Source organism: Actinomadura sp. GTD37 (assembly GCF_041951365.1).
GTDB lineage: Bacteria > Actinomycetota > Actinomycetes > Streptosporangiales > Streptosporangiaceae > Spirillospora.
Genome location: NZ_JBGNUS010000004.1, coordinates 1 through 228,659, shown reverse-complemented (window position 1 = coordinate 228,659; position 228,659 = coordinate 1). Strand labels below are relative to the sequence as shown.

Genomic DNA, 228,659 nt, shown 5'->3' with positions numbered 1-228,659 from the left:
GCCGCCCGGCCGAGGGCGGCACGAGCCTCGACGCCCCGCGTCGGGCCCGCCCCTTCACCCGCCCACCGCAGGGAGGACGACACCGTGCCTCGCACCGCACGCGACGTCGTGTTCGTCGACGGCGTCCGCACGCCGTTCGGCAAGGCCGGCCCCAAGGGCCTGTACGCGGAGACGCGCGCCGACGACCTGGTCGTCCGCGCGATCCGCGAGCTGATGCGCCGCAACCCGTCCCTCCCGCCCGAGCGGGTGGACGAGGTCGCGATCGCCGCGACCACCCAGACCGGCGACCAGGGCCTGACGATCGGGCGGTCCGCCGCCGTGCTCGCCGGGCTGCCCAAGAGCGTCCCCGGCTACGCCGTCGACCGGATGTGCGCGGGCGCGATGACCGCCGTCACCACGTCCGGCGCCGGGATCTCGTTCGGCTCCTACGACGTCGTCATCGCGGGCGGCGTCGAGCACATGGGACGGCACCCGATGGGCGAGGGCGTCGACCCGAACCCGCGGTTCCTCGCCGACCGGCTCGTCGACCCGTCCGCCCTGGTCATGGGGTCGACGGCGGAGAACCTGCACGACCGGTTCCCCGGCATCACCAAGGAGCGCGCGGACGCCTACGCCGTGCGCAGCCAGCAGAAGGTCGCCGCCGCCTATGCGGCCGGGAGGATCCAGCCCGACCTCGTGCCGACCGCGATCCGCTCCGCCGAGAAGGGCTGGGGGCTCGCCACCGAGGACGAGCCGCCGCGCCCCGGCACGACGCTGGACGACCTCGCGAAGCTGAAGACCCCCTTCCGCGTGCACGGCAACGTCACGCCCGGGAACGCCGCCGGGCTCAACGACGGCGCCACGGCCTGCCTGCTGGCGGCCGAGGACGTCGCCCGCGGCCTCGGCCTCGCGCCGAAGATGCGGCTGGTCGACTTCTCGTTCGCCGGGGTGGAGCCGGAGGTCATGGGCGTCGGGCCCGTCCCCGCGACCGAGCGGCTGCTCGCCCGCAACGCCCTGACCATGGACGACATCGGCCTCATCGAGATCAACGAGGCGTTCGCGGTGCAGGTGCTCGCGTTCCTGGAGCACTTCGGGATCGCCGACGACGACGCGCGGGTGAACCCGTGGGGCGGCGCGATCGCGCTCGGCCACCCGCTCGCCTCGTCCGGCGTCCGGCTGATGAACCAGCTCGCCCGCCAGTTCGAGGAGCGCACCGACGTCCGATACGGGCTGACCACGATGTGTGTGGGCATGGGCATGGGCGGAACCGTCCTCTGGGAGAACGCCAACTGGGGGGAGAGCAAGTGAGCAGCCTTGCGGAAGTCTTCAGCGACGAAGTCGTGACCCACGCGCGAGTACGCGACGTCACGCTGCCCTACAGCGCGGGCACCCTCGCGCTCATCACGCTGGACAACGGCTTCGACCACACCAAGCCCAACACGTTCGGCCCCAACGGCCTCGCCGAGCTGAACGCCGCCATCGACACGATCGCCGGGCGCGGCGACATCGCGGCCGTCGGCGTCGTCGGCAAGCCGTTCATCTTCGCGGTCGGCGCCGACCTCAAGGGCGTCCCGCTCATCGCGAGCCGGGACGACGCGCAGGCCATCGGCAGGCTGGGCCACGACGTGTTCCGGCGGCTCGGCGAGCTGGACGTCCCGTCCTTCGCCTACTACAACGGCGCCGCGATGGGCGGCGGCGTCGAGATCGGCCTGCACTGCACGTACCGGACGATCTCGTCCGGCGTCCCGGCGTTCGCGCTGCCCGAGGCGTTCCTCGGCCTGGTGCCCGGCTGGGGCGGGACGTACCTCCTGCCGAACCTGATCGGCGCGGAGAAGGCGCTCAAGGTCGTCATCGAGAACCCCCTCGCCCAGAACCGGACGCTGAAGGGCCGGCAGGCGTACGAGCTGGGCATCGCCGACGCGGTGTTCGACCCGGCCGACTTCCTGGAGGAGTCGCTCGCCTGGACGGCCCGCGTCCTGAACGGCGACATCGCCGTCACCCGGCCCGAGGTCGACAAGGGCAAGGCGTGGGACGACGCCGTCGCGATGGCCCGCTGGAACGTGGACGGCAAGCTGCACGGCGCCGCACCGTCCTTCACCCGCGCGCTCGACCTGGTCGCCGCCGCCAAGGACCGCACCCGCGACGAGGGCTTCGCCGCCGAGGACGAAGCACTCGCCGACCTCATCATGAGCGACGAGCTGCGCGCCGGGCTGTACGCGTTCGACCTCACCCAGAAGCGCGCGAAGAAGCCCGCCGGGGCGCCCGACAAGTCCCTCGCCCGCGACGTCGCCAAGGTCGGCGTCGTCGGCGCCGGCCTGATGGCCTCGCAGCTCGCGCTGCTGTTCGCGCGCCGCCTGGAGGTTCCGGTCGTGCTGACCGACCTCGACCAGGAGCGCCTGGACAAGGGCGTCGGCTACGCGCACGGCGAGATCGACAAGCTGCTCGGCAAGGGGCGCGTCTCCCCCGACGCCGCGAACCGCCTCAAGTCGCTCATCACCGGCTCGCTGACCAAGGACGCGTTCGCCGACGCCGACCTCGTCATCGAGGCGGTCTTCGAGGAGATGTCGGTCAAGCAGAAGGTGTTCGCCGAGGTCGAGGAGCACGTCTCGGCCGAGTGCGTCCTCGCGACCAACACCTCGTCCCTGTCGGTCACCGAGATGGCGTCGAAGCTGAAGCACCCCGAGCGGGTCGTCGGCTTCCACTTCTTCAACCCGGTCGCGGTGCTGCCGCTGCTGGAGGTCGTCCGGGGCGAGCGGACCGGCGACGCGGCGCTCGCCACCGCGTTCGCGACCGGCAGGGCGCTGAAGAAGTCGTGCGTGCTGGTCGAGGACGCCCCGGCGTTCGTGGTCAACCGCGTCCTGCTGCGCCTGCTCGCCGAGATCGTCCAGGCGGTCGACGAGGGCACCCCGATCGAGGTCGCCGAGCGCGCCGCCGCGCCGCTCGGCCTGCCGATGCCGCCGTTCGTGCTGATGGGCCTGGTCGGCCCGGCGATCGCGCTGCACGTCAACGAGACGCTGCACGGCGCGTTCCCGGACCGGTTCCCACTGTCGGGCAACCTCGCGAAGATGGTCGCGGCCGGCAAGTCCGGCGTCTACCTGCCGGACTTCTCCCTCGACCCCGAGGTCGTGGAGATCTTCGCAGGCGGGACGAGCCCGTCCACCGAGGCGCAGGTCCTCGACCGGGCGCTCGCCGCGCTCGCCGAGGAGATCCGCGTCATGCTGGACGAGGGCGTCGTCGCCGCCGCGCAGGACATCGACCTGTGCATGATCCTCGGCGCCGGCTGGCCGTTCCACCTCGGCGGCATCACCCCGTACCTGGACCGGTCGGGCGTCGCGGAGCGGGCGGCCGGCCGCCGGTTCCTGGAGCCGGGGGTCGCCTCCCTGCCCGCCTGACCCACGCCGCTTCCTCCGGGGAAGGGGCGTTCCGAGCCGCGTTCGGAACGCCTCTTTTCCGGCGTTTCCGCACGTCATGAACGTCGGCGCGGTCGGCCTGATCATAAGCCGCGCACATTTGGGCATACGGCTGACGGCCGGGTCCACGCGGCCATGACGGAGCACCCGTCATGACGAGCGGGTCATGACGGGCGAGAGGGAACGCGGAGAGGCGCCGAGGATGAACCTGCTGCGCACGAAGTCGGTCGAGCAGTCGATCCGGGACACCGAGGAGCCCGCGCACCGGCTCCGCCGGGCGCTGTCCGCGCTCGACCTCACCGTCTTCGGCGTCGGCGTGATCATCGGGACGGGCATCTTCGTGCTCACCGGGCAGGTCGCCCGGGAGAAGGCCGGCCCCGCGGTCGCGCTGTCGTTCATCCTCGCCGCCGTCGTGTGCGGGCTCGCGGCGCTCTGCTACGCCGAGTTCGCCTCCACCGTCCCGGTCGCGGGCTCCGCCTACACCTTCTCCTACGCCACCATCGGGGAGTTCCCGGCCTGGATCATCGGCTGGGACCTCATCCTGGAGATGGCGCTCGGCGCGGCGGTGGTGGCCGTCGGCTGGTCCGGCTACTTCGCGTCGCTGCTGGACGACGTCGGAGTCACGGTCCCGGCGTCGCTCGCCGCCCCGCCCGGCGACGGCGGGACGGTGAACGTCCCCGCCATCGCCCTCGTCGCCCTGGTGACCGTCCTGCTCATCCTCGGCGTCAAGATCTCCTCGCGAGTGAACGCGGTGGTCGTCGCGGTCAAGGTGTCCATCGTGCTGCTGGTGATCTTCGCCGGGCTGTTCTTCGTCAAGGGCGCCAACTACGACCCGTTCATCCCGCCCTCGAAGTCGACGCCGGAGGTGAGCGGCCTCTCCGCGCCGCTCATGCAGGTGCTGTTCGGGTTCACGCCGTCCAGCTTCGGATGGCTCGGCATCTTCGCCGCCATCGCGATCGTCTTCTTCGCCTACATCGGGTTCGACATCGTCGCCACCGCCGCCGAGGAGGCCCGCCGCCCGCAGCGCGACCTGCCCATCGGCCTCATCGGCTCCCTGATCATCACCGCGGTCCTGTACGCCGCCGTGTCGACCGTCGTCGCCGGCATGCAGAACTACAAGGAGCTGAGCACCGACGCGCCGCTCGCCGACGCGTTCAAGTCCGTCGGGCATCCGGTGTTCGCCACCGTCATCGACGTCGGCGCCGTCATCGGCCTCACCAGCGTCGTGCTGATCCTGCTGCTCGGGCAGAGCCGCATCTTCTTCGCCATGGGACGGGACGGCCTCCTGCCGCCCTGGCTCTCGGCCGTCCACCCGCGGTTCGGCACGCCCTACCGCTCGACCGTCATCATGGGGACCGTCGTCGCCGTCCTCGCCGGCTTCATCCCGCTCGCCAAGCTCGCCGAGCTGGTCAACATCGGCACGCTGTTCGCGTTCCTCGTCGTCTCGATCGCCGTGGTCGTCCTGCGCCGCACCCGCCCGGACCTGCCGCGCGCGTTCCGCACCCCGCTGGTGCCGTTCGTCCCGATCCTGTCCGTGCTCGCCTGCCTGTTCGTGATGATCAACCTGCCGGTGGACACGTGGCTGCGGTTCGTCGCCTGGATGGCCGTCGGCGTCGTCGTCTACGCCCTCTACGGGTACCGGAACAGCCGGGTGGGACGCGCGCGGACGATCTCCGCCAAGTCCTGACGGCGCACCCGCCGTGACCGGCCCGGACCTGCAGTGACAGGGGTCACGGTATGCATTTGACCGCCGGATGGGCACAATGACCCGCATGGGTTCTCCAGTGCTCGTCGCGGTGATCGGTTCCGGCCCGGCGGGGATCTACGCCGCCGAGGCTCTCGTCAAGCAGGCCGAAGGCGACGTCCGGGTGGACGTGTTCGACCGGCTGCCGACGCCGTACGGACTGGTCCGCTACGGCGTGGCGCCCGACCACACGTCCATCAAGTCGATCGCCCGGTACCTGCAGCGGGTCCTGGAGAATCCCGCGGTCCGGTTCTTCGGCTGCGTCGAGCTCGGCCGCGACATCACCCGGGCCGACCTGCTCGACTGCTACGACGCCGTCGTCTACGCGACCGGCGCGATGGTCGACCGCCAGATGCGCATCCCCGGCGAGGAGCTCCCCGGCAGCATCGCCGCAACCGACTTCGTCAACTGGTACTGCGGGCACCCCGACGCCGCCGACCACGAGTTCGACCTGTCGGTGGAGGAGGTCGCGGTCATCGGCGTCGGGAACGTCGCCGTCGACGTCGTCCGCATCCTCGCCAAGACGGCCGAGGAGCTGCGCGACACCGACGTGCCCGAGCAGGTCATCGAGGCGCTGTCGCGCAGCCGGGTCAAGCGCGTCCACATGATCGGGCGGCGCGGCCCCGCGCAGGCGAAGTTCACCACGAAGGAGGCCCGCGAGCTGGGCGAGCTGCCCAACGCGAGCATCCACGTCCGGCCCGAGGACATGGAGCTCGACCCGGCGAGCGCCGAACTGGCCGCGAGCGACCGCAAGACCGGCGGCAACATCAAGGCCCTCGGCGCCTGGACGGGCGAGCCCGCCCCCGGCCGCGCCCGCCACATCGACGTGCGGTTCTGGCGCGCCCCCGCCGAGATCCTCGGCGCCGACCGCGTCGAGGGCCTCAAGCTGGAGCGGACCCGGCTGGACGAGTCGGGCCGCGTCACCGGCACCGGCGAGTTCGAGACGCTCCCCGTCGGCCTGGTGCTGCGCTCCGTCGGCTACCAGAGCGTCCCGCTGGACGGCGTCCCGTTCGACGAGCGCTCCTTCGTCGTCCCGAACGAGGGCGGCCGCGTCCTCGGCCCGGACGGCGCGCCCGTCCCCGGCGAGTACGTCGCCGGGTGGATCAAGCGCGGGCCGTCCGGCGTCGTCGGCACCAACAAGTCCGACGCGGCGGAGACCGTCCGCAACCTCCTGGAGGACGTCGCCGGCGCCGGGACGACCCCGAAGCGCACCATCGAGGAACTGCTGGAGGCGCGCGGCCTGCCCGTCGTCACCTACGCCGACTGGCTCAACCTCGACGCCGCCGAGATCGCGCTCGCGCGCAGCCTCGACCGCGGCGAACGCGTCAAGCTGGCCCGCTGGGAGGCGATGACGTCCGCGTGCCGCCGCGCGGAATGACACGCGGGTAATTCGCCGCCGTGCGAAGATCCCACCGGGAAAGTAGTGACGGACATGTGACGCGGACGCTACGGTGCGGCGTGTGACCGGCGGTCCAGAACTGTACGGGTTCCCCCCACCCGAGACGGTCCCCGACCTCAGGTGGCTGGGCCCCGACTATGTGTCCGTACTCGTGTACGACCTGACGCAGGGGCTCCTCCGCCAGGACCCCCGCACGTCCATCATGGGCGTGCGGTGCGAGGGTCGGCCCGAGCTCGCCCCTTCGGTCGACCCGGCGGGCGTCATCCGCGCGCACGACGCCTGCTTCCCGCTCCAGGTCTTCGTCCAGGACGGCGCCGGGCGCCCCTGGCGCCTGCGCGGGCGATGGACGTACTCGGGACGCGGACTGGGCACGTCCGGCGCGTCCATCACCCACTTCTGGCAGCTGCTGTCCGCGGACGGCGTCTAGCCGCGCCGGCCGGCCGTGCCCGGGTCAGGGCCGCTCGTCGGACGTCTCCGACGCCTGCGAGCTCTCGGCGCTCTCGGCGTCCGTCGAGGTGATGCGCGCGACCGACTCGGTGATGTCGCGGGCGAGCGCCTGCGGCGTCAGGCCGATGTCGGTGAGGATCTCGTCGCGCGACGCGTGGTCGAGGAACTCCTGCGGGATGCCGAACGTGCGGATCGGGACGTCCAGCTCGGCGTCGCGCAGCATGCGGGCGACGGCGTCGCCGACGGCGCCGGTGCGGCCGTTGTCCTCGGCGACGGCGACGAGCGCGTGGTCGCGGGCGAGGTCGAGCAGCGCCGGGTCGAGCGGCTTCACCCAGCGCGGGTCGACGACGGTGACGCCGATGCCCTGCGCGGAGACCAGGCCGGCCGCCTCGACCGCGGGCGTCGCCATCGCCCCGGCGGCGACCAGCAGCACGCGGGTGCCGTTGGAGCCGTCGTGGCGGGCCAGCACGTCCATCTCGCCGGCCTTGCCGATCGCCTCGACGTCGTCGGCCGCCGGGCCCTTCGGGTAGCGGATCGCGGTGGGCCCGTCGGAGACGGCGACGCACTCGCGCAGCAGCTCGCGCAGCCGCGCGCCGTCGCGCGGGACGGCGACGCGCATGCCCGGGACGAGCTGCAGGATCGACATGTCCCACATGCCGTTGTGGCTGGGGCCGTCGCTGCCGGTCACTCCGGAGCGGTCCAACGCGAACGTGACCGGCTGCTTGTGCAGCGCCACATCCAGCAGGACCTGGTCGAACGCGCGGTTGAGGAACGTCGCGTACAGCGCCACGACCGGGTGCAGGCCGCCCATGGCGAGCCCGGTCGCGGACGTGACGGCGTGCTGCTCGGCGATGCCGACGTCGAAGATGCGGTCGGGGAACGCCTCGGCGAACGGGGCGAGCCCGACCGGGTAGAGCATCGCGGCGGTGATGCCGACGACGTCGCGGCGCTCCCGGCCGATCGCGACCATCTCCTCGCCGAACACCTTCGTCCAGCCGGGGCCCGCCTTCTTGGCGACGAACTTGCCGGTGGCGGGGTCGAACGCGCCGGGGCCGTGCATGCAGTCCTCGGTGTCGTTCTCGGCGGGGGCGTAGCCGCGGCCCTTGGTGGTGATGCAGTGCACGATGACCGGGCGGCCGAACCCGCGGGCGCGGCGCAGCGCGCGCTCGACGGCGTCCTCGTCGTGGCCGTCGATCGGGCCGACGTACTTCATGCCGAGGTCCTCGAACATGGCCTGCGGCTGGAGGACGTCCTTGAGGCCCTTCTTGATGCCGTGCAGCGCCTCGTAGGTGAGGTTGCCGACGACGGGGGCGCGCGGAACCGTCTTCTTGATGAGGTCGAGCGCGTTCTCGTAGCCCTGGGTGACGCGCAGGTCGGCGAGGTGGGACGCGAGCCCGCCGATGGTCGGCGAGTAGGACCGGCCGTTGTCGTTGACGACGATGATGACGGGGCGGTCGACGCCGGCGGCGATGTTGTTCAGCGCCTCCCAGCACATGCCGCCGGTCAGCGCGCCGTCGCCGACGACCGCGACCACGGCGCGGTCGTCCTCGCCGCGCAGCTGGAACGCCTTGGCGAACCCGTCCGCGTAGGACAGGACGGTCGAGGCGTGCGAGTTCTCGATGACGTCGTGCTCGGACTCGGCGCGGCTCGGGTACCCCGACAGCCCGCCGCGCTTCTTCAGCAGTTCGAAGTCGCGCCGGCCGGTGACCATCTTGTGCACGTAGGACTGGTGCCCCGTGTCGAAGAGGATCCGGTCGTGCGGCGAGTCGAAGACGCGGTGCAGCGCGATCGTCAGCTCGACCACGCCCAGATTGGGCCCCAGATGCCCGCCGGTCTTGGAGACCGCCTGGACGAGGAACTCGCGGATCTCCTCCGCGAGCCGAGGTAGTTGAGCGGCGTCCAGTCGCTTGAGGTCGGCGGGACCTGTGATCGAGTCCAGCAGGCTCACTCGTGTCAACTCCTCCGTCGGGGACCGGTCTCCCCTGGCTCGGGCCGTTCCGAGTTTAATCCCGGTTCGCCCCCGACGCGCCGAAGGCGGCCCGCGCGCCGGGTGTGAAAAGACTGACCCTCGCGGCAGGGATGGGGTAGGAGTAGAGCATGGGCGTCGAAGAGATCGTGCTGCTCAACGCGGACGACGAAGCCGTCGGAACCGCTCCGAAGAGCGCCAGCCACCATAGGGACACGCCGTACCACCTGGCTTTTTCATGCTTTGTGGTGGACACGGAGGGTCGTGTCCTGATCACTCGGCGCGCCCTGGACAAGCGCACCTTCCCCGGCGTCTGGACGGGGAGCTGCTGCGGGCATCCGGGGCCCGGCGAGAAGCTGCGCGACGCGGTGCTGCGCCGCCTGCGGGACGAGCTGGGCATGCCGGAGGCGTCGCTCACGTCCGTCCTGCCGAGGTTCCGGTACCGGGCCGTCGCCGACGACGGGACCGTCGAGCACGAGCGGTGCCCCGTCGTGCGCGCGACCGTCGCGGACGGGTCCGTCCGCCCGAACCCCGACGAGGTCGAGGCGGCCGAGTGGTGGACGTGGGAGCGCTGCCTGGACCTCGCGCACCGTCCCGAGTCCTCGCCCTGGTACCGGCTGCAGCTCGCCGAGCTGGCGCCGCTCGGCGCCCCGCTCGACTGGCCGGACGCGGGCCGGGAGGAGCTGCCCCCCGCCCTCGCCTGGTAGCCGCGGTGACGCGCATCACCGCTTGATCACTTTTCCGTCGCCGGTGTTGACCCTGGCGCGCGTCCGAACGGACGCTGGCCTTCCCCGGGGTAACCGAAGGGACGGACGATGCGAGTACGTGCTTTCAAGCGCCGCTGGACGGTCTTCGCGGCCGTGGCCATGACGAGTGCCCTCGCCCTGTCGGGCTGCGGCGGCGACGACGGCGGATCGAAGAACGACAAGTCCGAGGTCGAGGTCTTCTCCTGGTGGACGGGCCCCGGTGAGGCCGACGGGCTGAAGGCCATGCAGGCCGACTTCGAGAAGAAGAACCCCGGTACCGAGTTCGTCAACGCGGCCATCGCCGGCGGGTCGGGCACGCAGGCCAAGGCCGTCCTGGCGAGCCGGCTGCAGAACCGCAAGCCGCCGGACTCGTTCCAGGGCCACGCGGGCGCCGAGCTGCTCGACTACATCAAGGCCGGGCAGATCGAGCCGCTGGACGACTTCTACCAGCAGAACAACCTGAAGTCGGTCTACCCGCAGCAGCTCCTCGACCAGATCACCTACAAGGGGCACATCTACTCGGTGCCGGTGAACATCCACCGGTCCAACGTGCTCTGGTTCAACCCCGACATCCTGGAGGAGGCCGGGGTCGACGGCCCGCCGGAGTCGATCCCCGCGTTCATCACCGCGCTGAAGGCCGTCAAGGACAAGACGAAGAAGGTTCCGCTGTCGCTCGGCGCGCAGTGGACGGCCGACCACCTGCTGGAGAACGTCCTCCTCGGCAGCCTCGGCGCCGACGGCTACAACGCGCTGTGGAAGCCCGGCGCCGACTGGGGCACCCCCGCCGTCACCAAGGCGCTCGGCGAGTTCGGCGAGATCATGAAGTACACGACGCTGGAGGCCGCGTCCACCGACTGGCAGGGCGCCGCGAAGGCCGTCGTGGACGACAAGGCCGCGTTCAACATCATGGGCGACTGGGCGTACGGCTACTTCGTCGGCGACGCGCCGAACGGCCTCGGCAAGAAGCTCGACACCGACTTCAAGTACGCGCCGGCGCCGGGCACCGCGGGCGCCTACATGTGGCTGTCGGACAGCTTCACCCTGCCGAAGGGCGCGCCGCACAAGGCGGGCGCGGAGGCGTGGCTGAAGGAGGTGTCCAGCAAGGAGGGGCAGGACCTCTTCAACCCGAAGAAGGGCTCGATCCCCGCCCGCAAGGACGCCGACAAGAGCCTCTACACCGGCTACCTGCAGACCGCGTTCGAGGAGTGGAACAACCCGCAGACCAAGCTCGCGGGCTCGTTCTGGCACGGCGTGAACGCCAACAACAAGTGGCACACCGACATCGACACCGCGATCGGCCTGTTCCTGCAGAACAAGGACGTGGCCAAACTCCAGCAGGGGCTGGTGAGCGCGGCCAAGAACAGCGGACAGTGACCGCCCCCGATTCGGAGGCGGACCAGAAGGCCGCGGCCCCCGGCCGCCGGGACGCGCCGCAGGAGCATCGCTCGTCGTTCCTGCGGCGCGCCCGCACGTGGCTGCCGGGGCTGCTGCTGGTGTCGCCGTCCATCGTCGCGATCGGCCTGTTCGTCTACGGGCTGCTGTTCTGGAACACGCGGGTCGCGCTGAGCGGCAAGCACGACGAGGTCTCCGAGTACGGGTTCGACAAGGGCAGGAACTTCGTCGACCTGTGGGACCAGCCGAGCTGGCCGGGCGCGGTGCGGCACGCGCTGCTGTTCACGGCCGTGTTCGTCGTCGGCGCCCTGCTGCTCGGCGCGTTCCTGGCGTTCCTCATGGACAAGGGCGTCCGCGCGGAGGCGGGCTTCCGCGTCGTGTACCTGTTCCCGATGGCGGTGTCGTTCATCGCCAGCGGCGTGGTGTGGCGGTGGCTGATGAACCCGGCGCCGCCGGAGCGCGCGGTCGGGTTCAACCAGCTGTTCGACAAGCTCCATGTCGGGTTCCTGTCGAACGACTGGTGGCAGAACCCCGACTGGGGCATGGCGGCGATGGCCCTCCCCGCCGTCTGGCAGATGTCCGGATACGTCATGGCCCTGTACCTGGCCGGGTTCCGCAGCGTCCCGGAGGATCTGCGCGAGGCGGCGCGGGTGGACGGCGCGTCCGAGTGGAAGGTGTACCGGTACGTGGTGTTCCCGCAGCTCCGCCCGGTGACGCTGTCCGCGCTGATCATCCTCGGGCACATCTCGCTGAAGGTGTTCGACCTCATCATGGCCATCGCGGGCAAGCAGATCATCACCTACGTCCCGGCCATCGCCACCTACGTGGAGATCTTCGACCGGCACGACCCGGCGAACGGCGCCACCATCGCCACGTACATGCTGGTCGCGGTCGCGCTGCTGGTGATCCCGTACCTGGTCTGGTCGGTGCGGTCGGAGCGGACCCGATGACCGCCGCGGGCGCGCCGGGCCGCCGCTCGTCCGGCGCCGCGCAGGCCGCGAGGCTGACCGTCCTGCTGGTGTTCGTGCTGCTGTTCCTCATCCCGGTGTACGTGCTGGTCGTGACGAGCTTCAAGCCGCTGGACGAGGCGGACCCGAGCAGCGCGTGGAGCCTGCCGGGCCACTGGAGCACGTCCGGCTGGAGTTCGGCGTGGGAGACGCTGAGACCCGGCCTGGAGAACAGCGTCAAGATCGCCGTGTCGGGGTCGGTCATCTCGGCGGTGCTCGGCTCGCTGAACGGCTACGTCCTGTCCAAATGGCGGTTCCCCGGCGCGGACGTCGTCTTCACGCTGTTCCTGTTCGGCATGTTCATCCCGTACCAGGCGGTCATGATCCCGCTGGCCGGGCTGCTGACGGACATGGAGCTCTCCGGCACCATCCGCGGGCTCGTCCTCGCGCACGTCGTGTACGGCATCCCGATCTGCACGCTCATCTTCCGGAACTACTACGTCACCATTCCGGACGAGCTGATCGAGGCGTCCCGCGTGGACGGCGCCGGAATGCTGCGCACCTACTGGTCGGTGGTCCTGCCCGTGTCGGCCCCGGCGTTCGCGGTGACGCTGATCTGGCAGTTCACCTCGATGTGGAACGACTTCCTCTTCGCGGTGTTCCTCGGCGCCCCCGACAGCTGGCCGGTCACGGTGATGCTGAACAACACGGCGGGGTCGGGCGCGGTCGCCGTCCAGTACAACCAGCAGATGGCGTCGGCGCTTCTGGCGTCCCTGCCCACCCTCCTCGTCTATCTGCTGCTCGGACGCTTCTTCATGCGCGGCCTCATGGCGGGGGCATTGAAGGGATGAATCACCCGAGTCCGTCAACCGCGCAGGGGTCTCAAGCGTCACATGGGTGATCGAAGGAGATCCGCATGGGAGTCGAACGGCCCGGCAGCCGTCCCATGACGGACATCAACCCTTTCGACCCGTCCATTGGCAATTCAGCCGGGATGCACCTAGCCTCTCGGGCATCGTCGCGCGGCACACCGGCCTTCGCCGGAGCCTCGGCGATCCCGGGTCCGGCGCGGACGGGGCGATCAGTGGAGGTGGGCGCGTGCAGGCGATGAGTGTTCAGCAGCCCTGGGCGTTCGCGATCGCGCGGGGCGGCAAGAGCGTCTCGAACCAGAGCCTGCCGGCCGCCTACCGCGGCCCGCTCCTCGTCCACGCCTCGCTGCGCGTCGACCTCAAGGCGTGCGACTCGCCGCTCGTCCGGGCCGCCGGCTGGGACCCGCGCGACCCGCTCGCCACGATCGGCGCCATCATCGCCGTCGCCGAGCTGGACGGCGTCTGCTCCGCCGCCGTCCAGGGCGGCTCCTGCGACTGCGGCCCCTGGTCCGAGCGCGGCTTCCACCACTGGCGCCTCGCCGCCGTCCGGCCCCTCCCCCGCCCCATCGTGGCCCTCGGCCGGCTCGGCCTCTGGGAGCCCAAGGCCACGCTAGTCAACGAGGTCACCACGATGTTCGCGCTCAACCCCTGAGGGCCTCGGCCGCCTCGCGGAGGCGGCGGAACTCGGCGGCGATGCGGTCGAGCGGCCAGCTCGCGTTGAGGCCGCTCGGGTTGGGGAGCACCCACACGCGCGCGGCGCCGAACGTCTCGTCCTGCGGCCCGATCCGCGTGCGCGGACGGCCGAAGGCCGTGCGGTAGGCGGTCACCCCGGCGACGGCCAGGTAGGCGGGACGGTGCCGTTCGACGAGGGCGTCGAGACGGCGTCCGCCTTCGCGGAGTTCGGCCCCGGTCAGTTCGTCGGCGCGGGCCGTCGTCCGGTGCGCCAGGTTCGTGATGCCGAGGCCGTAGCCGGGCAGGAGGTCCTGCTCGGACGGGTCCAGCAGCCGGTCGGTGAAGCCGGAGCGGTGCAGGGCGGGCCAGAAGCGGTTGCCCGGACGCGCGAAGTGGTAGCCGGTGGCGCCGGAGTAGAGGCCGGGGTTGATGCCGCTGAACAAGACCCGGATCGTCCCCCCGTCCGGCGGGAGGACGTCCGGGATGACGCGGTCGCGGGCGGCCTCCAGATCGGCCTTCGTGGGACGCATCAGACAAGGTTACGGACGATCAGCACCACCGCGGACGCCCCCACGACCCCGAGGAGCACCAGCCGGAGGCGTCCGGCACGGGAACCGGTATCGCCACGATCGGCGTCGCGACCAGCCCGGTCCGGGTCAGGCGGATGCGTCGGTGAGGCGCTTCAGCTGGTCGTCGGTCAGCGCCGTCCGGGCCGCCTCGACGAGGGGCGGGAGCTGTTCGAGGGTGCGGGCGCTGGCGATGGGCGCTGCGACGGTCGGCTGCGCGGCGAGCCAGGCCAGCGCCACCGTCGCGACGGCGGCGCCCTGCTCCTCGGCGACGATGTCGAGCGCGGCCAGGACCCTGCGCCCGCGCTCGGTCTCCAGGTGCCCGGCGGCGCGTCCGGCGCGCACGCTGTCGACCTTGGCCCCGGGGCGGTACTTGCCGGTCAGGAAGCCCGAGGCGAGGCCGTAGTAGGGGACGGCGGCCAGCCCGTGCCGTTCGGCGAGGTCGCGGCGCGGCCCCTCGTAGGTGTCGCGGGACACCAGGTTGTAGTGCGGCTGGATGGCCGTGTAGCGGGCCGTGCCCTCGCGCTCGCTGAACTCCAGGGACGCCTCCAGCCGGTCCAGCTCGATGTTCGACACCGCGATCTGCCGCACCTTCCCGGCGGTGACCAGCTCGTCCAGCACCGTCATGATCTCCCCCACGGGCACGGACGGGTCGTCGAAGTGCGTGAAGTACAGGTCGATGCGGTCCGTGCGGAGCCGCCGCAGCGAGTCGTCGGCGGCGGCCTTGATGTTCGCCGGGGACAGCCCCATGCGGTCGGGGTGGCGGCCGACCTTGGTCGCGATGACGACGTCGTCGCGGTTGCCGCGCGTCCGCGTCCACTCCCCGATGATCGTCTCGGACTCGCCGCCGCTGTTGCCGGGCGCGGACGCCATGTAGGAGTCGGAGGTGTCGACGAAGTTGCCGCCGGCCGCCGCGTAGGCGTCCAGGATCTCGAACGAGCGCTCCTTGCCGGCCGTCCAGCCGAAGACGTTGCCGCCCAGGCAGAGCGGGAAGACGTCCAGGTCGCCGATCTTCTTCATGTCAGCCATGTCGTGCATCCAATCAGAGAGTCCGGGACGGCCATTCCCACCGGAGGCCGTAACACTCCTGGCACGGATTTCCGTGTGGTCACCGTTCGCCGCCGTCCGCCGACACGCGGAACGGGCCGCCCCCTGGGGAGCGGCCCGTCGCGGTGGTGCGGCCTTACTTGCGGATCAGGTTGCGGAGGACGTACTGGAGGATGCCGCCGTTGCGGTAGTAGTCCGCCTCACCGGGGGTGTCGATGCGGACGGTGGCGGTGAACTCCTTGCCGGCTCCGTGCGCGGCCGGCTCCGTGGCCTTGACGGTGACCTCGTCGGGGACGCCGCCCCCGTTCATCGCGGTGACGCCCGTGATGTCGAAGGTCTCGGTGCCGGTGAGGCCGAGCGACTCGGCGGACTCGCCGTCCTTGAACTGCAGCGGCAGGACGCCGAGGCCGATCAGGTTCGAGCGGTGGATGCGCTCGTAGGACTGCGCGATGACGGCGCGGACGCCGAGCAGCGCGGTGCCCTTCGCCGCCCAGTCGCGGGACGAGCCGGAGCCGTACTCCTTGCCCGCGATGACGACGAGCGGGGTGCCCTGCTCGATGTAGTTCCGCGAGGCGTCGTAGATGAACGCCTGCGGGGCGCCGTCCTGGGTGAAGTCGCGGGTGTAGCCGCCCTCGACGTCGTCCAGGAGCTGGTTGCGGAGCCGGATGTTGGCGAACGTCCCGCGGATCATGACCTCGTGGTTGCCGCGGCGCGAGCCGTAGGAGTTGAAGTCCTTGATCTCGACGCCGTGGTCCCGGAGGTACTGCGCGGCGGGCGTGCCGGCCTTGATGGACCCGGCCGGGGAGATGTGGTCGGTGGTGACCGAGTCGCCCAGCTTCGCCAGGACGCGGGCGCCGTGGATGTCGGTGACCGGCTCCGGGTCGGCGCCCATGCCGTCGAAGTACGGGGCCTTGCGGACGTAGGTGGACGAGGCGTCCCACTCGAACAGATCGCCGGTCGGGATGTCGAGGCCGGTCCAGCGCTCGTCGCCCTTGAAGACGTCCGCGTAGCTCTCGGTGAACATCTCCTTGCCGATGGACGACTCGACGATCTCCGCGACCTCCTCGGCGGCCGGCCAGAGGTCGCGCAGGTACACGGGGCCGTCGGCGCCCTCGGCGATCGGGTCGTTGAGGATGTCGATGTCCATCGTCCCGGCGAGCGCGTAGGCGATGACCAGCGGCGGCGACGCCAGGTAGTTCATCTTCACGTCGGGGCTGATGCGGCCCTCGAAGTTGCGGTTGCCGGACAGCACCGCGGTGACCGCCAGGTCGTTGTCGTTGACGGCCTTGGAGATCTCCGGCTGCAGCGGGCCGGTGTTGCCGATGCAGGTGGTGCAGCCGTACCCGACCAGGTTGAAGCCGATCTTGTCGAGGTACGGGGTGAGGCCGGCGCGCTCGTAGTAGTCGGTGACGACCTGCGAGCCGGGCGCGAGCGAGGTCTTGACCCAGGGCTTGCGCGTGAGGCCCTTCTCGACGGCGTTCCTGGCCAGCAGCGCCGCGGCGATCATCACGTACGGGTTGGACGTGTTGGTGCAGGACGTGATGGCCGCGACGGCGACGTGGCCGTGGTCGAGCTCGAACTCCGTCCCGTCGTCCAGCTTCACCGGGACGCGCTTGTGCGGGCGGCCGGACCCGTTGGCGTCGACGTGCCGGGGCTTGTCGCCCGCGGTCTCCTGCGTGATCGCCGGGGTGTCCGAGGCGGGGAAGCTCTCGTTGGACGCCTCGTCCAGCGCGCCGAGGACGCTCTCGACGTAGTTCTGCACGTCCCGCCGCCAGGTCGTCTTGGCGTTCGACAGGGAGATGCGGTCCTGCGGGCGCTTCGGGCCGGCCAGCGACGGGACGACGGTGCCGAGGTCCAGCTCCAGGTACTCGGAGAAGTCGGGCTCGACCGACGGGTCGAGCCACATCCCCTGCGCCTTCGCGTACGCCTCGACGAGCGCGATCTGCTCCTCGTCGCGCCCGGTGAGGCGCAGGTACTTCAGCGTCTCGTCGTCGATCGGGAAGATCGCGCAGGTGGAGCCGAACTCGGGGCTCATGTTGCCGATCGTGGCGCGGTTCGCGAGCGGCAGCGCGTGCACGCCCTCGCCGTAGAACTCGACGAACTTGCCGACGACGCCGTGCTCGCGCAGCATCTCGGTGATGGTGAGCACGAGGTCGGTCGCGGTCGTCCCGGCGGGCAGCCCGCCCGTCAGCTTGAAGCCGACGACGCGCGGGATGAGCATCGAGATCGGCTGGCCGAGCATCGCGGCCTCCGCCTCGATGCCGCCGACGCCCCAGCCCAGCACGCCGATGCCGTTCTCCATCGTCGTGTGGGAGTCGGTGCCGACGCACGTGTCCGGGTAGGCGACGCCGTTCCGGTCGAACACCACGCGTGCGAGGTGCTCGATGTTCACCTGGTGGACGATGCCGGTCCCGGGCGGGACGACCTTGAACTCGTCGAACGCCGTCTGCCCCCAGCGCAGGAACTGGTAGCGCTCCCTGTTGCGCTCGTACTCACGCTGCACGTTGCGCTCGAACGCCTGCGACGTGCCGAAGTAGTCGACGATGACGGAGTGGTCGATCACCATCTCGGCCGGCGCCAACGGGTTGATCTTCGTCGGGTCCCCGCCCAGGTCGCGGACGGCCTCGCGCATCGTGGCGAGGTCGACCACGCACGGCACGCCGGTGAAGTCCTGCATGATCACCCGCGCGGGGGTGAACTGGATCTCCTTGCTCGGCTGGGCCTGCGAGTCCCACTGCGCGAGCGCGCGGATGTGCTCGGCCGTCACGTTCGCGCCGTCCTCGCTGCGGAGCAGGTTCTCCAGCAGCACCTTCAGGCTGTACGGGAGACGGGCCGCGCCCTCGACGGCGTCCAGCCGATAGATGTCGTACGACTTCTCGCCAACCTGCAGCTTGTCAAGGCTGCCGAAGCTGTTCGCGGACACGGACTCCTCCTCAGTGGCCACCGCGCGTCCGGTCCGGGACATGAGCGCGCGGCGCTCGTCTTGATCTTCAGTGCGCCCGTCCCCTGGGCCGACACTGGGCGGCGCGCGGCGGGACGGACATGGTGCTCGTCTACCTTGATCCTGCCTTAGTCGGCCCCATCACCCACAATCAGGGCCGCCTAACTTCCGCAGGATTTCTCTTGACGTCAAGCTATCCCCAATTTATCTCGACATCAAGCTACTTGCACCCCGGGCCGCCCTCCCTCGCGCAGCGACCGAACGCGCGTTTCTGCCGCAACCAGCGCGGCTGTCCGGCGAAGCGGTGGGACGGCTCATCAGCGCGAGCGAGGCGACCGTTTCCTCGAAGTAGCGGAACGGCCGAACGCGGTCGTCCACGTGATCCCGCAAAGCTTCGAGACCGGCGCGCACCCGGGTCACGGGCGACGATTTCGGCGAGATGGTGGTCACTCTTGCCGACATCAGCGACCAACCCGCGCCTCGGGTCACCTGGCCACACCGGACCGTCCGGCCGGCGCGGCGCTATGGCCGGTCGGGGCGGACGATGTACCAGCCGCCTGATGGTGTGACCCAGATCAGCAGGCCGGGCCAGACTTGGACGAGTCTCCAGTCGGGGCGCTGCTTCAGCCTGTGGTGGCGTCGGCAGAGCGGAGCCAGGTTGCAGCGGCAGGTGATGCCGGGCCGCCACGGGACCGTGTGGTCGAGGTCGCACCGGTGCGACGGCTGGTTGCAGCTCGGGAACACGCAGGTCCCGTGCCGTGCCTCAACCTGCCGCCGCATCGCGGCAGGCGGCCGGTAGCCGGGTCGGCCGTGCACCTCGTCGTCTCCGCGACAGGCCGCCTCCCGTGCTCCGGCAAGCTCACCCTGGATGCGCTGAACGGCCCGCCGGATCGCGCCCGGCAGCTCTCGCGAAGGAACGCGACCACTCACGTGAGCCAACCGCTGACCCAGCACATCCGCCAACACCATGACGTCGGCTTCGTCCCTGGAGCGCCCCTCCGCCCCAGATCCAGGACCTCCCGCGATTGGAGCAATAACTGCGGCCTGGCGGACCACGCCACCACTCCCAGCGGAGCCGAAGCCAACCGAATCGCCCGGCTCGATCGGTACAGATTCCCGGAACGAAACGGCCGGACCGCCACCACTCTGGATCAGTTCCAACTCTCGCGGTGGATCGCTGCTCTCAGCCGGACCGAGCCGTCGAGGAGGAACGCCGCCGGGCTGGTCGGACGCGGCTCCAGGGGCGGGACGCATGGCATCGGCGGGCGCGGCGTTCTGGGCGAGGAGGTCGCGGATTGCGTCGGGGAGTTCAGCGCCGTGCAGGAGCCGGGTGGCCAGGTCGGCGCGGATGGTGCTGAGCGGGCGCGTGTCGCCGTCGCGCCTGACGCCGTGCGCGGCTGCGGTGATCTTGTTGTAGATGGCGTGGGCGTCTTCGGCGGCCAGGTCGCACAGGCTGAGGTCGGTGGTGCCGGAAGGGGTGTCCCACAGCTCCAGCCGACGTTGCTGGACGGCTTCTCGCTTGCGTTCCTCGACGACCTCGGGTGCGAGGCGCTGGGTGAGGCGTCTGATGCGGCAGCGCAGTTGCCCGGTCGTCTGAGTGGACGCCTTCTCCAGCGCTGCGCCTTGAACCCGTTGGGTGATCTGCTGGGGGAGGCTGTCAGTGAGGTCGCTGACGACTCGGGCCTTGGCCAGGTCGATGCGTCCGGTTTCCAGGGCGGCACCGGTCTCGGCGAGTGGGCCGGTGAGGCGTTCGGCGAGGTGGACGAGCGTGGCGGCGGCGTTGCCGGTGACGGTCAGCGCGGCGGCGATTTCTTCGGTGACCGATTCGCGGGCGGGCAGGATGCGGTAGTCGGGGTCGCCGTCGTCCTCGGCGCGGGTGCGGCGTTGGGTGAGTTCGGCGATGGCGGCCAGTTCCCGGGCTTGGGCCCAGGAGGTCTGGCGGCGGGCCGCAGCGGCGACCTGGAGGAGTTCATCGTCGGTGAGATCCGCCAGGCGTTCTTTTCCGCCGGACAGGCAGACGGCCAGTTGCGGGCCGGGAGGGAACCACTCCCGGTCGTCCCATTCACGCTGGCGAGCAATGATCTGAGTGGGCACTGACATGGGGGCTCACCTCCACTCTGAATTCGTCCTCCAATTGTAGCGCTGCCTACCATCGCCTTCGATGGACATTCTGGACACGCCACATTTCTCTCACCTTTTCTTCCACCTCCGCGACTGAAAAGGACGCTCCTTGCGGTTGCTGATCACCCAACGGTTGTTGCGGGCCGAGCACGGCTTTATCGGTATGTGGTGGTTGCTGTAGGCGGGTGGCTGAGGCGACCCCTGCGGGCAGTGCGAACAGTGCAGGTAGCCGCTGGCTGAAGTCACGTTGGTTGCGGTTGCTGGTAGAGGATTGCGTCTGGGGGAAAGGCGGGCGCGGGGTGCGGTCCCCCAAACGCGCACTTCGCGCGCGGAGCGCGGTGAACAAGGGCAACCACGCACCGGGCCGGATGATAAACACTGATCCCCGCCACCTACCGCAACCAACGTGACAGTTATCGACGGCAAGATGGACGGGCGCACCCGCCTTCGGAAGGCCGCCTCAGCCGCCCGCCAACAGCCACCGCACTTAAACCGATAAAAAGAAGACCTCAGCCACGCACACGCCACAAGCAAGCGCGCCAGGCCGCAACCGGCGGCAACCGACCACAACCGGCTGCAACCGGCTGCAACCGGAAGAGGGGCGCCCACCCAGGCCGGTCGATGAGTTTCGCTGGCTTCGGGAGTCCGCATCTGGGAGCACGCCGTCCAGCAGGAGGAGAACCAGATGAGCACGATGTCCAAGAGCACGAAGCTCGACAAGGAGTTCACGGCCCGCTTGCAGAAGAGTTCCGCCAAGGGCGGCTGGACCTACGTCATCTGGCCGGAGTCGGCGGAGTTCTTCGGGACGCGAGGGCTCGTCAAGGTCAGGGGGACCATCGACGGACACCCCTTCCAGGGCTCCTTCATGGCGCTCGGCGACGGCGATCACAAGCTCGCGGTGAAGGCCGAGATCCGCCGGGCGCTCGGCAAGGACGTCGGTGACGACGTCACCGTTCACCTCACCGAGCGCCTCGGCTAACGCATCACCGAACGTCCCGCCGAGCGTCCCACCGGACGGATCGCCGAACGTCCCGCCGGACGCCCCACCGAGCGAGCCGGAGTCACAGGCCGTTCCAGAAGGCGCAGTTGCTGGTCTTGGTGGTGTCGGTTCGGTGGATGCCGTTCGCACCGGGCGCCAGGGACAGGACGTCGTCCGGCGACCGGAGGAGGGGCCAGTGCGGTGCGTGCCGGGCCTCCGGCCTGCCGTTGTGGGCGAAGGACGTCCAGTAGCCGACCATGGTGTCGGAGAGCCGGGCCTGTTCCGGGTTCAGGTCACCGATCAGGCCCGGGAAAAGGAACGTGAGTTCCGTGGCGTGCTCGGCGCCCTCGTCGAATCCGGGGACGTCGACCAGCGGAGGAGCGGTGCGGTCGGCGAACTGGTAGGCGTACACCGGGACGCCCGCGCGCTTGAGCAGCCGGAAGGCGTCCTGGTGCAGGCAGGACGACAGGGCGCCGCCGGCGTCGGTCTGGATCGTGGCCAGCGCGATCCTGGGGTCGGGGTAGTCGGCCGCCGGGTAGCGGGCCAGCACCGCGTCGGCGTCGGCGCCGTAGGTGGCGCGGACGATGCTCTCGTACTGCGCCGCCGTGATGGGGCGCGGGTAGATGAGCGACACGAACAGGCGCATCTCGTCCAGGGTGTTGCCGTGCATGACCGGCACCCTGTTGAAGCGGCCTTTCTCGATCGCCTGTACGGGCTGCAGCGGCAGGACGCGGTCGCCGCCCGCGACGGGGCCCGCGCTCATCCCCTTCGCGTCGAAGGTCTCCAGCAGGGTCTTGGCGGGCACGGCGCGCAGGCAGGCGACGGTCGCGGCGGGTGACTCCTTGTCGCAGCCCACGGCCTTGGCGAGGGTCGCCGCGTCGCCCTCGGCCGAGGTTTCGGTGCGCACCGGGGTGGCGCAGCTGAAGCTCTGCGGGATCACCTTGTGGAACAGTCCGGCGGCGGACGGCGAGACGAGGTTGGCGCAGGAGTCCGCGGCGCCTGCGGACTCGCCGAACAGCGTCACGTTCCCCGGGTCCCCGCCGAAGGCCCCGGCGTTGCGCCGCACCCAGCGCAGGGCGGCCTGCTGGTCGAGCAGGCCGTAGTTGCCGGCCTGGTAGCGCCGGTCGGCGCCGGTCTCCAGGCCGGGGTGGGCGAGCCAGCCGAGCGGGCCGAGCCGGTAGTTGACGGTGACGACCACGACGTCGCCGTCCGCGGCGAGCTTGGCGGCGTTGTAGGCGCTTCCGCTGCCGGTCGTGTTGCTGCCGCCGTGCACCCAGACCATGACCGGAAGCCTGTGCCGGCGGTCCGCGCGGGCGGGGGTGGTGACGTTCAGGTAGAGGCAGTCTTCGCCGTAGGTCGTCTCGCCGCCGTAGGGCGGGGCGAGTTGCGCGCACTGGCTGCGCGGGAGCGTGGCGTCGTACGTGCCCTGCCACGGCCGCGCCGGCTGCGGCGGTCTCCAGCGCAGGTCTCCGGTCGGCGGTGCGGCGTACGGGACGCCTTGGAAGAGCCGGTGATCCGGTTGGGCCTGGCCGCGCACCAGGCCGAGGTCGGTGCGGACGACGGCGGCCGGATCCGGCGGGTGCGGCTGGGCGACGGCCGGGGCGGCCCCGGCGAGGACGAGGACGGACGCGAGCGAGGTGATGCCGGTGAGCCTCACAGGGCCCCCTTTCAGCGTGACGCTTCTGGCTCCCCCGATCCCCCGAACCCCCGGACTCAAATTAGAAACTGATTCTAGGATGGATGCAACCCCTGACGACGACCGCCAGTGGGGGAGAACTCCGGGTAAGTGATGGTTGTACTGTCTCGTCCGTGACAACGGGAAACACCGTCTCGCTGGGACGACGGCTCTGGACGATGCTGATCGCGCTCGGCTTCGTCGGCCAGCTCGCCTGGACCGTCGAGAACATGTACCTCAACGTGTTCGTCTACGACACGATCAGCGGCGACCCCGACGTGATCGCCGCGATGGTGGCGGCGAGCGCGGTGGCGGCGACGGTGGCGACGATGACGATCGGCGCGCTGTCGGACCGGCTGGGCCGCAGGCGCGCCTTCATCGCCGGCGGCTACATCGTGTGGGGGCTGTCCACGGCGGCGTTCGGGCTGATCAGCGTGGACGCCGTGGCCGCGGTCGCGCCGGTCGCCGACGCGGTCGTGGTCGCGGCGGTGAGCGTGATCGTCCTCGACTGCGTGATGTCGTTCCTCGGGTCGGGCGCGAACGACGCGGCGTTCCAGGCGTGGGTGACGGACGTGACCCGGACCGAGAACCGGGGGCGCGTCGAGTCGGTGCTGGCCGTCATGCCGCTGATGGCGATGCTCGTCGTGTTCGGCGGGTTCGACTGGATGACGCGGGACGGGCAGTGGTCGATGTTCTTCCTCGTCATCGGGCTGATCATCGCGGCGGCGGGGGTGGTCGCGTGGGTGTTCGTCCGGGACCGCCCGGTGGAGCGGCACGCGGGCGGGTACCTGGGGGCGCTCGTGCACGGGCTGCGTCCGGCGGCGGTGCGGGAGAACCCGGGGCTGTACCTCGCGCTCTCCGCGTGGTGCGTGTGGGGGATCTCCACGCAGGTCTTCCTCCCGTATCTGATCATCTATCTGGAGCGGTACCTGAACATCGAGGGGTACGCGCTGGTCCTCGCCGTCGTGCTGACGGGCGCGTCGGCGGTCAGCGTCCTGGCCGGGCGGTTCATCGACCGGGTCGGGAAGGCGCGGTTCCTCCTTCCGGCGGCCGCGGTGTACGCGGCGGGGCTGCTGCTGATGCCGCTCGCGCGCTCCACGGTCCCGGTGATGGCGGCCGGGCTGGTGCTGATGTCGGGGTTCATGCTCGTCCTGGCGCCGGTCGGCGCGCTCGTCCGGGACTTCACGCCGCCGGGGCGGGCCGGGCAGGTGCAGGGGCTCAGGATGGTGTTCGCCATCCTCGTCCCCATGATCGTGGGGCCGTGGCTCGGCGCCGCCGTCATCAAGGGCGCGGACGAGCGCTACGAGGACCTGGGCGTGCTCAAGCACGTTCCGACGCCCGCGATCTTCCTGGCCGCGGCGGCGGTGCTGGTACTGATCGTCCCGCCGGTGCTGGCGCTGGCCCGGCGGGACGCGAGGCACGGGGAGGCTGTGCGATGACGCTGCTCACCAGGTGGGGCAAGGCGCTCGATCCGGACGCGGTGCTGCCGGAGTACCCGCGGCCGCAACTCGTCCGCGACAGTTTCCTCAACCTCAACGGACGCTGGGAGTACGCGTTCACGGACACCGAACCCGCCGAACCCGCCGCGCACGCCGAACCCGCGGAGCGCGCCGAGTACGCGAACACCGGCCCCGCGGAGTACGACGGCGAGATCGTCGTGCCGTTCTCGCCCGAGTCGGCGCTGTCGGGCGTCGGCCGGCAGCTCCGCCCGGACGAGACGCTCTGGTACCGGCGGACCGTCCGCCTTCCGGACGGGTTCCGTCGGGAGGGGCACCGGGTCCTGCTGCACTTCGGCGCCGTCGACCAGGTGTGCCGGGTGACGGTCGACGGGCGGGAGGCCGGACGGCACGAGGGCGGATACCTGCCGTTCCACTTCGACGTCACCGACCTGCTGGACGACGGCGCCGGCACCCTCGTCGTCGAGGTGCAGGACCCGTCCGACACCGGTGACCGGGGCTGGGGGAAGCAGCGGCTGAAGCGCGGCGGGATCTGGTACACGGCCCAGTCCGGCATCTGGCAGACCGTGTGGATCGAGTGCGTCCCCGAGGTGCACGTCGAGCGGCTGACGCTCGTCCCGCACCTGGACGAATCGTGCGTCGAAGTGACGGTGCACGCCGACGCCGGGGGCGAACCGGCCCGCATCGAGGTCCGGGCGGGCGACGAGGTCGTCGGGCACGCCGAGGCGGCGGCCAACGAGCCCGTCCGGATTCCCGTCGCGGACGTCCGCCCCTGGAGCCCCGAAGATCCCTTCCTTTACGGCATCACGGTCGAACTCGGCGCGGACCGCGTCGAGAGCTACGCCGGGATGCGGTCGTTCGGCGTCGGTCCCGACGAGCACGGCGTCCCGCGGCTGCTGCTGAACGGCCGCCCGTACTTCCACGCCGGCGTCCTCGACCAGGGCTACTGGTCGGACGGCATGTACACGGCGCCGTCCGACGAGGCGCTCGTGCACGACATCGCCACCATGAAGCGGCTGGGCTTCACCATGCTCCGCAAGCACATCAAGGTGGAGCCGGCCCGCTGGTACCACCACTGCGACCGGATCGGCATCCTCGTCTGGCAGGACATGGTGAACGGCGGCGGACCGTACCGCCCGGAGGTCGTCACGGCGCCGGCGGTGTCCCCGCTACGCCTGAACGACACGAGGCACAGGCGTTTCGGACGCGCCGACGCGGCCTCCCGCGAGCGGTTCCGCGCGGAGACGCGGGAGACGATCGAGCATCTGCGCAACGTGGTGAGCATCGCCGTCTGGGTGCCGTTCAACGAGGGCTGGGGCCAGTTCGACGCGGCGGCCGTCGCCGCCGAGGTCAGGGCGCTCGACCCGACGCGGACGATCGACCACGCCAGCGGATGGCACGACCAGCGGGCCGGCGACCTGCGCAGCCTGCACGTCTATTTCCGGAGGTTCCGGGTTCCGCGCCGCCGGGACGCCCGCGTTCTCGTCCTGTCCGAATACGGCGGATACAACCTGCGGGTCGACGGCCACGCCTTCAGCGGCAAGGACTTCGGCTACAAGCGCTACCACTCCGCCGACCGGCTCGGTGCGGCGTTCGCGCGGCTGCACGCGCGGGAGATCGTCCCGGCGATCCCGCGCGGGCTCGCCGCGACCGTCTACACCCAGCTCTCCGACGTGGAGGACGAGCTGAACGGCCTCCTCACCCACGACCGCGAGGTCTGCAAGCTCCCCGCCGACCTCGTGCGCTCGGTGAACGCGCGCCTCACCAGCGCTGGCGGGCCTCCTCCGCCCACCCGGTGAGCCCGTCGACGTCGATCCAGGCGCCGTCGTCGGCCTGGACGCGCCCGCTGAAGTGCCCGAAGCACTGGTGGGTCTCGGTGCCGACGACGCCCAGCTCGGTGCGCGCGACCTTCTCGTGGAACGGGCGGAACTCGATCTCGACGCGCTGCCCGGCGATCGTCCAGGGACGCAGCCAGTCGGTCCGGTCGTAGGACCAGGACAGCTCCTCGCCGATCTTGTGGAGCCGGCCGTCGACGAACACGGCGTTCTCGGTCATGCCGGTGCCGTCCGTCCATGTGCCGCCGAACTGGAGGGAGACGCCGGGACCGCTGGCCGCCGCCCAGTTCCACGTCATCCGGTACGGCCATTTGCCGCGCCCGTGGTCGAGGACGGCGAAGGCGCCCTCCCCGATCTCGTGGTCGCCGGACGGCAGTGTCAGCCGCCCCCGCACCGGGCGCCCGACGTCCTTCACCGTGTACTGGAAGCGGCGGGGCCCCCACGGGATCACCACGCCGAGCGACTCGTGCCCGTCCGGCAGCGGGATCTCGACGTCGAGGTCGACCAGCCCCGGCGCGAGCGCCCGGACGCGCGACCCGGACGGGCGCTGCCGCACGCCGACCGCCGCTCCGCCGCCCCGCACGGACGCCTCACCCTCGCCGCTGCGGTCGGGGAACCGGGCGCCGCGCGCGAACGGGACCACTGCGTCCTTGCCGATCTCCTCGCCGGTCTCGCGGTCGAGCACGTAGACGCCGTGCACTCCGGCGTAGTCGAGCGACGACGCCACCAGCCCGATGATGTGCCGGGGCGTGACGATGCCCCAGTACTCCCAGCGCTTCACCCGTCCCCACCCGCGCAGGTTCGCCCGGTGCAGCGGCCGCCGCGTCCAGCCGACCGCGTCCGGGTTGAGCCGCCCGTCCGGCAGGCAGAGGTCGACGGGTCCGGTGATCTCGCGCTCGTGCGTCCCCATCCCCCGAGCCTACTGACCGCCGCGACGACGCCGGCCGCTGCCCTGGCGCCGCTGTTTCCGGCGAATCGGCGCGGCCCGGGAACGGGCCTGTCCCATGGCCTCGACGCCGGTGGCCCTGCAACGGTTCAGGGCGGCGGGCGCACCGTTTAAATAAGTCCATACCTTGGCCAGAGTTTCTCTCGTGCCGGACCGGTCGATGTCTCCAAGGTGATCATTGAACCGCTCTGGAGCGTCGAGGAGCACGATCGCGCGCTGGACCGGCTCGCGGCCCGGGAGAACTTCCCGGTGGCGGCGCGGCTGCTGCCCGGCCGGCACCGCGCCGACCTGCGGGCCGTCTACGGGTTCGCGCGGCTGGTCGACGACATCGGCGACGAGGCGCCGCGGGAGCAGCGGGCCAAGCTGCTCGGCCTGGTGGACGACGACCTGGACCGCGTGTTCGCCGGGCGGACGCCGAACCTGCCGCAGTTACGGCGGCTGGCGAGGACGGTGCACGCGCACCGGATGCCGGAGGCGCCGTTCCGCGACCTGGTCCGGGCGAACAGGCAGGACCAGGTCGTCCACCGCTACGAGACGTTCGATGAGCTGAGGGGCTACTGCGCGCTGTCGGCCGCGCCCGTGGGGCGCGTCGTCCTGCACCTGTTCCACGCGTACCGGCCCGCCCTGGTGGCGGCGTCCGACGACGTGTGCACGGCGCTGCAGGTCATCGAGCACTGCCAGGACGCCGGCCAGGACTACCGGGACGGGCGCGTCTACCTGCCCGGCGAGGACCTGCGCCGGTTCGGCTGCGCCGAGGAGGACCTGGCGCGCCCGACCACGCCGACGCGGCTGCGCGGCGTGCTGGCACTGGAGGCGGGCCGCGCGGCGGAGCTGCTGGACCGGGGCGCGCCGCCGCTCATGGCGGGGCTGACCGGGTGGGCGCGGATCGCCGTCGCGGGCTACGTGGCCGGGGGGCGCGCGGCGCTGTCGGCCCTGGCGCGCGGGCGGTACGACGTCCTCGCGCGCCGGCTGCGCCCCCGGCACGCCGCGCTGCCCGCCGGATGGGCGCACACGCTGAGAGAGGGACGGCGATGACGGTGCCGCCGGGTGGAGGCGCACGACCGCTGACGCACCGCACGCTCAGAGAGGGACGGCCATGACGGTTTCGGAGACGTGCGAGCGTTCCGAACAGGTGTTCGAGGCGTACCGGCACTGCGAACGCGTGGTGCGCGACGAGGCCCGCAACTTCTCCTACGGGATCAGGCTGATGCCGGCGCCGAAACGGCGCGCGATGAGCGCGATCTACGCGTTCGCGCGCGGCATCGACGACATCGGGGACGGCCCGGAGCCGGCCTGCGTGCGGCTCGACCTGCTGGACCGGTCGCGGCAGCGGCTGCTGACCGTGCAGGAGGTGCTGCGGCGGCGCGCGGACGTCCGGGAGCTGGAGGGGCATCCGGTGCTGACCGCGCTGTCGGACGCGGCGGGCCGCTACCCGATCCCCCTGGAGGCGTTCGACGAGCTGATCGACGGCTGCGAGAACGACGTGCGGGGCGCCGACTACGACACGTTCGACGACCTGCTGCGGTACTGCCAGCGCGTCGCCGGGACGGTCGGGCGGCTGTCGCTCGGGGTGTTCGGGTCGGACGGCCGGCAGCGCGCGGAGGGCCTCGCCGACTCGCTCGGCGTCGCGCTCCAGCTCACCAACATCCTGCGCGACCTGCGCGAGGACCGGCTGGCGGGGCGGATCTACATCCCGAAGGAGGACCTCGTCCGGTTCGGCTGCACGCTGGAGCTGGACGAGTCCGGCGCGTTCATCGACCCGCCGTGGCGGCTGTCGGAGCTGGTCGGCTTCCAGGCGGAGCGGGCGCGGGCCTGGTACGCGGAGGGGCTGCGGCTGCTGCCGCTGCTGGACCGGCGCAGCGCCGCGTGCACGGCGGCGATGGCGGGCATCTACCGGCGGCTCCTGGAGACGATCGCGGAGCGCCCGGGAATCGCGCTGCACGGCCGGGTCTCGCTGCCGACGTGGCAGAAGGCCGTCGTGGCGGCGCGCGCGCTGTCGGGGGTGGAGCGGTGAGCGCCGCCGAGCCGACCGGGGCCGGGCCCGCGCCGGAGGTGGCACGGTGAGCGCCGTCGTCGTCGGGGGCGGGCTCGCCGGCATCAGCGCCGCCATCGCGCTGCAGGAGTCGGGCGTGCAGGTCACGCTCGTCGAGTCCCGGCCGTGGCTGGGCGGCGCGACGCATTCGTTCACGCGGGGCGAGCTGAGCGTCGACAACGGGCAGCACGTGTTCCTGCGGTGCTGCTCGGCGTACCAGGGGCTGCTGAGCAGGCTCCGCGCCGACCACCTGGTGGAGGTGCAGGACCGGTTCGACGTCGCCGTCCTGCGGCCGGGCGCGAAGGCGGCGCGGCTGCGGCGGTCGCGGCTGCCGAGCCCGCTGCACCTGCTGCCCGCGCTGGCCCGGTACGCGCCGCTACCGCCCGCCGACCGGCTCCGCGCGGCGCGCGCCGCGCTCGGGCTGAACCGGCTCGACCCCGCCGACCCGGTGCTCGACACGATGCCGGCGGGGACGTGGCTGGCCGAGCACGGGCAGCGGACGTGGGCGCGGCAGGCGCTGTGGGGGCTGTTCATCACCGCCGCGCTCAACGCCGAGGTGGACGACGCGGCGCTCGGCCTGTCCGCGATGGTGTGCAAGCGGGCGCTGCTGGGCCGCGCCGACGCCGCCGACATCGGTGTCCCGGTCGTCCCGCTGGAGGAGCTGCACGGCGGCCCGGCGCTGCGGCGCATCGCCGAGATGGGCGGGACCGTCCGGCTGAAGGCGAAGGTCGAGGCCGTCACCACCGACCCGAAGGTGGTCGTGGACGGCGTCCCGATGGCCGCGGACGCGGTGGTCATGGCGGTGCCGCACGAGGCGGCGGCGCGGCTGCTGCCCGCGCAGGCGCTGCCGGACCCGCTGCGCTGGCCCGAGCTGGACGCCAGCCCGATCGTGAACGTGCACGTCGTCTACGACCGGAAGGTCATGGACGCGCCGTTCGCCGCGGCCGTCGCCTCGCCCGTCCAGTGGGTGTTCGACCGGACGGCGGTGAGCGGGCTGCGCCGCGGCCAGTACCTCGCGGTGTCGCTGTCGGCCGCCGACCGCTGGATCGACATGCCGACCGCCGAGCTGCGCGCCCGGTTCGTCCCGGAGCTGCGGCGGCTGCTGCCGGCCGCGCGGGACGCCGCCGTCCGGGAGCTGTTCGTGACGCGGGAGCGGCGGGCCACGTTCCGGCAGCGGCCCGGCAGCGGGGCGGCCCGGCCGGCCGCGGCGACGCGGGCGCCGGGGCTGTTCCTGGCCGGCGCGTGGACCGACACCGGCTGGCCGGACACGATGGAGGGAGCAGTGCGCAGCGGCCTGACGGCCGCGCGGCTGGTCCGCCGCCACCTGGAGGGGGTGAGGGACCGGTGACTGCCGTTCCGGTCTCGATGACCGATGTCCGCGAGCTGGTCGACGGTGCGCTGCGCGCGGCCGTCGGCCGGCTCGATCCGCGCACGTACCGTGTCGCGGCCTACCACCTCGGCTGGACGGACGAGGAGGGCCGTCCGCGCAAGGCGCCCGCGGGGAAGGCGCTGCGTCCGGCGCTCGCGCTGCTGTCGGCGCGGGCCGCGGTGGCGCCGGCTGAGAGCGCGCTGCCGGGCGCCGTCGCGGTGGAGCTGACCCACGCGTTCTCGCTCCTGCACGACGACATCATGGACGGCGACCGGACGCGCAGGCACCGTCCGGCGGCGTGGACGGTCTTCGGCGAGGCGTCCGCGATCCTGGCCGGCGACGCGCTCCTCGCCCTCGCCGGAGAGGTCCTGCTGGAGGCGCCGGGGCAGGGGTCGGCGCGGGCGGCGCACGCGCTGTCCGCCGCCACGCGCCGCCTCATCGCCGGCCAGTCGCTCGACATGGACTTCGAGACGCGCAGGCAGATCAGCGTGGACGAGTGCGTCGCCATGGCGTCCGACAAGACCGCCGCGCTGCTGGCGTGCTCCTGCTCGATCGGGGCCGTCCTGGACGGGGGCCCCGAATCCCTCGCGGCCGCGCTGGAGGCGTTCGGGACGGACCTCGGCGTCGCGTTCCAGCTCGTCGACGACCTCCTCGGCATCTGGGGCGACTCCGCGACGACCGGGAAGCCGGCCATGTCGGACCTGCGGTCCCGCAAGATGTCGCTGCCGGTCGTGGCCGCGCTGAACTCGGGGACCCCCGAGGCGGCGCGGCTCGCCGAGCTGTACGCGCGGCCCGAGCCGTCCGAGGACGACCTGGCCGAGACCGCCGCGCTCGTCGAGGCGGCCGGCGGGCGTGCGTGGGCGGAGGTCGAGGCGGAGAGCCGCATCCAGCGCGCCGCCGAGCACCTGCTCGCCGCCCGGCTGCCGGACTCCGTCCGCGCCGAGTTCCTCCGCATCGCCGACTTCGTCACCCGCCGGGACCACTGAGAGAGATCCGGGAACACAGATGACAACGCTGGAAACACCGGAAACGCCGGAGACCACCGGATCCCGGACGGCGGCCGCGGCGCTGGACGCCGCCCGCGACCGCCTGCTGCTGCTCCAGTCCCCCGAGGGCTGGTGGAAGGGCGAGCTGCAGACCAACGTCACGATGGACGCCGAGGACCTGCTGCTGCGCGAGTTCCTCGGCGTCCGCACCGGCGAGGACACCCACGAGACGGCCCGCTGGATCCGGTCGCGGCAGGCCGCCGACGGTACGTGGTCGAACTTCCACGACGGCCCGCCGGACCTCTCCACGACCGTCGAGGCGTACGTGGCGCTGCGGCTCGCCGGGGACCCGCCCGACGCCGCGCACATGGTCCGCGCCGCCGCCTACGTCCGCAGCGGGGGCGGCGTCCCGGCGACCCGCGTGTTCACCCGGTTCTGGCTGGCGATGTTCGGCCAGTGGTCATGGGACGAGCTGCCCGTGGTGCCGCCGGAGATGGTGTTCCTGCCGCGCTGGTTCCCGCTGAACGTCTACGACTTCGCGTGCTGGGCGCGGCAGACGATCGTCCCGCTGGCGGTGGTGGGCGCGCTGCGGCCCGTCCGGCCGCTGCCGTTCGGGCTGGACGAACTGGCGCCCGACTACGACGTCCCGCGCGAGAGGAGGCGCGGCCTGCCCGGCTGGGGCGCGGCGTTCGGGGCGCTCGACAAGGCCCTGCACGTCCACCAGCGGCACGCTCCCCGGCGGCGCCCGCTGAAAGGCGTGCGGGAGGCGGCGCTGCGCCGCGCCGGGGAGTGGATCGTCGCGCGGCAGGAGCGGGACGGGTCGTGGGGCGGCATCCAGCCGCCGTGGGTGTACTCGCTGATCGCGCTGCACCTGCTCGGCTACGGCCTCGACCACCCGGTCGTCCGGCGCGGCCTGGACGGGCTGGAGCGGTTCACGATCCGGGACGAGCGGGGACGGCGCCTCGAAGCGTGCCAGTCCCCCGTCTGGGACACCGTCCTCGCGATGAACGCGCTCGCCGACGCGGGCCTGCCCGCCGGGCATCCGGCCCTGGAGCGGGCGGCGGAATGGGTGATCGGCGAGGAGGTGCGGGGGCCCGGCGACTGGGCGGTGCGGCGTCCCGGCCTGCCGCCGGGCGGCTGGGCGTTCGAGTTCGACAACGACTGCTACCCCGACACCGACGACACCGCCGAGGCCGTGATCGCGCTCAACCGCGTCCGGCACCCGGAGGCGGAGCCGGCGATCGAGCGGGGCGTCCGCTGGATGGCCGGGATGGCGTCCCGGGACGGCGGGTTCGGCGCGTTCGACGCCGACAACACCCGCGCGCTGTGCCGCAGGCTGCCGTTCTGCGACTTCGGCGAGGTGATCGACCCGCCGTCCGCCGACGTCACCGCGCACGTGGTGGAGGCGATGTCGCACCGCGGCATGGCCGACTCGCTGACGGTGAAGCGGGCCGTCGTGTGGCTGCTGAAGGCGCAGGAGCCGGACGGTTCGTGGTTCGGCCGGTGGGGCGCCAACCACGTGTACGGGACGGGCAGCGTCGTCCCCGCGCTGATCGCGGCGGGCGTCCGGCCGGAGAAGCCGGCGATCCGGGACGCGGTCGGCTGGCTGGAGCGCCACCAGCGCGACGACGGCGGCTGGGGCGAGGACCTGCGCTCCTACCGGGACCGCTCGTGGGTCGGGCACGGGGCGTCGACCGCGTCGCAGACGGCGTGGGCGCTGCTCGCGCTGCTCGCCGCCGGTGAGCGCGGCCCGGCCGTGGAGCGCGGCGTCCGCTGGCTCGTCGACCGCCAGCGCCCGGACGGGACGTGGGACGAGGACCACTTCACCGGCACCGGGTTCCCCGGCGACTTCTACATCAACTACCACCTGTACCGGCTGGTGTTCCCGCTCTCGGCACTGGGCCGGTACCTGAAGGAGAACACCTGATGGGGATGCCACTGCGGCAGAGCCTGCGCGTCGGCGGCTACGTCCTGCGCAACAAGCTGGCGGGGCGGACGAAGTACCCGCTGATCGTCGAGCTGGAGCCGCTGTACGCGTGCAACCTGGCGTGCGCGGGCTGCGGCAAGATCCAGCATCCGGCGGACGTGCTGAAGCAGCGGATGCCGGTCGAGCAGGCGGTCGCGGCGATCCGCGAGTGCGGGGCGCCGATGGTGTCGATCGCGGGCGGCGAGCCGCTGATGCACCCGCGGATCGGCGAGCTGGTCGCCGAGCTGATCCGGATGAAGCGGTACGTGTTCCTGTGCACGAACGCGGCGCTGATCCCGAAGAAGATCGACCAGTTCGAGCCGTCCCGGTACTTCGCGTGGGCCGTGCACATCGACGGGCTGCGGGAGCGGCACGACGCGTCCGTCTGCAAGGAGGGCGTGTTCGACCAGGCGGTCGAGGCCGTCCGGATGTGCCAGGAGCGCGGGTTCCGGGTCACGACGAACACGACGGTGTTCAACACCGACACCCCGCAGTCCGTCATCGACGTGCTCGACTACCTGAACGACGACCTGGGCGTCGACCAGATGATGATCTCGCCCGCGTACGCGTACGAGAAGGCGCCCGACCAGGACCACTTCCTCGGCGTCCAGGAGACCCGCAGCCTGTTCGCGAAGGCGTTCGCGGACGGCCGGCGCAAGCGCTGGCGGTTCAACCACTCGCCGCTGTTCCTCGACTTCCTCGAAGGCAAGGCCGACTTCCGGTGCACGGCGTGGGCGATCCCGTCGTACTCGCTGAAGGGGTGGCAGCGGCCCTGCTACCTGATGGACGACGGCTACTGCGACACCTACCAGGAGCTTCTCGACACCACCGACTGGGACGCCTACGGGCGGGGGCGCGACGACCGGTGCGCGAACTGCATGGCGCACTGCGGCTACGAGCCCACCGCCGTGTTCGCGACGATGGGGTCCCTCAAGGAGTCGCTCCGCGCGGTGCGCAGCGTGTGAGGGCCTGCGCGTGAGGGACGGCGCCGGCTCAGGTCTCGCGGAGCTCCTCGATGACGTCGTGGACGGCGTCCATGAAGGCGTCGGCGTCGCCGGTGAGGCCGGGGTCGGCGGACAGGCCGAAGCACAGCTCGCGGTCGACGCCGAGGGCGGCGATCGCGAGCGGGGCGCCGGGGGCGAGCGGGACGATCGGGTACACGGCGGTCAGCGGCGCGCCCGCCAGCCGTAGCGGCCTGTCGGGTCCCGGGAGGCTCGACACGGTGCCCTGCAGGAACCGGCCGCTGTAGGACATGCGGGCGAACCGGGCGTGCAGCGGCGCCGGCATGACGCGTCCCGCCTGCCACATGACGAACCAGGCGGCCTGCGCGCGGGTCCCGGAGCGCAGCACGCGGCTGCGCTCGGCGATCAGCGCGAGGCGCTCGGGCTCGGCCATCTTCCCGACCGGCAGGTCCACCATGACGGCCGTGGTGTGGTTGCCCACCATCGCGCTGCCGGGCGGCCGCATCATCAGCGGCACGGCGACGCGGCAGGTGTCGGGGCGTCCGTCGTCCTCGCTGACGACGCGGTTCAGCGCGCCCGCGACCGCGCACAGCACGACGTCGGTGACCCGGGCGCCGTGGCGGCGGCCCACGTCCCGCACCGCCGTCAGCGGGAGGTGCATGCTGCCGAACCGGCGCTCGGACGTCCCGCCGGCGGGCAGCCGCTCCGGCCGCGTCACGGCGCCGGCGAGCTGGCCGAGCCCGAGGACGGTGGCGAGCGCCTTGCGCAGCGGCCGGCGCGGGAAGCCCGCGCCGGTGTCGCCGGGCGGCGGCTCCATCAGGTACATCGCCTGCGCGACGATCCCGACGCCGTCGGCGACGACGTGGTGCATCAGGTAGACGACGGCGGTGCGGCCGGGCTCGGCGCCCTTCATCACGACCATCCGCCACGGCGGCCGGTCGAGCGGCAGCCGCTCCGACTGGATCTCGGCGACGGCGGCGCGCAGGCCGGCCATGCCGTCGACGCGCCGTTCGGCGACGTGCCACTCCCAGTCGACGTCGTCGTGGTCCTGCCAGACCGGGCGGCGCCAGCGGCCCCGCCGCACGAGCCGCTGCCGGAACCGGGGCAGCCCGGGCAGCCGCTCCCGGATGACCCGGACGAGGTCGGCGCGCCCGACCTCGTCCCGCGAGGTGTCGAGCATGATGACGCCGCCGGCCTGCTGCGGCGCGGCGGGCGTCTCCACCGCGAGGAAGAACGCGTCGGGGCCCTGGATGCGGGCGGCGTGCGGACGGGCGATGCGCTGAGCGATGTACACGGAGACCACCACGAAGGGAACGGCGGCCACCGCGTCCAGCAGGAAGTGGTTCGCGGTCGCCAGGATGACATAGAGAGTGACGAGGATGTGGGCGGCGTTCAGCCACTGCACCCACCGCTTGGCCTGGACGCGGGCGAGCTCGACGCCGACCCACAGCGTCCAGGCCATGTGCAGGGACGGGACGGCGGCGAACCGGTCGGCGTGCTCGACCATCGGGGAGCCCCACGACCCCCAGGTGCGGCCCTCGGTGACGGTGTCGACGAACCCGAGGTCGGGCATCAGCCGGGGCGGCATCACGGGGAACAGCGCGAAGCAGGCGAGACCGCCCAGGTTGAGCAGGACGAACGCGTTCCGGGCCGTCCGGTACCGCGCGGGATGCCGGATGAATAACCATGTGAGCAGCGCCAGCGCGCTCGCGATGTAGGTGATCGCGTACTCGTAGTTGGCCAGGACGCGCAGCACCGGCTGATGGGCGAGCCAGGCGTTGAGGGCGGGTTCGACGTCGAGGTGCAGGACGCGCTCCAGGCGGTAGAGCGCCTCGCCGTGGTCGCGGGCCGCCGTCCGGCGTCCCTGCTCGGGCAGCATCGTGACCAGCGAGTACACGGTGAAGAGCGCCAGGCCGAGCAGCAGCTCGGTCCCGGCGCGGGGCCTGCCGCCCGTGCCGCCCGGTGTGCCGACCGCGTCCCGCGCGGTCACCGCCTCGTGTGTGCCCATCGTCCCCTCGGACCGGGTGGTACCCAAGATTCGCAAAATCAGACTGTGATGCCCGGTATCGGAGATCATGCCCGGTTCACTCTTGGTGAAGCGCGGGGTCGATCGACGAAATGTCCGGGAACCGGGTGGCCCGTCCGTACGTTGTCGATATATCGTTGTCGTATCGCGAAGGATCATAGAGAGATCTCAGAAGCTCTCGGACGATCACAGAAGGCGGGTGCAGAACATGGGACACAGGCACGGACCCGGCCCCTGGGGGCGCGGCGACCTCCCGAACTTCGGCGCGCTGTTCGGCGGCGCCCCCTGGGGGCCGCCCGGCGGATTCGGCCACGGACCCGGCCCGCGGCCCCCGTGGGCGCGCGGGCGCGGCGGTCCGTGGGGGCGCGGCCCCGGCGGCAGGGCGCGCAAGGGGAACGTCCGCGCGGCGATCCTCGTGCTGCTGGCCGAGGAGCCGCGCAACGGCTACCAGATCATCCAGGAGATCAACGAGCGCAGCGACGGGGCGTGGAAGCCGAGCCCCGGCGCGGTCTACCCGGCGCTCCAGCAGCTCGCCGACGAGGGCCTGATCGCCGGGGACGAGTCGGGCGGGCGGCGCACCTTCCACCTCACCGACGAGGGCCGCGCCCACGTCGCGGAGAACGCCGACCGGCTCGCCGAGCCGTGGGCGGAGATGACGCCCGAGTTCGGCGAGGGCGTTCCCGAGCTGTTCAAGCAGGCCGCGCAGACGGGAGCCGCGGTGATGCAGATCGTCCACTCCGGGTCGTCCGAGCAGGTCGCCCAGGCGCGGGACGTCCTCGCGGAGACCCGGCGCAGCCTCTACCGCATCCTGGCCGACGACCTCGACGACCCGGGGCCGACGGCCGCCGACGACGACGAGGAGTAGACATGGCACGTCAGGACGAGATCCGCATCGGCGACGCCGAGCGCGACGCCGTCATGGTCGCGCTGCACGACCACTTCGCCGAGGGGCGGCTGGACCGCGGCGAGCTGGACGGGCGCCTGGACGCCGCGCTGTCCGCGAAGACGCGCGGCGACCTGCGCGCCCTCGTCGAGGACCTGCCGTCCCCGACCGGGCTGCCCGAACCGGAGAAGGCGGCCGTCCCGGGCGCCCCGCTCATGTTCGGCGGGCCTGCGTTCGGCGGCCCGGCGGTGTTCGGCGGGCCGGGGCACCCCGCGTGGCAGCGCCGTCACCGGCACATGGCCCGGCACCACCGGCACGGGCCCTTCCCGGCGTTCCCGCTGCTGCTCGGGGTGTTCCTGGTGCTCGCCTTCACGGTCGGGCCGGGGGCGGGGTTCCTCGCCGTCCTGCAGATCGCGCTGGCCGTCTGGGTCGTCCGCGCGGTGCTGCTCGCCTTCGGGGTGCGGCGGGCCCGCCACCACCGCGGCTGACCCGGCCGGCGCGGGCCGGTATCGCGGGCGAGGAGGCCGGCCTACGTGCGGTGGGGCCGGCCCGCCGCGCCGCCCGCGTGGACGTCCCGCGGGCGATCGCGGCCGGGCGGCTCACGCGGCGGCCCGCGCGCAGCGGCCGGGCACGGCGTCGCGCAGGGCGCCGAGCCCGCGCGCGATCAGCGGGTTGTCGCGGCTGCCGCGCCGCACGCAGGTCAGCACCCGCCGCTTCGGGACGCCGTCGCCGGTCAGCGGGACCCGGACGACCGGCTGGTCGGACGGCCCGCCCGCCAGCCGCGGCACGAGCGACACGCCGAGGCCGTTCGACACGAGCGCCCAGATCACCGACCAGCTGGTGGCGTGGTGGGCGAACCGGGGCGTGAAACCCGCGGCGGCGCAGTACGCCAGCACCTGCTGGTGGTGGGCGCACACCTCGGGCGCGACGCTGATCCAGGTCTCGTCCGCCGCGTCCTCCAGCCGGACGCCGGGGTACGGGCGGTCGTCTCCCCGGGGGAGGCCGCCGCCGCGCCGCGCGAGCGGGTGCCCGGCCGGGACGATCAGGTCGTAGAGCTCCTCCAGCAGCGGCGCGCGGTCGAAGCGCGGGTCGCCGGGCGGCGGCGCGTCCGGGGTGGGCTCGATGACCGCGATGTCGGTCTCACCGGCGGCGAGGAGCCCGAGGGCCACCTCGGTGTCGCATTCGCGAATCTCGACCCGCAGGCCCGGATCGTCCCGCAGCAGGGCGCCGGCGGCCGGGGCGACGAGCCCGCCGACCGCCGTCGTGAACCCGCACATGCGCAGCGGGCCGACGGCCCCGGCGCGGTGCGACTCCAGGTCGGCGAGGGTCTCCTCCCACTTGGCCAGCAGCCCGTCCGCGTGCTCGACCAGCAGGTGCGCGGCCGGGGTCAGCCGCACCTTGCGCCCCTGCGGCTCCAGCAGCGGCACCTTCAGCTCCCGCGCCAGCTCGCGCAGCTGGTGGGAGACCGCCGACGGCGTGAGGTGCAGCGCCTCCGCCGCGGACGTCACCGTCCCGTACTGGTGGACGAGCCGGAGCATGTGCAGCCGCCGCAGATCAATCATGCAACCATATTGCACGATTCCATGAGGAAATCTGAAATAGACGGCAACGTTCGTCCGGTTGCAGACTTGTCGCCATGAGCAATCGGAACACGCTGGTCTCCCGGCATCTCACCAGTGACGGCGTCGTCGTCTGGACCCGCTGCGCCTGCGGGCGGCTGCGCATGGACCTCATCCCCCACGGGGGCGCCCGCCCCCTGACCGCCGGGCCCTGCCCCCACACCACCGGCCAGGGCTGACCGTCCGCAGGCCCCGTCCCGCAGTGCGGCTAGTCGAGCGTCACCTCGTAGTGGAGTGTCCGGTAGTGCTTCAACTTGTGGACGAGCGGGACCGCGAAGCCCTGCTGGAACGGGTGCTTGCGGGCCAGCAGGCGGCGGATCGGCCGAGACTCGTCCTCGGTGAGCAGGCGGACTCGCCCGCGCACCTCCGGGCCCGTGACCTTGCCCCGGTAGGTGCTCGGTGCGAGCCTCACCTCGGGGTTGCGCGCCAGCCGCTTCGTCTTGAACGCCTTGTCGTAGGTGCGGAAGTACGCGTGGTCTCCGCGCACGACGACGTTGACGGGCGTCCCGACCGGTGTCCCGTCCTTGCGGTAGGACGTGAGCAGAACGGTCCGCTGCCTTCTCAGCTTCTCTAGCGTCGATGTCGTGTCCATGCCCAGGGGACGGGATACCCGCCCTGGGCGTGACATCACCTCAGGGACGCGGCTTCGGAGGCGAGTTCGCGGATGCGGTCCCAGTCGCCGTCGCGGACGGCGTCCGCCGGGGTCAGCCATGTGCCGCCGACGCAGGCGACGTTCCGCAACGCGAGGTAGTCGGCCGCGTTCCCCCGGCTGACGCCGCCGGTCGGGCAGAACCGGATCCCCGGCAGCGGCCCGCCGAGCGCCTTCAGGTACGGCGCCCCGCCGGCGGCCTCGGCGGGGAAGAACTTCATCGCCGTGATCCCGCCCTCCAGCAGCGCGATCGCCTCCGACGCGGTCGCGACGCCCGGCAGGAACGGCAGGCCGGTCGCGACCATGGCGGCCTGGAGGCGGGACGTGCAGCCGGGGCTGACCAGGAACCGCGCCCCCGCGGCGGCGGACGTCTCCGCGTCCTCGGGCCGGACGACCGTGCCCGCGCCGACCACCGCGTCCGGGACCTCTGTGGCGATCCGGGTGATCGCCTCCACCGCGGACGGGGTGCGCAGCGTCACCTCGATCACCGGGAGCCCGCCCTCGACCAGGGCGCGGGCGAGCGGGACGGCGGCCTCGGCGTCGTCCAGCACCACGACGGGGATGACGGGCGCGAGGTCGAGCAGGTCTTCGGCGATCATGCGGTCTCCATTGCGGACGGTGCGTCGGGCAGAGCGTGGGGCCGGGCGTCGGGCGGTGCGTCGGGCAGGCTCTGCGCGAGCCGGACAGCGGCGCCGACCAGGGCCGGGCCGGGGTGGACGATGAGCGCGGTGGGGATGGCGCGCATGTAGTCCTCGACGGGAGGCTTCCCCTCGAAGCGGGCGCGGAACGCGCTGTCGTGCAGGACGTCCACGATGCGCGGCAGGATCCCGCCGCCGAGGTAGACGCCGCCGCGGGCGCCGAGCGTGAGGGCGACGTTGCCGGCGAGGGAACCGAGCAGCGCGCAGAACATGCGCAGCGCCTCGTCGCAGCGCGGGTCGTCGCGGCGCTCGCAGATCTGCTGGGCGGTCAGCTCCCCGGCGGGTTCGCCGTCGAGCGCCGCCAGGTAGCGGTGGACGCGCGCCAGACCGGCCCCCGACAGCAGGTACTCGGCGGTCGCCGCGCCCTTCTCCGCGCGCAGCAGCCGCGTCACCTCCATCTCCCGGCCGGTGGCGGCCGGGACGTCGACCTGGCCGCCCTCGCCCGGCACCGGCACCCAGCCGGACGGCGTCGGGACGAGCCCCGCGACGCCGAGGCCGGTGCCGGGGCCGACCACCGCGAGGGCCGCGTCGGCGGCCGGGGCCCGGTCGCCGACGACGACCAGGTCGCGCCCGCCCAGCCGCGGGAGGGCGAGGGCGAGCGCCTCGAAGTCGTTGATGACGTCCAGGTGGGGGACGCCGAGGTGGGCGCGCACCGCCTCGACGGCGCCCCGCGGCCAGCCCGCGTTGGTCAGCCGGTACGTCCCGCCGCCGACCGGGCCCGCCACCGCCAGGCACGCGGCGGACGGGCGCGCGCCGGTCCCCTCCAGGTACGCGGCGGCCGCCTCGGCGAGCCCCGGATAGTCGCGGGTCGGCAGGGACCCGACATCGGACGGGGCGCCGTCCGGGCCGTCCACCAGCGCGAACCGCGCGTTCGTCCCGCCGACGTCGGCGACCAGCCAGACGCCGTCCCGAATCGCTCCGCTCATACCTGTCTTCTGTGGGGGGACGACCCCCCGCTCCCCCCGGTTCGCTTCGCTCATGAGAGGACCCCCGCGCCGCGCTCGGCCGGGCCCACGGCGTTGCGGAACACCTGGAAGAGCTCGCGTCCCGCGCCGTAGGTCTGGTCGGGGGCGCGGCACTCGGGCTCGCGCGCGGCGAACTCCTCGTCCGGGACGAGGACCTCCAGGACGCCCCGGTCGGCGTCCAGCCGGACGATGTCGCCGTCGCGGACGCGGGCGAGCGGGCCGCCCGCGGCCGCCTCCGGCGACACGTGGATCGCGGCGGGCACCGCCCCAGAGGCGCCCGACATACGACCGTCCGTGACGAGCGCGACCCGGTGGCCGCGGTCCTGGAGGACCCCCAGCGGCGGGGTGAGCCGGTGCAGTTCCGGCATCCCGTTCGCCCGCGGCCCCTGGTTGCGGACGACCGCCACCACATCGCGGTCCAGTTCCCCGGCGGCGAACGCTTCCTGGAGCCGCTCCTGCGAGTCGAACACGCGGGCGGGGGCCTCGATGAGCCGGTGCTCCGGCCGCACGGCCGACACCTTGACGACCGCCCGCCCGAGGTTGCCGCGCACGGTGTGCAGGCCGCCGTGCGTGTCGAACGGCTCCGCCACCGGACGCAGGACGCTCGTGTCGCCCGATTCGGTGACGGTGTTCCGCCACTCGGCCCTGCCGCCGGCGAACTCGGGGACGTTCCGGTACGCGGCGAGGGTGGCGCCGCCGACCGTCCTCGCGTCCTCGTGCAGGAGCCCGGCGTCGATCAGCTCGCCGATGAGGAACGCGGTGCCGCCCGCCGCGTGGAAGTGGTTCACGTCGGCGGTGCCGTTCGGGTAGAGGCGGGTGAGCAGCGGCGTCACCTTGGACAGCTCGTCGAAGTCGTCCCAGGTCAGCTCGATGCCCGCCGCGGCGGCCATCGCGACCAGGTGCAGCGTGTGGTTGGTGGAGCCGCCCGTGGCGAGCAGGGCGACGACGCCGTTGGCGAACGCGCGCTCGTCCAGCAGCTCGCCGATCGGGGTGTACTCGCCGGCGAGGTCCGTCAGCTTCAGGATGCGCCGCCCGGCCGCCTCGGTCAGCGCGTCCCGCAGCTTCGTGCCCGGCGGGACGAAGCTGGCCCCCGGCAGGTGCAGCCCCATGACCTCCATCAGCATCTGGTTGGAGTTGGCCGTCCCGTAGAAGGTGCACGTGCCGGGCGAGTGGTAGGACGCGGCCTCGGCGGCGAGGAGCCGCTCGCGGCCGATCTCCCCGGCCGCGAACCGCTTGCGGACCTGCGCCTTCTCGCCGTTCGGCAGCCCGGACGCCATCGGCCCGGCGGGCACCAGGATCACCGGCAGGTGCCCGAACGACAGCGCGCCGATCACCAGCCCCGGGACGATCTTGTCGCAGACCCCCAGCATCAGCGCGCCGTCGAACATGTCGTGCGACAGCGCGACGGCCGTCGCCATCGCCACCACGTCCCGGCTGAACAGCGACATCTCCATGCCGGCCCGGCCCTGTGTGATGCCGTCGCACATCGCGGGCACGCCCCCGGCGAACTGCGCCGTCCCGCCCGCCGCGCGGATCGCGCCCTTGAGGATGTCCGGGTAGTCCTGGAGCGGCTGGTGCGCCGACAGCATGTCGTTGTACGCGGACACGATCGCGATGTTCGGCGTGACGTCGCCCCTGAGCCACAGCTTGTCCTGGACGCCGCAGGCCGCGAACCCGTGCGCGAGGTTCGCGCAGCCCATGCCGGTGCGCACCGGGCCCTCCGTCCGGGCGTCCCGGATCCGGCTCAGGTACGCGCCGCGCGTTCCGGCGCTCCGCTCGGCGAGGCGCCGGGTGACTGCCTCCAGCACGGGATGTAGGGCCATTGGACGCTCCAGACCAGGGGGGATGTCTAGTACGCAAGCTAGCGAGACATAGGTCATCTGTTCAAGCTGACTTATGAACTCTAGATGACAAAAGTCGGGATGTTGAGCCAACTGGACGGCGGAATGGTGGCGTGCTTGACTGGCCGGATGCCGCGCCCCGTCACCCACCGGCCTCCAGCCCCCACCCACCGGCCTCCAGCCCCCACCCACCGCCGTCCAAAGGACGAGCGGAGCTCGGCGCGTCCCTCCACGGTCGGCGACATGCTGCGCCTGATCCGCGAGGACGGCGTCGCCACCCGCGCCGAGCTGGGCCGCATCACCGGCCTGTCCCGTCCGGCGGTGGCGTCCCGCGTGGCGTCCCTGATCGCCCGCGGCCTCGTCGTCGAGCGCGCCGACGGGCCGTCCACCGGCGGACGCCCCCCGGCGCGCCTGGAGTTCAACGCCGCCGGCGGCACCGTCGTCGTCGCCAACCTCGGCCAGTCGCGCGGCCAGCTCGCCGTCTGCGACCTCGCCGGGACGATCCTCGCCCGCGCCGACGGCCCCCCGGCGGAGACGTCGCCCGGCAAGACCCTCCCCCGCCTCCTGGACGAGTGGGCGTCCCTGCTCGCCTCCTCCGGCGTCGACGAGGCGTCCATCCGGGGCGTCGGCCTGGGCGTCCCCGACGCCGTCGAGCACGCCGCCGGCCGCTGGGACGCCGTCGAGATCGGCGCGCCCATCTCGGACCGCTTCGGCGTCCCCGCCTACCTCGACAACGAGGTCAACGCCGCCGCGCTCGGCGAGCACCAGGCCCACCCGGGCGTCGACGACCTCCTGTTCGTCAAGGTCTCGACGGGCATCGGCGCGGGCCTCATCTCGGGCGGCCGCATCCAGCGCGGCGCCCTGGGCGCGGCCGGCGAGATCGGCCACGTCCCGATCCCCTCGCCCGTCGAGGCCCCCTGCCGCTGCGGCAACGTCAACTGCGTCGAGGCGATCGCGGGCGGCACCGCCCTCCTGGCCCGCTCCCCCGCCGGCGACCTGGCGGACCTGGCCGCCCTGGCCCGCTCCGGCGACCCCGCCACCGTCGCCCTCCTCCGCGACGCCGGCCGCCGCATCGGCGAGGTCGTCGCCACCGCCGTCAACCTCCTGAACCCCGCCGTGGTCGTCCTCGGCGGCGACCTGGTCGGCGCGGACGAACCCCTGATAGCGGGCCTGCGTGAGAGCGTCTACCAGCGCTCCACGGCCCTCGCGACCCGCACTTTGCGCATAGAGCCGAGCCGCCTCGGCGAACAGGCGGGCCTGACCGGCTGCGCCGCGATGGTCCTCGCCAACATCCTCTCCCCCGAGGCCGTCGACACCGCCCTCTGGTAGCCGCGCCGCTCGTCCGCACTGTTCAGTAGAAATCACTGTCACCAGGAACCCGCGGGCGAACATGAGGTGTGCGCGAATGCCCGACGACCCCGGTCGGCTCGATCGTCTCCTGAACAAGGAGCGGCAGGCCACCGCCCGGAGTGACGTCGTGCGAAGGGTGCCGAGCCGGAGCGGCACCGTAAGGTAACGATCAACGAAGCGACACCGGCGGACCGCCGCACGCCCTACTAACCTGATCAAGGACTGTCGCCGAATGGTCAGGGGACGCGCATGGGCTCGATGGTGCCGTACGGTTCCGCCAATCCCGACGTGCGGCGGGACGGCTCGGCGCCGGCGATGCGCGGCGCCCCCGTCCACCGGCCGGGCGAGATGCGCCTCGGCGGCAGCCGGCTGCGCGAGGAGTGCTGGACGGCGGTCGGGGCCCGCACCCGGCAGCGCCTCGCGGAACTGTCCGGCGCCCCCATCGACTGGTTCGCCCGGGAGGACGAGTCGAGCGGCGACGGCCGCTGCTTCGCCGTGACGCTCGGCGAGGCCGGGCTGTCCATCGCCGAGCCGCGGGTGAACACCGAGCACCGCCCGGTCTACGCGATCTCCTCGTTCCAGTTCGCGCCCGGCTCGCTGCGGCACGTCCAGATCGACCACCGGCCGCCGCCGCGCGCCGCGCCGTTCGGCACGGCCGCGGCGGTTCCGCCGCCCGGCATCGGCCTCAGCACGTCGGCGAAGGGCATCCTCGGGAACCTTCCGCCGGGGGCCCAGGAACTGCTGCAGGCGCCGTTCACGTCCGGGCAGAGGATCCTGCGCGAGAACTGGTACTACGAGGGCTACGACCACCGGCTCGACGCGTTCGTGTTCTACCTCGCGGGCGCGAAGGACGTGACGTTCGCGACCGGCACCAAACTCATCCCGGCCGGGCACACCGACGACTCCGCGCACTGGTCCCTCACCTGCTACCGGGCCTCGGTCGCGCGGCGGATCGGCCGCTGACCTTGCCGGGCGCCTTCAGGGAACTGGACGGCAACGACGCGTACGAGCTCCTCAGCATACCGCCGGACGCGGCCCCCGACCGGATCCAGCGGGCCTGGCGCGAGCTGGCGGCGGCCCACCATCCCGATCGGATCACCGACCCGGCGGCCAAGGCCCGCGCCGAGGAGCGCCTCCGCCTCATCAACGCGGCCCGGGACGTCCTGCTCAAGCGGCGCGCCTCGTACGACGCCGCGCGCCGCGCGCCCGAGCCCGAGCGCGAGCCCGACGAGGAGACCGTCGAGGACCCCTGGGACACCGCCGCGACACGGTCGAGCGCGCCGGACCCCTGGGACGCCGCGACCGCCGGACCCGGCGCGCCGGACCCGTGGGACACCGCCGTCCCTGGGAACGCACCGGCACCGCCCCCTCCCGGCCGGGACGTCCCCGGCCGGCGCACGTACACCTCCGGGCCGCGCCGGCGGCCCCGGGCCGACGCCGGCTGCATGCTCATCAGCGCCCTGTGCTGGGCGCTCATCATCGGCGTCATCGTGGTGCAGGAGCGCCGCCCAGACGGGCCGTCGGCCGAGGCGTCCGTGCGCGGCGACCTGGCGGGGACGTGGAAGGGCACCGTCCGGGACCGGGACGGCGACCGCAGTTCATGGGCCGTCGAACTGACCCTCAAGGAGGGGAAGAAGGCCGGAGAAGTCCGGTACCTGCACGGCAGGTGCGCCGGGACGGCCGTGCCGGTCTCCTACGCCGGAAAGGCTTTGGTGATCGAGACGGACTTCCCTGACGGGCAGTCCGGCTGCGACGTCGGCGACATCACCCTCACCCGGCGCAAGGACGGCAAGGCCGACATCGTCTACTACGCGTCCGACCGGAAGACCAAGAGGACGACGGGCGTCCTGCGCCGCCGCGACTGACGCCCCCCGCCATCGACGCGACCGCCCAACCCCGCGAAACGCCCAGTTGCCCGTGGCCTCGGCATCACGGCCGTTCTGCTCGGCGTACCGCCCGCCGGCCTCGCTGGGATAGCACACCGTGGCGGGGGCTTGCCAGGGGGAGTTGTGGCAGTCATCGGCCATGACCCGGGGTGAAACTTATTCGACACTGAATTGGCAAAGTCGCCGCCGATCCGCGACACCGACAAGGTGGACAAAACTCCCTAATCGGCGGGTGGTGCGCCGCTCGGACGGCACTCGCGGCACACGAGTCACGCGGGCATGACCCTGCGAGTAACACTTCTCTACCGGCGTGGGGGACATTTCCCCAGAGAAACCACCCTGGCGTTCATGGCAGATTCGTGGCTAACTTGTCCTCGTTCGGCGGAAGACCCAAGGCGATCTACCGGATGCCATTGCTCGACAAGTGAATTCACGACAGGGCGGGACATCCGGCCGGCGAATGAAAGAGAGCGACGAAACACCATGGCGGACTTCCATTTCAGCGTCTTCTCCGGGGCCGCGCACGCGGCGGACGGCGACACCCGCCTGACCGAGGTTCTCGATCAGGCGACGGCCGCGGCGCCGGACGGTGCGCGCTGGCGGGTGCGCCGCGCCGCCGTCTGGTGCCACGTGGTGCCCGAGAACGTCGAACTCCCAGCCCAGGGATGGAAGCTGCACGTCTCCGCGACCCCCGCCTCGGCGGCGGAGGTGCTCGCCCGCTCGCTCCCGGTGCTCCTGGCGGGCGGCTCGGCGTTCAAGTTCGCCGCCACCGTCGACCACGTCGCGGCCCTGAACGCGCGCAACGCCTCCCGCGGCCATTCGGGCAAGTTCATCACCGTCTACCCGGCCGGCGAGGACGAGGCCGTCCGGCTGGCGCTGGAACTGCACCGGGCGACGGCCGGCCTGCCCGGACCGCGCATTCTGTCGGACCGCCCCTACATGCCGGGCAGCCTCGTCCATTACCGTTACGGCGCGTTCGTCGAAGAGCGCCGGATAACCAATGACGGATTCTACGCGTGGATGATTCTCGACCCGGACGGCAACCCGGTCGAGGATCAGCGAGTCGGCCGGTACACGCCCCCCTCCTGGGCGGAGTGCCCCTTTCCCGACCACCGGACGGCCGCCCCCAGGAACGGCGCCGGCGGTCACCGGAACGAGATTCTGATCGGGACGCGTTTCGCCGTCCGGGAGGCGATCCGGCACACCAACAAGGGCGGCGTCTACCGCGCCGTGGACACCGCGACCGGCGAACCCGTGGTCCTGAAGGAGGCGCGCCCGCACGTGGCGGCGGACGAGGACGGCAGCGACGCCCGCGACCGCCTCCGGGCCGAGGCCCGCGCGCTGGAGGCGGTCGAGCACCTGGGCCTGGCGCCGCGGCCGGTCCTGCTGTTCACGCAGGGCGGCCACCTGTTCCTGGCGCAGGAGATGGTCCCGGGGACCACGCTCGGGCAGTGGACGTCCGACCTGATCGCCGACCGCGGCTGGGGCCCGCACCTGGCGCCCGCCCTGGCGGCGGCCGCCCGGCTCACCGAGCTGATGATCAAGGCGCACGGCGCCGGGCTCCTCGTGCGCGACCTCAACCCGAACAACGTCATGGTCCGCCCGGACGGCACGCCCGTCCTCATCGACCTGGAACTGGCCGTGACGCCCGGCGCTCCGGACGGCCCGCTGCGCGCGGGCACCCCCGGCTACGCGGCGCCCGAGCAGATGGGCGGCGCGGCCCCCGACCCCGCGGCCGACCGCTTCGCCCTCGGCGCGACGCTCTGCCACGTCCTCACCGGCGGGCCTCCCTACTTCCTGGACGAGCGTCCCGCCGCGCGGCCCGTGACCGAACGGCTCGCGGAGTGGCTGACCGCGCGCACCCAGGGCCTGGACGTGCCCGCCCCGGTGATCCCGCTGCTGCTCGGGCTGACGGCCGACGAGCCCCGGCACCGCTGGGGCCTGGAGCAGGCGCGCGAGGCTCTCGCGGCGGCGGCGGACGGCGGGCCGGGCACCCGCCCCCGGGCCGCCGCCGCGCGGCCCCGCCTGCGGTCCGGGTGGCTGCGCGAGCAGAGCCGGGAGGCCGTCTCCGGCATCACCGACCACCTCCTCGACACCATGGACGCCGGGAACCCCGACACGCTGTGGCCCGCGTCCTGCGTCCACGGGGCGCCCGACCCGTGCAGCGTCCAGCACGGCGCGGCCGGGCCGCTGGGCGCGCTGGTCCGCTGCTACGAGCTGACCGGCGACCGCCGCCTCCCGGAGGCGATCGCCCGCGCCGCCGGCTGGATCCTCACCCGGCTGGACGACGGCACGGCACGGCCCGCCGGGCTCTACTTCGGCACGGCCGGCGCGGCGTGGGCGGTGCTGGACGCCGGACTCGCGCTGGACGACGGCGCCCTCGTGGACGGCGCCCTCGCGGTGGCCGACCGGCTGCCCGCGGCCGTCGACACCCCGGACGTCACCCACGGGACGTCCGGCATCGGGCTGGCCGCCCTGCACCTGTGGGCCCGCACGGGGCACGCCCGGTACGCCGAGCGCGCCGCCGCCGCGGCCGACGCGCTCGCCGCCGCGGCCGAGGAGCGGTCCGGCCGGCTCTCGTGGAGCACCCCCGCCCAGTACGAGTCGAAGCTCGCCGGGCGGCGGTACCACGGCTACGCGCACGGCGTCGCCGGGGTCGGCTACTTCCTGACCGCGTGCGCGCGGGCGACCGGCCGCGGCGACCTTCTGGCGCTGGCCGCCGCGGCCGGGCAGGACCTGCTGGACGAGGCGACCGTCACGGGACGGTCCGCGATGTGGGGGGCCGGTCCCGGCGACGCGCCGACGGCGCCGTACTGGTGCCACGGCGCCGCCGGGATCGGGGCCTTCCTCCTGCGACTCGGCGACGCCACCGGGGAGGAGCGTTTCACCCGGGGCGCGGAGCAGGCGGCGCGGGCGGTGCTGGAGCACCGGTGGCGCGCGCCCCTCGGGCAGTGCCACGGGCTCGCCGGCAACGGGGACTTCCTGCTCGACATGGCGGCGTTCACCGGAGACGGCGCCCACCGGCACGACGCCTGGCGGCTCGCCCGGATCGTCCTCGCCGGCCGGGCGCGGCGCAGTGGCGCGGCGGTGTTCCCCGACGAGTTCGGGCAGGTCTCGGTGACCTGGGGCGACGGGATGAGCGGCATCCTGGGCTTCCTGCTGCGGATGCTGCACGGCACGCCGCGGCTGTGGACGGCCGACGTCCCCGAGGGCCTCGCCGGAGGCGCGGCCGCCGCAGGCACGGGCACCGCAGGCACGGGCGCCGGCGCCGCGGGCGCCGGCGCGGAGCGCGCGTCGTGAGCGCGCCCGCGCGGGAACCCGTCCGGCAGGGCCTGCCGCCGGCGCCGACCCGGTTCGGGTTCGCCTTCTCCGGGGGGTGCGGGTGGGCCGCCTGCCTGCGCGCCGTCGAGGACGAGGTGACGCTGGAGCGGTGGGACCTGGCGCGGCCCGTCCCGTCCCTGACCACGCTCAGCGGCAGCGCCGCGGAGCGCGCCGGCGGCGGTCTCGACCGGCGCTGCGGCGTGCTGCCGCTCGACGACGGCCGCGTCCTCGTCCTGCGGCCCGCGGCGGACGGGGCCGGGGAGCCGGCCGGGCACGCGACCGTCCTCGCGGCGGAGCCGTCCGGCCGGGGGCTGCGGATCACCCGCTCGTGGCCGGTCCCGGCGATGCTCGCCGGCTTCCTGCTGGCCGCGCCCGGCCCGGCGGGCGCCATCGTGCTCGTCGCCGCCGAGGACGAGCGGCACTCCCGGATCTGGCGGCTGCGCCCGCGGGCGTCCGCGCTGGAACCGGTCGTGCGGATCCCGGGCGTGCTGTCCGGCGGGGTCTGGCTGGACGGCGGGCGCACCCTCGCCCTCGACCACACGACCGCCGCGCACCGCGCCCAGGGCATCCTCGTCGATCTGCGCGAGGGCACGTGGCGGCGCCTCTGGTCGGTCTCCGACACCACCACCGACCGGATCGCCGCCCGCAGCCCGCGCTCCGGCGTCCTCGCCGTCACCACGACCTCGCCGGGGGCCCAGCAGCCCGGAACCGGGCAGATCGGGCTGCGGTTCCCCGGCGGGGGCACCGTGCGGTTCCCCGAAGCGCTCAACCGGTCCGAGCATCCCCGGGCGCCGCTGGCCTTCGACGCCGCCGGGCAGGCGCTGCTCGTCCGGGAGACGCGCGGCGCCGCGGAGCGCCTCGCGGTCTACACGCCGGGATGGGAGCGCGTCACCCCGGTCCCGGGGCCGGCCGGGATGCTGTGGCCCCCCGCCCGCTGGGCCGCGGACGGCCGGATCCATCTGCGCTTCGCCGCCCCCGACCGGCCGCCGACCCTCGCCGCGGTGCCCCCGCCGCCCGGCGGCGAATGGTGGCTGGCCCCGGACGTCCCCGGCTCGGACGAGCCTGGCACGGGCATCTCCGGCACGGGCGTCTCCGGCACGGGCGGCCCCGGCGCGGGCGGCGGCTGGGCGGGCGCCGAAACCGTCGAACTGCCCGGCCCGGCCGGGCCGATCGAGACGATCGTCTACGGCGGCCCCGGCTGGCGGCGGGCCCGCCGCTTGGTGCTCGCCCTGCACGGCGGCCCCCTGTCGGCCTGGCGGCTGGACTTCGAGCCGCTCTTCCAGCACCTGGCCGCCGCGGGCGTCGCCGTGGCCGCGCCGAACCAGCGCGGCAGCACCGGCTACGGCGAGCGGCACCTGCGGCCCGTCCTCGGCGACTGGGGCGGCCCCGACCTCGACGACGTCGTCCACCTGGCCGAGGCGATCGGACGCGACCGCGCCGCCGCCGGCCTGCCCGGCCCGGTCGTGCTCGGCGGCAGCTACGGCGCCTACCTGGGGCTGCTGGCGGCCTGCCGCGCCCCGCGGCTGTGGTCGGGCTGCGTCGCGCTGGCGCCGTTCACCTCCGCCGCCGGGCTGCTCGGCGGCGCGCCCGGCGCCGTCCGGGAGCGCGTGTCGCGGCTGAGCCGGTGCGGCGCCGCCGGCGGTCCGGCGGCCGGACGCGACGTGCTGCGCGCGTGCGCGGCGCTCACCGCGCCGCTGCTGATCGTCCACGGCGTCCGGGACGAGGTCGTCCCGGTGGCGCAGTCCAGGGCGCTGCGCGCCCGCCTCCTCGAACTCGGCAGGGCCGAGGGAGTCGACTTCGACTACCTCGAGGCCGACGACGGCCACAACGGCGTCGTCCAGGCCTGGCCCCCGGCCCTGCGCGAAGCGGTGGTCCGCTTCTGCCTCACGGCGGAACGGGCCTCCCTGCGAGACCCGGAGAGGAGGTGAAACCCATGGACACGTTCGACGGCGACCTCGTGGCCGCTCTGCAGGAGCTGCCCGAGACCGACCCCATCGAGATCGAGGGCATCCAGCTCGGCGGTACCTGCGCCTGCGCCGGCCTGCTCACGCTGCTGAACACGGTGTGCGTCGGCATCTCGTGCGCGTGACATCCATCTGGTGCGCGTGACATCCGTCTCGCGCATGTGACATCGCAGATCCCATGCGGACTCCGGGACCCCTGAATCGACCCCGGCCCCGCAGAACCCCGGTCACGGGCCGGCGAGAGCCGGTCCGTGACCGGACCCGTCCACGAGTTTAGACGACCTGCCCCGACGACGGACGGAGCCGACCAGGGTGGTCCGGACACCGACGGAGCCGGGCTCGCCCGCCGCCCTGCGCGCGGCGGGCCGGCGCCGGCTGCGCGAGGCCGTGCGCCGGTTCCGGCCGCGGATGTGCCTGCTGGCGGCGCTCACCGCCGTCCGCGTCGCCGCGACGCTGGCCACGCCGGTCATGCTGGCCGGCGCCATCGACGCCGCCCGCACCCAGGAGCATCTCGGCGCCGCCACGGCGCGGCTGGCGTGCGTCCTCGCGGCGGCGGTCCTCGCCGACACCGGGGAGGACGTCCTCGGCGCCTACATCGGCGGCGACGTCACCGCGTGGCTCCGGCACCGGCTGCTCGGCCGGGTGCTGGCGCTCGGCCCGCAGGGGCAGCGGCGCTTCCCCACCGGGGACGTGCTGTCGCGGCTCACCGAGAGCGCCTCGGGGCCCGCGGCCTTCCCCGTCCTGCTGCTGACCGCCGCGGCCGCGGTCGCGACCACCGCGGGCGCGGTGACCGCGCTCGCCCTGATCGACTGGTGGCTCGCCGCCGCGTTCGCGGCCGGGGTGCCGCCGCTGGTGGTGGCGCTGCGCGTCTTCGTCGTCCGGGCGACCGAGCCGTTCGCGCGCTACCAGGCGTGCCAGGCCGCGATCGCGACCCGGCTGCTGGACGCCCGGCAGGGCATCCGGACGATCCGGGCGAGCGGCACCGCCGAGGCCGAGGCCGCCCGCATCCTCGCGCCGCTGCCCGAACTGCGCGGCGCCGGACGGGAGACGTGGGCGGCGCAGGGCCGGGTGAGCCGGCGCCTCGCGCTGCTCGCCCCGCTCACCCAGCTGCTGGTGGTCGGCGTCGCCGGGATCCGGCTGGCCACCGGCGACATCACCACCGGGCAGCTCGTGGCGGCCGTGTCCTACGCCGCCATGGCCGTCGCGTCCGCGTCCCTCTTCGACACCTTCGTCGCGCTGCTCAACTGCCAGGTCGGCGCCGGGCGGATCGACGAGATCCTGACGGCCGTCCCGGCGGTGCGGCCGCCCGCCCGCCCGGCGCCGCTGCCGGACGGCCCCGGACGGCTCCGGCTGCGGGGCGTCACCGTCCGGATCGGCGGCCGGACCGTCCTCGACCGCCTCGACCTCGACGTGCCGCCGGGCGCCACCGTCGCGGTCGCGGGCGCATCCGGGACGGGCAAGAGCGTGCTCGTGTCCACGATCGGGCGGCTGCTCGACCCGGACGAGGGGGCCGTCGAACTCGACGGCGTCCCGGTGGCCGCCGTCCCGCTCCCCCGGCTGCGGCGCGCCGTCGCCTACGCCTTCGAACGGCCCGCGCTGCTCGGCGCCACCGTGCACGACACGATCGCCTACGCGCGCCCGGACGCGTCCCGCGCCGAGGTCCGCCGCGCCGCGCGGGCCGCCGACGCCGACGCCTTCGTCCAGGCGCTCCCGGACGGGTACGACACCCCGCTCGACCGCGCCCCGCTGTCGGGCGGCGAACTGCAGCGCCTCGGCCTGGCCCGGGCCGCCCTCACCGACGCCCGGGTCGTCGTCCTGGACGACGCCACCAGCAGCCTCGACACCGCCACGGAGATGAAGGTGACCCGGGCGCTCCGGCGGATCCTCGCGGGCCGCACCAGCCTGGTGGTGGCGCGCCGCCCGGCGACCGCCGCCCGCGCCGACCTCGTGGCCTGGCTGGACGGGGGCCGGGTGCGGGCCCTCGCCCCCCACGCGGACCTGTGGCACGACCCCGGCTACCGCGCCGTGTTCGCGACGTCCGCGACGTCCGCGACGTCCGCGACGTCCGCGACGTCCGCAGCGTCCGCGACGTCCGCCGAGCGGGGGGCGGGGGCATGACGGCGCCGCCCGCCGCGCGCCTGCTGCACCGCCACATCCGGGGGCAGTGGCCGGCGCTGCGGCGCCTCGCCGCCTGGTCGGCCCTGGAGAGCCTGCCGGCGTTCGCCTCGGGCCTGCTGCTGGCGCGCGCCGTCGACCACGGGTTCCTGTCCGGCCGTCCTCTGGAGGGGCTCGGCTGGCTCGCGGCCCTCGCCGCCCTGTACGCCCTCGGGGCGTTCGCGACCGGCCGCGTCTACCCGTGGCTCGCCGCGGCCGTCGAACCGCTGCGCGACTCCCTGGTCCGGGAGGTCGTCGCCGCCGCGCTGCACCGGATGAGCGACGGGGTGTCCGGCGCGGCGGGCGCGGCGGTCTCCCAGGTCACCGAGCAGGCCGAGGCCGTCCGGGCGCTGCTCGGCACGGCGCTGCGCAACGTCCGGCAACTGCTGTCGGCGGGGGTCGCCGCGCTGCTCGGCCTGGCCCTGCTGTCGCCTCCGCTGGCACTGGCGGCCGGCCTCCCCGTGGCGCTCGCCGTCGGGGTGTTCGCGGCGTTCGTGGGGCTGCAGGTCCGCCGCTACCGGGCCGTCATCCTGGAGGCCGAGCGGATCGGCGAGACAGCCGCCGCGGTCGTGCACGGCGTCCGGGACGTCGCCGCGTGCGCCGCCGAGGAGCGCGCGGCCCGCACCGTCGGCGCGGTGATCGACGCCCAGGCGGAGGCGCTGCGCGCGTACGCCCGCACCCGCCTCGTCCGGCTGCCCGTGCTGGCGCTGGGCGTGCACCTCCCGCTGCTCGCGCTGCTCGCCCTGTCCCCGTACCTGACCGCGCACCACGGGTTCACCGCAGGGCAGGTCGCGGGCGCGGCGGGCTACCTCGTCACCGGGCTCCAGCCGGGCATGACCGTCCTGGTGGACGCCGGGGGCACACTGCTGCTGAGCCTCGCGGTGATCCTCGGCCGGCTGGCCGGGATCTGCGACGTCCCCGCCGCGCCGGCCCCGCCCGCCCCGGCCGCCGCCGCTCCCTCCTTCGGCGTCGAGGCCCACCGCGTCACCTTCGCCTACTCCCCGCACGCCGCGCCCGTCGTCGCGGACCTGTCCCTGCACGTCCCGGAGGGCACGCACCTGGCGGTGGTCGGCCCCAGCGGCACCGGCAAGTCCACGCTCGCGAACCTGCTGACCGGCCTGCTGCGGCCGCAGCGGGGGCGCGTCACGCTCGGCGGGGTGCCGCTGGCCCGCGTCGATCCCGCCCAGCTGAGGTCGGCCGTCGCCCTCGTCCCGCAGGAGAGCTACGTCTTCGCCGCGACGCTTCGCGACAACCTCGCCTACCTGTGCCCGCACGCCGCCACGAGCCGGCTGGACGAGGCCGTGGACGCCGTCGGGCTGGCGGACACGGTGGAGCGCCTCGGCGGATACGACGCCGCCGTCCCGCCGGGCGGCGCCTCCCTCTCCCAGGGCGAACGGCAGCTCGTCACCCTGGCGCGCGCCTACCTGTCCCCCGCGGCGATCGTCGTCCTGGACGAGGCGACGAGCCACCTGCACCCCGCCGCCGAGGCCCGCGCCGAACTGGCCCTCGCCGGACGCGGCGGGACCCTCATCGTCATCGCCCACCGCATCAGCTCCGCCGAACGCGCCGACCGCGTCCTCCTCCTCGACGGCCCGGCCGCCGTCCACGGCACCCACGAGACACTGCTCCAACACAGCCCCCTGTACGCCGAGCTGGTAGGCCACTGGCACACCTGAGACCCCGCGCAGTTCAGCGCGGACCGGGTTCCTCGCCTTGCGGGTTCACAGGCCGTACCGGGAGAGGACGTCGCGTTTGCGGGGGTTGAGGAATTTGCGGGTCATGCGGCCGGTGGTGAGCCAGGCGATGGCGTCGCCGTTCCTGGTGCTGGCGAGCATCCGGTCGACGAGGTAGGGGGCGACGTCGTCGACGTGGTCGCACAGGATGTTGAGGATCCTGCGCTGCTCCGCCACCTGGTCCGGGGCTGCGGCGGCCTCCCGGAGCCACCCCTCGGTGATGAGGATGCCGGGGCTGACCTGCCCGACCCGGACGCCGGTGCCGGCGACCTCCTTGACCAGCGCGCGGGTGAAGGAGTCCAGGCCGCGCTTGGTGGCCGAGTAGACGCCCATGCCCGGCCGGACGCGGCCGTCGCTGCCGCCGCCGAGGACGTTGAAGACCTGGCCGCCGGCGGCGCGCATCCCGCGGACCGCGACCTGCGCGCCGTACACGGTGCCGAGCATGTTCGTCGTGACCATCGCGCGGACTTCGTCGGCCGTGGTCTCGACGATGGGACGGGTGGTGTGCGCGACACCGGCGTTGTTGATCCACAGGTCGACCCCGCCGAGCGCGTCCACCGCGGCGTCCCACAACTCCTCGACCTGCGCGGGGTCGGTGACGTCCACGGTGCGCCCGTGGATCGTGACGCCGTCGGGCGCGTCCTTCCGCAGCCGCTCGGTGGTCTCGTCCACCGCCGCCTGGGTGCGGCCCGAGACGACCACGGAATGCCCGCGCCGGACCAATTCGCGCGCGAGCGCGCAGCCGATTCCCCGAGTGCTGCCGGTGACGACCGCCTTGCGCATGGCTACTCCCGGAGCAGGGGGCGGGCAGGACGACGGATTGGTCCGGAAACCGCATCCGGAATCGCGTTGAGCTTACGTCGTCACCGCGCCCCCGGATAGATCGGCGACGCCATCGACCGCCCGGGTTCAGCGGCTGTCGCGGCGGGCTTGGCGGCGGGCGCCCTTGGCGCGGGTGGCGGCGTGGCGGCGGTTGAGGGCCGGGTCGGCACTCGTGGGCCTGCGGCGGGCCGTGGTCCGGGGGGTCATCGACTCCGGTTCCGGAGCGCCGGGCTGTGCCGGGAGGGTGCGGGACGGGTTGGCGGCCGCGATGCGCTCGGCCTTCAGCTCGGAGGCGGCGTGCCTGGCGGCCTTCGCCAGGTGCCAGCTCACGCGGGCCAGGGCGTCCTCGAAGACCTCGGCCTTCCGGGCGTTCCGCTGGTTCTTCGGGCGGGCCTTGCCGCGGCCGCCGTGCTCCTCGACCCGCGCGCTCGCGGTCCGCCGGTACTGCTTGCTGTACTTGTCGCGGGCCCGCCGGATCCGCGTGTGCAGATCCGCGAGATCGTCCTCGTCCAGGCGGGCGAGCTCGGCGGTCTCGGTCTCCCGGACGAGGGCCGTCTCGGGCTCGTTCAGCGAGTTCAGCAGCGCCTTCATCGGCCCTCCAGGCGGTCGGTACGCGCTATCGAGCGTCGCACGAACCTCGCCAAAGAGCGGGACGAGCAGCGGCCAAATACGGCAAAACACCACGGGTTGACCTCAAGTCGAGTTGAGGTCTTAGCGTGGGCCGCCCGATCGGCGACATGAGCGATAAGGAGTGTTCTTGATGACTTCCGTGATCGGTGACGGACGGCCGGCGGTCGCGGTGCTCGGCCTGGGCGAGATGGGATCCGCGCTGGCGGGGGCGCTGCTGGACGGCGGGCATCCGACCACCGTGTGGAACCGCACGCCCGGGAGGGACGAGGCGCTGGTGGCCAAGGGGGCGGTCCGCGGCGCGTCCGTCCGGGAGGCCGTCGGCGCGGCGGAGACCGTGGTGGTCAACGTGAAGGGCGCCCTCGTCTCCCGGGAGGTTCTGGACGAGGCGGGCGACGTGCTCGCCGGACGCACGGTCGTCAACCTCACGGACGGGACGTCCGCCGAGGTCAGGGAGGTGGCGGGCTGGGTCGCCGAGCGTGCCGCCGAGTACCTGCACGGGCAGGTCATGACGATCGCGCCGGGGGTCGGGCATCCGGACGCCGCGGTCTTCTACGGCGGCGCGGCGGACGTGTACGAGCGCCACCGGCCCCTGCTCGCACTGCTCAGCGGGCATGCGCCGCTGGTCTCGGAGGACCCGGGCGCAGCGGTGCTCTACGGGATGGCCGTGCACGGGACGATGTGGGGCCTGCTCAACGGGTTGCTGCACGCCGCCGCGGCGCTGCGGGACGAGGGCATCGAACTGAAGCGATTCCTTGAGCATGCCGACGCCCCGCTGGCGGCGCTCTGGGGTTTCCTGCCGTCCATCGCGGCGGAGGTCGATCAGGCCCGGTACGCGACCCCGTACGGGGCGCTGCGGCACCACCTGCCGTCCGTCGAGGATCTCGTGCGGGAGAGCCGGGGTCGGGGGATCGACGCCGAGCTTCCCGAATACACGCTCTCGCTCGTCAGGAAGGCCGTCGAGCAGGGGCGGGGCGGCGACGGCTACGCCCGGTTGATCGACCATTTCACGGGCGAGGGCTGAGTCAGGCGGCCCGGGCGCCGGCGGTCGTGGCGCGGCGGGCGAAGGCGCCTATCTCCGCGATGGCGAGCAGGCCCTCGCGGGAGAGGTCGGCGAAGACCTGGAAGACGTGCGCCTGCCCCTCCCAGATCTGGAGGGTGCACGGGACGCCGGCGGCGCCGAGGCGTTCGGCCATGAGTTCGGCGTCGGCGAGGAGGACCTCGACGGAGCCGGCGTGGATGAGGGTCGGGGGCAGGCCGGCGAGGTCGGCGTGGACGGGAGACAGCCACGGGTCGGTCGGCTCGGCGTCCGGGAAGCAGGTGCGGACCATGTCCCGCATGCGCGGCGCCGGGATGAACGGGTCGAGCGCGGCGTTGGCGTGGGCGATCTTGACGTCGATGTCCAGGTCGGTGAACGGGGACAGGGCGGCGATGCCGGCGGGACGGGGCAGGCCGTCGCGGAGGGCGTGGAGCGGGGCCATGAAGGCCAGGTAGCCGCCCGCGGAGTCGCCCGCGATCACGATGTCGTCCGGCTCGTGGGTCCGCAGAAGCCACCGGTAGGCGTCGACGCAGTCGTCGATGGACGTCTGGATGGGGACGCGGGGCTGCATGCGGTAGGCGACCGAGAGGACGGGCATGCCGGCGGCCTGGGAGATGCGGGCGATCATGCGGCGGTGGGTGCGCAGGCCGCAGGCGACGAAGCCGCCGCCGTGGAAGTAGAGGATCGCCTGGCGGGAGCCGGCGGGGACGCCGCGGCCGCGGACCCATTCGGCCGCGCAGCCCAGGCCCTTGACCTTGGTGACCTTGGTGCCGCGCGGCGGGACCATCAGGCCCGCGGCCAGGTCGAGCAGCGGCGCGAAGCGGAGGGTGAACGGGTTCCACGGGAGGTGCGCGACGAGCGGGCGCATGAACCACCGCATCAGGCGGGCGGCCAGCCGCGCGCCCCGGCCGCATCCCGCGCGCTCCTCGAGGACCGGTTCGATCGCCATGTGCCGTTCCTCCCGCCGTGCCCGGCGAGAGCTTACCAAGTAAGCGCTTGGGTATCTACGCGTGCAGGACGTCGTCCGGCGGGCCCGGGGCCGCGCCGGTGAAGCGGACCGTCAGGCCCTCGCGCTCGGGCGCGCAGCAGTACGGGCCCGCCGCGGCCTCGACGCCCGGCGGGAAGGGGGCGAGCCGGATCATCCGCCAGGGGCCGGACCCGGCCCGCGCCCGGATCGTGACGGCGTCGCCCGACCGGCTGGCCCGGATCGTCACCTCGCGGCCCTCCCAGGGCACGGGGGCCGACGACCAGTCGGAGACGTCGTTCGTCACCACCGCGCCCAGTTGCAGGGCACCGTCGCAGTATTCGACGCCCGCCTTGATCCAGATCTCCTCGTTCAGGCGCACGAGGAGGCCCGCCTGGTCGAACTGGCGGTCGTAGTCGGCGACGAACGAGACCTCCAGCGCGGCCTCCGGGCCGAAGGGCGACAGGAGGGCGTGGCCTCCGTCGCGGTCGTAGCCGTAGGACGTCGTCCGCCAGAAGTCGCTGCCCTTCGCGGCGGTGACGAGCAGCGCGGAGCCGTCCCGGACGACGGCGGCGGGCGGATTGAGCCATTCCCCGGTGATCACGCCCCGGAATCTACGGGAGGGGTGGGGTTACCTCCACCCCCGGTGCTGGGTCTTTCCTCCGGTTTCATGGAGCTGGGCCCAGTGCCCGCCGGACTGTCAGACGTGAAGGTTGTCATGGAACGGACACCGGCACGGGGAGGGGCACCGATGGCGAGCACGGCGGCACTGGGAGTGATGCGGAACAGGGCACGGCCGCTGCTCACCGAGGTGGGCCTGCTGGCGGTCCTGTTCGCGTTCTACAAGTGGGGGCGGACGCTGATCGAGCAGGGCCCCGGCGAGGCCATGTCGAACGCCGCGTGGCTGTGGGGCTTCGAGCGGTCGTGGCTGCCGAGCGAGGTCGACGTCCAGCAATGGGCGCTGGGGTGGGAGCACACCGCCTTTCTGGCCAACCTCTACTACGTGACCGTCCATTTTCCGGGGACGGCGCTGCTGCTGATCTGGCTCTACGTGCGGCACCGTTCGTCCTACGCCAGGGTGCGGAACGAGCTGGTGGCGCTGACGGCGGCCGGGCTCGCGGTGCACATGGTGTATCCGCTCGCGCCGCCGCGGCTCGCCGGGATCGGGGCGGTCGACACGATGCTGACCGTGGGGCCGTCTGCGTATCCGGCGGCGGCGGACGGGATCGCCAACCAGTACGCGGCGATGCCGTCCCTCCACATCGGGTGGGCGCTGCTCGTGGCGTTCGCGGTGGTGCGGGTGTCGCGGAGCCGGTGGCGGTGGGTCGTCGCCCTGCACGCGCCGGTCACGGTGCTGGTCGTGGTCGTGACGGCCAACCACTACTGGACGGACGGGATCGTCGCCGCCGTCCTCCTGGCCGGCGCCATGGCGCTGGTTTCCGCCGCCGGGCGGGTGCGGCAGGGTGGGGTGCATGTTGCCGACGCATACGAGCTCCCAGGTTCCGGACGCCCCCGTCGCCCTGCTGCCGGTGGGGAGCTTCGAGCAGCACGGCCCGTTCCTGCCGCTCACGACGGACACGGTGATCGCCTGCACGCTGGCGGCGGAGATCGCGAAGACGCATGCGGTGCGGACGCTCCCGCCCGTGACGATCTCGTGCTCGCATGAGCACGCCGGCTGGCCCGGGACGGTGAGCATCTCGGCGGCGACCCTGCACGCGGTGGTCGGGGACGTCGCCGAGTCGCTGCGGCGGGCCGGGGTGCCGAAGCTCGTGCTGGTCAACGGGCACGGGGGCAACTACGTGCTGGGCAACGTCGTGCAGGAGGCGCACGGCGCGATGGCCCTCTTCCCGGGGTTCGACGACTGGGAGGCGGCCAGGCGGGCGGCGGGCGTCGAGACGTCCGGGGACGGCGACATGCACGCCGGGGAGCTGGAGACCTCGATCCTGCTGCACGCCCACCCCGAGCTGGTCCGGGACGGGTACGAGACCGCCGATCACCTGGCCGGCGACCGGCGGCACCTGCTGACGGCGGGGATGGCGGCCTACACCGGGTCGGGCGTCATCGGGCGCCCCTCACTGGCCCGCGCCGGCAAGGGCCGGGACGCGCTGCGGAGCCTTGTCGCGGCGTTCGGGGACGTCCTCGCGGTGCTTCAGCAGCAGGGTCGCGGCGCCGGGCAGGCACGCGACGAGGCTCAGCACCCCGTACACGACGGAGACGGTCAGGCCCTGCGCTGAGCCGAGCCCGGCCGCGCCGAACGCCAGGGTGAGGACGGCCTCGCGCGGCCCCCAGCCGCCGACGTTGATCGGCAGCACCATGACCAGCAGCGCCAGCAGCAGGAGGGGCACCAGCTGGAGGACGGGCGCCGTCGCCCCGGCCAGGCGGGCCGCGACGATGAACAGCGCCAGATGACCGGCCAGCGCCGCGACGGACAGGCCCACGACGCCCGGCCAAGCGCGCGCGGCGGCGCGCAGGTCGGTGAACGTGGACGCCAGAGCGGGATGCTTCCAGCGCGCGAGAACCAGCAGCAGCACGAGCATGGCCCCCACCGGGATCAGGGCCGGGGCCATGGCCGACATCAGCGCCGGGTAGGCGAACAGGGCTGCGACGCCCGCGACGACGGCGACGCCTTGGCCGGCGACCCGTTCGAGGAACACGGCCCGCACCCCACGGGCGACGTCCCCGGAGCGGTGGCCGTGGCTCACCGCACGGTGCACGTCCCCCAGGACGCCTGCCGGGAGCACCGCGTTGAGGAACTGGGACCTGTAGTAGTCCGTGATGGCGCCGGCCACGGGCAGGTGCAGGCCGAGGCGCCGCGCGACGAGCCACCAGCGGACCGCGCTGAGCACCGTGGTCAGGAGCCCGATGGCGAGCGCGAACATGATGGATCCGGGATCGATCGCGTGGAGCGCCGCCACGAAGGCGTCCGTGCTGTGCCACCACAGCAGTGCGGCGAGGATGCCCAGGCCGATGAGCAGTCGCCCCCAGGGCCAGAGCCTTTTCATGGTGTTCCCCCAGGGAGGGCGAGCAGGTCCAGGTGGTGGACCTCGACGGTGAGCCGGCCTCCGGCGCATTCGGCGAGGCGGCGGCTCAGGTAGTCGTCCGCGAACGGACCCAGGCCGGGCTGCTGCTCGACGGCGGCGCCGACCCAGCCGCGCAGCCAGGCGGCGGTCAGCGCGGCCCGGCCGGGGCCGAGCCGCCACGGGCTCGGACGGGTCAGCACGGTGGCGCCGCGGCCGCCGAACGCCTTGATCGCGGCGGTCACGGCGTCCGGCCCGAGCCGGCCGCCGCGGCGCTGGTGGGCGTCGAAGGCGGCGGCGAACTCGGCGTCGAGCGGCTCGGCCGGGGAGAGCCGGACGCGGCCGACGACCGACAGGGTGAGCAGCGCCGGGCAGCCGGCCGCCGCGGCGATCGCGTCGATCTCGGCGGCGGTGAGCACGTCCAGCAGCGCGGACGCGACGACGAGCGACGCGCCGACCAGGTCGGACGCGCGCAGGTCGGCGAGGTCGCCCGCGCGCGTCTCGATCGTCGCGGGCGGCCCGTCGGCGGTGGCGTAGGCGTTGCCGCGGGCCAGGTCGAGCAGGGCGGGGTCGTCGTCGTACAGGATCCAGTGCTGCGGGCCGCGCAGCCGCCCGGACAGCCAGCGGCCGAGCGAGCCGGTGCCGCAGCCGAGGTCCCAGACGACCAGCGGCTCGTCCGGCGGGAGCGCGGCCCGGAGCGGGTCGAGCAGCTCGGCGGCGCGGGCGGCGGCGTCCGCGCCCTCCCGCAGCGCGAGCCACGACGGCGAGTAGCCGGTCATCGCGCCTCCCTGCGCAGCCGGGACAGGACGGCGGCCATGCGGCGGGCCGTGTCGTCCCAGCCGGGCAGCATGCCGCGGCGCAGCCGGGCGGCGGCGCGCAGGCGGCCCCGGAGCTCGGGCTCGACGAGCCAGCGGCGCAGCGCCGAGGCCAGCGCGCCGGGTTCGTCCGGCGGGACGAGCAGGCCGGGGACGGCGCCGGTCGGATCCCAGCCGAGCGTGTCGGGGACGCCGTCCACCGCCGTCGCGACGACGGGGACGCCGCGCGCGAGCGCCTCGGTCACCACCATCCCGAACGTCTCCGCGCGGGAGGGGAGGACGAGCAGGTCGGCGGCGGCGTAGGCGTCGTCCAGCCGCTTGCCGGTCAGCGGCCCGGCGAGGTCGACGCGGCCGCCGAGCTCATGCCGGCCGATCAGCCGGCGCAGCCGCGTCACATGGCCGGGGTCGCGGCCCAGCGGGCCGGCGCATTCGCAGTGCCACGGCAGGTGCCCGAGCGCGGCCAGCGCCTCCACGAGGACGTCGTGCCCCTTGCGCGGGGTCACCGACGCCACGCACAGCAGGCGGGACGCGCCGTCGGTCCCGGACGCGAGCGGCGCCGGGTCGGTGCCGGGGGCGACGGCGTGCACGCGGGACGGGTCGAGGCCGTGGTGCGCGATGAGGTGGTCCTTCGCCCACGGGCTGGTCGCGACGACGGCCCCGGCGGCGTCCAGGACCTTGCGCTCGCCCGCGTTCAGGTCGTCCTGCCCGGGTTCGTCCCCCAGCGGGAGGTGGACGAGGACGGCCAGCCGCAGCCGCCCCGCCTCCGGGACGACGATGTCCGGCACCCCGCACGCGACGAGGCCGTCCATCAGGACGACGGCGCCGTCGGGCAGCGCGGCGAGGGAGCGGGCGAGGCCGGCCCGCGCCGCCGCGTCCGGGCGCGGCCACGCGCCCGGCGCCGCGACCTCGCGGACCGGACGCCCCGACGCGGCCAGCTCGTCGCACAGCCGCCGGTCGTAGCGGTTGCCGCCGCTCGGCGCGCCGCCGTCGTCGATGCCGCCCGGGACGACGACGCAGGTCTCCGGCGCGGTCACAGGTCGCGCTCGTAACTGGCCCAGGCGACGTGCGACTCGTGCAGCGCCACCGCGATGCCGGACAGGCCGCGCGCGTTCTCGCCCAGCGCGCCCGCGTGGACGCGGCCGGCGAGCCGGTCGGCGATGACCTTGGCGAGGAACTCCGTGGAGGTGTTGACCCCGGCGAAGTCCGGCTCGTCGTCCAGGTTGCGGTAGTTCAGCCCGCCCAGGACCTCGCCCAGCTCGCGGGTGGCGAGGCCGATGTCGACGACGAGCCCGTCCGGGTCGAGATCGGCCCGGCGGAACGTCGCGTCCACCACGTACGTGGCGCCGTGCAGCCGCTGCGCGGGTCCGAAGACCTCGCCGCGGAAGCTGTGCGCGATCATGACGTGGTCGCGGACGGTGATTCCGAACAACAGCGTCCTCCTCGGTTCAGTGGGCGGTTCAGTAGACGATCCGGTGGCACAGGGCGGGGATCCCGCCGTCCGCGAGCGCCGGCATGACGTCCGGCAGGGCGGCGAACGGGCTCTCCCCGGTGATCAGCGCGTCGAACGCGGGGTTCGCCAGCAGGCGCAGCGCCAGCGCCAGCCGGTCGGCGAAGCTCCGGCTGGCCCGCCGGGACGGCGGCACGGCGCCGACCTGGCTGCCCCGGACGGTCAGCCGCCGCGAGTGGAAGAACTCGCCGAGCGGGACGCTGACCCGGCGGTCGCCGTACCAGCTCAGCTCGACGACCTGCCCCTCCGGGGCGAGCAGCTCCAGCGACCGCGCCAGCCCCGCCTCGCTCGCGCTCGCGTGGACGACCAGGTCGCAGCCCCCGGCGGCCCGGTCGGGCGACGCGAACTCGACGCCGAGCGCCGTCGCGACGGCGGCGCGGGACGGGTCGGTGTCGACCAGCTGGACCCGGCTCCCCGGGAACCCGGCGAGGACGCCCGCGACCGAGCAGCCGACCATCCCCGCGCCGACCACGGCGATGCGGTCGCCGACCAGCGGCGCGGCGTCCCACAGGGCGTTCACCGCGGTCTCCACCGTCCCGGCGAGGACGGCGCGCTCGGGGGGCACGTCGTCCGGGACGACGCTGACCGCGCTCGCCGGGACGACGTACCGGGTCTGGTGCGGGTAGAGGCAGAACACCGTGCGCCCGGCCAGCTCGGACGGGCCGTCCTCGACCACGCCGACGTTCAGGTACCCGTACTTGACCGGGCCGGGGAACGTCCCGTCCTGGAACGGCGCCCGCATGATCGCGTGCTGGTTCGGCGGGACGCCGCCGCGGAACACGATCGCCTCGGTCCCCCGGCTCACGCCCGAGTACACGGACCTGACCAGCACCTCCCCCGGTCCGGGCGGCGGCAGGACGGCATCGCGGATCTCCCCCCTACCGGGTGACCGGATCCAGAAGGCGCGCGCGTCGCGCTCCATCCGTGCTCCTCCCCCGGGCGGCCCGCGCCCGTCCGCCGCGCCGCGCGAACAGCCACAGCACGTCCCGTCCGAACGACCACGCGAGCAGCGCGAGCGCCGCCGCCACCAGCAGTCCCGCGTGCGGGACGACGCCCGCCGCGGCCACGAGCAGCACCACGCCCTGCACCACCGCGACGGCCTTGCGCGCGACGCTCGGCCGCAGGTCGGCGCGCAGCCACGGCGCCGCCCAGGCCGCCGCGCCGAACGCGTACCGCATCGCGCCGATCGCGAGCACCCACGCGCCCGCCGACCAGGCGACCTCGACGCTCAGCACCAGCACCAGGAACGCGTCGGTCTCCATGTCGAACCGGGCGCCGAGCCTGGACGCCGTCCCCGTGCGGCGGGCGACCTGGCCGTCCACCCCGTCCAGGAGCAGCGCGACGGACGCGGCCGCGACCAGCGCCGCGGTGTGCCCGCCACCTGCCAGATGCCCCGCGACCAGCGCCGCGACGCCCCCGGTGAGCACGACCCGGGCCAGCGTCACGTGGTCGGCCGGCCCCAGCGCGCGCCGCCGGCGGAACGCCCGGCCGAGCAGCGCCCACGACGCCAGCGCGTATCCGACGCCCACGGCCAGGCCCGCCTGGCCGGGACGAAGCACCGCCAGCAGCGCGAGCTGCGCCGCCACCGCGAGACCCAGCTCGGGGCCGCGGGTCAGCCGGGGCCGGCGCGGCAGCGGGACCGGCGCCCGCACCGGCGGCGCCAGCCGCGTCAGCGTCATCGGCCGCGCCATCAGCGCACCTCGCTGACCGGCGCCTCGTCGAGGAGCGCGCCGTCCAGCTGGGGCAGGTCGTGGCCGAGGCGGTCGCGCTTGGCGGTCAGGTACCGGACGTTGTCGTCGCTGACCGGGACGAGCAGCGGCAGCCGCGCCGCGACGGCGACGCCGTAGGACTCCAGCGCGCTCACCTTGACCGGGTTGTTCGACATCAGCCGCACCGACCGGACGCCGAGATGGCGCAGGATCCGGGCCGCGGGGCCGTAGTCGCGGACGTCCACCGGCAGCCCGATGGCGGTGGCGGAGTCGACGGTGTCGAGGCCCTGGTCGTCCTGCAGGATGTGGGTGCGGACCTTCGCCACCAGCCCGATGCCGCGCCCCTCGTGCCCGCGCAGGTAGACCAGGACACCGGCGCCCTCGCGGACGATCGCGTCCAGCGCCGCGCCGAGCTGGTCGCCGCACTCGCAGCGGGTCGCGCCGAAGATGTCGCCCGTCATGCACTCGGAGTGCATCCGGACGAGCACGTCCGCGCGCCCCCGGACGTCGCCCCGCACCAGCGCCATGTGCTCCTGCCCGTCGACCGGGTCCCGGAACGCGACGGCGCGGAACACGCCCCGCCTGGTCCGCAGCTCCGCCTCCGCGATGTCCTTCTGGTCGATGCCCTGCTCGCGCATCGCTCCCCTTCCTCGGCTCCGCAATCACCTCTGGTACGTGGCGACGTATCCAGGTGGTTGCGTCCAAACGGTCCGTACAACCGGTGGCACGCAGGGGAGGCACCGCAGGGTTCAGCGTAGGCGCGCACGAACCACCAAGTCGTGAAGGCCACGACGGCTCCCGGGGACGTCGCGCAGGTCGCCGCGGCCGGTCATGCCTTCGGGGAGTCTCATCGGGTCACGCTCCTGCGGCGGATGGAGATCAGCAGGCCCTCGACCGTCTCGCGGTCGGGTTCGGGTGGGAGGGTGGTGCGGGCCAGGGCCTCGTCGAGGTCGGTGGCGAGGGAGGCGCGCCACGTTTCGATCTCGTCCCAGCCGACCTCGCCGCGGCGGACGGCGAGGAGCCGGTCGCGCAGGTCGCCGACGTCCACGCGGAGGTCGCCGTGCCGGACGAGGTGGGTGCCGCTGACCAGCAGCCGCAGCATGTGCATGACGTGCTTCCAGTGCGGCTCGCCGCCGTTGCGCAAGTCGCCTTCCAGCTTGCGGAACTGGGACTCGGCGTAGCGGAGGAACGTGCGGTGCGCGTGCCGGGACAGAAAGGCCCGGCGGACGGCCAGCAGCTCCTCGCCGACCGGCGTGACCTGTTCCACGATCGGCGACCACAGGCACTCCAGGACGGTCGGGTTCGCGCCGAGCGCGAGTTCGCAGAACCGCTCCAGCTCCCACGAGAACTGCTCGGGCAGCGGGCCGTCCACGTGGGTCGGCGGCTTGGTGAAACGCCAGAACAGCGGGGCCGGGGCCGCGTAGACGCCGCGCCGGTCGACGTCGCTCGCGCCGGTCGCCAGCCCGTAGGCTCGCGACCCGGTCACCACCGAGAGGATCGTGTGGTGCCGGACGAGGTCCAGGGCGGCTTCGGGGTCGGGAATCGTCACGGAGGCAGCCTCGCGCAGGGCCCGCGGGCGCGTCGAGCGGATTGTCGGGCGGCTGTAAGCCGATTACAGATCGGCTACAGACTTGCAGAAAGTTTCTGCAAGAGGTTTACGAGACTGAAACGCGTTGCTAACGTCCCGGTCCAGTCACCCCCAGTACGGACCTGCGGGGCGGCGGCCCCGGCGAGGGTCCGTCCCGCGAAGGAGGACACATGCGGCGCATCCCCCTGATCGGCGCCACGGCCGTCTGCGCCGCCGTCGCGCTCTCGCTCTCCGCCTGCGGCGGCGATGACGGCGGCGGCACCGCGGGCGGCGCGGGCGCGGCGGCGCTGGACGGCCGCGGCCCCATCACCTTCGTCACCGGCAAGGACCGCTCCGGCTACCTGCAGAAGCAGGTGGACGGCTGGAACGCCGGGCACGCGAAGGAGCAGGTCCGCGTCATCGAGCTGCCGGACGAACCCAACGACCAGCGGCAGCAGATGATCCAGAACGCCACCACCAAGTCGGACGCGTACTCGGTCCTGAACCTCGACGTCGTGTGGACCGCCGAGTTCGCCGCGAACCGCTGGCTGAGCGAGCTGCCCAAGGACAAGGTCGAGCTGTCCGAGATGCTGCCCGCGACGATCACCACCGGGCAGTACCGCGACCGGCTGTACGCGGTGCCGTCCACGTCCGACGCCGGGATGCTCTACTACCGCAAGGACCTCCTCGACAAGGCCGGGATCTCCGCGCCGCCGAAGACCTACGACGAGATGTGGGACGCCTGCGAGAAGGTCCGGAAACTGCCCGACGCCAAGGACATCGACTGCTTCTTCACCGAGGTCAACAAGACCGAGAGCATGACGATCAGCGCGGTCGAGGCGATCGGCGGCGCCGGCGGCGCCATCATCGGCGAGGACGGCAAGCCCGCGCTGAACACCCCGCAGGCCAAGCAGGGCGTCGAGTTCCTCGTGGACGCCAAGAAGCGGCACATGCCGAAGGAGGCCGTCACCCTCGACACCGAGGGCGGGCGCCGCTACTTCCAGTCCGGCAAGCTCGTCTTCCAGCGGCAGTGGCCCTACCAGTACGCGCTGGCCGACTCCGACGACGGCTCGTCCAAGGTGGCGGGCAAGTTCGCGGTCGCGCCGCTGCCCGGCCCGGACGGACCCGGCGTCGCCAACCTCGGCGGCCACAACCTCGCGATCTCCGCGTTCGCCGAGAACAAGGCGACCTCGCTCGACTTCATCCGGTACCTCACCGGTGAGCAGTCGCAGCGCGCCAACCTGCTCGCCACCTCGCAGGCCCCGACCGTCGCCGCGCTGTACGACGACCCGGAGATGGTGAAGAAGTTCCCGTACCTGCCCGTCCTGAAGCAGGCCATCGCGAACGCCACGCCGCGCCCCGTCGCGGTGAAGTACGGCGACGTGACCGCCGCGATCCAGGGCGAGATGTACGACGCGGTGACCGGGAAGAAGCCCGTCGACCAGGCCCTGTCGGACCTGCAGGCCGAGCTCCAGCCGCTGACCGCGCAGTGACCACGGTCGAGACGCCGTCCGCCGCGGGCACCTCCGCGGCGGACGCGCCCCGCCGGCGCGGGCGCGACGTGCAGGGGACCAAGCGCCTCGCCGCGCTGCTGCTGTCGCCGACGCTGCTCGTCCTCGCGCTGGTCATCGGGTACCCCGTCCTCGCCGGGTTCCGCGAGTCGCTGTACGCGCGCGGCGAGGGCCTGGACGCGCAGGGGTTCGTCGTCGAGGGCGACCGGTTCGTCGGCCTGGACAACTACACCGCGATCTTCCAGGGCGACCGCGCCGACGCGTTCTGGAACGCCTTCTCCAACACCACGTTCTTCACGCTGACGACCGTCGTGCTGGAGACGCTGATCGGCGTCGCGATGGCGCTGATCATGCATCAGGCGTTCCGCGGACGGGCGATCGTGCGGGCCAGCATCCTCGTCCCGTGGGCGATCCCCACCGCGATCTCCGGCCTGCTGTGGCGGTGGATCTTCCAGGCGGACGGCGCCGCGAACGCCCTGCTGGGACGGCAGATCCTGTGGACCGCCGACGGGTTCCCCGCCAAGATGGCCATCGTCGTCGCCGAAGTGTGGAAGACCTCCCCGTTCATCGGGCTGCTCGTCCTCGCCGGGCTCCAGATGATCCCCCGGGACGTCTACGAGGCGGCGCGGGTGGACGGCGCCGGCCCCGTCCAGCAGTTCCTCCGGATCACGCTGCCGCTGGTGAAGCCCGCGCTGCTCGTCGCCGTGCTGTTCCGCATGCTGGACGTCCTGCGCATGTTCGACCTCCCCGCGGTGCTGATCGGCGTCAACCAGAAGTCGGTGGAGACGCTGACGATGATCGCCTGGTTCGAGGCGTCCAACCTGCGGTACGGGTCGGCGGCCGCGTACGCGACCGTCCTGTTCCTGTACATCGCGCTGATCGCGTACCTGTTCGTGAAGCTGCTCGGCGCCGACATCATCGGCGAGGCGCGCCGGCAGTCCAAGCGCGGGAAGGCGGCATCATGACGCGGGCGAAACGGCTGCTGCCCTACCTCGGGTTCGCGGCGGTGGCGGTGTACTGCCTCGCGCCGTTCTACTGGATGGCGGTCTCGGCGTTCCGCCGCCCGCAGGACCAGTTCGACAACTCGGTCGTCCCGTCCCGGTGGTCGTGGGAGAACTTCTCCGCGGTCTTCTCCGGCGACAACGGGTTCGGGCGGGCCCTGCTGAACAGCGTCGTCGTGGCCGGCTGCACGACCGCGCTGACCCTGCTGATCGGCACGTTCACCGCGTACGCGCTGGCCAGGCTCGACTTCCGGTTCAAGAACGCGGTGCTCGGGCTGATCATCGCGACCACGATGTTCCCGGGAATCTCGCAGCTCGTCCCCTTGCTGAAGCTCTTCACGGACATCAAGTGGATCAACACGTACCAGGCGATGGTGCTGCCCGGCCTCGGCTTCGCGCTGCCGCTGTCGGTGTGGCTGCTCACGGCGTTCTTCCGGCAGCTGCCGTTCGAGCTGGAGCAGGCCGCGATGGTGGACGGCTGCACCCGCGGCCAGGCCTTCCGCAAGATCATCATTCCGCTGGCGGCGCCCGGGGTGTTCACGACGGCGATCCTGACCTTCATCGCCTCGTGGAACGAGTTCCTCATCGCGCTGTCCGTGGTCAACAAGAAGGAGATGCAGACCGCCACGGTCGCGATCTCCAAGTTCACCGGCGTCTCCGGGTTCGACCAGCCGTTCGGCACCCAGATGGCGGCCGGGGTGATCGTGACCGTCCCGCTCATCGCCCTCGTGCTGGTGTTCCAGCGCCGGATCGTCGCCGGGCTCACCGCCGGCGGCGTCAAGTAGCTCCCCGGGGGCTCCCGATTCGAAGGATGTTCATGACCCAGGACGCCCTGCTCGCCCACGCCTCCCGCGAGGAGGCGGGCGCCCGCTGGTGGCGCGACGCCGTCATCTACCAGGTGTACGTGCGCAGCTTCGCCGACTCCGACGGGGACGGCGTCGGCGACCTGCCCGGCGTCCGGTCCCGGCTGCCCTACCTCGCCGGCCTCGGCGTGGACGCGCTGTGGCTGACCCCGTTCTACGTCTCCCCGATGGCCGACTTCGGCTACGACGTCGCCGACTACCGCGACGTCGACCCGCTGTTCGGCACCCTCGCCGACGCCCGCGACCTGATCGCGGACGCGCACGCCCACGGCCTGCGGATCATCGTGGACGTCGTGCCGAACCACACGTCCGACCGGCACGCCTGGTTCCAGGCCGCGCTCGCCGCGCCGCCCGGCTCCCCCGAACGCGCCCGCTACATCTTCCGGGACGGACGGGGCCCGGACGGCGCGCAGCCCCCGAACGACTGGGAGTCGGTGTTCGGCGGGCCCGCCTGGACGCGGGCGCCGGACGGCCAGTGGTACCTGCACCTGTTCGCGTCCGAGCAGCCCGACCTGGACTGGGAGAACCCCGAGGTCCACACCGAGTTCGCCGACATCCTGAAGTTCTGGCTCGACCTCGGCGTGGACGGCTTCCGCGTCGACGTCGCCCACGGCATGGCCAAGGCCCCAGGGCTGCCGGACGTCGGCCACGCGAACCAGGTCGAGATGCTCGGTACGGCCGTCCTGCCGTACTTCGACCAGGACTCCGTGCACGACATCCACCGCGCATGGCGGCGCCTCCTCGACTCCTACGACGGCGAGCGGATCGCCGTCGCCGAGGCATGGGCGCCCACGCCGCAGCGGCTCGCCCACTACACCCGTCCGGACGAGCTGCACCAGGCGTTCAACTTCCACTACCTGACCGCCCCCTGGGACGCGGACGGGCTGCGGAAGGTGATCGAGGAGTCGCTCCGCTCCGCCTCCGCCGTCGGCGCGCCCGCGACCTGGGTGCTGTCGAACCACGACGTGAAACGGCACGTCACCCGGTACGGCGACGGCGAGCGGGGGCTGCGGCGGGCCCGCGCGGCGGCGCTGCTGACGCTCGCGCTGCCCGGCTCGTCCTACGTCTACCAGGGCGAGGAGCTGGGCCTGCCGGAGGTGCTCGACCTGCCGGAGGAGTTCCAGCGGGACCCGCAGCGGCTGCGCGGCGAGGGCGCGGGCCGCGACGGCTGCCGCGTCCCGCTGCCGTGGGAGGGCGAGGAGCCCCCGTTCGGCTTCGGCGCGGGCGCCGCGTCGTGGCTCCCGATCCCGCCCGCGTGGCGCGGCCTGACGGTCGCCGCGCAGAGCGCCGACCCGGGCTCCATGCTGGCCCTCTACCAGGAGGCGCTGCGCGTCCGCCGCGAGCATCCGGCGCTCGGCGACGGCGGGCTGCGCTGGGAGGCGGGCCCAACCGGCACACTTGTCTTCGTCCGGGAGAACGGGGGGAGGCGGCTCGCGTGCGCGGTGAACACCGGCGGCCGCGCCGTCCGCCTCCCCGTTCGCGGAACGCCGCTCCTCGCGAGCGGACCGGTCCACACGGAGGGCGGCCACCTGGAGCTGCCCCCGGACACCGCTCTGTGGTGGGACGTCGAGGAGGGATAACTTGAAACCCATGACGACGCGCCTGGCGGACATCGCGGCACACGCCGGGGTGAGCGAGGCGACCGTGAGCCGCGTGCTCAACGGCAAGCCCGGCGTGTCCCCGACCACGCGCCAGGCGGTGCTGACCGCCCTTGACGTGCTCGGATACGAGCGCCCGGCCCGGCTGCGCCAGCAGCGGGCCGGGCTGATCGGCCTGATCATCCCGGAGCTGACCAACCCGATCTTCCCGGCGTTCGCCGAGGTGATCGAGAGCGCGCTCGCCCGGCACGGGTACATGGCGGTGCTGTGCTCGCAGGCGCCGGGCGGCGTCGCCGAGGACGACTACATCGAGATGCTGCTGGAGCGCGGCGTCGCGGGGATCATCTTCGTCAACGGCCTGCACGCCAACGCCAACTCCGACCGGGCCCGCTACGCGCGGCTGCTGGAGCAGGCGCTCCCGATCGTCCTGGTGAACGGGTACCGGCCCGACATCGACGCGCCGTACGTCTCGAACGACGACGTGGCGTCGCTGGAGGCGATCGTCGGGCATCTGGCCGCAATGGGCCACCGGCGCATCGGGCTGGCGATCGGCCAGGACGTGTACGTGCCGACGCGGCGCAAGACCGAGGGGTTCCGCCGCGGCATGGCGGCGCACACCGGCCTCGCGCCCGCCGAGGTGGACGAGCTGATCGTCAACACGATGTACACGGTCGAGGGCGGCCAGGCCGCGGCGGCGAAGCTGCTCGACGCCGGCTGCACGGCGATCTGCGGCGGCAACGACATCATGGCGCTCGGCGCGATCCGGGCGGCGCGGGCGCGCGGCCTCCAGGTGCCCGAGGACGTGTCCGTGACCGGCATGGACGACTCGCTCCTGACCGCCTACCTCGACCCGCCGCTCACCACGATCCGGCAGTCGGTGCGGGAGATGTCGATGGCCGCGGTGAGCACCGTCCTGGACGAGATCCGCGGCGCCCGCGCGCCGCGGACGGAGCTGCTGTACCGGCCGGAGCTCGTCGTCCGCCGGTCCACGGCGCCGGCCCCGGCGGCGGCCCGGCCGACCCCCCTCACCAGGGGCTGAACCCCTGGTCGCAAAGGTCTGACCGACCTCTGACCAGTGGTCGGATCGGGCCTGACCACGCCGTCCCCGCCGCTAGGTTGTTGTAACGGTTATGTTTCGGCGCATTGACAGTGAGCCCGGTCACGGTCTTTCCTTCGTGGGAGCGCTCCCACAGCACTGCACAACACAACCTGAGAGGGGTCCGCCATGAGGGCCATCATGCGGCGCGGACTGAGTACGGCGATGGCGGCCGTACTCGTCGGCAGCCTGTCCGTCGCCTGCGGCGGCGACGACGGGGACGGCGACAAAGGCTCTGACAGCGGGCCGATCGAGCTGACCGTCGACGTCTTCGGCGAGCCGGGCTACGACGCGCTCTACAAGCAGTACGAGCAGTCCCACCCCAACGTCAAGATCAAGCAGCGCAAGGTCTCCACGCTGGACGAGTACAAGCCGCGCATCCAGCAGTGGATGGCCACCGGAAGCGGCGCCGGCGACGTCGTCATGCTGGAGGAGGGCATCCTCCCCCTGTACATGCAGCAGAAGACGAAGTTCGTCAACCTCTTCGACCACGGCGGCAAGGACCTGGAGAAGAACTTCCTGCCGTGGAAGTGGCAGATGGGCGTCAGCCCGGACGGCAAGCAGCTCGTCGGCCTCGGCACCGACATCGGCCCGCTCGCCATGTGCTACCGCAAGGACCTCTTCAAGAAGGCGGACCTGCCCACCGACCGCGAGGAGGTCGGCCAGCTCTGGGCGACGTGGGACCAGTTCCTCGCGACCGGGCAGAAGTTCCAGGAGAAGGTGCCCGGCGCCAAGTGGCTGGACGGCCCGACCGCCGTCTTCCGCGCCACGACCCTGCAGAACGCCGGCAACGGCCCCGGCTACAGCTTCTTCGACAAGAGCGACAACCTCGTCTTCGACAGCAACCCGGCCGTCAAGCAGGCGTTCGACACCTCGCTGAAGTTCGCGGAGAACAAGCTCACCGCGGACATGTCGATCTTCACTCCGCCGTGGCAGACCGCCCTCAAGCGGAACACCTTCGCCACCCTGCCGTGCCCGTCCTGGATGCTCGGAGGCATCGAGGAGTTCTCCGGCGACTTCGGCAAGGGCAAGTGGGACGTCGCCAAGACCCCGGGCGGCGCCGGCTACTGGGGCGGCTCGTGGCTCGCCGTGCCCAAGCAGACCAAGCACGCGAAGGCCGCCGCCGAGCTGGCCGAGTTCCTGACCTCCCCCGAGGGCCAGGTCGCCGCGTACAAGGCCGCGAACGTCTTCCCGTCCTCGCCGCAGGCCGCGCAGGACCCGGCGGTCGCGGGCGCGAAGAGCGCCTACTTCGGCGACGCCCCGGTCGGCAAGATCTTCGGTGAGCTGGCGGCCGGCGTGAAGCCCGTCCACCTCGGGCCGAAGAACGAGGACGTCCGGGCCGCGGTCGAGAACGTGCTGATCTCCGTGGGCCAGGGCAGGCAGAAGCCGGGCGACGCCTGGACGAAGGCCGTCGACGAGGCCAAGAAGGCCGCCAGGTAACCCCCGGCGACCCGTGACCACGGCGGCGGCGCCGCGCCGCTACCTCCCCGCCGGCGCCGCCGCCGTTCCCATCCCGCCTCTCCCGCTTCGTCCCGTCCTCGGAAAGGAGGCGCACGACGATGACCACCGATCTGCGCCCCAGCCGGAACGGCCCGCCGCACTCGCCCGCGAAGGCCCGCCCGGGCCCCGGCCGCACCTGGCGGGCCCGCCTGTCCCGGCTCGATGTGAAGGGCGCGCCCTATGCCTTCATCTCGCCGTTCTACATCGTCTTCCTGATCTTCGGCGCGTTCCCGCTCGTCTACACCCTCTGGGTCTCCCTGCACGACTGGGAGCTCGCGTCCGGCACGCGCAAGTTCGTCGGGCTCGACAACTACGACTACCTGCTGACCGACGCCGACTTCTGGCACGCGACGGTCAACACCCTCGGCATCTTCGCCGTCTCGACGATCCCGCAGCTGCTGATCGCGCTGCTGGTCGCGAACGCGCTGAACCGGCGGATGCGGCTCCCCACCATGTTCCGGATCGGCATGGTCGCCCCGCTGGTCACCTCGACCGCCGCCGTCGCGATCGTGTTCACCCAGATGTTCGACACCAACTGGGGCATGATCAACTGGGTGATCGGGCTGGTCGGCATCGACCCGATCCACTGGTCGAGCAGCCGCGGCTGGTCCTGGATCGCCATCGCGATGATGGTCGACTGGCGCTGGACCGGCTACAACGCGCTGATCTACCTGGCCGCCATGCAGGCGATCCCGAAGGACCTGTACGAGGCCGCCGCGATCGACGGCGCCTCCAGGATCCGGCAGTTCTGGCAGATCACGGTGCCGCTGCTGCGGCCCACGATCATCTTCACGGTGATCATCTCGACGATCGGCGGGCTGCAGCTGTTCACCGAGCCCGTCCTGTTCAGCGTCGGCACGCCGAACAAGATGGACGGCGGCCCGATGCACCAGTTCCAGACGATCACGATGTACATGTACGACAACGCGTTCGGCCATGACCGGTACGGCTACGGCGCGACCGTCGCCTGGGCGCTGTTCGTGATGATCATCGTGTTCTCCCTGATCAACTTCCTGGCCGTGCGGCGCACGGGAGGCACCAAGTGACCACGCTCCTCGCAGGGCCCGGCGGGCGGCCGAACGCCCCGGACGGCAAGGCGCGGCACGCCGCCGCGCGGCCCGGCCGGTTCCGCGGCATGTGGAACGCGAGCCCGCTGACCTACCTCACGCTGATCGTCGCGCTGCTGCTGTCGATCTTCCCGATCTACTGGATGATCATCGTTGCGACCCGCACCAACAGCGTGGTCGCCGACGTCCCGCCGCCGCTGCTGCCCGGCGCGCACGGCACCGACAACGTCGGCCGACTGTTCGACAACCCCGAGGCGTACTTCGCCAAGGGCCTGCTGAACTCCGCGCTCGCCTCCGCCGCGGTGACGATCTCCACGGTGTTCTTCGCCTCGCTGGCCGGCTTCGCGTTCGCCAAGCTGCGCTTCCGCGGCAAGAACGCGCTGCTGCTCACCATCATCGCGACGATGATGATCCCGGTGCAGATGGGCATCATCCCGCTTTACATGATCATGGTGAAGCTGGGCTGGACGGGCCAGCTGCAGGCGGTCATCGTCCCGTTCCTGGTCACCGGGTTCGGCGTGTTCATGATGCGGCAGTACGCCGACCAGGCCGTCCCGGACGAGCTCATCGAGGCCGCCCGCGTCGACGGGTGCACCACGTTCGGCATCTACTGGCGCGTCGTCCTGCCCGCGCTGCGTCCCGCCGCGGGCGTCCTCGGCCTGTTCACGTTCATGCAGACCTGGAACGAGTTCATGTGGCCGCTCGCGGTCCTGCAACCCGACAACCCGACGGTGCAGCTGTCCATCAACAACCTGGCGAACGCGTACTTCAAGGACTACACGCTCATGTTCGCCGGCACCAGCGTGGCCATCCTGCCGCTCCTCGTCGTGTTCATCATTTTCGGCCGCCAGATCATCGGCGGAATCATGGAAGGTGCTGTGAAGGCGTGACCTCCCTACAGGACGACACCAGCGCGGCTCCCGCCGCACCCTTCCCGACCGGGTTCCGCTGGGGGGCCGCCACCGCCGCCTACCAGATCGAGGGGGCCGCCGGGGAGGACGGGCGCGGGCCGTCCATCTGGGACACCTTCTGCCGCACGCCGGGCAAAGTGCTCAACGGCGAGAACGGCGACGTCGCCGTGGACCACTACCACCGGTTCCGCGAGGACGTCGCGCTCATGGCCGACCTCGGCCTGACCTCGTACCGGTTCTCGATCTCCTGGCCCCGCGTGCAGCCGACCGGGGCGGGGACCTTCAACTCCGAGGGCCTCGACTTCTACCGGCGGCTGGTCGACACGCTGCTGGAGGCCGGCATCGAGCCGTGGCCGACCCTCTACCACTGGGACCTCCCGCAGCCGCTGGAGGACAAGGGCGGCTGGCCCGAGCGGGAGACCGCGCACCGGTTCGCCGAGTACGCGGCGCACGTGCACGCGGCGCTCGGCGACCGCGTCCGCCACTGGACGACGGTGAACGAGCCGTGGTGCGCGGCGTTCCTCGGCTACGCGTCCGGGGAGCACGCGCCCGGACGCCGGGACGCCGCCGCGTCGCTGCTGGCCGCGCACCATCTGATGCTCGGCCACGGCCTCGCCGTGGAGGCCATGCGGGCGCGCACCCCGGACAACAGGTTCGGCGCGGCGGTGAACCTGTACGCGGTGTCCCCGGCGACGGACGACCCCGCCGACGTGGACGCCGCCCGCCGCATCGACGGGCTGCAGAACCGGCTGTTCCTCGACCCGCTGCTGCTCGGCCGCTACCCCGACGACGTCCTCGCCGACGCGTCCCGCTACGGGTTCACGCCGCCGGACGCCGACCTGGCCGTCATCCACCAGCCGATCGACCAGCTCGGCATCAACTACTACTCGCGGCACACCGTCGCCGGCACCCCGGGCGAGGCGGCGCAGACCGCGTCGTCGCCGTTCTCGACCCACTCCCCCTGGGTCGGCAGCGACCACGTCCGGTTCGTCCCCGCCGGGCGGCCCGTCACCGGGATGGGCTGGGAGATCGACGAGCGCGGCCTGTACGAGGTGCTGACCCGGCTGCACCGCGAGTACCCGTCCCTCCCGCTGTACATCACGGAGAACGGAGCGGGCTACGACGAGACCCCTGACGGGAATGGCACGGTCCAAGACGCGGGTCGCATCGCGTATCTGGACGCGCACCTGCGCGCGTGCCACGACGCCATCACCGACGGCGTCCCGCTCGGCGGTTACTTCACCTGGTCCCTGCTGGATAATTTCGAATGGGCTTGGGGTTATTCGAAGCGCTTCGGGCTGGTCCACGTCGACTACGCCACGCAGCGCCGGGTGCCCAAGGACAGTGCGCGCTGGTACGCCGGGGTGATCCGGCGGGGCGGGCTGCCCGAACGGGCCTGACCCGGGGGGCGGTGGACGGTACGGACGAAGGGGGCCGGATGACGGGCAGAAGCACGCGCCCGACATTGGAAGAGGTGGCGGCGCGCGCCGGAGTGGGCCGCGGCACGGTGTCGCGCGTGGTCAACGGCTCGCCGCGGGTGAGCCCGCAGGCCCGCGAGGCGGTGCTGCGGGCGATCGACGAGCTCGGGTACGTGCCGAACCGCGCGGCCCGCACGCTCGTCACCCGCCGCACCGACACGGTGGCGCTCGTCGTCGCCGAGTCGGACCAGCGGCTGTTCGGCGAGCCGTACTTCGCCGGGATCATCCGCGGGATCAGCAACGGGCTCGGCGACACCGGGCTGCAGCTGCTGCTCGCCCTCGCCCGCTCCCCCGCCGAGTACGGCCGGCTGGAGGAGTACCTCACCACGCAGCACGTGGACGGGGTGCTCCTCACCTCCCTGCACGCCGAGGACCCGCTGCCCGCGAAGCTGGAGGCCAACGGCGTGCCGACCGTCCTCGGCGGCCGCCCGCCCGGCCTGTCGCCGGTCAGCTACGTCGACGTCGACAACCGCAGCGGGGCCCGCGAGGCCGTCAGCCACCTGATCTCCGGCGGCCGGCGGCACATCGCGACGATCGCCGGCCCCCAGGACATGGGGGTCGGCATCGACCGGCTGGCCGGCTACCGGGAGGCGCTCGCCGACGCGGGGCTCCCCGAGTACGTCGAGTACGGCGACTTCGGCGAGGCCAGCGCGATCGCCGCCGCCGAGAAGCTCCTCGCCGGCCAGCCGTGCGTGGACGCGGTGTTCGCGGCCAGCGACCCGATGGCGTTCGGCGCGCTGCGCATCCTGCACCGGCGCGGGCGGCGCATCCCGGACGACGTCGCGGTGATCGGGTTCGACGACTCGGCCGCCGCGCCGCTGGCCGACCCGCCGCTCAGCACCGTCCACCAGTCGCCCGAGGAGATGGGCGTGGAGATGGCGCGGCTGCTGGTGTCCCGGATCCGCGGCGAGACCGTCGAGGACCCGGTGGTCATCCTGCGCCCGCACCTGGTCCTGCGCGAATCGGCGTGATCTACGATGGGCGGATGGGTTACGAACCGTCCGCCGATGAGCTCCGCCATCTGAACCGCTGCGCCGAACTGGCCGCCGAGGCCCTGGAGGGGGCCGACGAGCCGTTCGGGTCGGTGCTGGTCGCCGCCTCCGGGGACGTGCTGTTCGAGGACCGCAACCGGACGGCGGGCGGCGACCAGACCCGCCACCCCGAGTTCGAGATCGCCCGCTGGGCGGCCGCGAACATGGCGCCCGCGGAACGCGCGGCGGCGACCGTCTTCACCTCCGGCGAGCACTGCCCGATGTGCTCGGCGGCGCACGCCTGGGTCGGGCTCGGCCGCATCGTGTACATCATGTCGTCCCGGCAGCTGGTCGAGCTGCGCGCGGAGCTGGGCGCCCCGGCGGCCCCGGTGAACGCCATCCCCGTCCAGGAGGTCGCGCCGGGCGTCCCGGTGGACGGCCCGGTCGCCGCCCTCGAGGCGACGATGCGCGAGCTGCACACCCGCGCCTGCGCCTGAGGGCGGCGCCCCCCTCACCCGGTGGCCGGCCTCATCGCCTGGCCTCGCCCGGTGGCCGACCTCATCGCCTGGTCAGCGCCTCCAGCCGGTCGACGGCGGCGCGCCAGTCGGACGGCAGCCAGCACCGCGTGGCACGGTGGCCGCCGTAGGCGAGGGTGTAGGTGAAGTGGTCGGCCACCCGGCACCCCTCCTGCGACGACTCCGTGGTGACGACGCGGTCGAGCGCGTCCCGCAGGCCGCGCATCTCGTCGTCCCCCAGGGTGAGCCTTTCGCCGTTGACGAGGGCCGCTCCCGTTCTCCCCACGGTCACCCTCTCCTGGATCCCGGCGAATCCGCCGGTGCGCTCATAGGTGACCAGCACGTCCGGCCCGGTGAATGCGAGCATTGGCGTCTCCTTTTTATGCGGGCCGCCGGACACACCCCGCTTCCCCATTCCGGCGGCCCGCGGTCCGTGGGTCTACTCGCCGAAAAGGATTCCGCCGGTGTCGCGCGCGGCGGCGCACCGGTTCGGATAGGTCCGCTCGAAGTGCCGGGGGGCGCCGTGCCAGCGGCCGTGCGCGCCCACCCGGACCGGCGCGTACTCCAGCGTGCAGGCCCCCGTGCGCGCGGGGATCCTCCCGACCTCGCCGTCGACGGACCTGAGCTGGTCACAGGCTCGGGACGCCGCGTCGAGCGTCCCTCCGTCCGGATCGCAGAAGAGGCTCCGCACGGTGCTGGGTCCGTGGTCCGGCGCCACCGTGAGCCGGTAGGAGCCGGCCGGTCCGGCCGCCTGCGCGGGTGCGGCCTGCGCGATGGCCGCCATTCCCGCCAGCACGGCCGCCCACCGGAAACGGGAACGCGACATGTGCATGTCTTCCTCCCTGGATTCGCCCGCCGCGATCTGCGGCAATGGGCCGGGCCGGACGCCGCATTGTGGTGGGCGCCCTGCCGCATCCAGACATTAGGCGCCGCAAACTCCCACAAACAAGGGCGGATCAAGTCCCAACCTGGCCACCGGTCAACAATTAAATCAAGTCTGCCCATTCGTGCAATGCCGCTTGCCGCAATTTGACCGGCACATGTGATATTCGGTCCCGCTCAGCGGGAGCCGCGGCCGGCCCGCCCCGGCCGCCTGCCGATGATGGGCCATGCCGTGCGCTCACCAGGCCATCGCCAATCTGATCTACCGCTACGCCGAGTGCGTGGACGGCGCGGACTTCGCGGGCATCCGCGACCTTTTCGCCGACGCCGCCTTCACCGGCAGCGGCGGCACCCTCCGGGGCGGCGACGCGATCGCCCGCATGTTCGAGAAGACGGTGATCGTCCACGACGACGGCACCCTGCGCACCAGGCACATCACCACGAACCTCGCCATCGAGGTGGACGAGGACGCCGGGACCGCCACCTCAAGGGCGTACTACACCGTCCTCCAGGCCGTCCCGCCGGTGCTCCCGCTCCAGGCCATCGCCTGCGGCACGTACCACGACGCCTTCGAGCGCCGCGACGGCGGGTGGCGCTTCACCGAACGCCGCATCGCCATGGACCTGGCGGGCGAGATGGCCCACCACCTGCGCATGCCCGGGAAGCTCCCCCCTCACGTCCGGCCCTAGCGGCGGGCTCTTCTCGCCGGTCAGTGAGCGGCGGGCGCGCTGCCGGCGCGCCGGGTCAGGGTAGGAGACCGCGCTCGGCGATACTCCCGCGTGCCGCACCACATCAGTGATCTTGACCATGCAACGTCCCGTCGGCGTCGAAGCGAGGCGAAGCGGATCTGATGCTAACCGCGGCCGGCGGCGGCCGGCCCGCGATGCTCTGCGAGGGTGTCGCGGTACCAGTGCGCGCTGTCCTTCCAGGTGCGCTCCCCCGTGGCGTAGTCGACGCGGACGAGGCCGAACCGCTTGGAGTAGCCGTAGGCCCATTCGAAGTTGTCCAGCAGCGACCAGGCGAAGTAGCCGCGGACGTCCGCGCCGGCCTCGCCGGCCCGTTCCACGGCCGCGATGTGGTCGCGCAGGTAGGCGATGCGCCGCTCGTCGCGGACGCGGCCGTCCGCCACGGCGTCGTCGAAGGCGGCCCCGTTCTCGGTGACCATGAGCGGCGTGTGCGGGTACTCGCGGCGGAGCCGCAGGAGCAGCTCCTCCATGCCGCTCGCGTCGATCGGCCAGCCCATCGCCGTGTAGGGGCCGGGCTGCTCGGCGAACTCGACGCGGTCGCAGCCGACGAACGGCGACGCCGCGCCCCGCCGGTGGCCGTCGGCGTGCGCGCGCGGCGACGTCCCGTCCCAGTCCCGGACGAGGGTCGGCGAGTAGTAGTTGACGCCGAGGACGTCCAGGGGCGCGGCGACGATGTCCTCGTCGCCGTCGCGGACGAAGCCCCAGTCGGTGATGGACGCGGTCTCGTCCAGCAGGTCGGCGGGGTAGCCGTTGCCCAGCATCGGGTCGAGGAACACGCGGTTGGACACGGCGTCCACCCGACGGACGGCCTCGGCGTCACCGCGCACGTGGTGCAGGTTGAGCGTGACCGAGTGCTGCGCGGACGGCGGGGTCACGCCGCGCAGCGCCCGCACGGCCAGGCCGTGCGCGAGGTTGAGGTGGTGGGCGGCGGCGAGCGCGGCCGCCGGGTCGGTGCGTCCGGGGGCGTGCACGCCGGACGCGTAGCCGAGGAACGCCGAGCACCACGGCTCGTTCAGCGTCGTCCACGTGTGGACGCGGTCGCCGAGGACGCGCCCGAGGCGTTCGGCGTAGTCGGCGAACCGGCGGGCCGTGTCGCGCTCGGGCCAGCCGCCGGCGTCCTCCAGGTGCTGCGGGAGGTCCCAGTGGTAGAGGGTCGCGACCGGCGCGATGCCGTGGGCGAGCAGCTCGTCGACCAGGCGGGAGTAGAAGTCGAGGCCCTTCTGGTTGGGCGTGCCGTCCGGCAGGACCCGCGACCAGGAGATGGAGAACCGGTAGGCGCCGATGCCGAGGGCGGCCATCGTCGCGACGTCCTCCCGCCACCGGTGGTAGTGGTCGGTGGCGACGTCACCGGTGTCGCCGTCCAGGACCTTGCCAGGCGTGCGGCTGAAGGTGTCCCAGATGGACGGCGCCCGACCGTCCTCCTGGGCCGCGCCCTCGATCTGGTAGGCGGCGGTGGCCGCACCCCACAGGAACCCGTCCGGGAACCCCATCAGTTCTCCCCTTCCAGAGTGATGACCAGTTCGTCACCGGTCGCTTTGACGAGGAGAACGTTCCAGTCTCCTCGCCCGGTCACGCGCAGGTCTTCACCGAGGGCGGAGGCGGGCACCGGCCCGAGCACGGCCGCGCTCCTGCCTGCCTTGATCATGGGCTCCTCCGGGGGTGGGACCGCGGCGCCGGTCGAACAGCGTCGAAGCGCTTCGAGCGCCCGGATGCTAAGCCCTCGTCGAGGGCGGCACAATAGGCCGCCCGGCACCAGTTCCTCTGAACCGGCGCTGACCTGCGAAAACAAATTGGGAGCGCTCCCACTAACGGCGGTCATCCGCTGCACGCGCCACCGTTCAGGGTGAACGTCGCCGGCGCGCCGTTGGCGCCGTCCCGGCGGCCGAGGAAGCCGAACTCCGCCGTGCCGTGCGGCGGGATCGACCGGTTCCAGTCCGCCGCCGTCACGGTCACTGACGAGCCGGCCTGCGCCCGGCTGCCGTTCCACAGCTGGGTGATCTCCTGGCCGTCCGGGAACTCGAAGCCGAGCCGCCACCCGTCGATCTCGCCGTCGCCCAGGTTCGTGATGCGCACCGTCGCCTGGAAGCCCTGCGGCCACGTCCCGTCCACCCGGTAGGACACCGAGCACGCGGAGGCGGCCGGCCCGGTCCGCGACGGGCTCGCGGGCGGCGGCGCGGCCGTCCGGTCGGACGAGCCGGGCGCAAGGGCCGCCAGCAGCACCGCCGCGAGCGCCACCGCGCCGACCGCGGCCCCGGCGATGATCAGCGGCTTCCGCGCGGACGCCGCCGGCGGGTCCGCGGGCGGCGGCCCGGCCAGGACGCGCGTCGGGTGCGGATCGCCGTCCGGCCCCCGGACCGCGCCGCCGGGAGTGGCCAGTTGCGCGAGCTGGACGCCGCCCGCGTCCGCCAGGACGCGGGCCGCTTCGCGGGCGGTGGGCCGCGACTCGGGGTCCTCGCGCAGGCAGTCCCGGACGAGGGCGGCGATCACGTCCGGAGGCTCCGCGTCGCCCGGCGCGCACTCGCGGAGCACGACGCCCAGCGAGTACATGTCGGCCGCCGGGGTCGGCGGCGCGCCGGTCAGCAGCTCGGGGGCGACATAGGCGGGGGTGCCGAGGAGGGGACCGCCGGGCGTGGACGGGCCCGTGAAGGCGATGCCGAAGTCCAGGACCTTCACGCCGACCGGGGTCAGGAAGACGTTCGCGGGCTTGATGTCGCGGTGGACGATCCCGGCGTCGTGGGCGGCGGCGAGCGCGTCGGCGACCCGGGCGCAGATCCCGGCCGCCTCCCGCCAGGGCAGCGGGCCGCGGGACAGGCGCGCCGCGAGGCTCTCCCCCTCCAGCAGCTCCATCACCACGTACGGGACGGCGTCCTGCTCGCCGTAGTCGTGCACGCCCGTGATGCTCGGGTGGGCGAGCCCCGCGGCGGCCTTGGCCTCCTGCCGGAGCCGCCGCGTGAACTCCTCGGGCCAGCCCTCCCTGGGCACCTTGACGGCCACGGCGCGGTCGAGCACGAGGTCGGCCGCGCGCCAGACGGTCGCCATGCCGCCCGCGCCGAGGGGCCGCTCCAGGCGGTAGCGCTCCCCCAGGACGTCGCCGGGGGTGACGGTCTCGGGCATGGACGAAGCCTATGCCGGGCTCAGGGAACGAGGTACCGGGTGTCGCGGGCGTCGGTGATCGCCATGTGGCCGGGCGCGTGCCCGATGGCGAGCTTCGGGCGGGACGCCATGACGGCCGCCTGCGGGGTCACGCCGCACGCCCAGAACACCGGGATCTCGTCCACGCGGATCTCGACCGGGTCGCCGAAGTCGGGGGCGTCCAGGTCGTCGATGCCGAGCTCGACGGGGTCGCCGACGTGCACGGGCGCGCCGTGGACGGACGGGTACCGGGCCGTCACCCGCACGGCGTCCGCCACCTGCGCGGCCGGGATCGGGCGCATCGACACCACGAGCGGGCCGCCGAACCCGCCGGCGCGGCGGCACATCCGATTCGTCCGGTACATGGGGACGTTCCGGTTCTGCTCGATGTGCCGGACGGGGACGCCGGCCTCGCGGAGCGCGTCCTCGAAGGTGAAGCTGCACCCGATCAGGAACGAGACGAGGTCGTCGCGCCAGTGCCCGGTCACGTCCGGAACCTCGGCGACCGGCTCGCCGTGCTCGTAGACGACGTAGCCGGGCAGGTCGGTGCGCAGGTCGCCGGCGAACAGGGACGCGGACGTCCCGCCGGGTTCGGTGACGTCCAGGACGGGGCACGGCTTGGGGTTGCGCTGGGCGAACAGGAGCAGGTCGTAGGCGTCCTCGCGCGGGACGCTGATGAGGTTCGCCTGCGTCCAGCCCGCGCACCAGCCCGAGGTGGGCACGCCGAGGCCGGCCCGGAACAGCGACCGGGCCTGGTCGGGGCTGAGCGCGCCGGGGTCGATCGGTGCGGTCATGTGCGGTCCTTTCCGAGGTTCGGGGCCGGGTGCGGCCGGAAACGGAGCCGCCGGCCGGGGCGGGCCTGGGCGGCGCGCCCGATGTCGGCGGACGCGACCACCGCGATGACGGGATACCCGCCGGTGAGCGGGTGGTCGGCGAGGAACAGCACGGGCTGCCCGGACGGCGGCACCTGGAGCGCCCCGGTGACCGTCCCCTCGCTGGGCAGTTCGCCCCGGTCCGCGTGCGGCAGGCGCGGCCCGTCGAGGCGCATGCCGACGCGGTCGATGTCGCTGGTCACCGCGTAGCCGGCGGTGAAGAGGGTGTCGAGCGCGCCCGGCGCGAACCAGTCGGCGCGCGGGCCGGGCACGGCGCGCAGCACGAGGTCGCCGGCGCCGGGCGGGCGGACGGGCAGGACGTCCAGCAGCGGGGCCTCGCGGGGCGGCGGGCCGACCGGGAGCAGGTCGCCGGGCTTGAGCGGGGCGGGGCCGAGCCCGGAGAGCGTGTCGGTGGACCGGGAGCCGAGGACGGGCGGGACGGCGATTCCGCCGCGCACCGCCAGGTAGCTGCGCAGCCCCGCGGGCGGGACGCCCATCCGGAGTTCGGCGCCGTCGGGGAGGTGGAACACCGAGTAGGGCGCTTCGGGACGGCCGCCGACGAGCAGCGGGGCCGGTGCGCCGGTCACCGCGGCGAAGATCCCGCCCCGGCCGCGGACGCGGAGCCCGCCGAACGTCACCTCGATCGCCGCCGCGCCGCCGGGGTTGCCGACCGCACGGTTGGCGAGGCGGAGCGAAACCGGGTCCGCGGCGCCCGACACCCCCACACCGAGCGCCGCGTGACCCGATCTACCCAGGTCCTGGACTGTAGCCAGGGGTCCTGTCCGAAGAACGTCCAGCCCGCGCTTCATGGTTCCCGTTCCACGAAACGAACCGTGACTCCCGGGCGGAGCAGGGCGGGCGGGTCGCGGTCGAGGTCCCATAGGACGGCCTCCGTCCGCCCTATGAGCTGCCAGCCGCCCGGCGACTCCACCGGGTAGACGCCGCTGAAGCGCCCGGCGAGACCGACCGACCCCGCCGGGACGCGGACGCGCGGGACGGCGCGGCGCGGCACGTCCAGCCGCGGGTCGCCGCCCTCCAGGTAGCCGAAGCCGGGCGCGAACCCGGTGAACGCGACCCGCCACGGGGTCCCGGTGTGCGCGGCGACGACCCCGGCCGGGGTGAGGCCGGTGCTGCGGGCGACCTCGCCGAGGTCCGCGCCGTCGTAGACGACGGGGACCTCGGCCGCTCCGGCGGCGCCGTCCGCCGCGCCCGGCCGGGTGGCGCGCACGGCGGCGGCGACCCCGGCCGGGTCGGCGGACGGGTCGAGCAGCAGCGTCAGCGTGCGGGCCGCCGGGACGACGTCGGCGACGCCGGGCGGCGGGGACGCGGCGAGCGCCGCGTACAGGCCCAGCATGACCGGCACGTCCGGGAGTTCGACCAGCAGCGCCGCGTCGCCGCTCGGCAGGATCCGCACCCGTCAGCTCCAGAGGTCGTCGAGTCCGGACAGGGAGTTCCAGCCCAGGTAGAGGGACAGGAGCCAGGCCGCGACGCCGAGGACGAGCAGCCAGACCGGGTACCGGTAGCCGCCGAGCAGGTCGCGGCGGCGTCCGGCCGCCCACAGCAGCACCGCGAGCCCGAACGGCAGGATCAGCCCGTTGAGCGCGCCGGCCAGGATGAGCAGCTTGGCCGGAGTGGTGCCGACCGCCAGGTAGATGGTCGCGGAGACGAGGATGAACGCCACGACGAGGCGGTTGCGGTACCGCTCCACGAACGAGGAGAACGAGACGAGGAACGACACCGAGGTGTAGGACGCGCCGATGACCGAGGTGATCGCGGCCGACCACATGATCAGCCCGAAGACGCGCAGCCCGGCCTCGCCCGCCGCGTGCTCGAACGCCGACGCCGGCGCGTTGTCCTTGGCGAGGGTCACGCCGCCGGCGACGACGCCGAGGACGGCGAGGAACAGCAGCACGCGCATCACGCCGGTGATGAGGATGCCGGTGACGGCGGCGCGGTTGATCTCCCGGACGTTCTCGCCGCCGGTCAGCCCGGACTCGATCATGCGGTGCGCGCCCGCGTAGGTGATGTAGCCGCCGACCGTCCCGCCGATCAGGGTGGTGATGACGAGGAAGTCGACGGTCTCGGGCGCGACGCTCTGCCGCAGCGCGTCCCCGAGGGGCGGGTCCGACACGAACGCCACGTACAGCGTCAGCAGGATCATCACGCCGCCGAGCACGACGACGATCCGGTCCATCGCCACTCCGGCGCGCCGGATCAGGAAGATCGCGACGGCGACCAGCGCGGAGACCGCGCCGCCGATCTTGACGTCCAGGCCGAGCAGCGCGTTCAGCCCGAGCGCGGTGCCGGCGATGTTGCCGATGTTGAAGACGAGGCCGCCGAAGACGTCCAGGGCGGCGAGGCCGTAGCCGGCGCCGGGCAGGACGCGGTTGCCGAGCTCCTGGGCGCGCATGCCGGACACGCCGACGACGCGCCACACGTTCAGCTGGATCGCGATGTCCACCAGCACCGACACGACGATCGCGAACGCGAACGCGGCGCCGAGCTTGGCGGTGAACACGGTGGTCTGGGTGATGAAGCCGGGCCCGATGGCGCTGGTGGCCATCAGGAACATGGCGCCGATCAGCGCGCTGCGGCGGGACGAGGCGGGCGGTGCCGGTGGTGTGTCCAGGGTGGTCCGGTCCGTCATGGGGGGTGGCCCTTCTGGGTTTCGGCTTTCCGTCAGCGTAGAGATTGTTCAACAATCCAGCAATCCCCTTGTTGAGGGATTTTCCGCGCGATGGGATACGCTGGCGTCCGCACACACGCGGAGAGGCGGCCGATGTCGGAGTCGTGGCTGGACGGGCTCGCGGCGGCGCGGCACGAACTGGACCGGTCGAGCACCGCCGCGCGGGTCGCCGACCTCCTCCGCGACGAGATCACCGACGGCCGGCTGGTGCCCGGCGCGCGGCTCCCCGAGGAGGAGCTGTGCCGCGCCGTGAAGGTGTCCCGCAACACGATGCGGGAGGCGTTCCGGCTGCTCGTCCAGGAACGGCTGCTCGTCCACGAGTTCAACCGGGGCGTGTTCGTGCGCCGCGTCACCGCCGACGGCCTCGCCGACCTCTACCGGGTCAGGCGGATCCTGGAGTGCGAGGGCGCGCGGTGCGCGCCGGACGCCCCGCCCGAGGCGCTCGCCCGGCTGGAGGCGGCGGTCCGCGACGGCGAGCGCGCCGCCGCGGCGGGCCGCTGGCCGGACGTCGGCACCGCCGACATCCGCTTCCACCAGGCCCTCGCCGCGCTGGTGGGCAGCCCGCGGGTGGACGAGATGACCCGGCACCTGCTGGCCGAGATGCGGCTCGTCTTCCACGAGATGGGCTCGCCGCGCGAGTTCCACGAGCCGTACCTCGCCCGCAACCGGCGCCTCTGCGACCTGATCGCGGCCGGCGACTTCGCCGCCGCCGAGCGGGAGCTGCGCTCCTACCTGGACGACGCGGAGGCGCAGCTCACGAAGGCGTACCGCGAACAGGAATAGCCGACGTCCACGACGCGGGCGCGCGGTTCACGACGCGGGCGCGCGGTTCACGACGCGGGCGCGTAGTTCACGACGCGGGCGCGTAGTTCATGACGTGGTCGTGCAGCAGCCGCGGCGCCTCAGGGTCGCCGCGGCGGAACGCCTCGATCAGCTCGGCGTGCTCGGCCGACTTGGAGTAGATCTCCGTCTGGTGCAGGCGCAGGGACAGGGTCGTCCACAGCTCGATGCCGAGGCCCTCCCAGACCGAGACGAGCAGCCGGTTCCCGGCCGTCTCGACGATCTCGCGGTGGAAGGCGATGCTGAGCCGCATCTGCTCCTGGAGGTCGCCGTCCCGCGCGGCGTCGGCGAGCCGGCCGTTGTGCTCCTCAAGGGCGTCCACGCAGCCGGCGAGGCGGGGCAGCGCCAGCTCCACCGCCGTCCGCTCCAGCCCGGCCCGGACGGGGAAGATCTCGGCGAGGTCGCGCTCGGTGAAGTCGCGGACGCGGGCCCCGCGGTTCGGCAGCGACTCGATCAGCCGCTGCGCCTCCAGCTGGCGGAGCGCCTCCCGCACCGGGCCCTGGCTGACGCCGAGCTCGGCGGCGATCCGGCGTTCGACGATGCGCTCGCCCGGCTCCCAGCGGCCCGAGCTGATGCCCTCCACGATGAACTCCCGGATCTGGTCCGCGAGTCCTGTGCGCAGCAGCTGGGCGGGCGTGTTCACGAAACTCGATCGTAGCGCCACGATGGGTAAGTACCTCGTGATGGGGTAGGCGAATCCTGACTCCGTGGAATATGATCGATCATAGATCAATGATGATCGGGAGTGTTGTGGCGATCCTACGACGCTGCCCCGGACAGAGGAAGGTCGCCGATGGCTGAGACCGTCAAGGCCGCCCCGGCGCGAGGCCGGAGAACGCGCGGCGAGGGCTCCGCGCCCGAGGCCGCCGCGACACCGCCGAAGGTCCCGGCGGAGGACGCCGAGACGCTCGTCGGCTACTACCGGCAGATGCTGCTCATCAGGCGGTTCGAGGAGCGCGCCGCCCGCGCCTACACCGAGGCCAAGATCGGCGGGTACTGCCACCTGAACCTGGGCGAGGAGGCGACGGTCGTCGGGCTGATGGCCGCGCTGCGGCCCACCGACTACCTCTTCACCAACTACCGCGAGCACGGCTACGCCATCGCCAAGGGCATCGGCGCCGACCGGGTGATGGCCGAGCTGTACGGGCGGTCCACCGGCGTGTCCAAGGGGTGGGGCGGGTCGATGCACCTGTTCGACGCCGAGGCGCGGCTGCTCGGCGGGTACGGCATCGTCGGCGGCCAGCTCCCGCTCGCGACCGGCGCGGCGCTCGCCGTCTCCTACAAGGGCGGCGACGAGGTCGTCATGTGCCAGATGGGCGACGGGACGGCCGCGATCGGCGCGTTCCACGAGTCGCTGAACATCGCCGGCCTGTGGGACCTCCCCATCGTCTTCGTTGTGATCAACAACGGCCTGGGTATGGGCACGACCGTGGAGAACTCCGCCGCCGAGCCGGAACTGTACAAGCGGGGCGCCGCCTACCGGATGGAGAGCGCCCGCGTGGACGGCGCCGACGTCGTCGCGGTGCGGGACGCCGCGCGGACCGCCGTCGAGCGCGCCCGGTCGGAGAGCAGGCCGTACCTGCTGGAGACCCTCAGCCCCCGGCTCAAGGGCCACTCGGTCGTCGACCCGGCCCGCTACCGGTCCAAGGAGGAGAAGGACGCCCTCAAGGCGGCCGACCCCCTGGCCAAGACGGCACTGGACCTGGAGGAGGCCGGCGTCCTCTCGCACGAGGAGCGCGACCGGCTCGACGCCGAGGTCACGGCGGAGGTCGACGCGGCCGCCGCGTTCGCCGACGAGAGCCCCGCGCCCGAGATCTCCACGCTGTTCGACTACACCTACGCGACCCCGGTCCCGGGCGACCTCCACCGGTTCCCCGCCGACCCCGTATTCCGTTCCTGAGAGGCACCCCCATGGCAACCGTGACCTACCGCCAGGCCCTCCGGGACACGCTCCGCGCCGAGATGCTGCGGGACGAGAACGTCCTCCTCATGGGCGAGGAGATCGGGCTCTTCGAAGGCTCCTACAAGATCACCGAGGGGCTGCTGAGGGAGTTCGGGCCGAAACGGGTCCGCGACACCCCGATCGCCGAGGAGGGCTTCGTCGGCGCCGCGATCGGCGCCGCGATGCTCGGCCTCCGCCCGGTCGTGGAGATCATGACGATCAACTTCTCGCTGCTGGCGCTGGACCAGATCGTCAACCACGCCGCCAAGATCTACGGCATGTTCGGCGGGCAGGCCAGCGTCCCGATGGTGATCCGCACGCCGGGCGGCGGCGGGCAGCAGCTCGGCGCCACCCACTCGCAGAACGTCGAGCTGTTCTACTCGTTCATCCCCGGGCTGAAGGTCGTCGCGCCGAGCACGCCCGCCGAGGCGTCGGCGATGCTGAAGGCCGCGATCCGCGACGACGACCCGGTGCTGTTCCTGGAGAACCTCGCCCTCTACAACACCAAGGGCGAGCTGCCCGACTCCGTCGAGGACGTCGAGCCCGCCGAGATCGGCCGCGCCGGCGTCACCCGGGAGGGCACCGACATCACGCTCGTCGGCTACTCGCGGATGGCGCGCGTCGCCGGCGAGGTCGCCGAGAGGCTGGCCGCCGAGGGCGTGTCCGCCGAGGTCGTCGACCTGCGCAGCCTCCGTCCGCTGGACCGGCAGACCATCGTGGACTCCGTCCGCAAGACGGGCTGCGCGGTCGTCGCCGAGGACGACTGGCTCACCTACGGCATCGGCGCCGAGATCGCCGCGACCATCCAGGAGGGCGCGTTCGACTGGCTGGACGCGCCGGTCCGGCGCGTCGCGATGGCCGAGGTGCCGCTCCCCTACGCCAAGTCCCTGGAGTCGGCCGCGCTGCCGTCCGCCGAGTCCCTGCTCACCGCCGTCCGCGACACGCTCCGTGCGACCGGGCGCCCGGTTCTGGAGAACGTTTCATGACCGACATCCTCATGCCGCGCCTCTCCGACACCATGGAGGAGGGCGTCATCAGCTCCTGGCAGAAGAAGCCGGGGGACGAGGTCGCGGTCGGCGACGTCATCGTCGACATCGAGACCGACAAGGCGGTCATGGAGTACGAGGCCTACGAGGCCGGCGTGCTCGAAGAGATCCTGGTCGCGGACGGCGAGTCCGCCGCGATCGGCGCCCCCATCGCCCGGATCGCGCCCGCGGGCGGCGCCGGGAAGGCCGCGCCCGCGCAGCCGGCCGCCGAGCCGGAGCCGGCGGCCGCCCCCGCCCCCGCCCCCGCGCCGGCGGCGGCGGCGGCGGAGGCGAAGGCCGAGTCGAAGGCGCCGGCCGCCGAGGCGCCCGCACGGGCCCCGGAGCGCTCCGCCGCGTCGCGTCCGCCGTCGTCGCCGCTGGCGCGGCGGCTGGCCCGCGACCACGGCATCGACCTGGCCGCGCTGAGCGGATCGGGTCCGGGCGGGCGCATCGTCCGCGCCGACATCGAGGCCGCGATCCGCGGCGGGGCCCAGGCCGCCGCCCCGGCCGCGCCGGCGCCCGCTCCCGCGCCGTCGGCGCCGCCCGTCCAGGCGCGTGCCGAGGACCCGGACGTCGAGGCCGTCCCGCTGAACCGCTTCCGCAAGATCGCGGCGAAGCGGCTGACCGAGAGCAAGCGCGACGCCCCGCACTTCTACCTGAACCGCGAGGTGGACGCCGAGGCGCTGCTGGCGTTCCGCAGGACGCTGAACGAGGCGCTCGCCCCGGCCAAGGTCAGCGTGAACGACCTGATCGTGAAGGCGGTCGCGACCGGGCTGCGCGAGCACCCGGCGGTGAACGTCTCCTACACCGAGGAGAACCTGCTCTTCCACAAGCGCGTCCACGTCGGCGTCGCCGTCGCCGTCGAGGACGGCCTCGTCGTCCCCGTCGTCAAGGACGCCGACCGCAAGAGCGTCTCCGAGATCGGGCGGGAGACCCGCGAACTCGCCGGGAAGGCCCGCGACGGCAAGCTCACCCTCAACGAGATGAGCGGCGGCACGTTCAGCGTCAGCAACCTGGGCATGTTCGGCGTCGACTCGTTCTCGGCGGTGATCAACCCGCCGGAGGCCGCGATCCTCGCGGTGGGCGCCATCCGGGACGAGCCGGTCGTCCGCGACGGCGAGGTCGTCCCCGGCAAGCGCATGGCGGTGACCCTCTCGGTCGACCACCGCGCCACCGACGGCGCCACCGGCGCGAAGTTCCTGGACCGGCTGGCGACCCTGCTCCAGAACCCGCTCCTGATCGTGTCGTAGCAGGAACGGTCTAGAGCAGGAACGGTCTAGAGCATGACGCGGCCTCCCGCGATGTCGAGCGTGAGGCCGGTCAGCCAGGCGGACTGGGCCGAGGCGAGGAACAGGGCGGCGGACGCGACGTCGCCTGCCTCGCCCAGCCTGGCCAGGGGATGCCCGGCGGCGACCGCCTCCTGGATCTCGCGGGGCATGAACCGCTCGGTCCGCTCGGTGCGGACGGTGCCCGGGGCCAGGCAGTTGGCGCGGACGCCGTCGGCTCCGGCCTCGGCCGCCACGTGCCGGGTGAGCGCCTGGACGCCCGCCTTCGCGGCCTCGTAGGCGACGGGCGCGCCCCACGGGTTGCCCATCTCGCGGCCGCCCCCGCCGGGGAGGTTCGTCGGCAGTCGCCCGGCCGACGACGACATCGTGATGATCGAGCCCGCCTTCCGCTGCTGCATGCCGGGCAGGAAGGTCTTCAGGGTGAGGAACGTCGCGGTGAGGTTGCCGTCGACGACCGAGCGCCACTCCTCCTCGCTCATGGCGGCGGTAGGGCCGGGGCGGGCGATGCCGCCGCCGGCGAAGGCGCACAGGACGCCGGCCGGGCCGAGTTCGGCCTCGATCCGGCGGCGGGCGGCCTCGATGGCGGCGAGGTCGGTGACGTCGGCGGGCACGCCCGTCCCGCCGATCTCCTTGGCGACGCGGCCGAGGGCCTCCTCGTCGCGGCCTATGACGGCCACTCTGGCGCCTTCGGCGGCGAACGCGCGGGCGGTGGCGGCGCCGATGCCGCGCGAGCCGCCGGTGACGACCGCGACCGTTCCGTTGAGCTCCGGGTACATGCGCACTCCTAGGGCGGGCTTGTTGCGGACGGGCGCCGGCTCCGTGCCGCCGGCCTGCCTCTTCCAGTCTGGGTGAGCACTCACTCAAACGTCAAGGGGGCGCGCTTCGCGGGTGGCCGTATCCGGCCAGGAGGCGCGGCGGACCAATCACGTCGGGCGCGCCGCTCGAAGAAGGGGCGGGCATGGCGAAGAGACCGGTCGATCCGGCGTCGCGGCAGACCTGGCCCAGCGCCGACGGAACGGCGCCGCCGCGGCGGGCAACCGGGCCGGACAGGGGAATGCACGATGCCGACACTCCAGACGCCCAGAGCGCGGGTCGCCGCGCTGGCCGCCGCCGGGGGCCTGCTGCTCGCGGGCGGGTTCGCGGGCCTCGCGCCGAGGCCGGGCACCGCGTCCAGCCACCGCGAGGCGCCGCTCGTCTCCGGGCAGCCGCAGTACGACAACACCGACGTGTACGCGTTCGTCAGCCCGGACAAGCCGGACACGACGACACTGATCGCCAACTTCATCCCGTTCCAGGACCCGGCCGGCGGGCCCAACTTCTTCAAGTTCGCGCGGGACGCGCGGTACGACCTGAACGTCGACAACGACGGCGACTCGCTGCCGGACCTCACCTACCGGTTCCAGTTCCACGACCGGCTGAAGAACGGGAACACGTTCCTCTACAACACCGGGCCGGTGACGAGCCTCGACGACCCGGACCTCAACTTCACCCAGACCTACGACCTGACGGTCGTCCGCCGGGTGGACGGGAACGTGCGCGGCGTCCACAAGATCGTCGACGGCGCGCCGGTGGCGCCGTCCAACGTGGGCAGGGCGTCCATGCCGGACTACGCGAAGCTGCGCGCGCAGGCGGTCGAGGCGGCGGGGGACGGCGTCACGGCGTTCGCCGGGCAGGCCGACGACTCGTTCTTCCTCGACCTGCGCGTGTTCGACCTGCTCTACGGCGCGAACCTGAAGGAGGTCGGCAACGACACCCTGAGCGGCTACAACGTCAACACCATCGCCTTGCAGGTGCCGACGCGGCATCTGGTGAAGGGGCGGGACCCGGTGATCGGGGTGAACTCGACGGTGTCGCGGCTCACCGCGTCCGGCGAGTACGCGCAGGTGTCGCGGCTCGGGAGCCCGCTGGTGAACGAGGTGGTCGTCCCGCGCGGCAGGAAGGACGCGTTCAACGCGTCCACGCCCTGGCAGGACGCCCAGTTCGCCGGGTTCGTCACCGACCCCGAGCTGCCGAAGCTGATCGAGAAGATCTACAAGATCCCGGCGCCGCCCGGGCCGCGCCAGGACCTCGTCCAGGCGTTCCTGACCGGTGTGCCGGGGCTGAACCAGCCCGTGAACGTGCGGCCCGCCGAACTGCTGCGGCTCAACACCTCGATCAGGCCGGCCGCGAAACCGGACCGGCTCGGCGTGCTCGCCGGCGACAAGGCCGGCTTCCCGAACGGGCGGCGGCTCACCGACGACGTCGTCGACATCGAGCTGCAGGCCGTCGAGGGCGAGCTGCTCGGCACGAAGAACGACCTGGGGGACGCCGTCAACGCCAACGACGCCGGGTTCGGCGGCACGTTCCCGTACGTCGCGCAGCCCCACTCCGGGTCGGACGTGCGCGGCGCGGCCAAGCCCGGGGCGAAGGCGGCCGGCGCGGCGAAGAAGGACGGCGAGACCGTGAACCTCCTCAACGCGGGCGCGACCGAGGACGCGCCGGGCGGCGACGGGCCCACGATCCCCCTGGTGCCCACCGCGGCGGCGGCCGGCGCGGCCGCGTTCCTGCTGACCGGCGGGCTGCTGTGGCGGCGGCGCCGGCGTCCCGCGACCGGACGGCACGAGAACTGATGCGTCCCCTCCTCACCGGGACCTCGGCCGCCGGGCTGGTCGCGGCGCTGACGCTCGGATCGGCGGTCGTGCTCGGCCGCCCGTCCGGCGCGCCGGCCGCGGTCCGTCCGGCGGCCGGGGCCCCGCGCCCCGGCATCGCCGGGCTCCAGGCGCGGCTCCGGGACCGGCCGCACGACGCGGCCGGCTGGGCCTCGCTCGGCGTCGCGTACGTGGAGCGGGCCCGGCTGACCGGCGACCCGACCTACTATCCGAAGGCGGACGGGGTGCTGCGGCGCTCGCTGCGCGAAGCGCCGGGGAACGACGCCGCGCCGGCCGGGCTCGGCGCGCTCGCGGCGGCCCGCCACGACTTCCATGGGGCGCTGCGGCACGCCGACCGGGCGCTCGCCGCGAACCCGTACGGGCAGCGGGCCGCCGCCGTCCGGGTGGACGCGCTGGTCGAGCTGGGCCGCTACGACGACGCCCTGGCCGCCGCCCGGCGCGCGGACGCCGTCCGTCCGGGCATCCCGGTCTTCACGCGGCTCGCGTACGTGCGGGAACTGCGCGGGGAGGTGCGGGAGGCGCGGCGCGTGCTGAGGCTGGCGCGCGCGTCCGCGACCGACCGCGGCGACCTCGCCTACATCGCGGCGCAGCTCGGCGAGGCGGCCTGGAACGACGGCGACCTCGCGGGAGCGGGACGCGAATACGCCGCGGCGCTGCGCGCGTCGCCCGGCTACGTACCCGCCCTGGACGGACGCGCCCGCGTCCGGGCCGCGCGAGGCGACGTCCGGGGCGCGCTCACCGACCGCGCGGAGGTCGTCCGGCGGCTGCCGCTGCCGCAGTACCTGACCGAGTACGGCGAGCTGCTGGAGTCGGCCGGACGCCGGGACGAGGCGGCACGGCAGTACGCCGTCGCGGCGGCGTGGGCGCGGATCGCCGAGGCCAACGGCGTCGACGCCGACCTGGAGACCGCGCTCTTCGAGAGCGACCACGGCGATCCGGAGGCGGCGCTCCGGGCGGCGCGGGCCGAGTACGCGCGGCGCTGCCCCGGGCCGGGCGTCCGGCAGTGCAGCGTGCACGCGGCGGACGCGCTGGCCTGGGCGCTGCACGTCAACGGGCGGGACGCGGAGGCGCTGCGCCACGCCCGCCAGGCGACCGCGACGGGATACCGCCGGCCGCAGTTCCGTTTCCATCTCGGGGTCATCGAGAAGGCGCTCGGCAGGCGCGCCGACGCCCGCCGCGACCTGGCCGCGTCGCTGCGCCGCAATCCGCGGTTCTCGCCGCTGTGGGCGCCCCGGGCGAAGGCCGCACTGGACGATCTGGGCGGCGCGTCATGATCGCCGCCGCGGTCGCCGCCGGGCTGCTCGCCGCGCACCCGCTCGGCAACTTCACCGTCAACCGCTACGACGGTCTCGTCGTGGCCGCGCACGAACTGCGCGTCGACCACGTCGAGGACCTCGCGGAGATCCCCGCCGCGCAGGCCATGCCGGACGTGGACGCCGACGGCGACGGGCGTCCGTCCGCCGCCGAGCTGTCGGGGTGGGCGGCCGGGTCCTGCCGGCGGGCCGCGTCGTCCATGCGCATCACGGTGGACGGGCGCGCCGCGGCCGCGTCCGTGGCGTCCTCGGCCGCGACGGCGCCGCGCGGGCAGGGGCTGCCGACGCTGCGCCTCGAATGCCGGATCACCGCGCCCGCCGGGCCCGGGACGGTCTCCTTCCGGGACGGCGGCGACGGCGGCCGGATCGGCTGGCGGGAGATCACCGCGCGGGGCGACCGGATGACGCTGTCGGCGTCCGACGTGCCGGGCCCGTCCCGCAGCGGGCGGCTCACCGCCTACCCGGAGGACATGCTCGCCTCGCCGCTCGACCAGCGGTCGGCGACGCTCACCGCGCGGGCGGGCGGGCCGCCGCTCGCGGGCCCCGCGGCGGGCGGCGGCGCGGAGCGGCTGCTGCCGCGCGGCGCGGACGGGCTCACGCGGCGGTTCACGTCCCTGGTCGCGCGGCACGACCTCACGCCCGGGTTCGCCGCCCTCGCCTTCCTGTTCGCGCTGCTGCTCGGCGCGCTGCACGCGCTCGCGCCCGGCCACGGGAAGACGATCATGGCCGCGCAGGCGATCGGGGACGGGCGGCGGCGCACGCGGGACGTCCTCGCGCTGGGCCTCACGGTCACGCTCACCCACACGGCGGGGGTCCTCGCGCTCGGGCTGCTCGTGACCACCGGGACGCTGCTCGCTCCGGAAGCGCTGTTCCCCTGGCTCGGCGCGGCCGGCGGCGTCCTCGTGACGGCGGCGGGGGCCGTGCTGCTGCGCCGCGCCCTCCGCACCCGCCGCCACACCCACACCCACGGGCATGGGCATGGGCATGGGCATGGGCACGGGGGTTCGCGGCGGGGCGGGGTCGTGCTGATGGGGCTGGCGGGCGGCATGGTGCCGAGCCCGTCCGCCGTGGTGGTGCTGGTCGGCGGGGCGGCGATCGGGCGGGCGTGGTTCGGGGTCGTGCTGGTCCTGGCGTACGGGCTCGGCCTCGCCGCCGCGCTGGTGGGGGTGGGCCTCCTCGTGCTCGGCACGGGGCGCGCCCTCATGCGGCGCGTTCCGGCCACGCCGACGGCCGCGCGGCTGCGGCTTCCGGGCGGGATGATGCCGATAGGGACCTCCGCGACCGTCGTCGTCCTCGGGCTCGGGCTCACGCTGCGCAGCCTCGTCCCGTGACGGCCGGTCCGCGGCGGCCCCGGTTGCGTAGTGCCGGAGGGACGGCCTACCGAGGGGAGCCGGGCATGCCGGCAGAGACGGGACCGCCGGGCCGCGGCGCGGTGTCCGCGCATGACGCGGACCGGCTGCTCGGCCGGGCGGCGCGCGGCGACGAGCGCGCGTTCGAGCTGCTGTACGACGTGGCGGCGGCGTCCGTGCACGGGCTGGCGCGGCGGGTCGTCCGCGACGCGGCGATGGCGGAGGAGGTGACGCAGGAGGTGATGATCGAGGTGTGGCGGTCGGCGGCGCGGTACGACCCGGAGCGCGGCGGCGCCATGGCGTGGATCATGACGATCGCGCACCGCCGGGCCGTGGACCGGGTGCGGCGCGAGCAGGCCGCGGGCGAGCGCGAGGCGCGCGCCGCCGGGTCCGGGACGGGCGGAGCGCACGCCCCGGCCGCCGCCGACCCGGTGGCCGAGCGGGTCGAGGCGCGGCTGGAGCACGAGCGGGTCCGGCGCTGCCTGCGGACGCTGACGCACCTGCAGCGCGAGTCGGTGACGCTCGCCTACTACGGCGGGCACTCCTACCGGGAGGTCGCCGACCTGGTCGGGGCGCCGCCGAACACGGTGCGGACCCGGATGCGCGACGGCATCATCCGGCTGCGCGACTGCCTGGGGGTGGAACGATGACCGACGACCTGCACGCCCTCACCGGCGCGTACGCGCTGGACGCGATCGACGACGCGGCGGAACGGCGGCGCTTCGAGACGCACCTCGCCGGGTGCGAGACGTGCGCGACCGAGCTGCGGGAGTTCCGGGCGACGGCGGCCCGGCTCGGCATGGCGGTCGCCGAGCCTCCCCCGCCGCGGCTGCGCGCCCGGGTGCTGGCCGACATCGGGAACGTCCGGCAGCTGCCGCCGGAGTCGCCGCGCCGGGCCGCGGTGCGCCCGCTCCGGCCGCGGCGGTGGCGGCGCGCGGCCGCCGCCGGGCTGGCCGCCGCCGCGTGCCTGGTCACCGCCGCGTCCGTGGGCGTGGCGGTCCATGAACGGCAGCGGGTGGAACGGTCGGAGGCCGCGTACCGGGACGTGGCCTCGGTGCTGTCCGCGCCGGACGCGCGCTCGGCGGCGGGCCGCGCCGCCGGCGGCGGAACGGTGACGATCGTCGCGTCCGCGTCGCGGGGCCGGGTGGTCGTCGCGTCGTCCGGGCTGCGGCCGCTCCCGGCGTCGAAGGCGTACCAGCTGTGGCTGATCGACGCGGGCGGCGCCCGCTCGGCGGGGCTGCTGCCGGACGACCGGTCCGGGCCCGTCGTCGCCGGGAGGTGGCGTCCGTCCGACAAGGTGGGCGTCACCGTCGAGCCCGCCGGCGGCTCCGCGCGCCCGACCACGGCGCCGCTCGTCCTGCTCAGTCCCGCCTGACCCCTTGTCGTCCTACTGACGATATGTGATCATTGCGGACATGCCGGTGCATGTCCCGCTGGGTCCGCTGCTCGACCCCGCCTTCCACATCGGGTCGGTCCCCACGACGTGGGCGGAACTGCTCGGCTTCGCGACCGGCGCGGTGAACGTGTGGCTCGTCGTCCGGCAGAACATCCTGAACTGGCCGATCGGCATCGCGAACGTGATCCTGCTCGGGCTCGTGTTCCTGGACGGCGGCCTCTACGCCGACTCCGGGCTCCAGGTCGTGTACGTCGCGCTCCAGCTGTACGGGTGGTGGGTGTGGCTGTACGGCGGGAACGGCCGGGACGCGCTCCCGGTGCGGCGGACTCGGCCGGCCGAATGGGCGGCGCTCATCGCGGCCGGCGCGGCCGGGACCGCGTTCCTGACCTGGGCGCTGTCCGCCTGGACCGACTCGACCGTCCCGTTCTGGGACGCCCTCACCACCGCGGTCTCGCTCACGGCGACCTACGGCCAGTCGCGCAAGCTGCTGGAGTCGTGGTGGCTGTGGATCACCGCCGACCTGGTCTACATCCCGCTCTACTTCTCCAAGGACCTCAAGCTGACCGGCGCCCTGTACGTCGTCTTCCTGGCGCTGTGCGTGTCCGGGCTGCTGGCCTGGCGCCGCGACCTGCGCGCCCGCGCGTCCGGACCGGCGGTCGCGTGACGTACGCGCACGGCCTCGTCATCGGCAAGTTCTACCCGCCGCACGCCGGCCACCACCACCTCATCGACACCGCGGCGGCGGCGTGCGCCCGGGTCAGCGTGGTCGTCGCGGCGTCCGGCGTCGAGAGCGTCCCGCTCCCGCTGCGGACGGCGTGGCTCCGCGAGACGCACCGGCAGCCGCACGTCGAGATCTTCCCGGCGGTGGACGACGCGGAGATCGACTACGAGTCGGACGAGATCTGGTCGGCGCACGTCGCGGCGTTCCGGGCGGGCCTCGCGATGCGGTCGGGACTCGGCGTCCGCGTCCCGCCGGTGGACGCGGTGTTCAGCTCCGAGGCGTACGGGCCCGAGCTGGCGGAGCGCTTCTCCGCCGTCCACGTGCCGGTCGACACGCCGCGCGACCGGTTCCCGGTCAGCGGCACGGCCGTCCGGGGCGACCCGGTGGCGAACTGGGAGTTCCTGGCGCCGCCCGTCCGGGCGCACCTGGCGCGGCGGGTCGTGGTGACCGGCGCCGAGTCGACCGGGACGACGACGCTGGCCCGCGCCCTCGCCGACCACTACGCGTCGCGGGGCGGCGTCTGGGCCGCGACCCGGTGGGTGCCCGAGTACGGCCGGACGTTCACCGAGGAGAAGCTGGCCGCCGCCCGCCGCGCCCACTCGCCCGGCAGCGGCGACCCGTCGCCATGGCTGGACGACCTGGTGTGGGAGCCGGCGGATTTCCGGCGGATCGCCGAACACCACGCGGCCCTGGAGGACGCGGCGGCGCGGTCGGGTTCGCCGCTGCTGGTCTGCGACACCGACGCGTTCGCCACCGCCGTCTGGCACGAGCGCTATCTCGGCGGCCCGGCGCCGGCGGTGGAGGCCGTCCACGAGCGGGTCGCGCATCATCTGTGGATCCTGACCTCGCCGGAGGACATCCCGTTCGAGCAGGACGGCTGGCGCGACGGCGAGTCGATCCGATCGTGGATGTCGCGCCGCTTTCAGGAGGAACTGGAGAGACGGCACCTGCCGCACATCATCGTGACGGGCCCCCACGAACACCGCCTGGCCGCCGCCGTCGAGGCGACCGACGCCTTGCTGACCGAGGGCTGGACGTTCGGCAACCCGCCGACCCCCTAGCCCCCGGCCTTCCCTCATTCGACCAAGAGGAGCTCGGTGACGTAGAACTCCCGGATGTCGGCGATCACCAGGTACTCGGCGATTCCCGGCACGCCCTCCTTCAGAGAGAAGGAGTAGTGAACGCCGACGGTGTCCAGCGGCACACCCGGGGGCGGGAGCCCGACGTCGATCGCCTCACCGCCGCGCTTCGCCAGATCGCAGAGCTGGCGGTTGACGATGTCCTCCACCGGTTTGGGCATGGTCAAAAGCACGTTGACCACCTTCTCCGTGCAGAAGACGGTCCATCCACGGCTGTGAAAGGTCATTCGACGCCGTCATGGCGTTCGAGCCGACGCTGGACCTCCGAGAGCGGTACGAGGTTGCGTCCGGCCCGCGCGTCGGCGAGCCGCTTCTCCCGGCCGGGGTCCTGGGAGAGGACCGCCTGCCCCCACCAGACGAGCATCACCTCGTCGAGGTCGGCCCCGAACTCGGCGGTCGTGACCTGCTCGATGAACAGCGCACGCTTCTCCTCGGGCAGCCGCTCGCTGATGCCTTTGATCGTCCGCGGGATCCCATGGGTGGGCCCCGAGAACGGCAGAGGGGGTTCCAGTGGCTCTGCGCTCATGTCGCTCCTGTCCGTCCTGTTCGGTCCCCGCTCACCCGTACACCGGGACCCTACAACCTCCCACCGACAGGACGGAGGGTCATTTCGCGGAACGCAGCGTATTCACTTCCCTCGGTGTAAGAGGACACAAAAGCGTTTTGTAGGTATAGGTACGGTCCGGGCGGGTTTGGTATTCGGGCCGGACGGGGTTGGGCGTATCCCCCACTCCGGTGACCGAGTGGTCGACATGGAGCGTGTTCCAGCCCGGATTGCGGACGCGGGCGAACGGGTACAGCGCGCGGTCCAGGTCGTCGTACGGGGTGACGCTCGCCTCGACGGTGCCGCCGAGCCCGGCGGCGAGGAGGCCGGTACGGCCGTCGGTCAGCATCGTCCAGCGGACGTCGTCGTGGTTGCCGTGGTCCTGCGGCCGGTAGTAGGAGACGTACTGCTCGTCGACCGCGGACGACCAGACGCCCATCGGGGTGCCGTCCTTGCGGTCGTTGTAGTTGCCGACCGGGCCGCGCCCGTACCAGGCGAACGTCCCGTACCGGTCGGGGACCTTCAGCGTGTAGCCGACGCGCGGCAGGTAGGGAAGGCTCCTGACCTGGCCTTGCGGGACGACCTGATGCGTCAGCTCGATCCGCCCGCCGCCGTCGACGACGTACGTCGCGGTCTGGTCGAACCAGGCGTCGGGACGGTCGGGCGCGGCGCTCTTCGAGGTGATCTCGATGGTGACGCGGTCGCCTGGAGTGACCGTGACGCCGGTGGGCGTGGTGGCGAGGCGGTCGAGGCCGAGCCGCCGCCAGTCCTCGCCCTCGGCGCGTCCCCAGGTGTAGGTCTCGTTGCTGATCGGAGGGCGCCACACGTCGAGTTCCGGGCCGGCGCGGAGCAGCTCCCGGCCGCCGGCGCGCATGGACGCCAGCGTCCCCTCGGACTTGTCGAAGACGTACCGGAATCCCTTTCCGGTGACCACGATCTCATTTCCGCTCTCGTCGGCATTTACCGTTCCAGTGGCCTTCTTCTTGATTCCGGGGATTTCGGTGCCTCCGGCCGGGAATTGGCCGAAGCCCACGACGCGGCCGTGCTCCACCGCCTCGACCGTCAGCCATCTCTCATTGTCGGCTGGATTGGCGGGCGGCGGCGGAATCCGCACTTCCCGTGTACCGCCCGGCGGCAGTTTCACCGGCGACTTCCCGGACGACAGCGTCCGCGCGCCCTCCGTGTAGCGCCAGCGCATCTCGGTGTCGCCGGTCGCGAAGGCCCGCTCGCTGGAGACCGATACCGCCCCGTCGTCGGCGCGGGTGACGCGGAGCGGCGACAGCACCCACGAAAGCTGCGCCGTCTCAGGCTGGACGTAGCGGTCGGAGCCGACGAGCCCGTCATCCCCGGACAGGCTCTCGCCGTTCGACAGGAACGTCCCCTTGTCGGCGAAGCGGTCGAAGTCCAGCGCGAGGACGGCGTCCTTCTTCGGGTCGGCGCCCGCGCCCAACTCGGACGCGGTCAGCGCGCGGCCGTAGACGCGGACGTCGTCGATGGCGCCGTGCGCCATGCGGCCCCGGTAGCCGTCCTGCATGGTCTCGGAGTTGCGTGCGACGTTGACGTCCCCGGACGACCGGTCGATCGTCCCGCCGAAGGGCACGGACGCGGCCTCACGGCCGTCGACGTACAGCCGGATCGCCGTTCCGTCATAGGTGCCGGTGACCCGGTGCCACGTGTCGTACCAGTTCGCGGGCACCGGCGCCCGGACCGTCCGCCATGTGCCGCTGTGGACGAAGAACTCCAAGGTGTTCTCGTTCGACATCTTCAGCGCGTACGAGTGGTCGCCCTTCCCCACGATCGTGAAGTCGCCCGTCCACGGCCGGACGGGTTTCACCCACGCGTCGAGAGTGACGGACGTTCCGGTCAGGTCGAAGCGCCGGTCGCGGTACACCTCGACGAAGTCGTCCAGGCCGGAGAAGTACAGGGCCTTGCCGCGATGCCCGTCCACGGTCTTCGGCAGTCCCTGCAGCCAGGCGAGGATGTCGTTGCCGGAGCCGTCCGGCGTCGTGACGAGGGGCTGCCGGAGGTTGGCCTCGGCCCAGTCCCAGATGAATCCGCCCTGCGTCTGCGGATGCCGCCGGATCACCTCCCAGAACTCGCGGAAGTTGCCCAGGCTGTTGCCCATCGCGTGGGCGTACTCCCCCATGATGATCGGCTTCGTGGTGGCGGCGGCCTGCGCCTCCAGCCCGGCCGGGGTCGGGTAGCGCGGGCCCCGGACGTCCGCGTAGGGGGCGTCGCCGTCCGGGCTGTTCGACTGGTGGTACAGCGGACGGGTCGGGTCGGCCGCCCTGGCGTGGTCGGCCATCTTGTAGTGCGCGGCGCCGAGACCGGCCTCGTTCCCGGTGTCCCACATGAGGACGCTGGGGTGGTTCTTGTCGCGCGCCAGCATCGCCGTGAAGCGGTCGAGGAACGCCCTCTGCCATTCGGGACGGTCGGCGAGGCAGTCCCGGTCGCCGGTCCTGGTGCAGTCCTGCCAATTGTGGGTCTCGATGTCCACCTCGTCGTCGATCCACAGGCCGCGCCGGTCGGCCAGGTCGTACAGGTACGGGTCGGAGGGGTAGTGCGCCGTGCGGACGGCGTTGAGGTTCAGCCGCTTCATCAGCGCCACGTCCGACTCCATGCGGGCGCGGGTCTGGTGCCGTCCGGTGTCGGGGTCGGTCTCGGGCCGGTTCACCCCCTTGATGAGGATGCGTTCGCCGTTGACGAGGGCCTGCCTGTCCTTCACCTCGATCTCGCGGAAGCCGAAGGTCTCCGCCGTGGTGTGCACGACGTGGCCTTGAGCGTCGGCCAGTTCCAGGACGAGCGTGTAGACGTTCGGTGTCTCGTCCGACCATTTGGCTGGGTTCGTCACCAGTGCCGTGAGCCGGACGGTGGTCGCGTCGCCGTCAACGGACGTCTTGCCGGAGAAGCGCTGCACCGTCCGTCCATCCGGGCCGACGAGCGTGGCGCGGACAGTGTGCTCTCCCTGCGGCCCCTCCTTGCTGCCCACGACGAGCCCGACGTTGAGCGTGGCGTCCTTGTAGGCGTCGTCCAGATCGGTGGTGATGGTCGCGTCGCGCAGATACGTCTTCGGCGTGGAGTACGCCCAGACCGAACGGAAGATGCCGCTGTACCGCCACTGGTCGTAGTCCTCCATGTAGGAGCCGGAGCTCCACCGGTGCACCTGGACGGCGACCTTGTTGGCGCCCTCGTGGACGAGGCCGGTGACGTCGAACTCCGCCGGTGTGTAGCCGCCCTGGTCGTAGCCCGCGTACTTCCCGTTCACCCACACGAAGTAGGCGCTGACGACGCCTTCGAAGCGCAGGAACGTCCGGCGTCCGTCCCAGGACCCGGGCACGTCGAGCGTCTTCACGTACGCGCCGGTCGGGTTGACGTCGCGGGGCGTGCGGGGCGGGTCGTCCGGCCACACCTCGGTCGGGATGTTGCGGAACATCGGATGGTCGAGCCGGTCGCTCTGCCACGTGTGCGGCACCTTCACCCCGCGCCAGCCGGACGTGTCGAAGCCCGGCTCGTAGAAGCCCCGCGGCACCTCGGCGGGACGGTCCGCGAGCGCGAACCGCCAGTCGCCGTCCAGCGACCGCGTCCAGCCCGACGGCCTCCCGGCGGCCGCCCGCCCGGCGTCGTCGTACGGGCGGAGCACCGCGTGCGGGGTCTCCTGCCCCTCGCCCACCATCTCGGGATCGTCCAGGTAGGTGTAGGCGTCGGACGGCGGCGCCGCCCAGGGAGCGGCGGCGAGTCCGGGCAGCCCCGGCGCCAGCAGCGCCGACACCGCGAGGACGACCACCGCGACGCGGTGCGCGTACCGATCATCACCGCCGCGGGCACGGGAACGGGGGAACGAGCTCATCGGCGCGGCGCCTCCTCGCGGCCGGGCCCCCGACTAGATCAACTACACGCGTGACGTTAGGTGCGTGTCACGCCGCGGTCAAGGCGGAGGCGGCCGGCTCCGGCATCTCAGCGGAACGTGCTATCCGTCGTAGGTCAGGCCGTATCCGAACGGGAAGAGCGGCTTCTTTCCGTCGCCCTCGTTGATGGGCTCCTGGTCGCCGCTCCGCATCCACGTCACGGGAAGCCTGCCGCGGGGGTCGGCGTCGCCGTACAGGACGTCCGCGACGCCTTCGCCTTCCGTGCCGGGCAGCCAAGCCGCGACCAGCGCGTCCCACTTCGGCAGTTCCGCGGCGATGTCCAGCGGGCGACCCGACACCAGGACCACGACGACCGGGACGCCGGCCGCGCGCAGCCGGCCGATCGTCTTCAGGTCGGCGTCGTCCAGGCCCAGGTCACCGGTCTTGTCACCGTGGTACTCGGCGTACGGGGTCTCCCCCACGACGGCGATCGCCACGTCGTAGGACGAGTCGATTCCGCCGCCGTCCTTGCTGTAGGAGACGGTCGCGTCCGGATCGGCGGCCTCGCGGATGCCGTCCAGGATCGTCGTGCCCGGCGTGATCGGTCCCGGTCTGCCCTGCCAGGTGATCGTCCAGCCGCCGGACTGCATACCGATGTCGTCCGCACTGCGGCCCGCGACGAACACCTTGTCGTCCTCGTCCAGCGGGAGGACGTCGTCGTTCTTCAGCAGCACCTGCGACTCGGCGACCGCCCGCCGCGCCAGCTTCCGGTGCGGCGCGCTGCCGATCGTCTTCAGGTGCGACCGGTCGGCCATCGGACGCTCGAACAGCCCCAGCTCGAACTTCTTCGTCAGGATGCGGCGGTTCGCCCCGTCGATGCGGGACATGGGCACGTCGCCGTCCTTCACCCCGTCCCGAAGGTAGTCGATGAACCGGCGCCACTCGGTCGGCACCATCACCATGTCGATCCCGGCGTTGATCGCGGCGGCGACCTCGTCCTTGGTGAACCCCGGCCTCCCGTCGATCTCGTCGATGCCGTTGTAGTCCGACACGACGAACCCGGTGAAGCCCAGCTCCCCCTTCAGCACGTCCGTGATCAGGTACCTGTTGTGGTGCATCTTCAGCCCGTTCCACGAGCTGTAGGAGACCATCACCGCGCCGACGCCGCGCTTCACCGCCGCGCGGAACGGCGGCAGGTGCACCGCCCGCAGTTCCTTCTCCGGCAGCCTCGTGTCACCCCGGTCGTCGCCGCCCTCGGTACCGCCGTCCCCCACGAAGTGCTTCGCGGTGGCCAGGACGGACGTGGGGCCGCCCAGCTCGTCGCCCTGCAGCCCGTCGATGATCGTCGTCATCATGGACGGCAGCTCGGGCACCTCGCCGAACGACTCGTACGTCCGTCCCCACCGGTCGTTCCGGGCGACGCACACGCAGGGCGCGAAGTCCCAGTCGACCCCCGTCCCCGCCATCTCCGCGGCGGTCGCGGCGCCGATCCCGCGGACCAGCGCCGGGTCGCGGGTCGCGCCGAGCCCGATGTTGTGCGGGAAGATCGTCGCGCCGACCATGTTGTTGTCGCCGTGCACCGCGTCCACCCCGTACATGATCGGGATGCGCAGCGGCCCGGCGAGCGCCGCCCGCTGGAGCCCGTCGTACATGTCCGCCCAGCTCTGCGGCGTGTTCGGGTCGGGCGCCGACCCTCCGCTGGACAGCACCGAGCCGATCCGGTAGCGGGTGACCTCCGCCGGGGTGACGTACCGGCGCTCCGGCTGCGTCATCTGGCCGAGCTTGTCGTCCAGGCTCATCCGGCCGAGCAGGTCCTCGACCCGGTCCTGGACGGACAGGTGCGGGTCGAGGTAGGGGGCGGGGCCGGGGCCGGGGTCCGCCCGGACGGGCCCGCCGTGGGCGACGAGCGCCAGCGCCGCCGGCAGGCCGAACGCCAGGAGACGAGACCGCATCGCGCGAAGGGAGGAGAAGTGCATGCGGAAAGCTTTTCCAGGGTTGATCAAACACAACGCAACCCGCATATCAGCGCATGGGCAATATCTGCCGGTCACCGCAAGACAAAGGGCCCTCGATCGGGATCGAACCGACACCTCCAGGACCACAACCTGGCGTGCAGACCACTACACCACGAAGGCCGCGTCTCCGGCAGGAATCGAACCTGCGTCCTCCGGGTCCGCAACCCGGCGCGCTCTCCACTGCGCCACGAAGACATACCGCTCTTGCGTGCCAGAGGCAGGAAGCCCTGCGTGCCCGGATGCCTGCGGCGGGACATGACACCGGCATCCTGACCTGGCGCGGAGGGTGCGAGATTCGAACTCGCGCAGGGGTGACCCTGACCACGGCTTAGCGGGCCGCTGCCTTCCCACTCGGCCAACCCTCCGGGAAACAAAAAGACCGCCCGAAATCTCAGGCGGCCCACATAGGAACGTGTTTCTCACGTCCCCCGGCGACACCCGAGACCGTAAAGGCGACTGCTATGCATTCGATGGCGACGCATCTTCCCGCTCCTCCCGGTCCCGCTCCGTATGACGCCTATGGTGCCGCGACGCTTCCCACCCCGGCAACCCATTTAATCCGCGCGCTCGCCGGCGCCGGGCCCGGTCACACGCTGGGCCGCGGACCCTCCAGGGCCGCGCTCAGCGCCCGGAGCGCGTGGTAGACGCGGACCTTGACCACGTCCACCGGCACCCCCAGCGAGGCGGCGGCCTCATTGACCGACCGGTCCCGGAAGACCGTCTCGGTGAGGATCTCGCGGTGCGCGGACGGCAGCGCCCGGAAGGCCCGAGCGACCACCGCGGGGCGCATCCGCCGCCCCGGCATCCCGGGGACGAACGAACCGGTGTCTTTGCCCATTCGCAGTGCCACGCCACGAACCTCGCACCACATCCCCCCACCGACCCCCTCCTTATGCCCGCGTTAAGGAACCAATGAGGAGGTCTTATCCGGACCTCGTCCGGCCCAGTCTCAGGGGGTCGTCCAGAGAGCCGCTCACCTGCGAAAACTAGGGAAGGAGTCCAGGGGGACCGTCCGGCACAGTCGATCAGCGTCGGCTTAACCCGACCTGCGTTGGCTCCCGAGACTGGCTCCCCTGCCTCCCTCCCTCCCAGCAGGGAGGAGGCCACCCCATGGCCCTCGAAATCACCGAAACCACGATGACCGCCACGGCAAACGGCGAGGTCCTCGCCACCGGCACCCGTAGCGACTGCGGATGGCACGTCACCACCTGGCCGCGTCCGCTCGACCGCAACGCGGCGATCACGGCCCTGATGCTCGCCGAACGCCTCGCCACCCACGGCGAGGACGACCCGTGCGTGATCGAGTGGCGGAGGGAGCTTAGCCGTGGCTGACCGCCTCATCCGGATCACAACCGCGCTCGCCGTGGTGGCGGTAGCCGCCGTGGCGGCCGTCATCTCGTACCGGCACGCCTACGAACTCGTGCACTCCCACGGCGAGTCCGGCCCCACGGCGCGCCTCGTCCCATTCACGGTAGACGGCCTCATCTGGGCAGCGTCCATGGTGATCCTGGACGCAAGCCGCAGACAGCAACCCGCACCCCCGTTGGCGAAGTGGAGCCTCGCCGTAGGCATCGTGGCGACGGTAGGCGCCAACGTGGCGCACGGCGCATCCCATGGCGTGATTGGCACGGTAGTCAGCGCATGGTCGGCTCTCGTCCTCGTGGGGCGCTTCAAGCTTCCGATGACACTTACGCGCCCGCCGCGGGTGGTGACCCCGTCCAGGACACGGAACGCACAGAGTCGGTACAACCTCGCGCCGAAGTCGAGCAGGCACCGGAGCAGGCGGTGTTGGACGCTTACAGGTTCACCCTTGCAGGACCCTGGCCGTCCGGTTTCTCAGCGCTACCTTGCCGAGAAGTACGGCATCGACCGCCGCAAGATGAAGCAGCTCATCAACCATGCGGAGCAACCCGCCCCCGCGTGAGCCGAGTGACTCATCTCGGACCGTGGCTGGCGCTTCTGCATGCCGTCAGCACCCCTTGACTCCCAGGACGGTAGAGAGCGGCTTTCCCAGGTCAGATCATGATCCGAAGATGTGTTCGCAGTTTGTTGATCTGTGCTGGGTGGGTGCGTGCATGGCGTGTGGTCCCCTCGAGTGGTCCCCAAAGCTGGTCAACAGCCTTTCGATCAGACATAATCTATGGACCCAATGTAAATCGAGGGTTGAGCGGGGGATTAGATGAGCCCTAATTTCATAATCGCCGTTTGTGCCGTGATAATCGCACTGGGATCATTTTTTGTAGCCTTCAAGCAGGCGCGCGCGATTCGTGATCACAATCGTCGATCAGTACAGCCAATTCTTCGAATTCGACACCGTGATGGCATCGAAAATTCTGAAGCTGGGATTATATTGGTTAATCATGGCCTCGGTCCAGCTTTTATAGCTAATAGCGTAGTGACTTACAAAGGGACAAGTATTGGCCCGTGGACACAGCAGGCCTACGCACATCTTTTGGATAGGAATGAGAAATTTGGAATTGAACGACCCAAGTATGTAACACTTATTCCCGAGCACACGGTCATAGCATCCAACCAAGAAATATATCTTTTGCGCATGGATGGTTTTGATCGACAACAACATTCATGGTTTTGGGATCTAATTACCGTGGACCTGAAATTTGAAATTCACTATGAGTCTATTTATGGCCAAGAAGGGTTCATTGTCATTCGCTAGGAGAAGAAATATTGGAAGAACATCCGAGCTGGAACCCGTCAGGCGGCACAGGCGCGGCCAACTCAAGCCTGTGACTGCTCTTTGTCTTCTCGCGGCCCATGACTCCCGCGGGTTTCTGCCCCTGCCGACCGGCGTCGACCTCGTCCCTTAGCCGGCGCCCACGCAGGTGGGCGAGGCACCGAGTCGGAGCGTGTGGCCCGGTCACGATGCCGTAGGCATGCGGGTTGATCAGAAGACCGTCATCGGCGCCGTAGATCGAGTTGTAGCGCGCGGTGCCCTGCAGCCGGATCCCAACGCCTTCCACGTCCCGCAGAGCCCGGTAATGGCCGTCACGAGCCCTCTCCGCGTACGCGCGCGTGGTACCCATTTCCTCGGCGAGGAACAGTCCGGCGTGGGCCAGGATGCCGATCTTTGACGTCGATCTCGACAAGGCAACCGTCTACGTCCTACACGCCGACCGGCACCGGGCGAGACAGGACCGCGCTCAGCCGACGTGGTCCCACCATCGCCGACATGGGTGTGGACGCACTCCCCACCAACAAGAGCAGGCAGGCGGCCGAGAAGCTCAAGGCCGGCGAGGCGTACCGAGACAACGATCTCGTCTTCTGCCACGAGGATGGACGCGCCCCTACGCCAACACGTCCGCCACCGGTTCGGCAAGCTGCTTAAGGCGGCGGACCTGGACTCCGCCAGGTGGCCCCCCGCGAACTGCGGCACACGTTCGTGTCCATGCCCATGAACCAGATCTTCAAGTCCGCGTAGGTGAGGTGGCTCCCGACACTCAGAAGGAACGAGGCCCACTACCCCACCTGCCGCGCCACAAGATCGATCCGTGCGCCCGCATGAGGAGGTCTTATCCGGGGGGGTGCCCGCTGCTGTGTCGAGTGTTATTGGGGTCCCCGTTAATGGGGAGTGGGGTCCTAGGGCCCTGGGGGCTTTCTTCGTGGATTCATATGCTCTTGCCAATCGATCGAAACCGCGTATCGACGCAGGGAGAATTCATGCAGATTCCGTTGACGAAGCCGGCTCGTATCACCGCCATCAGCACCGGGGCCGCGGCTCTGATCGCCGTTCCGGCGGTCGCGCTGGCCGTGTCGGGGCCTGGCCACTCCGGCAGCGCCGGGCAGGTGTCGGCCAGGAAGGAGGTCCAGGCCGCGAGCCCGCAGTGCGACCCCGGCCGGGCCGTCAAGGTGCAGCGCAAGGAGACCTACCGCAAGTCGACGGGCGAGCGGGACGTCCTGATCAACAAGTCGAAGCGGCCGGTGAAGCGCACCTACACCCTCAGCAAGCAGGCGACCACGAAGTGGAACGTCAACGTCGAGGCCTCCGCGTCGTTCAAGGCCTGGATCTTCGCCGAGGTGAACGTCAAGGTCAGCGGCGGTCTCGAGAAGTCGGAGAGCATCACCTCGACGCAGAGCGACGAGACCTCGGTGCCGCCGCGTACGACGCTGGTCGTCACCCGCGGTTTCCAGATGCGCCGGATCTACGGCTACACGTACTACACGTGGAGCAACTGCAAGACCGGGAAGCACCAGAGTTTCATGCTGACCGCGCCCTACGGCCGGTACACCTCGTTCAAATAGCCGGCTGTGAAGGAATGGCCTTTACGTGAGGCAGGGGTTCACGTAAAGGCCGTTCCGCCGGCTGTTCAGGGGGTCTGTTCGAGGGGGGTTTCGGACGCGAGGAGGGCCAGGGCGGCGGCGCCGTAGAGGCCGGCGTCGCGGTCGAGGGTGGTGGCGGTGATGCGCAGGTCGTGGAGGTGGGGCATGCCGGCGCGTTCGGCGATGGCCTTGCGGAGCGGGTCGAGGAGGAGGTCGCCGGAGGCGGCGACGCCGCCGCCGATGACGACGTCGCGGACGTCCAGGACGGCGGCGGTGCTGAGGACCGCGGTGGCGAGGGCGTCGGCGGCGCGATGGAAGGCGGCGAGCGGGATGCGGGCGCCGTCGCGGGCCGCGGCGGCGAGGGCCTTGGCGTCGGGGCGCCCGGTCGCGAGGGTCCAGCCCTGGGCGAGCGCCCAGCGGACCATGCTGGGGCCGCCGGCGATCGTCTCCAGGCAGCCGCGGGCGCCGCAGACGCAGGGGTCGCCGTCGTGGTCGACGAGGACGTGGCCGATGTGGCCGGCGTTGCCGGTCCGTCCCGTCCAGGGGCGGCCGTCGATGATGAGGCCGCCGCCGACGCCGGTGGACACGACGATGCCGAGCAGGGACGCGGCCGGGTGGCCGCCGCGCCACCATTCGCCGAGCGCCATGCACTGCGCGTCGCCCGCGAGGGAGACGGGGACGCCGGGGACGAGGCGCTGGACGGCGGCGACGAGCGGGTAGCCGCGCCAGCGGGGGATGTTGATCGGGCTGACCGTGCCGGCGGCCGTGTCGATCGGGCCCGCCGAGCCGATCCCGACGCCGGTGACGCCGGGCTCGGCGAAGTCGGCGACGAGGCCGCGGAGGGTGGCGGTGGGCGACTGCCCGACGGGGTGCTCGGCGCGGTCGAGGAGCGTCCCGGACGCGTCGACGCGGGCGACGGCGAACTTGGTGCCGCCGATGTCGACGGCGAGGACGGTCATGAGCCGATCCCCGGGAGGACCCGGTAGAGCGTGCCCTTTCCGGCGAGGCGGGTCGCGGGCGCGCCGGCGGGGATGAAGGCGGCTTCGCCCCGGGCGAGCGTCAGGGTCGGGTCGAGCCGGGCCTCGCCCTCCAGGCAGAGGAGCGTCTGCGGGACGCCGGTGGGCAGTTCTTCGGGCTCGTCGCCGAGGTCGTGGCGGACGAGGGCGAACTCCGCGGCGTCCGACCGGTACCAGTTGCCCGCAGGTTCGACGCGGGCCGGGGCGGAAGGGGCGAACTCGACCACGCGCATGAGTTCGGGGACGTCCATGTGCTTTCCGGTGAGGCCGCAGCGCAGGACGTTGTCGGAGTTCGCCATGACCTCGATCGCGAGGCCGCCCAGATACGAGTGGGGGACTCCGGCGCCGAGGAAGAGGGCTTCGCCGGGCTTGAGCCGCACGTGGTTGAGCAGGAGCGCGGCGAGGATTCCGAGATCGCCGGGATAGGCGCGGGCGATACCGGCGTAGACGCCGGTCAAGGCGGGTTCGACCGCGGCCAGGACGGGACGGGAGCTCTCGTCCAGCATCTGGGTGAGGACGCCGCGGAGCGCTTCGGCGGGCGGCCCGTCGCGGAGGGCGGCGATCCAGCGGCGCAGTTCGGGGACGGCCAGGTCTTCGAGGAGGACGGCCGTCCGCCGGGGGTCGCGGAAACCGCAGAGGCCGTGGAAGTCGGTGAGCGCGCAGACCATCTCCGGCTTGTGGAAAGGGTCCTTGTAGGTGCGGGTGCGGTCGTCGATCGGGACGCCGCGCGCCTCTTCCTCGGCGAAGCCCGCCGCGGCCTGCGCGGCGGTGGGATGCACCTGGAGAGACAGCGGTTTCTCGACGGCGAGCACTTTGAGCAGGTACGGGAGCGTGGGGCCGAAACGGGCCATCGAGGGCGCGCCGAGCATCCCGGCCGGATCGCGTGCGATGAGGGCGTCGAGCGGCGTCCCGTCCACCGAGGAGGGGGCCGCCGGATGCGCGCCCGCCCACAGCTCCGCCTGCGGACGGCCGGTCGGCTCGGCGCCGAGCAGCTCCGGCAACGCGGTTCTCGACCCCCAGTCGTAGGGCCGGATCACGGTGGACAGCGGCAGGGGCACCAACCCGCGCGTTCTCCTTGCTCGTTGCGCCACGTCGGGAGGTCGGCGCTCGTGAAGGACAGGGTACAAGCGTCCCGCCCCTGCGGGCACCGGCCCCCGGCACGTGATCAACACGACAATCCGGGCACGCGAGGCGGGTCCGGTGAACCTTCCGCGGCCCGCCGTCGAACAGATGGACGGGGACGGTGCCCGGCGGGCCGAACCCTTAGGATGAACGCCGGGGAGGTGGTGGACGTGGGCAAGCACAACAAGCCGGCGACGCGGTCGTGCCCCGGCTGCAACGGGACCGGGACCAGCACCGCCACCCATGAGCGATGCAACGTCTGCCGGGGCACCGGACGCATCTGACCGTCACGGTGCGGCGCGCCTGGGCCCGCCGGAGGGTTCCACGGGATCTTGGAGATCTTGAAGGGGCGGCGCGGGCGTTCGAGAAATGGTTGAATCAGGCGCTATGTGGCACTCGTCACTGCGCTCCATGCCCTGGCGACGGCGGTACCCGGCCGGTGTCCCCGGCGATGTCACGATCCCGGACGTCCCCGTCACACGGCTTCTCGACGATGCCGCGGACCGCTACCCGCGCAAGCCCGCGCTGATCTTCTTCGGCCGGCGGACCTCCTACCGCGACCTGCGCGAGGCGGTGGACCGGTTCGCCGACGGGCTGCACCGGCTCGGGGTGCAGCCGGGCGACCGGGTGGCGCTGATCCTGCCGAACTGCCCGCAGCACGTCATCGCGTTCTACGGGGTGCTGCGCCGGGGGGCCATCGCCGTCCAGCACAACCCGCTCTACACCGAGGAGGAGATGCTCCGCCAGCTCGCGGACTGCGGTGCGCGGGTGGCGGTGGTGCTGGATCGGTCCTTCGCGACCGTGCGGGCGGTGCGGTCCCGGCTGAAGCTGGACCACATCGTCGTGACGTCCCTGCTCGACTTCCTGCCCGCGCCGAGGCGGTTCGCGCTGCGGCTGCCGCTGGTGCAGATGCAGCGGCGCCGCGCGGCCATCACCGCGGACGTGCCGCACGATCCGGGCGTCGTCCCGTTCGGGGAACTGCAGCGGCCGGTGCGGCGGCCGGTGCGGCAGCTGCCCGTCGAGCCGGCGCGGCACCTGGCGGTGATCCTCTACACCGGCGGGACGGAGGGGCGCCCCAAGGGCGCGATGCTGACGCACCGGAACCTCGTCGCGAACGCGTGCCAGCAGCACGCGTGGGACGTCGGCGGGCAGCGGCCGGGAGCGGACGTGACGCTGGCGGTCCTGCCGCTGTTCCACTCGTTCGGCCTCATGAGCTGCCTGATCGCGCCGGCGATGACGGCGGGGGCGGTGGTGCTCCTGCCCCGCTACGACGGCGACCGGGTGGTGAGCGCGATCCGCAAGTACCGGCCGACGATCTTCCCCGGCGTGCCGACGCTGTACGAGCAGGTGCTGGACAGCCCCCGGTTCCAGCCGTCCGACCTGCGGTCGCCGCGCATCTTCATCTCCGGCGCGATGGGCCTGGCGCAGGGCACGATCGACCGGCTGGAGCGGCTCGGCGCGAAGGGCCTCATCAACTGCTACGGGCTCACGGAGGCGTCCCCGGCCGTCACCGGGAACCCGCTGGACGGCACCGCCCGGAACCTGACGGTCGGGCTGCCTCTGCCCATGACCGACGCGGTCGTCGTCGACGAGGACGAGCCGACGCGGGTGCTGCCGCCGGGCGAGGCCGGGGAGCTGGTCGTGCGCGGGCCGCAGGTCTTCGCCGGATACTGGAACGCGCCGCTCGCCACAGCGCAGACCCTGTCGAAGGGGTGGCTGCGTACGGGTGACATCGCCGTCATGGACGAGGACGGTTTCATCACCATCCTGGAGCGCATGCGGGACATGATGAAGGTGAACGGCTTCACCGTGTTCCCGACCGAGGTGGAGAAGGTGCTGCGCCGCCATCCCGCCGTCCACGACTGCGCCGTGGTCGGCGTGCCGGACGCGCGGCGCGGGGAGCGCGTCGTCGCCCACGTGGTGGAACACCCCGCCTACCCCTTCTCGGCCGAGGAGCTGCGGACGCATTGCAAGCGGTACCTGTCGCACTACAAGGTGCCGGCGGAGTTCCGTCCGCGCACGGAGTTGCCCCGGAACCTGCTAGGCAAGGTCACCCGGCAGCGGCTGCGCGATGAGTTCACGGAGTCTCCGCCCAGACGGATGGGCTCGGCCCAGAGTGGTTGACTAGGCGGGTGCAGACCGAGACCGCCCAGTCCGGGCTCTTCGCCCGGCTCGTTGAGATCGGACGCGGTCCGGCCCGCGCCGAGGTGTCCCCGGAGACGCTCTACGACCGGCACGGTGTGCTGGTCGTACGGGTCGGTGACGTGGTGGTGAAGGCGCATCAAGCCGACCGTGAGCACGGACCCCCGTTCCTCGAACGGATTCGGCTGGCGGGCACGCTTCCGGAAGTCGTCATAGCGCCGCAGGGCCCGCCGCTCACCGTGGACGGCAGGACGGTCACGATCGCACCGTTCGGTGAACCGGTCGACCCGGCCCAAGAACTCCCCTGGGAAGAGGGGGCGCGGCTCCTAGCGGCTCTGCACCTGGAGAGCGTTCCGGCGGGAGCACCGTCCTGGGGGCGTCCGACGCGTGTGGCGCGGCTCGTCTCCCGGCTGGGCGAGGGCCCCGCCGAGGACGCCGTGAGGCGCGCGTTCGCCACTCTTCCCGCCTGGATACGCGGCGAGGAGGACGAGCCCCCCGCGCGAACGGTACGCCTCATCCACGGGGACTGGCACTTGGGCCAGATGGTCCGCGCCCGGGACGGGCACTGGCGACTCATCGACATCGAGGACATGGGCAAGGGCGACCCCGCCTGGGACCTCGCCCGCCCTGCCGCGCTGTACTCCGCAGGGGTCCTCCCCCCGGACGACTGGGGGCGGTTCCTTGGCGCCTACACGGCGGCAGGGGGCCCGGCCGTTCCCGCCCAGGGCGACCCTTGGACGACCCTGGACATACCGGCACGAAGTCTTGCGATCCAGATAGCCGCCACGTGCGTCATATCGGCAGGAAGGGATGATCGGGCACTCGACGGGCCGGAGCAGGCGGTGATCGACGCCTGCGTGAGAATATCCGCGGCGGGGGACGCGGCATGACGTGGCGCGAAACCTGCCCTACATTTAGCCTCTACCTGGGGATCCATACCGGAAGGACGACAAGGCGATGCACTGCCCTAAGTGTCGTGGCGTGATGCGGACCTACACCCGCAGCGGCGTCCACATCGAGCAATGTGACAGCTGCCGGGGCATCTTCCTCGACTACGGTGAGCTCGAGGCCCTGGCCCAGATGGAGGCGCAGTACCGGGCCGCGCCCCCGCCCGCCGCGGCACCCGGCTGGGGCGCGCCCTCGCCGTCGGTGCACCACCATCACCACGGCCACCGCCGCCAGCACCACGGCAGCGTCTTCAACATGCTCTTCTCGACCTGACCTGCACCGATACGGCCCGCCCCCGGCAGGAGGCGGGCCGTTCGGTCGTCCGGGCGCGGGTCAGGCGCGCACGTCCCGGACGCGGGTCACGGGCGCGGGCCGACGCCGGTCACAGGCGCGGGTCACAGGCGCGGGTCGACGGGCTCGGACTCCAGCGCCAGCACGGCGAAGACCGCCTGGTGCACGCGCCACAGCGGCTCCCCGGCGGCGAGCCGGGCGAGCGCCTCGGCGCCGAGCGCGTGCTCGCGCATCGCCAGCGACCGCTTCCGGCCGAGGGACCTGCGGCGCAGCCGGTCGAGGTTCGCCGGCTCCGGGTAGTCGGGGCCGTAGATGATCCGCAGGTACTCCGGGCCGCGGCACTTCACGCCGGGCTGGATCTTCGCGCCGTCCGGGAACGGGCCCAGCGGCTTGACGACCATGCCCTCGCCGCCCGCCGAGGTGAGCTTCTCCCACCATTCGGTGACGGCGGCCTCCGACCGCGGCGCCCCCAGGTCGGCGATCACCGACTCCGTCCGCTGGACGAGCCCGCTCGCGTCGCTCTCCGCGAGCCGCTCCGCCACGGCCATGTGCCATTCGTGGCCGCGCGCGTCCGCCCAGGAGCGGCCTTCTCCGGCGAGGATCTGGAACGGGGCGAACCGCAGCCCGGTCAGCCCGTCGACCGTCCAGCAGTAGCGCGCGTACGCGTCGCGGAAGCGGGACGCGTTGGCGGCGCGCCGGTCGATGTGCTCGCGGAGTCCGCCGAGGTCGAGACCGCGCGCGGCCGCGCGGGCGAGGACGTCGGACGCCATCGGCAGGGCGGCGCGCGCCGCCGCCCCGGTCGCGGCGTACTGCGTGCGGATGAGGTCCATGGCCTTGGCCGACCACGGCAGCAGCTCGCCGTCGAGCACGAGCCATCCGGTGTCCAGCTCGTCCCAGAGCCCGGCCGCGCCGGCGGCGGCGCGGAGCCGGTCCAGGACCTCGGCCGTGCGGGACGGGTCGCGGAAGAACGCGCGTCCGGTGCGCGTGTAGACGGCGCCGGCCGTCCCGTCGGTCACGCCGAAGCGCTCCGCGGCGACGGCGGCGTCGCGGCAGACGACGGCCACGGCGCGGGACCCCATGTGCTTCTCCTCGCAGATGGCACGGGTGATCCCCTTGTTCCGGTAGGCGGCGAGGGCCTCGGCCGGGTGCTCCAGGTATCCGGGCAGCGGCGAGGTGTCGGCAGGGGCCATGGTGGGCGGCAGGTAGACGAGCCAGCGCGGGTCCACGGCGAACCGGCTCATCACCTCCAGCGCGGCCATCGCGTTCTCCTCGCGGACGGAGACGCGGCCCATGAGGCGGGTCTCGACCCCCTGGTTGCCTAGCACGTCCCCAATGTTGAGGACGTCGTTCTCCCGATGGCCACCCGCAGCGGAGGCCGCGGGAGTGTTCTCCAGCGGACGCGTCGGCTCGTACCAGACCTGCCGGGCCGGAATCGACGTCAGCTCACGCTCCGGATAGCGCAGCGCCGTCAGCTTCCCGCCGAAAACAGCGCCGGTGTCCAGGCAGATGGTGTTGTTGACCCATTCCGCCTCCGGGACGGGGGTGTGCCCGTAGACGACCATGGCCTTGCCCCGGTAGTCGCGCGCCCACGGGTACCGGACGGGAAGCCCGTACTCGTCGGTCTCCCCCGTCGTGTCGCCATAGAGCGCGAACGAGCGGACCCGTCCGGACGAGCGTCCCTGGTACTCCTCCTTGAGCCCGGCGTGGGCCACGACCAGCCGTCCGCCGTCCAGGACGTAGTGGCTGATGAGGCCGTCCATGAACTCCAGTGCGCTTTTGCGGAAGTCGTCGTCCTCGGCGGCGAACTGCTCCAGGGAGACCTCAAGGCCGTGCGTCACCCGCACCTTGCGGCCGCGCAGAGCACGCACGAGTTTCGCCTCGTGGTTGCCCGAAACGCACAGCGCGTCCCCCGCGGCGACCATGCCCATCACCAGACGCAGAACGCCCGGTGTGTCGGGGCCGCGGTCGACGAGGTCGCCGACGAACACGGCGGTGCGCCCGCCTGGATGGTTCGCCCCCACGGCACGCCCCCGCGCATCGCGCTCGATCTCGTAGCCGAGGCCGGTGAGCAGGTCCTCCAGCTCCGCGCGGCACCCGTGCACGTCGCCGATGGCGTCGAACGGGCCGGTCAGCTCGCGCTTGTCGTTCCACGCCTTCTCGCGGGCGACCGTCGCGGCGTCGATCTCCGCGGCGCCGGTCAGCACGTGGTGGCGGCGGAACGCGCGGGTCAGCTCCCGCATCCCGCGCCGCAGCTCGCGCCGCTGGCGCGGGATCACGTGCGGCGGCAGGTTCCGGTCGGGCCGGGCGGCGTTCCGCTCGGCGGCGAGGCTCTCGGGGACGTCCAGGACGATCGCGACGGACAGGACGTCGTGGTCCTTGGCGATGCGCAGCAGCGCCTGCCACGCCTTCGTCTGCACGTTCGTCGCGTCCACGACGGTCAGCAGCCCGCGCCGCAGCCGCGTGGCCACGATGAAGTGGAGCAGGTCGAACGCGTCGCCGGACGCGGACTGGTCGTTCTCGTCGTCCGACACGAGCCCGCGGCAGAAGTCGGACGAGACGACCTGCGTCGGCGTGAAGTGCTTGCGGGCGAAGCAGGACTTGCCCGATCCGGTCACGCCGACCAGCACGACGAGTCCCGCTTCGGGGACCTTGATCTCTGTCATCGGGTGAAGACCCCCATCTGGGTGGGCGCGCCGACCTCGGGGTCGTCGTCGCCGACGGGCACGTGGCGGACGCGGTAGCCGTGCGCGGCGGCGACCCGGTCCGCCCAGGCGCGGAACTCGGCCCGCGTCCATTCGAAACGGTGGTCGGAGTGGCGCATCGCGCCCGGCGCGAGCCCGTCGTAGCGGACGTTGTGCTCGGCGTTCGGGGTCGTCACGACGACCACGCGGGGCGCGGCGTGCCCGAACACCACCCGCTCGACCGCGCCGAGGCGGGGCGGGTCGACGTGCTCGATGACCTCCATCAGCACCGCCGCCTCGTAGCCGCGGAACCGTTCGTCCGCGTAGGTGAGCGCGCCCTGGAAGACGTCCCGGACGCGGTCGCCCTCACGGCGCGGCCGGTCGTCCCAGCGCAGCCGGCGCCAGGCATGGCTCAGCGCGCGGTGGGAGACGTCCGTCCCGGAGATCTCGCTGAAGAAGTCGTCCTTGGCGAGCAGCGAGAGCAGTTTCCCCGAGCCGCAGCCAAGGTCGATGACGCGCCGGGCGTTCTCGTCGCGCAGCGCCTGCACGACCGACCGGAGGCGGTGTTCCGCGAGCGAGACGGCCTTCTCCTCCTGCGGCTCGTCCTCGGTGGACGCGGGCTCCTCCTCGACCTGCACGGGGTCGAGTTCCTCTTCCGGCGCGTCCTCGGCGTCGGCGAGGCGGCCCAGCGCGGTGCGGACGAGCCCGCGCCGGTTGGCGAGGTAGCGGCGCGTGATGGCGCCGCGGTCGGGGTGCGCGGCGAGCCAGCCCTCCCCGGCCCGGATGAGCTTGTCGACCTCGTCCGGCGCCAGCCAGTAGTGCTTGGCGTCGTCCAGGACGGGCAGCAGCACGTACAGCTGGTTGAGGGCGTCGGCGAGCCGCAGTGTCCCGGTCAGCGTGAGCGTCACGTACCGGGAGTCGCCCCAGTCGGCGAACTCCGGATCGAGCGGAACCGGCACCGCCGACACGTCCCAGCCCAGCGGCGCGAAGAATCGTTCGGCCTGCCCTGGCCCGCCCCTGCACGGAAGGGCCGGCAGGACGATTTCCAGCGGGATCGACGACTCCGCCAGCTCGGGACGCGGATCGCACCGTCCGCGCATGGCGGTACGGAAGACGTTCGCCATCGCCGACGCCAGCAGCGAGGACGCCGCGTAGGGCCGGTCGTTGACGTACTGGCCGAGGGAGAAGTCCGGCGTGCCTCTGCCGCGCGTGCGCACGAGCTTGACCGGGTCGACGTCCAGCAGCAGCGCCGCCGTGCAGCGCCGCTCGCCGGCGTCGGGGTAGAAGACGTGCGCCGTGCCGAAGGACTGCTCGAACCGCTGCACCCGGTCCGGATGCTTGTGCAGGAGGAATCCGAGGTCGGTCGCCTGGTCCAGGGTCGTCGTGATCGTCAGCAGCACGCCCCAAGTGTGGCGGACCCCACCGAAATGCCCACACCCTTTTCCGGCCCCGGGTCCCGGTGCGCGGGCTCAGCGGACGGACGGCCCCTTGATGAACCGGCCCTTCGCGTCGTACGGCCAGCCGTTGGCGCGGCAGCCCTTGAGGCCGAAGATCTGCTGCTGCATGACGGGCGCGGGACGTCCGCGCCCGGAGCACGTCATGTGCCCGAACCCGAGGCGGTGGCCGACCTCGTGGTTGATCGTCAGCGCGTGGTAGTGCTCAGGCTGGCCCTTGTAGTAGGTGGTGAGCAGCAGCCAGCGCTTGAGGTTGACGACGACCTGCTTGCCGGCGGCGCAGTTCACCTTGCCCTCGGTCGTCATCCCGTAGGCGCCGCAGATCTTGTCGACGGTGCCGGGCGAGGCCAGCCGCACCACGAAGTCGTACGAGCCCGAGTCGACGCGCTTGAACGCCCACGTGCCGCCGGCCGTCCAGCCGCGCGGGTCCGCGAGGATGTCGTCGACGCTCTCGGCGAACGCCTCGGGGCTCTGCTTGAGGCCGCCCTCCACTTCGATCATGTAGCGCATGAGCTTGCCGCGGCCGCGCACCTTGCCGCTGGACGCGGGCCGGTGGAACTTCCCCGACCCCTTGGCCGGGATGTACGGGGTGCGCTTCGGCCTGACCAGCGGCGGATCGGACGGCTCCTCCTCCACCCTGGCGTCGCCCCCCTGACCGGGGCGCCCGGCGGCGGACGTGCCGCGCGACGGCTCCGCGCCCGGCCGGACGGACCAGGCCAGCGCGCCGCCGAGCCCGACCACCAGGACGAGCGCGACGACCCCCGCGATCATGCCGCGTATCCGCGCCCGCCGCGCCCGCTCGAACTCGCGATCCAGGTCGGGCAGGGCGCCGGGACGGGTTCCGTTTCTTGATCGTTTGGACCGCATGTCGCGCCAGCATGCCAGAAATGATCTTAAAAGGGTTTGCGGACGGGTTCGCGGGGGCAGCAGAATCCGAGGCGACATGAGCAGACTCCCCCGCCGGACGACCGCCCAGGAGACCGTGGCCGTCCTCGAACGCGGCGGCTACACGGCGCCTTCCGGCCGCACCGTCTCGATCGCCGGCGACCTCGCGCGCGCCGTCGAGAACACCGTCCTGTACCGGCCGGACGAGCTGGACGCCCTCCTGAAGCGCCTGCCCGCGGAGGCCGCCGACACGCGCGTCGAGGTGACCGGCGAGACGACGCTCGCCGCCGCCCGCCGGCTGTCCCGCGACGGGACGGCCCCGTTCGCGCTCAACTTCGCTTCCGCGAAGAACCCGGGCGGAGGGTTCCTCAACGGGGCGCACGCCCAGGAGGAGGGGCTCGCGCGCTCGTCGGGCCTCTACACGTCGCTGCTGTCGGCCAGGGAGTTCTACGACTTCCACCGCACCCAGGGCGACCTCCTCTACAGCGACCACATGATCTACTCGCCCGGCGTGCCGGTGTTCCGCGACGACGACGGGCGGCTGCTGGACGAGCCGTACGGCGTCGCGTTCCTGACGTCCCCGGCCCCGAACCGAGGCGCCGTCCGGGACCCGGCCAAGGCCGGGCGCATCCCGGCCGTGCTGCGGCGGCGCGCGCGCAAGGTCCTCGCCGTGGCGCTGGCCAACGGGCACGGCCGGCTGGTGCTGGGCGCGTGGGGCTGCGGCGTGTTCCGCAACGACCCGGCGGAGGTCGCGGAGGCGTTCGCCGAGCCGCTGCGTCCGGGCGGGGAGTTCGCCGGACGGTTCGAGCACGTCGCCTTCGCCGTGTGGGACACCGCCGAGGGCGCGCCCAGCCGCACCGCGTTCGAGCGCGCCTTCTCCTGACCAGGCACGCTCGCCTCAACCGTCAGGTGGAGGGCGGCTCCTCGACGTAGGAGGCGATGCCCCGGACGATGACGTCGAGCCCGAACTCGAACCGCCCGTCGTCGTCGGCGTCCGTGAGCTCCTCCACCATCCCGGTGATGACCGGGTAGCGGTCGCGCGGCAGGGCGGCGAAGTACTTCCTGAACTGCCCGAAGTACTCCTCGAAGTAGGCGTGCGGGTCCTCGCCGGCGGGCGTCTTCGCGTAGTAGACCGTCCCCTCGATGGCATCGGCGTCGAGGAACGCGCCGAGCGTGTCGACGGCCATGCCGGCGATCTTCTTCGGCACGCCGCCGACCCGCATGAGCGCGAGCTGCGCCTCGGCGACGTCCAGCAGGTGCGGGCCGGTGGGGACGGACCCCATCGACACGGTCGCGATGTCGCGGTGCGAGACGTAGACGCGGCGGATCTCGCGCGCCAGGTCCTTCAGCTGCTCCTGCCACCGCCCGGGGTCGGGGACGGGGAGCCTGATCTCGGCCGCGACCCGGTCGAGCATCAGCTCGCGCAGCTCGTCCTTGCCCGAGACGTGGGCGTAGAGGGACGCGGGGCCGGTGCCCAGCTCCTGGGCGACGCGGCGCATGGTGACGGCCTCCAGCCCCTCCGCGTCCAGGACGCGGATCGCCGTCTCGACGACGGCCTCCTGGGTCAGCGGCTGCTTCGGCGGTGCGGCCTTGCGGGGCCGGCGGCCGGGCGGCGTCGGCAGCTCCGGTTCCGGGCGTGCGGTGGGCACGGCGGCACCTCCCAATCTCGCGATACATCTTGACATGCGCGAAACGCGATATATCTTCTCTACTGGCGAGAGAAGTTCGACCGGACACGAACATCGTACTTGACACGAACAGCGTTCGGTCGTAGAACGTTGTTCGTAATTACGAACGATGTTCCAACCATCGGAGGCCACCATGACCGAGACGTTGACGTCCCCGGGGCGGGGCACCGCGGAGGCGGGCTACCGCTGGCGCTGGGTCGCCCTGCTCGTGATCCTCGCCGGCGAGACCATGGACATGCTGGACGCGCTGATCACCAACATCGCGGCCCCCACGATCCGGGCCGAGCTGGGCGGATCGGCCGCCACCATCCAGTGGCTCGCCGCCGGATACACGCTGGCCATGGCCATCGGGCTCATCACCGGCGGCCGCCTCGGCGACCTCTACGGCCGCAGGCGGATGTTCCTCGTCGGCGCGGCCGGATTCACGCTCGGCTCGCTGCTGTGCGGCGTGGCCGTCTCCCCCGGCATGCTGGTCGGCTCCCGCGCCATGCAGGGCCTGTTCGGCGCGCTGATGCTGCCGCAGGGCATCGGGATGATCAAGCAGATGTTCTCGGCGAAGGAGATGGGCGCCGCGTTCGCCATGTTCGGGCCGGTGATGGGCCTGTCGTCGGTCGGCGGCCCGGTGCTGGCCGGCTGGCTGATCGACGCCGACCTCTTCGGCACCGGCTGGCGGATGATCTTCCTGATCAACCTGCCGCTCGGCGTCGCCGCCGTGCTGGCCGGGCTCAAGTTCCTGCCCGCCGGGCGCGCCGAGCACGCGTCCCGCCTCGACCTCACCGGCGCCGCGCTGGCGTCCCTCGGCGCCGGCCTGCTGATCTACCCGCTCGTCCAGGGCCGCGAGCACGACTGGCCCCTCTGGACGTTCCTGATGATGGCCGCGTCCCTCGCCGTGTGGGGCGTGTTCACCTGGTACGAGACCCGCAAGCAGCGCGCCGGCGGCGACCCGCTGATCGTGCCGAGCCTGTTCCGCAAGCGCGGCTTCACCGGCGGGCTCGTCGTCGGCCTGGTGTTCTTCTCCGGCGTCGCCGGCCTCGGCCTGGTGCTGGCGCTGTTCTTCCAGCTCGGCCTCGGCTACTCGCCGCTGAAGGCGGGCCTCGCGCAGATCCCCTGGTCGGTCGGCATCATCATCGGGTTCGGCGTCATGCAGGCCGTGCAGCGCTTCGGCCGCAAGGTGATCCACGCGGGCGCCGTCATCATGGCCGCCGGCATCGCCGGCCTCTTCGCCACGCTCCAGTACGCCGGCGTCGACGTCACCCCCTGGCAGCTCGTCCCCGCCCTGACCGTGACCGGCGTCGGCATGGGCCTGCTGATGGGGCCGTTCTTCGACACCGTCCTCGCGGGCGTCGAGCCCGAGGAGACCGGTTCGGCGGGCGGCACGCTCACCGCCGTCCAGCAGCTCGGCAGCGCGCTCGGCGCCGCCGTCCTCGGCACGGTCTTCTTCGGGCTGCTCGGCGGGCACGTGGCGGCCGCCGCCGACGACGGCGCGGCCGCGCTGCGCCGCGACCTCGCCGCCGCGTCCGTGCCCGCCGCGCGGCAGGACCGCATCGCGGCCGGCCTGCGCGACTGCGGCCGCGACCGCGCCACCGCCAAGGACGCCGCCGCCGTCCCCGCGTCCTGCCGCGGGCTGAACGACGACGTCGCGGCCGCCGTCGCCGCCGCGCCCCAGTCGGCGGGGGCCGTCCAGCAGGCCGTCGCGGACGCCGGCGAGCACTCGGCCAAGGTCGGCTTCAGCGACGCCATGAAGATCACGCTGTGGGTGGAGGTCGGGCTGCTCGGCCTGACGTTCCTCGCGACCTTCCTGCTGCCCATGCACGCGCGTCCGGAGGAGGAGACCGCCTGACGGAACGGAAGGGCCCGCGGCCGGGGGACGTCCCCCGGCCGCGGGCCCTTCGTCCGCCGGTCACACCTTGCTGAGGACCTCCGAGGCCAGCAGCTCCAGGTGGTCCAGATCGTGCATGTCGAGGACCTGCAGGTAGATGCGCTCGGCGCCCAGCTCGCCGAACCGGCCGATCTTGTCGACCAGCTCGCCGGGCGTCCCCGCCAGGCCGTTCTCGCGCAGCTCGGACACCGTCCGCCCGATGGCGCCGGCGCGGCGCTCCAGCTCGGCCTCGTCCCGGCCGCAGCAGACGACCTGGGCGGCGGAGTAGACGAGCGGCTTCGTGCGGCCCGCCTCGGCGCACGCCGCACGGACCCGGCCGAACGCCTCGCCGGTCTCCCCCACCTGGTGGAACGGGACGTTGTACTCGTCGGCGTACCGGGCCGCGAGCCGCGGCGTCCGCTTCGCGCCGAACCCGCCGATGATGATCGGCGGGCCGCCCGCCTGGACGGGCTTCGGCAGCGCGGGCGACTCGGTCAGCGTGTAGTGGTCGCCGCTGAACGAGTAGGTCTCGCCGGCGGGCGCCCCCCACAGCCCGGTGAGGATGTCGAGCTGCTCCTCCAGCCGCTCGAACCGCTCCCGCAGGCTCGGGAACGGGATGCCGTAGGCGGTGTGCTCCTGGTCGAACCAGCCCGTCCCGAGGCCGAAGTCGACGCGTCCGCCGCTCATCTGGTCGACCTGCGCGACCGAGATGGCGAGCGGGCCCGGATACCGGAACGTCGCCGCCGTCACCAGCGTGCCCAGCCTGATCCGGCTGGTCTCCCGGGCGATCGCGCCCAGCGTGATCCAGGAGTCGGTCGGGCCCGGCTCGCCGCTCACGTCGCCCATGCTGACGAAGTGGTCCGAACGGAAGAACGCGTCGAAGCCGAGGTCCTCGGCGGCCTTGGCGACCGCCAGCTGCATGTCGTAGGTCGCCCCCTGCTGGGGCTCAGTGAAGATCCGAAGAAGCATGGCTCCATCCTCGTACCCGCCGGACCCCGGTCGCACCACCGGGTCAGCGCCGCTTCGTGATCTTCGTGCGGACGACGGCGCGGTTGTTCGCCCCGTCCGGGTCGACGACCGGCGACGTCGCCCGCCAGGACGACTCCAGGACCGTCCCGGCGCGGCCGTTCCCGCGCGGCACGGCCGTGAGGTGCAGCGTCCGCGACTCGCCGGCCCGGACCGAGCCGACCGAGCACACGTAGCCGCGGCCCTGCGGGACGCACGCGGCGTCCCGTCCGACCAGCTTGATCGGCCCCCGGGACTCGACGGTCACGTTCGCCGCCGTGGACGGCCCGAGATTGCGGACCCGCAGCGCGTACGGGATCTCCGCGCCCTGCCGGGCCGTCGCCGGAGCCGTCTTCGACAGCGCCAGGTCGGCGGTCCGCGCGACGGCCACCACCGGGAACGCGCGGGTGACGCGCGCCTTCCCCCACGTCACCGTCGCGCGCGGGCTGATGCTCTCCCCCGCCTCGGCCTGCCGGGACACCTTCGCCCTGATCACGCCGGTGACCTTGTCGCCCTTCCGGACGGCGCCGAGGCGGCACACGACCGTCCGCCCGGCGGCCTCGCAGTTCCGCTCCCCGGACACGAACGCCAGCGACTTCGGCAACACCGTCCTGAACACCGCCTTGCCGGACCTCCCCGGCCCCTTGACGACCACCGCGTACGCCCACGCATAGGTGCGCCCGGGCACAACGGCCCGCTCAGGACTCCGCGTACGCAGTTCGACCGCATCCGTCCGCGGCTTCACATGCGCCTTGGGCTTCCCGTGCCCCTTGGACTCGGCATGCCCCCTCGGTTTCGCGTGTGCCTTGTGCTCCCCGTGCGCCTTGGAGTCGGAGTGCGACTTCGGCTTGGAATGCGACTTCGGCTTGACGTGCGACTTCGGCTTGACGTGCGCCTTCGGTTTCGCGTGCGCCTTCGGCTCGGCGTGGCCCTTAGGCTTGGAGTGCGCCCTGGGCTTTCCGTGCGGCTTCGACTCGACGTGCGCCTTCGGCTTCGCGTGCGACCTGGGTTTCGCGTGCGACTTCGACTCGGCGTGCGACTTCGGCTTGGAGTGCGACTTCGGCTTCGCGTGCGACTTCGACTCGGTGTGCCCGCTCGGCTTCCCGTGGGCCTTCGGCTTCGCGTGTGCCTTTGGTTTGGGCTTCGGTTTGGCGTGTGGTTCGGGCTTCGTGTGGGTGCCGGGTCTGGGCGCCGGTTCGGAGGCGCTTGCCTTGTGGCCCTTGTGGGCGGGCGGGCCGGGGTCGGCGGCGTGCGCCGCGGCCGGCGCCGCTATCAACGGCGCGGCGGCCAGCAGCAGCAGTCCGCGCCCCTTCCGTGTCCGGACCATGATGAGACCCCCTGTGGCCTGCGGATTCCTTGCGGACACGTCCGTTCTAGCGACCCCCGGACCGGCCGCCTAGCGCCGGGACGGCGTGTCGTCACAGATGGTGACAGTGACGTCACGCCAAAGTGCGAACCTGTCCAATTTGCTGCGCCGTAAAGGGCGGAACCTGTTGAATCGGCCAAAACTGATCCCGACCCATGGAGTTGACATGGCTGTCTTCGGCGTCGACTACGCGTGGGGACGCCCCGGCGTCGCCGCGCTGAGGCGAGCCGGGGTGAAGTTCGCGTGCCGCTACCTGTCGCACGACACGACCGGCAAGAACCTGACCCGCGCGGAGGCCGACGACCTGTCCGACGCGGGCATCTGGATGGTGGTCGTCTGGGAGTCCACCGCACAGCGCCCGCTGGCCGGACGCTCCGCCGGGGTCGCGGACGCCAGGGCCGCCGCCGCGCAGGCCCGGGACTGCGGCATGCCGGACGACCGTCCCATCTACTTCGCCGCCGACTGGGACGCCTCCGCCGCCCAGCAGGACGAGATCAACGCCTACCTGGACGGCGCCGCGAGCGTCATCGGCCGCGACCGCGTCGGCCTCTACGCCGGCCACGGCCCGACGAAGCGCGCGTTCGACGCCGGGAAGATCACCTACGGGTGGCAGACGTACGCCTGGTCCGGCGGGCGCTGGGACGCCCGCGCGCAGCTCCAGCAGTACTCCAACGACCACACCATCAACGGCGTCGGCGTCGACTACGACCGCGCCGTGAAGAGCGACTACGGGCAGTGGCGCGTCGGCGTCTCGCCCGAGGGAGTTGACGACATGCCCGATTACGTGTCCGTCGGCATCGATACCGAGCAGCAGCTTTCCCCCGGCAAGTGGACGAACGTCTCCTGGGACCGGGAGTACTCCGACAGCGAGCACCAGCACAACGACCCGGGCGGCCCGAGCCTGCTGACGGGCTCCGCCCGCTACAGCCTGACCGTGGCCGCGACCGTCGGCGGCGTCCCCGCCGGCAAGCTCATCCAGGCCCGCGTCGTCGAGGTCGAGATCAAGGACACCGACAAGTACGAGGTCGGTCCCGTCCAGGACTTCGTCTCGGTCGGCGACACCACCAACCTCGTGTACGGCCTGTCCGCCGACACGGTCCGCTCCGGGCACCGGGTGCGCTTCCAACTCGTCCAGCACGGCGATTCCGCGGCAAGTGTCAAGGACGGCAGCGCAAAGGTCTTCTTCTGGCGATAATCGGGGAATGGCGAAAGGCTTAAGCTACGCCGACGCAGTCAAACTGCTGGGCGCACCCGAGAATAAAACGGTCAAAGCACTGGATATGCTGACCGGCGGCATCCTGCTCGGCACCAGCGCGAGCGGCAGCACGCTCGCTCTCAGCCTGTTCGGCGCCAAGGGGGAATTGTTCCGCCTCACCCATGAACTGGTGGGCGGCCTCAAAGAGCGGATGAACGGCCTCAGCCGCCACGACCGCACGGAACGCCTCGCCGCCGCGCAACGCGTCCTGGTCGTCGCCGCCTTCTTCGAGGTCGTCCGCGAGGTCGACCTGCCCTTCGACATCGGGGAACTGCGGCTCGACCGGGCCGATCAGGTCGCGATGTCCGGCGGGGACCCGTCCGAGCCCCTGGCCGACAGCCTGACGAGCATGCCGGTGCCCTTGATCGCGCCGGCGCTGCCCTACGAGCGGGCGCTCGACGCCATGCTCGCCTTCCACCAGAGGCTGGCCGAGCGGCTCCACCGGTTCGTCATGGGCCTCGCCGTCTGGGACCGGCTGGAGGACGCCGAACGCGGCCGCCTCCTCGCCACCCTGATCGACGCGGCGCCGCAGGCGGCCACCCGCCGGTTCGAGGAGCACTTCCGGCGGCTCGGCGCCGAGTTCCCCGAGGTCGCCTTCTGGGCGGACCGCCAGGACCACCGGGCCACCCGGGCGGAGATCGGCCGGGTCGAGGCGAGCCTGTCCGGCCTCCAGCGGATCCTCGACGAGGTCGCCGCCGGCCGCCTGCCGGACGACCGCCGGGCCGGGCTGGCCCGCCGGTACCGGGCCCGGCTCGGCCGCCCGATCACCGACTCGGGCGGCGCGCCTCCCGGCATGGTGATCCCGGCTCTCGAACACGCCTACGTCAACCCGTGTTTCCGCGTCCGTTCCGCGGGCGCCTCCGCGCGGGTCGGCGACGAGTCATGGTGGCGGGACGCGCACGTCCGCGACGACCTCCAGGAATTCCTGGCCGGCCAGCTGACGTCGCCGGACCTGGTGTCGTCCCCGCTCCTCCTGCTCGGCCAGCCCGGGTCCGGGAAGTCGGCGCTGACCCAGGTCCTGGCGGCGCGGCTGCCCGAGACCGATTTCATGGTCGTCCGCGTCGCGCTCCGCGAGACCCCGGCCGACGCGGACCTCCAGGAGCAGATCGAGCACGCCGTCCGCGACGCCACGGGGGAGACGGTGAACTGGCCGCAGCTGGTCCGGTCGGCCGACGGAGCGCTCCCGGTCGTGATCCTGGACGGCTTCGACGAGCTGCTGCAGGCGACGGGCACCAGCCAGTCCGACTACCTTCAGCAGGTCGCGCGGTTCCAGGAGCGCGAGGCCGACCAGGGACGCCCCGTCGCCGTCATCGTCACCAGCCGCACGGCCGTCGCGGACCGGGCGCGCCTGCCCGCGACCGGCGTCGTCGCGATCCGCCTCGAACCGTTCTCCGACGCCCAGGTCGGCCAGTGGCTCGACACCTGGAACACCGCCAACGCGAGCCATCTCGCCCGGCGCGGTCTCAGCCCGCTGCGGCCCGAGACCGCCCTCGCCCATCCCGACCTGGCGGTCCAGCCGCTCCTGCTGCTGATGCTCGCGCTCTACGACGCCGACTCCAACGAACTTCACAACGACAGCGGCACACTCAACCTCGCGGAGTTGTACGAACGGCTCCTTGTCAGCTTCGCCAAGCGCGAGATCGAAAAGACCAATGCCGCGCTGGACGAGAACACCCTCACCGAGGCGATCGAGGACGAGCTTCTGCGGCTTTCCATCGCCGCCTTCGCGATGTTCAACCGGGGACGCCAATGGACGACGGAACAGGAACTGACCGACGATCTCGCGGCGCTCCTTCCCGAGGGGCCCTCCGGCACACAGACGGGGTTTAAGGCTCCGCTCACACGGGGTCAGACTGTGCTCGGCAGGTTCTTCTTCGTCCACCGGTCACAGGCTCTGACACACGAAAGCCGCCTGAGCACATACGAGTTTCTGCACGCGACCTTCGGCGAGTTCTTGGTAGCCCGCCTCGTCGCCCGCGAACTCGAGGACCTCGCCGCATTCGCCTCGGTCTCCACCGGCCGGCGCCAAGTCCCCGATGACAGGTTTCTCCACACTCTGCTGTCCTGCGCAACCCTGGCCAACCGCGAGCCCGTGATGGAATTCTTGAAGTTCCTTCTCGGCGGCCTGCCCGATCCGACCCAAAGCGTACTCGGCGATCTCCTACTGGACGCGTTCCGCACGGCGCTTCTCCCACAGCAAGTTCACGAGGCGTACGCGCCCGTCCCTCGGACGATCACCGCCCGGCACACCGTCTACTCCGCGAACGTGCTTCTCCTCACGGCACTCGTCCGGCAGGCTGTCACGGGCCGAGAGTTGTTCCCCGGCGCATCCGATCCCGTGGACGCCTGGTCACGCCACGCCCGGCTGCTGAAGTCGCAACTCCCCCATGACAGCTGGACATCGCTGATCGGGGCACTCGACGTCAGCCGGATGTGGAATGACGCCTGGCCCGAGGTTCAATTGGCCCCGAGGTCCCCCCAGCAGCACCTGAGGCTGGATATGCAGTGGACGCTCCGCGGCGAGGAAACGTTCCGGACCATGGAGGAACTTCAACGGGACTCACGGTTTCTATGCGACACCGCCCAGGACATGCTTCTGCACACAATTGAACCGCTCGGCAGCCCGAACGGGGTGGGAGCTCTGGTGCCGGTCTGGTTCACCACCTTCGAGGGCGACCTTTTCTCACCCGCAAATGCTCTCATCAACTTGTGGGCGCAGTCGAGCGTGCTGGAAATCGATATCGCTCGTCTCCAGCGTGCTTACGAGAGATGCCTGGCCTTTACTCCCGGCGACTCGCTGATCAGCATCGTCATGGTCGCTAAACTGCTGCGGCAGCTCGCGGCGGACGCCGACCGGCTACCCCGCGAATGGCGGGCCGGGGTGCTCCAGCGGATAAAGCCCATCATCCGGGCGCACAGCGATTTCCACCCCTGGGCTCGGGAGGCGTTCCACGACTTCGACGTGGACTTCGGCGCCCCGGGCCCGTCCTGAGCCCCGGGGTCAGAAGTCGTCGTTGATGTAGGGGGCCAGCGGCACGGCCAGGGCACTGGTCAGGCGTACCGCGGCGCCCGGCGTGTGCTCGGTGACGGCGCCGGTTCGGGCGAGGGTGGTCGGGGCGGTGCCGCCCAGGTAGGCGGCGGCCAGGTCGGCGGCGGTGAGGGCCAGGTCCGGTGGTTCCGTCGTCTGGTCGCAGGTCGGGGCCGCTCCCGTGGTGAGGCGCCAGCGGCCCGCGTTGGACGGGATGCGGGCGTCGTCGATCTCCAAAACGAACGTGTCCTCGGCGGCCCAGGAGCGGGCGCGCAGCGCGGCGGGGACGTTGACCAGGCGGAGCCACAGGGCGCCGTAGTTCTCCTTGATGGCGACCTGGTCGGGGTCGGTGACCATGTGCGGGAGGAGGTCGTCCACGGGACGGGACGGGGCGTGGACGCGTGTCGACAGGTCGATCGACGCCAGGTACCGCCAGAGCGCGGCTTCGACCTGGGGGGTGTCGGCCACGAGGTCGACGAGCCTGATCGTCTTGGCCGCGCCGGCGCGGTAGACGGCGTAGCCGCCGGGGTGGACGACGACGCGCGGCTCCGTGAAGCCGGGGGCCTCCACGTCGACGGACTGCAGAATGCCGCGCGTCCACCATTCGGGGTCGCGGACCAGTCCGCCCGGCCGGGCGGAGAGGGCCCGCCGATGGATCGGGTCGAGGATCTCGGGTGCGGAGGCGATGTCGATCAGGCGGAGCGGGCCGTCGTCAGGGACGGTGCGGAGGCCCAGGGGCCGGGCCGTGTCGACCTCCAGCCCGATGGCGCGGGTGGCGAGGCCGAAGCCGTAGCGGCCGTAGATGGCGCCCTGGGAGGCCCAGAGCGCGGCCACGGGCCGGCCGGCGGCGCTGGCGTCGGCGTGCATGCGCGCCATCAGGGACGTGAGGACGCCCTGGCGGCGATGGGTGGGCAGCACGCCGACGAAGCTGACCGCCGAGCAGTCGAGGACGGCGCCCGGCACGGCGAGGCGCATCGGGAGCGTCGCCAGCTGGCCGGCCAGCGTGTCGCCGTCGTAGGCGCCGAGGCGCTCGGAGCGGCGGGGCTTCCAGGAGTCGCGCTCGTAGTCGTCGATGCGGGCGTGGAACACCAGGCCGGCGAAATCGACCATGCGGTCGATGTCGGCCACCGGCACGTCCCTGATCTCGATCATGCGTCCACCGTATGCCGGGGCCGCAACCGAATTTCAGCCGCGTACCAGTGTCGCCAGGCACTCCACGTGCTGGGTCATGGGGAAGGCGTCGAAGGCGCGGAGGGTCTCCAGGGTCCAGCCGCGCTCGCTGAAGTAGCCGAGGTCGCGGGCCAGCGTCGCCGGATCGCAGGACACGTAGGCGATCTTGCGGCCGGCGATCCGGGTGATGTGCTCGACGACGTCGCGGCCGGCGCCGGTCCGGGGCGGGTCGAGGACGACGACGTCGGCGCGGCGGACGCGGGCGCCGCCGTGGTGGCCGGTGCCGCGCTTGTTCTGCGTGCGGGACGAGCTGGACGCGCGGCCGAACTCCAGGTCGGAGACGACCTCCTCGACCGGGCCGCGCTCGATGGACACGTTCGGCAGGTCGCGCAGGTTGAAGCGGGCGTCCCGGACGGCCTGGCCGTCCGACTCGATGCCGACGACGAGGCCGTCCGGGCCGATGCGGTCAGCGAGGACGCCGGCGAACAGGCCGACGCCGCAGTACAGGTCGAGGGCGATGTCGCCGGGCTTCGGTTCGAGGGCGTCCAGCACGGCGTCGGCGAGGAACTGCGCGGCGCCCGGGTGGACCTGCCAGAAACCGCTGCCGCTCACCTGGAACAGCCGCCCCGACACCTCCTCGCGGACGTAGGGGAGCGCGGAGCCCGGCTCCGGCTTGCCGCGGACGAGCCGGACCGGCACGTCCAGCCGCGGCACCTTGATCTTGCGGCGGTCGCGTCCGCGCAGGGCGACGAGGCGGTCGCCGGTGGTGGCGGACACGATGCCCTCGACGCCGGACGCGCCCGGCCAGCGTTTGCGCTCGATGCCCATCAGCTCGACGCCCGGGTGGGCGATCAGGCATTCGTCGATGGGCTCGATGTCGTGGGAGCGGTGCTTGCGCAGGCCCACGGTGCCGGAGTCGACCGAGAACTGTACGCGGGTGCGCCAGCCGAGGCCGGGCGGCGGCACCACCTCGGAGTCGACCGGGTAGGGGACCTCCTCGACCGTCACCGTGCGGGTGATGCCGGCGAGGCGCTGGAGCTGCTCCTCCACCACGGCCGCCTTGAGCGCCCGCTGGGCGGGCAGGGAGGCGTGCTGCCAGTCGCAGCCGCCGCAGCGGCCGGGCCCGGCGAACGGGCACGGCGGCTGGACGCGGTCCGGGGACGCCTCGATGATCTCCACGGCGTCGGCGCGGAGGAAGTTCTTGGTGCGGTCGGTGACGCGGGCTCTCACCCGTTCGCCGGGCAGGGCGTGCCGGACGAAGACCACGCGGCCCTCATGCCGGGCGACGCAGAAACCGCCGTTGGCGACGTTGCCGACCTCCAGTTCGAGGACGTCGGGTTCGAGTTCAGTCACGATCCGAAACATTACCGGCCCCGGGGCGTGCCCCGGTCCGCGGCGGGCGGCGGGACGCGCCGGGGCCGGGCGGTTCGACCCGTCCCTTGAGCCGGTCGGACGACTGGAGCTGCCAGGCGACGCTCGTCACCATGACGCCCGGCTGGAACAGCAGCCGCCCCTTCAGCCGCAGCGCGCTCTGGTTGTGGAGCAGCTGCTCCCACCAGTGGCCGACGACGTACTCGGGGATGAACACGGTGACGACGTCGCGGGGGCTGCGCCGCCGGACGTTCTTGACGTAGGCGAGGACGGGCCGGGTGATCTCCCGGTACGGCGAGTCGAGGATCTTCAGCGGGACGGGGATGTCGAGGGCGTCCCACTCGTCCTGGAGCCGCTGCGACTCCTCGGCGTCCACCGCGACGGTCACCGCCTCCAGCGTGGACGGGCGGGTGGCGCGGGCGTAGGCGAGCGCCCGCAGCGTCGGCTTGTGGATCTTGGAGACGAGCACGATGCCGTGGATGCGGGCGGGCAGCGCGACGTCCTCGCCGGAGGGCACGAGCTCCGCCGCGACCCGGTCGTAATGCCGCCGGATGGCCTTCATCAGCAGGAACAGCAGCGGCATCGCGATGCACACGATGTAGGCGCCGAGCGCGAACTTGGTGATCAGCACGACGACGAGGACGATGCCGGTGAGGGTGGCGCCGAACGCGTTGATGCCGCGGGAGGTCTTCATCCGGCGGCGCTGCGTCGCGTCCTGCTCGGCGGCGAGCAGCCGGTTCCAGTGCCGGACCATGCCGACCTGGCTGACGGTGAACGACACGAAGACGCCGACGGTGTAGAGCGGGATCAGCCGGCTGACGGACGCGTCGTAGGCGTAGATCAGCAGCCCGGCCATGGTGGCGAGGATGATGATGCCGTTGCTGTAGGCGAGCCGGTCGCCGCGGGTGTGCAGCTGGCGCGGCAGGTAGCGGTTCTGCGCGAGCACCGACCCGAGCACCGGGAACCCGTTGAACGCGGTGTTGGCGGCGAGGAACAGGATCAGCGCGGTCATCGCGGTGACCAGCGCGAAGCCGGGGGTGAAGTTGCTGAACACGGTGTGCGCCACCTGCGCGATGACCGGGTCGGCGTCGGTGACCGCCTTGCCGGTGGACGGGTCGACGAGGTGGCTGCCCTGGTCGGGCTCGGCGAACTTGGCGTCGGTGATGTAGGCGAACGCGGTCACGCCGCCGAACATCGTCATCGCGACGAGCCCGAGCGCGAGGAGGGTGGTGGCGGCGTTCTCGCCCTTCGGCTTGCGGAACGCGGGCACCCCGTTGCTGATCGCCTCGACCCCGGTGAGCGCGGCGCAGCCGGACGAGAACGCCCGCAGCAGCAGGAAGACCAGGGCGAACCCCGCGAGGTCCATCTCGTCGCCGCGGACCTCGTAGTGCGCGGTCTCGGCCTCCAGGTCGGTGCCCGAGACCAGCCTGATCAGGCCCCACGCCAGCATGCTGAAGACCGCGAACATGAACAGGTAGGTGGGGACCGCGAAGGCGACGCCCGCCTCCTTCAGGCCGCGCAGGTTCGCGAGGGTCAGCAGGACGACGATGGCGATCGCGACGCCGACCTCGTGCGGCTGCATGAACTTCAGCAGCGCGCCGAGGTTCTCGACGCCGGACGACACCGACACCGCGACGGTGAGGACGTAGTCGACGAGCAGGGCGCTAGCCACGAGGACGCCCCAGTTCCCGCCGAGGTTGGTGGTGGCGACCTCGAAGTCGCCGCCGCCGCTCTGGTAGGCCCGGACGTTCTGCCGGTAGGACGCGACCACGGTGAGCAGGATCACCACCACGGCCGCGGCCACCCAGGGGGTGTAGTGGTACATCACGAGGCCGCCCGCGCCGAGCGCGAGCAGGATCTCCTGCGGGGCGTACGCCACCGAGGAGAGCGCGTCGCTGGCGAAGACCGGCAGCGCGATCCGCTTCTTCAGCAGCTGCTCGTGCTGCTGGGAACTGCTCAGCGCGCGGCCGAGCAGCAGCCGCTTCGTGAGGTCCGGAACCTTTGACACGAAACGAGAGCCTAGCCTTCGGCGGCGACGCCCGTTCTGCCGCACCACCGCCCTCCGGAGGCTGGTTGGGTAGTACTCGCCGGAGGGCATGTGTAGGTTTGCAGCCCGGCAGGGATTCGACGGAAAACGGTCCTCGGGTACGGCACGGCGTCGGCGGCGGCGCAGCGACGACTGCCGTGCGCGGCGCGGGGGGTACAGGGGGAGCGTCCCTCTGGACGGGAAAAGGGAACGGCCGTGCATATCGTGATCATGGGATGCGGGCGGGTCGGCTCGACGCTCGCCCACATCCTGGAGGACAAGGGCCATTCGGTGGCCATCATCGACCAGAGCCCGGAGGCGTTCCGCCGGCTGCGCAGCGGGTTCCGGGGCCGCCGCATCACCGGGTTCGGGTTCGACCGCGATGTGATAGCCGAGGCGGGCATCGAGCGCGCGTCGGCGTTCGTGGCCGTCAGCAGCGGCGACAACTCCAACATCATCTCCGCCCGGGTGGCGCGCGAGACGTTCGGCGTCGACAACGTGGTCGCGCGGATCTACGACCCGCGGCGCGCGGAGGTCTACCAGCGGCTCGGCATCCCGACGGTCGCGACCGTCCGGTGGACGGCCGACCAGATCCTGCGCCGGCTGCTGCCGGAGGGCGCCGAGCCGCTGTGGCGCGACCCGACCGGCGCCGTCGTCCTCGCCGAGCTGGACTCCGGGCACCTGTGGGTCGGCGCGAAGGTCGGCGCGCTGGAGGAGCACGCGGACACCCGGGTGGCGTTCCTGTCCCGGATGGGCGAGGCGTTCGTCCCCCAGCGGGACACGGTGATCCAGGACGGCGACATCGTGCACATCATGGCGAACGCCGACGAGCTGGAGCGCGTCAACGCCGCCGTCGCGGCGCGGAACGGGGAGGACGCCTGATGCGGGTCGCGATCGCCGGGGCCGGCGCGGTGGGCCGCTCCATCGCCCAGGAGCTGCTGGAGAACGGGCACGAAGTCCTCCTGATCGACAAGAACCCGAAGGCCATCAAGGTCGAGATGGTGCCGCGCGCGGAGTGGCTGCTCGCCGACGCGTGCGAGATCTCGGCGCTGGACGACGCGGCGCTGGAGCGCTGCCAGGTGGTGGTCGCCTCCTCCGGGGACGACAAGGTCAACCTGGTGGTGTCGCTGCTCGCCAAGACCGAGTACGGGGTGCCGCGCGTGGTCGCGCGGATCAACCATCCGAACAACGAGTGGCTGTTCAACGAGTCGTGGGGGGTGGACGTGGCCGTGTCGACGCCGCGGCTGCTGTCGGCGCTCGTGGAGGAGGCCGTCAGCGTCGGCGACCTCGTCCGGCTGATGACGTTCCGGCAGGGCGAGGCGAACCTGGTCGAGCTGACGCTGCCGGAGGACGCGCCGCTCGGCGGGCAGCGGGTCGGGTCGGTGGACTGGCCGCGCGACACCGCGCTCGTGGCGATCCTGCGGGAGGGGCGGGTGCTGGTGCCCTCGTCCGACGACACCCTGGAGCCGGGCGACGAGCTGATGTTCGTGGCCGTCCAGGACGTGGAGGACGAGCTCGCCGCGCTGCTCGGCGGACGCTAGACCCCGGGAGGGAGCCCGCCTGGCCGGCCGGTCAGGCGGGTTCTTCGCGTTCGATGGGGGTGCGGCCGCGGGTGAGCAGCCACACCATCGCGGCCAGCGCGGCGACCTGCAGCGGCCAGCCCATCACGATCTTGGCGGTGCCGAGCAGGCCGCTCTGGTCGCCGTCCGCGAGGTAGATCGGGTACTGGACGGCGACGCGCGCCGCGCAGGGCAGCACCAGCAGCCAGGTCAGCCGCGAGCACAACTTCACGATGCCGGGGTCGGCGCGCCACGCGGTGGGGTCGCCGGTGACCGAGCCGATGATGAAGCCGACGACCGGCCAGCGCACCACGATCGAGAAGATCATCGCGGCGGCGTAGCCGGCGTTGAGCAGGATGCCGGGCAGGAAGGCGTCCTCGGCCTTGCCGGAGCGCAGCGCGAAGAACGCGGCGATGCCGATGCCGACCAGGCTGTTCAGCACGAACTGCGGGCTGGAGCGCTGCGCGATCCGGGCGATGAGCAGCACCACGGCCGCGCCGACGCCGGCACCGACGGCGAGCTTGATGTTCTCGGCCGCGACGTAGGTGCCGGTGAAGGCGATCGTGGGGACGGCGGCCTCCAGCATGCCGCGGACGCCGCCGAGCGCCTTGGTGAGCTGGGCGCGGACGGCCGCCTCGACGGTGTCGTGCGCGGCGGCCTCCCGCTCGGCGCCCGCCCTCGTCCCGGTCACGCTGTGGTCTCGTTCACGCTGTCGTCTCGCCCATCTGCTCTCCCGGGCCCGGGGGCCGGGGGCGTCCTCACGAGCCGCCGCGCAGCTCGTATCGCGGATTGAACATCACCTTGCGGCCGTCCTGGAGGCTGACGAGCCCCTCGGCGCGCAGCCGGCGCCCCGGATCGATACCGGCGATCTTGCGGCGGCCGAGCCAGACGAGGTTGACCACGTCGGTGCCGTCGTAGAGCTCGGCCTCCAGCGCGGGCGCGCCGCCGCGCGGCCGCAGGGTGACGGTACGTAGCGTACCCGCCACGCAGTGGCGCTTGCGCGCGGCGCAGTCGGTGATCGGCGTCGCGCCCTCGTCGCCGGTGGTCTTCTGCAGTTCCTCGGCCTCCAGCTCGGCGTTGCCGGCCGTCATGCGCCGCAGGAAGCGGCGCAGGCCGCGCTTGCCGTTTCCGCGTCCCCCGGGATCCGTCCGGGGAGGCGTGCCGGCCGAAACCTCGTCCATACCTCGAAGCGTATGACATCCGCGGACGAATCGACCCCCCGCCCCGCACACGATCCGGGCCGCCCGGCCGGGTCGCGGCGGACCGGCCCGCCGGCTACGCCTGACGGCGCCGGAACCGGGCGGCCGCCATCGCGGTGAAGTAGCCGAGTTCCGGGACGTTCACCAGGCGCGCGGTGACGAGGTAGAGCACGCCGCCGCCGAGGCCGCCGCCCGCGAGGGCGAGCAGCGCCGGGAGGCGGTCGCCCGGCAGGAGGCCGGCCGCCCAGACGACCGCGACCGCCAGCGCCAGGGCGGGCAGGGCGGCCAGGTGCATGCGGGCGAGGGCGCGCAGGATGCGGCGACCGTCCAGTCCGCCGAGCCGCCTGCGCAGGACGAGCGCGGCGCCGGTCGCGCCCACGAGGTAGAACAGCCCGTACGCGGCGGGCAGGCCGATGACGACCTGCCGCGCCGGGACGAACGCGAGCAGCGCGAACGCCGTCGCGGCCTGCGCGAGGCCCGCGGGAACCGCGATCAGGCCGGGCGTGCGCGTGTCGCCGAGGGCGTAGAACACGCGCATGAGGAGCTGGTGGACGGTGAACGGCAGCACCATCACCGCGAACACCATGAGGACGACGCCGATGCGGCGGGCCCCGTCCGGGGTGAGGCTGCCGTGGGCGAAGAACGTGATCGAGCCGGGGATCGCGAACACCAGCATGCCGAGCCACAGCGGGACGAGGAGGACCGCCGCCACCCGCAGGCCCCGGGAGAAGTCGGCCCGGACGAGGTCGCGGCGCCCCTCGGCGACGTGCGCGCTCATCCGGGGCAGCAGCGCCGTGATCACCGACACGGCGATGATCGCGTACGGGAGCTGGAAGACGACCAGGGCGAACTTGTAGACGGCGAGGCCGCCGCCCGCGGCCGGACCGCCCGCGGCGGCGGCCGCCCGCTCGCCGGCGCGCGTGGCGACGTTCGCGGTGACGAGGACGCCGAGCTGCGCGACGACGATGTAGAGCAGCATCCACGTCGCGGCGCGCGCGGCCTCGCCGAGCCCGGAGCCGCGCAGGTCGAGGCGGGGACGCCAGCGGAACCCGGCGGATCGCAGCAGCCAGGCGAGGACGCCGCTCTGCGCGGCGGTCCCGAGCGCGGAGCCGAGGCCGAGGAGGGTGAGCTGCCCGTCGGTGACGGTCCCGGTGGTCTGCCCGCGTCCCGCGACCCAGAGGAACAGCAGCCCCGCTCCCATCGTGAGGAGGTTGTTCACGACCGGCGCCCACATCGGCGCGCCGAACCGCTGCCGGACGTTCAGCAGCGTGCTCGCGAGCCCGCTCACCCCGATGAAGAAGATCTGGATCAGCAGCAGCCGGGTGAGCAGCACCGCGACCTCGCGCTGCCGCCCGGTGTAGCCGCCCGCGTAGAGGGAGACCAGCCCGTCGGCGCCCAGCACGGCGACGGCGGTGAGGACCGCGAGGGCCAGCAGGACGACGCCGAGCAGCCGCTGCTCGGTCGCCGCTCCGCCGTCCGCGTCCCGCATCCGGCGTTTCATCAGGAACGGGACGAAGACGCTGGCGAGCAGCCCGCCGAGCAGCAGCTCGTACACGGTGTAGGGGATCATCTCGGCGGCCTGGTAGGCGTCGCCGAGCAGCGCGGCGCCGAGCGCGGCGCCGATGACGGCGGTGCGCAGGAAGCCGGTGAGCCGGGCGAAGACCGTCCCGATCGCCATGACGGCGCTGGAGTGCGCGACGCCCGGCGGGGCGGCCTGGGCCGCGCCGCCGATCTCGTCGAACTCGGGGCCCTGCCGGTCGGCGGTGCCCGGATCGGCGACGTCGCCGGGGTCGCGGACGGGCACGAGGCCCGTCTCCGGCTCGCCGGGCGGCTCCGCCCGCTCCGCCTCGTCGATCACCCCCGGCATGAGGATCCGGCGCTTGCCGGACTCGTCCATCGGCACCACCCCCGGAAGCGCCAGTATGCCCGCGGCCGCGCGCCCCCGGCGCCGGCCGGACGGCCGGGCTCGGGGGCGCGCGGGCGGGGCGCCGTCAGCGGAGGGCGGCCTCCACCGCCGGGACGCGGATCGTGCGGCGGGTCGCCGCGCAGGCCGTCGCGCCGGTCAGGACGGCGGCGAGGGCGGCGACCGCGAGGTAGGTCCGGACGTCGCCGTCCGGGACGGCCGAGTCGCGCCGGGCCAGGCCGAACGGCACGATCGTGAAGACCGACGCGACGGTCCCGACGAGCACGCCGGTGACGGTCAGCACCGCCGACTCCAGCGCCGTCGCGCCGAGCACCTGGCCCGGGGTGGCGCCGGCGAGCCGGGTCTGGCCGAACTCGCGCCGCCGGTGCGCGGTCGCCGCGACCAGCGTGTTGACCAGCATGATCGCGGTGAACAGCACCACCATGCCGATGACGACGAAGTTGAGCGTCTCGATGCTCTTCTGCTCGGCCGTCTTGGCGAGGCCGGCCGCGTCCATCGCCGCGTTCTCGGTGGCCTGGAGGTACAGCGTGCCGACGGCCGTCGCGACGAACAGGATGACCGGCGTGACCGCCGCCGCGAGGGCGCCCGTCCGGCGGCGCATCGTGTCCGCCGCGAGGCCGCCGGCCGCCCCGCCGAGCGCCCGCACCGGCCCGGCGGCCAGGGCCGTCACCCGGCGCATGATCGCCGGCGCGAGCAGCGCCAGCCCGATCCCGGCGAAGATGTCGGCCTGCCCGGACGTCGCCATCGCGTCGCTGCCCTTGCCGTCCATCACCGTGACCGTGGTGATCGCCTCGCCGGAGGCGAGCAGCAGGAACAGCACCGCGAACACGATCCGCTTCCTGCTCAGCCGCGCGTCGTCGGCGGCGGCCGCCGCCATCGACTCCGCCGCCCGGACGCGGACGGCGCGGCGCGCGGCGATCAGCGCGGCGGCGACCGCGGACGCCAGCGTGACGCCCATCCCCATCGACAGCGCCACCGGACCGAAGTGGTAGCCGATCCCCGCGGGGACCTGGCCGGTGTCGTGCAGCAGCCCGAGCAGGGCCCGGCCCGCCGCGATCGCCGGGAGGACCGCGAGCAGCGCCGCCGCCAGGGCCAGCCCGGCGGCCTCGCCGACGATCATCCGGCCGAGCTGCCCGGGGGTCGCGCCGACGCTCTTCAGCAGCGCCAGCTCCGCCGCCCGCTGCCGGACCGACAGGGTCAGCGTCGAGGCGACCGCGAAGACCACCAGCAGCAGCCCCCAGCCGCCGACCACGGTCGCCATCGTGGTGAGCGTCTCCGCGGCCTCCCCGGTCGCGCCGCTCCCCTCGGACGTGTCGAGCATCGACGCGAACGCCATGATCATCGTCGCGCCGAGGAACAGCGCGAGGAAGCTCGCCGTGAACGCGCTCGCGCGCTTGCGCAGCGAACGCACCGCCAGTTCGAATACGGCCGGTCCGGACATGTCACACCCCCGTCGTCGTGCGCTGGCGCTCGACCTCGTCGGCGAGATGGGTCATCCGCTCCGCGACGGTCTCGGCCGTCGGCGCCGTCTGGTGGCCGACGATCCGGCCGTCCGCCAGGTACAGGACGGAGTCGGCGAACGACGCCGCGACCGGGTCGTGGGTGACCATCACGATCGTCTGCCCGAACGTCCGCACCGACTCGCGGAGCAGGTCCAGGACGGCGCGGGCGCTGCGGGTGTCGAGCGCGCCGGTCGGCTCGTCCGCGAACACGACCCGCGGCTGTGCGACCAGCGCCCGCGCGATCGCGACGCGCTGCTGCTGGCCGCCGGACAGTTCCGCCGGCACGTGGCCGAGCCGGTCGCCGAGGCCCACCCGCTCCAGCACGGCCCGCGCCCGCGCCTTGTCGACCTTGCGTCCCGCGAGCTTCAGCGGCAGCACCGTGTTCTGCATGACGTCCAGCGTCGGAAGCAGGTTGAACTGCTGGAAGATGAAACCGATCCGCTGCCGCCGGAACCTGGTCAGCGCGGCCTCGCCGCCGTCCGTCAGTTCGGCGCCGTCCACGAAGACCCGCCCCCCGGTGGGACGGTCCAGGCCCGCCGCGCACTGCAGCAGCGTGCTCTTCCCCGACCCGGACGGGCCCATCACCGCGGTGAACGACCCGGCCGGCAGCGACAGCGACACGCCGTCCAGCGCCACCACCTGGTTGCCCTCGGCGCCGTAGACCCTGCGCACTCCCTCAAGCCTGAGCGCCTCGCCGGACGCCTGGGGCGCGGCGGTCCTCGCATGTCCGAACATCGTCCCTTACCTCCGCCCGGCGCCCCCTCGCGGGGCGCCTCGGGAACGAAGCTACGGACGACGGACGCCGCCGAGGATGGGTCCAGCACGCCGATCGGGGTAGGCAAAACCCCACCATCGCCAGGGCGCCGCCTTCGCGGAGCGCACCGGGACCCGGCTAGAGTCGCCTCCGGTGCGCCGGGAAGTCTGGTCGGCAGGTCCCGTCACACGCATGCCGACCGGGAGGCTCCGTGCAGGCCACCGCCGCGATCGTCGTCTTCGTCGCCGCGTACGTCTTGATCGCGTCGGAGAAGGTGCACCGGACGGCGGTGGCGCTCGGCGGCGCGGGCCTGATGCTGCTGCTGCACATCACCGACTCCGAGGGCGCCTTCTTCTCCGCCGAGTCCGGGATCGACTGGAACGTCATCTTCCTGCTGCTCGGGATGATGGTCATCATCTCCGTGCTGCGCCGCACCGGCGTGTTCGAGTACGTGGCGATCTGGGCCGCCAAGCGCGCGCGGGGACGCCCCTACCGGCTGATGGTAATGCTGGTCGTGCTGACGGCGGCGGCGTCGGCGCTGCTGGACAACGTCACCACCGTCCTGCTGGTCGCGCCCGTGACGTTCCTCGTCTGCGAGCGGCTCGCGCTGCGCCCCGAGCCGTACCTGATCGCGGAGGTCATGGCGTCCAACATCGGCGGCACCGCGACCCTCGTCGGCGACCCGCCGAACATCATCATCGCGAGCCGGGGCGGGCTGTCGTTCAACGACTTCCTCGTCCACCTGGCCCCGCTGATCGTGCTGCTGATGATCGTGTTCTGCCTGCTCTGCCGGTGGCTGTTCCGGTCGGCGTTCCGCTACGACCCCGACCTCGCGGCCGAGGTCATGGCGCTGGAGGAGCGGGAGGCCATCACCGACAAGCGGCTGCTCGCGCAGGGGCTCGGCGTCCTCGCCATCGTGATCGCGGCGTTCGTGCTCCATCCCGTCCTGCACTACGAGCCGTCCGTGGTCGCGCTGCTCGGCGCCGGGCTCCTCGTCGCCGCGACCCGGGTGACCACCGAGGAGGCGCTCACCGAGGTCGAATGGCCCACGCTGGTGTTCTTCGCCGGCCTGTTCGTGATGGTGGGCGGGCTCGTCGAGACCGGCGTCATCGGCGACGTCTCCAAGGCCGCCGCCGACGCCACCGAGGGCCGCCTCGGCGTCGCCGCGATGCTGCTGCTGTGGGCGTCCGCCGTGCTGTCGGCGATCGTGGACAACATCCCCTACGTCGCCACGATGAGCCCGATCGTCGCCGACCTCGTCCAGCAGCACCCGGGCGGGGACGGGCACGTCCTGTGGTGGGCGCTCGCCCTCGGCGCCGACCTCGGCGGCAACGCCACCGCCATCGGCGCCAGCGCCAACGTGGTCGTCCTCGGCATCGCCGCCCGCAACGGCACCCCGATCAGCTTCTGGCACTTCACCCGCTACGGCCTCGTCGTCACCGTCGTCACGGTCGCCCTCGCGACCCCCTACCTGTGGCTCCGCTACCTCTGACGACCAGCGTCGGCCGGCCGGCCGGCCAGCCTCTCCAGGACGGAGGTGTAGCGGTGCCGGCGGTCGGGGCGGGCGCGGCCCTCGGCGTGCCGGAGCGCGGGGACCGCCGCGGCGCCGACCATGACCAGTCCGTCCGCGGCGGTCGCGCGGACGGTGTCGCGGGGGTGCGCGAGCAGCGCGACGAGACCGGGGATCGCGGGCTTCCAGGCGGCGTGCCCGAGCGTCCTGGCGGCGGAGCGGACGACGCCGGGCTCCGGATCGTCCAGCAGCCGGATCGCCTGGTCGAGGTAGCCGGGCCGGTCCAGCACGCGCCGCGACACGCGGTGCGCGTGCAGCCGCACCTTCGTCTCCGGGTGCGCGATCAGCGTCGCGAGCAGGTCCGCCAATCCGGGGTCGGCGGCGGCGCCCGACTCCTCGTGGCGTTCGGCGAGCAGGTCGAGCGCGCGTTTGGCGGCCTTGGCCCCGCCGTCGCGGGCCTCGCGGAACAACTCCGCGCGGGACGGCTCGCGGACGGTTCCGGCCGGACGCTCGCGGAGCGCGTCCAGCACCTCCGCGTCCCGGGCGGCCGCCCCCGGCTCGCGGAGCGGCCCGTCGACCAGGACGAGCCGCGCGGCGAGGTCGTCGCGTCCCTCGGCCCGGAGGCGCTCCAGCGTCCGGACGAGTCCGGGACTGCGCGGCACCGGCCTGTCGACGAGGAGGGCGAGCAGGCCCCAGGCGCCGGCGGCCAGGCCCCCGGAGACGGCCTCGGCGACGACCCCGGGGGACGCCCGGCGCAGCGCCCGGCCCGCGTCGGCCGTGGCGGGGCCCCCGTCCTTCCAGGCGGACAGCAGGCGGGGAACGAACCTGTCCAGTTCGTGTGGGTCCAGGTGGACGGCCAGGTTGGCGAACCTCGCCTGGACTGCGTGGTCCGCGTTCTCGCCGTCTCCGGCCAGGTCGGCTTCGGTCGCGTCGGTGAGCGTGCGCGCCAAGGCGGGAGTGACGGGGAGGGCTGCCCCGCCGTGCAGGTAGGCCCTGAGGACGGCGAGCCGGGCCTGCGGTTCGGGCCAGCCGAGCAGGACGCGGGCCGCCGTCTCCCGCCGCTCCCCCCGGGCGTCGTCCAGCATCGCCAGGAGGCGTCGCCGCTGGGCGCCGGAACGGGGCTGGTCCAGGTCGGCGGCGTGCGGCGCGCGGACGTCCGGGACGGGGCGGCGGGCCTCCTCGGCGATCGTCCAGGGCGGGACGCCGAGCGGCTGCAACTCCAGCATCCAGTCGAGGAGGTGGCCGCGCGTACCGGGCGGGGCCTGCGGGAACACGCTGATCAGCGCGTCGAGCACCGCACGCGACGACGCCTCGGCCCGGTCGCGCGCCCGCCGGAGCGAACCGGCGTCGCGGACGGCGTCCCCGAGTTCCTCGCGGAACGGGGACCGGCCTTCGATCGCGTCCTGCCCGATCGCGTCCTGCCCGATCGCGTCCTGCCCGAACGCCTCGCGCAGGACGGCCTCCTGGCCGGGGCCCGGGTGCTCGGCACGCCGGGCGGCGTCCAGCGCGCGCACCAGGTCGTCTCGCGTCGGCGGCGCCCCGCACAGGCGCAGCACGACGAGCCCCGCCCGGCCGAGCCCCAGCCCCCGCGCCCGTTCGGCGAGCGCCAGCCGGTCGGCGCGTCCCAGCCGGGGGACCGCGCCCGCCAGCAGCGCGAGCAGCCGGTCGTCGTCGCCGTCGGCCGCGAGGCCGTCCACCAGCGTTCCGGCGGACCGGGCGAGGACCTCCAGCTCCGCGTCCGGCGAGGGCGGCCGGCAGATCTCCGCGACCAGCCGGAGGGCGCCCGGATCGGCGGCCGCCAGGTCCAGCCAGCGGACCAGCAGCGGGCGGAGCCGCGCGTACGGCAGCGTGCCGGGCTCGCGTTCATGGGCGGCCACGACGCCGCGCGCGATATCGGCGTCCCAGCCGCCGTCGAGGAGGGCGTCCACATCCGGGAACCGGGGCGGCGTCCTTCCCCGGACGGTGACGCCCCGCCGGGCGAGGGCGGCGACCGCGCGCTCGTCGAGCAGGCCGTCGAGGCTCCGCAGCAGCGGGCCCGGATCGTCGGCGCGGTCCGCCGCCGCGAGGACGGTCGCGGCGAACGCGTCGCCGAGGATCGCCCGCAGCGCCTCGCCGATCGCCTCGCGCAGGCCCGGATTGTCATGGCGGCCGAGCCAGCACAGCAGCTTCGGGACGGCCCCCGGCGCGCCCGCCCGCCCGAGGGCGGAGGCCGCCGCCTTCTTGACGTTCATGTTCGGGTGGTCCAGGCAGTCCGCGATGGCCGGCGCGGCCCAGTCCGCCCCGGCCTCGGCCAGCGCCAGGATCGCCTGCCGGACGGTCTGGACGTCGCCGGCGGCCGTGAGCGGGACCAGGCTCGCCGACAGCGCCCGCGCGTCCCCGCCGTCCTGGGCGAGGATCGCGATCACCCGCGCGCGGACGTGCCGGTCCCGGTCGCGGAGCAGCCGGTGCACGCGCGCCCTCGTCCGGCGGTGCGGGGCCCGGACCAGCACGTCCAGCAGCGCCGTCCGCTCGGCCGGCCCGCGGCCCGGACGTTCCAGGAGGCCGAGCACCATGTCCGCGACCAGGGCGTTCCCGGCCTCCGCCGGGCCGGCGGCGTCCAGCAGGCACCGCGGCCGCAGGGCGCCGCGCCGGAACAGCCTGCCGCCCAGTTCGCCGATGGCCGCGACCAGGTCGTCCGGGACGGGCGGGTCCTCCTCCGACACGACGCGGAGCAGCAGGTCGGCGATGGCGGGCAGGGTCGTCGCGTCCCCGTTCGCGGCCAGCCTGCGCAGGGCCGCGGCCGGGTCGCCGGGGTCCGGGTTCGCGCGCAGCAGCGCCAGCTCGCGCGCGTCGGGCCCGCCGAGGTCGTCCGCGATCCGCCGGGGCAGGTCGCGCGGATCGAGGCGGTCCAGGACCGCCGGCCGCAGCCCGGCGTCGCCGCCGAGGTGCCAGAGGATCTCCAGGGCCCGGTGCCGGACCGGCCCGAGGTGCGCGGCGGCCTCGCCGCCGTCCAGGCCCAGCCCGGCGCGCAGGACCGCGACCGTCCGGGCGCCGCCCACGGCTTCGAGGGCGGCGAGGGCCTCCCGGGGCGCGCGGGGCAGCAGTTCGAGGACGGTCTCCTCCGCCGCGGCGTGCCGCAGCCGGCGAATCGCCCGCAGGTACGGCGCCGGGTCGTCGGCGCGGCGCGCCGACTCGGTGATCGCGGCCCCGACCCCGAGGGCGGGGTCGCCCTGCTCGTCGAGCGCGACCAGCAGCTCCAGGCGGCGCGGCAGGTCATCGTCCGCGGCCGTCAGCTCCTTCAGCGCCTCATGCCTGCGGGGGTACAGGACGACGGCGAGGTCCCCCGCGGGGACGGCGTGATCGGCGAGTGCGAGGCCCACGATGGCCGGGACGTCCCGTTCCGCCGGAAAGCAGCCGCGCCGGTGCAGGCCGCCGAGGCAGGCGACGGCGGGGCCCGCGAGCAGCAGCGGGTCCCGCGCGGCGACGGCCACGAGGTCGCCCACGTCGTCGCGGGCCGCGAGGTCGCCGAGGAGCTCCAGGCAGCGCCGGCGCAGCGCGGGCGCCCGGCCGGGGTCGGCGGCGAGGTCCGCGAGGAGGCCGCGATGGCCGTGCCGGGCGGCCACCTCGGCCGCGGCGTCCGCCGGCCCGGCGGCCAGGAGGCGGCGCATCCGCTCGTGCGGGAGCGGGTCGAGCACCGCCCACGGGGCGGCGAGTTCGCGCAGGGCGTCCGGGACGTCGGCGGCGAGCCCCTCGATGATCGTCCGGGCGGCCGCGGCGGGCAGCAGCGCCGCGCGCAGCGCCTCGCGGGCGAGCCGGAACGCCTCGCCCCGGAGCACCCGGTCGGGACGTCCCGCCAGGTGGCGGACGAGTTCTTCCGGGTCGTCCACGTCGAGCGCGCCGATCCGGCGCACCGCCTGGTAGAGCGGTTCCCCGGCGGGCTCGTCCCGGGCGGCGGCCGGCCGGGCGATGATCTCGGCCCGCAGCCGGTCGAGCCGGACGGGAACCGGCGGGTCGGGGGGCGGCGCGGCGGGCATGGAACCGATCCTAGGCTTCGGCCTACCACCGCGACCGGAGGGGCGAGGGATGGAAGAGGTACCTGAGGACTGGGACCGGGCCCTGGCGCTCGTGGCGCACCCGGACGACCTGGAGTACGGGTGCTCGACGGCGATCGCCAAGTGGACCGCGCAGGGCAAGACGGTGACGGAGGTGCTCGCCACCCGCGGCGAGGCCGGGATCGACTCGATGGAACCGGACGAGGTCCGCCGGATCCGCAGCGCCGAGCAGATCGAGGCCGCCCGCCGCGTCGGCGTCGAGACGGTCGAGTTCCTGGACATGCCGGACGGGATGCTGGAGTACGGGCTGCCGCTGCGGCGCGCGCTCGCGGGCGCCATCCGGTGGCACCGGCCCGAGGTGGTGCTGTCGGTCACCTTCCGGGAGGGCTTCGCCGGCGGCGGGTTCAACATGGCCGACCACCGGGTCCTCGGGCTGGCGGTCGCCGACGCGATCAGGGACGCCGCCAACCGGTGGGTGTTCCGCGACCTCGACCTCGAACCCTGGCAGGGCGTCCGGTTCGCGCTGTTCGGCGGATCGCCGCAGGCCGCGCACTACGTGGACGTCACCGGCCACCTGCAGGCCGGGATCGACTCGCTGCTCGCCCACCGCGTGTACTTCTCGAACCTGGGCGCGGAGTTCGACGCGGCGGAGTTCCTCACCGGCATCGCCGAACCGGCGGGACGGGCCGCCGGCGTCCAGCACGCGATGGCGTTCGAGATGATCGGCGGCTAGCCGGGCGGCGGCCGGTCAGCGGCGGGCGTTGGGCCGCTTGCCCTTGTTGTGCTTGCTGCGCTTGCGGGCACGGCGTTTGCGCGTCTTCTTCGACATGCCCCGATTGACCACCCGCCGGGCGGGTCGAGGCAAGGGGCCGGGCGTGCGGCCGGACGCGAAAACCCGCCCGGCCGCACGTCCGAAAAGGCGTGCGGCGCGGGCGGGCCCGCCGGCCGGTTAACGGACCTCGGTGATCTCGGGGCCGCGCTCGAACGGGTCGAAGGTCTCCTCGCCCTCCTCCTCGCCGTCCTGCCCGGCCTCGCTGAACTCCTTGGGGATCTGCAGCTCCAGCAGGTCGCGGGGCGGCATCGGGGCGTCGCCGCGGACCACGACCACGCCGCGCAGCACGTCCTCCAGGACCTGCCACTGCTCCTCGTCCTCGATCGCGGCGCCCTGCACCACGGCCTGCAGGAACCAGCGGGGGCCGTCCACGCCGAGGAAGCGGATGATCTGCGGCGCCCAGCCCTGCTCGACGAACTCGGCCGGGATCTGCTCGCGGACCTCCTCCGGCATCTCGGCGAGGACCTCCTCGGTCAGCGCCGCCGGGACCATCGCCAGCAGCTCGGCGCCGAACGGCCCCTCGCCCTCCTGGGTCTGGCCCTGCGCCTCCTCCTGGATGTCCTTGGCGGTCTCGCGGCGCACCTCGTCCCAGATGCCGCTGCGCTTCGGCGCCGCGAACACCTGGAGCTGCATGGCGCTCTCCTCGTACTGCACCAGGACGGCGACTGGGCGCCCGTCCAGCGGGTTGCCCTCCTCGTCCACCTGGGTGGCCTCGAAGTTCACCTGGAACCCCAGCCCCGGCGCGACCGGGATCTGGAGGGCCCCGAAATCAAGCCGCTGCAGCTCGGGGAAGGAGTCCTCGGAGTCCCAGGGGCCGCCCTCGGCGGACTCCGCCGCGGCGGGAGCCTCCTCGGTGGTCTCCGCCGGCTCCTCGGTCGCCTCGGCGCCCTTCTCGGGCTCCTCGGCCTGCCGGCGACGTCCAAAAGCCACGACTCACGCTCCTTCTCGACTGTGCTCGTTGTTCCCGAATGCCGGCGCGGCGCCGACTCCGCCGGTGGAGCCGAAGCCGTCGGCGCCGCGCGCCGTCCCGGGAAGTCCGGTGACCTCGTGGAACACCGCCCGCTCCACCCGCTGCACGACCATCTGCGCGATGCGGTCTCCGCGCCGCAGTGTCACCGTGGCGCGGGGGTCGGTGTTCAGCAGGGTCACCTTGATCTCACCCCGATAGCCGGCGTCGACCGTCCCGGGTGCGTTCACTATGGTCACTCCCAACTTAGCGCCCAATCCGGACCGGGGGTGAATGAAAGCGGCGTAGCCGTCCGGCAGCGCGATCGCCATCCCGGTGGGGACGACGGCGCGCTCTCCCGGCGGCAGCTCGACGTCCACGGCCGCGACCAGATCGGCGCCCGCGTCGCCCGGGTGCGCGTACGCGGGCAGGGGCAGCTCGGGATCCAGGCGCTGGATCAGCACATCGACCTTGCTCACGGGATCCCACCTCAACGCGTGCCTGCCGGAGAACCACACGACCCTATCCGCGGCGCCGTGCCCGGCCGCCGCTGAAACGCCGCCGCCGCGCGAGTCCGGCAGTTGACCCTACCCGTTCCCGAGCGTGACCACTTCCGGAAGGTTTGGCCGCCAGGGGGCGGCTTACGCGTAGCGTCACGTCTGTTACCCGCGGTGCTTATGTGGGAATTGCGTCCCGCAGGAAGGGTGCGGCATGGGTTCACCGGAAGGCGACGTCACCCACCGGTCGCTGGACGGCGTGCGAGTGCGCCTCACCGGCGCGCACGATCTCGGGCGGCCGTGCACGTCGGTCGCGCGGATCGCCGAGCGCGGCCGGCTCCACGAGATCTCCAGCGGGACCCGCTCGGACGCGCTGGCCTGGGCCGAGGACATCGGCGTCGACCGCTTCGAGGAGGAGTTCCGCATCCAGGGCGGACGGCTGCGGGTCGGCCGGACGGCGACCCGCGACCGCGACACCGGAACCAGCGACCCCGTCCTCGCCGCCGTGTGGGAGGGCCGCCGGCACGCGGTGTTCACGCACCTCTACCACGGGCGGCCGGCGGACGCCGTGGCGTTCTTCGACACCGTCCGGCTGACCGAGCACGAGGACGGGATCACCGCCGCGCCGCGCGGCCGGGCCCGCCGTCCCGAGCCGGCCGAGATGGTCAAGGAGGTCCCGGGGCTCGGGCTCCTGGAGATCACCGCGCTGAACGCGCGGACGCGCAGGCGGCTGCCGTCGTGGCGCGGCGCATCGGTCGCGGGCGGCGAGCTCTTCCAGGACACCGTGGAGGGCCAGGGGCCCTACTTCCTGCTGGCCCTGAAGTCGCTGCTGGTGACCGTCCTGCCGGAGGAGGACCGGGTGCGCGAGGTCCCGCGGCGGCTCGCCGGGCTGGCGGTCGAGGCGATCCGGTGACCGCGCTGCTCGCCGGGATCGCCGCGGTCACGGTCCCGCTCGTCCTGCTGGCCTCGGTGTCCGGCCAGCTCAGGCGCCCCCGCGCGCTGGCCGCCGCGCTGCGCGCGCAGCGCGTGTTCCCGCGCCGCCTCGCCGGCGCCCTCGCGGCCACGGTGATCGTCGCGGAGGCCGCGGCGGGCGCGGGCGGCGCGGTGGCGCTGCTGCTCTGGCTGGACGGGCCCATGCGCGCGGCCTCCGGGGCGGCCGCCGCCCTGCTGGCCGTCTACGCGCTCTACGGGACGTACGTGTCCCGCACCCGGCGGGGCGTCCCCTGCGGGTGCGCGGGCGACGGCACGCCGATGACCGGCTGGGTCGCCGGACGGGCCGGCGCACTCGCGGTGCTCGCCCTCACCGGCGCGCTGCACGGCCTGCCCGCCGGTCCGACCGCATACGAGATGTCCATCGCCGTCGCGGCGGGTCTGGGGTTCGCGGTGATCCTCTGGACGCTCCCCCGCGCACTGCTCACGGAGAGGAGGGCAACCGGATGAGCTTCCAGAACAGCGCGCTGCTGCTGTCGTGGGTCGCGATCCTGCTGCTCGCCCTGGTCGTCGCCGGTCTCGTCCGGCAGGTCCACGCGCTGGGCCGGGGCGCGCCCGCGACGGCCGGGCTCGGCCCGGCGCCCGGCACGCCCGCGCCCGGCTTCGACCGCCTCGGGCCGGGCCTGCTGCTCTTCCTGGACCGCGACTGCGGCGTCTGCACCGACGTGCTGGCCGCCGCGGGCGAACTCGACCGGCCGCTGCACGCGATCTTCGCGGGGCCGCCGCCGGAGGACGGGACGCCGCCCGGCGTGACCGTGCTGACCGGCGAGCAGGACGGCCTGTTCGCCGGCTACCGCGTCCCCGCCACCCCGTTCGCCGTGCTCGTCGACGCCGACGGACGGGTGCGGGCGGCGCAGCCCGTGGGCTCGCCCGAGGCCCTCCGCGAGCTGACCCTGGAGGCGGTCCGATGATCGAGCTCGACGACGTCCCGCCGCTGCGCGGGCCGCGCCCCGCCGGGGCCCGGCGCGCCCGGCGGCGCCCCGTCCCGGCGGACGAGCCGAGGTTCCGGCCGGTGCGGCGCAGCGTCCTCACCGGTCTCGCCGCCGCCGGGGCCACCGCCGGGCTGAAGGCGCTCGGCGTCTTCCCGCCCGCGCGGGAGGCCCTCGCCTCCGGCTTCCAGCTGGTGGGCTACTACGACATCTATCCGCGCTGCCCCTCCTACGCGGCCAACCACAACTGCTCCCCGGGCTGCGGGCCGAGCTACGTGTGCAGTTGGTGCTGCCGGACGAGCGGCAAGTACAAGGGCTTCCACAAGTCGGGCGTCTCCAACCCGGGCTGGTACAAGCTGCGGCCCAGCCAGTGCTACAGCGGCGGCTACGACGGATGGCTCTGGGCGTACACCAAGAGCTGCGGCAAGTGCGAGAAGGGCGTCACCTGGCGCTGCCACGACGGCTGGAAGAAGTCCAAGAAGGGCAACTGGTACAAGACCATCTGCCGCAAGGCGACGGCGTGCAAGAACTGACGGCCGGGCGGGCGCGGCGCGGCCTGACCGACCCGCTCCTGCCCGTCGCCGCCCTCGCCCTGCTCGCGGTCTCGGCCGCCGCCCTGGACGCCGCCGTCCTGTGCTGGTCGTCCATCGGCGCCCTCGCCGGCTTCGCGCTGTCGGGCAGTGTTTGAACGCGCAACAGCGAATCCGTGCTGTTCTCGCCAGGTTGGCGGGCCCCCGTACGGCAGGGCGAGGTCCTGGCCGTCTTCACCTCCGGGCTGCTGCTCGGAGGCGCCCTGAGCGGCGCGGTGATCTGGCTGCTGTCCGGCCTCTCCGCACCGCTCCCGCCGTGGGCCCGGACGTCCGCCGTCCTGGCCGTGGCCGCGCTCGGCGCCGCCCGCGAGTCCGGCCTCGTCTCCCTCCCCCTCCCGCAGAACGCCCGCCAGATCCCCCCGGACGTGCTCCAGGCCCATCTGCGCAGGGGCACCCTCCAGTTCGGTTTCGAACTGGGCACCGGCGTCCGCACCTACGTCCCGTCCACGGCCCCCTACGTCCTCGCCCTTGCCCTCCTCTTCGTCCATGAGGGCCTCCCGCTCGTCCTTCTCACCGGCGCCGCCTTCGGCCTGGGCCGCGCCCTGAGCGCACTCCTCACCTACATGGCCCGAGACGACCACCGGGACGCCGCCATCACCATCCGGATGCCTCCCATAAAGACCATCACGGCTCTCACGTCGCTTTCCGCCCTGGCCCTCCTGCTTCTCTGACGTCCCCGGCAGGTGGCAGACTGAGGGCGCCCGGCCCCCCAAGGAAGGTTCGTCCGTGTTCTGGTCGCTGGCGGTGTTCCTCGTGTTGCGGGGCTTCGCCGTGGGCGAGTGGACCGGGTCGGCGCCCGGGCAATCGGTGCTGGTGACGCTGGGCGCGCTGACCGTGGCGGGGCTGCTGGTGCTGGCGGCGGTACGCCTCGGGGCGGTACGCCGGGGGCGGGCCGCCGCGCTGGCGCGGGTGCGGACGACGCTGAGAGAACGGACGATGCGCACGGCGTTCCTGCCGCAGCGCGACCCCGACGCGGCGGGACGCCCCCGTCCGAGAGCACCCGGAACGGAGATCGCGGCCGCCTGAGCGCGGCCGGGACGCATCCGACCTCTTCTCGTTCCGGAAGGTTCTCTCATGTTCGATGTCCCTGTTTCGATCGCCGCCGCCCTGGTCACGGGGCTGGCGGAGTTCTTGCGGCCCGTCGCCGGCGACCTCGCGACGGCGCTGGCGATCGTCGTCTTCACCGCGGCCGTGCGGCTGGCGCTGGTCCCGCTGTCGGTGGCGGCGGCCAAGGGCGAGCGGGCGCGGACGCAGTTGATGCCCAAGGTGCAGGCCCTGCAGAAGCGGCACGCGAGGAATCCCGAGCGGCTCAAGCGGGAGATGGCGGCGCTCTACGAGGCGGAGGGGGCCTCGCCGGTCGCGGGATGCCTGCCGATGTTCGCGCAGGTGCCGTTCTTCATGGTCATGTACCGGCTGTTCGTGTCCGCCACCGTGGCGGGGCACCAGAACGCGCTGCTCGCGCACACGCTGCTCGCGGCGCCGCTGGGGCAGAACTGGATCGGGGTCCTCGGCGGGGGCCTGCTCGCGCCGCCCTCGCTGGTGTTCATCGGACTGTTCGTCCTGCTGGGCGCGGTGGCCGTGTGGTCGTCACGGCGGGTCTCGGCCGAGGGGCCGATGGGCGCGGTGGCGCGGGTGATGCCGTTCGGGACGGTCGTCTTCGCGGCGTTCGTGCCGCTGGCGGCGGGTCTGTACCTGCTGACGTCGGGGGCGTGGGCGGCGGCGGAGCGGGCCGTGCTGCGGCGGCGGATCGCGGCGGTCGGCTGATTCCCCTTGACGGCGTCACCGCTATCTCGGTTCGATAGAAACCGAACCAGATTCTGATGCGAGGACGGTGCGCGGTGACGACGACGGTGCCGGAGCCCGGCAAGCTGAGCGTGGCGGACCTGGCCTTCTGGTCCCTGCCGCCGGAGCGGCGGCTGGCCGAGTTCGCCGAGCTGCGGCGGCGCGAGCATCCGAGGTTCCTGCCGGAGCTGAAGCTGCCGTTCGTCAAGCAGGGCCCCGGCTTCTACGCGCTGGCCAGGCACGCCGACGTCGTCGAGGCCAGCCGCTCGCCGCAGATCTTCAGCAGCGAGCCGTGCTCCAACAGCATCGCCGACATGCCGCAGTACCTGGCCCGCTACTTCGGGTCGATGATCAACATGGACGACCCGCGGCACGCCAAGATCCGCAAGATCGTGTCGCGGGCGTTCACCCCGCGCGTCCTGGAGAAGATGGAGACCGACCTCCAGGCGGCCGCGACCCGGATCGTGGACGACCTGATCGCCAAGGGCTCCGCGGACTTCGTCACCGACGTCGCCGCGCGCCTCCCGCTCCAGGTCATCTGCGACATGATGGGCATCCCGGAGCGCGTCCGCCCGATGGTGTACGAGCGGACGAACATCATCCTCGGCCTCGGCGACCCCGAGTACAGCGGCGGCCGGGACTACACCCGCGACGGCATCACCCGCCTCGGCGCGCTGTACGGGCTGCTCAAGGTGATGGTCGCCGGGTACGAGCTGAACCACCTGGCGATGAAGCTGGCCCGCAAGCGGCGCCGGGACCCCGGGGACGACCTGGTGTCCGCGCTGATCTCCGCCGAGGTCGACGGGGAGCGGCTGACCGACCAGGAGATCGGCTCGTTCTTCATCCTGCTCGTGGTCGCCGGCAACGAGACGACGCGGAACGCGATGTCGCACGGCCTCAAGCTGTTCACCGACAACCCCGGGCAGCGCGCCCTGCTGCTGGAGGACTTCGACGCGCGCATGCCGGGCGCCGTCGAGGAGATCGTCCGGATGGCGACGCCGGTCATCCAGTTCCGCCGGACGCTGACCCGCGACCACCTGATGAACGGCCACCAGTACCGGGCGGGCGACAAGGTCCTGCTGTTCTACAACTCCGCCAACCGGGACGAGGCGGTCTTCGAGAACCCGGACGTCTTCGACATCACGCGCTCCCCCAACCCGCACGTCGGGTTCGGCGGCCCCGGCCCGCACTTCTGCCTCGGCGCGAACCTGGCCCGCCGCGAGATCACCGTGATGTTCCGCGAGCTGTTCACCCGGGTCCCCGGCATCCGCGCCACCGGGGAGCCCGACCGGCTCTTCTCCAGCTTCATCAACGGCATCAAGCACCTGCCCTGCACGTTCTGAGCAGGGCAGGCGCCTCAACTGCCTCGGACGACTCGGACGCCTCGGGGAACGGCGAGCGGGCGCGTCAGGGCGACGGCGCGAGGACGACGTCGACGGTCAGGTCGGCGGGCGCATCCTCCAGCGTCAGGTCGGCGATCCGTCCCGCCGCGGCCAGATCCGGCCGCGCGATGCGCGCCACCTCCGCGCCGCGGACGACGGCCCGCGACACGTCGGCGCGCATCGACGCCTTGGCGTCCGACTTGGCCTTGCGGACCTGGCGCAGCGCCTCGCCCGTCGCCGCGAGGACGGCCGGGTCGCCGCCGCCCGGGACTTCGGCGGCCGACGGCCACGACGCCGCGTGCACCGACCCGCGCCGCCACCACGACCAGACCTCCTCGGTCACGAACGGCAGGACGGGGGCGAACAGCCGCAGCAGCACCGACAGCGCCGTGCGCAGCGCGGCCCGCGCCGACTGCGCCTCCGGACCCTCCCCGTAGGCGCGGGCCTTGACCAGCTCCAGGTAGTCGTCGCAGAACTCCCAGAAGAACCGCTCGGTGCGCTCCAGGGCCCGCGTGTAGTCGTAGCCCTCGAACGCCTCCGTCGCGTCGTGGACGACCCCGGACAGCGCCGCCAGCATCGCCCGGTCGAGCGGCTCGGTGACGGAGGCGTCCGCCTCGACCTCGCCGAGGCCCAGCACGAACTTGGACGCGTTGAGGATCTTGATGGCGAGGCGCCGGCCGACCTTGATCTGCCCGGTGTCGAACGCGGTGTCGGTGCCGGGGCGCCCGCTGGCCGCCCAGTAGCGGACGGCGTCGGACCCGTACTCGCGCAGCAGGTCGATCGGCGTGACGACGTTGCCCTTGGACTTCGACATCTTCTTGCGGTCGGGGTCGAGGATCCAGCCGGACAGCGCGGTCCCCCGCCACGGCAGCGAGCCGTGCTCCAGGTGCGCGCGGACGACCGTGGAGAACAGCCACGTCCGGATGATGTCGTGCGCCTGCGGCCGCAGGTCGTAGGGGAAGACGCGGCCGAACAGGTCGGCGTCGCGCTCCCAGCCGCCCGCGATCTGCGGGGTCAGCGACGAGGTGGCCCAGGTGTCCATCACGTCGGGGTCGCCGATGAAGCCGCCCGGCACGCCGCGCCGCTCCTCGGTGAAGCCCGGCGGGACGTCCGACGACGGGTCGACGGGCAGCGCGTCCTCGGCCGGGGTGATCGGCTCGTCGTAGCGCGGCTCCCCCGCGTCGTCCAGCGGGTACCAGACCGGGATCGGCACGCCGAAGAACCGCTGCCGGGAGATCAGCCAGTCGCCGTTCAGGCCCTCGACCCAGTTCTCGTAGCGGGCCCGCATGTAGCCGGGGTGCCACTCCAGCTCGCGCCCCCGCGCGAGCAGTTCCGCGCGGACGCCCTCGTCGCGGCCGCCGTTGCGGATGTACCACTGCCGGGTCGTGACGATCTCCAGGGGCTTGCTGCCCTTCTCGTAGAACTTCACCGGCCGGCTGATCTTGCGCGGTTCGCCGTCGAGGTCGCCGGACTCGCGCAGCATGCCGACGACGCGCTCCTTGGCGGAGAAGACCGTCTTGCCGGCCAGCTCCGCGTACGGGCCCGCCGCGACGCCCGCGGGCGGGTCGGCGACCAGGCGCCCGTCCCAGCCGACGATCGCGCGGGTCGGCAGGTTCAGCTCGCGCCACCAGGTGACGTCGGTGACGTCGCCGAACGTGCAGATCATCGCGATGCCGGAGCCCTTGCCGGGCTCGGCCAGCCGGTGCGCGAGGACCGGCACCTCCACGCCGAACAGCGGGGTGCGGACGGTCGTGCCGAACAGCTCCCGGTAGCGCTCGTCGTCGGGGTGCGCGACCAGCGCGACGCACGCGGGCAGCAGCTCCGGCCGCGTCGTCTCGATGTAGACGGGGCGCTCGTCGCCGTGGAACCGGATCCGGTGGAACGCGCCCGGCTGCTCGCGGTCCTCCAGCTCGGCCTGGGCGACGGCCGTGCGGAACGTGACGTCCCACAGCGTGGGCGCCTCGGAGATGTACGCCTCGCCGCGCGCCAGGTTGCGCAGGAACGCGCGCTGCGACGCCGTCCGGGACACGCTCCCGATGGTCGTGTAGAGGTGGTTCCAGTCGACGGACAGGCCGACCTGGCGCCACATCTCCTCGAACGCCTTCTCGTCGACCTCCGTGAGGCGCTCGCACAGCTCGATGAAGTTCCGCCGCGAGACCGGCAGCTGGCGCTTCGGGTCGGGTTTCGCCGGCGGCTCGAAGTCGGGGTCGTACGGAAGGGACGGGTCGCACCGGACGCCGAAATGGTTCTGCACGCGGCGCTCGGTCGGCAGGCCGTTATCGTCCCACCCCATCGGGTAGAAGACCGCGCGACCGCGCATGCGGTGGAACCGCGCGACGGTATCGGTGTGGGTATAGGAGAAGACGTGGCCGACGTGGAGGGACCCGCTGACGGTGGGCGGCGGGGTGTCGATGGAGTAGACCTCCCCGCGCGGCCGGGTGCGGTCGAAGCGGTAGACGCCCCCGTCCTCCCAGGCGCGTACCCACTTCTCCTCCAGGCCGTCCAGGGAGGGCTTCGGAGGGACGTGCGGAGTACGCGGCTGATCTGTCATGGGCCAATGGTATTGACATCGGCGCGGATCGCATGCCGATTGCCGGCGGCGACGCGGCGATCACCTCCGCCGCCGGGGGCGGACCGGTCCGGTAGCGTCGGAGGCGACAGACGAGTGGAGGACGAATATGGCGGATAAAGGCGACATCGGCTGGCGGGTGATGGCCGGCGCCGCGGCGTTCGCGGGCGGGTTCGTCGCGAAGAAGACGATCACGATGATCTGGAAGAAGAGCACCGGCAAGGAGCCGCCGACCAACCCCGAGTCGCCGGACGTCGACCTCGCCGAGGCCGTCGGGTGGGCCGTGGTGATGGGCGTCGGCATGGAGCTGGCCCGGCTGCTCGCCACCCGCGCCGTGGCGCACCAGTACGCGAAGGGCACCGGCCAGCTGCCGGCCCACCTCAAGGCCGAGGGCTGACGGCCGCGTCGCCGCGGCCGTCCGGCCCGGCCGGGGGGCTCCGGTCCGGCTAGGGCTCGATGCCGCGGCGGCGGCCGTGGCCGCCCGGGAGCGGGGGCGTGATCGCGGCGGCCTCGCGCAGGTCGTTGCGGACCTTCATCGCCAGGGCCTTGGTCGCGGAGCGGTTGAGGGCGGCGCCCGCGGCGGCCCCGGTGAGGAACGGTCCCATGGTGCTCATGGTGCGGCCGAACGTCCGCAGCATCCGCTTGCGCAGGGCCGACTTGGCGGCCGTGCCGAGGGCGCTGGTGAGCGACCCGGTCTCCAGGGGGTTGATGCCGCGCTGCCGGGCCCACGACGTGACGAACGCGGCGCCGCGCGTCGTGCCGGTGCCCTGGACGCGCACCCCGTACACCTCGTGCAGCTCGGCGATCATCTTGACCTCGATGGCCGCGACGACGAGCGTCTCGGCGGCGAGCTGGGCGGGCGCCGACAGCAGCAGCGGCGGGGCGGTGAACTGCACGGCGGCCAGCGCGCCGCCGGCCGCGCCGACGGCGGTCGTGCCGTTGCCCGCCGTCTTGACGAGCCGGTCGGCGAGCGCCTCGCCCATCAGCCCGTGGTGGTGCGCCTGCAATGTCGCGAGGTCGCGGATCGGGATGTGCGGCGCGGCCTCGACGAGCAGGTCGGCCAGCCACCTGCCGCGCCCGATCCCCGCGGCCCCCACCTTGCGGGCGCTCTGGCCGAGCAGTCTGGCCAGTCGTCCGAGCAGGCGGCCGCGGGTCTCGCGGTCCATGTCCTCGTCGGCGGTGAGCCGTCCGATCAGCTCACCGAGCTCCGTGGAGCCGCCGCCGTGCGCCGGCTCCACCTCGTCATGCCGTTTCTCGATCTCTCCCGACACCCTGCGGCCACTCCCGGTCAGGCGGCGCATTCACGGCAGACCGGCTGGCCGTTCTTCTCTCCGGCCAGCTGGCTGCGGTGGTGCACCAGGAAGCAGCGCGTGCAGGTGAACTCGTCGGCCTGGCGCGGAACCACCCGGAAGGTGAGCTCCTCGTTCGACAGGTCGGCCCCGGGCAGCTCGGCCACCTCGCCGGCGTCCAGGTCCTCGTCGATGATGCTGGCGGCCTTGTCGGCCCGCCGGGCCTGGAGCTCCTGGAGGCTGTCCTCGCTGAGATCGTCGTCGGTCTTGCGTGGGCTGTCGTAGTCGGTCGCCATCTTCTATCTCCATCCCCCTCAGTGCTTTATGCGCCCCGTCGCGCGGATCTAACGCTCAAGGGACCGTTCTTGTGCCCGATCCGGGCGGGAAATTCTGTCACGGTTGGTGACCTGCGACACACAAGGCGCGACCGTTCCCACGAGTGACAGCAGTCACCCGGATCTTTCCTCGTGCTGTGTCTTCCGTCACATACCCGGCGGGTGCCGACGGCCTGGTTCCGGGGCCGGGGGCACCTGCCGGAGTTCCCGCGGCGGCGGGATCATATCGGTCCCGGCGGCGTTGCGCGCGCCGTCCGGCCCCGTGTTGCGGGACGGCCCGACCCGGTCGCCGGAACAGCGAACCAGACTGATCGGTGAAACGTCTGAACTAACGCGATATCGTGCCCGCCTGAAGGTTGGGGGCGGGCCCCCTGCGGAGGTTCGGTTCACCCGGCGGCTCGGTTCGGCCGCCGGGACGGGGCCCGCGGTGGGTCCGGCGCACAATGTCGCGGACATCACTGCGGGTCAATGGAGGGTCAGATGCCGGATGCCGCTCCGCTGGAGCCAGGCGATCCTAGGGCACTCGGACAGTACGAGGTCATCGGACGGCTGGGCGCCGGGGGTCAGGGCGCCGTCTTCCTGGGCAGAGCGCCCGGGGGCGAGTACGTCGCGGTCAAGCTGCTGCACGCGCAGATGGCCAACGATCCGGCCGCACGCGCCCGGTTCACCCGCGAGGTGAGTGCGGCGCAGAAGGTCGAGCCCTTCTGCACGGCGCGGGTGTTCGAGGCCGACGTCCACGGCGACCAGCCGTACGTCGTCAGCGAGTTCATCGACGGGCCGTCCCTGCACGACGTGGTCGCGCACGACGGGCCGCGCAGCGCCGTCGAGCTGGAACGGCTCGCGATCGGCACGGCGACCGCCCTCGCGGCGATCCACGAGGCCGGGATCGTGCACCGCGACTTCAAGCCGAACAACGTGATGCTGGCCTCCGACGGCCCGCGCGTCGTCGACTTCGGCATCGCCCGGACGGTCAACTCGCAGGAGAGCGCGGTCACCGCGACCGGCATGGTGGTCGGCACGCCCGGCTACCTCGCGCCCGAGCAGCTGACCGGCGCGCCGCTCACCCCGGCCGTCGACATCTTCGCCTGGGGCGCGACCATGGTGTTCGCCGCCACCGGGCAGTCGCCGTTCGAGGCCGACACGCTGCCGGTCATCATCAACCGGATCCTCAACGAGGAGCCGGACCTGTCGGCGCTGCCGGCGGGCCCGCTGCGCGACCTGATCGGGCGCTGCCTGTCCAAGGACGCGGGCCTGCGCCCGCCCGCCCCGCAGCTGCTGCTGAACCTGCTCGGCGCCGTCGGCGCCGCGCCCGCCGGCCAGTCGGCCGGGCAGGAGGAGCTGCTCAACCAGGGCACCCGGATCGCCTCGCAGCTTCCGCCGCCGCCCCCGGTCCCGCCCGCGCCGCAGCACCGGCCGCAGCCGCAGATCACCCCGCCGCCGATGCCGATGCACCAGGGCGCGATGGCGGGCCCGCCGCCGCAGCAGCAGCCGATCACGCCGCCGCCCATGCCGATGTACCAGGGCGCGCCCACGCCTCCCCCGCCGCCGCAGCCCCGGATGCCGATGCAGCAGCCGATGCCGCCGGGGCCGGGCTACGGGCCGCCGCCGAAGCAGTCCAGCTCCGCCGGGCCGATCATCGCGATCGGCTGCGGCGCGCTGGCGCTGATCGTGATCCTGGTGGTCGTGGTGCTGGCGATCATCGGCGCCAACAGCGACGACGATCCGGAACCGTACGACCTGCCGACGCCCACGCGGACCTACACGCCGCCGACCGAGATCCCGACGCCGCGCGCGACGGGCGGCCTGGTGGGCAACTTCACCGGCGACGGGAGCCAGCCGGGCGCCGGTTCGGGGAACACCGAGTTCGAGGTCAAGTTCTCCCTGATCTACACGACCGGCGTGGCGACGTACACGTACCCGTCCGGCACGCACGACAAGTGCTACACGCGCCTGGCGCTGCTGTCCTCGGAGGACGACAAGGTCGAGTACCGGGAGACCCCGATGGCGGGGATGGACCCCAAGCAGTGCGCCGCGGGGTACGTCACGTTCATCCCGTCCTCGTCCGGCACCTCGATGCGGTGGGAGTGGCGGCAGACCCAGACCGCGACCAGCCCCTCCGCGTACGGGACCGTGTCGAAGTCCTGACCCGCGCGGAGTGACCCGCGCGGAGTGACCAGTACCGGCGAGAGAACGCCCTGACCGGCCGCCATGGCCGGGCAGGGCGTTCCGCGTTCCGGGGGCCCGTCAGCCGGGCGGGAGCCGGACGGTGACGATCAGCCCGCCGCCGGGGCGGGGCGCGGCGTAGACGGCGCCCCGGTGCGCCAGCACCACCGAGCGGACGATCGACAGGCCGAGGCCCGCGCCCTTGGACGACTCGACCCGGTCGGCGTTCAGCCGCCGGAACGGCTCGAACAGCCGCTCCACCTCATAGGCGGGCACCACGGGCCCGGTGTTCTCGACCTGGACGGTGGCGTAGCCCTCCAGCATCCCGGTCCGGACCCACAGCTCGCCGCCCTCCGCCTCGTTGTGCTTGACCGCGTTCTCCACGAGGTTGGACACCAGGTGCTCCAGCAGGACCGGGTCGCCGAGCGCCGTCCCCTGCGTCAGCTCCGGGTGGACGGCCACGTCGTTGTCGTGCTCGCGGCGGGCCGACTGCTCCAGGACCGTCGCCGCCACCTCGGCCATGTCGACCGGGGTGCGGGCGGTCAGTTCGCGCTCGCTGCGCGCGAGCAGCAGCAGCCCCTCGATGAGCCGCTCGTGCCGGGCGTTGGTGGCCAGCAGCGTCTTGCCGACGGTGCGCAGGTCGTCCGACACCTCGGGGTCGCCGAGCGCCACCTCCAGCAGCGTCCGGTTGATCGCGAGCGGAGTGCGCAGCTCGTGCGAGGCGTTCGCGACGAACCGGCGCTGGGAGTCGAACGCCTGGCCGAGGCGCTCCAGCATCGCGTCGAAGGTGTCGGCCAGCTCCTTGATCTCGTCGTCCGGGCCCTCCAGCGCGATGCGCTCGTGCAGCGTGCTCTCCGACAGCCGGCGCGCGGTCGTGGTGACCCGCTGCAGCGGGCTGAGCGCCCGGTCGGCGACGAACCAGCCGAGCACCAGGGTGATGACCCCCACCCCGCCGAGCGCGAGGAGCGACCGCCCGACCAGCTGCTTCATCGTCTGCTCGACGAACTGGCGCTGGAGCTCGGCGGCCTCGGCGTCGGAGATGCCGAGGCCGATCACCTTGACGTTGCCGAGGATGTTCGCCATCAGGAACGACATCACGAACAGCAGCAGCGCGCCCGCCATGAAGAACAGCAGCCCGTACAGCAGGGTGAGGCGCAGCCGGACGCTCATCCGGCCGGGCAGCGCCGCCAGCTCCGTGAACCCGCCGCCGTCGCCGCGCCACATGCCCTTCGCGGCCGGGGCCGGCTGCGGGAACTGCTGCGGGCCCGGCCGCCGCCACCGCCCGCCGCGCCGGCCGCCGTCGGCGCCGGGGACGGCCGTCGGCTGGGTGATCCAGGAGCCGGTGTCGTGCGCGGCGTTCGGACGGCCGTCGTCGGCGCCGGGGGGCGGCGCGGGCGCGCCCGGCTCGTCGGGGCCGGGCTGGGACGCGGTCACAGCCGGTACCCCACGCCGGGCACCGTCTCGATCACCGGCGGGTCGCCGAGCTTCTTGCGCAGCGTCATCATCGTGACCCGGACGACGTTGGTGAACGGGTCGATGTGCTCGTCCCACGCCTTCTCCAGCAGGTGCTCGGAGCTGACGACGGCGCCGTCCGCGCTGAGCAGCACCTCCAGGACCGCGAACTCCTTGCGGGTCAGCTCGACCGGGCGGCCGTCCCGGGCGACCTCGCGGCGGGCCGGGTCGAGGGTGATCCCGGCGCGCTCCAGGACGGGCGGCAGCGGCGCGGCGGCGCGCCGGCCGAGGGCCCGCACCCGGGCGATCAGCTCGGCGAACGCGAACGGCTTGGCGAGGTAGTCGTCGGCGCCGATCGACAGGCCCTCGACCCGGTCGTCCAGCTCGCCCGCCGCGGTGAGCATGATGATGCGGGCCGGGTAGCGCTGCGCGACGAGCTGCTTGCAGACGTCGTCGCCGTGGATCCTGGGCAGGTCGCGGTCGAGCACGATCACGTCGTACTCGTTGACGCCGGCCCGCTCCAGCGCGCCCGCGCCGTCGTAGGCCACGTCCACGGCCAGCGTCTCCCGGCGCAGGCCGGTGGCGATCGCGTCGGCGAGCACGCGCTCGTCCTCGACGACTAGTACACGCACGGGGTCCCCCTCCTGGTCGGGGCGCGAACCGGCCCCGGGGCCTCCAGATATGCCACGGGCGCCGTAAGACGCCCGTAAACACGCGTTCAGCTCGGCGTACGCCGGGGCGTGACCTCGCGGACGCAAGAATCCGCGAAAATTGCATCCGCGAACAGGTTTGCTTTCAGCTTAGGTCTGGGTAAGGCATGGAAACGATCCGGGAGGAGGCCCATGGGCGAGTTGTCACGCATGATCCAGCAGCGACTCGATGACGCGTACGCGTCGCTGCGCAGCGCCCACGCAGAGGGAGACACCTACCTGGCGGACATCCGTCAGGAGGAGATCAGCGAGCTGCGCCGGATCGCAGCGAACAACGACATCGGCGTCGAACCACCCCGCTGCGACTGATCCCGCATTCTCACGCACGACCTCGCAGGAGCCCGGGACGGCCCGTCGTCCCGGGCTCAGTCGCGTACGGGGTCCAGCGGGGCCAGAAGGGCGTGCAGGGCCTCGAACGTGCCCGGCCCGGCGGCGATGGTCAGCTCCGGGCTCGCGGGCGCTCCGTGCAGCCCCTCGACGCGTCCGCCCGCCTCCTGGACGATCAGGGCCCCGGCCGCGACGTCCCACGCCTGGACGCCGCGCTCGTAGTACGCGTCGACCCGTCCGGCCGCGAGGGAGCACAGGTCCACGCAGCAGGAGCCGCCGCGCCGGATGTCGCGGACGTTCGGCAGCACGCCGGTGAGGATCCGCGCCTGCGCGGCGCGGCGCGCCGCGTCGTAGCCGAACCCGGTCGCGACCAGCGCCGTCCCGAGCGGCACCCGCGCGTTCACGCGGAGCTCGCGCGTGCCGGACGCGGTGTGCAGCAGGGCGCCGCCGCCCCGCACCGCCGTGTACGACTCGCCGCGGCGCGGCATCTCCACGGCGCCGGCGACGGCCTCGCCGTCCACCTCGGCGGCGATGCTGACCGCCCAGTCGGGCAGGTCGTAGAGGTAGTTGACGGTGCCGTCGATCGGGTCGACGACCCACCGGACGCCGCTGTCCCCGGCGCGGGTGCCGCCCTCCTCGCCGAGGAACGCGTCGCCGGGGCGGGCCGCCCGGATCCGCTCGATGATCAGCTGCTCGGCGGCGCGGTCCATCTGGGTGACGACGTCGGTCGGGGACGACTTGGTCTGCACGACGTCCGGGCCGTCCGCGGGACGCTTGTCGACCAGCATCCGGCCGGCCTCGCGCGCGGTCTCGGCGGCGAGTTCCAGCAGATCGGCGGCCAGGCTCATGCGGGTTCTCCCAGGAGGTGGCGGGGCAGGGCGGCGAAGCGCGGGTCGGCGCCGGGCGTGGCGGCGCGGGCGAACGGGAGCCCCAGTTCGGCGGCCCGCCCGGCGGCCTCCACGTCGAGGTCGTACTTGACCTCCATGTGGTCGGAGACGAACCCGATGGGCACGACCGCGACGCCGGTGACGCCCTCGCCGTGCAGCTTCTCCAGGTGGTCGGTGATCTGCGGCTCCAGCCACGGCTGGCTCGGCGGCCCGCTCCGGCTCTGGTAGACGAGGTCCCACGGGTTCCCGGGGGCGGCCCTATCGGCGACCGTCCGCGCCGCCTGCTCCAGCTCGGCGACGTACAGCTCACGGTTGGGCTGCGACAGGGGAACGCTGTGCGCGGTGAAGACCAGGCGCGCCCCTTCCGGGAGGCGGCTGAGCGCGTCCTTGGCGGCGTCCACGAACGGCTCGATGAAGCCCGGCCTGTCGCAGTACACGGGGAGCTTGTCGATCTCAGGGGCGCCCGGGACCTCTTCGCGCGCGCGCGCGATGTCGTTGAGGTACTGGTCGTTGGTGGAGAAGCCGCTGTAGGCGGACGTCACGAACGCGGCGGCATGCCGGATCCCGTCGGCCTTCATCTGCCGGACGGTGTCGGCGAGGTAAGGAGTCCAGTTGCGGTTGCCCCAGTAGACCGGGAGGTCCACGCCGTGGGCCGCGAAGTCGCCTTCGATCCGGGCCTTGAGGTCCCGGCACAACTGGTTGATCGGGCTGACCCCGCCGAACAGGTGGTAGTGCTCCCCCACCTGTTCCAGGCGTTCCCTGGGGATGTTGCGGCCGCGGGTCACGTTCTCCAGGAACGGGATCACGTCCTCGGGCCCCTCCGGCCCCCCGAAGGACAGCAGAAGCAACGCGTCGTACGCCGTCATGCCTCCATCCAACCAGCCCGTACCGGATGCCGGGCTCGGGGTCACTCGTACCGGGCCGCGTACGACTTGGCCAGGTTGAGGACCTTCTGGACGTACCAGTCGGCATGGTTGTAGTGCCACACCGCGTTGTAGAGCTGCTTGCCGCCGCGTCCAGCGCCGTTCGCGCACAGGTACTTGGCCGCGCCCGGGATGGCGTCGAAGGGGTTCATGATGTCGGCCTTGCCGTCGCCGTCGCCGTCCACCCCGTACGCCTTCCACGTCGCGGGCATGAACTGCATCGGGCCGAGCGCGCCCGCGCTGGACCGGCCGGCGTTGCGGCCGTGGTCGCTCTCCACCTGGCCGATCGCGGCGAGGACCGTCCAGGACAGCCCCGGGCACGTGGTGGCCGCCTTCTTGTACAGGTCCAGGTAGCTCGCCGAGCGGCCGCCGCCGCCGGACGACTCGTACTTGCGCTCGTGCAGGTTGAGCACGTTCGTGCCGGGCCCGAGCACCTTGCCGACGGCCTTGACGACCTTGCCGGGGCTCACCCCGGGCGCGTTGACCAGGACCGCCACGTTCGGGACGAGCCCCATCTCGTCGCCGGAGTCCTTGCTGACGAGCATGTCGATGCCGGGCAGGCCGAGGGGGCCGGAGCCGCCCATCGTGAGCTTCGGCATCGTCCGCCCCACCACCGGATACTGGTAGCCCCTGGTGAGCTGCAGCTGCTCGGCGGCCGCCGGCGACACGACGAACCGGTTCGCGGCCAGCCCCTCCCACAGCTCGGTCTTCTTCGCCGTTCCGGGCGGCGTCCAGGACCGGAACGACGAGGGGTCCACGGCGAACACGTTCACCTGGCGGCCCTGGAGCTGGACGGCCCCGCCCGCGACCGCCGTCACGTCCTTGACCCGGCTCAGCTTCGCGATCCGCCTGATCTTGGCGGCGGAGATCGAACTGCCGCCGACGGCGAGCACGTCCGGCGGCACCACCCGCTGCAGCGGCGCCACCCGGCCGCCGGTGGCCACGTTGACCGGGTCGCCGGCCCCGGTCGCGGCCGGGGCGCTCGGCGGCGGCTCGTTGGGCGTGCCGGACGCGGCCGGGTCCGCCTTATCGCTGGTCAGCGCCGCGTACACGCCGCCGGAGGTGCTGGCGACGGTGAGGACGGCGATGCCGCCGATGAGGAACGGCAGCGCCCGGCCGCCGCGCCTCGGCCGCGCGCCGCCGCCGCGCGGATCGCGCCGCTTCTTCTCCGGCCTGGGTCTCGGCGGGCGGGCGCCGGGCGCCTCACCATCGCCGGACGCTCCCGCGACGGGGCCGGTGCGTGATGCTGATGGAGAAGCCACAACATTTCCCAACGAGTCTCGCTACAGACGGTTACCCAGCCGTGGTTACCGGATCGTACGTTATCGCCGGTTCCCGGATCATCCCCCGTCCCGACCCGGATTAAAACGTGAACTTTCCTCACGATCTATAGCCGAGTAGAGTCACCGCATGCCCCCCGAGAACCCCCGAACGTGGCAGAACTGGGCGGGAAACCAGCTGGCCACACCGCAACGCGCCGTGACGCCGCGCACCGCCGACGAGGTGGCCGCGGCGGTGCGGTCCGCCGCCGGCGACGGCCTCACCGTCCGCATGATCGGCACAGGACACTCCTTCACCGGCGCGGCCGTCGCCGAGGGAGTCCTGCTGCGCCCCACGGCCCTCGACGCGGTGCGGTCGGTCGACACCGCCACCGGGCTCGTCACCGTCGAAGCCGGGCTTCCGCTGCACGTGCTCAACCGCGTGCTGGACGAACACGGTCTCGCGCTGGCCAACATGGGCGACATCCAAGAGCAGACCGTCGCCGGCGCACTCCAGACCGCCACGCACGGCACCGGCCGGGACGCCGCCGGGCTCGTCTCCCAGGTCGCCGCGCTCGAACTCGTCCTCGCGGACGGCTCCACCGTGACGTGCTCGCGCGAAGAGCGCCCCGACCTGTTCGACGCCGCCCGCGCCGGTCTCGGCGCACTCGGCATCGTCACGGCCATCACCTGGCAGGCCGTCCCGTCCTTCCTCCTGCGCGCGCAGGAGGAGCCGATGAAGTGGGACGAGGTGCTCGCGCGCGTGGACGAGTTCGACGCCGCCAACGAGCACTTCGAGTTCTACTGGTTCCCGCACACCGAGGGGTGCCTGACCAAGCGCAACAACCGCGTCGAGGGTCCCGCGGAGCCGGTCTCCAAGTTCAGGTACTGGCTGGACGACCAGTTCCTGTCCAACACCGTGTTCGGCGCCGTCAACAGGGTCACGCACCTGGCCCCCGCGACGACGCCCTTCGTGAACGGCATCTCCGCCAAGGCGCTCGGGGCGCGCACCTACAGCGACACGTCCTACAGGATCTTCACCAGCCCGCGGACGGTCCGCTTCAAAGAGCAGGAGTACGCGATCCCGCGCGAGGACCTCGTCCCGGCGCTGCGCGAGCTCCGCTCCCTCTTCGCCAAGCGCGACTGGCGGATCAGCTTCCCCATCGAGGTCCGGCTGCTGCCGCAGGAGGACGCCTGGCTGTCGATGGCCCACGGGCGCAAGAGCGCGTTCATCGCCGTGCACGTCTACCACCGCGACCCCCACGAGGACTACTTCCGCGGCGTCGAGGAACTGCTGACCTCGCTCGGCGGCCGTCCGCACTGGGGCAAGCTCCACACGCGCGACGCGTCCTACCTGGAGAAGGTCTACCCCAGGTTCGACGACTTCCGTGCCCTGCGCGACGAACTGGACCCCGAGCGCCGCTTCGCCAACCCGTACACGAACCAGGTCTTCGGCGACTAGCCGTACTGGCCGTTACTAGCCGGCGGGGGTCTGCGGGACGTCCGCGCCCTGGCCGCCGTCCTGCGGGTTCTCCGTCGGCGCCGGTGTGCTCGGAGCCGTCGGCGCCGAGGTCGTCGGCGGCTCCTGGGTGGGCTGCTCGGTCGGCCGCCCCGTGGACGGGTCCGTCGGCTGGGCCGGCGGGGTGGTCGGCTCCGTCGGCGGGACCTCTCCCGTCGGCTCCTGGCTCGGCGTGCCGCCGGGCTCGGACGGGCTCTCGGACGGGCTCCGCGTCGGGGCGTCGTCCGGCCGGCCGCCGCCCCCGCCGCCCAGCACGTTCGTGACGGTCAGCCCGCGGTCGCTCCGGCCGATGGGCTGGCCGGTGGACGCCTCGATCACCGTGATCCCGGCGATCACGACGGCGAACACCGTCGCCGACGCGATCGTCAGCTTCACCCAGTGCGCCCTGGCCCACTCGACCGTGCTGCGCCACGCCGTCCTGCGGACGACCTCGCGCACGGCGTCCTCGCCCGCCTCGCCGGCGAGCGCGCCGGCGACCGCCGCCACCGGGTCCAGGCGCGTCGCGTTCGGGTCGCCGCCCGGATCGAGCCGGGTGGCGTTCGGGTCACCGCCGAACGGCGGGTCGAAGCGCGTCGCGCCCGGGTCCCCCGACCACACGGCCGTGCGGGTCGGGTCGGCGCTCCTCGCCTCGTCCGCCGCCTCCTCGGCCGCGGTCCGCCGCCGCACCGCCGACTGCAGGTGCGTCAGCTCCTTGATCTGGTCCCGGCCCTGGTCGAGGTAGTGCTTGCCCACCGCCGACCCGGCCGTCGAGATCACGCTCATCAGGGCCGCCCCGATGATCGTCCCGTACACGCCCAGGTAGGACGCCCCGAAAGCGGCGACCGCCGTCGCCAAGGCACTCGCGATCAGCTGCGTCGTGCTCAGATCCGGCAGCTTGCGCGGCATGATCCCGTCTACTCCCGTCCGTCGCCGGCCTCCAGCCCACCCGCCGCCAACCGGACGACGAGCTTCACTCGGCTCTAACCCACACGAACGGAAACTAACTGGAAGATCGAGGTGTTCCAGCCCAAGACGTGACTCTCGCAACGTCCGGCGACTGGCAGCCGACCCGCCCGTCAGGCACAGTGTGGAAAAGGATGCACAAGATTCAGGCATGCCGCCCCCTCGCCGCCCACGTCACCGGCAAGCTAGGTCAGGTGCCCTCTTCGACCTCGTGAAGGGGGCTTCGAGAGCGGCGATGTTCGGACATGCCGGGTACGGTGCTGGCAGCAGGTGTGTCCGAAAGAGAGACTCGGGAACCCGGGGGAAAGGGCACGCATGCGCCCTCGGTGGGCATCGGGCGGCCGACCGTGAGAGCACGGTCGCGCGGTCCGGCGTCCTCCGTGCCATCAAGACAGGGCAGGAAGGACACGCATGCAGGAGCTGCGCCTCGTCGCGGTCAGCGAGGACGGTACGTACCTCGTCCTGGCCACCGCGGGCCGAGGCACCCGGTTCACCCTGCCCGTCGACGACCGGCTCCGCGCCGCGGTCCGTGGGCACTTCTCCCGCCTCGGCCAGTTCGAGATCGAAGTGGAGAGTCCCTTGCGCCCCAAGGAGATCCAGGCCCGCATCCGGTCCGGTGAGACCGCCGAGGAGATCGCCGAGTCGGCGGGCATCCCGGTCGAGCGCGTCCGCTGGTTCGAGGGACCGGTCCTGCAGGAACGCGAGTACATGGCCCAGCAGGCGCAGCGCGTCACCGTCCGCCGGCCGGGCGAGTCCACCCCGGGCCCGCCGCTCGGCGAGACCGTCGAGGAGCGCCTCGGCCGCGGCGGCGTCGACCTGGAAGAGGTCGAGTGGGACGCCTGGAAGTGCGAGGACAACACCTGGCGCGTCCGGCTGTCCTTCTTCGAGGGCGGCCGCCCGCACGCCGCCGAATGGACCTTCGAGCCGCGCCGCCGGCACGTGTCCCCGCTGGACGAGGTCGCCGCGCGCCTCACGTCCGTCGAATGGGACGACGACGACGCGCTGTCCGACACCGTCACCCCGCTGGTCCCGCGCCGCCCCGCGATGAAGGTCGTCGGCGGCGACCGCGACGTCCGTGGCGACCGCGACGTCCGCGGCGACCGCGGCGACCGCGGCCTTCCCGGCGAACCCGAGCAGCACGGGCCGTCCGGTCCGCTGCGCGCCGCCGAGCCGCGCGAGTACATCATCGAGCGCGGCCGCATGGTCGACCCGCGCCCGCAGTTCCGCGAGACGTCCGAGGCCACTCCCCTGCGCGAGGCCGCCCGCCCCGGCGAGCCGTCCCAGCGCCGCGACCACGCGCCGCAGGCGGCCGGCGCCGCCCGCCCGCGCGACGAGGACGAGTTCGCCGAGGCACGGCACGAAGCGGCCGGACCGGGCGGCGCCGCTCAACCCGGCGACGAGAGCGCGTCCGCCCCCGCCGGCCTGCACGACGCGTCACAGCCGTCCGGCACCAGCCGTCCCCGCGACGGACGCGACCGCGGCGAACCCCGCGAGACCGCACGCCGCGAATCCGCCGCGTCCGCCGGAGCGCAGGCCCAGAGCACCGCCCGCCCGCGCGACGAGCGCGACCGCGAAGAGCCCCGCGAGGCCGCCGCCGAGCCGCGGGTCCAGGGCGGCACCCGCTCGCGCGACGAACGCGAACTCCGCGAATCCCCTGAGGGCGCGCGGCGCGAATCCGCCGCGTCCACTGAGGCGCAGGCGCAGAGCACTTCCCGCCCGCGCGACGAGCGCGACCTCGGCGAACCCCGCGAGGCCGCCGCCGCCGAGCCGCAGGCGCAGGGCGCCGCCCGTCCACTCGATGAGCAGGGGGCTCGCGAAGACGTGCGGCGCGAGTCCGCCGCGTCCGGTGAGACGCGGGTGCGGGGCGGCTCGCGGCCGGGCGACGAGCGGGAGGCGCGCTGGAGCGAGTCCGACGTGGCCGACCGTCACGAGGCCCCGCGCGGCGAGCGCGAAGCGCCCCGGGCCCGCGACGAGGACGCGGCCGGTGCGGTGCGGCAGAGCGCGAGCACGGCCGTCGAGCCCGGCGAGGAGCGTGACGATCTCGGCGAGCGCGACGAGCCGAGCGCCGTCCGGGCGGCCGAGGTCGCGGAGCCGCGCGAGGCGTCGCGGGCGCCCAGCGCCCGCGACACGCGGGACGACGAGCGCGACGCGCAGGACGAGTACGACGCGCAGCACGAGCGCGACAGGCAGGACGCGCGGGACGAGTACGACGCGCAGGATGAGCGCGACGCGCAAGACGCGCGCGACGAGCGCAACAAGCGCGGTGACGCGCCCGAGGTGCTCGACGAGGCCGCGTCGGCTCCGGTCGAGGAGACGGCCGAGGAGTCCGAGGAGGCGTCGCGTGGCGCGGCCGCATCCGAGGGGCCCGAGGAGCCGGAGGCGGGCGGGCCCGCGCCGGTGAAGAAGCCCCCGGCGCCGCGGCAGCCCGCGCGGACGCCGGCCAAGAAGAAGCCGGCGAGCCGTCCCACCATGCCCGCCGCCCAGGACAAGCCGGCCACCGGGTCGCCCGCCGCCGCCGCGAGCGGCGAGAGCGCGGCGCAGCGGCCGGCGCGGCGCCGGAAGCCCAAGGGCAAGCGCGCGTCCGTCCCGTCCTGGGACGAGATCATGTTCGGCGCGCGCCGCCCCGAGTAGGCGGCGGGGCGGCCAGGAACGGGGTCACCCACTCGGGGGTGATGGCGGCGGCCAGGGCCACGGCGTCCGCCTCCCGCATGTCGGCCGAGGAGTAGCCGCCGTCGCCCGCGCCGACGGCGGCGAAGAGGGTGGCGAGGCCGAGGCGGCGCTGGAACAGGGTGCGGCGGACGCGCCACCCGACGACGGCGCTGTGCTCGACGACGACCTGCCGGCGGCGCAGCGACCCCGACCGGACGGTGAGGCGCTCCCCGTCGGTGGCGTGGCCGAGCTGGCGATAGCGGTCCAGGCCGAGCGGGACGGCGAGGACGGCCAGCACCGCGCACAGGACGGCGACCCACGGCTGGCCCGCGAGCACGGCGAGCACGGCGACGCCGGCCGGGGGCGCGACCGCGCGGACGACGCGGCGGCTCCGCGCGGCGGGCGGATGCGCGAGCAGCGGGCCGGGGACGTTGCCGACGACGCGGGCGGCGAGCGACTCGGCGACCGGGCGGGGCGCCGCGGGCAGCAGCCTTCCCCGGTGGGCGGCGTCCCCGAGGCCGGTGATGAGGGCGCCGAGGCGGGTCACGCCGGCGAGCCGCTCGAACGGGTTGTCGGTGAGCTCGACTCCGCGCAGCCGGCGGCGTTCGAGGGAGACGCTGCGGCGGGTGACCAGGCCGCGCTCGGCGACGACGGAGCCGTCCCGCTCGTGGACGGTGAAGTCCCAGTTGAAGAGGGTGAAGGCGATCACCGACATGACCGGCATCGCGACCAGCACCAGGATGATCAGCGCGAGGACGAGGGCGGTGGACAGGCCGACCACGTCGTGGCCGAAGTTCTCCACGCGCTCCCGGGTGATGAGGCCCAGGTCGTCCCCGAGGTTGTAGAGGGTGCCGAGCACGCTGCCCGCCACCGCGAACGGGGTCAGCAGGTAGGCGCCGCTGAGCGGGGCGTACACGTACCAGCGGCGCCGCATGCGGGCGAGGACGCGGCGGGGCGGCGCCTGGGCGTCCCGGGCCAGCAGGACGCGGCGGAGCCGCTCGGCCTCCTGCCGGGAGACCGCGTTCAGCTCGCCCTCGCCGCCGTCCGCCCCGGCGTCGATGTGCACGACCGCCAGCCCGAGCAGCCTGTGCGGGACGGACGCGCTGATGTCGACGCCGCGGATCCGGTCGCGCGGGATGCTCTTGACCGACCGTCCGATGAGCGCGCGGCGCAGCTCTATGCGGTCGTCGTGCAGGACGTACGTGAACGTCGCCCAGTTCGCGATGTGGAAGACCAGCCCGAAAGCGAGCCCGGCCAAGGTGAAGTAGAAGGCCGTGGACATGCCTCCGACGAGGAGGCCCGTAGCCCCGGCGGCGAGGAGCGCGACGAGTTCGCGGACGGCGCCGACGACGAACGTGAGCGGATGCAGCCGCACGTTCACGTCGCGTCGTCGCGGAGGTCGTGCGCGCGGTGCGCCAGGTCCTCGGCGAGGCGGGTCGCCACGTCCACGGGGAGGCCGGACACCTCGGACGAACCGGTATGGGAGGCCGTGTTGACCTCGATGGTGGCGAGCCCCAGCATCCGTTCGATCCACCCCTGTTTGCTGTCGACGGTCTGGATGCGTCCGACCGGCACGAGAAGCCACTCGCGGCTGAACCAGCCCGTGCGGGTGTAGACGACGTCGGCGCTGACCTCCCAGCGGTGGACGCGGAAGCGCCAGACGGGCGCGACGGTCACCATGAGCAGGCCCGCGCCGCCGATGAGGTAGGGCAGCCAGCCCACGCGGCCGGACAGCCAGCCGGGCAGGGCGTCCCAGTCGGAGTCGCCGACCCAGGCGGCCACGCCCAGGGCGAGCCCGAACGCGAGCCCCCACAGCAGCAGGTACTCGATCGCCCAGTGCGCGATGGCGCGGGGCGAGACCCTGTGTTCGGGCGGCCGCAGCCGCGGCGGGCGCGGCCCCCCGCCGTCCTCCTGGTGACCGCGCCGCACCGTCGTCACACCGCGAGTTTAGAACGCCGGAGGCGCCCTCCAGCCTCTTCCGGCACGGCGGACCGCCGCACGCGGCGGCACGATCGCGCCGCCCCCAGCGTTTTGTCAGTGGCGCGTGCGAGGTTGGACACTTCTCGCGCGACTGGCAGAGCTTGGCAGGGGCGGCGGAAAAAATCGAATGCACACCACCCCGGACAACGCATATTTTGGCTGGTCCCCCTCCCGCGGGGGCACAGACGTCCGGCGAACGGATCACCAGGAGATCACATGACCTACGCGATCCAGGCCGAGGGCCTGGAGAAGCGGTTCGGTGAGACCCAGGCGCTGGCCGGCGTCTCGCTCACCGCCGAGCCCGGAACGGTCCTCGGCGTGCTGGGGCCGAACGGCGCCGGCAAGACGACGATGACCCGCATCCTCGCCACACTGATCGAGCCGACCGCCGGCGACGCCCGGGTCGGCGGGTTCGACGTGGTGCGGGACGCGCACAAGGTGCGCCAGCTCATCGGCCTGACCGGGCAGTACGCCGGGGTCGACGAGATGCTGACCGGCACCGAGAACCTCGTGCTGATCGGGCGGCTGCTCGGCATCCCGCGCAGGGCGTCCAAGGCGCGCGCCGCCGAGCTCCTGGAGCGGTTCCAGCTCACCGACGCCGCCGAGCGCGCCGCGAAGACGTACTCGGGCGGGATGCGCCGCCGGCTCGACCTGGCGGCGAGCCTGGTCGGACGCCCGCAGATCCTCTTCCTGGACGAGCCGACCACCGGCCTCGACCCGCGCAGCCGCAACGGCCTGTGGGACATCGTCCGCGGCCTGACCGACGACGGCGTCACCGTCCTGCTCACCACGCAGTACCTGGAGGAGGCCGACCAGCTGGCCGACGACATCATCGTCATCGACCGCGGCGAGGCCATCGCGCACGGCACGTCCGACATGCTGAAATCCCAGGTCGGCGGCCAGGTGCTGGAGGTGCGCCCGGTCAAGGAGACCGACGGCGGCACCGTGGCGCGGATCGTCGGCGAGCTGGCGGACGCCGTCCCCGAGGTGCGCGACGGCCTGATCAGCGCGCCGATCACCGACCCGCAGCTCATGCCGGCGGTGGTCCGCCGCCTCGACGACGCGGGCGTCGCCGTGGGCGAGCTGTCGCTCCGCAAGTCCAGCCTGGACGAGGTGTTCTTCGCCCTCACCGGCCACCACACCGACGACATCGACGCCGAGGCCGGCGAGCTGGCCCAGTCCGCCGACAAGGAAGGGGCGTCGACATGACCACCGCGTCACTCGCGCCGGAGCACCTGTCCAAGCGGGTCGCCCCCGGCACGGCCGTGCGCAACACGGCCACCCTGGCCTGGCGCAACCTCGTCCAGATCAAGCACAACCCGATGGAACTGCTGGACCTGTCCATCCAGCCCATCATGTTCGTGCTGCTGTTCGCCTACGTGTTCGGCCCGCCGATGGAGGGCAGCGTTGAGGCCTACCTGCCCGTCGTGATCCCCGGGATCATCGCGCAGAACGCCCTGTTCGCCGGGATGAGCACCGGTTTCGGGCTGAACACCGACATCACCAAGGGCGTGTTCGACCGGTTCCGGAGCCTGCCGATCGCCCGCAGCGCCCCGCTCGCCGGGCGGATCATCGCGGACACCGTCAAGCAGGCGTGGTCGATGGTGATCCTGCTGCTGGTCGGCTTCGCCATCGGCTTCCGGGTCGAGACGAACGTGCTCGCGCTGGTCACTGCGTTCCTGCTCCTGCTGACCTTCGCGGTCCTGTTCTCCTGGACGTCGGTCTACATCGCGATGAAGGTCAACGAGCCGGAGAAGGTGCAGATCTTCGGGTTCGTGGTGATCTTCCCGCTGAGCTTCCTCAGCACCGCGTTCATCAAGTCGACCGAGGGCATACCCGGCCCGGTGGCGTACGTCATGGACAACAGCCCGGTGACGCACCTGGTCGAGGCCATGCGCGGTCTCCTGGTGGGCGGCCCCGTCCTCGAACACTCCTTGATCGCCCTGGCCTGGGGCGTCGGCATCTCCCTGGTCTTCGCCCCGCTCTCCCTCCAAGCCTTCAAGAAGCGCGCGTGATCGTGCGGGGGCGCCCCTCGGAACGCTGACCCCGAGCCGTCCGATCCCCGCCGCGGTGCTCATCGCGGCGGGGACGGCGCGGGAGGCGGCGCGGAGACGGCGAAGAGGCGGTTCGGAGACGCGGCTGCGCTTCGCTGACTCGTGAACCGATCCTCCAAGCTTGGAGCAGGGCATGAAACCGATCAGAGTACTCGGGGTGGCGCTGGCCGCCGGGGCCGCGCTGGCGGCCGTGAACCCGCCCGCCTCGGCCGATGCGCCGGGTCCGGGCACGCCGTCCACGGCGGTCGCCGATCCGCGGACCGGCGCGACATCGGCCGACCTGGGCGCCTTGGCGCGTCCCCCGTGGACCCGGCTGCGCGCACAGCATTCCAAGAAGTGCCTCGAGATCCCCGGCTGGTCGAAGAAGTCCGGGACGCGCGCCGATCAGTACACGTGCGTCAAGCAGGCCAACGAGCAGTGGGCGCTGTGGCTGATCCAGGCACCGGGCAGCGGGACCGTCCGGCACTACATCTATGCCATTCAGAACCGCAACAGCGGGCTGTGCCTGACGGTCGAGGGCACGAAGAACGGCAGCGCCGTCAGGCAGCGACAGTGCCGCAACAAGAAGTACGGCGACAAGTACTGGCCACAGCTGTTCTGGTACACGCCCCTGCACCAGCTGGTCAGCCAGAACTCGAAGAAGTGCCTCGACATCGCCGGGGCGTCCAAGCGCAACAAGGCGCTCACCAACGTCTGGACGTGCAAGGCGAGCAAGATGAACCAGCGGTTCTCCAACATCAGTTGAGGTGGAGCTCAGGGAGGTCCGGCCGGGTGGCCGGACCTCCCGCTTCGCCCGTGTCCCGCAGACCGAAGTCGGTGAGGATGTCGGGGAAGGTCTTGGTTCGGCCGCGGTCGTAGGCGGTGGTGAAGGCTTCTTCGCCCAGGGCCGTGCGGGTGGCGGACTCTATGGCGGTCACGTCGGGCAGGGAGAGGTCGCGGGTGCCGCGCAGGGCGTCGGCGGTGCCCAGGAGTTCCGCGGCGCGGACCGGGTCGCCGAGGATGCGGGCGCGTTCGGCGTGGCCGGCCAGGACGTGCGAGACCACCGGGTAGTCGCGGGCCCGGACGGCTCCGCGCAGGGCCTCGTCGAGGCGGGCCGCGGCGGCGTCCAGGGCGCCCGTCGCCAGGTCCAGCTGGGCGCGGGCGCAGAGGATCATGGCGCGGAACTGCGCCGGGCCGGGGAGGTTCCGGGTGAGCTCGTCGGCGCGTGCCAGGCGGCGCAGGGCCTCGGCGTCGTCGCCGGAGCGGCGGGCGAACTCGCCCAGCTGGTAGTGGAGGGCGGCCGTCTCCTCGGGCCCGGAGGGCGCGGGGTCGCGGAGGGCGGCGTGGAGGAGTTCCTCGGCGCGGGCGCGTTCGCCGACGAGGTCCAGCACGTTCGCCAGCTTCATGTGGACGTGCAGGATCCCGGCCGTGCCGCCGCCCAGCTCCGCGTCCAGCCGCAGGGCCTCCTCGTAGCGGTCGACGGCGGCGCGGTGGTCGCCGCGGCGGCCGAGGATCTCCGCCTGCGAGCTGAGCGTGAACGACAGGCCCCAGCGGTCGCCGGACTCGCGGAACGCGGCCAGGGCGCGTTCCAGGTCGTCCTCGATCTGGTCGGTCCGCCCGAAGTTGTAGGCGATCTGGCCGCGGATGAAGTGCGCCAGGCCGCGCACCCACGGGTCCGGGTCGTCCAGCAGGGTGTCGATGCCCGGCGCGGCCGAGGCGTCCCAGCCGGCCGCGTACATCCGGACGGTCCGGAGCATCAGCCGCAGCACCGGGTGCAGGGAGGCGCGGTCGAGCCCGGCGCAGATGCCCTCCGCTCGGGCGAGCCAGGCGGCGGCGCGGTCGGCGTCCGGCCGGTTGTCCATCATGGTCATGGCGCCGAGCGCGAGGGCGCGGGCCGTGGTCTGGTCGTCGGGCACGCCCGGGAGGGCGAGGATCTCCGCCAGGCCGTCCGCGCCGTCGCCGAGCCGCCCGGTCAGGAACCAGTACCAGCCGAGCGCCGCGCAGAACCGCACGCCGAGCGGCGCGTCCCCTGCGGAAATCGCCCAGCGGAGCGCCGCGGACGTGTTGTCGAGTTCCGCGGTCAGGCGGCGCAGCCAGGGCAGCTGGCCGGCGCGGCACAGGTGCGGCTCGGCCTCCTCGGCGAGCCGGACGAAGTACTCGGCGTGCGCCCGCCGCGTCGCGGCCTCGTCGCCGGAGCCGGCGAGGCGTTCGAGGCCGTAGGCGCGGATCGTCTCCAGCATCCGGTAGCGGGGCTCCGGGCCGGCGACGGTCAGCAGCGACTTGTCGACGAGCGCGGCGAGGACGTCGAGGACGTCGGCGCGGTCCAGGCCGGGGCCCGCGCACACCGCCTCGGCGGCGTCCGCGGTCGCGCCGCCGGGGAAGACGGCGAGGCGGCGCCAGAGCGTCCGCTCGGGCTCCTCCAGCAGGTCCCAGCTCCACTCGACGGCGGCGCGCAGCGCCCGGTGGCGCGGCATGGCGGTGCGGCTGCCCGCGGTGAGCAGCCGGAACCGGTCGTCCAGCCGGACGGCGATCTGCGCGGGCGTCATCGCGCGGAGCCGCGCGGCGGCCAGCTCGATCGCCAGCGGCATCCCGTCGAGCGCCCGGCAGGTCCGGACGACGTGCGCGACGTTGCCGGCGGTGACCGCGAACCCCGGCGAGACGGCCGCGGCGCGGTCGGCGAACAGCCGGACCGCCGGGTAGGCCGCCGCCTCCTCCGGGCCGGCGGATTCCGGCGGCGGCTCCAGCGGCTCCACCGGCCAGAGCGACTCCCCGGTGATGCCGAGGGGTTCCCGGCTCGTCGCGAGGATCCGGACGCCGGGGCAGTTCTCCAGCAGGGCGCCCGCGAGGCGGGCGGCGGCGTCCAGCAGGTGCTCGCAGTTGTCCAGGAGCAGCAGGAGGCGGCGTCCCGACAGCGCGGAGACGAGCCGGTCGACCGGGTTCGGCGCCGGCGCCGGGCCTCCGATCAGCGTCATCTCGCGGAGCCCGAGCGCGGTGACGACCGCGGCCGGGACCTCCCCCGGGTCGGTGACCGGGGCCAGTCCGACGAGCCAGGCGTCGTCCGGCGTCCGCTCGGCCGCCTCCAGCGACAGCCGGGTCTTGCCGGACCCGCCGGGCCCGGTCAGCGTGACGAGCCGCGCCCGCGCCAGCAGGCCGCCCACCCGGTCGAGGTCGGCGTCGCGGCCGATGAAGCTGGTCAGCCGGGCGGGCAGGTTGCCCTTGCGGACGGCCCCTCCCGGCGGCGGCCCGGGGCGCGGCGCCCCGGCGAGCGGCTGTTCCGCGCCCGCATGCCCGTCGGCGGGCGACGGGGCGGTGAGGGGACGGGCGCCTGGTGCGGGGGTCTGGCGTAGGAGCGACAGGTGGACGGCCCGCAAAGTCGGGGACGGGTCTACGCCGAGTTGGTCCCGCAGGGCGTGCTTGGCGTCCTCGTAGCGGGCGAGGGCGGCGGCCTGGCGGCCCGTCGCGTAGAGGGCGCGCATCAGCAGGGCGGTGACGGGCTCGCGGAGCGGGTCGGCGGCGGCGAGGGCCTCCAGCTCGGGGATCAGCCGCGCGTGGCGGCCGAGCGCCAGGTCGGCGTCCAGCCGTTCCTCCAGTGCGGCGCGGCGCAGGGATTCCAGGCGGGCGGCGGGCGCGTCCGCGAACCGCAGCCCGGCCGCGTCGCAGAGCGCCGGGCCGCGCCACAGCGCGAGCGCCGCGCGGAGCCCCGCCGACCGGTCGGCCGGGGCGGCGGCGCGGCGCGCGTCCCGGACCCGCGCCTCGAAGTCGTGGGCGTCCACGTCCCCGGCAGGCAGGACGAGCCGGTACGCGCCGGGCCGCGTCTCGATCGCGTCCGGGCCGAGCACGGTGCGCAGCCGGCGGACGAGGGACTGCAGCGCGTTCGGCGCGCCGCCGGGCACGCCGTCCTCCCAGAGCGCGTCGATGATCCGCCCGGCGGGAATCGACGCACCGGGGTCGAGCGCGAGCAGCGACCGCAGCCGGGCCCCGCCGACGGCGACGGGCGCGCCGTCGTCCGCCGCCGCCTCCAGCGGTCCCAGGATCGCGATGCGCACCCGCCGATTCTCCCGCACCCGGGGAACGCGGGACGCCCCGGCGGTCGCGGGGACCGCCGGGGCGTCGCCGGGAGCGAGCGAGGCCGGATCAGGCCGCGTTCTCCTTCGCCTTGGCCTTGGCCCTGGCGTCGTCGAGGGCGGCGAGCTGGAAGTCGGCGCGCGGCTGCTCCACGGTCGCGAGCGAGACGGTCTCGCGCTTGAGGAACAGCGCGAGGGTCCAGTCCGCGATGACGCGCAGCTTGCGGTTGAAGGTCGGGACCTTCGCGCCGTGGTAGCTGCGGTGCATGAACCACGCGGGCCAGCCCTTGACCTTGAAGCCGTACGTCTGGGCGACGCCCTTGTGCAGGCCGAGCCCGGCGACGGCGCCGATGTTGGCGTGCACGTACGGCTTGAGGGTCTTGCCGCGCAGCGACCGGACGATGTTGTCGCCGAGCAGCTTGGCCTGCCGGACGGCGTGCTGCGCGTTCGGCGGGCAGAACATGCCCTCCTGCGTCAGGTCCGGGATGGCGGCGTTGTCGCCGGCGGTGAACGCGCGCACCAGGCCCTCGATGGTGAGGTACTCGGTGCCCTTGACGCGGCCCCGCTCGTCCAGCGGCAGGTCTCCGTGCCGGACGACCGGGGACGGCTTGACGCCCGCGTTCCACACCAGCGTCCCTGCCGGGAAGCTGCTGCCGTCCGACAGCTCGATCTGGCCGCCGACGGCGGACTCCAGGTAGGTGTTCATCTTCACGGCGATGCCGCGGCCGCGCAGCTGCTCGGCGGTCCACTTGCCCATGTCGGGGCCGACCTCGGGCAGGATGCGGTCGGCGGCCTCGACGAGCATGAACCGCAGGTCCTGCGGGGTGACCTTGCGCATGTACTTGGTCGCGTCGCGGGTCATGTCCTCCAGCTCGGCGACGGCCTCGACGCCGGCGAACCCGCCGCCGACGAACACGAAGGTCAGCGCCTTGCGGCGCACCTCGACGTCGTCGGTCGACTCGGCGATCTCCAGCTGCTCCAGCACGTGGTTGCGCAGGTGGATGGCCTCGCCGATGGTCTTGAGGCTGATGCCGTGCTCGGCGAGCCCGGGGATCGGCAGCAGCCGCGGCACGGCCCCGGCCGCCATGACCAGGTAGTCGTAGGAGATCCGCTCCGGGGGGCCGGACAGCGGCTGGACGATCGCCCAGCGCTCGTCGTGGTTCAGCTCGGTGACGCGCGCCTTGCGCACGGTGCACTTGGGCAGCACCCGGCGGAGCGGGACGACGACGTGCCGCGGGGAGATGTTCCCGGCGGCGGCCTCGGGAAGGAACGGCTGGTACGTCATGTACGAGTTGGGGTCGACGATGGTGACCTTGACCTCGCCGCGTCTCAGCTCCCGCTTGAGCTTCTTCTGCAGACGCAGCGCGGTGTACATGCCCACATAGCCGCCACCCACGATGAGGATGTGGGGAGCGCCAGAGGTGTCCTCGGCGGTCCTGGCCATTGCGGCCCTCCAATGTCACGGTCGGCTTGTGAAGACATTCACAAGCTAGCCGATGGAACGTGCCCTGCACCAACCGGAAACCAGGAAAGAAACCGAGAACTTCCCGATCCGGCAAACGCAGGGCCCATCTCGGGTGTGAAACACGCCACTCCTTCGCAAATTATGGGATGGAGCGGGGCAAAACACGCATGGCGCAGGTCACCGGGCCCGCCCCCGGACGACCGCGCGGACGGCGCGACGAACCGCCCGTCGCACCCCGCGGAAAGCCCTATGGTTGGGGCGGACGAGGAAGGGGGCGCCGGCGGCGGGACGCGCGCGGCCGACAAGCGGGACCGCGATCACGGCGGCCCGGCGGCGCGCGGCGTACGATCTCGCGCGGGAGCGTATCGATGATGAGCAGAGACCGGCGTCCGATGCTGGCCGCGGCGGGCGCCCTCGCCCTCGCCGGAGCCCTGAGCGGCTGCGGGCTGATCGGCCAGCCGCAGAACAAGAGCGCCGAACTGTCCGAATGGTTCACGGTGACCAGCCCGGTCTTCCACGATGGCGGCGACTTGCCCCCGCGGTACGGCTGCACGACGTACTCTGGCGGGCAGGGAAAGACCCCGCCGCTCCGGTGGTCGGGGCCGGCCGGGACCAAGTCGTTCGCGATCGTCATGGACGACCCGGACGCCTCCGGCGGCGCCTACGTCCACTGGGTGATCGCGGGCATCGACGGGACGGTCAACGAGATCGTCGAGGATGCCCGGCTGGACAGGACCGTCGAAGGGTTGACCACAGGCAAGAAGGCGGGCTACGCGCCACCGTGCCCGCCCAAGGGAGAACGGCATCGGTACCGGTTCACCATCTACGCGCTGGACGATCCGGCACCGTTCCAGAACGGGGCCGCACTGAAGGACTCGCTCCCCGCCATCGCCGAGCACACCGTCGGGCGCGGGCGGATCATCGGGAACTTCGGCGGCGAGCAGGCGCGTTGACCGTGGAGCCTCAGTGCGCAGGGTCAGGGCGGACCCCTCGGGGGCTGGAGCTGACAGGGGCGTGCGGGTCGGCCGGGTTGGCCGATCGGTACGCGCCGTGTGAGGGTAAATGTGCGCGAAGGGTGTGACAACGGTCATAGCGGTCGGACAGAATCGGGTTAGCCCCGGGACGATCCGGACGCTTGCGACAATCGGGACGGACCCGCGGTCCGCGCCGGCGACTCTCGCTGGGCCAAGGCATTGGGTGGTGGCATGACTTCTTACATCGTGGTCTTCGGCCTCATTGTGGTCGTGGTCCTGGTGGTCGTCCTCGTGGCCCTGGGCCTGCGGGCGAGCAGGGCGGGGCGCGACGACGACGACTGGATGGACGACGAGCCCCAGCAGCCGCGAGGCCGCCGCGGAGTCCCGCCGCCCGAGCAGATGGGCGGGCAGGACGACTACGGCCCCGGCTACAACGACGGCTACGACGAGGGCTTCGACGGCGGCTACGACCGCGCGCCCGAGCCCGTGCCCGACCGCCGCGTCGCCGGCGGGCCGCTCGCCGGCGGGCCGCTCGCCGCGCCCACCGCCGCCCCGTCCCCGCCGCCCCCCGCGCCGAGCGGCCAGGCCGCGGACGAGATGGAGGACGACGACTACTGGGCGACGATCACCTTCGACAAGCCCAAGTTCCCCTGGCAGCACGACCGCGAGCACGGGGACGACCGCCCGGAGCCCGACTTCGCCGACCCGCGGCACGCGCCGGGCCCGCCGCCCGAGCAGCAGCAGCCGGTCGAGCAGCCCCAGCTGACCCAGCCGGTCTCGCTCAGCGCCGACGGCACCGTCCTCAACGGGCTGGGCGGCCACCCCGGCGGGCAGGGCGGCGGCACCGGGCCGCAGCAGCTCCCCGCCCCCGCGCACGGCGGGTTCCCGGGCGGCGCGCCGTTCGGCAACGACCCGGGCTCGACGGCGCTCGACCCGATCCCCGCCGACCTCGGCGGCCCGTACGGCGGTCCGGGCGCGCCCGACCAGCAGGTCTACGGCGGGCAGGAGCCGCAGCCCGCGTACGGGGCCGCCGACTACGGCCCCGGCGACCAGTCCTACGGCGACCAGCAGTCCTACGGCGGGCAGGACCAGTACGCCGGGCAGGACCAGTACGGCGGGCAGGACCAGTACGGCGCTCCCGAGCAGCCTCAGTACGGCTCCCAGCCGTCCTACGGCGACTACGGCTCCGACCCGCTGGGCGGGCGCCCGGCCGCCGGGCCGCCCCCCTCCGGCCGCCAGGACTTCGACCTGCCGCTCGGCCCGTCCGTCCCGGGCGGCCCGCGCGGCGGCGACCCGCGGGTGTCCGACCCGCTCGGGCTGCCCCTCGGACGTCCCGAGGAGCCCGCAGCGCCGCAGGCCCCGGCCCCGGCCCCGGCGGCGGCCGCGCACGGCGTCCCCGGCGGCGGGACCGACACCGACGGCCACAAGCTCCCGACGGTGGACGAACTGCTCCAGCGCATCCAGTCCGACCGGCAGCGGACGACGGGCCCGGCGCCGTCCTCCGACCCGGGCGGCTCCTACGGCGGCGGCTCCCTGAACGACCCGCTCGGCGACCCGCTGGGCACCGGCTCCTACGGGACGGCCCCGCACCCCGGGAACGCGCACACCGGAAGCACCGGCAACACCGGCCCGTGGCCGTCCGGCGGCCAGGGCGGCGGCGGGTACGACTCCGGGCTCGGGTCCGGCCAGGGCTACGACTCCGGCCTCGGCGGCCAGCCCGGCTACGGCCAGCAGGGCCAGCAGGGCCAGCAGAGCGACGGCTACCCGACGGCCCCCGCCTACGGCGAGTCGACGCGCTACGACGACCCGCTCGGCGGCGGTGGCGGCCACGAGCCGTACGGCGGCCCGGCCGGCTCCGGCGGCTCCGGCGGCGTCTACGGCGACTTCAGCGGCAGCAGCTACAACGGCGGCGGCGACCCGCTGGCCGCGCCGCACGACCCGGCGGCGCAGGGCGGATACACCGACCCGAACTCCACCCAGGCGTACGGCTCCGGCTACTACGGCGGCTCGCAGCAGCAGGGCGGCGGATACCAGGGCGGCCAGCAGAACGACGGCAACCCCTACGGCAACCGCCAGCCCGCCGACGACTGGGAGAACTACCGCCGCTGACCCCAGCACGTCCCGCCGAGGGCCGCCGGATCTCCTCCGGCGGCCCTCGGCGTATTTCCAGGCCCGCTCGTTACCGGCCACGGGCGCGTGTGCGCGCGTGAAGCCTCGCTAATCATGCTTATATACGGTGTGTGACTCCAAAGCCACGTAACGTGTCCATTTTGCGGCGGGATCTGCTCGCGTCGTTCGTCGTCTTCCTCGTCGCGGTCCCGCTGTCGCTGGGCATCGCGGTCGCCTCCGGCGCCCCGGTCGCCTCCGGGCTGATCGCCGCGGTCGCCGGCGGGATCGTCGCCGGCCTGCTCGGCGGCTCCCCGCTCCAGGTCAGCGGCCCCGCCGCCGGACTCACCGTGCTCGTGGCCGAACTCGTCGAGACCTACGGGTGGCGCGCCACCTGCACGATCACCATGCTCGCCGGGCTGGTGCAGCTCGTCCTCGGCGCCGGACGGGTCGCGCGGGCCGCCCTCGCCGTCTCCCCCGCCGTCGTGCACGGGATGCTCGCCGGGGTCGGCGTCGTCATCGCGGTCGCGCAGGTGCACGTCGTCCTCGGCGGCAGCCCCCAGCAGTCCGCCGTCGCCAACCTGCGGGAACTGCCCGGCCAGCTCCTGCGCCCGGACGTTCCGACGACGCTGCTGGGCGGGCTGACCGTCCTCGTCCTGCTCGGCTGGTCCCGGCTGCCGCGCGGCGGACGGCTGCGGCTCATCCCCGCTCCGCTGCCCGCCGTCGCCCTCACCACCGCCGCCGCCTGGGTCCTCGCCCTGCCGGTGCCCCGCGTCGACCTGCCGGACTCGCCGCTCGGCGGCTGGAGCGCCCCGGCCCTGCCGCACGGCTCGCCGCTCGGGATCGCCGGGGCCGTCGTCTCCGTCGCGGTCGTCGCCGCCGTCGCGTCGCTGCTGTGCAGCGTGGCGGTCGACCGCGTCCGGCCGGCCGGGATCCCGCCCGCCGACCTCGACCGGGAGCTGCGCGCGCAGGGCGCCGCGAACGCCGTGTCCGGGCTGCTCGGCGGGCTGCCGGTGGCCAGCGTGATCGTGCGCAGCACGGCCAACGTGGACGCCGGCGGCCGCACCCGGCTGTCCCCCGTCCTGCACGGCGTCTGGGTGCTCGGCCTCGCGCTGGCCTGCGCGCCGCTCATCGAACGCGTCCCGCTGTCGGCGCTCGCCGCGCTGCTGATCGTGCTCGGTGTCCGGCTCGCCGACCTCGCCCGCGTCCGCGACCTGCGGCACCACCGGGAGGCGCCCGCCTACTACGCCACCCTCGCCGGCGTCGTTCTGCTGGGCCTCGGCGAGGGCGTCCTGGTGGGCGTCGCGATCATGGCGGTGCTGGCGCTGCGCAGGCTGACGCGGCTGGCGGTCCGGACGGAGGAGCTCGCGCCCATGCCGGACGACGGGCCCGTCCCGCCCCGCCGGCACGTGATCGTCGAGGGGACGTTCACCTTCCTCGGCGTCCCCCGGGTGTCGCGGGCGCTGCAGGCGATCCCGGCCGGCTCCAGCGTCGACCTCGACCTCAACGTCGACTTCATGGACCACGCCGCGTTCGACGCCGTCCACCAGTGGCGGCTCGCCCACGAGCGGCAAGGGGGGAGGGTCGACATCGACGAGGTTCACGAGGCTTGGTATGAAAGAGCCGTGACAGGTGATATGACTCAGCCCCGCAAAGCTGCTCCGCCGGCCCGCTGGTGGGCGCCCTGGGCGAACCGGCGGCGCCGCCCCGAGGCCGAGCTCGACGCACCGGAGACGTCCCCCGCGGCGGTGCTGCTGAACGGCGTCCGCGAGTACCACGGCAGCACGGCCCGGCTCGTCCGGCCGATCATGGCCGAGCTGTCGATGAAGCAGAAGCCCCAGCACCTGTTCATCACCTGCGTGGACTCGCGCGTCGTCCCCAACATCATCACGGCGAGCGGCCCCGGCGACCTGTTCATCAACCGCAACGTGGGGGCGCTCGTCCCCCGGGACGGTTCCCGGACGCCGGACGACTCCGTCTCCGCCACGGTCGAGTACGCCGTCAACGTCCTCGACATCCGGACGATCACGGTCTGCGGCCATTCCAACTGCGGCGCGATGGCCGCGCTGCTCGCCGGCGGCACCGAGGTCGAGCACCTGACCGGGCTGTCGCGCTGGCTGCGGCACGGCAACCACAGCCTCGCCCGCTTCCTCGCCACCGACCCCGACACCTGGGACGAGCCGCCGCTCACCCGGCTCTGCAAGATCAACGTGATGCAGCAGCTCGACAACCTGCTGACCTACCCGTGGCTCCGGGAGCGGGTCGAGTCCGGCGAGATCGAGCTGGTCGGCCTCTACCTGGACCTGTCGTCCGCGGACGTCGAGATCCTCGACCGCTCCACCGGCGCGTTCGCCCGCGTCCCGGACGAGGCCCCGGAAACCCGGACCCTCACCTGAAGCGAGTGCGGGCCGTCCCCCCGCCTGGACGACCCGCACGCTCCGTTCCGCTGAGGTCTCCGGCCGGCGCCTTCGCGGGGGCGACCCCGTCCCCCGGCGAGAGCGCCGACCGGAGACCTCCGCTCCGCCATGGACTCGAGGTCAGCGTCCGACCAGTTCGTCGTCGCGGCGCGGGTAGTCGCGCACGTACATTCCGGTCACCCGGCGCGCGCGGCGCGCGCGGCGGTCGGAGGCCGGCAGGAACAGCGCGTCGCGCCGGCTGGCGCGCGAGAAGTCCCACAGGTAGGCGAAGCCCCCCAGCAGCCCGGCGAGCGCGAGGGCCACGAACACGATGATGAACATCAGCGCTCCTCTCCACGGGACCCAGCACCGGTCCCGCCGCCGTCGCCGATCAAGGCGATCAGCTCTTACCAAGGACGGTAAGCGCCGCGTTTCATCCCGTCTGTGTCCCATGACCCGATTCAACGGAGTCCCGCGCCCCAGCCCAGATCAGGGCCGCGTCACTGCGCTCCAGTCCGGACGGTCACGTGACCGCCGTTGCGCAGGTCGTTTGGCCGCTGTGCGCGGGTGGCCGTCGAACGCCGGGCGGGGGTGCCGAGGCGTGGCGGTGGGCCCGGTGGTGCCGGCGCCGGAGCGGGTGGGGGGCGGACGAGTCGGCCTGTAAGCCGGGTTCTGTGGCCGCCGTCCCTCGCGGGGCGGCGGCTGACGGCCATCCATCTCGGGCCGCCGTTGCCGGCGGCCTCCAGCGGTCTACCCGCAGGCTCGGGCGGGCCGCCCTCGGGCACCTGCGCGGGGCCTCTTGCGGGGCCCCTTCTTGACCTTGCTCCGGGTGGGGTTTACCTAGCCGCCCACGTCACCGTGGGCGCTGGTGAGCTCTTACCTCACCGTTTCACCCTTACCACCGCGCGAGGCGGTGGCGGTTTGCTTTCTGTGGCACTGTCCCGCGGGTCGCCCCGGGTCGGCGTTACCGACCACCCTGCCCTGTGGAGCCCGGACTTTCCTCGACGGGGATCGCTCCCCGACGCGGCCGTCCGGCCGGCTCGTCCGCCGTAAGACAAGGTTAGCGGGTGCGTGAGGCACTCACGCACCCCGGCTTCCGGGGTCCGCAAATCGATTTGCGGACCCTAGGGGAGATTCGCGAGGGCCTCGTCCAAGCGGGATTGGGGGAGGGTGTGGTCTTCCATCCGGCCGGAGAGGTAGCGGTCGTAGGCGGCCATGTCGAGGTGGCCGTGGCCGCAGAGGGCGGTGAGGATGACCTTGGGTTCGCCGGACTCGGCGCAGCGGCGGGCCTCGGCGATGGCGGCGGCGAGGGCGTGGGTGGGTTCGGGGGCCGGGACGATGCCCTCCGTGCGGGCGAACAGGACGCCGGCCTCGAAGCATTCGCGCTGGTGTCTCGCCTCCGCCTCGAAAAGGTTCAGGTCGTACATGTGGGAGAGCAGCGGCGCCATTCCGTGGTAGCGGAGGCCGCCCGCGTGAATGGGGTCGGGGACGAAGTCGTGCCCCAGCGTGTGCATTTTGAGGAGGGGCGTGAAACCGGCCGTGTCCCCGAAGTCGTAGGCGTAGCGGCCCCGGGTGAAGGAAGGGCACGCGGCCGGTTCGACGGCCCGGATGTCGGGGTTCATGTTCCCCGCCAGCTTTTCCCGGAGGAAGGGGAAGAACAGGCCCGCGAAATTGGAGCCGCCGCCGGTGCAGCCGACGATCAGGTCGGGAACGTCGCCGGCCAGGGCGAGCTGTTCGAGCGCCTCTTCGCCGATGACCGTCTGGTGCATCAGGACGTGGTTCAGGACGCTGCCGAGGGCGTAGCGGGTGTCCTCGGGGGTCGCGGACTCGACCGCTTCGGAGATGGCGATGCCCAGGGAGCCGGGCGAGTCCGGGTCGTCCGCGAGGACCTTGGCGCCGGACGAGGTGATGGGCGACGGGCTCGCGTGCACCTGCGCGCCGTACAGCCGCATCATCGAGCGGCGGTACGGCTTCTGGTCGTAGGAGGCGCGCACCATCCACACCTCGCAGTCGAGCGAGAACTGGGCGCACGCGAAGGCGAGGGCGCTCCCCCACTGGCCCGCGCCGGTCTCGGTGGTCAGGCGGCGGACGCCCTGGCGCGCGTTGTAGAACGCCTGCGGGACGGCCGTGTTCGGCTTGTGCGAGCCGACCGGCGAGACGCCCTCGTACTTGACGTAGATGCGGGCCGGGGTGCCGAGGGCGCGTTCCAGGCGGTGCGCCCGGATGAGCGGGGTCGGGCGCCAGAGCCGGTAGACCTCGCGGACCTCTTCGGGGATGTCGACGTACCGGTCGCCGCTGACCTCCTGGGCGATGAGGTCCATCGGGAACAGCGGCGCCAGGTCGTCCGGCCCGAGCGGCTCGCGCGTGCCCGGATGCAGCGGCGGTGGCGGCGGCGCGGGCAGGTCGGGGACGACGTTGTACCAGCGGGCCGGGAGCTTCGACTCGTCCAGCAGGATCTTCGTGGTCACGGTCCCTCCCCAGGTCACGGCGCCTATGGGGAGGGTAAGCGCCCGCGGGTCAGGAGGGAAGGTGGTGGACGTCGTTGAAGCCGCGCAGGGTCGCGGGGCCGTCGGCGTACCAGTCGATGGACGAGAGCGCCGCCACGTCGAGGTGCATCCGGTACAGGGCCGGCATGGGCGCGCCCAGGGCGTCCTTGACCAGGAGCTTGATGGGCGTGACGTGCGAGACGACCAGCACCGTCTGCTCGCGGTAGCGGATCTTGAGCTTGTCCAGGGCCGTGCGGACGCGGCGGGACACCTGGGCGAAGCTCTCCCCGCCGGGCGGCGCCGCCTCGGGGTCGGCCAGCCACGCCTTCATCTCGGCGGGCCAGCCCTTGCCCGCCTCGCCGAACGTGAGGCCCTCCCATTCGCCGAAGTCGGTCTCCCGGAAGCCGTCCTCGACGCGGACGCCCAGGCCGGTGACGGCGGCGACCTCGGCCGCCGTGTCGCGGCAGCGGACCAGCGGCGAGGTGACGATCGCGTCGAGCCCGCGGTCCTTCAGGGCGAGGGCGGCGGCGCGGGCCTGGGCGGCGCCGTTCGCGGTGAGCGGGACGTCGCCGATGCCGGCGAAGCGCTTCTCGGCCGACAGCGGCGTCTCGCCGTGCCGCAGCAGGACCGTGGTCGTCGGGGTGGACGACACGGGGCGCGGCGGCGGCTCGGGCTCCCCCGGCGTCTCCTCGACCTTGCGGATCCAGTGCTCGCCGCGGGCCGCGGCGTCCATGGCCTCGTTGGCGAGCCGGTCGGCGTGGGCGTTGCGGTTGCGCGGGATCCAGCCGTAGGACACCGAGCCCAGCGCGGACGCGGCCTCGCGGGCCTCCAGCGCCAGCGGGATCATGTCCGGGTGCTTGATCTTCCAGCGGCCGGACATCTGCTCCACGACGAGCTTGGAGTCCATCCGGACCTCGACGCGGGCGGACGGGTCGATCCCGGCGGCGGCGGTCAGCCCGGCGATCAGGCCCCGGTACTCGGCCACGTTGTTGGTGGCGCGGCCGATCGACTCGGCGACCTCGGCCAGCACCTCCCCGGTCAGCGCGTCCCGGACGAGGGCCCCGTACCCGGCCGGACCGGGGTTGCCGCGCGAGCCCCCGTCCGCCTCGACGACCAGTTTGCGGCTCACAGCCCCGACTCTGGGGTCCGGACGAGGATGCGGCGGCACTCCTCGCAGCGGATGACCTCGTCCTCGGCGGCGGCCCGGATGTTGTTCAGGTCGACGGTGTTGAGGGCCAGGTGGCAGCCCTGGCACGCGCCGCGGAACAGCTTGGCGGCGCCCACGCCGCCGAACTGGCCGCGCAGCTTCTCGTAGAGGGCGAGCAGGTCGTCCGGGACGTCCTTGGCGACTGCGGTGCGCGCGGTGCTGGTCGTCCCGGCCTCGTCGTCGATCTCCCGCTGGGCGGTGTCGCGGCGCGCGGTGAGCGCGGACAGCTCGTCCTGCGCGGCGGTCTGGTCGGCGCGCAGCGCGGCGACCTTGCCCTCGGCCTCCTCCGTCCGCTCCATGATCTCCAGCACGACCTCCTCCAGGTCGGACTGGCGGCGCTGCAGCGACTCGATCTCCGCCTGCAGGCTGGACAGGTCCTTCGCGGACGCCACCTGGCCGGAGTCGAGGCGCTTCTGGTCGCGGTCGGCGCGGGTGCGGACCTGGTCGACGTCCTGCTCGGCCTTCTTCTGCTCCCGCTGCAGGTCGCCGACCTCGGTCTCGGCCGCGACGATCGCGTCGCGCAGCCCGGTGAGGCGTCCCTCCAGCCGCTCGATCTCCGCCAGCTCGGGCAGCGTGCGGCGGCGGTGCGCCAGCCGGTCCAGCGAGCTGTCGAGATCCTGCAGGTCGATCAGGCGAAGCTGGGCTTGCGGTGCGGCTTTCACATTGCTCCTTCTGCGTGGAGGCGCCACGCGTCGGTGACGAGCGTGGACACCCGTGTCTCCAACTTGCCCGCTTCCGGGGAGGACGCGGCCAGCCGCCGTTCGGCGTCGGCCAGCCACGGCCATTCGGTCGCCCAGTGCGCGGCGTCCACCAGGGCCGGTCCGCCGTACTCGGCGAACTCCGACGCGGGGTGGTGCCGCAGGTCGGCGGTGAGGTAGGCGTCGACACCGGCGGAACGCGCGGTGTCGAGCAGGGAGTCGCCGGCGCCGCCGCAGACGGCGACGGTGCGGACGACGGCGCCGGGGTCGCCCGCCGCCCGGACGCCCCACGCCGTGGACGGCAGCCCGGCCGCGACCCGCGTGGTGAACTCCCGCAGCGTGACGGGCTCGGCCAGCTCCCCGATCCGGCCGAGGCCGCGGCGCGGGTCGTCGGCGGCGGGGACCATCGGGCGCAGGGCGCCGGTGAGCCCGGCCGCCCGCGCCAGCGCGTCCGAGACGCCGGGATCGGCCCGGTCGGCGTTGGTGTGCGCGGTGTGCAGCGCGATCCCGTTCGTGATCATCCGGTGGACCAGCCGTCCCTTGGGGGTGGTCGCGGCGACCGAGTGCACCCCGCGCAGCAGCAGCGGATGGTGCGTCACCACCAGGCCGGCCCCCCACTCCAGCGCCTCGTCGATCACGGCGGCGACGGGGTCGACGGCGAACAGGACCCGTCCGACCTCCTGGTCGGGGTCGCCGCAGACCAGGCCGACGGCGTCCCAGGGCTCCGCCCATTCGGGCGGATACAGCTCCTCCAGAACCGTGATGACATGGGATAGACGCACGTCCCGCAGGCTACCGCGCCGAGCCGCTCCCAACGAGCCACCGAGCGTCACCACGGGGCGCCGCGGTCTGTAACGATATGGACGGGACACATGCTCGATGGAGGGGAGAACGCCATGTCGGCCACCGGCGCCGCCACGGAACCGGAGCCCGTCGGACCCACCGCGGAACGTCCGTACATGCCCGGCTACGGGATCGCGGGCCCGGACGAGGGCGGCGGCCTGCTGCCGTGGTCATGGGCCGAGGAGCGGCTGCGCGCCGCGCGCAACTTCTGGGTGTGCACGGTGCGGCCGGACGGACGCCCGCACGCCATGCCCGTGTGGGGCGCCTGGTCGGGCGAGGCACTGCTGTTCAGCAGCGCCGTCCCGTCCCGCAAGATGGTGAACCTGCGGGCGAACCCGCAGGTCGTGGTGACCACCGAGGAGGCCGAGAACCCCGTCGTCATCGAGGGGCGGGCCGAGATCGTCACCGCGCCCCATGAGCTGCAGCGGTTCATCGACCTGGTCAACTCCAAGTACGCCACCCGCTATCGTGTCGATTTCCTGGACCCGGAGGTGAACGCGACCGTAGCGGTGCGGCCGCAGTCGGTGTTCGGGCTCCGCCAGGGAGATTTCACCGGTTCTCCCACCCGGTGGTCGTTCACGACCTGAATGTCCGCTGGGATCAATCTGGAGACTCATCGCGTTGGAGTCTGTGTGAACTCACCCTTTCGACGCCGCAAGCGCGTCAAGGGCCGTCCGATGGGCAACCGTCCGGAGGCGGCCGAGCCGGAGATCGTCGAATGGCCCCGCGAGGGCACGGGCAAGTCGTCCCTGATGGGGGCCATCCGCGGCGACGGCGAGACCGGCGCGGGCTTCGGCGGCGGCGTGTTCGAGGATCTCGCGTCCGCGTTCGAGGGCTCGAAGAAGGTCAAGGTCGAAGAGCAGGAGCGGCAGAAGGTGCTCCGCCAGGACGACCACGAGCAGACCGGGTCCGGCGGCACCCGCGACGATCTGGACTCCGGCAAGATCCGGATCCGGCGCACCCCGCCGCCCGAATAGTGTCCGTTTTGTATCGAACATAGGTTCGAAGTCGGGTTATCCTGCCCTCGTGAGCACCTACGTCCCGCCCGGCTGGCCCTCGCAGGTGCACCCACCGGGCACCGACCGCTTCGAGGACACCGCCCTCGGCTGGCTGCTGGAGCTCGTCCCGCCCGAGTACCGCCGCTACGGCGTTCTGCGCCGCTACCCCATCGCCCTCGCGCGGATGGCCCGCCAGCACGTCGGCGCGTCCGTCGAGGCGGCCCGCGAGGGCTTCCGCACCGCCCGCGTCGACCTCGGCGACACCGTCCCGCCGCACGGCATCGAGTCCGTCCTGGACGCCTACCGCCGCGAGGGCGCCCGCCTGGTCGCCGTCCTGCACGCCGTCGAACTCGTCGAGACGGCCCTGCGCGGCCTCGCCGAGCCCGACGACCCGGCCCACCGCCGCCCCTTCACCCCCAAGCTTTGACGTTCCCGTTGACTGCCCGTCGCGACGTGCGCAAGCCTTTGAGCCGATCCTGACGGGAGGCGGTTCTCCGGTGAGCACACCACCTGGGTGGTACCCAGATCCAGAGTGGATGGGCCGCGAACGCTACTGGGACGGACGAACCTGGACCACCCAGTCACGCCGCTACGAACCCCGGCCCCGCCGCCCCGCCCCAGCCGCGCCCTCGCGCCCAACGGCGGCCGCCCCGCCACCACCGTCCGCACCCCCGCGACCAACGCCGCCCGCTCCACCATCCCCATCCGCACCCCCGCGACCAACCGCGCCCGCCCCGCCGTCCTCGTCCGCATCCCCGCAGCCAACGGCGGCCGCCCCGCCACCCCCGTCCGCGCCCCCGCCGCCTCAGCACTCGTGGCCGCCGCCCTCGATGCCACCCGGAGCGCACCTTCCGCGGCTCGAACCCCCCAGCGCCCCACCGCGGCCTTCCGCGCCGGCCGGCGGCGGCGGGCCGGTCGTCCAGGGGCGACCGGGCGAGGCGGCCTTACCGCCGTCCGCTGCGGGTCTCCAGGTCCCTGGACCGGGGCGGGGGTCGCCTGGGCGGCACGGTCCCGAGGCGCCGCTCTACCTGCCGCCTGGGCGCGATCGGGCTGGGCGGAGCTGGGTGCCGGTCGTGGGTGTCCTCGGGGCCGAGGCCGTTGTGGTGGCGGTGGCCGGGGTCGGCGCGCACGTGGTGTGGCCCGTCTGGGGGGCGGTGGTGGTCGTCGTCCTGTGGGGGCTGGTGGTGCTGGCGCCGCTCGGGGCGGGACGGGTCTACGGGTATCGGGAGCCCGGCGGCTCTGAGCGGGTCCAGTTGGAGCAGTCGTGGCGGGACGTCCAGCGGCGGGCCGGGGTGGGCGGGTACCGGCTGGTGGTCGTGGAGTCGGACGAGCTGAACGCCTGCGTGCCGTCCGGGCGGACGGTCGCGGTCACGTCGGCGTCGGCGCGGTCGCTGCCGCCGGGACGGCTGGAGGCCGTCCTCGCCCACGAGCTGGGGCATCTGCTGGGGTGGCGGGCGGTCACCGCGTTCGTGCACGCGCAGGTGACGCTGCCGAGCCGGGCGCTGCTGCGGACGTTGCGCGGGTCCTGGTCGCCGATCGGCCCGGTGTGGCGGCGGGCCGTCGCCTGGCACCGGCCGATCGGGTTCGTGCCGGTGCTCCTGCTGGTGCTGGCGGCCACGGCCGTCACGGCGGTCGTGGCGTTGCCGGCCGGCGCCGCGTACGCCGGTGCGCTGGGAGCGCGGATGCTGGGCCGGCGCGGTGAGGGACGCGCGGACGCGGCGGCCGTGCGGATGGGGTTCGGCGCCGACCTGGTCGCGGCCGTGGAGGATCGCATCGAGCACGCCTCCCACGGGTTGCCGCTCCACCTCGTCCGGCGGGCCCAGGGGTTGCGGCGCCGGCTCGGGTGAGGGGTCAGTCCTTGCCGCCGAAGAGCGGCGGCGGGCCCTGGTGGTGGCCGGGCGGAGGTCCCGGGTCGGTCGAGAGGGGCGCCCGCGGGGGCGGCGGCGCCGGAGGCGCGGCCCACTGCGGAGGCGGCGCGGCCCACTGCGGGTGCGGCGGGGCGGCCCATTGCGGAGGCGGCGCGGCCCGCTGCGGGGGCGGCGCCTCCGGGAGGGCCCGGCCCGGGGGTGGCGGGTCCGGGAGGGGGCCGGTGGAGACGCGGTCCAGCGTGATGATCGCCGGGTCGCATTCGACGGGGGTGACGGTGCGTCCGCCGCCGGGCGCCGACTGGACGAGGAGCAGCGCGTGGTCGGGCAGGTGCTGGAGCGTGACGGGTTCGACGACGTACTCGTACACGCGCTGCGTCGTGTCGGCGTCGCTCCAGTTGGTGCCCTCCGCGTAGGAGGAGGCGGCCGACCAGTTCCGCGAGGTGGACGCGGCGGTGCCCTCGGTGTCGCTGCGGCTGGTGCCTCCGCCCCGGTTCCGGCCGCGCTGGCTGGAGGTGGAGCGGTCCGGGAACAGCCCGAACATCTCGCCGCCCGAGTGGCTGACGCCGGACGACCGGCTCGTCCCCCAGTTGGTGGACGTGCCCGTGGTGCGGCTCGTGCTGCGGGTCTCCGAGTCGCCCTCGCCCCGCGTGTCGGTGGACGTGTGCGACTCGTTCCCGCCGACGTTCTTCGTGATCTGGGAGAGGACGAACCGGTGGTCGCGGCCGATGAAGTCGGCGGCCCGCGCCGCGTCCTCGTGGTTGCCGAGCCGCATGAACGCGACCGCGCCGCCGCCGATCAGCTCGGCGGAGGTGTCGCGCAGCCGCCGGAACAGCAGGGTCAGCGGGACGCCGCGCCGCTCGCACGCGTCCGACAGCCGCTCCAGGTGGCGGCGGGCCAGCTCGTCCGCGCCGGCGACCACCAGGGCGGGCGTCGACTCCCGGGACGCGGTGATCCGGTGCGTGACCCACTGGACGATCAGGTCGGTGAGCAGCTCCGACCGCACGTTGCGGGCCTGGCTGTCCAGCGCGATGCAGGTCAGGTAGCCCGCGCCCGCCTCGGGCGGGTCCGTGCCGAGGTCCTGGAGGGGGTGGACGTACGACTCGATCCGCGCCAGGTTCGCGTGGGCCTGCCTGCGGTACTCCACGGTGAACAGCTCGCTCGCGATGCGCCGCCGCTCGTCGCGGGTCAGGACGTCCCCGTCGTCGGGTTCGCCCATGAGCGCGCGGAGGGCGGCGGCGATCCGGGCGAGGGTGATGTCGTCGCCCAGGGCGCCGCACACCGTGGTGAGGATCCGGTCGTCCATGCTGCGTTCGGCGCGGGAGGCGTCGGGGGCGCCGCCGTGCATGGACTCGACGATCGCGTCCACGAGGTCCTGCGGCGGCAGGTCGGTCAGCAGGCTGGAGGACGCCTGGCGGCTGGGCAGGAGTTGCGCGTCCACGCCCGTCCAGGCGGCGCGGGCCAACTCGACCAGTTCGCCGCTGACGACCTCGCGGGAAAGGTCGAGCACCAGCAGCGGCTGGACGGCGAGGGTGGACGTCCCGTAGGTGGTGAGGAGCGCCTCCCAGGCCCACAGCGTCCCGCCGAACACGTCCAGGCGGTGGCCGGGCCGCGGGGCCGCGCCCCACTCGGGCAGCCCGTCGAGCCGCGCGCGCTCCGCGGCGTCGTGGCCCTGCTTGCGCGCCGACCATTGCCGCGCCTGCTCCTGGTAGCCGCCGATGATCTGCTGCCCGGCCAGCTCGCGGGCCCGCAGGGCGCCCTGCCGCTGCCGGACGGCCCACCAGGTCAGCGCCGCGCCCGGCGCCGCCGCGATGACCGCCAGCAGCAGCGACCCGATCGAGAGCCCCGCCGACGCCGTGGCCGAGCAGGCGGCGAACAGCACCAGGACGGCGGCGACGGCGGCGCTGACCGGGAGCGTCCGGCTCAGCCTGCGCCGGGCGGCCCGCTCGGTCTCGGCGACCCGGCGCGCCAGGTAGTCGGGCGGCGCCTGCTGCCGCGGCGGCGGCTCCGGGAACGGCCTGAGGAACCACCAGCGGTCCCGGAACACCCATCCGATGCGCGGATCGGGGGTGAAGAGCCGCTCGCGGCGCGACAGCGGCCCCCCGTGATCGACCGGTTCGCCCCTCACGACGCTGAACCTCCCCGCTCTCCTCGGGTGCCGACTCGACCGCCCCGCCCGCGGGCACGCGCGGGCATGCGCGGCGATGTGCGTGCAACCCAAGCAGATTGACACGCGACTTGTCAGGCCCTCCGCCGCGAATCGGCCTTCCCAAGGGGGCTCTTGCTCAATACCCTGACTCACCATGGCGCTGGAGGCGGGGGCGGGCGGCCTGTGGGACGTGGCGCGCGGCCTGCCGGTGTGCCGGCTGCTGGAGGTCCCCCGGCCGGACCGGGCGGACGGCCGGGACGAGTGGCGCGACCAGCGGCTCGCGGCCCTGGTGTCGGCGTACCACGCGGGCGGGGAGCCGGTGCTCGTCGGCTGGCGGCGCGCGGAGGCGGCCGGGCCCACCGAGGTGTTCGTCGGCGGGTCCGGGCTCGTCGCCGACCATGACGGGCGGGGCGCGACGCTGAGCCTCCCGGCGGGCGGGCGCGGCGTGCCGGTCCCCGGCGGGCTCTCCGCGGACGCGATGCCGCACTGGGTCGGCATCGGCGGCATCGCGGACGGCCTGCTCGCCGACGACCCGCTCCACGAGGAACCGGCCAGGCCGTCCCTGGAGGACGGTCTGCTCTCGGTGTGGACGCGGCCGTTCGCCTGGCTGCTCGTCGCCGAGCCCGTCGGCCCGTCCGAGGCCGGGCGCCTCGCCGACGGCCTCGCCGACCGGCAGCAGCGCGCGCAGTCCATGGCGGAGATGTCGCCGGAGGAGTCGGTGGCCGCCGTCCGGCTGGAGCGGCGGCACCGCGAGCTGCGCCGGTCGGCGGCGTCCGGGCTCTGGCGCGTGCACCTGGCGGCCGGGGCCGCGACGCCGCAGGCGGCCGCGCGGGTGGCGGCGCTGGTGTGCGCGTCGGCCGACCTGACCGGGCTGCCGTACGCGCTGGTCCCGGGCGCGGAGGGCCCGTTCGAGGCGAGCACGCGGCTGGTGGCGGCGCTCGCCCGTCCGCCCGTCCGGGAGGTCGCCGGGGTCCGGTTCGTGATGCGGCCGGAGTTCGACGTGACGCCCGAGGCGGCGGACGCGGGGATCCCGCTGGGCCGGGTCCTGGACCGCGACCGCCGCGAGGTCGGGGGCCTGTCGCTGCCGCTGCCCAGCCTGAACCGGCACACGTTCGTGTGCGGGGCGACCGGCGCCGGGAAGTCGCAGACGATCCGGTCGCTGCTCACCGCGGCCTCGGCGGCGGGGCTGCCGTGGCTGGTCGTCGAGCCGGCGAAGGCGGAGTACCGGCTGATGGCGTCCCGGCTGGCGGCGGCGCGGACGCCGGACGCGGAGGTCGTCGTGATCCGGCCGGGCGACGCGGACGCGATCGCGGCCGGGATCAACCCGCTCGAACCGGCCATGGGCCCGGACGGGCGGCCGTTCCCGCTGCAGACCCACGCCGACCTCGTCCGCGCGCTGTTCCTCGCCGCGTTCGAGGCGGACGAGCCGTTCCCGCAGGTGCTGGCGGCGGCGCTGACCCGCTGCTACGAGCGGCTCGGCTGGGACCTCGCGCTCGGCGAGCCGGCCATCCCGGGGACGTCGCCGCGCTACCCGTCCCTCTCCGACCTCCAGGCCGCCGCCGAGGAGGTCGTCACCGGCATCGGCTACGGGCAGGAGATCACCGACAACGTGCGCGGGTTCATCCGGGTGCGGCTGTCCAGCCTCCGGATCGGCACCACGGGGCGGTTCTTCGAGGGCGGCCACCCGATCGACTTCGACGCGCTGCTCGCCCGCAACGTCGTCCTGGAGATCGAGGACGTCGGCGACGACCGGGACAAGGCGTTCCTGATGGGGACCGTCCTGGTCCGCCTGGTGGAGCACCTGCGGATGCGGCAGGGCGCGGCGGCGGGCCGCCTGCGGCACCTGAGCGTGTTCGAGGAGGCGCACCGGCTGCTGCGCCGCAGCGAGCAGGCCGGCCCCGCGTCGCACGCGGTGGAGACGTTCGCGAGCCTCCTCGCGGAGATCCGCGCGTACGGGGAGGGGCTCATCGTGGCGGAGCAGATCCCGTCCAAGCTCGTCCCGGACGTCATCAAGAACACCGCCGTGAAGATCGTCCACCGGCTGCCGGCGCGGGACGACCGGGACGCGGTCGGCGCCACCATGAACATCACCGACGCGCAGTCGCAGTACCTGGTCACGCTCACGCCCGGCGAGGGCGCGGTGTTCACCGACGGCATGGACTTCCCGCACCTGGTGCGCGTCCCGGACGGGTCCGGGCCGGAGCGGGCGGCGGCGCCGCCGGCGTCCCCCGCCGTCCTGGTGACGCCCCGGAGCGCCACCTGCGGGACGGACTGCCGCGACTCCCCCTGCACCCTGCGCGACATGCGCGCGGCGCAGCGCGCCGTGGCCGACCGGCCGGAACTGGTCCTGTGGGCGGAGCTCGCCGCGGCCGCGCACCTGACCGGGTGGGGCGCCCCCGGCCCGGCCCCCGCCCTGCTGGACGGGCTGCCCCGCCGGCTCCGCGACTGCGCCCTCTCGCACGCCGTGGACGCCGCCGTCGCGTCCCGCGCCGCGCCCGGCGCGCTGGCGGGCCACCTGGCGGCGGCCTTTCACGGCGCGCCGTGCGACGGCGAGGAATCGGCCTTCTTCGCCGCTCCTTACCGCTGGTGCCTCGTCCTGGAGGAACTCCAGCGGGCCCATAAGGCGAACCCCGGCAGCGGCCGCCATCCACTCAGCGGCAAATGGGAGGAGAACTGCGGACGCGCCATTCCGGGGGAAACACTCGCCGATCAGCTCGGCGCCGTCACCGGCTGGTGGACCCGTGATCAGCGCGACGCCGACGCGCGGTCGCTCGCGCTCTGGGGCTCCGCACCGGCGGTCGAAACGGCCGTGGGAGCCGTCCGCACCGACGCCGACTGGCCGGACCGGCTCCGCGAGGCGGCCGCCCGGCTCGGCGACGTGGACGGCCTGCTCGGCTCCTTCGCTCCCACCGATTAGACGGCGACTGGTGCACCATGGAAGGCATGGGGATTCTGGAGCAGGTGGCACCGAACCTTATCGACGTCCTCCGCCGGGACGCCTGGTGGATGGGCTGGAACACGTTCCTGGCCTGGATTCCGGCCGGGCTCGCATTCCTCCTTTTCCGCGGCGCACGGGTGTCCCGGTCGCCTTTCTGGTGGGCCGGTCTCGTGTTGTTCGTTCTCTTTCTGCCGAACGCTCCCTATGTCGTGACCGATCTGGTCCATCTCCGCCACGACATGCTCCTCGCGGACCGCGGCGGCCCGGTGGTCACCGCGGTCCTCCCCGTCTACGCGGTGCTCATCGGCTCCGGTTTCCTCGCCTACTACCTGGCCCTGGCCGCCGCCACCCGCCACCTCTCCCGGCTCGGCCTCGGCGCCTTGAACGGCCGCGTCACCGTGGCCGCGCACGCCCTCTGCGCGATCGGCGTCTTCCCCGGACGCCGGGCGCGCCTGAACAGCTGGGAGCCCGTCGTCGACCCGCACGCCACCATCGAGCGGATCGTCGTGCAGCTGACCTGGACGTGGGCGCCGGCGCTGATCCTGGCCACCTTCCTGGTCACCTGGATCTGCCACTTCATGACGAGGGCCGTCGCCGAGGCATCGTTCGACGCCACGCTGAAGAGCGCCCGCCGCCTGCACGCGACGCTCACGTCCTGACCGGAGCCCGGCCGCTCACGTCCTGACCGGGGCCCGGCCGCTCACGTCCTGACCGGGGCCCGGCCGCTCACGTCCTGACCGGGGCCCGGCCGCTCACGTCCTGACGGGGGCTCAGTCCTCGACGAGTTCGGCCTCGACGGTGATGGCGGCGCCGGCGAAGAGCCGGGACACCGGGCACAGCTCCGCCGCCTCGTCCACCACGCCCTTGAAGGCGGCGGCGTCGAGGCCGGGCACCTGCCCGCGCACCCGCAGCGCCGAGGAGACGATGGTCGGCACGCCGTCCACCTCGTCCAGCGTCACGGTCGCGGCCACGGTGAGCCGCTCGGGCCTCGCCTTGTGCTCGCCGAGCCGCAGCGCGAGCGCCATGACGAAGCAGGACGAGTGCGCGGCCGCGGCCAGTTCCTCGGGGCTCGTCACCCCGTCCGGCCGGGCCGTCCGGGCGTCCCAGCTGACCGGCAGCCCGGTGAACGCGCCGGTCGAGCCGGTCAGCGTCCCGCCGCCTTTCGCGAGACCGCCCTCCCAGATGGTCTCCGCCGTTCGCTCGGCGATCGCCATGTCCGCTCCTTCCGCCGTGACCGGGCGCAGATTTTTCAGCGCTCCACTTATTTTTACAGCCATACTTGTGAAAAACACAAGGGCGGGCGGCGTCCGATCACGCCGGTTCCCGTTCCGGCGGCGGGCGGGACAGGCGGTGGGCTGGGTGGAAGACCGTCCTCTCGTCCGGAGCCGGTCAGGCGAGCTTCTCCAGGCGGTCGGCGGCCTCGGCGGCGCCCCCCGCGGAGGTGAAGCCGGCGCGGGCGGCCTCGGCCCCGGCACGCAGCGGGCCGTCGGCGAGGACGGCCGCGAGGGCGGCGCGAAGCCCGTCCGGCCCGACGTCCTCGAAGCCGACCGCGATGCCCGCGCCCGCGGCCTCCACGCGCCGGGCGATGACCGGCTGGTCGTCCCGGACCGGGGCCACCACCAGCGGAAGTCCCCGCGAGAGGGCCTCGCCGACCGCGGAGTGCCCGCCGTGGCAGACCACGGCGGACAGGCGTTCGAGCAGCTTGTGCCTCGGCACCCGCTCGCGGACGAGGACGTTCGGCGGCGGATCGGCCACCAGCCCCGGCGGCGCCACGAAGACCGCTTGGACGTCCAGGCCGCGGACGGCGTCGGCGGCGACCCGGAAGAACCGCGCGGCGGGCGGCCCGGTGATCCGGCCCAGGGAGACGAGGACGGCGGGGCGGCCGTCCAGCCGCTCCCACGGGAACGCGCACGGGACGGGGCGGGCCGGCACCGGGCCGACGAAGGCGAAGTGGTCCGGGAAGAACGAGGTGTCGCCGATCAGCGCCGGGGTCGCGAACACCAGCGTGAGGTGGTCGGAGAAGCGCAGGTCGAGCAGGTCGTCGATGCCGTGGGCGAGCTGGAAGCCGCCGATGTGGTCGCGGATCTCCTCCTCGACGTCCGGCAGGTCGGCGAGCGGGCGGGTGAACTCGGCGGGCGACGCGGCGGAGGTCGCCCAGGGGATCTCGCGCCGCCGGGCCGCGACGGGCGCGGCGAGGACGAACTGGTCCGAGACGACCGCGTCCGGCCGGAACCGGTCGACGGCCTGCTCGACGCCCGGCATCATCGCGTGGCCGAGCGGGAGCAGGAAGTCCTCCCACAGGAAGCGGAGGGCGTCGAGGCCGCGCAGCTCCAGCCAGCGGTCCCGCGCCGCCGTGCAGTCGTCGCCGCCGGCGCTGAAGATGCGGGCGCCGGGCCGCAGGAAGGTCTCCAGGGACGGCCGGTGGCCGGTCCAGGCGACCTTGTGGCCGCGCCGGGCGAGTTCGGCGGCGACCGCGGCGACCGGGGCGACGTGCCCGGCGAGCGGCGGGACCGCGAACAGGAAGCGGCGTTCCGGTGTCCGCGCCCGCTGGATCCCCGGGTCGCCGAGGAGGGACGGGACCTGGACGCGACGGGCGGTCGCGCGGCGCTGGGTCATGCTCGGGATTCCTCCATGTCGGTTCCGCCGGACGCGGTCGTCCAGGCGACGACGTGTCCGTCGAGTTCGCGGGTCTGCACGGTGGTGACCGTGCCGTTGGCGGCGATGAGGAGCCGTTCGGCGTCGGCGACGGTCACGACGAGTTCGGGACGGTCCTCCCCCGGCTGCGGCGCCGGCATCGACTGGAGCACCGCCTGCTTGGCCGCGCGCACCCGGGCGTTGTTCTCGTTGACCGCGAGCCCGATGCCGGCCGGGTCGTGCCCCGGCCGGACCAGGGCCACGCCCAGTTCGGCGTCCGAGGCGATCGAGACCGTCAAGGGCTCGTCGAAGGGGCCCGTCACGGCCGGCCCGTCCTGGACGGCGAGTTCCGCGGGGAACAGGGGGCCGTGGCCGTTGCGCCACAGGTGGTCCCTGACGGCGTCCTTGGCGGCGATCCGTCCGAGCAGCCAAGGGCCTTGCGCGACCGGCGGGAGGGCCTCGTACTCGGCGCGCTCCCGGGCGCACAGGTACTGCCGCATCAGCAGGTCACGCGACGCGGTGCCGTCCCAGCGCTTGCGGGCCAGCGTCCAGCCGCCCGGCTGCGGCTCCCCAGTTCCCGACACCTCTGGAGTGAACTTCATCCGCCAGAGTGCTTCGTCCGTGTAGAAGCGGTGCGTGGTCCATCCGTCGATGCGTCCCCACACCGTCCCGTTCTCGCGGACCATCTCCGCCGAGCAGCGCATGGTCGTGTCCGTGAGGGACTGGTTCCAGACGGTCGTCTCCAGGCGCTCCCCGGCGGGCGGCAGCGGCCCGTACAGCAGGACCCGTTCGATCCCCACCGGGAACACGGTCTGGTTGGTGTCGCCGTACACCTGGATCCAGTGCGCGCAGAGCTGCCCGGCACTGTCCATCAGCGCGCCCGGCGTGGACAGCGAGGTCAGGACGGCGCGCACACCGTCCTCCGCCAGAGCCGTGATCTCGCTGATGCCGCGGAAGAGGGGGCCGTGGAACATCCAGCGCTCCTCGTACAGCCGCTCAGCGGTGACTATGGGCGGCCCCTCGATCGTGAGCGGTGTGCGGTCCGGGGCGGGCGGCATGGGGTAGCGCTCGGCGAGCAGGACCGTCCCGTCCGCGTGGTCCGGGATGACGACCTTCACCTTGCGCGGCCGGTCGCCGTCGTCCACGAGGTACGCGCGGATGTCGACGGTCGTCGGCGGTGTGGCCACGACCCACCGGACGGCGCGGACGTTCTCGAATCCGACGACGACCATGTCGGGCAGCAGTTCGCGCGCCGTGCCCGCCATCACCTCGACGAGCGTGGCAAGCGGGACGATCGGAAACCGGTCCGACATGTCGGGCCAGCGGGGCGGCTGCGGGACCAGGCAGTGGTCGGCGAGTTGGGGCATCGCGTCGATGGAGAAGACCCGGGACACGCTCAGCTCGGCGGTCGCCGGGGGCGCCTCCCCCGCCACGGCGGGCGACGGGCCGCCGCCGAGCGCCTCCAGCACGGACTGCGCCCCGGACGCCGCGTCGTTGAGCAGCGCCTCCAGCTCCGCCAGGACGGGATCGTCCGCCGGCAGCGACGGAACGCCGGGCGTGGTGTGGATCGGCTCCACGGCGCCGTCCAGCCTGACCAGCGGCGTGCCGAGGTCGAGCCGCATGCCGCCGGCGGGCGGCGGCGGCGCGGACGCGCCGTAGCTCTCGGCCCACAGCGCGGCGACGACCCGGCGCAGCTGCGCCATCCCGTCCCGCTTCGGCACGTTCACGGACATCGCGAGGTGCTCGCGGTCGCCGAGCCGGTCGGCGACGAACCCCGTCAGGCCGCCCGGCCCGACCTGGACGAACGCCCGCACGTGCGCCGCGCCGTACAGCTCCTCGATCAGCTCGCTGAACCGGACGGGTTCGAGGAGGTGCCGGACGGCGAGGTCGCGCACCGCCTCCGGCCCGCGCGGGAACGGCGCGGCCGTCGACGCCGACCACAGCGGCACGCGGGGCTCGCGGATCTCCAGCCCCTCGAACGAGTGCCGCAGCTGCTTCTCGTACGCCTCGGCCAGCGGCGTGTGGAACCCCGTCCGGAACGGCAGCTCCCGGCCGAGGACGCCCTCGGACGCGAGCCGCCCGAGGATCTCCCGGACCGCCTCCGCCGGGCCGCAGACCACCGACTGGTGCGGGCAGTTGTCGTGGCTGACGAAGACCCCCGACCCCGCCGCCGCGGCCTCCCGCGCCTGCGCCGCGCCGCAGCCGAGCGTCCCGTAGAGGACGTCGGGGACGTCCAGCGCGGCCCCGTCGAGGTCCCTGACGAGGGCGTCGGCGTCGCACACCCCGGCCGCGGCCATGGCCGCCCATTCGCCGACGCCGTGCCCCGCCACGACCTCCGCCTCCACGCCCAGCCGGGCGAGCGCGGCGGTGAGCAGGCGGCCGGCGGCCAGCACGTCGGCGGCGTGGCCGAGCAGGTCGGTGCGGCCGGTGAGCCCGGGGCGCGGCAGCCCGAAGTGCTCGGCGACGTCGTCGACGCGCGGGTCGAAGCAGGGCTCGAAGCCGGGGAACAGGAACGCCAGCCGCCCGCCCTCGGCGAGGAGCGGCCGGGGCGAGAACCACACGTCGCTCCGGCCGCGCCACGCCGTTCCGCGCTGGACGACGGCCCGCGCCAGGTCGAGCCTGCGCGGCGTGGGGCCGACTATGGCGAGACGGCACGGAAGGTCGGGGACGTCGCCGGAGGCCCGCGCGAGGAGCTCGTCGTCGGAGACGGCCAGGGCCTCGGCCAGTTCCCCGGTCGTGCGCGCGGCCAGCCGCAGCACCGCTTCGCCGTCCTGCGGCGTGTCCAGCTTCCGCCGCCGCGACCGCCGGACCGCCGACGACGGCGGCTCCTGCAAGACGAGGTGCGCGTTGGCGCCGCCGAACCCGAACGCGTTGACGACGGCCCGCCGCGGGCCGACGTGCCGCTCCCACTCGGCCGCCTCCCGGACGAGCCGCAGCCGGCCGTCCTCCAGCGCCGGATGCGGGTCGTCCACGTGCAGCGTCGGCGGCAGCACGCCGTCGCGGAGCGCGAACGCGGCCTTGATCAGCCCGGCCATCCCGGCGGCGGGCATCGCGTGCCCGATCATCGACTTGACGGTGCCGAGCCCGATCGGCGGGCCGCCCGAACCGCCGCCCGTACCGCCGCCCGCGCCGCCGCCCGCGCCGAACACGCGGCGCAGCGTCGCCAGCTCCGCCTCGTCCGCCGCCGGGGCGCCGGTGCCGTGCGCCTCGACCAGCCCGACCGCGCCGGGCGCCGCCGGGTCGAGGCCCGCGTCCCGCCAGGCGCGCTCGACCGCGAGGACCTGCCCGGCCACCAGCGGGCTCATCATGCTCGCGGCGCGGCCGTCGCTGGACGACCCCGCGCCGAGGACGACCGCGTGGATCCGGTCGCCGGCCCGCTCGGCGTCCGACAGCCGCTTGAGCAGGACGATCCCGGTGCCCTCGGCGAGCAGCGTCCCGTCGGCGGACCGGTCGAACGGGCGGATCGTCTCGCTGGGGCTGAGGGCGCGCAGCTGGCTGAACACGCTCCAGAGGGTGGCGTGGTGCGCGTGGTGGACGGCCCCCGCCAGCATCGCGTCGGCCTGCCCGCCGCGCAGCGCCCGCACCGCGTGCTCGACCGCGAGCAGCGACGACGCGCACGCCGCGTCCAGCGTGTAGGCGGGGCCGTGCAGGTCGAACGCGCCCGCGATGCGGGACGCGGCGAGGCTCGGCACGAGCCCGATCGGCGCGTCGCCGCCGTCCGGGCCGAGCCGCTCGCAGAACGCGCGGCGGATCTCCCGCAGCCGCCGCTCGCCGAGCCCCGGCATCAGCTCGGCGAGGATCCCGGCGACCTGGTGGGACGTCCGGACCCGCTGGTCGTGGCGGGCGACGCCGGGCGTGATGTAGCCGCCGCGCCCGATGACCACGCCGATCCGGGACCGGTCGGGCAGCCGCTCGTCGCCGCCCGCGTCCGCGATCGCGTCCCCGGCCGTGCGCAGCGCGAGCAGCTGGTCGGGCTCCATGCCCGGCACCGCCGCCGGCAGGATCCCGAACCGCGCCGGGTCGAACGTCGCCACCTCGTCGACGAACCCGCCGCGCCGGCAGTAGAACCGGTCGCTCTCGGGGGCGCGCGCGTAGGCGTCCGGGTCGTAGTAGAGCGCGGGGTCCCAGCGTCCGGGCGGCACCTCGGTGATCGCGTCGAACCCGGCGAGGACGTTGCGCCACAGCTCCGCCGCCGACCCCGCGCCGGGGAACACCGCCCCGGCGCCGACGATCGCGATCGGCTCGCGCGCGTCGCTCACCGCACTTCTCCGGCCAGGACGACCTGCGTCTCGTCCCCGCACGCGATCTCCCGCAGCAGCGCCGCCGCGCCGGCGTCCGGATCGATCAGGACGCCGCCGCCGGGGGGATCCGCGCCGACGTCCGCCCACGGGCCGAGGCTCGCGACGAGGACCCGTCCCCGCAGCCGCCTCCGCCAGACGTGGGCGAGCGTGCCGCACGCGTCCTCCGCCGCCGCGTCGCCTGCGCGGCCCCGGCCGGTGTCCGCACCGGCGAGGCCGCAGAGGACGGCGAAGAACCCGACGTCCGGCCGGACCGCCTGGGCCAGCGCGGAGGCGGCGTGCACCTTCGCGCGATACGCCTCCTCCGGGCCGGGGTGGTTCTCGTGCAGCCCCGCGCCGTGGACCACGCCGTCCAGGCGCCGGTGCGCCTGGTAGACGTTCTCCACGACGGTCCGGACGGCCCGCGGGTCTCGCGCGTCCCCCGCGTGGTAGCGGACGTCCGCCGCGTGCTCGCGCAGGGCGCCCAGGTCCTGGTCCGGTGTGCGGCCCAGGAGCTCGATGCGGCAGGCGCTCGTCCGGGCCAGCTCCAGGGCCGTCCGCGCGATGATCCCGTGCTCGGCCCCCGTCAGCAGGACGACCCCGTCCCGGCCGAGGCCCAGGGAGCCGTCGCCGTGCGGCGCCGGGGGCAGCAGTTCCAGCCCGTGCCGCCGGCCGCCCTCGTGCCCGACCACGGCCGGGGCGCCGTCCGTCCGCAGCTCCGCCACGATCCGCCGGGCGATCGCCCGCGGGGTGTCCTTGGTGTCCATGTCCAGCGCCCGGACCAGTGCCTCGGGGTACTCCTTCGCGATCGTCCGGGCCAGGCCGCGCAGGCCCGCCCCCGGCGCCGGGTCGCCGACGACCCCGCCGCGGAACCGGCTCCCGAACGTCCCGCCGGCGCCGCTCGCGAGGACGAGCCACCGCAGCCCGCCGTCCAGCGCCCGCCGGATCCCCGCGAACGCCTGCGGCAGCACGCTCGCCGCGCCGGGACGCAGGGCCGCCAGGTGGACGAGCCCGTCGCAGGGGCCGTCGACATCCGGCGACGTGCGGACCTGCGCGCCGTGGCGTTCCAGCAGGTCGCCGAGTTCGGACGCGATGCCGCATCCGTCGTCGACGAGGAGGAACCGCCGCCCGGCGAAGGCCGTCCCCGACTCCGGCGGCATCGGCAGCGGATCGAGATCCACGACGCGCGGCGCCCGCCGGGACACCGCGCGGGTGATCCGCGCCCCGGGGCGCGGCCACACCTGCGTATCGGCCGCCCGCGACCGCGGCACGGGCCGCGCGGGCGGCTCCTCCCGCGCGGGCGGTTCGTCGCGGGCAGGGGGCTCATCGCGGGCAGGCGGTTCGTCGCGGGCAGGCGGTTCGTCGCGGGCAGGGGGCTCGTCGCGGGCGGGTGGGGCGGCGGGGCCGCCGGACAGGGCCGCCGTCCGCACGTGGGCGCCGGGCCGGGTCTGCGGCGGGACGGCGGCGCGCCGCGGCTCGGCGGCAGCATCCGGGCCCGCCGCCGAAACGGCCGCCGAAACGGGAGCCGGGTCGGGCGCCGGGTCGGGGGCCGCGAGATGCCGGAGGACGACCTCGCGCTGCGCCGCGATGATCTCCCGGCTGGTGCGCAGGTACTCCAGCACGGCGGCCTCGGCCGGGCGGACGTCCCGGCCGCCGTCTGCGGCGCGGGCGCGGTGGACGTTGACGAGCAGGCCGGGCCTCGCGGGAGGCCCGGTGAGCGGGCGGGCGCCCCGTCCGGCGAACAGCGGCAGCGGCTCCACCGGGACGCCTCCCGCGGCCAGCTCGGCGAGCGTGCGCAGCAGCCCCACCAGGCCGTTCTCGCCGGGAACGGCGCAGCTCACGGCGGTGTGCGGGCGGTCGCCGAGGGTCGCGGCGACGAGGTCGGTCAGCACCCGCCCGGGGCCCGCCTCCACGAACGTCCGGGCGCCCGCGTCGTACATCGCCTCGATCTGCTCGGCGACGTGGACGGGCGCGGCCGGGGCCGCGGCCAGATCGGACGGGTCGGTCTCGTACGGGCGGGCGGTCGTGTCCGCCCAGACCGGGAACGCGGGCGAGCGGAGGTCGCGGCCGAGGAGTCCGGCGCGGGACGGGGCGCCGCCGCCCGCGGCCCCGATCTCGATCATGTCGGTGTCGTCGATGACGCCCGCGGCGCAGAGCGCGGCGAGTTCGCCGTGGCCGTGGCCCGCGGCGAGGTCGGGGTGGACGCCGACCGCGGTCAGCAGGCGGTGGACGGCCAGCCCGGCGATGCCGGCGTACCGCCCGCCGGCCAGCCGCAGGAGGCGCTGGAGCCGGGGGAACGCGACGAAGAGGTCGGCGAGCGCGCCGGGCCGTCCGCCCGCGTCGGGGAAGAGGAAGGCGACCTGGCCCGGCGCGCCCGCCCCGACGAAGATCCCCGGTGCGGGGCGGAACTTCGCGGCGAGCGCGAGCTTCTCGCGCAGGTCGGCCGGGCCGGAGGCCGTGAACGCGGCCTGCACCGGCCCGTCGAGCGAGGCGGCGGTGCGGGCGAGGTCGCGCAGCCGGGGCTCGGCCTCGGCCAGGCGCGCCAGCCGGCCCATCTCGGCGCGTGCGGCGGCGCGGTCGTCCGCCCGGATCAGGAACAGCTCGGCGGGCCACTCGGCCAGCCCCGACACCGGTTCGGGCGCGCCCTCGTAACCGGCGAGGACGGCGTGGAAGCGCACGCCGCCGGTCCCGGTCCCGCCCACCTCCGCGAGCCGCTCGCCGGGGCGGACGGCCCACGGGCGGGCCGGGCCGTCGACGCGCACGCCCGTGTGCAGCGCGTACGCGGTCTTGATGACGCCGGCGAGACCGGCCGCGCATCCGGTGTCCCGTCCCGTCTCGACCGGTTCGGCGGCCGGCGGTGGGACGCCCGCGCGCTCGCGGGCGCGGTCCGCGGCGAGGCGGCCGCCGCCCCCGGCGACCGCCTTGACGACCGCGTAGACCCGGTCGCCGTCGCGTTCGGCGTCCGCGCGGCGCTTGAGGACGACGCACGCGACGCCGCCGCGCGGGTCGGCGCCCCCGCAGAGCACCATGGCGCTGGAGCCCGTGGCGAGGTCCTTGCAGGCGGCGTCGAGGGCGGCGAGCGACGTCGTCCCGACCGTGCAGACCGCGCCGCCGAGATCCAGCCGGGCGGCGATCGCCGCGGCGGCCGGTTCGCCGTCGGCGGCGAGGAGCACCGAGGTCCGGGACCGGTCGAACGGGCGGTCGGCGTAGCCGGCGTCCCGCAGCGCGCGGGCCGCGATCTCCAGCGAGAGGAGCTGGAGCGCGCCCGCGTCGCCGAGCGCGTCGGACGAGTACCCGTACGCGGCCGCGTCGACCGGGACGTCGGGGACGAGGCCGCCCGCGGCGACCGGGTCGGCGCCGCCCACGACGCCCGCCCAGTAGCCGTCCGCGTCCCGCGCGCCCGGCAGGACGCAGCCCACGCCGATGACCGCGACGTCGGCCGGGCGCGCCGCGCCGGTGCGCGTGCCCGCCTCCGCCGCGCCGATGCCCAGCTCGGCGGCGCGCGCCGAGAGGAACGCGGTCGCGCCGGCGGTGACCTGCTCGTGCAGGGCGGCGATCCCGGTCGTCGCCGACCGCAGCGCCGCCACCTGCCCCATCGCGAACATGCCCTCGGAGCGCTGCCGGACCGCGTCGACCGGAGTGTCGAGCCGCAGGCCCCGGCTCGCCAGGAGCAGGCGCCCGAGGTTCAGCTTCTCCAGGCGGCGCCGCACCTCCCGGCGCGGCGTGCCCGCCCGCTCCAGCTCGCGGCGGGTCTCCTCGAACGTCTCGACGTACGGGGTCCGGGCGCAGCGGGTCGCCTGCCCGGGGGCCGTCTCCAGCAGGGCGGTCCCCTCGCAGGCGAGCGCGACGTCCTGGTAGCCGGGCAGGATCGCGCCCGCCGCGACCGCCTCGGACGTGAACAGGTACGCGGTGCCCAGCGCGACGCGGACGTCGGCGCCGCGCTCGGCCAGCGGCCCGGCCAGCGCGGCGACCATCGCGGCGGACCGCTCGTCGTGCACGCCGCCCGCGAACATCACCGACAGCCCGCCCGCGTCGTCGCCGAAGAAGGCCGTCAGCCGCCCGACCTGCGCGTCCCAGAGCGGGAAGCTCGCGTGCGGGCCGGCGTGGCCGCCGCATTCGCTCCCCGCGAAGACGAACCTCCGCGCGCCCTCGTCGAGGAACCGCCCGAGGACTTCCGGGGTCGGGACGTGCAGGTACGCGCGGATCCCGGCGGCGTCGAGCGGCGCGGCCTCCGCCGGGCCTCCCCCCGCGATGATCGCGTACGGGGGCCGGGCGTCCCGGACGGCGGCGAGCTGCTCCGCGCGGAGGTCCGGCGGCGCGGTCCCGAGCACGCCGGCGCCCCAGGGCCGGCCGCCGAGCCGGTCGGCGGTCTCCGCCAGCAGCGCCCGCGCCCGCCCGCCGTCCAGCGGGCCGAGCGCGAGGAACGGCAGGCCGCCGTCCTGCGCGACCGCGCCCGCGAACGCCGAGCCGTCGCTGACCTGCGCCATCGGCCCCTGCACGACGACCGGGTCGGGGCGCGGCGCGAGCGGCTCGGCCCGGAGGGCGGCGCCGATGTGCAGGGCGATCCGCGCGCGGACGGCCTGCACCACTCCCCCGGCCGTCTTGTACCGGCTCGCGAGCATCGTCCCCGCCGGGTCGGAACGCGCCGGATCGAGCCCGCTCAGGTCCATTTCGCGGACGTGCGCGAGCTGCTCGTCCAGGACGACCCCGGCCGCGCCGCCGGCGACCGCGGCGGCGGCCGTGTGCGGGCCGATGCCGCCGGCCGCGTACACGGGGACGTCGACGTCGGCGTCGGCCAGCAGCCGCTGAAGGAGGACGAATGTCGTCAGATCACCGCCATGCCGGGTGTCCGTGCAGCCCCGCGCGATGAGGCCCACGTCGTCGGTCAGACCGAGCCCGGCATGGACGGCGGCGGCGGCCTCCGCCGGGTCCGCGACCTCGACCAGCAGGCGGCGCCCGCGGGAGAACGCGGCGATGTCGAGCCAGTCGTCCGACAGCAGCGCGGCGGCGGCCACGACGACCGTGCCGGCGGCGGGCGGGACCTCCGCCGGGCGCACACCGCACCCGGGCGGGACGCGGACGCCGAACGGGCCCGTCCACCAGCGGCGCACGTCGGCGAGGGCGGCGAGGCCCGGCGCCCGGTCGGCGCCGAGGTCGAGGACCCCGGTCCCGCCCGCGCGCGCGACGGCCACGGCGAGATGGGGCACGGGACGGCCGGTCGGAGCGACCCCGATGATCTCCACGGGGGGCCGTTCGCCCCGGCCCGCGCCGTCCTCGCCCGTGTCCGTCGTCATGCATTGCCCCCCGACGTCCCGTGCGGCAACAACGGTGCGCAACACTACGTTCGGCGACACGCCGATTACCGTGACGACACACCATCGGGCGTGTCGCCGGCCTCACCGCAAAGAAGATTGGGACGTCCCTTGGCGTGCGGAAGACCCGCGGCCCCGGTCAGACGGTGGCAGCGGCGCGCTGCGCGCGGATCCCGTGCCTGACGATGCCCTCGTCGAGCCACCGGTCGAGGTGCCGCCACGTGGTCGCCCTGGCCTCGCGCCCGGTCAGCACGCCGAGGTGGCCGCCGGACGCGATCTCGAACCGCACCTGCGGCGCGCCGCCCAGCAGGCCGACCAGCGGCCGGACGGCCCGGACCGGCGCGAACGCGTCGCCGCGGCCCGCGACGGCCAGCACCGGCACGCCGACCCGGCCGAGGTCCACCCGGCGTCCGCCGACCAGCGCGCCGCCGCGCAGCAGCGCACCGCCGCCGGAAAGGACGCGATAGATCCGCCGCGCGGCGTGCCCCGGATGGGCGATCGTCATATGCCGGAAATGTTCCATCGCCTCGATGTGCGCGAGGAAATCGGCACTGTCGAGATGGGCCAGAATCGTGCAGGGACGAAGCAGATATCTGTCCATGCCGGCCGTCCGCGGGATCCGGTTCGGCGGGGCCGCCGCCCGCCGCGCCGCGCCCGCGTCCACCGGCGCGGCGATGGCCGCGACCGACGCGATCGGCAGGCCGGGGTCGTCGGCGGCGGCCAGCAGCGCGAGGATCCCGCCGAGGCACCAGCCGACGAGCTGGACGGGCTGGCCGCCCGCGTCCCGGCTGACCGCCCGGATCGCGCCCGGCAGCACGTCCCCGACCCACCGCTGAACGCCCAGGTCGGGGTCGTCGTACCGGGCCGGGCCGTGGTCGAGCAGGTAGCTGCGGCGCCCGGCGCCGACGACGTGCTCGGCGAGGCTGCACCCGCGCCGCAGGTCGTAGCAGCGCGCCGGCGCGTCCGGCGGCGGGACGAACAGCACCGGCGGCCCGGCGGGCACCACCCCCTCCGGCGGCCGGTAGCGGGACACCGTCCGTCCCGGCGCGTCGTCGACGGTGTCCGCCGGCATCGGGCGCAGATCGGCGACCTGGCCGGACAGCGCCAGCCGCAGCAGATTGGACGTCGCGTCTCGCAGGCCCCGCGGGGAGAGGATCATTGCGTCATTGTCCCTCCGCATTTCGACGGCACCGGCGGAAGCGCATTGACCAAAATCGGCCTCCGCCGTCCAGGCCATTCCTACACTGGTCGCCGTTCCGCGGAAATCTCGGCGCTGTGAAGCCTGCGTGAATTCGGCTTGACAGCGCGGGCCGGAGGTGGCCGCGTGAGAATCTCGCGCTTCGGCGGCGACCTCGCGCATAATTGCGATCACAGTCCGTGGCGACGGGAGGCGGCCCGGGCCCCGTGCGGGCCGCCGATCGCCCCGGCCCCCGTACGGTCCGCCCGACCGGTCCGTCCGACCGGTCCGTCCGCTCCCCTCCGCTTCGCGGCCTCCGCGCCGGTTCGACGGCGGTATCGCGGGGACGGGTGAGGAGACGGCCGAAGGACGAGGCGGAGGTGCCGATGCCGGATCCCCATCTGACGGAGGTCGGCTGGGCGGGGTCCGTACTGCGGCTCGCCGGCCGGTTCGAGCGCGGCGGCCGGCCCGAGACCGGCGCCGTCCCCGGAGTCGACCTGCTGCTGCGCGAACGCGCCGCGGGCGACCTGCTGCGCGTGCCGGCCTCCACCGAGACGCTGGACAGCGCCGTCACGTTCGAGGCGCGGGTGGACGTCGTGTCCGTCCTGGGCGGGGCCCCGCTGCCCGGCGGGCTCTGGGACGTCGGCCTGGCGATCGGCGGGGCCGCGGAGCGGACGGCCGTCCCGCTCGGCCACGCCCCCACCATGGACCCCTCGCCGCAGCGGCGCTTCCTGCCCGGCCCCATCACGGTCATCGCCTACTTCGGCCCCGAGGGCACCCTCGCGCTCGACGTCGGGGGGCGCCCGCACTCCGCCGGATCGAGCCGCGCCGACACGGCGAGCTGGAACGCGCGCCGCAAGGAGGTCGTCGTCGCCGGGCACCTCGACCTGCGGGAGACCAGCATGCCGATCTCGGGGACGCTCGTCCTGTCCGAGCAACGCTCCGACCGCGCCTTCGAGGTCATCGCCATGCTGGAGGAGCGTCCCGGCCGGCTCTGCTACACCGCCGCCGTCCCGGTGACGCGGGCGTTCATCGACGACCCGCTGCCGCGCGGCACCTGGGCGGCCTCCCTGTGCCTCGGCTTCTCCGGCATGCACCGCGAACTGCGGCTCCTCGCCCCCGACACGCCCGTGGACGTGCGGGTCTGGCGGCGGCTGCGGCCCACCCGGGTGACGTCGTCGGCCGCGCCCGGCCCGCTGACGATCAGCGTCGGGGGCGCCTGAACGGCCGGTCCCACGGCGACCGCCGGGACGCCGCCACCACCGCCGACAGCAGCACGACCACCGACGTCCCGCCGAACAGGTTGATCAAGGACGTGGCGAGCGCCGCGTCGAACGGGCCGCGCATCGTCAGCGGCAGGACCGTCAGGAAGAACACGGCGATCGCGCCGATGCACGCGAACGCCCGGACGGGACGCGCCGCCGTCGCGAGCAGCAGATGCATCAGCGCCGTCGCCTGGATCGTCGCCGCCGTCGCGCACAGCGCGTAGCTCGTCGCGGCCGGGGTCGCGGCGGTGTGCCCGCCCGCGAACACCGGGACGTCCACGCCGAGCGTCGTGCGCAGCGCCATCACCGCGGCGAACGCGAGCCCGCCGCCGACGAGCGACGCGGAGACGCCCGTCCACCACAGCGGGCGCAGCGGCGGCCCGGCCGCGGCCTCGATCTCCTCGTGCAGGGCGACGAAGTCCTCGTACCGCTTCGGCGGCGCCTCGGGCGGGCGCCGCCGCGCCGTGGAGGGGCACCGGAACGACCGTTCCCAAGGCCGTGGCGCAGGGCGGCCGGCGTGCCTGCCGGGCAGGCCGCCGGAAGACCGCCCGGATGGCGAGTCGGGCATTTTCCCTCCCCCGGGTGCGAACGTAGGGGTGCTACCCGACAGCGATGGGGGGAACTCGCCCAAGCTCGACAATTTGCAGACGCTTGGCCACCCGCCGCGCAAATGCCGACGGCGATCCCCGGGGGGATCGCCGTCGTCTCGTCAGCTCGTCCGGACCGGCCGCACCCGGCCGGCCGCGCTCAGACCTGGCCGGCCTTCTCCAGCGCCGCGCAGCAGGTGTCGGTGATCAGCCGCGCCACCACGTACGGGTCGATGTTGGCGTTCGGGCGGCGGTCCTCGATGTAGCCCTTCTTCTCCACCTCGACCTGCCACGGGATCCGCACGGACGCGCCGCGGTCCGACACGCCGTAGCTGAACTCGCTCCACGGGGCCGTCTCGTGCATGCCGGTCAGCCGCCGCTCGATGTCGGCGCCGTACCCGGCCACGTGCTCCTGCGCCTTCCCGGCGAGCGCCTCGCACGCCGTGATGATCGCGTCGTAGCCCTCGCGCATGGCCTTGGTCGAGAAGTTGGTGTGCGCGCCGGCGCCGTTCCAGTCGCCCTCGACCGGCTTGGGGTCGAGGGTCGCGGAGACGTCGAAGTCCTCGGCGATGCGGTACAGCAGCCACCGGGCGACCCACATGTGGTCGCCGACCTCCAGCGGGCCCGCCGGGCCGATCTGGAACTCCCACTGGCCGGGCATGACCTCGGCGTTGATGCCGGAGATCTTCAGGCCGGCCTCCAGGCACGCGTCCATGTGCCGCTCGACGATGTCGCGCCCGAACACCTCGTCGGCGCCCACGCCGCAGTAGTAGAAGCCCTGCGGGGCCGGGTAGCCGCGCTCGGGGAAGCCCAGCGGGCGGCCGTCCTTGAAGAACGTGTACTCCTGCTCGATCCCGTACCAGGAGTCCTGCGCCTCGTACCGCTCGGCGATCGGACGCAGCTCGGCGCGGGTGTTGGTCTCGTGGGCCGTCCCGTCCACGAGGAACACCTCGCACAGGACCAGCTTGTGGTCACCGCCGCGGATCGGGTCGGGACAGGAGAAGACCGGCTTCAGCACGCAGTCCGAGCGGTCGCCGGGCGCCTGGTTCGTGCTGGACCCGTCGAACCCCCACTCCGGCAGGTCGGCGCCGTCGGCGAGGATCCTCGTCTTCGACCGCAGCCGCGCGGTCGGCTCGGTGCCGTCGATCCAGATGTACTCGGCCTTGTAGCTCAACGTCGGTCCCTTCGTCTCTGCCTGGCCTCACGGGTTCGGCCCTACAGAACGTGCCAACCGGGCATTTCGCATCTGTTGCCCGTTTGTGAACGGCATGTAACACCGCAGCGTGACCTGCGGAGACGTACGTCACACAGGCCGGGGCCGCGCGCTCCCGCGAGCCTCCGGGCGGGACGGACGCCACGCGACCGGGCCATAACGTTCACCGGAACCAAAGAATTGCGCGAACCAACCATTCCCCGCGCCCCTTCTTCTCTTGCCCATAGACGATAAAAACGATCACAGACGTCGCAGAACGGCGCGCGTATCGGCAAATGGCCCGGACAAGGCAAGAAGCCCCTCAACATCGGACGTGACACCGGAAAGGAGGAATGCATCCACGAAAAGGGCCCTCTTCGGCCTATCCCCGCTCTTGGCGGCGCGGTGACGCCGACCGCCTTCACCTCCCAGGGGCGGCAACGCTGCTCGACGGGACGACGCGCGACGCGTCCGGCACCACGACCAGCACCGTCGCCGACGCGCCCGTCTCGCTCACCGGTCGCGCCGCCCTCCGGCGCCTGCCCCTGCCCCTCGGCCCACTGGACCTCGACATCCGTCCTCGGCCTGGGCAGATAACCGCTCCCGGCACGATCTCACCCCGTCCGTCCCCATCTCCGGAGTTTTCCAGGACGGGGCCGGACGGCGGTTGCCATAAACCCCCCCGATTGTTTACTCCATTGGCACCACTGGATTACGCCGTCCGTTCGAAGATGATCGAGGAATACCGTCCCGGCGCGTGCCGTGGCGGATCCTGACCCAGAACACGAAACGGGGGAATAGGGATGAGGCGGATTTTTGCGGCCTCGCTCGGCACGGTGACCGTGCTGGCGGGGCTCGCGTCCGTGGCACCGGCGAGCCAGGCCGACGTCCGGAAAGGGCATACGCACGTCGTCCGGCCCGGCCACTCGATCCAGGCCGCGGTCGACCGCGCCAGGCCCGGCGACACCATCAAGCTCCAGGCGGGCCACTACGCGGGGGGCGTCCTCGTCCGCAAGCGCCTCACCATCCGGGGCGAGGGCAACAGGACCATCATCCGCCCGGGCTACCGCGACCACTGCGCCAAGGCCAAGGCGCCCGGCATGGGCATCTGCGTCATCGGCCGGTCGAAGCACCCGGTCCGGGGCGCGACGATCCGGAACCTGACCGTCCAGGACTTCAAGGGCACCGGCGTCCACGGCATGTACACCGACCGCCTCGCGGTCATGGCCGTCCTCGCCAAGAACAACGGCGAGTACGGCATCGCCGAGTACCGCTCCACCCGGGGCGAGTTCACCTGGAACTGGGCCATCGACAACGCCGACGACGCCGGCCTGTACGTCGGGGACACCGCCAACGCGCGCGGAACCGTCGTCGCCCACAACCACTCGTACGGCAACACGCTCGGCGTCCTCGTGCGGCACGCCCACCACGTCAAGGTCTACGACAACGAGATCACCGGCAACTGCGCCGGGGTCGCGCTGGTCGACGACGGCCAGAAGGGCGGCCAGGGCCACAACCAGGTCCAGAAGAACAAGATCTACCGGAACAACCGGAACTGCGCCGCGCACGGCCCCGTCCCGGCGCTCGGCGGCACCGGCATCCTCTTCTTCGGCGGCGAGCACAACACCGTCGCGAAGAACACCGTCAAGGGCAACCGGGGCAGGCTGCCCTACTCCGGCGGCATCGTCCTCTTCCCGGGCGTCGCCCCCGAGCACGGCTCCGCCCGTCCCGCGCGGCACAACCTGATCAAGGCCAACGTCGCCCGCGGCAACGCGCCGTACGACCTGGTCGACAAGAGCGGCAGCAAGACCAACCGCTTCCGCCACAACAAGTGCCGCACCTCGAACCCGCGCGGCCTCTGCTGACGACCCGGAACCCCCTGATCCCACCGGGACCAGGGGGTTCACCCCCCACCCCCCGGAGCGCCCGCCCCGGCCTCGCCGAGGCCGACGCCGCGGAAGATACGACACACAGCTTCGTGTCAGATCACGGCATCCCCATCAGCCGGGACCGGCGCTGCGGCGACTGTCCCGGGCCTTAGGTGAGGTGACAGACCGTCCCGCAGAATGGGCAGAAGGCGCGCTTGGCCGTCGAAGTAACCTCTAGCCCGCAGCCGGTACAACTGCCCTGCTCGTACAGTGCGGGCTCAGGCCCGAAGCCACCGTCGTAGTGGTCCCGATCCGGCCAGGCGACGGCCTCGATGAACGGCCGAGTCAAGGACGGCTCTCCGGCCGGCGGCAGGGAGATCTCAGCGAGGACCAGCGCAGAAGGCATGGCATCGCCTTCTGCGCGGTGAGCGGGCAGCACACGGCGAAGCACGTCGACCAGTTCAGGAAGGCCCAGGCGAAGCAGCTCCCGCGCCAAGCGGTCACGCTCATCATCGGTGGTCACGGGCACCAAGCTACTGAGCACGACGGCCCGGAGGAACCGCTCCCCTTCACCGCTTCGGTCAGTCCCTCACAAGATCAAAGGCCATGATCCGCGACTGCGGATCATGGCCTCTACCTGGGTGGGCGCGGACGGTTTCGAACCGCCGACTCCTCGCTTGTAAGGAGCCGCGATCATCAACCGGACGGCGCTCACCTGGGCCTTCGCAACCCGTCCAGGACGGCACACGCTCTCTGTCCACAGACCTAATGGCACGCTAATGGCACGGGCGCGCGGCATGATCACACAGGCTGATCAAGGTCCTGAGCTGCCGCGCCCCACAGCTCCGACGCTCCGATGTGGCACGCAAGTGGCACGGGGCCGTCCTCCCGCGTGGCACGCACACCGCTCCCCCGCCTGAGCTTCCCGTCTGCCGTCGTCCCGCGCACCGCGCTGCCGGGCCAGGGCCAGGGCGTGAAGGTGGAGCGCCCCACTGGACGAACGACCTTCACGCCCTGGCCCTGGTCTGGTAGATCTCCGATCGGGACGGCGGCAGACGGGAAGCTCAGGCATCCCCCAACTATCCGACGACCATCACGGGCGCGCCTCCGGCTTCCCAGAGTCGGAGTGCCCCCGCCGGAGGCAAGGAAGACCTCGGCCACGTGGTGGCCTGCGACCTGGGCGGCGGCGCGGACCCCGTGACCGCCGGCGGCTGACGGACGGAGCGGCGGTGGCAGGATGCGCGGCCCGGCGCGGCCGTCCGGTGACCGGCGCCCACGCCGCATGCTCCGGGCGGCCTGGCGCGGGGCCGCGCAGCGGCCTGAGCGCCGCCGCCCCTTGATCCCAAACGGCTGAACTCGGCAACATCCGGCCATGGCGGTCGGCCCCCTATCTGGTCAATCGCAGCACTCGTGACACGCCTGTGCCTCATAATGTGCGCATGGACGTAGGCGACATCGTGAGCACCGCCTTTGGGCTGGTGGGGAGCTTGGCCGGCATCTGCGCCGTCCTTTGGGTTTACAAAAGGGAGCGCGCCGAGAGAAAGGCCAACGCACGCTTGGCGGCAGAAAAAGAGGCTCAGAAGGATCAACGCAAAATCCAAAGCGCGAGAGAGCAGAAGAAGCTAGAAGAGGAGCGACGCGCACGGGATGTGCGACGAACAAAGCATGAAGACGATTACCGTTTGACCATGGACCTACTTGAGCGCCTAAAGGCAATTGCATACAGTGTCGAAGTGTCGGACCTTATCACCGAAACACGGTCAAAGGAGAAAGAGCTTCGCCACATCGAAGAAGAACTTGAGCGACTCTCCGATCGCCTGCCACGTCTAGACATGCCGCTAACAATGGCTTACCACATGGCTTCCGGTCTAGAATTTCATACAATTCCAGACGAAATTGACAGTGAAGTTCGACGTGCCATATGGCATGGGGTTAGTCAGTATTTTGCAGCCAAAGAAGCGGGAAGTGTGGTCAAGAGAGCACTAGAAGCCTTGAACAAGGAATGGGAAGCATAGGGCCGGTCGCTCTGCACTCAAATCCTGCATTTCAATTAGGATTCATACCTGCCGTAGATTCATCAAAATCTCCAACGCCACGGACGCTCCCGCTGCGACCGGTTAGGACGGTTTGGGTGATGGTCGGTAGCTCGGCGAAGGCTCGTAGGGCCTCGCAGGCTTCTGGGGGGCCTCGGCCTCAGTAGCGCCCCTCGTCGGCCCAGGTTCTCGTACGCGCCGCACGCCAAACGCATCCTAGGCGCGGTGGGGACAGGCGGGGCCCTCATAGGGTGGGCGGCATGATCCGTGCAGTGGTGTTTGATGTGGGCGAGTGTCTGGTTGATGAGTCTCGCGAGTATGGGACGTGGGCTGACTGGTTGGGGGTGCCTCGGCATACGTTTTCGGCGATGTTCGGGGCGGTGATCGCTCGGGGGTTGGATTACCGGGAGACGTTCCAGGTGTTCGCGCCGGGGTTCGATCTGACGCAGCAGCGGCAGGAGCGGGCCGAGGTTGGGCAGCCTGAGACGTTCGGGGAAGAGGACTTGTACCCGGATGCGCGTCCGACGCTGGCGAAGTTGCGGGGTGATGGGCTGTGGGTCGGGATCGCGGGGAATCAGACGGTGCGGGCCGGCGGGATTCTGCGGTCGCTGGATCTGCCTTCCGACATGATCGCTACGTCGGACGACTGGGGTGTGTCCAAGCCTGATCCGGGGTTCTTCCGGTGTGTGGTGGACGCTGCGCCGTGTGATGCCGGTGAGGTGCTGTATGTGGGTGACCGGTTGGACAACGACATCATGCCTGCGGCTGAGGCGGGGTTGCGGACGGCGCTGATTCGGCGGGGGCCGTGGGGGATCGTTCAGCAGGACGACCCGGAAGCCGACCGCGTTCCGACGATGCGGATTGATTCGCTGGCCGAGCTTCCGGGTCGTATCGCTCAGTTCAACGCTGGAGCGCGCTGAGGGTGGTCTGCCATCCGTAGAGGCGGTCGTCCAGGCGGCGGACGCATTCGGTGTCGGCCCATGGTTGGAGGGCGCGGCGGACGTCGTGGACGCGGTCCATGCCGGTGGCGTACCAAGTGACGGCGAGTTGGTCTAGGGCCTGTTCGGCGTAGGTGCATGCGGCTTCGGGGTTGCGCTGGGCGATCTCGACGGCTGCCAGGTCGCCGAGGATGACGGTGCGTTGTTTGGCGTTGGTGTCGCCGATTGCGTCCAGGACGCCGAGGAGTGTGGCCTTGGCCTGGGCGGGTTGACCGGCTTTGAGTTGGGTGTCGCCCTTGAATGAGGCGAGGCTGATGGGCGAGAACCAGTTGAACCATTCGGGGGCGGGCTGCCGGGTGCTCTCGGAGAGCAGGTGTTCGGCGTGGTTGATGAGGCGGAGTGCTTCGCGGGGGTGTCCGCAGCGGGTTTCGCATTCGGCTTCGACGGCGTCCAGCCATGCCAGGAATTCGGCGGGGGCGGTGCCGCGTCGGGCGTAGGTGCGGGCGGCGCGCATGCGTTCGGCGGCCTCGTCGCGGCGGCCGTCCCATCCGGGGATGAACGCGGCGTGGGCCAGGATCGCCGCGCCGAGGAGCGGGTCGTTGGCTTCGCCGGCGGCCTGGAGGGCGCGGACGTATGAGGCGTCGGCGTCGTCGGGCTGGCGCAGGTCGAAGAACTCGATGCGGCCGACCAGGAGCAGGGACTCAGCGAGCGCGGTGGCCAGGATGGTGCGCGGGACGCCGGTCGTCTCGGCCAGGAGCTGCGTGCCGAGTTTGGTGTGCTCGACCACGGTCGGGTGGAGCTGGGCGGGCTGCACGGAGAAGTAGAGGCGCCGCAACGCGCCGTTGATGGCGGAGAAGTCGGCTCCGACCGTGGGCGGCTGGACGGCGGCGTTGGCCCTGGGGAGTGGGAGCGTGGCACCGGTTCCCTGGGCGGGGACGGCGGACGCGTTGGGGTTAGGCCGTGACGTCGCCGAGGTGCCCGAGGTCTCCCACGGCGGAGTGAAGCCGAGTTCCTCCACGGGCAGTTGCAGCACGTGGACCAAGAGGCGCTGATGGTCGGCGCGCGGCCATGGCGGGGACGCGGACTCCCAACGGCGGATCTGGCGGGCGCTGATCTGCATGCTCCCCAATCCCAGCAGTGGAGCGGCTGCCGTCATGGCGTCGGCGAGTGCCTGCTGGGATGCGTATCCGGCGTGCTGCCGGGCTGCTTTGAGACGGGTGTTGCCTGCTGGGCGCGGCATCGTCGTTTCCTCCATGGTGAGTCCTCTACGGGTCCGACTTTAGCGCCCATAGGGGCACCGAGCGGACTCTGTGACGCGCCTAACGCTTTCTAGCGTCCTATAAACGTCCTCGCAGTGTCCTATAGACGGCCTTCTATAGGACGCTGGCACGCGGGAGTGTTGGCCTCATGCGAGACGAGCAGGCGGTCAACGGGTGCGGGAACTGCGGCGGTCGTGGGTGGAAGTTCGCTCACTCTCGGCGGGCGGTGCTGGTCGGAGCGCCGGGTGGTTCCGGGCCGGAGGTTGAGCGGGTGCCGTGTCGTCAATGTGCGCCCTCGCGTGAGACGCGGGCGGCGTAGTCCGGAAACTGCGGGGCCGGTGGGTGTTGCGGCGGCTGACGCGCGGGTTGGGGGTCCCCCCGGACCCGACCGCGCTCGGGGTGGCGGGTCTCCCTGTGGTCGTCTGCCCTGCCGGCCCCGCTTCCCTTCTCTGGGAGTGGGTGAGCTGTGGGTGAGTCGGTGAGGCCGCGGATGCCGGATAGTGCGTGGCGTCCGGCGGCGTTGGCGCTGGTGGAGGCGTTGACCGGGCGTGGCCTGGTGGCGCAGGTGTGGGGGCATGGTGCGGTGCGGGTGCGTAACCCGGCCGGTGAGCCCGACACCGATGACCTTCGCGGGCAGGCGTTCGCGCCGGGCCTGCGGCAAGAGGTGGTGTGCCGCCGCCATGACGGTGAGTTGTGGTGGTGGTGGGTGTGGTCGGGGTCGTCCCGCAAGTCCCCGCCGGAGCTGGAGCCGCTGTGCCCGGTCGCCGACACGACCACGGCGGCCGACCGGATCGCGCGCGTTCTGGCCGTCCCCTTCGCCAGCTCGCCGGGCAGGTGCGGGTGATGGGGGTCTCGTGGGTGTCGGCGTCGGACGAGCGGAGTCGGTCGGTGACGGCGGCGATCGAGCGGGAGTTCTCCGGGGTGGTCGCTTGGTACGGGCACGCGACCGGGGCATGGTGGGCGATGGTCCGTGTCCGTCGTGACGTGCGGCTTGTGGAGGCGCTCAGCCCGCGTGAGCTGCGGGAGGCGATCGTGAACGCGCAGGGGTGGCCGTGGCCGAGGTGACCGGCGACGACGCGCACAAGATCGGGCACTCGGGCCTCGGACCTGAGTGCCCGATCTCGTGCCTGGGGGTGCGGACGGTCGGTGACCTGCTCGGCCTGCTGGTGGAGGCCGGACGTACCTCAGGGCTGGATGCGGTGTTCCCCGCGGCCGTGGCTGCGGCTGACGGTCAGCATGAACACGCCGATGACCGTGTCGCCTTGGCCTGCCCGGTCGTGTGCTTGGGCCTGTCGGCGCAGGTTGTGGCGGCGTTGCGCAACGATCGGCGCTGGCGGGTCAAGACGGTGGGGGGACTGCTGGGCCTGCTGCGGTCGGGTGACCTCGGCAGGGTGCCGCAGATGGGGCCTCGGCGGGTGGGTGAGGTGCGGGTGGCGCTGCTCGCGGCGGGCTTCCCGGTCCCTGCCGACCTGTGAGGCGTCCGGCTGCTCGCTGTCCTGGCGCGAGGGAGAGCAGGGCGTTACAGTGCCGTGAGATGCGCTTATGCGGTCAAGTGTCACAGTAGTCAGGTGGTTGATATGTCGAGCTTGGAGTTCGAGCCCCCGAAGTATGCGCGGGTGGTGTTGGAGATCCGGCGGCGGATCGAGAACGGGGATTACCCGCCCGGATCGATGCTGCCTTCGGAGTCACAGCTCGTCCGGGACTTCGCGGTGGGGCGTACCACGGTGGTGCGGGCGTTGCAGATGCTCCAGCAGGACGGGTGGATCAGCCGTGAGCACGGGCGCGGCTCGTTCGTGAAGGGCCGTCCCGCCTCCGATGTGCGGGCGGGTCGGCGGGGCTTGGGGCTGTTGGACCGTCCTGAGACGTTGCCGGGTGTGCGGCTGGTCGACGTCGGCCAGGTCGACGCTCCCGCCGGGGTGGCTTCGCTGCTGGGCCTGGACGGCGGCGGGGGGCGGGTGTTGGCGCGGCGGTCGTTGACGGTCCGCGACGAGATCGCCTCGGACCTGGTGACGTGCTGGTTTCCGCTGGAGTTGGTGTACGGCACCGACCTGGACAAGGACGCGGCGTTGCCGGTCGGGCTGCGGGATCACCTGCGGTCGGTCAAGGGCCTGCGGGTGGATCACATCTCCGAGCGACTGACCGCGCGGCTTCCCGCCGGCGACGAGGCCGAGGTGTTGCAGATCAGCAAGTCCGACCCGGTGATGGTGATGCTCGCGGGCATGCACGACGCCTCGGACGTGGTGCGGTTCGTGGCCGAGGTCGTGATGCCGGGGTCGCTGCATGAGCTGGAGGACGTGTACAGCGTCCCGGCGTGAGCCGCACTCCCGCGTGATGTGACGCACGTCACTCTCTCCTGAGCTTGTTCGGTCGAGTGGGCGACGT

Annotated in this window: 192 protein-coding genes, 3 tRNA genes, 1 other RNA gene and 2 pseudogenes; 105 read left to right on the top strand and 93 right to left on the bottom strand. The window is 73.2% G+C overall.

Annotation, left to right across the window (positions count from 1 at the left end):
- The first annotated feature begins 84 nt into the window (after positions 1–84).
- The 5 genes from ACA511_RS22675 (at position 85) to ACA511_RS22655 (ending at position 6,959) form a co-directional block, all read left to right on the top strand.
- On the top strand, positions 85–1,287 hold the full coding sequence (locus ACA511_RS22675) for a thiolase family protein (protein ID WP_375026570.1): 1,203 nt from the start codon (positions 85–87) through the stop codon (positions 1,285–1,287).
- Positions 1,284–3,371 (top strand): 3-hydroxyacyl-CoA dehydrogenase NAD-binding domain-containing protein, encoded by a 2,088-nt coding sequence (locus ACA511_RS22670; RefSeq protein ID WP_375026569.1) that lies wholly within the window; start codon positions 1,284–1,286, stop codon positions 3,369–3,371. Before ACA511_RS22675 ends, ACA511_RS22670 begins: the two co-directional genes overlap by 4 nt.
- Before the next feature lie 220 nt (positions 3,372–3,591).
- Positions 3,592–5,076 (top strand): amino acid permease, encoded by a 1,485-nt coding sequence (locus ACA511_RS22665; protein ID WP_375026941.1) that lies wholly within the window; start codon positions 3,592–3,594, stop codon positions 5,074–5,076.
- An 85-nt stretch (positions 5,077–5,161) separates the two neighbouring features.
- On the top strand, positions 5,162–6,511 hold the full coding sequence (locus tag ACA511_RS22660) for an FAD-dependent oxidoreductase (protein WP_375026568.1): 1,350 nt from the start codon (positions 5,162–5,164) through the stop codon (positions 6,509–6,511).
- Between the two features lie 82 nt (positions 6,512–6,593).
- Positions 6,594–6,959 (top strand): hypothetical protein, encoded by a 366-nt coding sequence (locus tag ACA511_RS22655; RefSeq protein ID WP_375026567.1) that lies wholly within the window; start codon positions 6,594–6,596, stop codon positions 6,957–6,959.
- Positions 6,960–6,983: 24 nt separating this feature from the next.
- Here the strand turns inward: ACA511_RS22655 and dxs are convergent, their stop codons facing one another.
- Positions 6,984–8,927 carry a 1-deoxy-D-xylulose-5-phosphate synthase gene (gene dxs, locus ACA511_RS22650; RefSeq protein ID WP_375026566.1) on the bottom strand — a complete coding sequence of 648 codons (1,944 nt, stop codon included), beginning with the start codon at positions 8,925–8,927 and terminating at the stop codon, positions 6,984–6,986.
- A gap of 149 nt (positions 8,928–9,076) precedes the next feature.
- On the opposite strand from dxs, the gene idi reads away from it, so the two are divergent.
- The 5 genes from idi to ACA511_RS22625 all read left to right on the top strand — a co-directional run bounded on the left by idi (position 9,077) and on the right by ACA511_RS22625 (position 13,551).
- The gene (gene idi, locus ACA511_RS22645; protein ID WP_375026565.1) at positions 9,077–9,652 is read left to right on the top strand and encodes an isopentenyl-diphosphate Delta-isomerase; all 576 of its coding nucleotides are present in this window, start codon (positions 9,077–9,079) and stop codon (positions 9,650–9,652) included.
- Between the two features lie 108 nt (positions 9,653–9,760).
- Positions 9,761–11,065: an ABC transporter substrate-binding protein gene (locus ACA511_RS22640; protein ID WP_375026564.1), complete on the top strand. Its 1,305-nt coding sequence runs from the start codon at positions 9,761–9,763 to the stop codon at positions 11,063–11,065.
- On the top strand, positions 11,062–12,033 hold the full coding sequence (locus tag ACA511_RS22635) for a carbohydrate ABC transporter permease (protein WP_375026563.1): 972 nt from the start codon (positions 11,062–11,064) through the stop codon (positions 12,031–12,033). The genes ACA511_RS22640 and ACA511_RS22635 overlap by 4 nt, the downstream gene beginning before the upstream one ends.
- Positions 12,030–12,881, top strand: coding sequence for a carbohydrate ABC transporter permease (locus ACA511_RS22630; RefSeq protein ID WP_375026562.1), 852 nt, complete (start codon positions 12,030–12,032; stop codon positions 12,879–12,881). Before ACA511_RS22635 ends, ACA511_RS22630 begins: the two co-directional genes overlap by 4 nt.
- Positions 12,882–13,137: 256 nt before the next feature.
- A complete protein-coding gene (locus ACA511_RS22625) occupies positions 13,138–13,551 on the top strand; it encodes a hypothetical protein (protein WP_375026561.1) in 414 nt (137 codons plus the stop codon).
- Here the strand turns inward: ACA511_RS22625 and mug are convergent.
- The 4 genes from mug to ACA511_RS22605 all read right to left on the bottom strand — a co-directional run bounded on the left by mug (position 13,541) and on the right by ACA511_RS22605 (position 20,225).
- Positions 13,541–14,101, bottom strand: coding sequence for a G/U mismatch-specific DNA glycosylase (mug, locus tag ACA511_RS22620; protein ID WP_375026560.1), 561 nt, complete (start codon positions 14,099–14,101; stop codon positions 13,541–13,543). The two genes, ACA511_RS22625 and mug, sit on opposite strands and share 11 nt — an antisense overlap.
- A 126-nt stretch (positions 14,102–14,227) precedes the next feature.
- Positions 14,228–15,166: an aldo/keto reductase gene (locus tag ACA511_RS22615; RefSeq protein WP_375026559.1), complete on the bottom strand. Its 939-nt coding sequence runs from the start codon at positions 15,164–15,166 to the stop codon at positions 14,228–14,230.
- 154 nt (positions 15,167–15,320) lie between these two features.
- Complete coding sequence (gene acnA / locus ACA511_RS22610; protein WP_375026558.1) at positions 15,321–18,107, bottom strand: aconitate hydratase AcnA; 2,787 nt, start codon at positions 18,105–18,107, stop codon at positions 15,321–15,323.
- A 540-nt stretch (positions 18,108–18,647) separates the two neighbouring features.
- A complete protein-coding gene (locus tag ACA511_RS22605; protein WP_375026557.1) occupies positions 18,648–20,225 on the bottom strand; it encodes a DUF222 domain-containing protein in 1,578 nt (525 codons plus the stop codon).
- Positions 20,226–20,931: 706 nt separating this feature from the next.
- Here ACA511_RS22605 and ACA511_RS22600 point away from each other — a divergent pair.
- Positions 20,932–21,225: a DUF1905 domain-containing protein gene (locus ACA511_RS22600; protein ID WP_375026556.1), complete on the top strand. Its 294-nt coding sequence runs from the start codon at positions 20,932–20,934 to the stop codon at positions 21,223–21,225.
- A gap of 82 nt (positions 21,226–21,307) precedes the next feature.
- Here the strand turns inward: ACA511_RS22600 and ACA511_RS22595 are convergent, their stop codons facing one another.
- A complete protein-coding gene (locus ACA511_RS22595; protein WP_375026555.1) occupies positions 21,308–22,882 on the bottom strand; it encodes a carboxylesterase/lipase family protein in 1,575 nt (524 codons plus the stop codon).
- A gap of 152 nt (positions 22,883–23,034) precedes the next feature.
- Between ACA511_RS22595 and ACA511_RS22590 the strand changes: the two genes are divergently transcribed.
- Complete coding sequence (locus tag ACA511_RS22590) at positions 23,035–24,339, top strand: MFS transporter (protein WP_375026554.1); 1,305 nt, start codon at positions 23,035–23,037, stop codon at positions 24,337–24,339.
- Positions 24,336–26,156 (top strand): glycoside hydrolase family 2 protein, encoded by a 1,821-nt coding sequence (locus tag ACA511_RS22585; RefSeq protein ID WP_375026553.1) that lies wholly within the window; start codon positions 24,336–24,338, stop codon positions 26,154–26,156. Before ACA511_RS22590 ends, ACA511_RS22585 begins: the two co-directional genes overlap by 4 nt.
- Here the strand turns inward: ACA511_RS22585 and ACA511_RS22580 are convergent.
- Positions 26,119–27,102, bottom strand: a complete 984-nt coding sequence (locus ACA511_RS22580) for a DUF2804 domain-containing protein (RefSeq protein ID WP_375026552.1) — start codon at positions 27,100–27,102, stop codon at positions 26,119–26,121. The two genes, ACA511_RS22585 and ACA511_RS22580, sit on opposite strands and share 38 nt — an antisense overlap.
- 207 nt (positions 27,103–27,309) lie before the next feature.
- Here ACA511_RS22580 and hpnC point away from each other — a divergent pair, with 207 nt between their 5' ends.
- The 6 genes from hpnC to hpnH all read left to right on the top strand — a co-directional run bounded on the left by hpnC (position 27,310) and on the right by hpnH (position 34,456).
- Complete coding sequence (gene hpnC, locus ACA511_RS22575) at positions 27,310–28,173, top strand: squalene synthase HpnC (RefSeq protein ID WP_375026551.1); 864 nt, start codon at positions 27,310–27,312, stop codon at positions 28,171–28,173.
- A gap of 61 nt (positions 28,174–28,234) precedes the next feature.
- Positions 28,235–29,152, top strand: a complete 918-nt coding sequence (locus ACA511_RS22570; RefSeq protein ID WP_375026550.1) for a phytoene/squalene synthase family protein — start codon at positions 28,235–28,237, stop codon at positions 29,150–29,152.
- A 46-nt stretch (positions 29,153–29,198) separates the two neighbouring features.
- Positions 29,199–30,518: a hydroxysqualene dehydroxylase HpnE gene (gene hpnE / locus ACA511_RS22565; RefSeq protein ID WP_375026549.1), complete on the top strand. Its 1,320-nt coding sequence runs from the start codon at positions 29,199–29,201 to the stop codon at positions 30,516–30,518.
- Positions 30,515–31,525 carry a polyprenyl synthetase family protein gene (locus tag ACA511_RS22560; RefSeq protein WP_375026548.1) on the top strand — a complete coding sequence of 337 codons (1,011 nt, stop codon included), beginning with the start codon at positions 30,515–30,517 and terminating at the stop codon, positions 31,523–31,525. The genes hpnE and ACA511_RS22560 overlap by 4 nt, the downstream gene beginning before the upstream one ends.
- Before the next feature lie 19 nt (positions 31,526–31,544).
- Positions 31,545–33,452 carry a squalene--hopene cyclase gene (gene shc, locus ACA511_RS22555; RefSeq protein ID WP_375026547.1) on the top strand — a complete coding sequence of 636 codons (1,908 nt, stop codon included), beginning with the start codon at positions 31,545–31,547 and terminating at the stop codon, positions 33,450–33,452.
- Positions 33,452–34,456, top strand: coding sequence for an adenosyl-hopene transferase HpnH (gene hpnH / locus ACA511_RS22550; RefSeq protein WP_375026546.1), 1,005 nt, complete (start codon positions 33,452–33,454; stop codon positions 34,454–34,456). The genes shc and hpnH overlap by 1 nt, the downstream gene beginning before the upstream one ends.
- 28 nt (positions 34,457–34,484) lie before the next feature.
- On the opposite strand, the gene ACA511_RS22545 is transcribed toward hpnH, so the two are convergent.
- Positions 34,485–36,461 carry a phosphatase PAP2 family protein gene (locus ACA511_RS22545; RefSeq protein ID WP_375026544.1) on the bottom strand — a complete coding sequence of 659 codons (1,977 nt, stop codon included), beginning with the start codon at positions 36,459–36,461 and terminating at the stop codon, positions 34,485–34,487.
- Positions 36,462–36,687: 226 nt separating this feature from the next.
- Here ACA511_RS22545 and ACA511_RS22540 point away from each other — a divergent pair, with 226 nt between their 5' ends.
- Together ACA511_RS22540 and ACA511_RS22535 are read left to right on the top strand one after the other, a co-directional pair.
- Positions 36,688–37,344, top strand: a complete 657-nt coding sequence (locus tag ACA511_RS22540) for a PadR family transcriptional regulator (protein ID WP_375026542.1) — start codon at positions 36,688–36,690, stop codon at positions 37,342–37,344.
- Positions 37,345–37,346: 2 nt separating this feature from the next.
- Positions 37,347–37,850 carry a DUF1707 domain-containing protein gene (locus ACA511_RS22535; protein ID WP_375026540.1) on the top strand — a complete coding sequence of 168 codons (504 nt, stop codon included), beginning with the start codon at positions 37,347–37,349 and terminating at the stop codon, positions 37,848–37,850.
- A 111-nt stretch (positions 37,851–37,961) separates the two neighbouring features.
- Here ACA511_RS22535 and ACA511_RS22530 read toward each other — a convergent pair whose 3' ends face one another.
- Positions 37,962–38,924, bottom strand: a complete 963-nt coding sequence (locus ACA511_RS22530) for a LysR family transcriptional regulator (RefSeq protein WP_375026538.1) — start codon at positions 38,922–38,924, stop codon at positions 37,962–37,964.
- Between the two features lie 74 nt (positions 38,925–38,998).
- Here ACA511_RS22530 and ACA511_RS22525 point away from each other — a divergent pair, with 74 nt between their 5' ends.
- Complete coding sequence (locus ACA511_RS22525; protein ID WP_375026536.1) at positions 38,999–39,160, top strand: hypothetical protein; 162 nt, start codon at positions 38,999–39,001, stop codon at positions 39,158–39,160.
- Between the two features lie 29 nt (positions 39,161–39,189).
- Here the strand turns inward: ACA511_RS22525 and ACA511_RS22520 are convergent, their stop codons facing one another.
- From ACA511_RS22520 to edd, 4 genes are read right to left on the bottom strand one after another with little or no spacing between them, the layout of a single operon-like run.
- Positions 39,190–39,573 carry a PPOX class F420-dependent oxidoreductase gene (locus ACA511_RS22520; RefSeq protein WP_375026535.1) on the bottom strand — a complete coding sequence of 128 codons (384 nt, stop codon included), beginning with the start codon at positions 39,571–39,573 and terminating at the stop codon, positions 39,190–39,192.
- Between the two features lie 35 nt (positions 39,574–39,608).
- The gene (eda, locus tag ACA511_RS22515; protein ID WP_375026533.1) at positions 39,609–40,229 is read right to left on the bottom strand and encodes a bifunctional 4-hydroxy-2-oxoglutarate aldolase/2-dehydro-3-deoxy-phosphogluconate aldolase; all 621 of its coding nucleotides are present in this window, start codon (positions 40,227–40,229) and stop codon (positions 39,609–39,611) included.
- Positions 40,226–41,254, bottom strand: coding sequence for a glucokinase (glk, locus tag ACA511_RS22510; protein ID WP_375026531.1), 1,029 nt, complete (start codon positions 41,252–41,254; stop codon positions 40,226–40,228). Before glk ends, eda begins: the two co-directional genes overlap by 4 nt.
- 50 nt (positions 41,255–41,304) lie before the next feature.
- On the bottom strand, positions 41,305–43,116 hold the full coding sequence (gene edd / locus ACA511_RS22505; protein WP_375026529.1) for a phosphogluconate dehydratase: 1,812 nt from the start codon (positions 43,114–43,116) through the stop codon (positions 41,305–41,307).
- Between the two features lie 261 nt (positions 43,117–43,377).
- Between edd and ACA511_RS22500 the strand changes: the two genes are divergently transcribed.
- The 8 genes from ACA511_RS22500 to ACA511_RS22465 all read left to right on the top strand — a co-directional run bounded on the left by ACA511_RS22500 (position 43,378) and on the right by ACA511_RS22465 (position 55,485).
- The gene (locus ACA511_RS22500; protein WP_375026527.1) at positions 43,378–44,463 is read left to right on the top strand and encodes an ROK family transcriptional regulator; all 1,086 of its coding nucleotides are present in this window, start codon (positions 43,378–43,380) and stop codon (positions 44,461–44,463) included.
- Between the two features lie 270 nt (positions 44,464–44,733).
- Positions 44,734–45,447: a hypothetical protein gene (locus ACA511_RS22495; protein ID WP_375026525.1), complete on the top strand. Its 714-nt coding sequence runs from the start codon at positions 44,734–44,736 to the stop codon at positions 45,445–45,447.
- Positions 45,448–45,449: 2 nt separating this feature from the next.
- Entirely contained in the window at positions 45,450–46,349 is a 900-nt protein-coding gene (locus ACA511_RS22490) for a J domain-containing protein (RefSeq protein ID WP_375026523.1), read from the top strand.
- Between the two features lie 504 nt (positions 46,350–46,853).
- Entirely contained in the window at positions 46,854–49,670 is a 2,817-nt protein-coding gene (gene lanL, locus ACA511_RS22485) for a class IV lanthionine synthetase LanL (RefSeq protein WP_375026521.1), read from the top strand.
- A complete protein-coding gene (locus ACA511_RS22480) occupies positions 49,667–51,619 on the top strand; it encodes an alpha/beta hydrolase family protein (protein ID WP_375026519.1) in 1,953 nt (650 codons plus the stop codon). Before lanL ends, ACA511_RS22480 begins: the two co-directional genes overlap by 4 nt.
- A gap of 5 nt (positions 51,620–51,624) precedes the next feature.
- The gene (locus ACA511_RS22475; RefSeq protein WP_375026518.1) at positions 51,625–51,780 is read left to right on the top strand and encodes a VenA family class IV lanthipeptide; all 156 of its coding nucleotides are present in this window, start codon (positions 51,625–51,627) and stop codon (positions 51,778–51,780) included.
- 187 nt (positions 51,781–51,967) lie between these two features.
- Positions 51,968–53,773 (top strand): ABC transporter ATP-binding protein, encoded by a 1,806-nt coding sequence (locus tag ACA511_RS22470; RefSeq protein WP_375026516.1) that lies wholly within the window; start codon positions 51,968–51,970, stop codon positions 53,771–53,773.
- The gene (locus tag ACA511_RS22465) at positions 53,656–55,485 is read left to right on the top strand and encodes an ATP-binding cassette domain-containing protein (RefSeq protein WP_375026514.1); all 1,830 of its coding nucleotides are present in this window, start codon (positions 53,656–53,658) and stop codon (positions 55,483–55,485) included. Before ACA511_RS22470 ends, ACA511_RS22465 begins: the two co-directional genes overlap by 118 nt.
- A 45-nt stretch (positions 55,486–55,530) precedes the next feature.
- Here ACA511_RS22465 and ACA511_RS22460 read toward each other — a convergent pair whose 3' ends face one another.
- Together ACA511_RS22460 and ACA511_RS22455 are read right to left on the bottom strand one after the other, a co-directional pair.
- On the bottom strand, positions 55,531–56,325 hold the full coding sequence (locus tag ACA511_RS22460) for an SDR family oxidoreductase (protein WP_375026512.1): 795 nt from the start codon (positions 56,323–56,325) through the stop codon (positions 55,531–55,533).
- 126 nt (positions 56,326–56,451) lie between these two features.
- Positions 56,452–56,955, bottom strand: a complete 504-nt coding sequence (locus ACA511_RS22455; protein ID WP_375026510.1) for a hypothetical protein — start codon at positions 56,953–56,955, stop codon at positions 56,452–56,454.
- Positions 56,956–57,124: 169 nt separating this feature from the next.
- Between ACA511_RS22455 and ACA511_RS22450 the strand changes: the two genes are divergently transcribed.
- On the top strand, positions 57,125–58,015 hold the full coding sequence (locus tag ACA511_RS22450; RefSeq protein WP_375026508.1) for an NAD(P)-dependent oxidoreductase: 891 nt from the start codon (positions 57,125–57,127) through the stop codon (positions 58,013–58,015).
- 1 nt (position 58,016) lies between these two features.
- Here ACA511_RS22450 and ACA511_RS22445 read toward each other — a convergent pair whose 3' ends face one another.
- Positions 58,017–58,979 (bottom strand): alpha/beta hydrolase, encoded by a 963-nt coding sequence (locus tag ACA511_RS22445; protein ID WP_375026506.1) that lies wholly within the window; start codon positions 58,977–58,979, stop codon positions 58,017–58,019.
- A gap of 55 nt (positions 58,980–59,034) precedes the next feature.
- A complete protein-coding gene (locus tag ACA511_RS22440; protein ID WP_375026504.1) occupies positions 59,035–59,598 on the bottom strand; it encodes a DUF1349 domain-containing protein in 564 nt (187 codons plus the stop codon).
- Positions 59,599–59,664: 66 nt separating this feature from the next.
- On the opposite strand from ACA511_RS22440, the pseudogene ACA511_RS22435 reads away from it, so the two are divergent.
- Positions 59,665–60,414, top strand: a pseudogene (locus ACA511_RS22435) (phosphatase PAP2 family protein); the annotation flags it as partial.
- Between the two features lie 52 nt (positions 60,415–60,466).
- Positions 60,467–61,228, top strand: a complete 762-nt coding sequence (locus tag ACA511_RS22430) for a creatininase family protein (protein ID WP_375026502.1) — start codon at positions 60,467–60,469, stop codon at positions 61,226–61,228.
- A gap of 3 nt (positions 61,229–61,231) precedes the next feature.
- Here ACA511_RS22430 and ACA511_RS22425 read toward each other — a convergent pair.
- The 8 genes and pseudogenes from ACA511_RS22425 to ACA511_RS22390 all read right to left on the bottom strand — a co-directional run.
- Positions 61,232–61,996: pseudogene (locus ACA511_RS22425) on the bottom strand (lysylphosphatidylglycerol synthase transmembrane domain-containing protein); the annotation flags it as partial.
- Positions 61,993–62,790: a methyltransferase domain-containing protein gene (locus ACA511_RS22420; RefSeq protein ID WP_375026501.1), complete on the bottom strand. Its 798-nt coding sequence runs from the start codon at positions 62,788–62,790 to the stop codon at positions 61,993–61,995. The pseudogene ACA511_RS22425 and the gene ACA511_RS22420, both read right to left, overlap by 4 nt.
- Positions 62,787–63,860: a glycosyltransferase family 4 protein gene (locus ACA511_RS22415; protein WP_375026499.1), complete on the bottom strand. Its 1,074-nt coding sequence runs from the start codon at positions 63,858–63,860 to the stop codon at positions 62,787–62,789. The genes ACA511_RS22420 and ACA511_RS22415 overlap by 4 nt, the downstream gene beginning before the upstream one ends.
- A complete protein-coding gene (locus ACA511_RS22410) occupies positions 63,857–64,255 on the bottom strand; it encodes a 6-pyruvoyl tetrahydropterin synthase family protein (RefSeq protein WP_375026498.1) in 399 nt (132 codons plus the stop codon). The genes ACA511_RS22415 and ACA511_RS22410 overlap by 4 nt, the downstream gene beginning before the upstream one ends.
- A 28-nt stretch (positions 64,256–64,283) precedes the next feature.
- Positions 64,284–65,255, bottom strand: coding sequence for a zinc-binding alcohol dehydrogenase (locus ACA511_RS22405; RefSeq protein WP_375026496.1), 972 nt, complete (start codon positions 65,253–65,255; stop codon positions 64,284–64,286).
- Positions 65,212–66,024: a CDP-alcohol phosphatidyltransferase family protein gene (locus ACA511_RS22400; RefSeq protein ID WP_375026494.1), complete on the bottom strand. Its 813-nt coding sequence runs from the start codon at positions 66,022–66,024 to the stop codon at positions 65,212–65,214. The genes ACA511_RS22405 and ACA511_RS22400 overlap by 44 nt, the downstream gene beginning before the upstream one ends.
- On the bottom strand, positions 66,024–66,680 hold the full coding sequence (ribA, locus tag ACA511_RS22395) for a GTP cyclohydrolase II (protein WP_375026493.1): 657 nt from the start codon (positions 66,678–66,680) through the stop codon (positions 66,024–66,026). Before ribA ends, ACA511_RS22400 begins: the two co-directional genes overlap by 1 nt.
- Positions 66,681–66,889: 209 nt before the next feature.
- Positions 66,890–67,591 carry a DNA polymerase beta superfamily protein gene (locus tag ACA511_RS22390; protein WP_375026492.1) on the bottom strand — a complete coding sequence of 234 codons (702 nt, stop codon included), beginning with the start codon at positions 67,589–67,591 and terminating at the stop codon, positions 66,890–66,892.
- 209 nt (positions 67,592–67,800) lie between these two features.
- Here ACA511_RS22390 and ACA511_RS22385 point away from each other — a divergent pair, with 209 nt between their 5' ends.
- The 11 genes from ACA511_RS22385 (at position 67,801) to ACA511_RS22335 (ending at position 80,102) form a co-directional block, all read left to right on the top strand.
- Positions 67,801–69,102, top strand: coding sequence for an ABC transporter substrate-binding protein (locus ACA511_RS22385; protein ID WP_375026491.1), 1,302 nt, complete (start codon positions 67,801–67,803; stop codon positions 69,100–69,102).
- Positions 69,099–70,085, top strand: a complete 987-nt coding sequence (locus ACA511_RS22380; RefSeq protein ID WP_375026490.1) for a carbohydrate ABC transporter permease — start codon at positions 69,099–69,101, stop codon at positions 70,083–70,085. The genes ACA511_RS22385 and ACA511_RS22380 overlap by 4 nt, the downstream gene beginning before the upstream one ends.
- Positions 70,082–70,906 carry a carbohydrate ABC transporter permease gene (locus tag ACA511_RS22375; protein WP_375026489.1) on the top strand — a complete coding sequence of 275 codons (825 nt, stop codon included), beginning with the start codon at positions 70,082–70,084 and terminating at the stop codon, positions 70,904–70,906. The genes ACA511_RS22380 and ACA511_RS22375 overlap by 4 nt, the downstream gene beginning before the upstream one ends.
- A 32-nt stretch (positions 70,907–70,938) precedes the next feature.
- Entirely contained in the window at positions 70,939–72,564 is a 1,626-nt protein-coding gene (locus ACA511_RS22370) for a glycoside hydrolase family 13 protein (protein ID WP_375026488.1), read from the top strand.
- A gap of 10 nt (positions 72,565–72,574) precedes the next feature.
- Positions 72,575–73,621, top strand: coding sequence for a LacI family DNA-binding transcriptional regulator (locus ACA511_RS22365; protein ID WP_375026487.1), 1,047 nt, complete (start codon positions 72,575–72,577; stop codon positions 73,619–73,621).
- Between the two features lie 186 nt (positions 73,622–73,807).
- The gene (locus ACA511_RS22360) at positions 73,808–75,118 is read left to right on the top strand and encodes an ABC transporter substrate-binding protein (protein ID WP_375026486.1); all 1,311 of its coding nucleotides are present in this window, start codon (positions 73,808–73,810) and stop codon (positions 75,116–75,118) included.
- A 119-nt stretch (positions 75,119–75,237) separates the two neighbouring features.
- Positions 75,238–76,224 (top strand): carbohydrate ABC transporter permease, encoded by a 987-nt coding sequence (locus ACA511_RS22355; RefSeq protein WP_375026485.1) that lies wholly within the window; start codon positions 75,238–75,240, stop codon positions 76,222–76,224.
- Positions 76,225–76,313: 89 nt separating this feature from the next.
- Positions 76,314–77,135 carry a carbohydrate ABC transporter permease gene (locus tag ACA511_RS22350; RefSeq protein ID WP_375026940.1) on the top strand — a complete coding sequence of 274 codons (822 nt, stop codon included), beginning with the start codon at positions 76,314–76,316 and terminating at the stop codon, positions 77,133–77,135.
- Entirely contained in the window at positions 77,132–78,556 is a 1,425-nt protein-coding gene (locus ACA511_RS22345; protein ID WP_375026484.1) for a GH1 family beta-glucosidase, read from the top strand. The genes ACA511_RS22350 and ACA511_RS22345 overlap by 4 nt, the downstream gene beginning before the upstream one ends.
- A gap of 38 nt (positions 78,557–78,594) precedes the next feature.
- Positions 78,595–79,605 (top strand): LacI family DNA-binding transcriptional regulator, encoded by a 1,011-nt coding sequence (locus ACA511_RS22340; protein ID WP_375026483.1) that lies wholly within the window; start codon positions 78,595–78,597, stop codon positions 79,603–79,605.
- Positions 79,606–79,619: 14 nt separating this feature from the next.
- Positions 79,620–80,102 (top strand): nucleoside deaminase, encoded by a 483-nt coding sequence (locus ACA511_RS22335; protein ID WP_375026482.1) that lies wholly within the window; start codon positions 79,620–79,622, stop codon positions 80,100–80,102.
- A 61-nt stretch (positions 80,103–80,163) separates the two neighbouring features.
- Here the strand turns inward: ACA511_RS22335 and ACA511_RS22330 are convergent, their stop codons facing one another.
- Together ACA511_RS22330 and ACA511_RS22325 are read right to left on the bottom strand one after the other, a co-directional pair.
- Positions 80,164–80,487, bottom strand: coding sequence for a hypothetical protein (locus ACA511_RS22330; protein ID WP_375026481.1), 324 nt, complete (start codon positions 80,485–80,487; stop codon positions 80,164–80,166).
- A 72-nt stretch (positions 80,488–80,559) separates the two neighbouring features.
- The gene (locus ACA511_RS22325; protein WP_375026480.1) at positions 80,560–80,952 is read right to left on the bottom strand and encodes an SSI family serine proteinase inhibitor; all 393 of its coding nucleotides are present in this window, start codon (positions 80,950–80,952) and stop codon (positions 80,560–80,562) included.
- 277 nt (positions 80,953–81,229) lie between these two features.
- On the opposite strand from ACA511_RS22325, the gene ACA511_RS22320 reads away from it, so the two are divergent.
- Positions 81,230–81,691 (top strand): nuclear transport factor 2 family protein, encoded by a 462-nt coding sequence (locus tag ACA511_RS22320; RefSeq protein ID WP_375026479.1) that lies wholly within the window; start codon positions 81,230–81,232, stop codon positions 81,689–81,691.
- 164 nt (positions 81,692–81,855) lie between these two features.
- On the opposite strand, the gene ACA511_RS22315 is transcribed toward ACA511_RS22320, so the two are convergent.
- From ACA511_RS22315 to ACA511_RS22285, 7 genes are all read right to left on the bottom strand, one after another.
- Positions 81,856–83,238, bottom strand: a complete 1,383-nt coding sequence (locus ACA511_RS22315) for a GH1 family beta-glucosidase (protein ID WP_375026478.1) — start codon at positions 83,236–83,238, stop codon at positions 81,856–81,858.
- A complete protein-coding gene (locus tag ACA511_RS22310) occupies positions 83,238–83,393 on the bottom strand; it encodes a hypothetical protein (RefSeq protein ID WP_375026477.1) in 156 nt (51 codons plus the stop codon). Before ACA511_RS22310 ends, ACA511_RS22315 begins: the two co-directional genes overlap by 1 nt.
- Positions 83,394–83,563: 170 nt before the next feature.
- Positions 83,564–84,862, bottom strand: coding sequence for a cellulose binding domain-containing protein (locus ACA511_RS22305; RefSeq protein WP_375026476.1), 1,299 nt, complete (start codon positions 84,860–84,862; stop codon positions 83,564–83,566).
- 20 nt (positions 84,863–84,882) lie between these two features.
- Positions 84,883–85,674 carry a putative hydro-lyase gene (locus ACA511_RS22300; RefSeq protein ID WP_375026475.1) on the bottom strand — a complete coding sequence of 264 codons (792 nt, stop codon included), beginning with the start codon at positions 85,672–85,674 and terminating at the stop codon, positions 84,883–84,885.
- Positions 85,671–86,561, bottom strand: a complete 891-nt coding sequence (locus ACA511_RS22295) for a biotin-dependent carboxyltransferase family protein (RefSeq protein WP_375026474.1) — start codon at positions 86,559–86,561, stop codon at positions 85,671–85,673. The genes ACA511_RS22300 and ACA511_RS22295 overlap by 4 nt, the downstream gene beginning before the upstream one ends.
- Positions 86,558–87,166, bottom strand: coding sequence for an allophanate hydrolase subunit 1 (locus ACA511_RS22290; RefSeq protein WP_375026472.1), 609 nt, complete (start codon positions 87,164–87,166; stop codon positions 86,558–86,560). Before ACA511_RS22290 ends, ACA511_RS22295 begins: the two co-directional genes overlap by 4 nt.
- Before the next feature lie 3 nt (positions 87,167–87,169).
- Positions 87,170–88,399 carry an NRAMP family divalent metal transporter gene (locus tag ACA511_RS22285; protein ID WP_375026470.1) on the bottom strand — a complete coding sequence of 410 codons (1,230 nt, stop codon included), beginning with the start codon at positions 88,397–88,399 and terminating at the stop codon, positions 87,170–87,172.
- Between the two features lie 132 nt (positions 88,400–88,531).
- On the opposite strand from ACA511_RS22285, the gene ACA511_RS22280 reads away from it, so the two are divergent.
- Positions 88,532–89,221 carry a GntR family transcriptional regulator gene (locus ACA511_RS22280; protein WP_375026468.1) on the top strand — a complete coding sequence of 230 codons (690 nt, stop codon included), beginning with the start codon at positions 88,532–88,534 and terminating at the stop codon, positions 89,219–89,221.
- Between the two features lie 67 nt (positions 89,222–89,288).
- Here ACA511_RS22280 and ACA511_RS22275 read toward each other — a convergent pair whose 3' ends face one another.
- Complete coding sequence (locus ACA511_RS22275; protein ID WP_375026466.1) at positions 89,289–89,921, bottom strand: GntR family transcriptional regulator; 633 nt, start codon at positions 89,919–89,921, stop codon at positions 89,289–89,291.
- A gap of 150 nt (positions 89,922–90,071) precedes the next feature.
- On the opposite strand from ACA511_RS22275, the gene pdhA reads away from it, so the two are divergent.
- From pdhA to ACA511_RS22260, 3 genes are read left to right on the top strand one after another with little or no spacing between them, the layout of a single operon-like run.
- On the top strand, positions 90,072–91,178 hold the full coding sequence (gene pdhA, locus ACA511_RS22270) for a pyruvate dehydrogenase (acetyl-transferring) E1 component subunit alpha (RefSeq protein ID WP_375026464.1): 1,107 nt from the start codon (positions 90,072–90,074) through the stop codon (positions 91,176–91,178).
- A gap of 11 nt (positions 91,179–91,189) precedes the next feature.
- The gene (locus ACA511_RS22265) at positions 91,190–92,206 is read left to right on the top strand and encodes an alpha-ketoacid dehydrogenase subunit beta (RefSeq protein WP_375026463.1); all 1,017 of its coding nucleotides are present in this window, start codon (positions 91,190–91,192) and stop codon (positions 92,204–92,206) included.
- Positions 92,203–93,495, top strand: a complete 1,293-nt coding sequence (locus tag ACA511_RS22260) for a dihydrolipoamide acetyltransferase family protein (protein WP_375026462.1) — start codon at positions 92,203–92,205, stop codon at positions 93,493–93,495. The genes ACA511_RS22265 and ACA511_RS22260 overlap by 4 nt, the downstream gene beginning before the upstream one ends.
- 26 nt (positions 93,496–93,521) lie before the next feature.
- On the opposite strand, the gene ACA511_RS22255 is transcribed toward ACA511_RS22260, so the two are convergent.
- Positions 93,522–94,307: an SDR family NAD(P)-dependent oxidoreductase gene (locus tag ACA511_RS22255; protein ID WP_375026461.1), complete on the bottom strand. Its 786-nt coding sequence runs from the start codon at positions 94,305–94,307 to the stop codon at positions 93,522–93,524.
- 285 nt (positions 94,308–94,592) lie between these two features.
- Between ACA511_RS22255 and ACA511_RS22250 the strand changes: the two genes are divergently transcribed.
- The 7 genes from ACA511_RS22250 (at position 94,593) to ACA511_RS22220 (ending at position 102,019) form a co-directional block, all read left to right on the top strand.
- Positions 94,593–96,140 (top strand): DUF4331 domain-containing protein, encoded by a 1,548-nt coding sequence (locus tag ACA511_RS22250; RefSeq protein WP_375026460.1) that lies wholly within the window; start codon positions 94,593–94,595, stop codon positions 96,138–96,140.
- Complete coding sequence (locus ACA511_RS22245) at positions 96,140–97,453, top strand: hypothetical protein (protein WP_375026459.1); 1,314 nt, start codon at positions 96,140–96,142, stop codon at positions 97,451–97,453. The genes ACA511_RS22250 and ACA511_RS22245 overlap by 1 nt, the downstream gene beginning before the upstream one ends.
- Complete coding sequence (locus tag ACA511_RS22240; RefSeq protein WP_375026457.1) at positions 97,450–98,823, top strand: High-affinity nickel-transporter; 1,374 nt, start codon at positions 97,450–97,452, stop codon at positions 98,821–98,823. The genes ACA511_RS22245 and ACA511_RS22240 overlap by 4 nt, the downstream gene beginning before the upstream one ends.
- Positions 98,824–98,888: 65 nt before the next feature.
- Positions 98,889–99,491 (top strand): ECF RNA polymerase sigma factor SigK, encoded by a 603-nt coding sequence (gene sigK / locus ACA511_RS22235; RefSeq protein WP_375026455.1) that lies wholly within the window; start codon positions 98,889–98,891, stop codon positions 99,489–99,491.
- Entirely contained in the window at positions 99,488–100,216 is a 729-nt protein-coding gene (locus ACA511_RS22230; protein ID WP_375026453.1) for an anti-sigma factor domain-containing protein, read from the top strand. The genes sigK and ACA511_RS22230 overlap by 4 nt, the downstream gene beginning before the upstream one ends.
- A 40-nt stretch (positions 100,217–100,256) precedes the next feature.
- Positions 100,257–100,901, top strand: coding sequence for a nicotinamide riboside transporter PnuC (pnuC, locus tag ACA511_RS22225; RefSeq protein ID WP_375026452.1), 645 nt, complete (start codon positions 100,257–100,259; stop codon positions 100,899–100,901).
- Complete coding sequence (locus ACA511_RS22220; protein WP_375026450.1) at positions 100,898–102,019, top strand: AAA family ATPase; 1,122 nt, start codon at positions 100,898–100,900, stop codon at positions 102,017–102,019. Before pnuC ends, ACA511_RS22220 begins: the two co-directional genes overlap by 4 nt.
- A gap of 14 nt (positions 102,020–102,033) precedes the next feature.
- Here ACA511_RS22220 and ACA511_RS22215 read toward each other — a convergent pair whose 3' ends face one another.
- From ACA511_RS22215 to ACA511_RS22180, 8 genes are all read right to left on the bottom strand, one after another.
- Complete coding sequence (locus ACA511_RS22215; protein ID WP_375026448.1) at positions 102,034–102,270, bottom strand: hypothetical protein; 237 nt, start codon at positions 102,268–102,270, stop codon at positions 102,034–102,036.
- A gap of 50 nt (positions 102,271–102,320) precedes the next feature.
- A complete protein-coding gene (locus ACA511_RS22210) occupies positions 102,321–102,623 on the bottom strand; it encodes a hypothetical protein (protein ID WP_375026446.1) in 303 nt (100 codons plus the stop codon).
- 79 nt (positions 102,624–102,702) lie between these two features.
- Positions 102,703–106,488 (bottom strand): glycoside hydrolase family 2 TIM barrel-domain containing protein, encoded by a 3,786-nt coding sequence (locus ACA511_RS22205; protein ID WP_375026445.1) that lies wholly within the window; start codon positions 106,486–106,488, stop codon positions 102,703–102,705.
- Between the two features lie 120 nt (positions 106,489–106,608).
- Positions 106,609–108,438, bottom strand: a complete 1,830-nt coding sequence (locus ACA511_RS22200) for a glycoside hydrolase family 3 protein (protein ID WP_375026443.1) — start codon at positions 108,436–108,438, stop codon at positions 106,609–106,611.
- 111 nt (positions 108,439–108,549) lie between these two features.
- A tRNA-His gene (locus tag ACA511_RS22195) sits at positions 108,550–108,621 on the bottom strand.
- A 2-nt stretch (positions 108,622–108,623) separates the two neighbouring features.
- Positions 108,624–108,696 (bottom strand) — tRNA-Arg (locus ACA511_RS22190).
- Positions 108,697–108,781: 85 nt separating this feature from the next.
- A tRNA-Ser gene (locus tag ACA511_RS22185) sits at positions 108,782–108,866 on the bottom strand.
- 221 nt (positions 108,867–109,087) lie between these two features.
- A complete protein-coding gene (locus tag ACA511_RS22180; RefSeq protein ID WP_375026441.1) occupies positions 109,088–109,351 on the bottom strand; it encodes a sigma factor-like helix-turn-helix DNA-binding protein in 264 nt (87 codons plus the stop codon).
- A 260-nt stretch (positions 109,352–109,611) separates the two neighbouring features.
- Between ACA511_RS22180 and ACA511_RS22175 the strand changes: the two genes are divergently transcribed.
- From ACA511_RS22175 to ACA511_RS22165, 3 genes are all read left to right on the top strand, one after another.
- Positions 109,612–109,833: a hypothetical protein gene (locus tag ACA511_RS22175; RefSeq protein WP_375026439.1), complete on the top strand. Its 222-nt coding sequence runs from the start codon at positions 109,612–109,614 to the stop codon at positions 109,831–109,833.
- On the top strand, positions 109,826–110,425 hold the full coding sequence (locus ACA511_RS22170) for a DUF2637 domain-containing protein (protein ID WP_375026438.1): 600 nt from the start codon (positions 109,826–109,828) through the stop codon (positions 110,423–110,425). The genes ACA511_RS22175 and ACA511_RS22170 overlap by 8 nt, the downstream gene beginning before the upstream one ends.
- Positions 110,426–110,680: 255 nt before the next feature.
- The gene (locus tag ACA511_RS22165; RefSeq protein ID WP_375026437.1) at positions 110,681–111,175 is read left to right on the top strand and encodes a hypothetical protein; all 495 of its coding nucleotides are present in this window, start codon (positions 110,681–110,683) and stop codon (positions 111,173–111,175) included.
- Here the strand turns inward: ACA511_RS22165 and ACA511_RS22160 are convergent.
- Positions 111,165–111,605 (bottom strand): hypothetical protein, encoded by a 441-nt coding sequence (locus tag ACA511_RS22160; RefSeq protein ID WP_375026435.1) that lies wholly within the window; start codon positions 111,603–111,605, stop codon positions 111,165–111,167. The genes ACA511_RS22165 and ACA511_RS22160 overlap by 11 nt on opposite strands.
- A gap of 571 nt (positions 111,606–112,176) precedes the next feature.
- Between ACA511_RS22160 and ACA511_RS22155 the strand changes: the two genes are divergently transcribed.
- Positions 112,177–112,758 (top strand): hypothetical protein, encoded by a 582-nt coding sequence (locus ACA511_RS22155; RefSeq protein WP_375026433.1) that lies wholly within the window; start codon positions 112,177–112,179, stop codon positions 112,756–112,758.
- A 65-nt stretch (positions 112,759–112,823) separates the two neighbouring features.
- On the opposite strand, the gene ACA511_RS22150 is transcribed toward ACA511_RS22155, so the two are convergent.
- Positions 112,824–113,735, bottom strand: a complete 912-nt coding sequence (locus ACA511_RS22150; RefSeq protein ID WP_375026431.1) for an ROK family protein — start codon at positions 113,733–113,735, stop codon at positions 112,824–112,826.
- Positions 113,732–114,850 carry a mannose-6-phosphate isomerase, class I gene (gene manA, locus ACA511_RS22145; RefSeq protein WP_375026429.1) on the bottom strand — a complete coding sequence of 373 codons (1,119 nt, stop codon included), beginning with the start codon at positions 114,848–114,850 and terminating at the stop codon, positions 113,732–113,734. The genes ACA511_RS22150 and manA overlap by 4 nt, the downstream gene beginning before the upstream one ends.
- Before the next feature lie 475 nt (positions 114,851–115,325).
- Between manA and ACA511_RS22140 the strand changes: the two genes are divergently transcribed.
- The 3 genes from ACA511_RS22140 to ACA511_RS22130 all read left to right on the top strand — a co-directional run bounded on the left by ACA511_RS22140 (position 115,326) and on the right by ACA511_RS22130 (position 118,277).
- The gene (locus tag ACA511_RS22140; protein WP_375026428.1) at positions 115,326–117,038 is read left to right on the top strand and encodes an AMP-binding protein; all 1,713 of its coding nucleotides are present in this window, start codon (positions 115,326–115,328) and stop codon (positions 117,036–117,038) included.
- Between the two features lie 8 nt (positions 117,039–117,046).
- A complete protein-coding gene (locus tag ACA511_RS22135) occupies positions 117,047–117,946 on the top strand; it encodes a phosphotransferase family protein (protein ID WP_375026427.1) in 900 nt (299 codons plus the stop codon).
- Positions 117,947–118,013: 67 nt separating this feature from the next.
- Entirely contained in the window at positions 118,014–118,277 is a 264-nt protein-coding gene (locus tag ACA511_RS22130) for a zf-TFIIB domain-containing protein (RefSeq protein WP_375026425.1), read from the top strand.
- 122 nt (positions 118,278–118,399) lie between these two features.
- Here the strand turns inward: ACA511_RS22130 and ACA511_RS22125 are convergent, their stop codons facing one another.
- From ACA511_RS22125 to ACA511_RS22115, 3 genes are all read right to left on the bottom strand, one after another.
- Entirely contained in the window at positions 118,400–120,958 is a 2,559-nt protein-coding gene (locus ACA511_RS22125) for a polynucleotide kinase-phosphatase (protein ID WP_375026423.1), read from the bottom strand.
- On the bottom strand, positions 120,955–122,376 hold the full coding sequence (locus ACA511_RS22120; protein WP_375026421.1) for a 3' terminal RNA ribose 2'-O-methyltransferase Hen1: 1,422 nt from the start codon (positions 122,374–122,376) through the stop codon (positions 120,955–120,957). The genes ACA511_RS22125 and ACA511_RS22120 overlap by 4 nt, the downstream gene beginning before the upstream one ends.
- Before the next feature lie 69 nt (positions 122,377–122,445).
- Positions 122,446–123,297, bottom strand: a complete 852-nt coding sequence (locus tag ACA511_RS22115; RefSeq protein ID WP_375026420.1) for a DUF3152 domain-containing protein — start codon at positions 123,295–123,297, stop codon at positions 122,446–122,448.
- A 76-nt stretch (positions 123,298–123,373) separates the two neighbouring features.
- Here ACA511_RS22115 and ACA511_RS22110 point away from each other — a divergent pair, with 76 nt between their 5' ends.
- Positions 123,374–124,198 (top strand): TIGR02452 family protein, encoded by an 825-nt coding sequence (locus ACA511_RS22110; RefSeq protein ID WP_375026419.1) that lies wholly within the window; start codon positions 123,374–123,376, stop codon positions 124,196–124,198.
- Between the two features lie 22 nt (positions 124,199–124,220).
- Here the strand turns inward: ACA511_RS22110 and ACA511_RS22105 are convergent, their stop codons facing one another.
- On the bottom strand, positions 124,221–124,964 hold the full coding sequence (locus ACA511_RS22105; protein WP_375026418.1) for a TetR/AcrR family transcriptional regulator C-terminal domain-containing protein: 744 nt from the start codon (positions 124,962–124,964) through the stop codon (positions 124,221–124,223).
- A 172-nt stretch (positions 124,965–125,136) separates the two neighbouring features.
- On the opposite strand from ACA511_RS22105, the gene ACA511_RS22100 reads away from it, so the two are divergent.
- Complete coding sequence (locus tag ACA511_RS22100) at positions 125,137–126,843, top strand: MFS transporter (protein WP_375026416.1); 1,707 nt, start codon at positions 125,137–125,139, stop codon at positions 126,841–126,843.
- 60 nt (positions 126,844–126,903) lie between these two features.
- On the opposite strand, the gene ACA511_RS22095 is transcribed toward ACA511_RS22100, so the two are convergent.
- The gene (locus tag ACA511_RS22095; RefSeq protein ID WP_375026414.1) at positions 126,904–127,830 is read right to left on the bottom strand and encodes an LLM class F420-dependent oxidoreductase; all 927 of its coding nucleotides are present in this window, start codon (positions 127,828–127,830) and stop codon (positions 126,904–126,906) included.
- A 43-nt stretch (positions 127,831–127,873) separates the two neighbouring features.
- Positions 127,874–129,193 (bottom strand): hypothetical protein, encoded by a 1,320-nt coding sequence (locus ACA511_RS22090; RefSeq protein ID WP_375026413.1) that lies wholly within the window; start codon positions 129,191–129,193, stop codon positions 127,874–127,876.
- Between the two features lie 205 nt (positions 129,194–129,398).
- Here ACA511_RS22090 and ACA511_RS22085 point away from each other — a divergent pair, with 205 nt between their 5' ends.
- Together ACA511_RS22085 and ACA511_RS22080 are read left to right on the top strand one after the other, a co-directional pair.
- On the top strand, positions 129,399–130,427 hold the full coding sequence (locus ACA511_RS22085; RefSeq protein ID WP_375026412.1) for a glycoside hydrolase domain-containing protein: 1,029 nt from the start codon (positions 129,399–129,401) through the stop codon (positions 130,425–130,427).
- 7 nt (positions 130,428–130,434) lie between these two features.
- A complete protein-coding gene (locus tag ACA511_RS22080; protein WP_375026410.1) occupies positions 130,435–133,479 on the top strand; it encodes an NACHT domain-containing protein in 3,045 nt (1,014 codons plus the stop codon).
- A 9-nt stretch (positions 133,480–133,488) separates the two neighbouring features.
- Here ACA511_RS22080 and ACA511_RS22075 read toward each other — a convergent pair whose 3' ends face one another.
- From ACA511_RS22075 to ACA511_RS22065, 3 genes are read right to left on the bottom strand one after another with little or no spacing between them, the layout of a single operon-like run.
- On the bottom strand, positions 133,489–134,667 hold the full coding sequence (locus ACA511_RS22075; protein WP_375026409.1) for a GNAT family N-acetyltransferase: 1,179 nt from the start codon (positions 134,665–134,667) through the stop codon (positions 133,489–133,491).
- 33 nt (positions 134,668–134,700) lie between these two features.
- Positions 134,701–136,038, bottom strand: coding sequence for a class I SAM-dependent RNA methyltransferase (locus ACA511_RS22070; protein WP_375026408.1), 1,338 nt, complete (start codon positions 136,036–136,038; stop codon positions 134,701–134,703).
- Positions 136,031–138,064 (bottom strand): APC family permease, encoded by a 2,034-nt coding sequence (locus ACA511_RS22065; protein ID WP_375026407.1) that lies wholly within the window; start codon positions 138,062–138,064, stop codon positions 136,031–136,033. The genes ACA511_RS22070 and ACA511_RS22065 overlap by 8 nt, the downstream gene beginning before the upstream one ends.
- 234 nt (positions 138,065–138,298) lie before the next feature.
- Here ACA511_RS22065 and ACA511_RS22060 point away from each other — a divergent pair, with 234 nt between their 5' ends.
- Together ACA511_RS22060 and ACA511_RS22055 are read left to right on the top strand one after the other, a co-directional pair.
- Positions 138,299–138,964 carry a potassium channel family protein gene (locus ACA511_RS22060; protein ID WP_375026405.1) on the top strand — a complete coding sequence of 222 codons (666 nt, stop codon included), beginning with the start codon at positions 138,299–138,301 and terminating at the stop codon, positions 138,962–138,964.
- The gene (locus tag ACA511_RS22055; protein ID WP_375026403.1) at positions 138,964–139,623 is read left to right on the top strand and encodes a potassium channel family protein; all 660 of its coding nucleotides are present in this window, start codon (positions 138,964–138,966) and stop codon (positions 139,621–139,623) included. The genes ACA511_RS22060 and ACA511_RS22055 overlap by 1 nt, the downstream gene beginning before the upstream one ends.
- Before the next feature lie 31 nt (positions 139,624–139,654).
- Here the strand turns inward: ACA511_RS22055 and ACA511_RS22050 are convergent, their stop codons facing one another.
- From ACA511_RS22050 to ACA511_RS22030, 5 genes are all read right to left on the bottom strand, one after another.
- Positions 139,655–140,332 (bottom strand): DUF3159 domain-containing protein, encoded by a 678-nt coding sequence (locus ACA511_RS22050; protein WP_375026401.1) that lies wholly within the window; start codon positions 140,330–140,332, stop codon positions 139,655–139,657.
- Positions 140,333–140,399: 67 nt separating this feature from the next.
- The gene (locus tag ACA511_RS22045; protein ID WP_375026400.1) at positions 140,400–140,822 is read right to left on the bottom strand and encodes an OB-fold nucleic acid binding domain-containing protein; all 423 of its coding nucleotides are present in this window, start codon (positions 140,820–140,822) and stop codon (positions 140,400–140,402) included.
- Between the two features lie 94 nt (positions 140,823–140,916).
- The gene (gene murJ, locus ACA511_RS22040; RefSeq protein WP_375026398.1) at positions 140,917–142,737 is read right to left on the bottom strand and encodes a murein biosynthesis integral membrane protein MurJ; all 1,821 of its coding nucleotides are present in this window, start codon (positions 142,735–142,737) and stop codon (positions 140,917–140,919) included.
- 94 nt (positions 142,738–142,831) lie between these two features.
- A complete protein-coding gene (locus ACA511_RS22035) occupies positions 142,832–144,205 on the bottom strand; it encodes an FtsX-like permease family protein (RefSeq protein ID WP_375026396.1) in 1,374 nt (457 codons plus the stop codon).
- 1 nt (position 144,206) lies between these two features.
- Entirely contained in the window at positions 144,207–145,001 is a 795-nt protein-coding gene (locus ACA511_RS22030) for an ABC transporter ATP-binding protein (protein ID WP_375026394.1), read from the bottom strand.
- Between the two features lie 230 nt (positions 145,002–145,231).
- Between ACA511_RS22030 and ACA511_RS22025 the strand changes: the two genes are divergently transcribed.
- Positions 145,232–146,512, top strand: a complete 1,281-nt coding sequence (locus ACA511_RS22025) for an ArsB/NhaD family transporter (RefSeq protein ID WP_375026393.1) — start codon at positions 145,232–145,234, stop codon at positions 146,510–146,512.
- Here ACA511_RS22025 and ACA511_RS22020 read toward each other — a convergent pair.
- Positions 146,503–150,543 (bottom strand): HEAT repeat domain-containing protein, encoded by a 4,041-nt coding sequence (locus ACA511_RS22020; protein WP_375026392.1) that lies wholly within the window; start codon positions 150,541–150,543, stop codon positions 146,503–146,505. The genes ACA511_RS22025 and ACA511_RS22020 overlap by 10 nt on opposite strands.
- 49 nt (positions 150,544–150,592) lie before the next feature.
- Between ACA511_RS22020 and ACA511_RS22015 the strand changes: the two genes are divergently transcribed.
- Complete coding sequence (locus ACA511_RS22015) at positions 150,593–151,294, top strand: PIG-L deacetylase family protein (protein WP_375026391.1); 702 nt, start codon at positions 150,593–150,595, stop codon at positions 151,292–151,294.
- Between the two features lie 216 nt (positions 151,295–151,510).
- On the opposite strand, the gene ACA511_RS22010 is transcribed toward ACA511_RS22015, so the two are convergent.
- Positions 151,511–152,323, bottom strand: a complete 813-nt coding sequence (locus tag ACA511_RS22010) for a DUF3710 domain-containing protein (protein WP_375026390.1) — start codon at positions 152,321–152,323, stop codon at positions 151,511–151,513.
- Positions 152,324–152,326: 3 nt separating this feature from the next.
- Positions 152,327–152,818 (bottom strand): dUTP diphosphatase, encoded by a 492-nt coding sequence (dut, locus tag ACA511_RS22005; protein WP_375026389.1) that lies wholly within the window; start codon positions 152,816–152,818, stop codon positions 152,327–152,329.
- A gap of 232 nt (positions 152,819–153,050) precedes the next feature.
- On the opposite strand from dut, the gene ACA511_RS22000 reads away from it, so the two are divergent.
- The 9 genes from ACA511_RS22000 to ACA511_RS21960 are packed head-to-tail and all read left to right on the top strand — an operon-like array spanning position 153,051 to position 158,470.
- The gene (locus ACA511_RS22000; RefSeq protein WP_375026387.1) at positions 153,051–153,749 is read left to right on the top strand and encodes a hypothetical protein; all 699 of its coding nucleotides are present in this window, start codon (positions 153,051–153,053) and stop codon (positions 153,747–153,749) included.
- Complete coding sequence (locus ACA511_RS21995; RefSeq protein WP_375026385.1) at positions 153,746–154,276, top strand: MauE/DoxX family redox-associated membrane protein; 531 nt, start codon at positions 153,746–153,748, stop codon at positions 154,274–154,276. Before ACA511_RS22000 ends, ACA511_RS21995 begins: the two co-directional genes overlap by 4 nt.
- Positions 154,273–154,737, top strand: a complete 465-nt coding sequence (locus tag ACA511_RS21990; RefSeq protein ID WP_375026384.1) for a hypothetical protein — start codon at positions 154,273–154,275, stop codon at positions 154,735–154,737. The genes ACA511_RS21995 and ACA511_RS21990 overlap by 4 nt, the downstream gene beginning before the upstream one ends.
- The gene (locus tag ACA511_RS21985; protein WP_375026383.1) at positions 154,734–155,288 is read left to right on the top strand and encodes a hypothetical protein; all 555 of its coding nucleotides are present in this window, start codon (positions 154,734–154,736) and stop codon (positions 155,286–155,288) included. Before ACA511_RS21990 ends, ACA511_RS21985 begins: the two co-directional genes overlap by 4 nt.
- Positions 155,276–155,443, top strand: a complete 168-nt coding sequence (locus tag ACA511_RS21980) for a hypothetical protein (RefSeq protein WP_375026382.1) — start codon at positions 155,276–155,278, stop codon at positions 155,441–155,443. The genes ACA511_RS21985 and ACA511_RS21980 overlap by 13 nt, the downstream gene beginning before the upstream one ends.
- An 18-nt stretch (positions 155,444–155,461) precedes the next feature.
- A complete protein-coding gene (locus ACA511_RS21975; RefSeq protein ID WP_375026381.1) occupies positions 155,462–156,016 on the top strand; it encodes a hypothetical protein in 555 nt (184 codons plus the stop codon).
- 55 nt (positions 156,017–156,071) lie between these two features.
- On the top strand, positions 156,072–156,371 hold the full coding sequence (locus ACA511_RS21970) for a DUF6412 domain-containing protein (protein ID WP_375026379.1): 300 nt from the start codon (positions 156,072–156,074) through the stop codon (positions 156,369–156,371).
- Positions 156,372–156,419: 48 nt separating this feature from the next.
- A complete protein-coding gene (locus ACA511_RS21965) occupies positions 156,420–157,109 on the top strand; it encodes a YidC/Oxa1 family membrane protein insertase (RefSeq protein WP_375026378.1) in 690 nt (229 codons plus the stop codon).
- Between the two features lie 56 nt (positions 157,110–157,165).
- Positions 157,166–158,470, top strand: a complete 1,305-nt coding sequence (locus ACA511_RS21960) for a cytochrome P450 (RefSeq protein ID WP_375026376.1) — start codon at positions 157,166–157,168, stop codon at positions 158,468–158,470.
- 64 nt (positions 158,471–158,534) lie between these two features.
- Here ACA511_RS21960 and valS read toward each other — a convergent pair whose 3' ends face one another.
- Entirely contained in the window at positions 158,535–161,060 is a 2,526-nt protein-coding gene (valS, locus tag ACA511_RS21955; protein WP_375026375.1) for a valine--tRNA ligase, read from the bottom strand.
- Positions 161,061–161,187: 127 nt separating this feature from the next.
- Between valS and ACA511_RS21950 the strand changes: the two genes are divergently transcribed.
- Positions 161,188–161,475 (top strand): DUF4235 domain-containing protein, encoded by a 288-nt coding sequence (locus ACA511_RS21950; protein ID WP_375026374.1) that lies wholly within the window; start codon positions 161,188–161,190, stop codon positions 161,473–161,475.
- A gap of 49 nt (positions 161,476–161,524) precedes the next feature.
- Here ACA511_RS21950 and ACA511_RS21945 read toward each other — a convergent pair whose 3' ends face one another.
- The gene (locus ACA511_RS21945) at positions 161,525–162,349 is read right to left on the bottom strand and encodes a hypothetical protein (protein ID WP_375026373.1); all 825 of its coding nucleotides are present in this window, start codon (positions 162,347–162,349) and stop codon (positions 161,525–161,527) included.
- 17 nt (positions 162,350–162,366) lie between these two features.
- Positions 162,367–162,663 carry a DUF4193 domain-containing protein gene (locus tag ACA511_RS21940; protein ID WP_375026372.1) on the bottom strand — a complete coding sequence of 99 codons (297 nt, stop codon included), beginning with the start codon at positions 162,661–162,663 and terminating at the stop codon, positions 162,367–162,369.
- Positions 162,664–163,182: 519 nt separating this feature from the next.
- On the opposite strand from ACA511_RS21940, the gene ACA511_RS21935 reads away from it, so the two are divergent.
- Complete coding sequence (locus ACA511_RS21935) at positions 163,183–164,847, top strand: serine/threonine-protein kinase (RefSeq protein ID WP_375026370.1); 1,665 nt, start codon at positions 163,183–163,185, stop codon at positions 164,845–164,847.
- A 99-nt stretch (positions 164,848–164,946) separates the two neighbouring features.
- Here the strand turns inward: ACA511_RS21935 and ACA511_RS21930 are convergent, their stop codons facing one another.
- A complete protein-coding gene (locus ACA511_RS21930; protein ID WP_375026939.1) occupies positions 164,947–166,197 on the bottom strand; it encodes a sensor histidine kinase in 1,251 nt (416 codons plus the stop codon).
- A gap of 98 nt (positions 166,198–166,295) precedes the next feature.
- A complete protein-coding gene (locus ACA511_RS21925) occupies positions 166,296–166,949 on the bottom strand; it encodes a response regulator transcription factor (protein ID WP_375026369.1) in 654 nt (217 codons plus the stop codon).
- Positions 166,950–167,159: 210 nt separating this feature from the next.
- Between ACA511_RS21925 and ACA511_RS21920 the strand changes: the two genes are divergently transcribed.
- A complete protein-coding gene (locus ACA511_RS21920; RefSeq protein WP_375026368.1) occupies positions 167,160–167,336 on the top strand; it encodes a hypothetical protein in 177 nt (58 codons plus the stop codon).
- A gap of 56 nt (positions 167,337–167,392) precedes the next feature.
- On the opposite strand, the gene ACA511_RS21915 is transcribed toward ACA511_RS21920, so the two are convergent.
- The 3 genes from ACA511_RS21915 to ACA511_RS21905 are packed head-to-tail and all read right to left on the bottom strand — an operon-like array spanning position 167,393 to position 170,426.
- Complete coding sequence (locus ACA511_RS21915; RefSeq protein WP_375026366.1) at positions 167,393–168,202, bottom strand: inositol monophosphatase family protein; 810 nt, start codon at positions 168,200–168,202, stop codon at positions 167,393–167,395.
- Positions 168,199–169,107, bottom strand: a complete 909-nt coding sequence (locus ACA511_RS21910) for a ferrochelatase (RefSeq protein WP_375026365.1) — start codon at positions 169,105–169,107, stop codon at positions 168,199–168,201. Before ACA511_RS21910 ends, ACA511_RS21915 begins: the two co-directional genes overlap by 4 nt.
- Before the next feature lie 41 nt (positions 169,108–169,148).
- On the bottom strand, positions 169,149–170,426 hold the full coding sequence (locus tag ACA511_RS21905; protein ID WP_375026364.1) for a lytic transglycosylase domain-containing protein: 1,278 nt from the start codon (positions 170,424–170,426) through the stop codon (positions 169,149–169,151).
- A 148-nt stretch (positions 170,427–170,574) separates the two neighbouring features.
- Here ACA511_RS21905 and ACA511_RS21900 point away from each other — a divergent pair, with 148 nt between their 5' ends.
- Positions 170,575–171,885 carry a D-arabinono-1,4-lactone oxidase gene (locus ACA511_RS21900; RefSeq protein WP_375026362.1) on the top strand — a complete coding sequence of 437 codons (1,311 nt, stop codon included), beginning with the start codon at positions 170,575–170,577 and terminating at the stop codon, positions 171,883–171,885.
- Between the two features lie 15 nt (positions 171,886–171,900).
- On the opposite strand, the gene ACA511_RS21895 is transcribed toward ACA511_RS21900, so the two are convergent.
- A complete protein-coding gene (locus tag ACA511_RS21895; protein ID WP_375026361.1) occupies positions 171,901–172,827 on the bottom strand; it encodes a hypothetical protein in 927 nt (308 codons plus the stop codon).
- Between the two features lie 468 nt (positions 172,828–173,295).
- Here ACA511_RS21895 and sepH point away from each other — a divergent pair, with 468 nt between their 5' ends.
- Positions 173,296–175,515: a septation protein SepH gene (gene sepH / locus ACA511_RS21890; protein WP_375026360.1), complete on the top strand. Its 2,220-nt coding sequence runs from the start codon at positions 173,296–173,298 to the stop codon at positions 175,513–175,515.
- Here the strand turns inward: sepH and ACA511_RS21885 are convergent.
- Both ACA511_RS21885 and ACA511_RS21880 read right to left on the bottom strand, forming a co-directional pair.
- Positions 175,487–176,914: a PH domain-containing protein gene (locus ACA511_RS21885; RefSeq protein ID WP_375026358.1), complete on the bottom strand. Its 1,428-nt coding sequence runs from the start codon at positions 176,912–176,914 to the stop codon at positions 175,487–175,489. The two genes, sepH and ACA511_RS21885, sit on opposite strands and share 29 nt — an antisense overlap.
- Positions 176,911–177,471, bottom strand: coding sequence for a PH domain-containing protein (locus ACA511_RS21880; protein WP_375026357.1), 561 nt, complete (start codon positions 177,469–177,471; stop codon positions 176,911–176,913). Before ACA511_RS21880 ends, ACA511_RS21885 begins: the two co-directional genes overlap by 4 nt.
- A gap of 258 nt (positions 177,472–177,729) precedes the next feature.
- On the opposite strand from ACA511_RS21880, the gene ACA511_RS21875 reads away from it, so the two are divergent.
- The 3 genes from ACA511_RS21875 (at position 177,730) to ACA511_RS21865 (ending at position 180,312) form a co-directional block, all read left to right on the top strand.
- The gene (locus ACA511_RS21875) at positions 177,730–178,722 is read left to right on the top strand and encodes an ATP-binding cassette domain-containing protein (protein ID WP_375026355.1); all 993 of its coding nucleotides are present in this window, start codon (positions 177,730–177,732) and stop codon (positions 178,720–178,722) included.
- Complete coding sequence (locus ACA511_RS21870; protein WP_375026353.1) at positions 178,719–179,528, top strand: ABC transporter permease; 810 nt, start codon at positions 178,719–178,721, stop codon at positions 179,526–179,528. Before ACA511_RS21875 ends, ACA511_RS21870 begins: the two co-directional genes overlap by 4 nt.
- 172 nt (positions 179,529–179,700) lie before the next feature.
- A complete protein-coding gene (locus ACA511_RS21865) occupies positions 179,701–180,312 on the top strand; it encodes an RICIN domain-containing protein (RefSeq protein ID WP_375026351.1) in 612 nt (203 codons plus the stop codon).
- Here the strand turns inward: ACA511_RS21865 and ACA511_RS21860 are convergent.
- Together ACA511_RS21860 and ACA511_RS21855 are read right to left on the bottom strand one after the other, a co-directional pair.
- The gene (locus tag ACA511_RS21860) at positions 180,305–183,592 is read right to left on the bottom strand and encodes a BTAD domain-containing putative transcriptional regulator (RefSeq protein WP_375026350.1); all 3,288 of its coding nucleotides are present in this window, start codon (positions 183,590–183,592) and stop codon (positions 180,305–180,307) included. The genes ACA511_RS21865 and ACA511_RS21860 overlap by 8 nt on opposite strands.
- A gap of 88 nt (positions 183,593–183,680) precedes the next feature.
- Positions 183,681–185,054: an NAD(P)/FAD-dependent oxidoreductase gene (locus ACA511_RS21855; protein WP_375026348.1), complete on the bottom strand. Its 1,374-nt coding sequence runs from the start codon at positions 185,052–185,054 to the stop codon at positions 183,681–183,683.
- A 392-nt stretch (positions 185,055–185,446) separates the two neighbouring features.
- On the opposite strand from ACA511_RS21855, the gene ACA511_RS21850 reads away from it, so the two are divergent.
- The 3 genes from ACA511_RS21850 (at position 185,447) to ACA511_RS21840 (ending at position 190,551) form a co-directional block, all read left to right on the top strand.
- Positions 185,447–186,028, top strand: coding sequence for a YbhB/YbcL family Raf kinase inhibitor-like protein (locus tag ACA511_RS21850; protein WP_375026347.1), 582 nt, complete (start codon positions 185,447–185,449; stop codon positions 186,026–186,028).
- Positions 186,029–186,280: 252 nt separating this feature from the next.
- Positions 186,281–188,158, top strand: a complete 1,878-nt coding sequence (locus tag ACA511_RS21845) for a hypothetical protein (RefSeq protein ID WP_375026346.1) — start codon at positions 186,281–186,283, stop codon at positions 188,156–188,158.
- A 152-nt stretch (positions 188,159–188,310) separates the two neighbouring features.
- Positions 188,311–190,551, top strand: a complete 2,241-nt coding sequence (locus tag ACA511_RS21840; RefSeq protein ID WP_375026345.1) for a SulP family inorganic anion transporter — start codon at positions 188,311–188,313, stop codon at positions 190,549–190,551.
- A 141-nt stretch (positions 190,552–190,692) separates the two neighbouring features.
- On the opposite strand, the gene ACA511_RS21835 is transcribed toward ACA511_RS21840, so the two are convergent.
- The 6 genes from ACA511_RS21835 to ACA511_RS21810 form a co-directional block, all read right to left on the bottom strand.
- Entirely contained in the window at positions 190,693–190,893 is a 201-nt protein-coding gene (locus tag ACA511_RS21835; protein ID WP_375026344.1) for a hypothetical protein, read from the bottom strand.
- Between the two features lie 303 nt (positions 190,894–191,196).
- An RNA gene (gene rnpB / locus ACA511_RS21830) (RNase P RNA component class A) lies at positions 191,197–191,594 on the bottom strand.
- Between the two features lie 81 nt (positions 191,595–191,675).
- Positions 191,676–193,019, bottom strand: a complete 1,344-nt coding sequence (locus ACA511_RS21825; RefSeq protein ID WP_375026343.1) for a TrpB-like pyridoxal phosphate-dependent enzyme — start codon at positions 193,017–193,019, stop codon at positions 191,676–191,678.
- 49 nt (positions 193,020–193,068) lie between these two features.
- The gene (locus tag ACA511_RS21820) at positions 193,069–194,166 is read right to left on the bottom strand and encodes a bifunctional RNase H/acid phosphatase (protein WP_375026341.1); all 1,098 of its coding nucleotides are present in this window, start codon (positions 194,164–194,166) and stop codon (positions 193,069–193,071) included.
- Positions 194,163–194,906, bottom strand: a complete 744-nt coding sequence (locus tag ACA511_RS21815) for a zinc ribbon domain-containing protein (RefSeq protein WP_375026340.1) — start codon at positions 194,904–194,906, stop codon at positions 194,163–194,165. Before ACA511_RS21815 ends, ACA511_RS21820 begins: the two co-directional genes overlap by 4 nt.
- Positions 194,903–195,724 (bottom strand): Nif3-like dinuclear metal center hexameric protein, encoded by an 822-nt coding sequence (locus ACA511_RS21810; protein WP_375026339.1) that lies wholly within the window; start codon positions 195,722–195,724, stop codon positions 194,903–194,905. The genes ACA511_RS21815 and ACA511_RS21810 overlap by 4 nt, the downstream gene beginning before the upstream one ends.
- A 90-nt stretch (positions 195,725–195,814) precedes the next feature.
- Here ACA511_RS21810 and ACA511_RS21805 point away from each other — a divergent pair, with 90 nt between their 5' ends.
- The 4 genes from ACA511_RS21805 to ACA511_RS21790 all read left to right on the top strand — a co-directional run bounded on the left by ACA511_RS21805 (position 195,815) and on the right by ACA511_RS21790 (position 198,630).
- Positions 195,815–196,372: a pyridoxamine 5'-phosphate oxidase family protein gene (locus ACA511_RS21805; RefSeq protein WP_375026338.1), complete on the top strand. Its 558-nt coding sequence runs from the start codon at positions 195,815–195,817 to the stop codon at positions 196,370–196,372.
- A 90-nt stretch (positions 196,373–196,462) separates the two neighbouring features.
- Positions 196,463–196,762, top strand: coding sequence for a DUF6191 domain-containing protein (locus tag ACA511_RS21800; protein WP_375026336.1), 300 nt, complete (start codon positions 196,463–196,465; stop codon positions 196,760–196,762).
- 49 nt (positions 196,763–196,811) lie between these two features.
- Positions 196,812–197,210: a hypothetical protein gene (locus ACA511_RS21795; RefSeq protein ID WP_375026335.1), complete on the top strand. Its 399-nt coding sequence runs from the start codon at positions 196,812–196,814 to the stop codon at positions 197,208–197,210.
- Between the two features lie 637 nt (positions 197,211–197,847).
- Complete coding sequence (locus tag ACA511_RS21790) at positions 197,848–198,630, top strand: M48 family metalloprotease (protein WP_375026333.1); 783 nt, start codon at positions 197,848–197,850, stop codon at positions 198,628–198,630.
- 4 nt (positions 198,631–198,634) lie between these two features.
- Here the strand turns inward: ACA511_RS21790 and ACA511_RS21785 are convergent, their stop codons facing one another.
- Positions 198,635–200,776 (bottom strand): hypothetical protein, encoded by a 2,142-nt coding sequence (locus ACA511_RS21785; protein WP_375026332.1) that lies wholly within the window; start codon positions 200,774–200,776, stop codon positions 198,635–198,637.
- Between the two features lie 175 nt (positions 200,777–200,951).
- Between ACA511_RS21785 and ACA511_RS21780 the strand changes: the two genes are divergently transcribed.
- Both ACA511_RS21780 and ACA511_RS21775 read left to right on the top strand, forming a co-directional pair.
- Positions 200,952–203,714: an ATP-binding protein gene (locus ACA511_RS21780; protein WP_375026331.1), complete on the top strand. Its 2,763-nt coding sequence runs from the start codon at positions 200,952–200,954 to the stop codon at positions 203,712–203,714.
- 17 nt (positions 203,715–203,731) lie between these two features.
- Positions 203,732–204,394 carry a DUF1361 domain-containing protein gene (locus tag ACA511_RS21775; protein ID WP_375026329.1) on the top strand — a complete coding sequence of 221 codons (663 nt, stop codon included), beginning with the start codon at positions 203,732–203,734 and terminating at the stop codon, positions 204,392–204,394.
- A 111-nt stretch (positions 204,395–204,505) separates the two neighbouring features.
- Here ACA511_RS21775 and ACA511_RS21770 read toward each other — a convergent pair whose 3' ends face one another.
- The 5 genes from ACA511_RS21770 to ACA511_RS21750 form a co-directional block, all read right to left on the bottom strand.
- Entirely contained in the window at positions 204,506–204,949 is a 444-nt protein-coding gene (locus tag ACA511_RS21770; RefSeq protein ID WP_375026328.1) for an OsmC family peroxiredoxin, read from the bottom strand.
- A gap of 175 nt (positions 204,950–205,124) precedes the next feature.
- Positions 205,125–206,351, bottom strand: coding sequence for a glycosyltransferase (locus ACA511_RS21765; RefSeq protein ID WP_375026326.1), 1,227 nt, complete (start codon positions 206,349–206,351; stop codon positions 205,125–205,127).
- The gene (locus ACA511_RS21760) at positions 206,348–210,628 is read right to left on the bottom strand and encodes a beta-ketoacyl synthase N-terminal-like domain-containing protein (protein WP_375026324.1); all 4,281 of its coding nucleotides are present in this window, start codon (positions 210,626–210,628) and stop codon (positions 206,348–206,350) included. The genes ACA511_RS21765 and ACA511_RS21760 overlap by 4 nt, the downstream gene beginning before the upstream one ends.
- Entirely contained in the window at positions 210,625–215,940 is a 5,316-nt protein-coding gene (locus ACA511_RS21755) for an SDR family NAD(P)-dependent oxidoreductase (protein WP_375026323.1), read from the bottom strand. Before ACA511_RS21755 ends, ACA511_RS21760 begins: the two co-directional genes overlap by 4 nt.
- 157 nt (positions 215,941–216,097) lie before the next feature.
- Positions 216,098–217,117 (bottom strand): alpha/beta hydrolase, encoded by a 1,020-nt coding sequence (locus ACA511_RS21750; protein WP_375026322.1) that lies wholly within the window; start codon positions 217,115–217,117, stop codon positions 216,098–216,100.
- Between the two features lie 404 nt (positions 217,118–217,521).
- Between ACA511_RS21750 and ACA511_RS21745 the strand changes: the two genes are divergently transcribed.
- Positions 217,522–218,358 (top strand): hypothetical protein, encoded by an 837-nt coding sequence (locus ACA511_RS21745; protein WP_375026321.1) that lies wholly within the window; start codon positions 217,522–217,524, stop codon positions 218,356–218,358.
- Here the strand turns inward: ACA511_RS21745 and ACA511_RS21740 are convergent.
- Entirely contained in the window at positions 218,339–218,968 is a 630-nt protein-coding gene (locus ACA511_RS21740; protein WP_375026320.1) for a hypothetical protein, read from the bottom strand. The genes ACA511_RS21745 and ACA511_RS21740 overlap by 20 nt on opposite strands.
- Positions 218,969–219,147: 179 nt before the next feature.
- Complete coding sequence (gene glnII / locus ACA511_RS21735) at positions 219,148–220,161, bottom strand: glutamine synthetase (RefSeq protein ID WP_375026319.1); 1,014 nt, start codon at positions 220,159–220,161, stop codon at positions 219,148–219,150.
- An 821-nt stretch (positions 220,162–220,982) separates the two neighbouring features.
- Between glnII and ACA511_RS21730 the strand changes: the two genes are divergently transcribed.
- A complete protein-coding gene (locus tag ACA511_RS21730) occupies positions 220,983–222,044 on the top strand; it encodes a nitrous oxide reductase family maturation protein NosD (protein WP_375026318.1) in 1,062 nt (353 codons plus the stop codon).
- A gap of 172 nt (positions 222,045–222,216) precedes the next feature.
- On the opposite strand, the gene ACA511_RS21725 is transcribed toward ACA511_RS21730, so the two are convergent.
- A complete protein-coding gene (locus ACA511_RS21725) occupies positions 222,217–222,570 on the bottom strand; it encodes a hypothetical protein (RefSeq protein ID WP_375026317.1) in 354 nt (117 codons plus the stop codon).
- 916 nt (positions 222,571–223,486) lie between these two features.
- On the opposite strand from ACA511_RS21725, the gene ACA511_RS21720 reads away from it, so the two are divergent.
- Positions 223,487–224,062: a hypothetical protein gene (locus ACA511_RS21720; RefSeq protein WP_375026315.1), complete on the top strand. Its 576-nt coding sequence runs from the start codon at positions 223,487–223,489 to the stop codon at positions 224,060–224,062.
- A 278-nt stretch (positions 224,063–224,340) separates the two neighbouring features.
- A complete protein-coding gene (locus tag ACA511_RS21715; protein ID WP_375026313.1) occupies positions 224,341–225,000 on the top strand; it encodes an HAD family hydrolase in 660 nt (219 codons plus the stop codon).
- Here ACA511_RS21715 and ACA511_RS21710 read toward each other — a convergent pair.
- Positions 224,981–226,258: a transcriptional regulator gene (locus ACA511_RS21710; protein WP_375026312.1), complete on the bottom strand. Its 1,278-nt coding sequence runs from the start codon at positions 226,256–226,258 to the stop codon at positions 224,981–224,983. The genes ACA511_RS21715 and ACA511_RS21710 overlap by 20 nt on opposite strands.
- 509 nt (positions 226,259–226,767) lie before the next feature.
- Here ACA511_RS21710 and ACA511_RS21705 point away from each other — a divergent pair.
- From ACA511_RS21705 to ACA511_RS21690, 4 genes are all read left to right on the top strand, one after another.
- Positions 226,768–227,121 carry a hypothetical protein gene (locus ACA511_RS21705; RefSeq protein WP_375026310.1) on the top strand — a complete coding sequence of 118 codons (354 nt, stop codon included), beginning with the start codon at positions 226,768–226,770 and terminating at the stop codon, positions 227,119–227,121.
- Entirely contained in the window at positions 227,121–227,342 is a 222-nt protein-coding gene (locus ACA511_RS21700) for a hypothetical protein (RefSeq protein WP_375026309.1), read from the top strand. The genes ACA511_RS21705 and ACA511_RS21700 overlap by 1 nt, the downstream gene beginning before the upstream one ends.
- Positions 227,330–227,752, top strand: a complete 423-nt coding sequence (locus ACA511_RS21695; protein WP_375026308.1) for a hypothetical protein — start codon at positions 227,330–227,332, stop codon at positions 227,750–227,752. Before ACA511_RS21700 ends, ACA511_RS21695 begins: the two co-directional genes overlap by 13 nt.
- A 102-nt stretch (positions 227,753–227,854) precedes the next feature.
- Positions 227,855–228,592 (top strand): GntR family transcriptional regulator, encoded by a 738-nt coding sequence (locus ACA511_RS21690; protein ID WP_375026306.1) that lies wholly within the window; start codon positions 227,855–227,857, stop codon positions 228,590–228,592.
- The last annotated feature ends 67 nt before the right edge of the window (positions 228,593–228,659 follow it).

What these genes read in the sequence shown, in the direction of transcription:
- ACA511_RS22665 (WP_375026941.1), top strand. Translation starts at nt 3,592, where the DNA reads ATGAACCTGCTGCGCACGAAGTCGGTCGAGCAGTCGATCCGGGACACC.
- ACA511_RS22660 (WP_375026568.1), top strand. Translation starts at nt 5,162, where the DNA reads ATGGGTTCTCCAGTGCTCGTCGCGGTGATCGGTTCCGGCCCGGCGGGG.
- idi (WP_375026565.1), top strand. Translation starts at nt 9,077, where the DNA reads ATGGGCGTCGAAGAGATCGTGCTGCTCAACGCGGACGACGAAGCCGTC.
- ACA511_RS22640 (WP_375026564.1), top strand. Translation starts at nt 9,761, where the DNA reads ATGCGAGTACGTGCTTTCAAGCGCCGCTGGACGGTCTTCGCGGCCGTG.
- ACA511_RS22630 (WP_375026562.1), top strand. Translation starts at nt 12,030, where the DNA reads ATGACCGCCGCGGGCGCGCCGGGCCGCCGCTCGTCCGGCGCCGCGCAG.
- ACA511_RS22625 (WP_375026561.1), top strand. Translation starts at nt 13,138, where the DNA reads ATGAGTGTTCAGCAGCCCTGGGCGTTCGCGATCGCGCGGGGCGGCAAG.
- mug (WP_375026560.1), bottom strand. Translation starts at nt 14,101, where the DNA reads ATGCGTCCCACGAAGGCCGATCTGGAGGCCGCCCGCGACCGCGTCATC.
- ACA511_RS22615 (WP_375026559.1), bottom strand. Translation starts at nt 15,166, where the DNA reads ATGGCTGACATGAAGAAGATCGGCGACCTGGACGTCTTCCCGCTCTGC.
- ACA511_RS22605 (WP_375026557.1), bottom strand. Translation starts at nt 20,225, where the DNA reads ATGTCAGTGCCCACTCAGATCATTGCTCGCCAGCGTGAATGGGACGAC.
- ACA511_RS22600 (WP_375026556.1), top strand. Translation starts at nt 20,932, where the DNA reads ATGAGCACGATGTCCAAGAGCACGAAGCTCGACAAGGAGTTCACGGCC.
- ACA511_RS22585 (WP_375026553.1), top strand. Translation starts at nt 24,336, where the DNA reads ATGACGCTGCTCACCAGGTGGGGCAAGGCGCTCGATCCGGACGCGGTG.
- ACA511_RS22580 (WP_375026552.1), bottom strand. Translation starts at nt 27,102, where the DNA reads ATGGGGACGCACGAGCGCGAGATCACCGGACCCGTCGACCTCTGCCTG.
- ACA511_RS22570 (WP_375026550.1), top strand. Translation starts at nt 28,235, where the DNA reads ATGACGGTTTCGGAGACGTGCGAGCGTTCCGAACAGGTGTTCGAGGCG.
- shc (WP_375026547.1), top strand. Translation starts at nt 31,545, where the DNA reads ATGACAACGCTGGAAACACCGGAAACGCCGGAGACCACCGGATCCCGG.
- hpnH (WP_375026546.1), top strand. Translation starts at nt 33,452, where the DNA reads ATGGGGATGCCACTGCGGCAGAGCCTGCGCGTCGGCGGCTACGTCCTG.
- ACA511_RS22545 (WP_375026544.1), bottom strand. Translation starts at nt 36,461, where the DNA reads ATGGGCACACACGAGGCGGTGACCGCGCGGGACGCGGTCGGCACACCG.
- ACA511_RS22540 (WP_375026542.1), top strand. Translation starts at nt 36,688, where the DNA reads ATGGGACACAGGCACGGACCCGGCCCCTGGGGGCGCGGCGACCTCCCG.
- ACA511_RS22535 (WP_375026540.1), top strand. Translation starts at nt 37,347, where the DNA reads ATGGCACGTCAGGACGAGATCCGCATCGGCGACGCCGAGCGCGACGCC.
- ACA511_RS22530 (WP_375026538.1), bottom strand. Translation starts at nt 38,924, where the DNA reads ATGATTGATCTGCGGCGGCTGCACATGCTCCGGCTCGTCCACCAGTAC.
- ACA511_RS22525 (WP_375026536.1), top strand. Translation starts at nt 38,999, where the DNA reads ATGAGCAATCGGAACACGCTGGTCTCCCGGCATCTCACCAGTGACGGC.
- ACA511_RS22520 (WP_375026535.1), bottom strand. Translation starts at nt 39,573, where the DNA reads ATGGACACGACATCGACGCTAGAGAAGCTGAGAAGGCAGCGGACCGTT.
- eda (WP_375026533.1), bottom strand. Translation starts at nt 40,229, where the DNA reads ATGATCGCCGAAGACCTGCTCGACCTCGCGCCCGTCATCCCCGTCGTG.
- glk (WP_375026531.1), bottom strand. Translation starts at nt 41,254, where the DNA reads ATGAGCGGAGCGATTCGGGACGGCGTCTGGCTGGTCGCCGACGTCGGC.
- edd (WP_375026529.1), bottom strand. Translation starts at nt 43,116, where the DNA reads ATGGCCCTACATCCCGTGCTGGAGGCAGTCACCCGGCGCCTCGCCGAG.
- ACA511_RS22500 (WP_375026527.1), top strand. Translation starts at nt 43,378, where the DNA reads ATGCTGCGCCTGATCCGCGAGGACGGCGTCGCCACCCGCGCCGAGCTG.
- ACA511_RS22495 (WP_375026525.1), top strand. Translation starts at nt 44,734, where the DNA reads ATGGGCTCGATGGTGCCGTACGGTTCCGCCAATCCCGACGTGCGGCGG.
- lanL (WP_375026521.1), top strand. Translation starts at nt 46,854, where the DNA reads ATGGCGGACTTCCATTTCAGCGTCTTCTCCGGGGCCGCGCACGCGGCG.
- ACA511_RS22475 (WP_375026518.1), top strand. Translation starts at nt 51,625, where the DNA reads ATGGACACGTTCGACGGCGACCTCGTGGCCGCTCTGCAGGAGCTGCCC.
- ACA511_RS22460 (WP_375026512.1), bottom strand. Translation starts at nt 56,325, where the DNA reads ATGCGCAAGGCGGTCGTCACCGGCAGCACTCGGGGAATCGGCTGCGCG.
- ACA511_RS22455 (WP_375026510.1), bottom strand. Translation starts at nt 56,955, where the DNA reads ATGAAGGCGCTGCTGAACTCGCTGAACGAGCCCGAGACGGCCCTCGTC.
- ACA511_RS22450 (WP_375026508.1), top strand. Translation starts at nt 57,125, where the DNA reads ATGACTTCCGTGATCGGTGACGGACGGCCGGCGGTCGCGGTGCTCGGC.
- ACA511_RS22445 (WP_375026506.1), bottom strand. Translation starts at nt 58,979, where the DNA reads ATGGCGATCGAACCGGTCCTCGAGGAGCGCGCGGGATGCGGCCGGGGC.
- ACA511_RS22430 (WP_375026502.1), top strand. Translation starts at nt 60,467, where the DNA reads ATGTTGCCGACGCATACGAGCTCCCAGGTTCCGGACGCCCCCGTCGCC.
- ACA511_RS22420 (WP_375026501.1), bottom strand. Translation starts at nt 62,790, where the DNA reads ATGACCGGCTACTCGCCGTCGTGGCTCGCGCTGCGGGAGGGCGCGGAC.
- ACA511_RS22405 (WP_375026496.1), bottom strand. Translation starts at nt 65,255, where the DNA reads ATGGAGCGCGACGCGCGCGCCTTCTGGATCCGGTCACCCGGTAGGGGG.
- ACA511_RS22400 (WP_375026494.1), bottom strand. Translation starts at nt 66,024, where the DNA reads ATGGCGCGGCCGATGACGCTGACGCGGCTGGCGCCGCCGGTGCGGGCG.
- ribA (WP_375026493.1), bottom strand. Translation starts at nt 66,680, where the DNA reads ATGCGCGAGCAGGGCATCGACCAGAAGGACATCGCGGAGGCGGAGCTG.
- ACA511_RS22385 (WP_375026491.1), top strand. Translation starts at nt 67,801, where the DNA reads ATGCGGCGCATCCCCCTGATCGGCGCCACGGCCGTCTGCGCCGCCGTC.
- ACA511_RS22375 (WP_375026489.1), top strand. Translation starts at nt 70,082, where the DNA reads ATGACGCGGGCGAAACGGCTGCTGCCCTACCTCGGGTTCGCGGCGGTG.
- ACA511_RS22370 (WP_375026488.1), top strand. Translation starts at nt 70,939, where the DNA reads ATGACCCAGGACGCCCTGCTCGCCCACGCCTCCCGCGAGGAGGCGGGC.
- ACA511_RS22365 (WP_375026487.1), top strand. Translation starts at nt 72,575, where the DNA reads ATGACGACGCGCCTGGCGGACATCGCGGCACACGCCGGGGTGAGCGAG.
- ACA511_RS22360 (WP_375026486.1), top strand. Translation starts at nt 73,808, where the DNA reads ATGAGGGCCATCATGCGGCGCGGACTGAGTACGGCGATGGCGGCCGTA.
- ACA511_RS22355 (WP_375026485.1), top strand. Translation starts at nt 75,238, where the DNA reads ATGACCACCGATCTGCGCCCCAGCCGGAACGGCCCGCCGCACTCGCCC.
- ACA511_RS22350 (WP_375026940.1), top strand. Translation starts at nt 76,314, where the DNA reads ATGTGGAACGCGAGCCCGCTGACCTACCTCACGCTGATCGTCGCGCTG.
- ACA511_RS22340 (WP_375026483.1), top strand. Translation starts at nt 78,595, where the DNA reads ATGACGGGCAGAAGCACGCGCCCGACATTGGAAGAGGTGGCGGCGCGC.
- ACA511_RS22335 (WP_375026482.1), top strand. Translation starts at nt 79,620, where the DNA reads ATGGGTTACGAACCGTCCGCCGATGAGCTCCGCCATCTGAACCGCTGC.
- ACA511_RS22330 (WP_375026481.1), bottom strand. Translation starts at nt 80,487, where the DNA reads ATGCTCGCATTCACCGGGCCGGACGTGCTGGTCACCTATGAGCGCACC.
- ACA511_RS22325 (WP_375026480.1), bottom strand. Translation starts at nt 80,952, where the DNA reads ATGCACATGTCGCGTTCCCGTTTCCGGTGGGCGGCCGTGCTGGCGGGA.
- ACA511_RS22320 (WP_375026479.1), top strand. Translation starts at nt 81,230, where the DNA reads ATGCCGTGCGCTCACCAGGCCATCGCCAATCTGATCTACCGCTACGCC.
- ACA511_RS22315 (WP_375026478.1), bottom strand. Translation starts at nt 83,238, where the DNA reads ATGGGGTTCCCGGACGGGTTCCTGTGGGGTGCGGCCACCGCCGCCTAC.
- ACA511_RS22310 (WP_375026477.1), bottom strand. Translation starts at nt 83,393, where the DNA reads ATGATCAAGGCAGGCAGGAGCGCGGCCGTGCTCGGGCCGGTGCCCGCC.
- ACA511_RS22305 (WP_375026476.1), bottom strand. Translation starts at nt 84,862, where the DNA reads ATGCCCGAGACCGTCACCCCCGGCGACGTCCTGGGGGAGCGCTACCGC.
- ACA511_RS22300 (WP_375026475.1), bottom strand. Translation starts at nt 85,674, where the DNA reads ATGACCGCACCGATCGACCCCGGCGCGCTCAGCCCCGACCAGGCCCGG.
- ACA511_RS22295 (WP_375026474.1), bottom strand. Translation starts at nt 86,561, where the DNA reads ATGAAGCGCGGGCTGGACGTTCTTCGGACAGGACCCCTGGCTACAGTC.
- ACA511_RS22285 (WP_375026470.1), bottom strand. Translation starts at nt 88,399, where the DNA reads ATGACGGACCGGACCACCCTGGACACACCACCGGCACCGCCCGCCTCG.
- ACA511_RS22280 (WP_375026468.1), top strand. Translation starts at nt 88,532, where the DNA reads ATGTCGGAGTCGTGGCTGGACGGGCTCGCGGCGGCGCGGCACGAACTG.
- pdhA (WP_375026464.1), top strand. Translation starts at nt 90,072, where the DNA reads ATGGCTGAGACCGTCAAGGCCGCCCCGGCGCGAGGCCGGAGAACGCGC.
- ACA511_RS22265 (WP_375026463.1), top strand. Translation starts at nt 91,190, where the DNA reads ATGGCAACCGTGACCTACCGCCAGGCCCTCCGGGACACGCTCCGCGCC.
- ACA511_RS22260 (WP_375026462.1), top strand. Translation starts at nt 92,203, where the DNA reads ATGACCGACATCCTCATGCCGCGCCTCTCCGACACCATGGAGGAGGGC.
- ACA511_RS22255 (WP_375026461.1), bottom strand. Translation starts at nt 94,307, where the DNA reads ATGTACCCGGAGCTCAACGGAACGGTCGCGGTCGTCACCGGCGGCTCG.
- ACA511_RS22250 (WP_375026460.1), top strand. Translation starts at nt 94,593, where the DNA reads ATGCCGACACTCCAGACGCCCAGAGCGCGGGTCGCCGCGCTGGCCGCC.
- ACA511_RS22245 (WP_375026459.1), top strand. Translation starts at nt 96,140, where the DNA reads ATGCGTCCCCTCCTCACCGGGACCTCGGCCGCCGGGCTGGTCGCGGCG.
- ACA511_RS22240 (WP_375026457.1), top strand. Translation starts at nt 97,450, where the DNA reads ATGATCGCCGCCGCGGTCGCCGCCGGGCTGCTCGCCGCGCACCCGCTC.
- sigK (WP_375026455.1), top strand. Translation starts at nt 98,889, where the DNA reads ATGCCGGCAGAGACGGGACCGCCGGGCCGCGGCGCGGTGTCCGCGCAT.
- ACA511_RS22230 (WP_375026453.1), top strand. Translation starts at nt 99,488, where the DNA reads ATGACCGACGACCTGCACGCCCTCACCGGCGCGTACGCGCTGGACGCG.
- pnuC (WP_375026452.1), top strand. Translation starts at nt 100,257, where the DNA reads ATGCCGGTGCATGTCCCGCTGGGTCCGCTGCTCGACCCCGCCTTCCAC.
- ACA511_RS22210 (WP_375026446.1), bottom strand. Translation starts at nt 102,623, where the DNA reads ATGAGCGCAGAGCCACTGGAACCCCCTCTGCCGTTCTCGGGGCCCACC.
- ACA511_RS22205 (WP_375026445.1), bottom strand. Translation starts at nt 106,488, where the DNA reads ATGAGCTCGTTCCCCCGTTCCCGTGCCCGCGGCGGTGATGATCGGTAC.
- ACA511_RS22200 (WP_375026443.1), bottom strand. Translation starts at nt 108,438, where the DNA reads ATGCGGTCTCGTCTCCTGGCGTTCGGCCTGCCGGCGGCGCTGGCGCTC.
- ACA511_RS22175 (WP_375026439.1), top strand. Translation starts at nt 109,612, where the DNA reads ATGGCCCTCGAAATCACCGAAACCACGATGACCGCCACGGCAAACGGC.
- ACA511_RS22165 (WP_375026437.1), top strand. Translation starts at nt 110,681, where the DNA reads ATGAGCCCTAATTTCATAATCGCCGTTTGTGCCGTGATAATCGCACTG.
- ACA511_RS22155 (WP_375026433.1), top strand. Translation starts at nt 112,177, where the DNA reads ATGCAGATTCCGTTGACGAAGCCGGCTCGTATCACCGCCATCAGCACC.
- ACA511_RS22150 (WP_375026431.1), bottom strand. Translation starts at nt 113,735, where the DNA reads ATGACCGTCCTCGCCGTCGACATCGGCGGCACCAAGTTCGCCGTCGCC.
- ACA511_RS22140 (WP_375026428.1), top strand. Translation starts at nt 115,326, where the DNA reads ATGCCCTGGCGACGGCGGTACCCGGCCGGTGTCCCCGGCGATGTCACG.
- ACA511_RS22130 (WP_375026425.1), top strand. Translation starts at nt 118,014, where the DNA reads ATGCACTGCCCTAAGTGTCGTGGCGTGATGCGGACCTACACCCGCAGC.
- ACA511_RS22125 (WP_375026423.1), bottom strand. Translation starts at nt 120,958, where the DNA reads ATGACAGAGATCAAGGTCCCCGAAGCGGGACTCGTCGTGCTGGTCGGC.
- ACA511_RS22115 (WP_375026420.1), bottom strand. Translation starts at nt 123,297, where the DNA reads ATGCGGTCCAAACGATCAAGAAACGGAACCCGTCCCGGCGCCCTGCCC.
- ACA511_RS22110 (WP_375026419.1), top strand. Translation starts at nt 123,374, where the DNA reads ATGAGCAGACTCCCCCGCCGGACGACCGCCCAGGAGACCGTGGCCGTC.
- ACA511_RS22100 (WP_375026416.1), top strand. Translation starts at nt 125,137, where the DNA reads ATGACCGAGACGTTGACGTCCCCGGGGCGGGGCACCGCGGAGGCGGGC.
- ACA511_RS22095 (WP_375026414.1), bottom strand. Translation starts at nt 127,830, where the DNA reads ATGCTTCTTCGGATCTTCACTGAGCCCCAGCAGGGGGCGACCTACGAC.
- ACA511_RS22090 (WP_375026413.1), bottom strand. Translation starts at nt 129,193, where the DNA reads ATGGTCCGGACACGGAAGGGGCGCGGACTGCTGCTGCTGGCCGCCGCG.
- ACA511_RS22085 (WP_375026412.1), top strand. Translation starts at nt 129,399, where the DNA reads ATGGCTGTCTTCGGCGTCGACTACGCGTGGGGACGCCCCGGCGTCGCC.
- ACA511_RS22080 (WP_375026410.1), top strand. Translation starts at nt 130,435, where the DNA reads ATGGCGAAAGGCTTAAGCTACGCCGACGCAGTCAAACTGCTGGGCGCA.
- ACA511_RS22075 (WP_375026409.1), bottom strand. Translation starts at nt 134,667, where the DNA reads ATGATCGAGATCAGGGACGTGCCGGTGGCCGACATCGACCGCATGGTC.
- ACA511_RS22055 (WP_375026403.1), top strand. Translation starts at nt 138,964, where the DNA reads ATGCGGGTCGCGATCGCCGGGGCCGGCGCGGTGGGCCGCTCCATCGCC.
- ACA511_RS22045 (WP_375026400.1), bottom strand. Translation starts at nt 140,822, where the DNA reads ATGGACGAGGTTTCGGCCGGCACGCCTCCCCGGACGGATCCCGGGGGA.
- murJ (WP_375026398.1), bottom strand. Translation starts at nt 142,737, where the DNA reads ATGGACGAGTCCGGCAAGCGCCGGATCCTCATGCCGGGGGTGATCGAC.
- ACA511_RS22035 (WP_375026396.1), bottom strand. Translation starts at nt 144,205, where the DNA reads ATGTCCGGACCGGCCGTATTCGAACTGGCGGTGCGTTCGCTGCGCAAG.
- ACA511_RS22030 (WP_375026394.1), bottom strand. Translation starts at nt 145,001, where the DNA reads ATGTTCGGACATGCGAGGACCGCCGCGCCCCAGGCGTCCGGCGAGGCG.
- ACA511_RS22020 (WP_375026392.1), bottom strand. Translation starts at nt 150,543, where the DNA reads ATGCCCGCCGCGCCGCCCCCCGACCCGCCGGTTCCCGTCCGGCTCGAC.
- ACA511_RS22015 (WP_375026391.1), top strand. Translation starts at nt 150,593, where the DNA reads ATGGAAGAGGTACCTGAGGACTGGGACCGGGCCCTGGCGCTCGTGGCG.
- ACA511_RS22000 (WP_375026387.1), top strand. Translation starts at nt 153,051, where the DNA reads ATGGGTTCACCGGAAGGCGACGTCACCCACCGGTCGCTGGACGGCGTG.
- ACA511_RS21990 (WP_375026384.1), top strand. Translation starts at nt 154,273, where the DNA reads ATGAGCTTCCAGAACAGCGCGCTGCTGCTGTCGTGGGTCGCGATCCTG.
- ACA511_RS21985 (WP_375026383.1), top strand. Translation starts at nt 154,734, where the DNA reads ATGATCGAGCTCGACGACGTCCCGCCGCTGCGCGGGCCGCGCCCCGCC.
- ACA511_RS21965 (WP_375026378.1), top strand. Translation starts at nt 156,420, where the DNA reads ATGTTCGATGTCCCTGTTTCGATCGCCGCCGCCCTGGTCACGGGGCTG.
- ACA511_RS21960 (WP_375026376.1), top strand. Translation starts at nt 157,166, where the DNA reads ATGCGAGGACGGTGCGCGGTGACGACGACGGTGCCGGAGCCCGGCAAG.
- valS (WP_375026375.1), bottom strand. Translation starts at nt 161,060, where the DNA reads ATGACAGATCAGCCGCGTACTCCGCACGTCCCTCCGAAGCCCTCCCTG.
- ACA511_RS21950 (WP_375026374.1), top strand. Translation starts at nt 161,188, where the DNA reads ATGGCGGATAAAGGCGACATCGGCTGGCGGGTGATGGCCGGCGCCGCG.
- ACA511_RS21940 (WP_375026372.1), bottom strand. Translation starts at nt 162,663, where the DNA reads ATGGCGACCGACTACGACAGCCCACGCAAGACCGACGACGATCTCAGC.
- ACA511_RS21935 (WP_375026370.1), top strand. Translation starts at nt 163,183, where the DNA reads ATGCCGGATGCCGCTCCGCTGGAGCCAGGCGATCCTAGGGCACTCGGA.
- ACA511_RS21920 (WP_375026368.1), top strand. Translation starts at nt 167,160, where the DNA reads ATGGGCGAGTTGTCACGCATGATCCAGCAGCGACTCGATGACGCGTAC.
- ACA511_RS21915 (WP_375026366.1), bottom strand. Translation starts at nt 168,202, where the DNA reads ATGAGCCTGGCCGCCGATCTGCTGGAACTCGCCGCCGAGACCGCGCGC.
- ACA511_RS21910 (WP_375026365.1), bottom strand. Translation starts at nt 169,107, where the DNA reads ATGACGGCGTACGACGCGTTGCTTCTGCTGTCCTTCGGGGGGCCGGAG.
- ACA511_RS21900 (WP_375026362.1), top strand. Translation starts at nt 170,575, where the DNA reads ATGCCCCCCGAGAACCCCCGAACGTGGCAGAACTGGGCGGGAAACCAG.
- ACA511_RS21895 (WP_375026361.1), bottom strand. Translation starts at nt 172,827, where the DNA reads ATGCCGCGCAAGCTGCCGGATCTGAGCACGACGCAGCTGATCGCGAGT.
- sepH (WP_375026360.1), top strand. Translation starts at nt 173,296, where the DNA reads ATGCAGGAGCTGCGCCTCGTCGCGGTCAGCGAGGACGGTACGTACCTC.
- ACA511_RS21875 (WP_375026355.1), top strand. Translation starts at nt 177,730, where the DNA reads ATGACCTACGCGATCCAGGCCGAGGGCCTGGAGAAGCGGTTCGGTGAG.
- ACA511_RS21870 (WP_375026353.1), top strand. Translation starts at nt 178,719, where the DNA reads ATGACCACCGCGTCACTCGCGCCGGAGCACCTGTCCAAGCGGGTCGCC.
- ACA511_RS21865 (WP_375026351.1), top strand. Translation starts at nt 179,701, where the DNA reads ATGAAACCGATCAGAGTACTCGGGGTGGCGCTGGCCGCCGGGGCCGCG.
- ACA511_RS21855 (WP_375026348.1), bottom strand. Translation starts at nt 185,054, where the DNA reads ATGGCCAGGACCGCCGAGGACACCTCTGGCGCTCCCCACATCCTCATC.
- ACA511_RS21850 (WP_375026347.1), top strand. Translation starts at nt 185,447, where the DNA reads ATGAGCAGAGACCGGCGTCCGATGCTGGCCGCGGCGGGCGCCCTCGCC.
- ACA511_RS21845 (WP_375026346.1), top strand. Translation starts at nt 186,281, where the DNA reads ATGACTTCTTACATCGTGGTCTTCGGCCTCATTGTGGTCGTGGTCCTG.
- ACA511_RS21835 (WP_375026344.1), bottom strand. Translation starts at nt 190,893, where the DNA reads ATGTTCATCATCGTGTTCGTGGCCCTCGCGCTCGCCGGGCTGCTGGGG.
- ACA511_RS21805 (WP_375026338.1), top strand. Translation starts at nt 195,815, where the DNA reads ATGCTCGATGGAGGGGAGAACGCCATGTCGGCCACCGGCGCCGCCACG.
- ACA511_RS21800 (WP_375026336.1), top strand. Translation starts at nt 196,463, where the DNA reads ATGGGCAACCGTCCGGAGGCGGCCGAGCCGGAGATCGTCGAATGGCCC.
- ACA511_RS21780 (WP_375026331.1), top strand. Translation starts at nt 200,952, where the DNA reads ATGGCGCTGGAGGCGGGGGCGGGCGGCCTGTGGGACGTGGCGCGCGGC.
- ACA511_RS21775 (WP_375026329.1), top strand. Translation starts at nt 203,732, where the DNA reads ATGGAAGGCATGGGGATTCTGGAGCAGGTGGCACCGAACCTTATCGAC.
- ACA511_RS21770 (WP_375026328.1), bottom strand. Translation starts at nt 204,949, where the DNA reads ATGGCGATCGCCGAGCGAACGGCGGAGACCATCTGGGAGGGCGGTCTC.
- ACA511_RS21765 (WP_375026326.1), bottom strand. Translation starts at nt 206,351, where the DNA reads ATGACCCAGCGCCGCGCGACCGCCCGTCGCGTCCAGGTCCCGTCCCTC.
- ACA511_RS21755 (WP_375026323.1), bottom strand. Translation starts at nt 215,940, where the DNA reads ATGACGACGGACACGGGCGAGGACGGCGCGGGCCGGGGCGAACGGCCC.
- ACA511_RS21750 (WP_375026322.1), bottom strand. Translation starts at nt 217,117, where the DNA reads ATGATCCTCTCCCCGCGGGGCCTGCGAGACGCGACGTCCAATCTGCTG.
- ACA511_RS21745 (WP_375026321.1), top strand. Translation starts at nt 217,522, where the DNA reads ATGCCGGATCCCCATCTGACGGAGGTCGGCTGGGCGGGGTCCGTACTG.
- ACA511_RS21740 (WP_375026320.1), bottom strand. Translation starts at nt 218,968, where the DNA reads ATGCCCGACTCGCCATCCGGGCGGTCTTCCGGCGGCCTGCCCGGCAGG.
- ACA511_RS21730 (WP_375026318.1), top strand. Translation starts at nt 220,983, where the DNA reads ATGAGGCGGATTTTTGCGGCCTCGCTCGGCACGGTGACCGTGCTGGCG.
- ACA511_RS21720 (WP_375026315.1), top strand. Translation starts at nt 223,487, where the DNA reads ATGGACGTAGGCGACATCGTGAGCACCGCCTTTGGGCTGGTGGGGAGC.
- ACA511_RS21715 (WP_375026313.1), top strand. Translation starts at nt 224,341, where the DNA reads ATGATCCGTGCAGTGGTGTTTGATGTGGGCGAGTGTCTGGTTGATGAG.
- ACA511_RS21710 (WP_375026312.1), bottom strand. Translation starts at nt 226,258, where the DNA reads ATGCCGCGCCCAGCAGGCAACACCCGTCTCAAAGCAGCCCGGCAGCAC.
- ACA511_RS21705 (WP_375026310.1), top strand. Translation starts at nt 226,768, where the DNA reads ATGCCGGATAGTGCGTGGCGTCCGGCGGCGTTGGCGCTGGTGGAGGCG.
- ACA511_RS21700 (WP_375026309.1), top strand. Translation starts at nt 227,121, where the DNA reads ATGGGGGTCTCGTGGGTGTCGGCGTCGGACGAGCGGAGTCGGTCGGTG.
- ACA511_RS21690 (WP_375026306.1), top strand. Translation starts at nt 227,855, where the DNA reads ATGTCGAGCTTGGAGTTCGAGCCCCCGAAGTATGCGCGGGTGGTGTTG.